Source organism: Saccharopolyspora indica, assembly GCF_027853965.1.
GTDB classification, from domain to species: domain Bacteria; phylum Actinomycetota; class Actinomycetes; order Mycobacteriales; family Pseudonocardiaceae; genus Saccharopolyspora; species Saccharopolyspora indica.
Map to the genome: position 1 here is coordinate 1 of NZ_JAQGLB010000011.1, position 230,686 is coordinate 230,686.

197 protein-coding genes, 1 tRNA gene and 1 pseudogene (1 of these 199 cut by a window edge) are annotated in these 230,686 nt (G+C 70.5%); 116 read left to right on the forward strand and 83 right to left on the reverse strand.

Annotated elements, in window-relative coordinates:
* Positions 1–112: 112 nt before the first annotated feature.
* Complete coding sequence (locus OU416_RS23145; RefSeq protein WP_270929116.1) at positions 113–1,573, forward strand: HNH endonuclease signature motif containing protein; 1,461 nt, start codon at positions 113–115, stop codon at positions 1,571–1,573.
* Positions 1,574–2,538: 965 nt separating this feature from the next.
* Here OU416_RS23145 and OU416_RS23150 read toward each other — a convergent pair.
* Together OU416_RS23150 and OU416_RS23155 are read right to left on the reverse strand one after the other, a co-directional pair.
* Positions 2,539–4,101 (reverse strand): hydantoinase B/oxoprolinase family protein, encoded by a 1,563-nt coding sequence (locus OU416_RS23150; RefSeq protein WP_270929117.1) that lies wholly within the window; start codon positions 4,099–4,101, stop codon positions 2,539–2,541.
* Positions 4,098–6,050 (reverse strand): hydantoinase/oxoprolinase family protein, encoded by a 1,953-nt coding sequence (locus tag OU416_RS23155; protein ID WP_270929118.1) that lies wholly within the window; start codon positions 6,048–6,050, stop codon positions 4,098–4,100. The genes OU416_RS23150 and OU416_RS23155 overlap by 4 nt, the downstream gene beginning before the upstream one ends.
* Before the next feature lie 107 nt (positions 6,051–6,157).
* On the opposite strand from OU416_RS23155, the gene OU416_RS23160 reads away from it, so the two are divergent.
* Positions 6,158–6,658, forward strand: coding sequence for a GNAT family N-acetyltransferase (locus OU416_RS23160; protein WP_270929119.1), 501 nt, complete (start codon positions 6,158–6,160; stop codon positions 6,656–6,658).
* Positions 6,659–6,737: 79 nt separating this feature from the next.
* On the opposite strand, the gene OU416_RS23165 is transcribed toward OU416_RS23160, so the two are convergent.
* Both OU416_RS23165 and OU416_RS23170 read right to left on the reverse strand, forming a co-directional pair.
* Positions 6,738–7,421 carry a winged helix-turn-helix transcriptional regulator gene (locus OU416_RS23165; protein WP_270929120.1) on the reverse strand — a complete coding sequence of 228 codons (684 nt, stop codon included), beginning with the start codon at positions 7,419–7,421 and terminating at the stop codon, positions 6,738–6,740.
* Positions 7,422–7,487: 66 nt separating this feature from the next.
* The gene (locus OU416_RS23170; protein WP_270929121.1) at positions 7,488–8,297 is read right to left on the reverse strand and encodes an AfsR/SARP family transcriptional regulator; all 810 of its coding nucleotides are present in this window, start codon (positions 8,295–8,297) and stop codon (positions 7,488–7,490) included.
* A gap of 262 nt (positions 8,298–8,559) precedes the next feature.
* Here OU416_RS23170 and OU416_RS23175 point away from each other — a divergent pair, with 262 nt between their 5' ends.
* The 4 genes from OU416_RS23175 to OU416_RS23190 all read left to right on the forward strand — a co-directional run bounded on the left by OU416_RS23175 (position 8,560) and on the right by OU416_RS23190 (position 14,028).
* A complete protein-coding gene (locus tag OU416_RS23175) occupies positions 8,560–8,739 on the forward strand; it encodes a hypothetical protein (RefSeq protein WP_270929122.1) in 180 nt (59 codons plus the stop codon).
* Complete coding sequence (locus OU416_RS23180) at positions 8,739–11,003, forward strand: TOMM precursor leader peptide-binding protein (protein ID WP_270929123.1); 2,265 nt, start codon at positions 8,739–8,741, stop codon at positions 11,001–11,003. The genes OU416_RS23175 and OU416_RS23180 overlap by 1 nt, the downstream gene beginning before the upstream one ends.
* A gap of 154 nt (positions 11,004–11,157) precedes the next feature.
* On the forward strand, positions 11,158–12,606 hold the full coding sequence (locus OU416_RS23185) for a SagB family peptide dehydrogenase (protein WP_270929124.1): 1,449 nt from the start codon (positions 11,158–11,160) through the stop codon (positions 12,604–12,606).
* A 333-nt stretch (positions 12,607–12,939) separates the two neighbouring features.
* On the forward strand, positions 12,940–14,028 hold the full coding sequence (locus OU416_RS23190) for a sensor histidine kinase (protein WP_270929125.1): 1,089 nt from the start codon (positions 12,940–12,942) through the stop codon (positions 14,026–14,028).
* A gap of 103 nt (positions 14,029–14,131) precedes the next feature.
* On the opposite strand, the gene OU416_RS23195 is transcribed toward OU416_RS23190, so the two are convergent.
* Positions 14,132–14,737, reverse strand: a complete 606-nt coding sequence (locus OU416_RS23195) for a response regulator transcription factor (RefSeq protein WP_270929126.1) — start codon at positions 14,735–14,737, stop codon at positions 14,132–14,134.
* A 442-nt stretch (positions 14,738–15,179) separates the two neighbouring features.
* Between OU416_RS23195 and OU416_RS23200 the strand changes: the two genes are divergently transcribed.
* The 22 genes from OU416_RS23200 (at position 15,180) to OU416_RS23305 (ending at position 41,445) form a co-directional block, all read left to right on the forward strand.
* Positions 15,180–15,995 carry a helix-turn-helix domain-containing protein gene (locus tag OU416_RS23200; RefSeq protein ID WP_270929127.1) on the forward strand — a complete coding sequence of 272 codons (816 nt, stop codon included), beginning with the start codon at positions 15,180–15,182 and terminating at the stop codon, positions 15,993–15,995.
* A gap of 82 nt (positions 15,996–16,077) precedes the next feature.
* Positions 16,078–17,109, forward strand: a complete 1,032-nt coding sequence (locus tag OU416_RS23205) for a DUF1702 family protein (RefSeq protein WP_270929128.1) — start codon at positions 16,078–16,080, stop codon at positions 17,107–17,109.
* Positions 17,110–17,167: 58 nt separating this feature from the next.
* Positions 17,168–18,151 (forward strand): DUF1702 family protein, encoded by a 984-nt coding sequence (locus tag OU416_RS23210; RefSeq protein WP_372907168.1) that lies wholly within the window; start codon positions 17,168–17,170, stop codon positions 18,149–18,151.
* Positions 18,151–20,079, forward strand: a complete 1,929-nt coding sequence (locus OU416_RS23215; RefSeq protein WP_270929346.1) for a CRTAC1 family protein — start codon at positions 18,151–18,153, stop codon at positions 20,077–20,079. Before OU416_RS23210 ends, OU416_RS23215 begins: the two co-directional genes overlap by 1 nt.
* 2 nt (positions 20,080–20,081) lie before the next feature.
* A complete protein-coding gene (locus OU416_RS23220; RefSeq protein WP_270929129.1) occupies positions 20,082–21,101 on the forward strand; it encodes an enediyne biosynthesis protein in 1,020 nt (339 codons plus the stop codon).
* A complete protein-coding gene (locus OU416_RS23225; protein WP_270929130.1) occupies positions 21,098–22,474 on the forward strand; it encodes a cytochrome P450 in 1,377 nt (458 codons plus the stop codon). Before OU416_RS23220 ends, OU416_RS23225 begins: the two co-directional genes overlap by 4 nt.
* 40 nt (positions 22,475–22,514) lie before the next feature.
* Positions 22,515–22,793 carry a DUF6235 family protein gene (locus tag OU416_RS23230; protein WP_270929131.1) on the forward strand — a complete coding sequence of 93 codons (279 nt, stop codon included), beginning with the start codon at positions 22,515–22,517 and terminating at the stop codon, positions 22,791–22,793.
* A 238-nt stretch (positions 22,794–23,031) separates the two neighbouring features.
* Positions 23,032–23,613 (forward strand): DUF5987 family protein, encoded by a 582-nt coding sequence (locus OU416_RS23235; RefSeq protein ID WP_270929132.1) that lies wholly within the window; start codon positions 23,032–23,034, stop codon positions 23,611–23,613.
* Positions 23,610–25,259 (forward strand): GMC family oxidoreductase, encoded by a 1,650-nt coding sequence (locus OU416_RS23240; protein WP_270929133.1) that lies wholly within the window; start codon positions 23,610–23,612, stop codon positions 25,257–25,259. The genes OU416_RS23235 and OU416_RS23240 overlap by 4 nt, the downstream gene beginning before the upstream one ends.
* Positions 25,256–25,831 carry a hypothetical protein gene (locus tag OU416_RS23245; RefSeq protein ID WP_270929134.1) on the forward strand — a complete coding sequence of 192 codons (576 nt, stop codon included), beginning with the start codon at positions 25,256–25,258 and terminating at the stop codon, positions 25,829–25,831. The genes OU416_RS23240 and OU416_RS23245 overlap by 4 nt, the downstream gene beginning before the upstream one ends.
* Positions 25,828–26,421, forward strand: a complete 594-nt coding sequence (locus OU416_RS23250; protein ID WP_270929135.1) for a DUF6239 family natural product biosynthesis protein — start codon at positions 25,828–25,830, stop codon at positions 26,419–26,421. The genes OU416_RS23245 and OU416_RS23250 overlap by 4 nt, the downstream gene beginning before the upstream one ends.
* Before the next feature lie 73 nt (positions 26,422–26,494).
* Positions 26,495–27,547: a carboxymuconolactone decarboxylase family protein gene (locus OU416_RS23255; RefSeq protein ID WP_270929136.1), complete on the forward strand. Its 1,053-nt coding sequence runs from the start codon at positions 26,495–26,497 to the stop codon at positions 27,545–27,547.
* A 211-nt stretch (positions 27,548–27,758) separates the two neighbouring features.
* A complete protein-coding gene (locus OU416_RS23260; protein WP_270929137.1) occupies positions 27,759–28,562 on the forward strand; it encodes a TIGR03084 family metal-binding protein in 804 nt (267 codons plus the stop codon).
* A 268-nt stretch (positions 28,563–28,830) separates the two neighbouring features.
* A complete protein-coding gene (locus OU416_RS23265; RefSeq protein ID WP_270929138.1) occupies positions 28,831–34,671 on the forward strand; it encodes a type I polyketide synthase in 5,841 nt (1,946 codons plus the stop codon).
* A 70-nt stretch (positions 34,672–34,741) separates the two neighbouring features.
* Positions 34,742–35,197, forward strand: a complete 456-nt coding sequence (locus OU416_RS23270) for an acyl-CoA thioesterase (protein ID WP_270929139.1) — start codon at positions 34,742–34,744, stop codon at positions 35,195–35,197.
* 6 nt (positions 35,198–35,203) lie between these two features.
* The gene (locus OU416_RS23275) at positions 35,204–35,788 is read left to right on the forward strand and encodes a flavin reductase family protein (protein ID WP_270929140.1); all 585 of its coding nucleotides are present in this window, start codon (positions 35,204–35,206) and stop codon (positions 35,786–35,788) included.
* A 13-nt stretch (positions 35,789–35,801) separates the two neighbouring features.
* Positions 35,802–36,029, forward strand: a complete 228-nt coding sequence (locus OU416_RS23280; protein ID WP_270929141.1) for a DUF6222 family protein — start codon at positions 35,802–35,804, stop codon at positions 36,027–36,029.
* A gap of 90 nt (positions 36,030–36,119) precedes the next feature.
* Positions 36,120–37,172, forward strand: coding sequence for a 3-deoxy-7-phosphoheptulonate synthase (gene aroF, locus OU416_RS23285; protein WP_270929142.1), 1,053 nt, complete (start codon positions 36,120–36,122; stop codon positions 37,170–37,172).
* A 77-nt stretch (positions 37,173–37,249) separates the two neighbouring features.
* The gene (locus tag OU416_RS23290; protein WP_270929143.1) at positions 37,250–38,428 is read left to right on the forward strand and encodes an acyl-CoA dehydrogenase family protein; all 1,179 of its coding nucleotides are present in this window, start codon (positions 37,250–37,252) and stop codon (positions 38,426–38,428) included.
* Positions 38,429–38,485: 57 nt separating this feature from the next.
* Positions 38,486–38,914: an SgcJ/EcaC family oxidoreductase gene (locus tag OU416_RS23295; protein WP_270929144.1), complete on the forward strand. Its 429-nt coding sequence runs from the start codon at positions 38,486–38,488 to the stop codon at positions 38,912–38,914.
* 140 nt (positions 38,915–39,054) lie between these two features.
* Positions 39,055–40,419 carry an FAD-dependent oxidoreductase gene (locus OU416_RS23300; RefSeq protein WP_270929145.1) on the forward strand — a complete coding sequence of 455 codons (1,365 nt, stop codon included), beginning with the start codon at positions 39,055–39,057 and terminating at the stop codon, positions 40,417–40,419.
* Between the two features lie 273 nt (positions 40,420–40,692).
* Entirely contained in the window at positions 40,693–41,445 is a 753-nt protein-coding gene (locus tag OU416_RS23305) for a helix-turn-helix domain-containing protein (protein ID WP_270929146.1), read from the forward strand.
* Positions 41,446–41,495: 50 nt separating this feature from the next.
* Here the strand turns inward: OU416_RS23305 and OU416_RS23310 are convergent, their stop codons facing one another.
* From OU416_RS23310 to OU416_RS23320, 3 genes are all read right to left on the reverse strand, one after another.
* Positions 41,496–42,947, reverse strand: a complete 1,452-nt coding sequence (locus OU416_RS23310; protein WP_270929147.1) for a cation:proton antiporter domain-containing protein — start codon at positions 42,945–42,947, stop codon at positions 41,496–41,498.
* A gap of 164 nt (positions 42,948–43,111) precedes the next feature.
* The gene (locus OU416_RS23315; RefSeq protein ID WP_270929148.1) at positions 43,112–44,386 is read right to left on the reverse strand and encodes an NAD(P)/FAD-dependent oxidoreductase; all 1,275 of its coding nucleotides are present in this window, start codon (positions 44,384–44,386) and stop codon (positions 43,112–43,114) included.
* Between the two features lie 48 nt (positions 44,387–44,434).
* Entirely contained in the window at positions 44,435–46,183 is a 1,749-nt protein-coding gene (locus tag OU416_RS23320; protein ID WP_270929149.1) for a non-ribosomal peptide synthetase, read from the reverse strand.
* 208 nt (positions 46,184–46,391) lie between these two features.
* On the opposite strand from OU416_RS23320, the gene OU416_RS23325 reads away from it, so the two are divergent.
* Together OU416_RS23325 and hppD are read left to right on the forward strand one after the other, a co-directional pair.
* Entirely contained in the window at positions 46,392–46,601 is a 210-nt protein-coding gene (locus OU416_RS23325) for an MbtH family protein (protein ID WP_270929150.1), read from the forward strand.
* 14 nt (positions 46,602–46,615) lie between these two features.
* Positions 46,616–47,701 carry a 4-hydroxyphenylpyruvate dioxygenase gene (gene hppD, locus OU416_RS23330; RefSeq protein ID WP_270929151.1) on the forward strand — a complete coding sequence of 362 codons (1,086 nt, stop codon included), beginning with the start codon at positions 46,616–46,618 and terminating at the stop codon, positions 47,699–47,701.
* Between the two features lie 60 nt (positions 47,702–47,761).
* Here the strand turns inward: hppD and OU416_RS23335 are convergent, their stop codons facing one another.
* Entirely contained in the window at positions 47,762–49,285 is a 1,524-nt protein-coding gene (locus OU416_RS23335) for a 4-hydroxyphenylacetate 3-hydroxylase family protein (protein WP_270929152.1), read from the reverse strand.
* Between the two features lie 92 nt (positions 49,286–49,377).
* A complete protein-coding gene (locus OU416_RS23340) occupies positions 49,378–50,943 on the reverse strand; it encodes an MFS transporter (protein ID WP_270929153.1) in 1,566 nt (521 codons plus the stop codon).
* A gap of 228 nt (positions 50,944–51,171) precedes the next feature.
* Here OU416_RS23340 and OU416_RS23345 point away from each other — a divergent pair, with 228 nt between their 5' ends.
* Together OU416_RS23345 and OU416_RS23350 are read left to right on the forward strand one after the other, a co-directional pair.
* The gene (locus OU416_RS23345; RefSeq protein WP_270929154.1) at positions 51,172–52,524 is read left to right on the forward strand and encodes a condensation domain-containing protein; all 1,353 of its coding nucleotides are present in this window, start codon (positions 51,172–51,174) and stop codon (positions 52,522–52,524) included.
* Positions 52,525–52,553: 29 nt separating this feature from the next.
* On the forward strand, positions 52,554–53,918 hold the full coding sequence (locus OU416_RS23350; RefSeq protein ID WP_270929155.1) for an FAD-dependent oxidoreductase: 1,365 nt from the start codon (positions 52,554–52,556) through the stop codon (positions 53,916–53,918).
* Positions 53,919–53,999: 81 nt separating this feature from the next.
* Here the strand turns inward: OU416_RS23350 and OU416_RS23355 are convergent, their stop codons facing one another.
* A complete protein-coding gene (locus OU416_RS23355; RefSeq protein WP_270929156.1) occupies positions 54,000–54,872 on the reverse strand; it encodes an NAD-dependent epimerase/dehydratase family protein in 873 nt (290 codons plus the stop codon).
* A 168-nt stretch (positions 54,873–55,040) separates the two neighbouring features.
* Between OU416_RS23355 and OU416_RS23360 the strand changes: the two genes are divergently transcribed.
* From OU416_RS23360 to OU416_RS23370, 3 genes are read left to right on the forward strand one after another with little or no spacing between them, the layout of a single operon-like run.
* Positions 55,041–56,279, forward strand: coding sequence for a class I SAM-dependent methyltransferase (locus OU416_RS23360; RefSeq protein ID WP_270929157.1), 1,239 nt, complete (start codon positions 55,041–55,043; stop codon positions 56,277–56,279).
* 53 nt (positions 56,280–56,332) lie between these two features.
* Complete coding sequence (locus OU416_RS23365; protein WP_270929158.1) at positions 56,333–57,436, forward strand: abortive phage infection protein; 1,104 nt, start codon at positions 56,333–56,335, stop codon at positions 57,434–57,436.
* Positions 57,437–57,438: 2 nt separating this feature from the next.
* Positions 57,439–58,590 carry an acyltransferase family protein gene (locus tag OU416_RS23370; protein WP_270929159.1) on the forward strand — a complete coding sequence of 384 codons (1,152 nt, stop codon included), beginning with the start codon at positions 57,439–57,441 and terminating at the stop codon, positions 58,588–58,590.
* Positions 58,591–58,656: 66 nt separating this feature from the next.
* On the opposite strand, the gene OU416_RS23375 is transcribed toward OU416_RS23370, so the two are convergent.
* Entirely contained in the window at positions 58,657–59,346 is a 690-nt protein-coding gene (locus OU416_RS23375) for an O-methyltransferase (protein WP_270929160.1), read from the reverse strand.
* A 231-nt stretch (positions 59,347–59,577) separates the two neighbouring features.
* On the opposite strand from OU416_RS23375, the gene OU416_RS23380 reads away from it, so the two are divergent.
* The 11 genes from OU416_RS23380 to OU416_RS23430 all read left to right on the forward strand — a co-directional run bounded on the left by OU416_RS23380 (position 59,578) and on the right by OU416_RS23430 (position 72,217).
* Complete coding sequence (locus tag OU416_RS23380) at positions 59,578–60,978, forward strand: nucleotide disphospho-sugar-binding domain-containing protein (protein WP_270929161.1); 1,401 nt, start codon at positions 59,578–59,580, stop codon at positions 60,976–60,978.
* A gap of 2 nt (positions 60,979–60,980) precedes the next feature.
* Positions 60,981–62,162, forward strand: a complete 1,182-nt coding sequence (locus OU416_RS23385; RefSeq protein WP_270929162.1) for an epoxide hydrolase family protein — start codon at positions 60,981–60,983, stop codon at positions 62,160–62,162.
* A 151-nt stretch (positions 62,163–62,313) separates the two neighbouring features.
* Positions 62,314–63,633, forward strand: coding sequence for a phenylacetate--CoA ligase family protein (locus OU416_RS23390; protein ID WP_270929163.1), 1,320 nt, complete (start codon positions 62,314–62,316; stop codon positions 63,631–63,633).
* Positions 63,623–63,838 (forward strand): DUF6052 family protein, encoded by a 216-nt coding sequence (locus OU416_RS23395; RefSeq protein ID WP_270929164.1) that lies wholly within the window; start codon positions 63,623–63,625, stop codon positions 63,836–63,838. Before OU416_RS23390 ends, OU416_RS23395 begins: the two co-directional genes overlap by 11 nt.
* 83 nt (positions 63,839–63,921) lie before the next feature.
* Positions 63,922–65,172, forward strand: a complete 1,251-nt coding sequence (locus tag OU416_RS23400; protein ID WP_270929165.1) for an acyltransferase family protein — start codon at positions 63,922–63,924, stop codon at positions 65,170–65,172.
* Between the two features lie 6 nt (positions 65,173–65,178).
* Positions 65,179–65,844: a flavodoxin family protein gene (locus OU416_RS23405; RefSeq protein WP_270929166.1), complete on the forward strand. Its 666-nt coding sequence runs from the start codon at positions 65,179–65,181 to the stop codon at positions 65,842–65,844.
* 22 nt (positions 65,845–65,866) lie between these two features.
* Complete coding sequence (locus OU416_RS23410) at positions 65,867–67,270, forward strand: phenylacetate--CoA ligase family protein (protein WP_270929167.1); 1,404 nt, start codon at positions 65,867–65,869, stop codon at positions 67,268–67,270.
* Positions 67,270–68,733 (forward strand): anthranilate synthase component I family protein, encoded by a 1,464-nt coding sequence (locus OU416_RS23415; RefSeq protein WP_270929168.1) that lies wholly within the window; start codon positions 67,270–67,272, stop codon positions 68,731–68,733. The genes OU416_RS23410 and OU416_RS23415 overlap by 1 nt, the downstream gene beginning before the upstream one ends.
* A 118-nt stretch (positions 68,734–68,851) precedes the next feature.
* Positions 68,852–70,015 (forward strand): epoxide hydrolase family protein, encoded by a 1,164-nt coding sequence (locus OU416_RS23420; protein ID WP_270929169.1) that lies wholly within the window; start codon positions 68,852–68,854, stop codon positions 70,013–70,015.
* Positions 70,016–70,034: 19 nt separating this feature from the next.
* Positions 70,035–71,048, forward strand: coding sequence for a zinc-dependent alcohol dehydrogenase family protein (locus OU416_RS23425; RefSeq protein WP_270929170.1), 1,014 nt, complete (start codon positions 70,035–70,037; stop codon positions 71,046–71,048).
* Between the two features lie 62 nt (positions 71,049–71,110).
* On the forward strand, positions 71,111–72,217 hold the full coding sequence (locus OU416_RS23430; protein WP_270929171.1) for a serine hydrolase domain-containing protein: 1,107 nt from the start codon (positions 71,111–71,113) through the stop codon (positions 72,215–72,217).
* A 146-nt stretch (positions 72,218–72,363) separates the two neighbouring features.
* On the opposite strand, the gene OU416_RS23435 is transcribed toward OU416_RS23430, so the two are convergent.
* The 3 genes from OU416_RS23435 to OU416_RS23445 are packed head-to-tail and all read right to left on the reverse strand — an operon-like array spanning position 72,364 to position 75,924.
* Positions 72,364–73,644 (reverse strand): acyltransferase family protein, encoded by a 1,281-nt coding sequence (locus OU416_RS23435; protein WP_270929172.1) that lies wholly within the window; start codon positions 73,642–73,644, stop codon positions 72,364–72,366.
* 19 nt (positions 73,645–73,663) lie between these two features.
* Entirely contained in the window at positions 73,664–74,902 is a 1,239-nt protein-coding gene (locus OU416_RS23440; protein WP_270929173.1) for a cytochrome P450, read from the reverse strand.
* 26 nt (positions 74,903–74,928) lie between these two features.
* Positions 74,929–75,924, reverse strand: coding sequence for a methyltransferase (locus tag OU416_RS23445; protein WP_270929174.1), 996 nt, complete (start codon positions 75,922–75,924; stop codon positions 74,929–74,931).
* A 211-nt stretch (positions 75,925–76,135) separates the two neighbouring features.
* Between OU416_RS23445 and OU416_RS23450 the strand changes: the two genes are divergently transcribed.
* Positions 76,136–76,738, forward strand: a complete 603-nt coding sequence (locus OU416_RS23450) for an anthranilate synthase component II (protein WP_270929175.1) — start codon at positions 76,136–76,138, stop codon at positions 76,736–76,738.
* 30 nt (positions 76,739–76,768) lie between these two features.
* Positions 76,769–79,093 carry an excinuclease ABC subunit UvrA gene (locus tag OU416_RS23455; RefSeq protein WP_270929176.1) on the forward strand — a complete coding sequence of 775 codons (2,325 nt, stop codon included), beginning with the start codon at positions 76,769–76,771 and terminating at the stop codon, positions 79,091–79,093.
* Positions 79,094–79,148: 55 nt separating this feature from the next.
* Here the strand turns inward: OU416_RS23455 and OU416_RS23460 are convergent, their stop codons facing one another.
* The gene (locus OU416_RS23460; protein ID WP_270929177.1) at positions 79,149–80,006 is read right to left on the reverse strand and encodes a LysR family transcriptional regulator; all 858 of its coding nucleotides are present in this window, start codon (positions 80,004–80,006) and stop codon (positions 79,149–79,151) included.
* A 98-nt stretch (positions 80,007–80,104) separates the two neighbouring features.
* Between OU416_RS23460 and surE the strand changes: the two genes are divergently transcribed.
* Positions 80,105–81,010: a 5'/3'-nucleotidase SurE gene (surE, locus tag OU416_RS23465; protein WP_270929178.1), complete on the forward strand. Its 906-nt coding sequence runs from the start codon at positions 80,105–80,107 to the stop codon at positions 81,008–81,010.
* Positions 81,011–81,014: 4 nt separating this feature from the next.
* Here surE and OU416_RS23470 read toward each other — a convergent pair whose 3' ends face one another.
* Positions 81,015–82,043: an aliphatic amidase gene (locus OU416_RS23470; RefSeq protein WP_270929179.1), complete on the reverse strand. Its 1,029-nt coding sequence runs from the start codon at positions 82,041–82,043 to the stop codon at positions 81,015–81,017.
* An 85-nt stretch (positions 82,044–82,128) separates the two neighbouring features.
* On the reverse strand, positions 82,129–83,154 hold the full coding sequence (locus OU416_RS23475) for a substrate-binding domain-containing protein (protein WP_444420561.1): 1,026 nt from the start codon (positions 83,152–83,154) through the stop codon (positions 82,129–82,131).
* Between the two features lie 142 nt (positions 83,155–83,296).
* Between OU416_RS23475 and OU416_RS23480 the strand changes: the two genes are divergently transcribed.
* A complete protein-coding gene (locus tag OU416_RS23480; RefSeq protein ID WP_270929181.1) occupies positions 83,297–83,713 on the forward strand; it encodes a MarR family transcriptional regulator in 417 nt (138 codons plus the stop codon).
* Between the two features lie 15 nt (positions 83,714–83,728).
* On the opposite strand, the gene OU416_RS23485 is transcribed toward OU416_RS23480, so the two are convergent.
* The 5 genes from OU416_RS23485 to OU416_RS23505 all read right to left on the reverse strand — a co-directional run bounded on the left by OU416_RS23485 (position 83,729) and on the right by OU416_RS23505 (position 88,471).
* On the reverse strand, positions 83,729–84,097 hold the full coding sequence (locus tag OU416_RS23485) for a VOC family protein (RefSeq protein WP_270929182.1): 369 nt from the start codon (positions 84,095–84,097) through the stop codon (positions 83,729–83,731).
* A 92-nt stretch (positions 84,098–84,189) separates the two neighbouring features.
* On the reverse strand, positions 84,190–84,519 hold the full coding sequence (locus tag OU416_RS23490; RefSeq protein WP_270929183.1) for a hypothetical protein: 330 nt from the start codon (positions 84,517–84,519) through the stop codon (positions 84,190–84,192).
* Entirely contained in the window at positions 84,516–86,495 is a 1,980-nt protein-coding gene (locus OU416_RS23495) for an ATP-binding protein (protein ID WP_270929184.1), read from the reverse strand. The genes OU416_RS23490 and OU416_RS23495 overlap by 4 nt, the downstream gene beginning before the upstream one ends.
* Positions 86,492–87,232, reverse strand: a complete 741-nt coding sequence (locus OU416_RS23500) for a TIR domain-containing protein (protein WP_270929185.1) — start codon at positions 87,230–87,232, stop codon at positions 86,492–86,494. Before OU416_RS23500 ends, OU416_RS23495 begins: the two co-directional genes overlap by 4 nt.
* A gap of 36 nt (positions 87,233–87,268) precedes the next feature.
* Entirely contained in the window at positions 87,269–88,471 is a 1,203-nt protein-coding gene (locus OU416_RS23505) for a transcriptional regulator (protein ID WP_270929186.1), read from the reverse strand.
* A gap of 154 nt (positions 88,472–88,625) precedes the next feature.
* Here OU416_RS23505 and OU416_RS23510 point away from each other — a divergent pair, with 154 nt between their 5' ends.
* Entirely contained in the window at positions 88,626–88,943 is a 318-nt protein-coding gene (locus OU416_RS23510; RefSeq protein ID WP_270929187.1) for a hypothetical protein, read from the forward strand.
* Positions 88,944–89,224: 281 nt separating this feature from the next.
* A complete protein-coding gene (locus OU416_RS23515) occupies positions 89,225–90,532 on the forward strand; it encodes an HNH endonuclease signature motif containing protein (RefSeq protein ID WP_270929188.1) in 1,308 nt (435 codons plus the stop codon).
* A 46-nt stretch (positions 90,533–90,578) separates the two neighbouring features.
* Here the strand turns inward: OU416_RS23515 and OU416_RS23520 are convergent, their stop codons facing one another.
* Positions 90,579–91,559 carry a sugar-binding transcriptional regulator gene (locus tag OU416_RS23520; RefSeq protein WP_270929189.1) on the reverse strand — a complete coding sequence of 327 codons (981 nt, stop codon included), beginning with the start codon at positions 91,557–91,559 and terminating at the stop codon, positions 90,579–90,581.
* A gap of 119 nt (positions 91,560–91,678) precedes the next feature.
* Here OU416_RS23520 and OU416_RS23525 point away from each other — a divergent pair, with 119 nt between their 5' ends.
* The 5 genes from OU416_RS23525 (at position 91,679) to OU416_RS23545 (ending at position 96,359) form a co-directional block, all read left to right on the forward strand.
* Positions 91,679–92,683: a zinc-dependent alcohol dehydrogenase family protein gene (locus OU416_RS23525; protein WP_270929190.1), complete on the forward strand. Its 1,005-nt coding sequence runs from the start codon at positions 91,679–91,681 to the stop codon at positions 92,681–92,683.
* Positions 92,673–94,016 (forward strand): ABC transporter substrate-binding protein, encoded by a 1,344-nt coding sequence (locus tag OU416_RS23530; protein ID WP_270929191.1) that lies wholly within the window; start codon positions 92,673–92,675, stop codon positions 94,014–94,016. Before OU416_RS23525 ends, OU416_RS23530 begins: the two co-directional genes overlap by 11 nt.
* Positions 94,013–94,945, forward strand: coding sequence for a carbohydrate ABC transporter permease (locus OU416_RS23535; RefSeq protein WP_270929192.1), 933 nt, complete (start codon positions 94,013–94,015; stop codon positions 94,943–94,945). Before OU416_RS23530 ends, OU416_RS23535 begins: the two co-directional genes overlap by 4 nt.
* Positions 94,942–95,766: a carbohydrate ABC transporter permease gene (locus tag OU416_RS23540; protein WP_270929193.1), complete on the forward strand. Its 825-nt coding sequence runs from the start codon at positions 94,942–94,944 to the stop codon at positions 95,764–95,766. The genes OU416_RS23535 and OU416_RS23540 overlap by 4 nt, the downstream gene beginning before the upstream one ends.
* A gap of 86 nt (positions 95,767–95,852) precedes the next feature.
* A complete protein-coding gene (locus OU416_RS23545) occupies positions 95,853–96,359 on the forward strand; it encodes a DinB family protein (RefSeq protein ID WP_270929194.1) in 507 nt (168 codons plus the stop codon).
* A gap of 6 nt (positions 96,360–96,365) precedes the next feature.
* Here the strand turns inward: OU416_RS23545 and OU416_RS23550 are convergent, their stop codons facing one another.
* Entirely contained in the window at positions 96,366–98,264 is a 1,899-nt protein-coding gene (locus OU416_RS23550) for a serine/threonine-protein kinase (protein ID WP_270929195.1), read from the reverse strand.
* A 260-nt stretch (positions 98,265–98,524) separates the two neighbouring features.
* Between OU416_RS23550 and OU416_RS23555 the strand changes: the two genes are divergently transcribed.
* The 4 genes from OU416_RS23555 (at position 98,525) to OU416_RS23570 (ending at position 102,022) form a co-directional block, all read left to right on the forward strand.
* Positions 98,525–98,950, forward strand: coding sequence for an FHA domain-containing protein (locus OU416_RS23555; protein WP_270929196.1), 426 nt, complete (start codon positions 98,525–98,527; stop codon positions 98,948–98,950).
* A 40-nt stretch (positions 98,951–98,990) separates the two neighbouring features.
* Positions 98,991–99,632 carry a response regulator transcription factor gene (locus OU416_RS23560; protein WP_270929197.1) on the forward strand — a complete coding sequence of 214 codons (642 nt, stop codon included), beginning with the start codon at positions 98,991–98,993 and terminating at the stop codon, positions 99,630–99,632.
* Positions 99,633–99,669: 37 nt separating this feature from the next.
* Complete coding sequence (locus OU416_RS23565; protein ID WP_333779650.1) at positions 99,670–101,412, forward strand: GAF domain-containing sensor histidine kinase; 1,743 nt, start codon at positions 99,670–99,672, stop codon at positions 101,410–101,412.
* Between the two features lie 64 nt (positions 101,413–101,476).
* Positions 101,477–102,022 (forward strand): DinB family protein, encoded by a 546-nt coding sequence (locus tag OU416_RS23570; protein ID WP_270929198.1) that lies wholly within the window; start codon positions 101,477–101,479, stop codon positions 102,020–102,022.
* Positions 102,023–102,029: 7 nt separating this feature from the next.
* On the opposite strand, the gene OU416_RS23575 is transcribed toward OU416_RS23570, so the two are convergent.
* Complete coding sequence (locus OU416_RS23575) at positions 102,030–102,467, reverse strand: hypothetical protein (RefSeq protein WP_270929199.1); 438 nt, start codon at positions 102,465–102,467, stop codon at positions 102,030–102,032.
* A 285-nt stretch (positions 102,468–102,752) separates the two neighbouring features.
* On the opposite strand from OU416_RS23575, the gene OU416_RS23580 reads away from it, so the two are divergent.
* A complete protein-coding gene (locus tag OU416_RS23580; RefSeq protein ID WP_270929200.1) occupies positions 102,753–103,685 on the forward strand; it encodes a phosphotransferase family protein in 933 nt (310 codons plus the stop codon).
* Position 103,686: 1 nt separating this feature from the next.
* Here OU416_RS23580 and OU416_RS23585 read toward each other — a convergent pair whose 3' ends face one another.
* The 3 genes from OU416_RS23585 to OU416_RS23595 all read right to left on the reverse strand — a co-directional run bounded on the left by OU416_RS23585 (position 103,687) and on the right by OU416_RS23595 (position 106,842).
* Positions 103,687–105,006, reverse strand: a complete 1,320-nt coding sequence (locus tag OU416_RS23585; protein ID WP_270929201.1) for a hypothetical protein — start codon at positions 105,004–105,006, stop codon at positions 103,687–103,689.
* Positions 105,007–105,074: 68 nt separating this feature from the next.
* Positions 105,075–105,452, reverse strand: coding sequence for a hypothetical protein (locus OU416_RS23590; protein WP_270929202.1), 378 nt, complete (start codon positions 105,450–105,452; stop codon positions 105,075–105,077).
* A 28-nt stretch (positions 105,453–105,480) separates the two neighbouring features.
* Positions 105,481–106,842 (reverse strand): hypothetical protein, encoded by a 1,362-nt coding sequence (locus OU416_RS23595; protein WP_270929203.1) that lies wholly within the window; start codon positions 106,840–106,842, stop codon positions 105,481–105,483.
* A gap of 516 nt (positions 106,843–107,358) precedes the next feature.
* Between OU416_RS23595 and OU416_RS23600 the strand changes: the two genes are divergently transcribed.
* From OU416_RS23600 to OU416_RS23610, 3 genes are all read left to right on the forward strand, one after another.
* The gene (locus tag OU416_RS23600) at positions 107,359–107,649 is read left to right on the forward strand and encodes a hypothetical protein (RefSeq protein WP_270929204.1); all 291 of its coding nucleotides are present in this window, start codon (positions 107,359–107,361) and stop codon (positions 107,647–107,649) included.
* A gap of 76 nt (positions 107,650–107,725) precedes the next feature.
* Positions 107,726–108,043 (forward strand): hypothetical protein, encoded by a 318-nt coding sequence (locus OU416_RS23605; RefSeq protein WP_270929205.1) that lies wholly within the window; start codon positions 107,726–107,728, stop codon positions 108,041–108,043.
* Positions 108,044–108,226: 183 nt separating this feature from the next.
* On the forward strand, positions 108,227–109,744 hold the full coding sequence (locus OU416_RS23610) for a purine-cytosine permease family protein (RefSeq protein ID WP_270929206.1): 1,518 nt from the start codon (positions 108,227–108,229) through the stop codon (positions 109,742–109,744).
* Here OU416_RS23610 and OU416_RS23615 read toward each other — a convergent pair.
* Complete coding sequence (locus OU416_RS23615; protein WP_270929207.1) at positions 109,741–110,289, reverse strand: TetR/AcrR family transcriptional regulator; 549 nt, start codon at positions 110,287–110,289, stop codon at positions 109,741–109,743. The genes OU416_RS23610 and OU416_RS23615 overlap by 4 nt on opposite strands.
* 91 nt (positions 110,290–110,380) lie before the next feature.
* Here OU416_RS23615 and OU416_RS23620 point away from each other — a divergent pair, with 91 nt between their 5' ends.
* The gene (locus OU416_RS23620; RefSeq protein WP_270929208.1) at positions 110,381–111,874 is read left to right on the forward strand and encodes an MFS transporter; all 1,494 of its coding nucleotides are present in this window, start codon (positions 110,381–110,383) and stop codon (positions 111,872–111,874) included.
* A gap of 40 nt (positions 111,875–111,914) precedes the next feature.
* On the opposite strand, the gene OU416_RS23625 is transcribed toward OU416_RS23620, so the two are convergent.
* The 7 genes from OU416_RS23625 to OU416_RS23655 form a co-directional block, all read right to left on the reverse strand.
* On the reverse strand, positions 111,915–113,153 hold the full coding sequence (locus tag OU416_RS23625) for an MFS transporter (protein WP_372907167.1): 1,239 nt from the start codon (positions 113,151–113,153) through the stop codon (positions 111,915–111,917).
* 74 nt (positions 113,154–113,227) lie between these two features.
* A complete protein-coding gene (locus tag OU416_RS23630) occupies positions 113,228–113,500 on the reverse strand; it encodes a hypothetical protein (RefSeq protein ID WP_270929209.1) in 273 nt (90 codons plus the stop codon).
* Between the two features lie 370 nt (positions 113,501–113,870).
* Positions 113,871–114,353, reverse strand: coding sequence for a Rossmann-like domain-containing protein (locus OU416_RS23635; protein ID WP_333779651.1), 483 nt, complete (start codon positions 114,351–114,353; stop codon positions 113,871–113,873).
* Positions 114,287–114,805, reverse strand: a complete 519-nt coding sequence (locus OU416_RS23640) for a hypothetical protein (RefSeq protein WP_270929210.1) — start codon at positions 114,803–114,805, stop codon at positions 114,287–114,289. The genes OU416_RS23635 and OU416_RS23640 overlap by 67 nt, the downstream gene beginning before the upstream one ends.
* 17 nt (positions 114,806–114,822) lie before the next feature.
* Positions 114,823–115,818: an ABC transporter substrate-binding protein gene (locus OU416_RS23645; protein WP_270929211.1), complete on the reverse strand. Its 996-nt coding sequence runs from the start codon at positions 115,816–115,818 to the stop codon at positions 114,823–114,825.
* Positions 115,815–116,597 (reverse strand): ABC transporter ATP-binding protein, encoded by a 783-nt coding sequence (locus tag OU416_RS23650; RefSeq protein WP_270929212.1) that lies wholly within the window; start codon positions 116,595–116,597, stop codon positions 115,815–115,817. The genes OU416_RS23645 and OU416_RS23650 overlap by 4 nt, the downstream gene beginning before the upstream one ends.
* 2 nt (positions 116,598–116,599) lie before the next feature.
* Entirely contained in the window at positions 116,600–117,676 is a 1,077-nt protein-coding gene (locus OU416_RS23655) for a FecCD family ABC transporter permease (protein ID WP_270929213.1), read from the reverse strand.
* A gap of 251 nt (positions 117,677–117,927) precedes the next feature.
* Here OU416_RS23655 and OU416_RS23660 point away from each other — a divergent pair, with 251 nt between their 5' ends.
* The gene (locus OU416_RS23660) at positions 117,928–119,508 is read left to right on the forward strand and encodes an outer membrane protein assembly factor BamB family protein (RefSeq protein ID WP_270929214.1); all 1,581 of its coding nucleotides are present in this window, start codon (positions 117,928–117,930) and stop codon (positions 119,506–119,508) included.
* On the opposite strand, the gene OU416_RS23665 is transcribed toward OU416_RS23660, so the two are convergent.
* Positions 119,485–120,102 carry a TetR/AcrR family transcriptional regulator gene (locus OU416_RS23665; protein WP_270929215.1) on the reverse strand — a complete coding sequence of 206 codons (618 nt, stop codon included), beginning with the start codon at positions 120,100–120,102 and terminating at the stop codon, positions 119,485–119,487. The two genes, OU416_RS23660 and OU416_RS23665, sit on opposite strands and share 24 nt — an antisense overlap.
* A gap of 153 nt (positions 120,103–120,255) precedes the next feature.
* Here OU416_RS23665 and abc-f point away from each other — a divergent pair, with 153 nt between their 5' ends.
* The 3 genes from abc-f to OU416_RS23680 all read left to right on the forward strand — a co-directional run bounded on the left by abc-f (position 120,256) and on the right by OU416_RS23680 (position 122,960).
* A complete protein-coding gene (abc-f, locus tag OU416_RS23670; protein WP_270929216.1) occupies positions 120,256–121,851 on the forward strand; it encodes a ribosomal protection-like ABC-F family protein in 1,596 nt (531 codons plus the stop codon).
* A 70-nt stretch (positions 121,852–121,921) separates the two neighbouring features.
* The gene (locus OU416_RS23675) at positions 121,922–122,527 is read left to right on the forward strand and encodes a CatB-related O-acetyltransferase (RefSeq protein ID WP_372907171.1); all 606 of its coding nucleotides are present in this window, start codon (positions 121,922–121,924) and stop codon (positions 122,525–122,527) included.
* Between the two features lie 151 nt (positions 122,528–122,678).
* Positions 122,679–122,960 (forward strand): HU family DNA-binding protein, encoded by a 282-nt coding sequence (locus OU416_RS23680; RefSeq protein ID WP_270929217.1) that lies wholly within the window; start codon positions 122,679–122,681, stop codon positions 122,958–122,960.
* 300 nt (positions 122,961–123,260) lie between these two features.
* Here the strand turns inward: OU416_RS23680 and OU416_RS23685 are convergent, their stop codons facing one another.
* The 5 genes from OU416_RS23685 to OU416_RS23705 all read right to left on the reverse strand — a co-directional run bounded on the left by OU416_RS23685 (position 123,261) and on the right by OU416_RS23705 (position 126,780).
* Entirely contained in the window at positions 123,261–123,623 is a 363-nt protein-coding gene (locus tag OU416_RS23685) for a hypothetical protein (RefSeq protein ID WP_270929218.1), read from the reverse strand.
* 86 nt (positions 123,624–123,709) lie between these two features.
* Positions 123,710–124,111, reverse strand: a complete 402-nt coding sequence (locus OU416_RS23690; protein WP_270929219.1) for a hypothetical protein — start codon at positions 124,109–124,111, stop codon at positions 123,710–123,712.
* Between the two features lie 182 nt (positions 124,112–124,293).
* The gene (locus tag OU416_RS23695; RefSeq protein ID WP_270929220.1) at positions 124,294–125,811 is read right to left on the reverse strand and encodes a sensor histidine kinase; all 1,518 of its coding nucleotides are present in this window, start codon (positions 125,809–125,811) and stop codon (positions 124,294–124,296) included.
* Complete coding sequence (locus OU416_RS23700) at positions 125,808–126,497, reverse strand: response regulator transcription factor (RefSeq protein ID WP_270929221.1); 690 nt, start codon at positions 126,495–126,497, stop codon at positions 125,808–125,810. Before OU416_RS23700 ends, OU416_RS23695 begins: the two co-directional genes overlap by 4 nt.
* Before the next feature lie 145 nt (positions 126,498–126,642).
* Complete coding sequence (locus OU416_RS23705) at positions 126,643–126,780, reverse strand: hypothetical protein (RefSeq protein WP_270929222.1); 138 nt, start codon at positions 126,778–126,780, stop codon at positions 126,643–126,645.
* A gap of 223 nt (positions 126,781–127,003) precedes the next feature.
* Between OU416_RS23705 and OU416_RS23710 the strand changes: the two genes are divergently transcribed.
* The 18 genes from OU416_RS23710 (at position 127,004) to OU416_RS23795 (ending at position 145,556) form a co-directional block, all read left to right on the forward strand.
* Complete coding sequence (locus OU416_RS23710) at positions 127,004–127,702, forward strand: thioesterase II family protein (RefSeq protein WP_270929223.1); 699 nt, start codon at positions 127,004–127,006, stop codon at positions 127,700–127,702.
* 65 nt (positions 127,703–127,767) lie between these two features.
* Entirely contained in the window at positions 127,768–128,016 is a 249-nt protein-coding gene (locus OU416_RS23715; RefSeq protein WP_270929224.1) for a phosphopantetheine-binding protein, read from the forward strand.
* Positions 128,013–131,171, forward strand: coding sequence for a non-ribosomal peptide synthetase (locus tag OU416_RS23720; protein WP_270929225.1), 3,159 nt, complete (start codon positions 128,013–128,015; stop codon positions 131,169–131,171). Before OU416_RS23715 ends, OU416_RS23720 begins: the two co-directional genes overlap by 4 nt.
* Positions 131,168–131,851 carry a thioesterase domain-containing protein gene (locus OU416_RS23725; RefSeq protein WP_270929226.1) on the forward strand — a complete coding sequence of 228 codons (684 nt, stop codon included), beginning with the start codon at positions 131,168–131,170 and terminating at the stop codon, positions 131,849–131,851. The genes OU416_RS23720 and OU416_RS23725 overlap by 4 nt, the downstream gene beginning before the upstream one ends.
* Positions 131,848–132,576 (forward strand): SDR family NAD(P)-dependent oxidoreductase, encoded by a 729-nt coding sequence (locus tag OU416_RS23730; RefSeq protein ID WP_270929227.1) that lies wholly within the window; start codon positions 131,848–131,850, stop codon positions 132,574–132,576. Before OU416_RS23725 ends, OU416_RS23730 begins: the two co-directional genes overlap by 4 nt.
* A 6-nt stretch (positions 132,577–132,582) precedes the next feature.
* A complete protein-coding gene (locus OU416_RS23735; protein ID WP_270929228.1) occupies positions 132,583–133,848 on the forward strand; it encodes a glutamate-5-semialdehyde dehydrogenase in 1,266 nt (421 codons plus the stop codon).
* Positions 133,849–133,871: 23 nt separating this feature from the next.
* Positions 133,872–134,153, forward strand: a complete 282-nt coding sequence (locus OU416_RS23740) for an acyl carrier protein (RefSeq protein WP_270929229.1) — start codon at positions 133,872–133,874, stop codon at positions 134,151–134,153.
* Positions 134,150–135,496 (forward strand): TrpB-like pyridoxal phosphate-dependent enzyme, encoded by a 1,347-nt coding sequence (locus OU416_RS23745; RefSeq protein WP_270929230.1) that lies wholly within the window; start codon positions 134,150–134,152, stop codon positions 135,494–135,496. Before OU416_RS23740 ends, OU416_RS23745 begins: the two co-directional genes overlap by 4 nt.
* A complete protein-coding gene (locus OU416_RS23750; protein WP_270929231.1) occupies positions 135,493–136,554 on the forward strand; it encodes a non-ribosomal peptide synthetase in 1,062 nt (353 codons plus the stop codon). Before OU416_RS23745 ends, OU416_RS23750 begins: the two co-directional genes overlap by 4 nt.
* Positions 136,551–138,029: a class I adenylate-forming enzyme family protein gene (locus OU416_RS23755; protein WP_270929232.1), complete on the forward strand. Its 1,479-nt coding sequence runs from the start codon at positions 136,551–136,553 to the stop codon at positions 138,027–138,029. The genes OU416_RS23750 and OU416_RS23755 overlap by 4 nt, the downstream gene beginning before the upstream one ends.
* Positions 138,022–139,275, forward strand: coding sequence for a type III PLP-dependent enzyme domain-containing protein (locus OU416_RS23760; protein ID WP_270929233.1), 1,254 nt, complete (start codon positions 138,022–138,024; stop codon positions 139,273–139,275). The genes OU416_RS23755 and OU416_RS23760 overlap by 8 nt, the downstream gene beginning before the upstream one ends.
* Before the next feature lie 5 nt (positions 139,276–139,280).
* Positions 139,281–139,526, forward strand: coding sequence for an acyl carrier protein (locus OU416_RS23765; protein ID WP_270929234.1), 246 nt, complete (start codon positions 139,281–139,283; stop codon positions 139,524–139,526).
* Positions 139,527–139,663: 137 nt separating this feature from the next.
* The gene (locus OU416_RS23770; RefSeq protein WP_270929235.1) at positions 139,664–140,836 is read left to right on the forward strand and encodes an acyl-CoA dehydrogenase family protein; all 1,173 of its coding nucleotides are present in this window, start codon (positions 139,664–139,666) and stop codon (positions 140,834–140,836) included.
* The gene (locus tag OU416_RS23775) at positions 140,829–141,986 is read left to right on the forward strand and encodes an acyl-CoA dehydrogenase (protein ID WP_270929236.1); all 1,158 of its coding nucleotides are present in this window, start codon (positions 140,829–140,831) and stop codon (positions 141,984–141,986) included. Before OU416_RS23770 ends, OU416_RS23775 begins: the two co-directional genes overlap by 8 nt.
* A complete protein-coding gene (locus OU416_RS23780; protein ID WP_270929237.1) occupies positions 141,971–142,597 on the forward strand; it encodes a 4'-phosphopantetheinyl transferase family protein in 627 nt (208 codons plus the stop codon). Before OU416_RS23775 ends, OU416_RS23780 begins: the two co-directional genes overlap by 16 nt.
* The gene (locus OU416_RS23785) at positions 142,594–143,496 is read left to right on the forward strand and encodes a hypothetical protein (RefSeq protein WP_270929238.1); all 903 of its coding nucleotides are present in this window, start codon (positions 142,594–142,596) and stop codon (positions 143,494–143,496) included. Before OU416_RS23780 ends, OU416_RS23785 begins: the two co-directional genes overlap by 4 nt.
* A gap of 6 nt (positions 143,497–143,502) precedes the next feature.
* Positions 143,503–145,041, forward strand: a complete 1,539-nt coding sequence (locus OU416_RS23790) for an amino acid adenylation domain-containing protein (RefSeq protein WP_270929239.1) — start codon at positions 143,503–143,505, stop codon at positions 145,039–145,041.
* 2 nt (positions 145,042–145,043) lie between these two features.
* Positions 145,044–145,556: a flavin reductase family protein gene (locus OU416_RS23795; protein WP_270929240.1), complete on the forward strand. Its 513-nt coding sequence runs from the start codon at positions 145,044–145,046 to the stop codon at positions 145,554–145,556.
* A gap of 20 nt (positions 145,557–145,576) precedes the next feature.
* On the opposite strand, the gene OU416_RS23800 is transcribed toward OU416_RS23795, so the two are convergent.
* Complete coding sequence (locus tag OU416_RS23800; RefSeq protein WP_270929241.1) at positions 145,577–146,125, reverse strand: CGNR zinc finger domain-containing protein; 549 nt, start codon at positions 146,123–146,125, stop codon at positions 145,577–145,579.
* Positions 146,126–146,257: 132 nt separating this feature from the next.
* On the opposite strand from OU416_RS23800, the gene OU416_RS23805 reads away from it, so the two are divergent.
* From OU416_RS23805 to OU416_RS23815, 3 genes are all read left to right on the forward strand, one after another.
* On the forward strand, positions 146,258–147,556 hold the full coding sequence (locus tag OU416_RS23805) for an MFS transporter (protein WP_270929242.1): 1,299 nt from the start codon (positions 146,258–146,260) through the stop codon (positions 147,554–147,556).
* 99 nt (positions 147,557–147,655) lie between these two features.
* Positions 147,656–148,261, forward strand: a complete 606-nt coding sequence (locus tag OU416_RS23810; protein ID WP_270929243.1) for a class I SAM-dependent methyltransferase — start codon at positions 147,656–147,658, stop codon at positions 148,259–148,261.
* Positions 148,262–148,728: 467 nt separating this feature from the next.
* A complete protein-coding gene (locus OU416_RS23815) occupies positions 148,729–151,809 on the forward strand; it encodes an AfsR/SARP family transcriptional regulator (RefSeq protein WP_270929244.1) in 3,081 nt (1,026 codons plus the stop codon).
* Between the two features lie 165 nt (positions 151,810–151,974).
* Here the strand turns inward: OU416_RS23815 and OU416_RS23820 are convergent, their stop codons facing one another.
* Together OU416_RS23820 and OU416_RS23825 are read right to left on the reverse strand one after the other, a co-directional pair.
* Positions 151,975–153,174, reverse strand: coding sequence for a glycosyltransferase 87 family protein (locus OU416_RS23820; RefSeq protein ID WP_270929245.1), 1,200 nt, complete (start codon positions 153,172–153,174; stop codon positions 151,975–151,977).
* 279 nt (positions 153,175–153,453) lie between these two features.
* Entirely contained in the window at positions 153,454–154,287 is an 834-nt protein-coding gene (locus OU416_RS23825; RefSeq protein ID WP_270929246.1) for a helix-turn-helix domain-containing GNAT family N-acetyltransferase, read from the reverse strand.
* A gap of 100 nt (positions 154,288–154,387) precedes the next feature.
* On the opposite strand from OU416_RS23825, the gene OU416_RS23830 reads away from it, so the two are divergent.
* Positions 154,388–155,695 carry an FAD-dependent oxidoreductase gene (locus tag OU416_RS23830; RefSeq protein WP_270929247.1) on the forward strand — a complete coding sequence of 436 codons (1,308 nt, stop codon included), beginning with the start codon at positions 154,388–154,390 and terminating at the stop codon, positions 155,693–155,695.
* Here the strand turns inward: OU416_RS23830 and OU416_RS23835 are convergent.
* Entirely contained in the window at positions 155,692–156,765 is a 1,074-nt protein-coding gene (locus OU416_RS23835; RefSeq protein ID WP_270929248.1) for an ArsO family NAD(P)H-dependent flavin-containing monooxygenase, read from the reverse strand. The two genes, OU416_RS23830 and OU416_RS23835, sit on opposite strands and share 4 nt — an antisense overlap.
* Before the next feature lie 103 nt (positions 156,766–156,868).
* On the opposite strand from OU416_RS23835, the gene OU416_RS23840 reads away from it, so the two are divergent.
* The 5 genes and pseudogenes from OU416_RS23840 to OU416_RS23860 all read left to right on the forward strand — a co-directional run bounded on the left by OU416_RS23840 (position 156,869) and on the right by OU416_RS23860 (position 159,882).
* Positions 156,869–157,225, forward strand: a complete 357-nt coding sequence (locus OU416_RS23840) for an ArsR/SmtB family transcription factor (RefSeq protein WP_270929249.1) — start codon at positions 156,869–156,871, stop codon at positions 157,223–157,225.
* On the forward strand, positions 157,222–158,280 hold the full coding sequence (arsB, locus tag OU416_RS23845; protein ID WP_270929250.1) for an ACR3 family arsenite efflux transporter: 1,059 nt from the start codon (positions 157,222–157,224) through the stop codon (positions 158,278–158,280). The genes OU416_RS23840 and arsB overlap by 4 nt, the downstream gene beginning before the upstream one ends.
* A gap of 68 nt (positions 158,281–158,348) precedes the next feature.
* Positions 158,349–158,702 (forward strand): arsenate reductase/protein-tyrosine-phosphatase family protein, encoded by a 354-nt coding sequence (locus OU416_RS23850; protein WP_372907170.1) that lies wholly within the window; start codon positions 158,349–158,351, stop codon positions 158,700–158,702.
* 290 nt (positions 158,703–158,992) lie between these two features.
* A pseudogene (locus tag OU416_RS23855) lies at positions 158,993–159,565 on the forward strand (universal stress protein); the annotation flags it as partial.
* Positions 159,566–159,684: 119 nt separating this feature from the next.
* Positions 159,685–159,882 carry a universal stress protein gene (locus OU416_RS23860; protein WP_270929252.1) on the forward strand — a complete coding sequence of 66 codons (198 nt, stop codon included), beginning with the start codon at positions 159,685–159,687 and terminating at the stop codon, positions 159,880–159,882.
* Here the strand turns inward: OU416_RS23860 and OU416_RS23865 are convergent.
* On the reverse strand, positions 159,830–161,077 hold the full coding sequence (locus OU416_RS23865) for a PQQ-dependent sugar dehydrogenase (RefSeq protein WP_270929253.1): 1,248 nt from the start codon (positions 161,075–161,077) through the stop codon (positions 159,830–159,832). The two genes, OU416_RS23860 and OU416_RS23865, sit on opposite strands and share 53 nt — an antisense overlap.
* 542 nt (positions 161,078–161,619) lie before the next feature.
* Positions 161,620–162,543: a CPBP family intramembrane glutamic endopeptidase gene (locus OU416_RS23870; RefSeq protein ID WP_270929254.1), complete on the reverse strand. Its 924-nt coding sequence runs from the start codon at positions 162,541–162,543 to the stop codon at positions 161,620–161,622.
* A 161-nt stretch (positions 162,544–162,704) separates the two neighbouring features.
* On the opposite strand from OU416_RS23870, the gene OU416_RS23875 reads away from it, so the two are divergent.
* Positions 162,705–164,030: a sensor histidine kinase gene (locus OU416_RS23875; protein ID WP_270929255.1), complete on the forward strand. Its 1,326-nt coding sequence runs from the start codon at positions 162,705–162,707 to the stop codon at positions 164,028–164,030.
* Complete coding sequence (locus OU416_RS23880; RefSeq protein WP_270929256.1) at positions 164,018–164,683, forward strand: response regulator transcription factor; 666 nt, start codon at positions 164,018–164,020, stop codon at positions 164,681–164,683. The genes OU416_RS23875 and OU416_RS23880 overlap by 13 nt, the downstream gene beginning before the upstream one ends.
* 119 nt (positions 164,684–164,802) lie before the next feature.
* Here OU416_RS23880 and OU416_RS23885 read toward each other — a convergent pair whose 3' ends face one another.
* Entirely contained in the window at positions 164,803–166,053 is a 1,251-nt protein-coding gene (locus tag OU416_RS23885) for a Shedu immune nuclease family protein (protein ID WP_270929257.1), read from the reverse strand.
* Between the two features lie 137 nt (positions 166,054–166,190).
* Here OU416_RS23885 and OU416_RS23890 point away from each other — a divergent pair, with 137 nt between their 5' ends.
* Positions 166,191–168,083 carry an N-6 DNA methylase gene (locus tag OU416_RS23890; RefSeq protein WP_270929258.1) on the forward strand — a complete coding sequence of 631 codons (1,893 nt, stop codon included), beginning with the start codon at positions 166,191–166,193 and terminating at the stop codon, positions 168,081–168,083.
* A gap of 48 nt (positions 168,084–168,131) precedes the next feature.
* On the opposite strand, the gene OU416_RS23895 is transcribed toward OU416_RS23890, so the two are convergent.
* The 11 genes from OU416_RS23895 to OU416_RS23945 all read right to left on the reverse strand — a co-directional run bounded on the left by OU416_RS23895 (position 168,132) and on the right by OU416_RS23945 (position 192,725).
* Entirely contained in the window at positions 168,132–170,255 is a 2,124-nt protein-coding gene (locus OU416_RS23895; RefSeq protein WP_270929259.1) for a UvrD-helicase domain-containing protein, read from the reverse strand.
* Positions 170,256–170,263: 8 nt separating this feature from the next.
* On the reverse strand, positions 170,264–171,460 hold the full coding sequence (locus OU416_RS23900; RefSeq protein ID WP_270929260.1) for an McrC family protein: 1,197 nt from the start codon (positions 171,458–171,460) through the stop codon (positions 170,264–170,266).
* The gene (locus OU416_RS23905) at positions 171,457–173,295 is read right to left on the reverse strand and encodes a DUF4357 domain-containing protein (protein ID WP_270929261.1); all 1,839 of its coding nucleotides are present in this window, start codon (positions 173,293–173,295) and stop codon (positions 171,457–171,459) included. Before OU416_RS23905 ends, OU416_RS23900 begins: the two co-directional genes overlap by 4 nt.
* Positions 173,296–173,304: 9 nt before the next feature.
* On the reverse strand, positions 173,305–177,414 hold the full coding sequence (locus OU416_RS23910) for an Eco57I restriction-modification methylase domain-containing protein (protein ID WP_270929262.1): 4,110 nt from the start codon (positions 177,412–177,414) through the stop codon (positions 173,305–173,307).
* Positions 177,414–180,311, reverse strand: coding sequence for a DEAD/DEAH box helicase (locus OU416_RS23915; protein WP_270929263.1), 2,898 nt, complete (start codon positions 180,309–180,311; stop codon positions 177,414–177,416). The genes OU416_RS23910 and OU416_RS23915 overlap by 1 nt, the downstream gene beginning before the upstream one ends.
* A gap of 33 nt (positions 180,312–180,344) precedes the next feature.
* Entirely contained in the window at positions 180,345–186,554 is a 6,210-nt protein-coding gene (locus tag OU416_RS23920) for a protein kinase domain-containing protein (protein ID WP_270929264.1), read from the reverse strand.
* Positions 186,555–186,674: 120 nt separating this feature from the next.
* On the reverse strand, positions 186,675–186,839 hold the full coding sequence (locus OU416_RS23925; RefSeq protein ID WP_270929265.1) for a hypothetical protein: 165 nt from the start codon (positions 186,837–186,839) through the stop codon (positions 186,675–186,677).
* A 685-nt stretch (positions 186,840–187,524) separates the two neighbouring features.
* A tRNA-Leu gene (locus OU416_RS23930) sits at positions 187,525–187,600 on the reverse strand.
* Between the two features lie 67 nt (positions 187,601–187,667).
* Positions 187,668–189,233, reverse strand: a complete 1,566-nt coding sequence (locus OU416_RS23935) for an ABC transporter substrate-binding protein (RefSeq protein WP_270929266.1) — start codon at positions 189,231–189,233, stop codon at positions 187,668–187,670.
* A gap of 11 nt (positions 189,234–189,244) precedes the next feature.
* Entirely contained in the window at positions 189,245–191,281 is a 2,037-nt protein-coding gene (locus OU416_RS23940) for a hypothetical protein (RefSeq protein WP_270929267.1), read from the reverse strand.
* A gap of 220 nt (positions 191,282–191,501) precedes the next feature.
* Positions 191,502–192,725 carry an MFS transporter gene (locus OU416_RS23945; RefSeq protein WP_270929268.1) on the reverse strand — a complete coding sequence of 408 codons (1,224 nt, stop codon included), beginning with the start codon at positions 192,723–192,725 and terminating at the stop codon, positions 191,502–191,504.
* Between the two features lie 90 nt (positions 192,726–192,815).
* On the opposite strand from OU416_RS23945, the gene OU416_RS23950 reads away from it, so the two are divergent.
* Positions 192,816–193,727, forward strand: a complete 912-nt coding sequence (locus OU416_RS23950) for a LysR family transcriptional regulator (protein WP_270929269.1) — start codon at positions 192,816–192,818, stop codon at positions 193,725–193,727.
* Position 193,728: 1 nt separating this feature from the next.
* Here the strand turns inward: OU416_RS23950 and OU416_RS23955 are convergent, their stop codons facing one another.
* The 3 genes from OU416_RS23955 to OU416_RS23965 all read right to left on the reverse strand — a co-directional run bounded on the left by OU416_RS23955 (position 193,729) and on the right by OU416_RS23965 (position 196,332).
* Complete coding sequence (locus tag OU416_RS23955; RefSeq protein ID WP_270929270.1) at positions 193,729–195,231, reverse strand: MFS transporter; 1,503 nt, start codon at positions 195,229–195,231, stop codon at positions 193,729–193,731.
* Complete coding sequence (locus OU416_RS23960) at positions 195,228–195,791, reverse strand: TetR/AcrR family transcriptional regulator (RefSeq protein WP_270929271.1); 564 nt, start codon at positions 195,789–195,791, stop codon at positions 195,228–195,230. Before OU416_RS23960 ends, OU416_RS23955 begins: the two co-directional genes overlap by 4 nt.
* Before the next feature lie 82 nt (positions 195,792–195,873).
* Positions 195,874–196,332, reverse strand: coding sequence for a CAP domain-containing protein (locus OU416_RS23965; RefSeq protein WP_270929272.1), 459 nt, complete (start codon positions 196,330–196,332; stop codon positions 195,874–195,876).
* Between the two features lie 204 nt (positions 196,333–196,536).
* Here OU416_RS23965 and OU416_RS23970 point away from each other — a divergent pair, with 204 nt between their 5' ends.
* Both OU416_RS23970 and OU416_RS23975 read left to right on the forward strand, forming a co-directional pair.
* Positions 196,537–197,913 (forward strand): amino acid permease, encoded by a 1,377-nt coding sequence (locus OU416_RS23970; RefSeq protein ID WP_270929273.1) that lies wholly within the window; start codon positions 196,537–196,539, stop codon positions 197,911–197,913.
* A 108-nt stretch (positions 197,914–198,021) separates the two neighbouring features.
* The gene (locus OU416_RS23975; protein WP_093156159.1) at positions 198,022–198,633 is read left to right on the forward strand and encodes an ANTAR domain-containing response regulator; all 612 of its coding nucleotides are present in this window, start codon (positions 198,022–198,024) and stop codon (positions 198,631–198,633) included.
* Between the two features lie 48 nt (positions 198,634–198,681).
* Here OU416_RS23975 and OU416_RS23980 read toward each other — a convergent pair whose 3' ends face one another.
* A complete protein-coding gene (locus tag OU416_RS23980) occupies positions 198,682–199,158 on the reverse strand; it encodes a cupin domain-containing protein (RefSeq protein ID WP_270929274.1) in 477 nt (158 codons plus the stop codon).
* Between the two features lie 108 nt (positions 199,159–199,266).
* Here OU416_RS23980 and OU416_RS23985 point away from each other — a divergent pair, with 108 nt between their 5' ends.
* A complete protein-coding gene (locus OU416_RS23985) occupies positions 199,267–200,136 on the forward strand; it encodes a LysR family transcriptional regulator (protein WP_270929275.1) in 870 nt (289 codons plus the stop codon).
* Between the two features lies 1 nt (position 200,137).
* Here OU416_RS23985 and OU416_RS23990 read toward each other — a convergent pair whose 3' ends face one another.
* Positions 200,138–200,578 (reverse strand): hotdog fold thioesterase, encoded by a 441-nt coding sequence (locus tag OU416_RS23990; protein WP_270929276.1) that lies wholly within the window; start codon positions 200,576–200,578, stop codon positions 200,138–200,140.
* 71 nt (positions 200,579–200,649) lie between these two features.
* Between OU416_RS23990 and polA the strand changes: the two genes are divergently transcribed.
* The 4 genes from polA (at position 200,650) to OU416_RS24010 (ending at position 206,389) form a co-directional block, all read left to right on the forward strand.
* Positions 200,650–203,343 (forward strand): DNA polymerase I, encoded by a 2,694-nt coding sequence (gene polA / locus OU416_RS23995; protein WP_270929277.1) that lies wholly within the window; start codon positions 200,650–200,652, stop codon positions 203,341–203,343.
* Positions 203,344–203,620: 277 nt separating this feature from the next.
* Positions 203,621–204,016: a VOC family protein gene (locus OU416_RS24000; protein WP_270929278.1), complete on the forward strand. Its 396-nt coding sequence runs from the start codon at positions 203,621–203,623 to the stop codon at positions 204,014–204,016.
* Between the two features lie 42 nt (positions 204,017–204,058).
* Positions 204,059–204,871 (forward strand): MerR family transcriptional regulator, encoded by an 813-nt coding sequence (locus OU416_RS24005; RefSeq protein ID WP_270929279.1) that lies wholly within the window; start codon positions 204,059–204,061, stop codon positions 204,869–204,871.
* A 144-nt stretch (positions 204,872–205,015) separates the two neighbouring features.
* Entirely contained in the window at positions 205,016–206,389 is a 1,374-nt protein-coding gene (locus tag OU416_RS24010; RefSeq protein ID WP_270929280.1) for a hypothetical protein, read from the forward strand.
* 23 nt (positions 206,390–206,412) lie between these two features.
* Here OU416_RS24010 and OU416_RS24015 read toward each other — a convergent pair whose 3' ends face one another.
* The 4 genes from OU416_RS24015 to OU416_RS24030 form a co-directional block, all read right to left on the reverse strand.
* Positions 206,413–208,434, reverse strand: a complete 2,022-nt coding sequence (locus tag OU416_RS24015) for a YhgE/Pip domain-containing protein (RefSeq protein ID WP_270929281.1) — start codon at positions 208,432–208,434, stop codon at positions 206,413–206,415.
* Entirely contained in the window at positions 208,427–209,080 is a 654-nt protein-coding gene (locus tag OU416_RS24020) for a hypothetical protein (RefSeq protein ID WP_270929282.1), read from the reverse strand. The genes OU416_RS24015 and OU416_RS24020 overlap by 8 nt, the downstream gene beginning before the upstream one ends.
* Positions 209,081–209,115: 35 nt before the next feature.
* A complete protein-coding gene (locus OU416_RS24025; RefSeq protein WP_270929283.1) occupies positions 209,116–210,048 on the reverse strand; it encodes a GNAT family N-acetyltransferase in 933 nt (310 codons plus the stop codon).
* A 398-nt stretch (positions 210,049–210,446) separates the two neighbouring features.
* Positions 210,447–211,307, reverse strand: coding sequence for a class I SAM-dependent methyltransferase (locus OU416_RS24030; protein WP_270929284.1), 861 nt, complete (start codon positions 211,305–211,307; stop codon positions 210,447–210,449).
* Between the two features lie 300 nt (positions 211,308–211,607).
* On the opposite strand from OU416_RS24030, the gene rpsA reads away from it, so the two are divergent.
* Complete coding sequence (rpsA, locus tag OU416_RS24035; protein WP_270929285.1) at positions 211,608–213,110, forward strand: 30S ribosomal protein S1; 1,503 nt, start codon at positions 211,608–211,610, stop codon at positions 213,108–213,110.
* Positions 213,111–213,199: 89 nt separating this feature from the next.
* Entirely contained in the window at positions 213,200–214,396 is a 1,197-nt protein-coding gene (gene coaE / locus OU416_RS24040) for a dephospho-CoA kinase (RefSeq protein WP_270929286.1), read from the forward strand.
* Positions 214,397–214,480: 84 nt separating this feature from the next.
* Here the strand turns inward: coaE and OU416_RS24045 are convergent, their stop codons facing one another.
* Genes OU416_RS24045 through OU416_RS24055 form a run of 3 tightly spaced genes read right to left on the reverse strand, consistent with a single transcriptional unit; the run spans position 214,481 to position 216,348 of the window.
* A complete protein-coding gene (locus tag OU416_RS24045) occupies positions 214,481–215,236 on the reverse strand; it encodes an ankyrin repeat domain-containing protein (protein ID WP_270929287.1) in 756 nt (251 codons plus the stop codon).
* Positions 215,237–215,258: 22 nt separating this feature from the next.
* Positions 215,259–215,744, reverse strand: a complete 486-nt coding sequence (locus tag OU416_RS24050; protein WP_270929288.1) for a GlcG/HbpS family heme-binding protein — start codon at positions 215,742–215,744, stop codon at positions 215,259–215,261.
* A 58-nt stretch (positions 215,745–215,802) separates the two neighbouring features.
* On the reverse strand, positions 215,803–216,348 hold the full coding sequence (locus OU416_RS24055) for a GlcG/HbpS family heme-binding protein (protein ID WP_270929289.1): 546 nt from the start codon (positions 216,346–216,348) through the stop codon (positions 215,803–215,805).
* Between the two features lie 184 nt (positions 216,349–216,532).
* Here OU416_RS24055 and OU416_RS24060 point away from each other — a divergent pair, with 184 nt between their 5' ends.
* Positions 216,533–217,672: a sensor histidine kinase gene (locus OU416_RS24060; RefSeq protein ID WP_270929290.1), complete on the forward strand. Its 1,140-nt coding sequence runs from the start codon at positions 216,533–216,535 to the stop codon at positions 217,670–217,672.
* On the forward strand, positions 217,669–218,310 hold the full coding sequence (locus tag OU416_RS24065; RefSeq protein ID WP_093156137.1) for a response regulator: 642 nt from the start codon (positions 217,669–217,671) through the stop codon (positions 218,308–218,310). Before OU416_RS24060 ends, OU416_RS24065 begins: the two co-directional genes overlap by 4 nt.
* A gap of 113 nt (positions 218,311–218,423) precedes the next feature.
* On the opposite strand, the gene OU416_RS24070 is transcribed toward OU416_RS24065, so the two are convergent.
* From OU416_RS24070 to OU416_RS24080, 3 genes are all read right to left on the reverse strand, one after another.
* Entirely contained in the window at positions 218,424–218,807 is a 384-nt protein-coding gene (locus OU416_RS24070; protein WP_270929291.1) for a hypothetical protein, read from the reverse strand.
* Between the two features lie 228 nt (positions 218,808–219,035).
* Positions 219,036–219,632: a DUF402 domain-containing protein gene (locus tag OU416_RS24075; RefSeq protein WP_270929292.1), complete on the reverse strand. Its 597-nt coding sequence runs from the start codon at positions 219,630–219,632 to the stop codon at positions 219,036–219,038.
* A gap of 93 nt (positions 219,633–219,725) precedes the next feature.
* Positions 219,726–220,157, reverse strand: a complete 432-nt coding sequence (locus tag OU416_RS24080; RefSeq protein ID WP_270929293.1) for an SPW repeat protein — start codon at positions 220,155–220,157, stop codon at positions 219,726–219,728.
* 107 nt (positions 220,158–220,264) lie between these two features.
* On the opposite strand from OU416_RS24080, the gene uvrB reads away from it, so the two are divergent.
* The 4 genes from uvrB to OU416_RS24100 all read left to right on the forward strand — a co-directional run bounded on the left by uvrB (position 220,265) and on the right by OU416_RS24100 (position 224,282).
* Complete coding sequence (gene uvrB / locus OU416_RS24085) at positions 220,265–222,421, forward strand: excinuclease ABC subunit UvrB (protein ID WP_270929294.1); 2,157 nt, start codon at positions 220,265–220,267, stop codon at positions 222,419–222,421.
* 15 nt (positions 222,422–222,436) lie between these two features.
* A complete protein-coding gene (locus OU416_RS24090; RefSeq protein ID WP_270929295.1) occupies positions 222,437–222,607 on the forward strand; it encodes a hypothetical protein in 171 nt (56 codons plus the stop codon).
* A gap of 242 nt (positions 222,608–222,849) precedes the next feature.
* The gene (locus tag OU416_RS24095) at positions 222,850–223,779 is read left to right on the forward strand and encodes an erythromycin esterase family protein (protein WP_270929296.1); all 930 of its coding nucleotides are present in this window, start codon (positions 222,850–222,852) and stop codon (positions 223,777–223,779) included.
* A 44-nt stretch (positions 223,780–223,823) separates the two neighbouring features.
* Positions 223,824–224,282, forward strand: coding sequence for a VOC family protein (locus OU416_RS24100; RefSeq protein WP_270929297.1), 459 nt, complete (start codon positions 223,824–223,826; stop codon positions 224,280–224,282).
* Positions 224,283–224,527: 245 nt separating this feature from the next.
* Here OU416_RS24100 and OU416_RS24105 read toward each other — a convergent pair whose 3' ends face one another.
* The 7 genes from OU416_RS24105 to OU416_RS24135 form a co-directional block, all read right to left on the reverse strand.
* Positions 224,528–225,712, reverse strand: a complete 1,185-nt coding sequence (locus tag OU416_RS24105; RefSeq protein ID WP_270929298.1) for an acyl-CoA dehydrogenase family protein — start codon at positions 225,710–225,712, stop codon at positions 224,528–224,530.
* 134 nt (positions 225,713–225,846) lie between these two features.
* Positions 225,847–226,791, reverse strand: a complete 945-nt coding sequence (locus tag OU416_RS24110; RefSeq protein ID WP_270929299.1) for a 3-hydroxyacyl-CoA dehydrogenase NAD-binding domain-containing protein — start codon at positions 226,789–226,791, stop codon at positions 225,847–225,849.
* A 15-nt stretch (positions 226,792–226,806) separates the two neighbouring features.
* Positions 226,807–227,538 (reverse strand): acetoacetate decarboxylase, encoded by a 732-nt coding sequence (locus OU416_RS24115; protein ID WP_270929300.1) that lies wholly within the window; start codon positions 227,536–227,538, stop codon positions 226,807–226,809.
* A complete protein-coding gene (locus OU416_RS24120) occupies positions 227,535–228,308 on the reverse strand; it encodes a crotonase/enoyl-CoA hydratase family protein (RefSeq protein ID WP_270929301.1) in 774 nt (257 codons plus the stop codon). Before OU416_RS24120 ends, OU416_RS24115 begins: the two co-directional genes overlap by 4 nt.
* Positions 228,305–229,477, reverse strand: coding sequence for a CaiB/BaiF CoA transferase family protein (locus OU416_RS24125; RefSeq protein ID WP_270929302.1), 1,173 nt, complete (start codon positions 229,475–229,477; stop codon positions 228,305–228,307). The genes OU416_RS24120 and OU416_RS24125 overlap by 4 nt, the downstream gene beginning before the upstream one ends.
* Before the next feature lie 123 nt (positions 229,478–229,600).
* Entirely contained in the window at positions 229,601–230,500 is a 900-nt protein-coding gene (locus OU416_RS24130) for a LysR family transcriptional regulator (RefSeq protein ID WP_372907169.1), read from the reverse strand.
* A 182-nt stretch (positions 230,501–230,682) separates the two neighbouring features.
* On the reverse strand, positions 230,683–230,686 hold the final stretch of the coding sequence (locus tag OU416_RS24135) for a GTP-binding protein (protein ID WP_270929304.1). 569 nt of this gene lie beyond the right edge of the window; the window shows 4 of its 573 coding nt (coding positions 570–573); the start codon falls outside the window, past its right edge; the stop codon is at positions 230,683–230,685.

Genomic DNA, 230,686 nt, shown 5'->3' on the forward strand with positions numbered 1-230,686 from the left:
TTATGGGTAAGGGTTTTCGTGTTTGGTGGGTGTTGTGATCACCCGTTTGTGGGACGGTTATGTGCTCGAATTCTCGTTCGATTGTTGAGAGAATTGATGCATGACACCGCTGATGACCACCCAGGACGCGACCCCCGCCGCTGGTGCGGGCGTGGTCGTGTCCGCCCTGCCCGCGTGGGACACGCCCACGCCGGGCGGGTCGTGGGCGCCTGCGGTTGATTCCCTGAGCGACGAAGAGCTCACGGCCCGGATCGGGCAGGTGGAGCAGCAGATCCGCCAGGCTCGGATGGAACAGCTGCGACTGATCGCTGAGGCCGACCGCCGCCGCCTGCACGCTGTGCAGGGTGCGCGTTCGACGCAGGTGTGGTTGAAGACGCTGCTCAACATCGACGGCCAGGACGCCACCACCCGGGTCCGTATCGCCACCGCCACCACGCCGAACACCGACGAGGGCACCGGCGACTTGACCAACCCCACCGACAGCCAGAACACGGCCCAGGCCAGCCTTCCGGCAACCGGGCAAGCACTAGGCGAGGGTGTGATCAGCCTGGAGCACGCGCGGGTGATCTCCCGCTGCCTGTCCAGGCTGCCCGAACACGCCCAGCACCGAGCGACCGAGATCGAGCGGCTGCTGGTGGAGAACGCCTGCCGCCAATGCCCCCGCGACCTCGCGAAACTCGCCGACCGGATCCGCTACATGCTCGACCGTGACGGTGCGGTGGCCGACGAGCAGGCCCAGTTCGAATCCCGCGAGCTGCACTACGCCACCGCGCGAGACGGCATGCTGGTGATCAAAGCCCGTCTGGACCGGGAGACCGGCGCGAAGTTCGTCACGGCCCTGCAGCCGTTGGCGGCGCCGCGCCCGGAATCTGACGGGGTCAAGGACCCGCGCACGGTCGGGCAGCGTAATGCCGATGGCCTGTCGACCCTGCTCGATCTGGTGCTGGACACCGATGGGATGCCCCGCACCGGCGGTCAGAAGCCGCACCTGACCGTCACCATCGACTACACCGACCTCAAAAACCAGCTCCCCACCACCAACAGCAACGGCGAGATCCTGGCTGTGGGTGGTGCGGGAATGCTGGAAGGCACCGGCCAGTACCTCAGCCCGCAGACCATCCGCAGGATCGCTTGCGACTGCGAGGTTCTCCCCATGGTCCTGGGTGGAGACAGCCTCCCGTTGGATGTGGGTGCCTCGCAGCGGACCGCACCGACGCATATTCGTGCCGCACTGCTCGCGAGGGATGGGGTGTGCGCGTTCCCGGAATGCGACCACCCGGCCGGAACACCCCAAGCCCACCACATCGTGCACTGGGTCGATGGTGGCCCGACAAGCGTGAACAACATGGTGATGCTGTGCGCTCACCACCACCGCACCATCCACAACCACCACTGGCACATCGAACTCCAGCATGATCGCCCGGTATTCACCCCACCGGCAAACGTCGATCCGACACGCACACCACGACCTGGCGGGAAAGCCCAACCCGCCACACACCACCACGCCCTCCGCCACCTCCTACCAACGGAAGGCGAACCACTAGCGGACAGACCGCTAACAAGCACACGCTGACCCCACCCGACCCCAGGGCGGGGCACCCCACCCTGCCCGCAACTCGACAACGACATCAAAAGACCCACGGAAGAACAGAAACGCTCAACTGCCCGACCATTCCCGCACCTACTTAAGCACCAAGCACCAAGAAGCGTCGATCAACCCCGAGCCGGACAACCAAACCCCCATCCGCCTAGCACCCGATAAGCGAGCCAGGACAACAGAAACCCACAACACGCCGCAGGCGACCTCTAATCACCACCAACACACCAGCACCACGCCACCCACACACAGGAACCCCGCAACTCCAACCCAACCCGAAAAGGAAATCGCCGGTGACGGAGCAACCCACCACCCAGCCGATAAAAGCCCCAACCACCCACATCCCGCGACCCGCCAGCACGGCCCGGGGTCCGTTCCATACCGGGTCATCCCCGTGACATAGAGCCAAAACGGGGCTGTGGTCCGGATGTCAAGCCTGAAACCCCGAAGGGGCGGCCGCCAGGCCGGGCTTGACATCCGGACCACAGCCCCCACAATCCAACAAACCACGGGGGTGACCCCACACACGACGAAACAACATCAGTAGTACGCACCTTGAAAACTCAACAGCAGAACCAAAACCAGCCGAACGCCAGGGCAACACAACACCAGAACCCATCAAACCGACCCAAGCGTCCGCAACCTGCAGAACGGCGATCACGCTAGTTGCGGACAGCGACAGCACTGCCACCGATCGCCAACCCGGACGTCATGGAAGTCATCAGCCTCACGTCCGGTACGCCACCGCGCCGATCACGAATTGGACTTCGGCGGTGATCTCGGCAAGGCTCTCGGGCACCGGGAGGCCATGTCGTGGTGCCAGGGCAGGAGCATCGAACGGGCGAAGCGCGGTGGAAGCCTCCGGCCGCTGGGGTCGGAGGCTCCGCCGGCCGGGGGTTCGAATGCTCCACGTGCCAGCGCGGAGCGCCCGGTCCGCACGTTCAGGGTAACTCTTCTTCCGGCGTTCCCCAGCCCCCTCCACCTGGGGTTTCGATGCGGATTCGGTCTCCTCGGCGCAGTGGCCAGGTGCCCTTGGGCGGGAGCTCGTGCTCGGTGCCGTCGGCCCGGACGAGGACGTTGCGACCGACCGCTCCGGGGTGGCCGCCTCGGGCGCCTCGGGGGGCGCTGCTGCGGCGCTCGGACTGGATGGTCAGGGTGCAGTCGGCGAGGGCTTCCAGTTCGCGCACCAGGCCTTCGCCGCCGGGGTGGTGGCCCGCGCCGCCGGAGGACGGGCGCAGTTCGTAGCGCCAGACCCGCAGCGGGTAGCCGAGTTCCACCGCTTCGGCCGGGGTGTTGCGGGTGTTGGTCATGCCGGTGTGGACGCCGGACATGCCCGCGCGGTCGGGAGTCCCGCCCTCGCCGCCGCCGAGGGTCTCGTAGTAGCTGAACGCCGGGTCGCTGCCGCCGATCAGCAGGTTGTTCATGGTGCCCTGGCTCGCCGCCGGGACTCGGTCGGGGATGGCCTGGGCGAATGCGCCGAGCAGGACGTCCACGATGCGCTGGCTGGTCTCGACGTTGCCCGCCGCCGTCGGTGCCGGGAACACCGGGTTGACCACGGTGCCCTCCGGGGCGGTCACGCGCAGCGCGCGGTAGCAGCCCGCGTTGGGCGGCGCGTCGGGGTCGGTGAGCATCCGCAGGACGAACATCGACGCCGACAAGGTCACCGCGAACACCGCGTTGCAGTTCACCGGGATCTGCCGGGCGCTGCCGGTGAAGTCGATCGACACCTCGTCGCCTGCGACGGTCACCGCCGCGCGGATCGGCACCCCGTCGCCGATCTCCAGCTCGTCCTCGCAGGTGTAGCAGCCGTCGGGGATCTCGCGGATCGCCGCGCGCACCCGTCGATCGGAGTAGTCGCACACCGCCGACATCGCCGCGCGCAGCTGGGCCGAACCCGCCCGGTGCGCCAGTTCGCGCAGCCGCACCGCGCCGACGTGGTTGGCCGCGAACTGGGCGCGCAGGTCGCCGCGCCGCTCACCCGGAGTGCGCGAGTTCGCCGCGATCAGGCGGACGACGTCCTCGCGCTCGCCCTCGGCGTCGGCGATGCGAGTGGGCGGGATGCGCACGCCCTCCGCCGCGATCTCGGTGGCGGAGGCGGGCATCGAACCCGGTGCCGCGCCGCCGACGTCGGCGTGGTGGGCGCGGTTGGCCACGTAACCCAGCAGCCGGTCGCCGTAGCCGACCGCGGCGACGATCGTCAGGTCCGGCAGGTGGGTGCCGCCCAAGTACGGGTCGTTGACGCACACCTGCGCACCCGGTTCGAGCTGCCCGCAGGTGTCCAGCACCGCGCGGACGCTGGCGGGCATCGCGCCGAGGTGCACCGGGATGTGCTCGGCCTGCGCGACCATCTCGCCGTCGGCGTCGAACACCGCCGCCGAGCAGTCGGCGCGCTCCTTGATGTTGGGGGAGTAGGCGGCGCGGCGCAGGGCCACGCCCATCTCGTCGGCCACCCCGGCCAGCGCGTGCCGGAACACCTCCAGCTCCACCGCGGACAGCTCGGTCATGACAACCGCACCACCAGGTTCTCCGCATCGTCCACGACCGCCACTTCGCCGTCGCCGAGCAGGGTCGTGGTGTCCGGCTGCTCGACCAGCGCCGGGCCGGTGATCTCATCGCCCGTGCGCAGCGCGGCCCGCGCGACCACGCGGGCGCGCACCACCCGGTCACCGATGCCGATCTCGCGGTCCGGCTTGCGGTCCGGGCTGCCCTGGTCCCAGTTGCCCGGCGGTGCCGCCAGCACCGGTTCGCCCTGGGCGACGACCCGCAGCGTCACCACCTCGACGCGCTCGTCCCGGATCTCGTAGCCGTAGGCCTCGCGGTGCGCGGCGTGCAGCAGCTCGGCGGCGCCGGTCTCGTCGTCGACGTCGATGCGCAGCTCGTGCGACTGGCCCGCGTACCGCATATCGGCCACTTTGGACAGTGCGATGTCCGTTGTGACACCTTGCTTCTCCAGTTCGCGCCAGGCTTCCTCGGCGAGATCAGACCAGATCTGCGACAGGTCGTCCCCGGCATCGGCCAGCACCGTCCGCGAGGCTTCGAAACGGGGCGGGGCCAGCAGCAGGCCGAGTGCGCTGAGCACGCCCGGGGCCGGGGGAACCACCACCGCGGGGCAGCCGAGCTCGCGCGCCAGCGCGGTCGCGTGCAGCGGGCCCGCACCGCCGTAGGCCACCAGCGCCAGCCCGGCCGGATCGACACCGCGCTCGGTGCTGACCTTGCGCAGCGCCCGCGCCATCGTCGCCCGGACCACCGCCAGCACCCCCGAGGCCGGTTCCGGCAGCTCGGCCAGCGCGCTGCGCGCCGCCTCGGCGTCCAGGCGCAGCCCACCGCCGAGCTCGCGGGCCGGATCCAGGTGCCCCAGCGCGCAGTGGGCATCGGTCACGGTCGGCTCCCGGCCGCCCGCCCCGTAGCAAGCGGGGCCGGGATCCGCACCGGCCGATCGCGGTCCGACGCGCAGCGCGCCACCCGCGTCGACCCAGGCGATCGAGCCGCCTCCGGCTCCCACGGTGTGGATGCCGACCACCGGCGTGCGGAAGGGCAGCCCGGCGATCTCCGAGCCGGTGGACACCTCGGGGTGCCCGCCGCGGATCAGACAGACATCGGTGGAGGTGCCGCCCATGTCGAAGGCGATCGCGTCGTCGAACCCGGCCGAGCGCGCCACCGCACCGGCGGCCACCACCCCGGCGGCAGGACCGGACAGCAGGGTGTGCACCGGGGCGGTCGCGGCGAAGTCCACGCCCGCGGTGCCGCCGCCGGAGGTCATCACGGTGATCACCGGCCCGGGCAGGCGGGACACCAGGCCCGACAGGTACCGGTGCATCACCGGCTCGATCGCCGCGTTGAGCACGCAGGTGGAGGCCCGTTCGAACTCGCGGAACTCCGGCAGCAGCGCGCTGGAGCGGGTGATCGGCACGCCCACCTCGGCCAGCGCCGCGCACAACCGCCGCTCGTGGTCGTCGCAGGCGTAGGAGAACAGCAGGCTCACCGCGATCGACTCGGGCTCCAGCCGCCGCACCGCGTCCACCACGCGTTCGACCTCGGAATCGGTGAGGGCGATGACGGGCTCGCCGTCCGGGCCCATCCGCTCCTCGACCGCGACCACGAGTTCCCGGGCGACGAGCGGTTCGGGTTTGGTGACCGACAGGTCGTAGAGCGCCGGGCGGTTCTGCCGGGCGATCTGCAGCACGTCGGTGAACCCGGCGGTGGTGACGAAGGCGGTGCGCGCGATCTTGCGCTCCAGCACGGCGTTCGTCGCGGTGGTGCTGCCGTGCGGGAGCAGGCGCAGGGTGCCCTCGCCCAGGCTCTCCCGGACGCCGCGCCGGACGCCCTCGGCGGGATCGTCCGGGGTGGTGGGCACCTTGACGGCCTTGGGCCTGCGACCGGGAGCGTGCAGGACCACATCGGTGAACGTGCCTCCGACGTCCACCCCGGCACACGCCTCGACCTCGTCCGACATCACGACACCCTGGACCATCATCGCGCCGCTGCGCCGATCGCGCTGGGCTTGGCGCGGGCGGCTGGTCGTGCGAAGCTCCGGCTGCTGCCGAACAGGGAGGAAATGCGATGGTGATCCGCCGAGGCGGTCCCGCCGATGTGCCGAGGATCCTGGAGATGCTGGACGAGGCCGTGGAGTGGCTCGTAGCGCACGGCCGGGACGGTCAGTGGGGGACGAGCCCCTGGTCCGCGACGCAGAAGCGCCGGGACCAGATCGCCGGTCTGGTCGACGGCGGCACCACCTGGATCGCCGAAGTGGACGGCCGCGCGGCGGGCGCCATGGTGGTCTCGCCCGACCGGCAGCCCTACGTCCCGGCGGTCGACGAGCCGGAGCTCTACATCAACCTCCTGGTCAGCTCCCGGACGCACGCGGGCAACGGCGTCGGCAGCGGACTGCTCGCGCACGCCAGGCAGGAAGCGGAGCGCCTCGGCGTCGGCCTGCTGCGCGTGGACTGCTACGCCGGGAGCGAAGGCCGCCTGGTCGACTACTACTGCCGCAACGGGTTCACCGCGACCAGCACGTTCACCGTCGGCGAATGGCCTGGGCAGCTGCTGGTCCAGCGGATCTGAGCGCCCGCGCGCGGTTCATCGGACGCGCTCGGCCGGACGGCGCCCGCTCCCCGCAGCGAGCGGGCGCCGCCGCCAGGCGTCAGCGCACCGCCAGGGTCTTCTCCAGCCGGACCGGTGCCGGCGGGATGTGGAACAGCTCGGTGAACCGGGACAGCAGTTCGACATCGCCCTCGACCCGGACCAGCCCGCTGCGCACCGCTTCGGTGGCCCCGATCTCCTTGCTCAGCAAGGGTTTGATCGAACCGCACAGCTCGATCACCAGGTCGGGCTCCGGGCAGGGGCCCTCCGCCACCTGCAAGGTGCCGTCGTCGACCAGCGCGTGCACGGTGAACGGGCCGTACCGCAACTCGTAGCCGACCCGCACGCCGATCGCGGCGTCCGGGCGGAACGTCGTGTGCAGCGACAGGATCGCCGAATCGAGGGTGAACACCTGGTCCGGTGCCGGGTCGCCCAGCGAGCGGGCACCCCAGAGGCCCAGTTGGAGGATGACCGGCTCGAGCTCGTTGCCGTACTCCGTCAACTCGTACACCACACCGGCGTCCAGCTCCGCCAGCACCCGGCGCCGCACCACGCCGGCGTCCTCCAGTTCGTTGAGGCGCGCGGACAGGATGCTCGACGGGATCTTCGGCAGGGTCCGCTGCAGCTCGGTGTAGCGCTTGGGACCGAGCACGAGGTCGCGGACGACCAGCAGCGCCCAGCGTTCGCCGATGAGCTCAAGTGCGCGGGCCAGCCCGCAGAACTGTCCGAAGCTTCGATCTACCATCGTTCTCCCACCCTCATCTCTGGAATCGCTACCGTGATTCGGTCCCTGCCACCAGCCACCGTGCGCTCACCCCACGCGGGTGTCGGACAGCAGCGTGTAGTGCAACTCCTGCAGTTCGTTGCTCGGTTCCAGCCCCAGCTCCTCGTTGAGCCTGATGCGCAGCTCGTGGTAGAGGTCCAGCGCCTCGACGCGTCGACCGCTGCGGCTGAGGACCCGCATCAGCTGGCCCCGCACGCTCTCGTCCATCGGGTCGGTGGCCACCAGCGAACGCAGCTCCCCGATCAGATCGCGCCCGGTGCCCGACTCGATCTCGGCTTGGATGCGCAGGTGCAGGGCGTTGCGCTGCTGCTCGTGCAAATCCATCGCGAAGGCCGAGAGCACCGACCCGCAGCTCGTGTTCGACAGCGCCGGGCCGCGCCACAGCCGCAGCGCGGTGCGGAAGGCCGCCGCCGCGTCGGGGTGCCGCTTCTGCGCCAGCAGCGCACGGCCCTGCCGGCACAGCTGCTGGAAGACGAAGACGTCGATCTGCTCCGGAGCGACGAGCAGCTGGTACCCGGGCTGCCTGGTCAGCAGGATCTCGTCGCCGTCCGGGGAGAGCTGGTGCTCCTCGATGAAGCGGCGCAACTGGTAGATGTAGGTCTGCATGGTGCTCCGCGCGCGGCGCGGCGGATTGCTGCCCCACAACTCGTCGATGATCGTTTCCGAGGCCACGAGCTTGCCCGGGCGCATCAGCAGGACTGCTAGCACCTGCAACGTCTTCTGCGCAGATGGCGCGCGGTCGAGGCCGTTCAGCCGTACTTCCAGCGGACCGAGGAGGCCGAAACTAACCCGCGATCCGACGAACTCCTCCCAGGGGGCTAAACCGGAATCCTTCACGAAAGGCTCCCATCGTGTTCCTGCTGCCGCGTGCGTACCTCCCAGAACAGCTCTGCTGTGCCGCGGCTACCGGACTGCGACGGTGCCAGAACGGCGGAGGTGATGGGCAGTGCGGACGCCACGGGAATCGTGGTGAACAGAACCTGCCGCGGGCGTGAGGAATACACATTCGCCAGGTGTTCCTGGCACTGGAGGGCGCATCGCCGGCCGCCGCAGAATTCAGTGGCGAACTTCGATCGACTCGCCACGACGGAGGTTTCCGATGCAGAACCAGGACTTGCGGAAGGTTAACCACGCGGCGCTCGAGATGTTGAGGGATCGGCGCCGAACTCACCCGATCGAGTTGACCATCGACGAGTTCGACCAGTGGACCAACCCGGCGGGCTTGCGCCTGGGCGGGACCATCTGGACCAAGACCGACAACGTCCTGGAAGCGGCCTGATGCACGCCGGTGCTTCGGCTCGACTGGTCGGGTTCAAACGCCACTTGCGAGCCGCGATCAGCGACGGCGGAACGTTCCTGTTCTCCGAACGCGGTGTCACGGCGTTGCGCGGGCCGCAGGTCGCGGCGCTGGCGTCGCTGCTCGACGGCACCCGCGACCTGGCGACGCTGCAGCGCAGCCGCCCGGCCGGGCTGGCCGCCGACCAGGTCGTCGGCCTCGTCCAGCAACTGATCGACGCCGATCTGGTCGCGCTGCGCCCGGATCCGGCGCCGGCCGCCGAGGCACCGGAGATCGCCTACTGGGACAGCTGCGGACTCGACCCGGTCACCGCCCGCGAGGGCGTGTCCGGCCGGGTCGGGCTCACCGCGGTCGGAACGCACATCGACGTCGCGGCCGTGGCGCAGGCGCTGGAGGCGTCCGGGACGTCGGTCGCGCTCGGTGGTGACGAGACCGCCGAGCTGACCGTGGTGCTCTGCGACGACTACCTCAACCCCGAGCTGACGCACGTCGACGCAGCGCACCGCGCGGCCGGGCGGCCGTGGCTGCTGGCCAAGCCCGTCGGCGGCCAGGTGTGGATCGGCCCGGTCTTCCAACCGGGTGCGGGCCCGTGCCTGCACTGCCTGACGACCCGCCTGTGGGGGCATCGCAACGCCGAGGCGACCGCGCAGCGGCTGCTCGGTGAGAGCGGCCCGGCGCAGCGCCCGCTGGCCTCGGTCGCCCCGCTGGCCGGGGCGGCTGCGCAGCTGATCGCGCTGGAAGCGACCAAGTGGCAGGGCGGGCACCGATATCCGGGTCAGCACAGCGTGTGGACCTTCGACAGCCTGGACTTCCGCGGGCGGCACCACGAGGTCCGGGCCCGCCCGCAGTGCCCGCACTGCGGCGACCCGTCGCTGGTGGCGGCCCAGGCCTGGAGCCCGATCCGGCTGCGTCCCGTGCGGCGGGCGTGCTACGCCGGTGGCGGGTACCGGTCCCGGACCCCGGAGCAGGTCCTGCGGCGCTACCGGCACCTGGTGAGCCCGGTGAGCGGGGTGATCAAGGAGATCAAGCAGGACACCCGCGGCCCCGACCTGTTCAACTCGTTCCGCTCCGGGCCGAACTTCGGTGCGGTGGCCGGTGACGTCGACGCCCTGCGCAGCAGCCTCCGCGACGAGAGCGGCGGGAAGGGCGTCACCGCGATCGATGCCGAGGTGGGAGCGCTGTGCGAGGCGCTGGAACGCATCAGCGGCCGGTACCACGGCGATGAGGTGCGGGTGCGCGCCAGCTTCTGCTCGCTCGGGGAGGAAGCCATCCACCCGGGGGAGCTGCTGCTCTACGACGAGAAGCAGTACGCCGACCGGCGGAGGTGGAACGCCGAGCACGCACCGGCGCAGCACGTCTGCGAACCGTTCGACGAGAACGCGGAACTCGACTGGACCCCGGTGTGGTCGCTGACCGGTGGGCACCACCGGCTGGTGCCCACCCGGATGCTCTACTACGGGGCTCCCGGCCCGCGCAGCGTGCGCGCCGACTCCAACGGCAACGCCGCGGGGACCTGCTTGGAAGATGCGGTGCTGCAAGGGCTCCTGGAGCTCGTCGAGCGGGACGCGGTGGCTTTGTGGTGGTACAACCGGACTTCGGCCCCCGGTGTCGACCTGGACGCGTTCGGCGATCCGTGGCTGGCCGAACTCCGCCGGGCCTACCGGGAGATCGGCCGCGAGGTGTGGGTGCTCGATGTCAGCGCGGACCTCGAAGTCCCGGTGATGGCGGCGGTTTCGCGCCGGACGGACGGTCCGGCCGAGGACATCATGTTCGGCTTCGGCGCTCACCTGGACCCGCACATCGCGCTTCGCCGGGCGCTGACCGAGCTGAACCAGCTGATGCCCGCGCTACTGAGCGCCGATGCCGGAGCCGAGTTCTCCGCCGACGACCCGGACGCCCGCCGCTGGTGGCGGACCGCCACCGCGGCCAACCAGCCCTACCTGGTTCCCGACCGCGCCCAACCGCTGCGCGGGCCGGGCGATTTCGGCCACCGGCCGGGTGCGGACCTCGCAGCCGATGTCGCATCGCTGACCACTAGGCTGCGGGCACGTGGCCTTGAGGCGTTCGTGCTCGACCAGACCCGTCCCGATCTCGAGCTACCAGTGGTCAAGGTGATGGTGCCGGGGATGCGGCACTTCTGGGCCCGGTTCGCCCCGGGCCGGCTCTACGACGTGCCGGTGCGGCTCGGCCGGTTGCGCGAGCCCACGCCGTACGCGGAGCTCAACCCGTTACCGCTGTTCCTCTGATGAGCGCGCGAGGTGCGGAGCTCGCACGGCGGTGCGCGCAGTGGAACCCGGCGGGTGCGCGGAATCCGCCGGGGATCCGCGGTGCGCGCGGCGTGGTGGATCGGCGGCTTCCGAGGGGATCGGCGGCGGCCTTCGATGATCGAGGAGAACCGGCTTGACTTCCCAGAGCAGCGGCGCAACGCCGGCAACCGTCCGGCTCTGGTCGCTGAGCGAGGACACCTTGGTGGAGTCCGACACCCAGGGCGTCTCGCTGCACGTGGTCGCCAAGGGGGGCGAGTACACGCTCGCCGAGCCGAGCGAGCTGGTGCGCGAATCGTTGCGCCGGATGACGCTCGGACCGGTGTCGTTGGCCAACGTGGCGGCGTCGGTGCGGCGGCCCGGTACCGGCTCAGGCGTGACGGACGACGATGCCGAGGAGCTGATGCGGGTGCTCGACCTGCTCAGCGCGTCGGTGGTGCATTCGCTCGGGTTCGCCGACGGCCTGGCGCCGTTGCTGTCGGCCGTGCCGACCACCGCAGCGGAAGGGTTCGAGCCGCGGGTTCCCCCGCGCACCCGGCCGCTGCGCTTGTCGCGTTTCGCCGCCCTGCGCGGTGCCGGGCAGGAGCTGGTGCTGGATGCGCCGCACGCGGTGTACCGGATCGTGCTCCAGCAACCGCTCTCCGCGCGGATCTGCACCGCGTTGGCCAAGCCCTGCTCGGTCGCCGAGATGGCCGATGAGCTGGGCCATCCCGAGGCGGTGATCGCCGAGATCGCGGCCTACCTGCTGGCGTCCGGTTGCGTGCTGCTGGGCGACGAGCAGGGCGGTTTCGCCGAGGACGACGCCGCCGAGCTGCGGCCGTGGTCGCACCACGACCTGCGGTTCCACGTGTTCAGCAGGTCCGGGCGGCACGACGCCGCCGAATCCCGCGGCGTCGCCGAGCAGCCCCCGTTGTTCAAGCCGGTGCCGGACGGTCCCCGGATCGCGCTGCCACGGCCGCAGCAGATCGACGCGGACCGCGACCCGCGCTTGGGTGAACTGCTGGAATCCGCGTCGCCCTGTTCAGGCGTGTCCGATCTCCCGCTCACCGCGGATCAGTTGGGCGAGCTGCTCTACCGCAGCGCGCGAGTGCGCTCGATGGGGACGATCGACCTGCACGAACGCGGGAGCTTCCGCTCCTCGGAACGACCGTACTTCAGCGTGGCGCGGCTCTACGAGCTGGAGCTCTACCTCGTCGTGGCCGGCTGCGCGGGCTTGGCACCGGGCATCTACCACTACGATCCCGAGGCGCACGCCGTGGTCCTGATCAGGGAGGAGAGCCCGGATTGGGCGGCGTTGCTGGACATGGCGAAGGTGTCGGCCGGGATCGGGTGCCGGCCGCCGCTGCTGATCACCGCCACCGCGCGCTTGGCCCGCAGTTCCTGGCTGCTCAACGGTGCCGCTTACGCGACCGCGCTGATGCACGTCGGTGCGTTGCAGCAGGTGCTGCACCTGACGGCCAAGGCGATGGGGTTGTCCGCGCGCCCGGTGCCGATGGATTCCGACGGTGTCGTCGCGCGCGCGTTGCGGCTGCCGTGGCCGGATGAGGTCGACGTGGGGGAGTGCGTGGTGGGAGTGCCCTGCTGAGCCGATCGGCCCGCGACCGTACGACGAATGCCCGCTGGTAGCGAATACTCGCCACCTCTTGTTAATGAATCAGGTCGACTTCGCGACTAAGTTGTGAGCGAACCGCGCGTTTGACCGGTGTCAGCGCGGTAGTGCGCACTCGGACTGGTGGCGGGTGCGGGTCATTCGGACGGCGTTAGGGAGCCGATGCCAACTGGGGACAGGGAAGCCGACGGCTGTGGAAGTGCCCTGGGGCGCCCGCCGTCGCACGACCACGGACGTGCCGAGATGCTCGACGGCGACGGTGACGCCGAAGCCAGTACACCGAACGAAGTTCGGCATTTCGTCGCGCAGATGGCGCCGAGGCTCGCCAACGGGATCCTCGCCGCCGTGTTCTGCGCCGTCGGGCTGAGCGCCTTCTTCAGCGTGCTGGCCGCAGGCAGCTCGACCGGGTACATCGCGCTGAGCGTGGTGTACCTGCTCGCGGTGCTCGGTCTGCAGCTGGGCTACTTCTCCCGGCCCACGACCCGCTTCCGGCCCGCGGTCACGTACCCGGCGATCGCGGTGCAGGCGCTGCTGGTGTACGTGCCCGTGCTGCAGTTCGGGGAGGCCTGGGTCGGTTTGCCCGGTTTCCTGGCGGGCAGCCTGCTGCTGAGCTTGCGACCAGCGGTGTCGATCCCCGGCGCGGCGGTGGTGGTGGCGAGCATGGGGGTGCTCGGCGCCGTGTTCGGCAAGACGGCGCTGGCGACCGCGCACCTGGTCATCTCGGCCACGATCACGGGCCTGGTGGTGTACGGCCTGACCAGGCTGGTGCGCTTGGTCAGCGGGCTGCACGCGGCGCGCGGCGAGCTGGCCAGGATGGCTGTCGCCGAGGAGCGATTGCGGATCTCCCGGGACGTGCACGACCTGCTCGGGCTCAGCCTCTCGGCGATCACGCTGAAGAGCGAGCTGGCCGATCGGTTGATCACCGACCACCCGGAGCGGGCGCGGGCCGAGATCACCGAGATCCTGGAGACCTCGCGGCGGGCGCTGGCCGACGCCAGGCAGGTGGCCAGCGGCTCCCGCACGCTCTCGCTGCACGACGAGTGCCGGTCCGCGCGGTCGATCCTGTACGCCGCCGACGTCGAGGTGCGCATCGCGGGGGCCGGGCGCGAGCTGCCGGACCAGGTCAGCTCGGTGCTCGCCACGGTGCTGCGGGAGGGCATCACGAACGTGCTGCGGCACAGCAAGGCCGAGCACTGCCAGATCGAGATCGCCGAGGAGGACGGCGCGGTCGTGCTGGAGATCGTCAACGACGGTGCTGTGCCGCCCGCGGACGAGCCCGTCGACGGTGGTCACGGCATCGACAACCTGTCGCACCGGGTGCGGGCGCTGGGCGGCTCGCTGACCGCGGATTGGGAACCCGGCGACACCTATCGCCTGCGAGCGGTGGTTCCGCTCTAGAGCCGGATGCCTGGCTTGTTCCGGATCGCGGAATCCAGTTCGGCGCGGTCCTTCGTGGAGCGCGGCTCAGCGCCGGAAGGGCTCCTCACCGGGGTACTGGTGGTCAGATCCAGCCGGCCTCGGTCGCGATGCGGATCGCATCGACCCGGTTGCGCGCGTTCAGCTTGCTGACCGCCGAGGTCAGGTAGTTGCGCACCGTGCCGGTGGAGAGGTAGAGCTGCGCGGCGATCTCGGTCGGGTCGTTGCCGTCCGAGGTCAACCGGAGGATCGTGACTTCCCGGTTCGTCAGCGGGCATTCGGCACCGTCCCAGGCGGACAGCGCGAGTTCGCCGTCGACGACCCGCCGTCCGCTGGCCACGTTGCGGATCGCGTTGGCCAGCTTCGCCGACGGGGCGTCCTTGAGCATGAACCCGTTGACCCGCGCGGCCAGCGCCCGTCGCACCGTGCCGGGGCGCCCGAGGCTGGTCAGGATCAGCGTGCGGCAGGTGGGCAGCTGCTCGTGCAGCTCGGTGGCCGCGGTGAGACCGTCCTGACCGGGCAGATCGATGTCGATGACGGCCACGTCAGGGCTGTGTTCCTTTGCCATGGGAAGGATTTCGTCGCCGCTGGCCACGTCGACCACCACCTCGATGTCCGGCTCGAGGTTCAGCAGCGCGACCAGCGCACCGCGCACCATGTGCACATCCTCGGCCAGCAGAACCCTGATCAACTCATCCCCCCAGGACGGTCAGGTGGATCTCAGCGGGTGTTCCTGGTCGGACGCTCCCATTCGCCGACCCTGCCGTAGGTCGAATATCCGCACCGCGATGGTACCCCGGCGGCTTGCTCCTGGTTCGAAGTCCGTTTGAAGCCTGCCGCGCATGCTAGCGCGTGGGTTCCGGTAGTGGGCGAAACGGCGTGCTGGGACGTCGTTTTGAGGCGCACCGGGCTGGACGGGCGGAGGGGACCCGCCGGTGCGGCTGCCGAACCCCGCCGGCCCGGCGACGGGGAATCCGAATCCGGGGCGGCGATGCCGGAGAACCGCGTTGCCGAGGTCGCTCGACATCCCGACGGGGCGTTGTCCCGGCGACTTCTGGTCCCGCGCACGTTCCGCGCCGCGCTGGCGGGTGTCCACAACGGGCGTCGGAACCGCTGAATCTTCTGGAGGAGCCATGAGACAGCCCGTGGAGCAAGCTATTTCGGCGATGCGTGATCGCTACTTCGACCCGATCACGTTGCAGGACCTGGCCGCGGAGGTGTTCGTCAGCCCGTTCCACTTCTCCCGGGTGTTCGCCAAGAGCACCGGGGTGACGCCGGGGAGGTATCTGACCGCGATCCGGCTCTTCGAGGCGAAGCGGTTGCTGGTGACCAGTTCGATGACGGTCTCCGACATCGTGTGCAGCGTCGGGTACAGCAGCGTCGGCACGTTCACCACCCGGTTCACGAAGGCGATGGGCATGACGCCGAGCCAGTACCGCGACCCGCGGGTGCGGGAGCTGATGCTCGCGTGGGCACCGGACTTCCAGCGGTTCCCCGAGCTGGGCGGGTACGTCGGGGATCGACCGGACGTCGGCACGGGCAGTGCCGCTGCTTCGTCCATCACCGGGACGGTAGAAGTACCACCGGCCATCGCACCGGCCTCGGTGCTGGTCGGGGTGTTCGCCGACCCGATCCCGCAGTGCGGGCCGGTGGCCTGCGCGGTGCTGCCGAGCACGGGGAGCTCGCGGGTGACGATCCCGAACGTGCCGATCGGCCGCTGGCGGGTGCTGGCCGTCGCGCAGCCCGCGGACGGTGCTCAGCCGCTGCACCTGCACGCGGTGCGGGAGCCGGTCACGGTCAGCCCGGGCCGGGTCGCGAACGTCCAGCTGCGGCTGCGGCCGGTGACCCCGACCGACCCGCCCGTGGCGATCACCCTGGCAACTCCTTCGTCGCTGCGCGGCGAAGGCGGCTACGACGGCGCCCCCGCGTTCCGGCGGGCAGCGGCCTGAGCTCATCCCGCGGATCGGCGCCCTGCGAACGGTCCGGGCCGCGATCGCGGCCCGGACTTCGAACTGGAGAGGAGACAGGCGGATGGCGACGGCGATCGGTTTGGTGCGCAGGAAGGTGCTCGCTCCGGCACTCGACGAGGTGTCCTTCGCCGCGCGCGGGTTCCCACCCGCGCCGGCTGGGGCGACGCGACGGCTGGAGGCGATTCCGCAGTCGGTGGTCTGCGGCTTCGAGTGGGGCATCGAGGGAAGCGGCCTGGCGGAGGTGGAGCGCCGGGTGGCGCTGGTCGAGGAGGGGATGCGCGGGTTCGCCTACGAAGGCGTGGCGATGGCCTGCACCGTGCTGGACGCGTTCGCCGGGGGACGCGGCAGGCGCACCCGGGAGCTCCTGCGCGGTCCGGCCGCGCCGCACCTCTTCCTCGCCTACATCGGCATCGGGTTCGCCATGACGAGGTTGCCCCGGAAGTTGTGGAAGAACGTGCTCCCGGACCTGCCGGAGACGCCGTTGCACCCGACGATGAGCTGGCTCGCGGTCGACGGCTACGGGTTCGACCTGGCCTACTTCCGGACCCGGCGGTGGGTCGATGACCAGCGGGTGCCCGCCGCGCACCCGTGGGGCGGGTTCCCGGAGTACTTCCCGCGGGCCGTCGACCAGGGGATCGGGCGCGCGCTCTGGTTCGTCCACGGAGCCCAGGTGGACGCCGTCGCCGCCGCGGTGCGGCGGTTCCCCGTGCCGCGGCAGGCCGATCTGTGGAGCGGGGTGGGGCTGGCCGCGACGTTCGCCGGCGGTTGCGACAGCGCGAACCTGACCGCGCTCCGCGGCCACTCCGGCGCGCACGCCGATGAGCTCGGGCTGGGCGCCGTGTTCGCGGCGAAAGCCCGCACCTACGCCGGTTTCGTGCCCGAGGAGACCGGGATCGCGGTGACCGCGCTGACCGATCGGACGGTGGCCGGAGCGGTGGCGCTGGCCGACCGCACCGAGATCACCGAAGATTCTCCGGAATTGCCCGCCTACGAGTTGTGGCGGCAGCGGATCAGGGACGGAATCGCCGACCGGCAAGGGGATTCGAGCCCTCCGCAACCGGGGAGTAGGTCCGGGGTGCCGACCGCTCGATAATCGTCGTGGCGATCACGCTGCGAAACAATTTTCCCACCCAGCAAAGGGGGAGAGCGAATTGGGCAGTGGTTGGCGGGCGCTCCGGCGCCGCATTCTGACACCCGATGTATCCGAGACGTTGCTCGACGTCCGCGGATTCCACAAGAAGAGCCCGGCGGCCCAGGAGATGTTGGAAACCGTGGGGCGCACGTTCCTGGCCGGCTACGGCCACGCGGTTCAAGCGGCCACCACGGCCGAGGCCGAGGAGCAGCTGGAGACCGTCCCCACCCGCTTCCGCGGTTTCGCCTACGAAGGCGCCGCGATGGGCCTGGCCGTGCTCGACGGCCTGCCCTTCGGCGGCCGGCGCCGCGTCGAGGAGCTGCTGGCCGGTCGCGGCGACCGGCACCGCTACATGGTCTACGTGGGAGTCGGTTGGGCGATGGCCCGGCTGCCCAAGTTCTGCTGGCCCCGGGCGGATTCGTTCGACCCCCTGCTGCGCTGGCTGATCCTCGACGGCTACGGCTTCCACCAGGCCTACTTTCGGACTCGGAGCTACGTCGACGGGCACTTCCGGGACCCGGACTTCGAATGGGGCGGCGACCGCGTCGCCAGCTACGCCAACCGCGCGATCGACCAGGGCATCGGCCGGGCGCTGTGGTTCGTCGCCGGTACGGATCCGGCGGAGGTCGTCCGGCTGATCAAGGGCTTCCCCGAGCCCCGGCGGGCCGACCTGGTCGCCGGCACCGGGTTGGCGTCCTGCTACGCGGGCGGTGCTGACGCCGACGAGCTGCGCGCGCTGCGCGAAGGGCTCGGCGACTACCTGCCTGCCCTGGTCCAGGGATGCGCTTTCGCCGCCGAGGCGCGGGTGCGGGCCGGGCTCGTGGTCGAGCACAACGAGATCGCCACCGAGGTGATCTGCGGGATGACGCCGCAGGAGGCCGCTGAGATCACCCAGCGGACGCGTCCGGAACGCCCGGTCGACGAGCTCGGCGTGCCCGCGTACGAGACGTGGCGGCGCGACATCGGGAACGAGGTCCTGTCCGTGGGAGGTGTGAACGCATGATCACCGTGTCTGGGCGCTGGCTGCGCAGGCAGCTGGCGGGAATCGTGGCGCTGGCGCTGGTCGCCGGGATGTTCCTGGTGAGCCGGGTGCCCGAGCTGAACGCCGAGGAGAAGGCCGACCTGGCGAGCTCCTACGGCTTCCAACCGCTGTCCATCGCGATGCCCAGCGGATTGCCGCAGCAGGAGATCCGCCAGGTCAACCAGGACTACCGCGACATCGATGCCTGGATCTCCTCGGTGGGAGCGGGCATCGCGATGAACGACCTGGACGGCGATGGCCTGGCCAACGACCTGTGCATCACCGATCCCCGCATCGACCAGGTGGTGGTCACCCCGGCACCGGTGCCGGGCGCGGCCCCGCGCTACGAACCGTTCGTCCTGGACCTGGGGCCGTTGCCGGTGAACGACGTGATGGCGCCGATGGGGTGCGCGCCCGCGGACTTCAACGAGGACGGCCGGATGGACCTGCTGGTCTACTTCTGGGGGCGGACCCCGGTCGTGTTCCTGGGCGATCCGGGCGCCACCCGTCTCGACGCCGCGGCCTACCGCCCGACGGAACTGGTCGCGGGCAACGGGAACCCGGTGTACGACGGTCCGCAGTGGAACACCAACGCGGTCGCGGTGGACGACTTCGACGGCGACGGCCGCCTGGACGTCCTGATCGGGAACTACTTCCCGCACGGGCCGGTGCTCGACCCCTCCGTCGCCGGTGGGGTGGAGATGAACCGGTCGCTGTCCAACGCCTCCAACGGCGGTCCGAACTACTTCTTCCGCGGGACCGGAGCGGACGAGAGCTCGGTCAGCTTCGAGCGGATCGACGACGTGCTCCCGGAGGACATCTCGCAGGGCTGGATCCTGGGCGCCACCGCCAACGACGTGGACGGCGACCTGCTCCCGGAGCTCTACCTCGCCCAGGACCACGGGCGCGACGCGATGCTGCACAACCGGTCGACCCCGGGCAACATCGCGTTCGAACCCGTCTACGGGGCGCTCTCGCCCACCACGCCCAAGTCCAAGCGGATCGGTGCGGACTCCTTCAAGGGCATGGGCGTCGACTTCGGCGACCTCGACGGCGACGGTCTCTACGACATGTTCGTCAGCAACATCACCACGCCGTTCGGCATCCAGGAGAGCAACTTCCAGTTCATGTCCACCGCCCGGGACCAGGCCGAGGTGCGCGCCCGGCTGAACGAGGGCACGGCGCCGTGGGAGGACCGCAGCACCGAGGAGGGCACGGCCTGGGCGGGCTGGGCCTGGGACGTCAAGATGGGCGACTTCGACAACAGCGGTGAGCTGGAGGTGGCCCAGGCGACCGGGTTCGTCAAGGGCGAGGTGAACCGCTGGCCCCAGCTGCAGGAGCTGGCCACCGCCAACGACCTGCTGGTGGAACACCCGGAGTGGTGGCCGAACGTGCGGCAGGGCGACGATCTCGCGGGCAACCAGCGGATGCACCTGTTCGCGAAGTCGGCGGACGGCCGCTACGCCAACATCGCCCCGGAGCTGGGACTGGACGTCCCGGTGCCCACCCGGGGGATCGCGACCGGTGACGCCGACGGCGACGGCAAGCTCGACATCGCGGTGGCCCGGCAGTGGGACCAGCCGGTGTTCTACCAGAACACCAGCCCGTCCGGAGGCGAGTTCCTCGGCCTGAAGCTGGTCCACGAGGGATCCGGGTCCCCGGCGGTGGGCACCCAGGTCAAGGTCACCGCAGCCGACGGCCGCACCTTCATCGGCCGCGTCGACGGCGGCAGCGGGCACTCCGGCAAGCGCAGCAACGACGTCCACTTCGGACTCGGCGACCGGGTCGACGGGCCGGTGCGGGTCCAGCTGTCCTGGCGCGACCGGACCGGTGCGGCGCGCCAGCAGGAACTCCAGCTCAACCCGGGTTGGCACTCGATCCAGCTCGGCACCCAGGCCAAGGAGAGGTGAACATGGCCGAGCAGAAGGCGAATCCGCCCCGGCACGATCCCAAGGTAGTGACCGCGCTCCGGCGGTTCGCGATCTCGATCACCATCCTGAACATCTTCGGCTACACCGTGCTCGGCTTCGAGCAACCGTGGACCTGGCCGTTCATCGCGCTGGCCACCGGCTACGCCGTCGAGCTCGGGCTCGAGCTGATCGGCGCGCGGGCCGAGAACCGTCCGCTGCGCTTCACCGGCAACGGTTTCCGCGGGGTCCTGGAGTTCATGTACCCGGCGCACATCACCAGCCTCGCGGTCAACATGCTGACCTATCCGCAGGACCAGCTGCTGGTGATGATGTTCGGCGTGACCGTCGCGGTGGGTGCGAAGTGGATCCTGCGGGCCCCGGTGCGGGGTCGGATGCGGCACTACATGAACCCGTCGAACTTCGGCATCGCGGTGATCCTGCTGCTGTTCCCGTGGACCAGCATCGCGCCGCCGTACCACTTCACGGAGAACGTCTCCGGGGTGTTCGACTGGCTGGTCCCGCTGATCATCATCGTCGCGGGCACCATGCTCAACGCGAAGCTCACCGGTCGGATGTGGCTGATCGCGGGCTGGCTGAGCTTCTTCGTGATCCAGTCGGTGGTGCGCGGCATCGTGCTGGACACCGCGATCCTCGGTGCGCTGGGCACGATGACCGGGGTGGCGTTCGTGCTGTTCACCAACTACATGATCACCGATCCCGGGACCACGCCGTCGAAGCCGGGCGCGCAGTTCGCCTTCGGCGCGGGTGTCGCGGTCATCTACGGCGCGTTCACCGGAGCCGGCATCGCCTACGGGCTGTTCTTCGCCACCGCCACCGTCTGCCTGATCCGCGGTGCGTTCCTCTGGGCGCTGCACTTCGTGGAGAAGGCGCGCGAGCAGCGTGCGGCGCAGGAGTCCGCGGCCCTGGTGCAGCTTCCGGAAGGGCCGGGTGAGCAGGCAGGCCGGTCCGAACCGGCGGTGGTCCCCGCCGCGGACCAGCAGCGGCGCGAGGTGGCGGCGTGAGCACCGCGCTGCAGGTTCCCGGCGGCACCCGCGCGGTGCCGCCGGGGCCCCCTCGCTCCGCCACCTTCCGACTGCTGCGGGACCTGGTCGGCGACCGGTTGCGGCTGATGTCCACGGCCACCGAGCACGGGGACGCGGTCCGGTTGGCGATCGGGCCGAAGAAGCTCTACTTCTTCAACAGCCCGGACAGCGCCAAGCACGTGCTGGCCGACAACAGCGGCAACTACCACAAGGGCATCGGGCTGGTGCAGGCCAAGCGGGCCATCGGCGACGGGCTGCTGACCAGCGCCGGTGACCTGTGGCGCAAGCAGCGCAAGCTGATCCAGCCGGCCTTCCAGCACAAGCGCATCGCGGCGCAGGCCGATGTGATCGCCGAGGAGGTCGAGCGGCTGGTGCAGCGGCTGCGCGCCCGGGTCGGCACCGGACCGGTCGACGTCACCGCGGAGCTGAACGGTCTGGCGCTGGGCGTGCTCGGGCGCACCCTGCTGGACTCCGAGCTGGGCGGCTGCGACTCGATCGGGCACTCCTTCGAGGCCGTGCAGGACCAGGCCATGTTCGAGATGGTCACCCTGTCGTTGGTGCCGACCTGGGTGCCGTTGCCCAAGCAGCTGCGCTTCCGCCGAGCGCGGCGTGAGCTGCAGCGGGTGATCGACGCGCTGGTCGCCCGGCGCGGGCCGGTCGCCGCCGGCGATCCCGGTGACGACGTGCTGTCCCGGCTGATCCTGTCCACCACCGAGGAGGCGGATCCGGCCGTCGGGCAGCGCCGGTTGCGCGACGAGCTGGTCACCCTGCTGCTGGCCGGGCACGAGACCACCGCCAGCACGCTGAGCTGGACGCTGCACCTGCTGGACCGGCATCCGCAGGTGTGGGAGCGGCTGCGCGAGGAGGCGGTGGCCGTCCTCGGCACCGGTCGGCCGGTGGCCGACGACCTGCGGCGCCTGACCTACACCACGATGGTGGTGCAGGAGTCGATGCGGTTGTACCCGCCGGTCTGGATCCTGCCCCGGCTGGCGCTGGCGGACGACGAGATCGCCGGGTACCGCGTCCCGGCCGGGTCGGACGTGGTGGTGTGCCCGTACACGCTGCACCGGCACCCGGACTTCTGGGAGCGGCCGGCGGAGTTCGACCCCGACCGGTTCGACCCGCAGCGCGCGTCGGACCGCCCCCGCTACGCCTACCTGCCCTTCGGCGCCGGGCCGCGGTTCTGCGTGGGCAGCCACCTCGGCACGATGGAGGCGGTGTTCGCGATCGCGATGATCGCGCGGGAACTGCGCCTGGCCGGAGTTCCCGGTCGGCAGGTGGTGCCCGAACCGATGCTGTCCCTGCGGGTGAGGGGTGGGTTGCGGATGACGGTGCACTGCCCGGACGAGTAGGCGCGATCCGGACCAGCTCGGATGACGATGGGAGGCGGACTTGCGGCGTGTCCGGCTGACCTCGGGTTTGCAACTGCTGGAGCTCTGGTCGGCCACGGCCGGGCAGATCCAGCGGAACCAGGTCTACGAAGCGCTCTTCGACATCGCCGACGGCCGGGCCGCCGAGCTCTACGAGGTGGTGGTCGGTGCGCGGGGCCGGGAGCTCGTCGTCGCCGTCCGGCCCGACCTGCTGGTCAAGGTCTGCTTCACCTCTCCGTCGACGTTCGGGCTGCGCTACATCGGCACGCCCGGCGACCCGGCCGGATCGGACGTCGGCTGACGCCGCGCCATCCGCCGGGCCGTCGGGCATTGTCTATTGTGGATTGTCATGATTCCGGTCGGCTGGATCGGGAATCCTGAAAACCCTTGCAGGGCAACGGAAGAGACGTCGCGGGATGCCGTGACGACGAGACTGGGAACCAGCTTCCTGAACAGGTCGCGCGGGGAGACCGCGAATCCGGCGGTGGTCCTGCGCGCACTGCGTCGGGCGGCGCTGTCCGTGCGATGACGGGAGGGAAATGCCTGTGCAGCCAAGCGGAGCGGACGACCGCGAACACCGGGTCCGGACCACGACGCTCGAAGCCTTCGCCGACACCATCCTGCCGGGGGCGAAGCGCTCGGCGGACGACCCGGCGGTGGCCGGCGTCGCCGCCGACGCCGGCTCGGTGGAAGCGGGCGCCATCGAGCTGCTCGAATGGTCGGCGACCGGAGTTCACGACGGACTGGACTTCTTCGCCACGACGCTCAACGAACGGGCCGCGGAACGCGCGGCCGAGCGCGGCACCGGGCTCGATCCGTCGGTTCCGGCCTTCGCGGCCCTGGACCACGCCGACCGGCGCGCCCTGGTCGCCGAGCTCACCAGCCCCGGCCACCCGGAGAAGGAGTTCTGGGTCAGCCTGGCGCTGTTCTGCAACATGGCCTTCGACAGCGCAGCGCACCTGCACACCGCGGAGGCGATCGCGGCCGGGCACCCGGGACTGGCCGCGATGGGCATCAGCAACCCGGACGCCGACGGGCTGTGGCGGTTCCCGGCGTACTCCTACGGGCGCAAGCTGGCCGAACCACACCCGGACACCACACCATCGGGGAGCCCGGCATGAATGCGGTGGAGCAGACCGACGTCGTCGTCGTCGGCAGCGGTTTCGGCGGAGCGATCGCGGCGTACCACCTGGCCGCGGGCGGCGCCGACGTGGTGCTGCTGGAGCGCGGCCCCTGGCTGCAGAGCCAGGACTTCGAGCACGACTTCCTGCTCGGTTCCAGCTACACGCGGATCTTCGACTTCGTCGTGGGCGACGGGATGAGCGTGCTCGGCGGCAACTGCGTCGGCGGGGGCAGCGTGGTGTACTTCGCCGCGATGCCGCGCGCCCCGCGGTTCGTCTTCGAGCGGCGCGGCAGCATCGGGCGGCGGATGTGGCCCGCCTCGATCGACCGCGATTCGCTGGACCCCTGGTACGACCGGGTCTCCGAGTCGTTGTCGGTGGCCAAGCAGGACTGGGACGAGGTCTCCTACGCCGGTGGGCTGTGGGCCGCCATGTGCGACCACGCCGGGCGCACCGCGAACCCCGTCCCGGTGGCGGTGGACAACAGCCGCTGCACCAACTGCAACTGGATGATGGCCGGGTGCCGGTTCGACGCCAAGCGATCCCTGACCACCAACTACCTGCCCGCCGCGCTGGCGCACGGGGCGCAGATCCGGCCGCTGCACGAGGTGCAGCAGCTGTCCCGGACCGACGACGGCGGCTACCGCGTGCACTACGACGTGGTCGACGACGAGGACTACCGGGTGCACACCGGCAGCGGCACCATCGACGCGAAGATCGTGGTGCTGGCCGCGGGTGCCGGCGCCACACCGGTGATCCTGCAGCGCTCCGAGCCGAACCTGGGCCCGATGCCGCACGGGGTGGGCCGCTACTTCTCCGGCAACGGGGAACGGCTCAACACCGCGGTCATCAACGAGGACCGGGTGCGCGAGGTGCTGAACCTGGATCGCGGTGACGGCATCGCCTACGAGGCGAACCAGATCGGCAAGGGCCCGACGGTGGCGTCCTGGGACCGCCTGGACGGTTCGCTGCCCGAGTACACCCGCTTCTCGCTGGAGCAGCTCTACTTCCCGCCAGGCCTGGGCACCATCCTCGCCCAGGTGCCCGGCGGGTCCGAACCCGCCTGGTTCGGCGCGGAGAAGAAGGAGCTGCTCAAGCGCTGGAAGTCCTGGCTGACCATCTTCCTGATGACCGAGGACGACAACGAAGGCGTGTTCGGCCCGCCGCCCGCCACCGGCAACGCCCACCGCATCTCCCAGCAGATGCTCGGGCGCGGGTCGCTGCGCTACGACCCCACGCCGAACACGCGGCGCGGGTGGGCGCTGGCCGACGCCGAGGTCAAGGACATCGTGGAGCGCGACGGCCTGGCCGAGGTGGCGCCGTGGACCAACGACGTCGTCGGGGCCTACACGGTGCACCCCCTGGCGTCGTGCCGCATCGGCGACGATCCGGCGACCTCGGCGCTGGACGACCGGCACGAGCTGCGCGACCACCCGGGCATCTTCGTGACGGACGGTTCGGCGGTGCCCGGTGCGCTGACGGTCAACCCGGCGATGACCATCGCGGCGCTGGCCGAGCGCGCCGTGCCCGGCATCGTGCAGGCGGCCCGGGAGCGCGGGATCGACGTCAGCTACGGCGCACCGGTGCCCGGCGCGACAGGCGGCCGCACCGCGCTGCCGCTGGCCGAGACCGGGAGGAGCCGATGACGGCGGCCGGACGCGCGAGCGGGTTCGTCGCAGCCCTCAACGGGCGGTGGCACAAGGCCGCGCTGCTCGCCTACACCGTCGTGGTGCTCGGCCACTGGGCCGAGCACCTGGCCCAGGCGTTCCAGGTCTACGTGCTCGGCTGGCCGGTGCGGGAGGCCAACGGGGCGCTCGGACTGCTCGCCCCGTGGCTGGTGACCTCGGAGTGGCTGCACTACGGGTACGCGGTGGGCATGATGATCGCGTTCATCGTGCTGCGGCACGCGTTCACCGGGCGGGCGGGCACGTGGTGGCGGGCCGCCATGTGGATCCAGATCTGGCACCACTTCGAGCACCTGCTGCTGCTCGTGCAGGCGCTCACCGGGGAGTACCTGCTGGGCGCGGCGGCACCGACGAGCATCGCCCAGCTGGTGATACCGCGGGTCGAACTGCACCTGTTCTACAACACGATCGTGTTCGTGCCGATGGTCGTGGCCATGGTGCTGCACAACCGGCCCAACCCCGCTGAACTCGCCGACCTGCGCTGCACGTGCGGCGCGCACGGCGCCCGGCGGCTGGAAGCGGCGAAGGCATGACCTGGCCGGTCGCCCAGGGGCCGCACGACCACCTGATCACCTTCGACACGACCACCGGACCGCTGTGGCTGTGGGTCCTGCTGGTCCTGGGCAGCATCGCGGTCGCGGGTTTCGGGGTCGTGCGGCCGTTCCTGGGCAGGCAGGGGCGGGCGACCGTCATCGGGGTGACCGCGACGGCCGCGGGCACCGGTCTGCTGCAACTGCTCCTGACCGAGGGACTGGACCTGCCGCAGCAGGCCGCGCTGCTGGTGCTGCTGTTGCTGGCGGTGCCGGTGCTGGTCGCCCGGCAGCGGGATCCCCGGTTCGAGAAGGCCGCCCGTCGTGCGCGGCGGGCGGCCCCGGTGGTCGTGCTGCTGGCGGCGGTGGGCGCGAGCGTGGAGTTCGCCCGCGCCTGGTCGGGCGCCGGCGAGCAGACGTCGTCGTTGCACACCGGGCTGGTGATCGCGCTCGCCGGGCTCTCCTGGTTCGCGATCTGCGCCGCCCGCTCGCGCCCGGTCGCGGTCGGCACGCACGTCGTGGTGTGGTCGCTGGCGAACGCGACGACGGCGGCGACCGCGCACGTCGCGCTGCTGTCGGCGCTCACGGTCTGAGCAGCCGTCGGGGAGCTCCCGTGCCGGGAAGGGGCGCGAGCCCGTGGACACTCTCTGAAGGGCAGGCAATCCGATGGCTCCTGCTGCGTTGCGGTTCGCGTTGCGCACCGCGTTGCGCCAGGTCCGGCACGTGCCGGTGGTCCGGCCGCGCGCGGCCACCGGCCTGGTCCGGTCGGTCTACCGCCAGGTCGAGGGCGACTTCGGCATGCTGGCACCACCGGTAGCGCTGCACTCGGCGCAGCCGCAGGTGCTCGCAGCGGCCTGGACCATGCTGCGGGAAACCCTGGTCGCGCGGACCGCGGTGGACCGCACGACCAAGGAAGCGGTCGCGGCCGCGGTCTCGCTGCGCAACACCTGTCCGTACTGCGTCGAGGTGCACGGTGCCGCGCTCCAGCACGCCACCGGGTCCGGAGTGGACCCGGCTGGTGGCGTGGTGGGCGACGAGCGGCTCCGCGCGATCGGCTCCTGGGTGCGTGGTGCGGCACCGGCCCCGCCGCTGGACGACGCGGAGCGCGCTGAGCTGCTCGGGGTCGCGCTCACGTTCGACTACCTCAACCGCGTGGTCAACGTCTTCCTGCCGGATTCCCCGTTGCCGTCGGGAATTCCGGGTTCCGCGCGGGAGAGGGCGCGCGCCGCGTTGAGCAACCTCATGCTTCCCGGTGGCCGTCCCCCGGCTGCCGGCCGCGCGCTCTCGCTGCTGCCGCGGGCGCCCCTGCCGGACGACCTGGCATGGGCGCGACCGGCGGGTGGCACGGCCGATGCGGTGGCTCGCGCCAGCGCTGCGATCGAGGCCGCCGCGGCCGGGATGTCCGATGCCGCGCGGACATCGGTTCGCACCGCGGTGGCCGATTGGGACGGTCGAGCACCGGGAATCAGCCGAGGCTGGGTGGAACCGCTGCTGCCGGAGTCGGCCGAGGACCGCGCGGTGGCGCGCCTGCTGCTGCTGACCGCGCTGTCATCGTCCCAAGTGGACGAACAGGTCGCCACCGAATTCCCCGGCGGGGCGCGCGAATTGATCGCCTGGATCGCGTGGGCCGCACTGCTGGCGGCACGGCGGCAGATCGCCCTGATCGACGGGGGAGCCGGATGGAAGAAGACGGAAGCACCACGCGAAGCGAAGAATTGACGCATCGGATCGGCGCCCCGGCCGGCGCAGCCGTCCGCACCACGACCGCAACGGGAACGGCCCTGCCGCCTCCTGGTCGGTGCGCCGATCCGCACCGGTGCTCGACGGGCGGAACTCCCCGGCGAGCAGTGGGGATGAGCGCCGAGTCGCGGCCATTTCGCCGACGGCGGCCCGGTTTCCGCTGAGCCGCCCGCCCGAGGAGAGGACGGACATGAGAGACCTGCAAGGTGTGATCGACGACCTGACCGCGGAGGCGACGGAGGTCGACCGACTGGTCGCCGACCTGACCGAGGAGCAGTGGGAACTGCCCACCCCGGCGCCGGGCTGGAGCATCAAGCACCAGATCGGCCACCTCGCCTTCATCTTCCAGATCGCCGGGATGGCCGCCGCGCGACCGGACGACTTCCGGGCGATGGCCGAGCAGACCAATCGCACCGGGTTCGACAGCGCGGTCAACGCCGTGCTGGAGAACTACGTGCACGACCCCTCCGAGGTGCTGCTGGCGCGGTGGCGCGACGAGCGGGACACCGGGATCAAGGCGCTGGCGGCGGTTTCGCCGGACCAGGTGGTGCCGTGGCTGGTCAACCCGCTGCCGCCGGTGGTGCTCGGCTGCGCCGGGATGATGGAGCTGTTCGCCCACGGCCAGGACGTCGCCGACGCCCTCGGGGTCCGGGTGCCGCGCACCGACCGGATCCGCAACCTCGTCGGTTTCGCCGTCCGGACCTGGGAGTTCGGCTACCAGTCGCGCGGTCTGACACCGCCGGACGTCGAGTTCGGCTTCGACCTCGTCGGCCCCTCCGGAGCCCGGTGGACCTTCGGTCCGGAGGACGCCGAGCAGCGGATCACCGGTTCGGCGGAGGACTTCTGCCTGCTGGTGACCCGGCGCAGGCACCGGGACGACCTGGCGGTCTCGGCCGTCGGCGCGGACGCCGAGCACTGGCTGGACATCGCCCAGGCCTACCGCGGACCGGCGGGGCCGGGCCGGGAACCCGGGCAGTTCGCGTCCCGGAGCTGACCGGGCGGCCGGTGTCCGCGCGGTACCCGCGCCGTCGCGGACCGGCCCGAGCATTCCGGGAACTGACGTCGAGTTGGTGCACCGCAGGAGAAATCGCTGCGGGGTGCGGTGGGCAGGCTTCGTCGGTGAGGTGATCTCGCCGCTTACCGGGGACGCGGTGAAGCGAGGCGTCCCCCCCTTTCGTCCGATGGTGGAACGGATCGCTCGCCAAGAGCGCGATCGCACCGAGCGGAGTTCAGGTGGCTAGCTGTGAATTGCGGTGGTCGGCATGAGAAGTGAACGGATCGCGATCGTGGGTATCGGATTGCGCTACCCCGACGCGAACTCGACGAAGGAACTCTGGGACAACCTGCTGGCCGGGCGCCGGGCCTTCCGGCGGTTGCCCGACGTGCGGATGAACCACGCGGACTACTTCTCGCCCGACCCGGACGCGCCGGACCGCTTCTACTCGGCGAAGGCCGCGGTGCTGCGGGACTTCGAGTTCGACCGGGTGAAGTACAAGGTGTCCGGCCGCACCTTCCGCTCGACGGACCTGACGCACTGGCTGGCGCTGGACGTGGCCTGGCAGGCGCTGGCCGACGCCGGGTTCCCGGACGCGGAGGGGCTGCCCAAGCAGCGCACCGGTGTGGTGCTGGGCAACAGCCTGACCGGTGAGTTCTCCAGGGCGAACCTGATGCGGCTGCGCTGGCCCTACGTCCGGCGCACGGTCGCCGCGGCGCTGGACGAGCGCGGCTGGGGCGAGGCGGAGGCGGCCGAGTTCCTGCGGGACCTGGAGATCCAGTACAAGGCGCCGTTCCCGGAGATCAACGAGGACACCCTGGCGGGCGGGCTGGCGAACACGATCGCCGGCCGCATCTGCAACCACTTCGACCTCGCCGGCGGCGGGTTCACAGTGGACGGTGCGTGCTCCTCGTCCCTGCTGTCCGTGGTGACCGCGGCGAACTCGCTGGTCGAGGGCGACCTGGACGTGGTGCTGGCAGGCGGGGTGGACCTCTCCATCGACCCGTTCGAGGTGATCGGCTTCGCCAAGACCGGCGCGCTGGCCACCGGCGAGATGAAGGTCTACGACCGCGACTCCAACGGTTTCTGGCCCGGCGAGGGATCCGGCCTGCTGGTGCTGATGCGGGAATCGGACGCGCTGGAGCGCGGTGCCCGCATCTACGCGACGATCACGGGCTGGGGCGTTTCATCCGACGGAAAGGGCGGCATCACCCGGCCAGAGGCCGCTGGGCACCGGCTGGCCCTGCAACGCGCCTACGACAAGGCCGGGTACGGGGTCGAGACCGTTTCGTACTTCGAGGGGCACGGCACCGGGACCGCCGTGGGCGACGCCACCGAGATCACGGCGCTGTCCACCGCCCGCCGCGATGCCGACCCGGCTGCGGCACCGGCCGCGCTGAGCACCATCAAGGGCAACATCGGGCACACCAAGGCAGCGGCCGGCGTCGCCGGTCTGATCAAGGCGGCGCTGGCCGTGCACCACCAGGTCATCCCGCCGGGCACCGCGCACCACGACCCGCACCCGCTGCTGTCCGGTGCGGACACGGCGCTGTACGTACCGGCCGAGGCCGAGTCGTGGCCCGGCGACGTCCCGATCCGCGCGGGCGTGTCGGCGATGGGCTTCGGTGGGATCAACACGCACGTCGCGCTGGAGGGCGCTTCAGACGCGGTGCCCCGCAAGCGGGTCGACGCGCGCACCCGACGCGTCGTGGCGGGCAGGCAGGACGCCGAGCTGCTGCTGCTCGACGGTGACGACCTCGATGCGGTGCGGTCGCAGGTGGCGCGGCTGGCCGGCGTGGTCCCCGCGCTGTCGCTGGCCGAGCTGACCGACCTCGCCGCCGGGCTGGCGGCCGAGCTGGCGGGCCGCCCGGTCCGGGCCGCGGTCGTGGCCAGCACGCCGGAGGACGCCGCGCGCAAGCTGGGCAAGCTGCTGGAGGAGCTGGAGGCGGGCACCGGTTCGGTCTTCTCGCCCGGGGAGGGCGTCTTCCTCGACCAGCGCACGTCCGCACCGCGCATCGGCTTCCTGTTCCCCGGTCAGGGCTCGGGCCGGGGCGGGGTCGGCGCGATCCGGCGCCGGTTCGCAGCGGCCGAGGAGGCCTTCCAGCGTGCGGACCTGCCAGCGGTCGGCGATCAGGTCGCCACCCAGGTCGCCCAGCCCCGCATCGTCACCGGTTCGGTGGCCGCCCTGCGGGTGCTGCGGCAGCTCGGCGTGGAGGCCGACACCGCGGCCGGGCACAGCCTCGGTGAGCTGACCGCCCTGCACTGGGCCGGTGCGATGGACGAGCAGCAGGTCCTGCGGCTGGCCGAGGTGCGCGGGGCGGTGATGGCCGAAGCCAGCAGCGGCGGCGGGGCGATGGCCGGGTTGTCGGTCGAACCGGACCGCGCCGAGCAGCTGTTCGCCGGTGCGGACGTGGTGATCGCCGGGTACAACGCGCCGCGGCAGACGGTGGTCTCCGGCCCGGCCGACGCGGTCGACCGGGTCTGCGAGCGGGCGCGGGCGGAAGGCATCACCGCGACCCGGATCAACGTCTCGCACGCCTTCCACTCGCCTGCCGTGGAGCCCGCGGCCCGGGCGCTGACCGAACACCTGCGCGGGATGGAGTTCGACCGGCCGAGCCGCCCGATGGTGTCCACCGTGACCGGTGGCGTCCTGCACGGCGGGGAGGACATCGCGGAGCTGCTGCGGGACCAGGTGGTGCTCCCGGTGCGGTTCCGGGAGGCGGCGGCGGAGGTCGCCGGGCGCAGCGACCTGCTCGTCGAGGTCGGGCCGGGGCGGGTGCTCACCGGGCTGGCCGGCGAGACCGCGCCCGAAACGCCGGTGCTGCCGGTGGACACCGACAGCACGTCGCTGGGCCCGCTGCTGCGGGTCGTGGGCGCCGCCTTCGCGCTGGGCGCGGCGGTGGACACCGACGCGCTGTTCGCCGACCGGGTCACCCGGCCGCTCCCGCTGGACGGCGGCATGAGCTTCCTGACCAGCCCGTGCGAGGCCGCGCCTGAGATCGGCACCGGGCTGGCGCCGGACACCGCCGCTGCGCAGGTCGGCGCCACCCCGGTTCCGGAGGCGCTGTCCGACCGCACCGCCGCGCTGCCGGACAGCGGGAACAGCACCTTCGAGCTGCTGCGCAGGCTGGCGGCAGAGCGGGTGGAACTGCCGCTGGAGACCGTCACCGCCGACACCCACCCGCTGGACGACCTGCACCTGAGCTCGATCACGGTCGGGCAGCTGGTCAACGACGTGACCCGCGCGCTCGGCCGCCCGCCGCTGGAGGGCATGCCGAACTTCGCCACGGTGTGCCTCGGAGAGCTGGCCGAGATGATCGACGAGCTCGGCGAGACCGCCCGCCCGCAGGACAACTCGGGCGGGGACGAGGTCGCGGGGGTCGCACCGTGGGTGCGCCCGTTCGCGGTGGACTGGGCGCCCGCCGACCGGCCGATCGTGGACACCGGCCACGGCGAGGCGACCAGCGAGTGGACGGTGTTCGCGCCGGACTGGCACCCGCTGGCCGAGCGGCTGCGGCTGGCGCTGTCGCGGGCCGGCCTGGGTGACGGTGTGCTGCTGTGCCTGCCCGCCGACGTCGACGAGGGCTACTTCGGCATGTTCCTCGACGCCGCGCGCGCGGTGCTGGCCGCGCCGAACGGCACCAGGTTCATCGTGGTGCACCAGGGCCTCGGCGCGTCCGGCCTGGCCAAGACGCTGCGCCTGGAGGACCCCTCGGTGCGCACCACCGTCGTCCACCTGCCGGAGCCGACCCCGGCGCTGGACGACGAGATCGACCAGGCGGTGTCGCGAGTGGTCATCGAGACCGCCGCGACGACCGACTTCACCGAGGTCCGCTACGACGAGGCGGGAGTCCGGACCGTTCCGGTGCTGCGCTCGGTGCCCGTGCCGGACGCCGCCGGATCGACTCCGCTGGAAGCCACCGACGTGCTGCTGGTGACCGGTGGCGGCAAGGGCATCACCGCGGAGAGCGCGCTCGCGATCGCCAAGGACTCCGGTGCGCGTCTGGCGCTGCTGGGCCGCAGCGACCCGGAGACCGACGCGGAGCTCGCCGCGAACCTGTCCAGGATGGACGCCGCGGGCGTCCGCTACTCCTACCAGCGAGCGGATGTCACGTCGCCGGGGCAGGTCCGGGACGCGGTCGCGCGGTTCGAGGCCGAGCTGGGTGCGATCACCGCGGTGCTGCACGGTGCGGGCCGGAACGAGCCCGCCGCGCTGTTCAGCCTCACCGAGGAGGCGTTCGAGCAGACGGTCGCGCCGAAGATCGGCGGGCTGCGCGCGGTGCTGGCGGCGGTCGACGAGAGCCGCATCAAGGTGCTGGTGACCTTCGGCAGCATCATCGGCCGGGCCGGGCTGCGCGGCGAGGCGCACTACGCCACCGCCAACGACTGGATGACCACCGAGACCCTGCGCTTCCAGGAGCGCAACCCGGCGGCCAGGGTGCTCGCCCTGGAGTGGTCGGTGTGGTCCGGCGCGGGGATGGGCGAGCGGCTCGGTGTGGTCGGTGCGCTGCAACGCGACGGCATCACCCCGATTCCGGCCGAGGAGGGCATCGAACTGCTGCGGCGGGTGCTCGCGGATCCGGCAGTGCCCCCGGTGCTGGTGGTGTGCGGCCGCACCGGTGGTCTGCCGACGCTGCCGCTGGAGTCGACGGACCTGCCGCTGGCGCGCTTCGTCGACCGGGCCGTGGTGCACTACCCGGGCATCGAGCTGATCACCGAGGCCGATCTGTCGGTCGGCAGCGACCCGTACCTCGCCGACCACTTCCTCGACGGCGACCTGCTGTTCCCCGCGGTGCTGGGCATGGAGGCGATGACGCAGGTCGCCGCCGCGGTGACCGACCGCGCGGGCAGCCCGCTGCTGGAGGACGTCGAGTTCGTGCGACCGGTGATCGTGCCGCAGAACGGGAGCACCACGATCCGGCTGGCCGCGCTGGTGCGCGACGGCGACGCGGTCGACGTGGTCCTGCGCAGTTCCGAGACCGGGTTCGGCGCCGACCACTTCCGGGCCCGGCTGCGGTTCACCCGGCCCGAGCTGGACGGCGGACCGGTTCCCGGGAACACCGGGCTGCCCGCGGTGCCGGTGGACCCCGTCACCGAGCTGTACGGCGGAGTTCTGTTCCAGGGCAAGCGGTTCCAGCGGTTGGTGTCCTACCGGCGGGCCAGCGCGAGGAACGCGGTGGCCGAGATCGCGGCCGGTGAGCAACCGTCCTGGTTCTCGCCGTTCCTGCCGCAGCACCTGCTGCTGGCGGACCCGGGCACGCGGGACACGGCGATGCACGCCATCCAGTGCTGCGTGCCGGACGCGATCCTGCTGCCGCAGGGCATCGCGGAGCTGCACCTGGCGCAGAAGGCCGACCAGGAAACGGATTTCGTCGTCCTGGACGCCCGCGAACGGTCGCAGGACGGGGACAGCTACGTCTACGACGTGGACCTGCGCGCACCCTCCGGCGAGCTGGTCGAGCGGTGGACCGGTCTGTCGCTGCGCGCGGTGCGCTCCCGAGCCGGGGCCGGGCCGTGGGTGCCGAGCATGATCGGCCCGCACGTGGAACGCGCCCTGGAGCGGGTGCTCGGCGGCAGCCGCGCCGTCGTGGTCGAACCGGACCCGGCCGGCGTCGAGGTGGCCACCACCGCCCAGCGGCGCAAGCAGACCGAGCTCGCCCTCGGCCGGGCGCTGGACCGGCCGGTCCGGGTGCACTACCGGCCGGACGGCAAACCGGAGGTCGACGGTGCCGCGGTGTCGGCTTCGCACAGCGCGCAGCTGACCCTGGCGGTGGCCGGGCCCGGCCGGTTGGCCTGCGACGTGCAGGCCGCGGCCGCGCGCGACGAGCAGGACTGGGCCGGGCTGCTGGGAACCGAGCTGCTCGCGGTGCGCGATCTGCTGGCCGCCGAGCTCGGTGAGCCGCCGACCGAGGCCGCCACCCGCGTTTGGGCCGCGCTGGAGTGCGTCCGCAAGACCGGGTCGATGGCGCAGGCGCTGACCCTGCACGAGGTGCACGAGCACGGTTGGGCCGTGCTCGCCAGCGGATCGGCCCGCATCGCGACCTGGGTGACGACGGTCCACGACCGGCCGGATCCCGTGGTCTTCGCGGTGCTGGAGGAGGACCGATGAGCCGCGCCCGCCCGACCCGGCGGGAAGAGCCGGGCGCGAACGTCCCGCGCAACGCTGTGGAGGGCTGAAGATGCCGGACTACTACGAGATCCGTCACACGGTCGGGTTCGAGGAGACCAACCTGGTCGGCAACGTCTACTACGTCAACTACCTGCGCTGGCAGGGCCGGTGCCGGGAGATGTTCCTCAAGGAGCAGGCACCCGAGGTGCTGGCGGACGTGCGCGAGGACCTCAAGCTGTTCACGCTCAAGGTGGATTGCGAGTTCTTCGCCGAGATCACCGCGTTCGACGAGCTGTCCATCCGGATGAGGCTGTCGGAGCTGACGCAGACGCAGGTCGAGTTCAGCTTCGACTACGTGCGGATCGACGACGGGGCGGAGCACCTGGTCGCCCGCGGTCGCCAGCGGATCGCGTGCATGCGCGGGCCGAACGCGAACACGGTGCCCACGCGGGTTCCCGAAGCGCTGCGGGCGGCTTTGGCCCGCTACACCCCGAAACCGCTGGCAGCCCAGAGCAGCGGGGGGTGAGCGGGCATGGCCGAACCACCCACGCGGCGGTCCACGATCAGCAGGCTGCCGGTGTCCGCGGAGAGCAGCGCGCGGATCTCCGGGCAGGCCGGGCTGCGGGAGGTGATGGCCCGCTTCGCCACCGGGGTCACGGTGCTCACCGCGCCCGGCGAGCGGGGGCACGGCATGACCGCCAACGCGTTCACCTCGGTGTCGCTGGAGCCGCCGCTGGTCCTGTGCTGCGTCTCGCGGGCGGCGCGGATGCACGAGGCGATCGTGTCCGCGAACTCCTTCGCGGTGTCGATCCTCGGGTCCGGACAGGAGGCGACGGCCCGCTACTTCGCCGACTGGCGGCGTCCGCGCGGCCAGGCCCAGTTCGAGCAGGTCGACTGCACGCCCGGTCCGCGGACCGGCGCGCCGCTGCTCGACGGCGCGCTGGCGTGGCTGGAGTGCGCGCTGACCGAGGTCCACGCGGGCGGCGATCACTCGATCTTCGTGGGCGAGGTGCTGCACGCCGGTCGCGGTGCCGCGGGAGAGGCGTTGTTGTTCAACAACGGTCGGTTCGAACGCACCGGCGCACGGGGAACGGGTGACCGCCGGGCTACCGGGTGAAGGAGTGATCGCGATGGCAGCACAGGGTGCCGAACAACCGAAGCCGGCCCGGCGGGCGGGGCCGCCGCTGCGCGAAGCGGCGGACCGCGCGCCGGAGGCGCAGCCGGTCGACGAGGACGACGTGCGCTGCTTGCCGACGTTGGGCGCGGGGATCGTCTGGAGCGAGCTGGCCGCGGAGATGGAGCGCGACTGGGCGAGGTGGTCGGCGCGGCGAAGGAACACCGGGGAACGAGCGGCGTAACGACTCCGGTCGTCGTCGGGGCGCTGGCACGTCGTCGGGCAGGAAGTCCGTGGAAACATTCTGAGAGGTTCGGTTCGCATGGTCATTGTCATGAGTCCCAGCGCCACCGACGCCGATATCCGGGCCATCGTGTCGAAGGTGCGGGCTGCCGGGGGAGAGGCGTTCATCAGCCGCGGTGATCGGCACGCCGTCATCGTGCTGCTCGGCGACGTCGAACTGTTCGCCGGGCTCAACCTCGGCCGGATGGCCGGCGTTCTCCGGGTCATGCGGGTGTCCACGAGCTACAAGCTGGTCAGCCGGGAGCACCACCCGGAGCGCTCGGTGGTCGACGTCGCGGGAGTGCCGATCGGCCCGGACAACTTCACCGTGATCGCCGGTCCGTGCGCCGTGGAGTCGGCGGAGCAGACCGCGGCGGCGGCGGAGCTGGCGATGCGGGCCGGGGCGACGTTGCTGCGCGGCGGTGCGTACAAACCCCGCACCTCGCCGTACGCGTTCCAGGGCCTGGGCGAGCGCGGGCTGCGCATCCTGGCCGAGGTGCGAGCCGAGACCGGGTTGCCGATCGTGACCGAGGTCGTCGACGCCGACGACGTCGACGTGGTCGCCGAGCACGCCGACATGCTGCAGATCGGCACCCGCAACATGCAGAACTTCGCGCTGCTGCAAGCTGCTGGTGCGGTCGGCAAACCGGTGCTGCTCAAGCGCGGGATGAACGCGACGATCGAGGAGTGGTTGCTGGCCGCGGAGTACATCGCCCAGCGCGGGAACCTCAACATCGTGCTGTGCGAGCGCGGTATTCGCACGTTCGAGAAGGCCACCCGCAACACGCTGGACATCTCGGCGGTCCCGGTGGCCCAGTACCTCTCGCACCTGCCGGTGATCATCGATCCGTCGCACTCCGGCGGGCGGCGGGAGCTGGTGCTGCCGCTGAGCCGGGCGGCGGTGGTGGCCGGGGCGGACGGCGTCATCGTCGACGTGCACCCCGCTCCGGAAACGGCGAAGTGCGACGGCCCGCAGGCCCTCGTCGGGGCGGACACCGACGAGCTGGCCGATTCGATGGCCAGGCTGGCCGAGTTCATGGGGCGGCAGCTGACCAGCAGGCAACCGGTCCACCTGGTCCCGTCCGGCGCGCGGTTGACCGCCTGAACCCGCGCGGAAGTCCGGTGCGGACGGTTCGTCCGCGCACCGTCAGCGAATCGGCGACAAGTGAGGAGAACGAGACGATGGGTTCGGATGTTCCGGCTCGGGACGAGCTGGTCCGCCGCGCGGCGGAACTCGCGCCGCTGCTGCGCAAGCACGCGAACTGGGCGGAGGACAACCGCCGGCTGCACGACGAGGTGGTCGAAGGGCTCGAGGACGCCGGCATCTTCCGGTTGCGGGCGCCGAAGCGCTTCGGGGGCTTCGAAGCCGACACCGGGACGCTGGTCGAGGTGGCCGCCGAGCTGGGCCGCGGGGACGGCGCCGCGGCCTGGGTGGCCAGCGTGTACTGGATTCCCACCTGGATGACGTGCATGTTCCCCGACGCGGTGCAGGAGGAGGTGTTCGCCACTCCGGACGTGCGGGTGTGCGGAACGCTGAGCCCGAGCGCGATGGCCACCCCGGCCGACGGCGGGATCGTGGTCAACGGCAAGTGGGGGTTCATCAGCGGCGCGCACCACAGCCACTGGCAGGAGATCATCGCCGTCTACGCGGCCCCGGACTCCGAGCCCTACCCGGTCGTGGCGCTGGTGCCGATGTCGGACCTGCTGGTCGTCGACGACTGGCACGCGTCGGGGCTGCGCGGCACCGGCAGCGTGAGCACGGTGGCCAAGGACGTCTTCGTCCCGGCGGAGCGGGTGCTGCCGCTGCCGCAGGTCCTGCAGGGACAGTCGGCCTCCGCGGAGAACGCGAAGAGCCCGGCGTACCGCACGCCGCTGCTGCCGGTCGCCTCGGCGTCGTCGGTGGGCACCGTGCTCGGTCTCGGCCGGGCCGCGAAGGAGGTCTTCCTGGAGCGGTTGCCGCACCGCAAGATCACCTACACCGGTTACGAGAGCCAGCGCGAAGCCCCGCTGACCCACCACCAGGTCGCCGAGGCCGCGAACAAGCTCGACGAGGCCGAGTTCCACGCGCACCGCTTGTCGTCCACTGTGGATCGCAAGGGCGCCGAGGGTGCGGAGTGGAAGCTGGTCGAGCGAGCGCGGGCCAGGGGAGACCTCGGTTCCGTGGTGCGGTTGGTGAAGGAGTCGGTGGACGTGCTCGCCACGGCCAGCGGCGGCTCCTCGGTCTACCGGGACGTTCCCGTGCAGCGGATCGCCCGGGACGTGCAAGCAGTGCACCTGCACGCGCTGATGCACCCCAACACCAACGCCGAGCTGTACGGCCGCGTGCTCTGCGGCCTGGAAGCCGACACCGCCTACATCTAGGCGGCGCGGCCGCGCGACCAGATCCGGAAGAACTCCCTCCAGCGGAAAGGAACCGACATGACCACGACCGAAACCGCCACCGGCAACGCCGTCGCCGTCACCGACGCGGACAAGGCCGCCGTCGCGGCGCTCTCCCAGCGCGTGGTCGCGGCGTGGGCCTACCACGACGCGACGGCCTTCGCCTCGGTGTTCACCGAGGACGGCACCATGATCCTCCCGGGCGTCTACCGCAAGGGGCGCGGCGAGATCGAGGCCTACATGCGGGAGGCCTTCGACGGCCAGTACCGGGGGACGCAGGTCACCGGCAAGCCGATCGACGTCCGCTTCTTCACCGCGGAGGTCGGGGTGCTGCTGACCATGGGCGGCGTGCTCGCCGAGGGCGAGACCGAGGTGACGCCGGACAGCGCGATCCGCGCGTCGTGGCTGGTCGTCAAGCGCAACGGCGAGTGGCAGCTGGCCGCCTACCAGAACAGCCCGCGCGACTGACCGCGGCCCGGCCGGTGCGCGGGGCACGCGACTCGCGCACCGGCGGGCGGGGAACCTCCCCGCCCGGTGGAAGTCCACTTTCGCGCCAACCCGCGCGATGAACATCCCTTGGTTCGGCCGAGACGTTGGAGGCGTCTGCGATGGGTGATTTCTTGGGCAGCCGTGCCGTGGTGCTCGGCGGTGGCATGGCCGGTCTCCTGGCAGCGCGGGTGCTGTCCGAGCGGTACCGGGAGGTCGTCCTGGTCGACCGGGACGAGCTGGCCGGGGTGACCAGGCCCCGGCGCGGGGTGCCGCAGGGCAACCACGCGCACGCGCTGCTGGCCCGCGGGCAGCAGATCCTGGACGAGCTGTTCCCCGGCCTGCACGCCGAGCTGACCGCGGCCGGCGTCCTCAGCTGCGACCTCGCGGGCAACCTGCGCTGGTACTTCAACGGAACACCGCTGCAGCAGGCGCAATCCGGGCTGCTCAGCGTCTCGGCCACCCGCCCGGTGCTGGAATCGCACGTCCGGGACCGGGTGCTGGGGCTGCCGAACGTGCGGTTGCGCGAGCGGACGGTGATCCAGGGCCTGGTCGCCGACGGTGCGGCGGTGACCGGTGTCCGCCTGGTGGGCCCGGACCGGTCCACCGCGGACGAGCTGACCGCCGACCTGGTCGTGGACGCCACCGGACGGGGCAGCCGGACCCCGGTGTGGCTGGCGGAACTGGGCTTCCAGCAGCCCGCCGAGGACCGGGTCAAGATCGACCTGGCCTACACCACGCAGCACTTCCGGCTCGACACCGACCCGTACGGGAGCGATCTGTCGATCAACCCGGTGGCGTCCCCGCGCAATCCGCGCGGCGCGTTCTTCGCCAAGCTGCGCGACGGCGTGTCGATGCTGTCGTTGACCGGCATGCTCGGCGACCACCCGCCGCGCGACCGCGAGGGCTTCCTGGAGTTCGCCCGGAGCCTGGACGCCCCGGAGATCTACCGGGCGATCCGGACGGCCGAACCGCTCGACGACGCCGTCACCTTCCGGGTGCCCGCCAGCGTCCGGCGCCGCTACGACAAGCTGTCCCGCTTCCCGTCCGGCCTGCTGGTCATCGGGGACGGGGTGTGCGCGTTCAACCCGGTCTACGGGCAGGGCATGACGGTCGCCGCGATGGAGGCGGTCGCACTGGCCGAGCACCTGGCGGGCGGGGAGGTGCGGCCGCTGGAGTACTTCCGCCGGATCACCCCGATCATCGACGTGCCGTGGGAGATCTCGGTCGGCGGGGACCTGGCGTTCCCGGGCGTCGAGGGGCCGCGCACCCTCAAGTCGAGGATGGGCAACGCCTACATGGCGCGGCTGCACGCGGCCGCGCAGCGGGACGGCCGGTTCTCCGAGGCGTTCTTCCGGGTCGCGGGCCTGATCGACCCGCCGCAAGCGTTGATGCGACCGCGGTTCGTCCTCGACGTGCTGCGGGCGGCCCGCGGTCCGCTGCCTGCCCCGCCGCTGCCGGAGCGGTCTCGCGACCTGGCTGCCTGAGCTGCGCCGGCCGGCCCCGATCCCGGGGTGAGGATCCGTTCCCGATCGTGCTGCTCCGAAGTCGCCGAAGTGCGGCTTCGGAGCTTTTCGGCGTGGCGATCATGAATTGTTCATGATTCGTCCGGCGCATTCTTCACGCCGATGGATGAGCCGTTCCCTTGAACGCGTTCGGGACCGGATCGGAAAATCGGTTGTGCTCCTCCGCCATGTCCGCGCCTGGGGATTTCATCGTGGTTTTCCGGTGGCGGGGAGCGGGGCACGAGGGGAGAACCGATGAGCGTGGCGATAGCCGAGGCAGTGGGCCGGGCCATCGATCGGATGCGCCGCGACCTGGCCGAACCGGTCACGGTGGACGAGCTGGCCAGCTCGGCGATGTTCAGCAAGTACCACTTCACCAGGGTTTTCCGGCAGCACACCGGATTGTCGCCGGCCCGCTTCCTGTCGGCGCTGCGCATCGCGGCGGCCAAGGAGCTGCTGCGGTCGAGCTCGGCGACCGTCGTCGACATCAGCCACCAGGTCGGCTACAACAGCGTCGGCACGTTCAGCGCCCGGTTCCACCGCAGCGTCGGCATGCCGCCGAGCGCTTATCGGCGAAACGAGGAAATCACCGGTGCCGCGCAGCGGATCGCACGCCGGAACACGCCGCCGGTGCTGCGCGGGAACATTTCCCCGCACGCCCGGAAACTGCGCCAGCCGGTGTTCATCGGCTTGTTCCCCGGCCGGATCATGGAGGGCGCGCCGGCCCGCTCCGTCGTGCTGGACTGCGCCGGGCCGTACCAGTTCGACGACCTGCCCGCGGGGACCTGGCACCTGCTCGCGCACTCGCTGCCCGTCGCCGGTCACCCGGTCGCCGGGCAGTCGCTGGTCGGCGGCGCGGGCCCGGTGACCATCAAGCGGGGGGTCTCGGCGGGCATCGCGGACTTGCGCCTGCGCCCGCGATGCGCCTTCGACCCGCCGATGCTCAGCGCGTTGCCGGAGCAGTGCCTGGCCTCGTTCGAACCGCGGGTGGCGCACCGCGCGGGCTGACGCGCTGGACCGCACCACCGCGTGCGATCCGCGGTGGTGCGGTTCCGCGCTCAGAACGAGGGCTGGGACCGGACCAGCGGGGCGTCGTCGTCGAGGCCCGCCACCGCCGACCGGGCCGGGGGAGCGGACGAGCCCTTCGCCGGCCACGAGCGGAAGAGGCGGACGAGCGGTGCGGTCATCACCGTGGAGACCAGCGCCATCAGCACGAGGATGGTGAACAGCTGCTGGGACAGGACGCCCAGGTCGAGCCCGATGTTGAGCACCACCAGCTCGGTCAGGCCCCGGCAGTTCAGCAGCGCGCCCACCTGCAGCGCGCGGGGCCAGGGCTCGCCCAGCGCGCGCGCCGCGACCGCGGAGCTGGCCAGCTTGCCGACCACCGCGACCAGCACGACGGCCAGGAACCACAGCCACGACGTCGGCTCGGCGAACAGCTGGCCGAGGTCGGTTCGCAAGCCGCTGTAGGCGAAGAACAGCGGCAGCAGCAGCGTGGTGGTGAACCCGCTGATCGTCTCCTGCACCCGGTCGGTGAGCGCGTTGTCGCGGGGGAAGACGATGCCGAACAGGAATGCGCCGAACATCGCGTGCACGCCGATCCACTCGGTGGCCATCGCGCACAGCAGCACCCCGGTCAGCGCGAGCGGCATGGCGGCGCGCAGGCGCTTCTCGCTGGCGCCTTCGACGAACCGGTTCAGCAGCGGCCGCACCACGAGCAGCAGCAGGCCGGTGAACAGCGCGGTCGCGACGATGGTGACCGCCACGCCGGACAACGACGAGGCCGTCGTCAGCGCGATGGTCAGCGCCAGCAGCGTCCACGCCGTGACGTCGTCGACCACCGCGCAGGTGATCGCCAGCACGCCGGTCTCGGTCCCGAACATGCGCAGCTCCACCAGCAGCCGCAGCAGCACCGGCAAGGCCGTCACGCTCATCGACACCCCGAGGAACATCGCGAACGGCAGCTGGCCGACGCCCGCCGGGGCGAGGGTCCGGTGCGCGACCAGCGCGAGCAGGATGCCGAGCAGGAACGGGGTGGCGATGCTGACGTGGCTGATCACCAGCGCGAGCCGACCGCGCCCGCGGATCAGCCTGGTGTCCAGGTGCAGCCCGGCGAGGAAGACGAACAGCGCGATGCCCAGCTGGGCGAGCAGGTTCAGGGCGGGCAGGCCGGAGGCGGGCAGCAGGAACTCCGCGAGCGTCGGTGACAGCGCGCCCAGCACCGACGGGCCCAACACCACACCGGCGGCGATCTCCCCGACGACGGAGGGCTGACCGAGGCGCTGCGTCAGCCAGCCCGCCGCCTTGCACGCGGCCAGCACGGTGGCGGTGGTGAGCAGGAACTCGGCCAGCGGGAAGCCGAGCGCGGCGCTCGTGGTGCCGGTGGAGCTGTCCATCCTCGACACCAGCGCGACGGTGATGGACACCGGCACCACCGCCAGCAGGACGTAAACGCCCCACGCCTGCAGTCCGCGCCCGGTTCGCCGCTTGGCTGCGGGGTGATTGGACATCGGGTCGACCTCCCGTGCGGTCCGTGATTCGGTGACCGGCGCACGTCGGCCGGAGCCGCGATGCCTCGCGCGGCTCCGGCCGAGCCGGTCGTGCTGTGCTCCGGGGCGGAACGGCCCGCGGAATCCGCTTCCACCGGGCCGTTCCGGGTTCCCGGAGCGGCCGTTCAGGCGACCTCCTGGTTGCGGCGGGCCTCCGCCACGATCTTGGCCCCCGACATCGTGTTCGGGTCGTCGAAGATCTCGTGCACTCCCGCGACCCCGGACAGCATGGTCGCGAAGTCGATCTTGCGCGGGCGGAGCTTGCCAGGGTCCAGCGTCTGCTGCGCCTTCTCCCAGTACTCCTCCTTGCGCAGCGTGCGGTCGTAGAAGAACCGGACGAACTCCAGCAGGGAGCCCAGGAAGTCCCGGTAGTTCTGCTCGTACCGGCTCAGCAGCTGCTCCTCGGCGCCGGGGTCGCGCAGCACCTCGTCGGCGGTCTCGGCCAGGCCCTTGGCCCCGCGCAGCGCCAGGCCGACCCCGGTCGACAGCAGCGGGTCGATGAACGCCGCGGCGTCGCCGACCGAAGCCCACCCCGGCCCGTGGAACTTCGTGCAGGTGTAGGACCAGTCCTTGATGGTGCGGAAGGCCGCGACCCGGGTCGCGCCCGAGGTCAGCGAGCGGACCTCCTCGGCCTGCGACAGCTCGCTGGCGTACAGCTCCTCCAGCGACATGCCCGACTTCTTGTACTCCTCGATCGGCGTCACGTAGCCGACGCTGGTGGTGCCGTCGTTGAGCGGGATGAACCAGAACCACCCGTTGGGCCGGTTCTCGGTCACGGTGTCCCCGGCGCGCGTGCCGCCGTAGCGCTTGCAGTTCTGGAAGTAGGTCCACACCGCGATGTTGCGCAGGTCGTCGTGGTACTCGATCAGGTCGAAGCGCCGGGCCAGCAGGTGCGACTGCCCGGAGGCGTCCACCACCAACCGGCACCCGACCTCGGTCGGCTCCGCCGCGCCCTTCTGCTGGTAGCGGACGCCGACCGCGCGGTCGCCGTCGAACAGCACCTCCTTGACGGCGGTCTCCTCGAGGACGGTGGCCCCGAGCTCGCGCGCGCGGGTCAGCAGCAGCGCGTCGAAGTCGGCACGGCGGACCTGGTAGGCGTACTCGTAGTCGGCGGCCTCCCGGAAGCGGAAGTCCCAGGTGCCCTGGTTCTTCCCCCAGAGCAGGGTGCCCCCGTACTTCTTGAGGAAACCCATGTCGTCCAACCGCTGCCGCAGCCCCAGCGCCTCCAGCGTCGGCATCGATCCGGTGATCAACGACTCGCCGATGTGGTAGCGCGGGAACTTCTCCTTCTCCAGCACGAGAACCCGGTGGCCGCGCTGCGCCAGCAGCCCCGCCGTCCCCGAGCCCGCGGGACCGCCACCGATCACCACGACGTCGAACTCGTCCCTGCCGTTGGTCATGTGTCCTCCGTTCGATTCCCCGGTGGGGGAAGGATTTCCGGCTCGGTGTCAGTCGGTCTGCCGGACGATGTGGTCGGCCAGCGCGGCCACCGTCGGTGCGTCGAACAGCACGCTGATGTGCAGCTTGACCCCCAGCTCGCTGCGGAACCTGCTGATCAGGCGCATCGCCAGCAGGGACTGCCCGCCCAGGTCGAAGAAGCTGTCGTGGATGCCGACCTGCGGTGCGCCGAGCACGTCGCCGAAGATCTCGCAGAGCCGGGCCTCCAGCGGGTTCCGCGGTGGCTGCCGGTCGCCCTCGGCCTCGGCGACGGGCGCGGGCAGCGCGGCCCGGTCGATCTTGCCGTTCGCGGTCAGGGGGAGCTCGTCGAGCTCGACGAAGGTGGCCGGGACCATGTACCCGGGCAGGTGCTCCTTGGCGTGCGCGCGCAGCTCGGCCGGGGCGAACCCGTGGTCGGGGTTGGGCACCACGAAGGCGATCAGGGTCTTGCCGCCGGTCTCGGAGTCCGCGGCCAGCACCGTGGTGTGCACGACGGCCGGGTGCTGGGCGAGGACGGCCTCCACCTCGGCGAGCTCCACCCGGAACCCGAGGATCTTGACCTGGTCGCCCTCCCGGCCGGCCAGCTCCAGCTGACCGCTCTCGGTGACCCTGGCGAGGTCGCCGGTGCGGTACATGCGGGTGCCGTCGCCGGCGAACGGGTCGGCCACGAACCGCTCGGCGGTCAGGTCCGGGCGCCCGGAGTAGCCGCGCGAAACCCCGCGCCCGGCCAGGTAGATCTCGCCGGTGACGGTGTGGGGAACCGGGCTGAGCCGGTCGTCGAGCAGGTGGAGCCGGACCTCGTCGAGCGGGCTGCCGACCGGCACCGAGGTCCCCGCCCGGTACGGCGCGCGAGTGGGTGCGTGGGTGGCGAAGACCGTCGTCTCCGTCGACCCGTACATCGCCCGCACCACGAGGTCCGGGCACTTGGACAGCACCCGCTCGACCGCGGTCGGCGCGATGACGTCACCACCGGTGAGGACCTGGCGCACGTCGGTGAAGCAGTCCGGGGCCTCCTCGGCCAGCACCCGGAACAGACCGGCGGTCAGGTGAACGGTCGTGATCCGCTGCTCGCGCAGCAGTTCGGCGACCACGTCGGGCTGGGCGTCCGGTGGTGCCAGCACGACCCGCCCACCGCGCGAGAGCGGCACCCAGTACTCGTAGGTGGAGACGTTGAAGGCGTGCGGGGCGACCACCAGCACGCGCTCGTGGTCCTCGGCGGTCCACGCGCTGTCGTGCACCAGACCGACGGCGTTGCGGTGGCTCACCGCCACGCCCTTGGGATCCCCGGTGGAACCCGACGTGAAGATGATGTAGGCGAGGTCGTCCGGATCGGTGACCGCTTCCGGTGCCGTGTCGGGGAATTCCTCGAACGTCTCGTCCTCGTCCAGCACCAGGACGGTCGACGCCGCGGGCGAACCGCGCTCCCAGGCGGCGGGGTCCACCAGCAGGACCTGGCTGCCGACCTGGTCGACGATCCACTGCTGCCGCTGCAGCGGGTAGCTGTCGTGCAGCGGGACGTAGCAGCCGCCCGCCTTGCCGATCGCCAGCAGCGCCACCACGAGTTCCGGGCTGCGGGACATCAGCACGGCGACCGGGACGTCGGGGCCGACACCGTCGGCGCGCAGCCGGTTCGCCAGCCGGTTGGCCCGCGCGTCGAGTTGGGCGTACGTCAACGTCACGCCACCGGCCGCGACGGCAACCGCGTCCGGTGACCGCTCCAGTTGTCCGGCAAGGCATTCCGGTAAGGACCGCGGCAGCATGGGCGACTCCAATCGAACATCTCCGCACAGTCGGTACCCAGCGTCGCAGCCACCGCTCGGGGCGACGTCTTTCCGCTTGCTCCACCGGATCGGCGCGGCTGTGCTTTGTGGAGGGTCGGAGCGCAGGAACAGAGACGCCGCACCGGAATCACCGGGGTGATCCTTGGGCGGGCGCTGCTGGAGAGGCGGCCGACCGAAAGGACTCAGCATGGCGAACCCCTTCGACGATCCCGACGTCAGCTTCCGGGTGCTCAGGAACGACGTCGGCCAGCACTGCCTGTGGCCGGACTTCGCCGACGTCCCGGGCGGGTGGGAGGCCGTGCACGGCCCGGCCGGCCGGGCGGAGTGCACGGCCTACGTGACCGAGCACTGGACCGATCTGCGCCCGCGCGGCGGTGCTCGCGCCGCAACCCGATGAGCAGGAGGGAACCAATGAGCAGCAACGAATCGGTCTTCCACGGCATGCTGGTGGACCACATCCGGTTCTACGTGGACGACATCCCCGCCCAGCTGGCCACGCTGGTCGACGGCTACGGCCTGCAGGTGTACGCCCGCTCCAACCCGGCGGTGGAGGACCAGCAGGAGCTGTCCGTGGCGGTGGGGCACGGGGACATCCGCCTGCTGCTGACCGAACCGCTGGTCGGCGACCACCCCGGCGCCGCCTACGTCGGCGCGCACGGCGACGGCGTGGCCGACATCGCCTTGCGGGTGCTGGACACCGAGGCCGCCTTCGCCGAGGCGGTGCGCCGCGGCGCGGAGGTCGTCAGCGAGCCGTTCCGGTTCCCCGACGGCATGGTGACCGCCTCGATCCGCGCCTTCGGGGACACCGTGCACACCTTCGTCCAGCGGCCGGTGGAGCAGGACGTGCGGACGCACCGGGGACTGGTCGCGACCGGTGGCCGGCCCTCGTCGAGCGGTCTGGCCGAGGTCGACCACTTCGCGGTGGTGGTGCCGCCGGGCGAGCTGGACGCGCTGGTCGCCTTCTACCGCGACGTGCTGGCGTTCGAGCAGATCTTCAGCGAGGAGATCTCCGTCGGTGCGCAGGCGATGAACACGAAGGTGGTGCAGAGCGGATCCGGTGCGGTCACCTTCACCCTGATCGAACCGATCCCGTCGGAGACGCCCGGCCACGTCGAGGAGTTCCTGGTCCAGCACGGCGGGCCCGGCGTGCAGCACATCGCGTTCAGCACCAGCGACATCGTGCGGACGGTGCGCGAGCTGACGGAGGGCGGGGTGAGCTTCATGGCCACCCCGGACAGCTACTACGACGTGCTGCCGGAGCGGATCGACGTGGCCCGGCACCGCATCGCCGAGCTGCGGAAGCTGGCCGTCCTGGTCGACGAGGACCACGACGGGCAGTTGTTCCAGATCTTCGCGAGCTCGGTGCACCCGAGGAAGACGATCTTCTTCGAGATCATCGAGCGGCTCGGTGCCCGCTCCTTCGGCACCGGGAACATCCGCGCGCTCTACCGGGCGGCCGAGCAGCAGCGCAGCCAGGAGGTGACGGCGACCGTCTGAGCGGCGCTGCGCGTGCTGAGGGCCCGGTCCGAGCGGACCGGGCCCTTCCACCGTCCTGGTTCAGCGACCCAGCGGGCCGCGCAGGTCGCCGAACGACTCCAGGTCGGGCACCGTCCAGCCGTCCAGGTCGTACTCCGCCATGCAGCGCTCCACGAAGGACCGGTAGTCGTCGACGTCGCCGGACGCGAGCTGGTCGTACAGCAGCTCGATGCGGGTGTTCTCGTGGTTCCCGCCGTAGTTGCGCTCGTACAGCTCGTGCCGGCCGCCGAACTCGGTGCCCACCGCGTCCCAGAGCAGCTTCATCACCTTGACCCGCTCCTCCGCGTCCGCGCCGCCGCTGCCCCGCAGGTACTTGTCCAGGTACGGCCGGACTTCCGGGTCGGCGAAGTCGGCGGTGCCGGAGTTGACGTAGATCAGCCCGCTGGCCACGTCCTGCAGCACGATCTCCCGGATCCGCGGGTACCCGACCTGGGCGAACCAGCGGTAGGCCAGGCCGTACTGCGGGTTGGGCAGCACGGCGCCGCCGACCCAGTCCACCGGGTTGCGGGCCGCGGCGTCGGACAGCCCCCAGAACAGGTTCCGCCACGCCAGCACCTCGCCGAGCCGCGACTGGACGCCGCGGAAGTCACCGGCCCCGGTGATGTCCAGCGCCTTGGCCAGCAGGCCCGCGATGAACTCCAGCTTGACCGCCAGCCTGGTGCAGCCGTGGAAGGTGAACCGGGGCAGGAAGCCGGACTGCCCGGTGAACAGCCGAACCTTGTCCACGTCGCCGTAGATGAACACGTTCTCCCACGGCACGAGGACCTTGTCCAGCACCAGGATCGTGTCGTTCTCGTCCAGCCTGGACGACAGCGGGTAGTCGAACGGGCTGCCCGTCACCGCGGCGTTCGCGCTGTAGGACGGGCGGCAGATCAGCTTCATGCCCGGCGCGTCCATCGGGATCGTCGCCACCAGGGCGAACTGCCGCTTCTTGACCGGCAGCCCGTAGTGCGCGATGAAGTTGTAGTGGGACAGCGCCGAACCGGTGGCCACCACCTTCGCGCCGCTGACCACCAGTCCGGCGTCGGTCTCGCGCTCGACGTGGACGAAGACGTCGGCGACCTCGTCCGGCGGGCGGTTGCGGTCCACCGGCGGGTGCACGATCGCGTGGTTCCAGAACAGCACCTTCTCCTGCGATTCCCGGTACCAGCGCCGCGCGTTGTCCGAGAACGGTTCGTAGAACTCGGCGTTGGCCCCCAGGGTGCCGAGGAACGAGGCCTTGTAGTCGGGGCTGCGGCCCATCCAGCCGTAGCTCAGCCGGGACCACGCGGCGATCGCCCGCTGGTCGGCGATCAGGTCGGTCGCGCTGCGGGGCGTGGCGAAGAAGCTGTGCGTGTAGCCGGGCGAGCCGGTGTCGGTGGGGCGGGTGAGCACCTCGCGCTGGCTCGGGTCGTGCAGCGCGTCGTAGAGCCGGGCGGTCATCCGGACCGGGTTGTGGAACGCCGGATGCGTGGTCACGTCCTTGACCCGCTCGCCGTGGAGGTGGATCTCGCGCCCGTCCTGCAGGCTGCGCACGTACTCGTCGCCGGTCATCGGACTGGTCATGGGTTCGGTCCTCCTGTCGACGCCGGCGGCGCGGGGCCGCCGGCCGCGGTCGCTTCCGCCGAGGTGTTCGCGAGCGGACCGGACGGTCCGGTTCAGGCGTTGTTCGGCACCGCCTCGGCGGGTTCGTCCCCGCCCTGGCGCTCGTCGCCGGTCGGACCGATGTGCCGCAGCCCGGAAACCGCGAGCAGTCCCAGCCCGGCGGCCAGGACAGCGGCGATCACCGCGACCACGTGCAGCCCGGAGGTGAACGCCTGCTGCGCGGCGGTGACCAGCTGCCCACCGACCTCGGCGGGCAGCGCGGGGGCCGCCGCCGAAGCCTCGGCCAGGCTCTGCCGCGCGGCGGCGGAGACGTCCGCGGGCAGGTTCCCCGGCACCTCGAGCACGTTCCGGTAGACCGCTGTGCTGAGGCTGCCCAGCAGCGCGATGCCCAGTGCCACGCCGAGTTCGCCACCGGTGGACTGCAGCGAGGACACCGACCCGGCCTTCTCCGGCGGGGCCGCGGACATGACCAGGAAGTTCACCAGCGGGCCGACCGGGCTCGCGCCGACGTAGAGGATCCCCAGGCCGACGACCAGCAGGGCGGACCCACCGACCGGACCGACGCCGAGGAACAGCAGCAGACCGGCGGCGGCCACCGCCATGCCGCCGGCGAGCACGTAGGCGGGGCGCACCCGGCGGGCGATCCGGGGCGCGATGTTGCTGGCGACGATCATGGCCAGCGACGGCGGCACCAACCACAGCCCGGCCTGCACCGGGCTGAGCTGGAGCACCAGCTGGAGGTACTGGGTGACCACCAGGCCGACGCCGGCCATCAGCATGCCGATCAGCAGCCCGGCCAGCAGGGCGGAGCGGATCGCCCGGTCGCCGAACAGCCGCAGGTCCAGCAGCGGCGTGCTGAGCTTGCGCTGCCTGCGCACGAACAGCGCGCCGAACCCGATGCCGGCGATGAGCAGCACGAGGGCGAGCGGGTCGAAGCCGATGCGGGCGAAGTCCTTGAGCGCCTGGATCAGCGGCAGCAGGGTCAGCAGCGACAGCACCACGCTGGGCAGGTCGAGCCGGCCGGCGCCACCGGCCCGGTGCTCCGGCAGCAGCGGGCTGCCCACCAGCAGCAGCGCCATCACCGGCACGGCGATCAGGAACACCGCTCCCCAGTGGAACGCGCCCAGCAGCAGTCCGCCGATCACCGGGCCGATCACGACACCGGTCATGATGGCGCTCGACCAGATCGCGATCGCGGCGCTCATCTGCTTGGGGTCCTTGAACATGTTCGTGATCAGCGCCAGCGTCGAGGGCATGATCGTGGCGCCCGCGATGCCCAGCAGCGCCCGCGCGGCGATCAGCTGCTCGGTGGAGCCGGCGAACGCGGCGAGCAACGAGGCCAGCGCGAACCCGGCGGCGCCGATCAGCAGGATCCGGCGGCGGCCGTACCGGTCGCCGAGCGTGCCCAGGGTGACCAGGAACCCGGCGAGCATGAAGCCGTAGATGTCGGTGATCCACAGCTGCTGGACGCCGGTGGCCCCGAGATCGGCGGCGATGTGCGGCAGCGCGAGGAACATGACGTTGACATCGACCGAGGTCAGAAACGTGGGCAGGACCAGGACGGCGAGTCCCAGCCATTCCCTTCGCCCGGCCCGGGGGGCGACGTCGTCGGTGGCCATGCGCTGGTTCCCTTCACTGCTGCGGACCGTCCACGGGCGGCGTGCTCCGGGCACGGATCGTCCCGGCTCCCAGGATCGTGCGCCGGTCGGGCATCGGCATCTCCCTGTGTGCTCTCCGGGCGGTCGCCGGTCGCAATCCAGGAGGAGACAGCGCGCGGCGCCGGGCACGACGCTGGACCGGCGAAGCGACCCGTGCGGGTCGCGCCGAGCCCAGCGAGGAGGTGTCCGGTGACGGCCGTCGAAGAGGTGCGCAGGGAACCGCTGTCGGCGAACCAGGAGATGCTGTGCCATTTCGACCGGGGTGACGAGAGCAGCGGGGCGTTGGGGTCGCGGCACGTCGTCGTGCTCGGGTGGCGGGTGCGGGGCCCGGTGGACCTGGCGGCGCTGCGCGGTGCCCTGGACGACGTGGTCGCCCGGCACGAAGCTCTGCGCACCACGCTGGTGGCCGACGGTGCCGACCGGTACCAGCGGATCGCCCCGCCGTGCTCGCCCGAGCTGCGGATCGAGGACCTGCCCGCCGACGACTCCCGGCCCCGCGACGTCCGCGCCGACGAGTTCCTGAACGACGTGGAGTCCCGGCGCTTCGACACCGCTTCGCCGCCGCTGCTGTGGGCGGTGCTCGGCCGGTTCGATCCCGAGGACGCGGTGCTGGCGCTGATCACCCACCACGCGGTGAGCGACGGCTGGTCCCAGCAGGTCATCATCCGCGACCTGGCGGCGGCCTACGCGGCGCGGCGCGGCCGACCGCACCCGGAGCTGCCGCCCGCTCGCCAGTACCGCGAGTTCGTCGCTGAGCAGCTCGCCGGGGAGAGCAGCGACCAGGTGGTCGCGGCCCGGGAGTACTGGCGGGAGAAGCTGGCGGGTGCCGAGATCCTCGGCATCCCCGGTGACCGGCCGGTGAGCGCGGACGTGCCCAGCGCCTACGCGGTGCTCCGGTTCAAGATCGACGAGGAGATCACCGCGGCGGTGCTGGAGTTCGCCCGGGAGCAGCGCAGCTCGCCGTTCATGGTGCTGATCGCGGCCTACCAGCTGCTGCTGAGCGAGCTGACCGGGGTGACCGACGTCGTCGCGCCCACGATCACCGCCGGGCGCGGCGACCAGTCCTTCCACCACACCGTCGGACCGCTGTTCAACCTTGTTCCGCTGCGCACCGACCTCGCCGGCTGCGGCAGCTTCCGCGAACTGCTGCGGCGGACCCGGGCGACCTGCCTGGAGGCCTACGCCCACGAGCTGCCGTTCCCGGAGCTCACGGCCGTGGCCCCCACCCTGGAGCGGCCCTACCTGGGCGGCGACCTCGCGGTGTGCTCGCTGGAGGTCTTCCAGTTCCCCATCGGGATGGACCGCGAACCGGTGGCCGAACTGGTGGTCAGCGAGGTGCGCGAGCGCCTGCTGTCGCACCGGGAGACCTCCGACATCCCCAACGGGGTGCTGTGGGCGCTGGACATCGTCCCCTCCGGGGCGATGTACGGCGCGATGCGCTTCGACCGCAACCAGTTCGACGAGACGACCCTGATCGACATGGTCGAGCGATTCCGGCGAACGCTGCGCCGCGTGCTCGGCGATCCGGACGCGGCGCTGTGAGCCGACCGATCCCCAGAGGAGGACCTGCAATGGCCAATCCAGTCGGCGATCGCGCCGTGGTGCTCGGTGGCAGCATCGCCGGTTCGCTCACCGCGCGGGTGCTGTCGGAGTTCTACCGCGAGGTCGTGGTGGTGGAGCGGGACGCCGCGCTCGGCGTGCGCGAACCCCGCCGCGGCACCCCGCACACCGAACACGCCCACGGCCTGCACGCCCGCGGCTACCTGATCCTCGACGAGCTCTTCCCCGGGCTGTTCGACGAGCTGATCGCCGCCGGTGCACCGGTCGGCGACCTGGGGGAGATGCGCTGGTTCTTCAACGGCCGGGAGCTGCGGCCCGCTCGCACCGGGCTGCGGTCGGTGACCGCGCTGCGGCCCGTGCTGGAGGAGCGGGTGCGGGCCAGGGTGGCGGCCGCGTCGAACGTGACCTACCTGGAGCGGACCGACATCCTCGGCCTGGTGCCCGCAGCGGACAACTCCGCGGTGACCGGGGTGCGGGTCCAGGGCCGCGACGGTGACGGGACGCCGCGGCTCCTCGACGCGGACCTGGTGGTCGACGCGACCGGTCGCGGTTCGCGGACCCCGGCGTGGCTGGCCGAGCTCGGCTACCAGCGGCCCGCCGAGGAGCGGATGCGGATCGGGCTGGCCTACACGACCCGGCTGTACCGGAAGCGGCCCGAGATGTTCGACGGAGTGCAGTCGATCAACCCGGTGTCCTCGCCGCAGCACCCGCGCGGAGCGTTCTTCGGGCAGGTGGGCGAGCAGGAGTGCATCCTGTCGCTGACCGGGATGCTCGGCGACCACCCGCCGACCGACCCCGACGGCTTCCTGGAGTTCGCCCGTTCCCTGCCGATCCCGGAGATCTACGCCGCGGTGCGCGACGCCGAACCGCTGACCGATCCGGTCTGCTTCAAGTTCCCGGCGAGCGTGCGCCGCCACTACGAGCGGCTGAGCGACTTCCCCGCCGGGCTGCTCGTGCTCGGTGACGCGGTGTGCAGCTTCAACCCGGTCTACGGGCAGGGCATGAGCGTTGCGGCGCAGGAGGTCATGGCGCTGCGCACCCACCTCGCCCGCGGCAGGCGACCGGAACCGCTGCCGTTCCTGCGGGACGTGGGCCGCATCGTGGACGCGCCGTGGGAGGTCTCGACCAGCGGTGACCTCGAGTTCCCCGAGGTCGAGGGCACGCGCTCGCTGAAGGTGCGGATGGGCAACGCCTACGTCGCGCGGGTGCAGGCGGCGGCGACCCGGGACCCGGCGGTCACCGAGGCGTTCATGCGGGTGGCCGGTCTGATGGACCCGCCGACGGCGTTGATGCGGCCGCGGATGCTGGCGCGCGTGCTGCGCCAGTCCCGCAACGCCGCCGCGGTGCCCGACCGGCCCGTCCGCGCGGCCGCCTGACGTTCGCGGGATCCGGCGTCGCCGGCAGTGCTGATCGCTGCCGACGGCGCCGGATCCCGCGTTGGCGCGGGCCTGGAGCGCTCAGGAGAGCGCACGCCAGGTCTGCCGCAGGCCGGTGGCGAGGTCGGTGGCCGGGCGCCAGCCCAGGGTCTCGGACGCGAGCGAGATGTCCACCCACAGCTGGGCGCGGTCGAAACCGCGGCCGGGTGACCGCTCGATCCGCGGCTCGCGGCCGGTCACCGCGACCACCTCCGCGAGCAGCCGGTCGAGCGAAACCGGGACGCCCGAGCCGATGTTGAGCACGTCGGGGACCTCCGGGCAGCGGTGGATGCGCAGCATCGCGGCCACCACGTCGGCGACGTGGACGAAGTCCCGGACGATCGAGCCGTCGCCGATCACCCGGAGCGCGCGCCCGCGGGCGGCCGCGGTCAGCCAGTGCGCGATCACGCCGTGCCCGGGGTCGGTCCGGTGCCCCGGTCCGTACAGGCTGGCCAACCGCACGATCACCGGGCGGACCGCGTCGGCGTGCGCGAGCAGCAGCCGCTCCATCCGGAGCTTGCCCGCCCCGTACTCCGATTCCGGTGCCAGCGGGGAGTTCTCGCGGTACGGCGGGTCGGTCGCGGTGGCGTAGTTGGTGCTGGAGCTGGTGAAGACCACCGTCGGCCGGTCCGGGCGGGAGCGCAGCTGCGCCAGGAACGCCGCGAAAGCCCGTTCGTCCTCGACGACCCGCTCGGGCGCGGCAGCGGCGACTCCGGGATTGACGCCGGTCGCCACGTAGAAGTACACCGGCGCGGCGCGCGCCATCGGGTCCATCGATCCGTCGTGGAGCACCGGGTGCTGCCTGGTGTAGCGCAGCACGGGAATTCCGGCGCCGGTCAGCGCCCGAACCAGGTGGCTGCCGAGGAAACCGCTCGCTCCGATGACGGCCGCGGGTGCCGTGTCCAGGTCGTTCACGCCATCGAGGATCCGTTGCGGAGCTGCGCCGTCCAACTCCGTTCGTGCTGTCAACGCCGAGGACTTCCGCCTCCGGCAGGGCAGCTTTTGAGAGGACAGCGGCCTGCCGTGCTCGGCACAGTGGGTTGCTCAGGATGCGAGAAGGCGCTCCGGAGGGAGCTGATCGACGTGAATCTCCAAGACGGGCAGCAGATCTCGGCATGCCGGTTGTGCGGTGGGCACGTGCGCCAGGTGCTCGACTTCGGCAGGCAACCGGTGTCGAACGCGTTCATCAGACCCGAGGACCTGGAGCGCGAGACGTACTTCGAGCTCACCGTGGGTCTCTGCGAGAACTGCAGCATGGTGCAGCAGCTCAACGAGGTCGCCCGGGACCGCATGTTCCACCACGACTACCCGTACCGGTCGTCGCTGTCGTCGTTGATGAGCAAGCACTTCGCGCAGGTCGCCCAGCAGCTGGTGGAGACCGAGCTGCTGGACTCGGACTCGTTCGTGGTCGAGATCGGCAGCAACGACGGGATCCTGCTCAGCGCGGTGAGCGAGGAGGGGATCCGCCACCTGGGGGTCGATCCGTCCAGGGGTGCTGCCAACGTCGCCGCCGAGCGCGGCGTGCGGGTCATGGTCGACTTCTTCGAGGAGAACACCGCCCGGCGCATCCGTGCCGAGCACGGGCCCGCCGACGTGATCTTCTCGGCCAACACCACCAGCCACATCGCCTACTTGGACTCCGTGCTCCGCGGGGTCGAGCTGCTGCTGGCCCCCGGCGGGGTGTTCGTGGTGGAGGACCGCTACCTCGCCGACATCATCGCGAACAACTACTTCGACCAGATCTACGACGAGCACTTCTACCTGTTCTCGGTGCGCTCGGTGGCGGCGCTGGCGGCCAGGTCCGGGCTGGAGCTGGTCGACGCCGAGCGGTTGCCCGTGCACGGCGGCTCCATCCGGTACACCATCGCGCGTCCCGGCACCCGCCCCGTCCGCAACGCGGTGCCCGAGCTGATCGAGGAGGAGCGCGCTGCGGGCCTGGCGGACGCGGCGACCTTCCGCGGTTTCGCGACCAACATCGACCGCGTCGGCAACGACCTGGTGACGCTGCTGCGCGAGCTGCGCGCCGAGGGCAAGAGCGTGCTCGGCTACGGCGCGACGTCGAAGAGCGCCACGGTCACCAACTACTTCGACATCGGACCGGAACTGGTGCCCTACGTCTGCGACACCACGCCCGAGAAGCACGGGCGGGTCTCGCCGGGTTCGCACATCCCGGTCCGGCCGGCCGAGGCGTTCCAGCCCTACCCGGACTACGCGCTGCTGTTCGCCTGGAACCACGCCGAGGAGATCATGGCCAAGGAGCGGGGATTCCGGGAGAGCGGTGGGCGCTGGATCCTCTACGTCCCCGACGTGCACATCGCCTGAGCCGGATCCGGCAACCCGATGTTCCCGACCCCGACCGAGGGAGAGCAAGGAAGATGCACGACCAGGACCTCGCCGACGAGAGCCACCGCGGCGTCCACGACCTGACGCTGCGCGGGGTCTCCTACGACACCGGGTCGAACTTCAACACCGGCCAGGGGGAGCTGTCCCGCGTGGTGTGGAGCAACGCCCGGATGCGGGAGGAGATCGCCGCCATCGACCGGCAGTTGCACTGCAACTCGGTCACCGTCTACGGCAGCGAGATCGACCGGCTCACCGAGACCGCTGAAGCCGCGGCCGAACGCGGCCTGCACATCTGGTTGCAACCGAGGTTGATGGACGTCGGGCAGGACGAGGTGCTCGACCACCTGGCCGAGGCTGCCGAGCTCGCGGAGCGGCTGCGCACCGACGGTGCCGCGGTGACCTTCAGCGTCGGTTGCGTGCACCTGGTGTCCACCCCGGGGCTGCTCGACGGCGACACCTACCACGAGCGGATGGCCAACATCCACGCCGGAGCCGACCACAACTTCCTCCGGCCGACGGCGACCGCGGACCTGGCGCGGGGGGCCGAGCGGCTCAACGAGTTCCTGGGCCGCGCCGTCGAGGTCACCAGGGGCCGGTTCGGCGGTCCGGTGAGCTACGCCGCCGCACCGTTCGAGGACGTCGACTGGCGCCCCTTCGACCTGGTGGGGCTGACGTACTACTTCTCCTACCACCCGACGCGGGCCGGCTACGCCGCCGAACTCGGCAAGTACCGGGAGTGGGGCAAGCCGGTCGTCATCTCCGAGTACGGCACCACGACCTACCGCGGCGCGGCCGAGCGGGCGCTGCTCGCCTTCGACATCGTGGACCGCACCCAGGAGGTGCCGACGGTCTACGACGGGGTGGTCCGCAACGAGCAGGCGCAGGCGAACTTCCACGTGCGGATGCTGACCATGTTCGCCGAACTGGGGATGCACGGCGCCACCGTCTGCGAGTTCATCCACCCGACGCACCCGCACAGCACCGATCCCCGCTACGACCTGGACGCGGCGAGCATGGCGATCACCAAGACCATCCGGGACGACTACGGCGACCACGGTTCGCCGTACCGCTGGGAACCGAAGAAGTCGTTCCAGGCGATCGCCGAGCACTTCGCGACCGCGGCGAAGGAGGAGTGAGCATGGACCGGCTCTCCTCGCTCACCGGCCTGCGCGCCCTGGCCGCGTTCGCCGTCTTCGCCGGGCACGGCGTGAGCCTCGCGCTGTTCGCCGACCAGTCCGTCCAGCAGGGCTACGGCTTCGTCGCCAGCAACCTGGGCATCTGGGGCGTCACCTGCTTCTTCGTGCTCAGCGGTTTCGTGCTGACGTGGTCCAGCTCCGCTGGCGACCGCGCACCGGACTTCCTGCGCAGGCGCTTGGTGAAGGTGTTCCCGAACCACGTCGTGGTGTTCGCCGCTGCGGTGGTGATCCTGCTGGTGTCGGGCGCGGCGATCGACCCGGGCGCGGCGGTGGCGACGCTCTTCCTGGTGCAGGCCTGGTCGCCGGACAGCGCGGTGCTGCTGAACTCGATCAACGGCGTCACCTGGTCGCTGTCCGCGGAGCTGCTGTTCTACGTGCTGTTCCCGGTGCTGATCCGGCCGGTCCGCCGAATCCCGGTGCAGCGGCTGTGGTTCGCCTTCGCCGTCGTCGCGGTGCTGGCGATGTCGCTGCCCTACCTCGCCCGGATCGCGCTGCCGGACCAGCCGATGTCCATCTTCTCGGAGACCACGCCGTGGCCGCGGCAGTGGGCGGTGGAGTTCTTCCCACCGGGACGTCTGCTGGAGTTCGTCGCGGGCATGCTGCTGGCCCGCATCGTCCGCGACGGTCGTTGGATCGGGTTGCCGGTGTGGCCGGTGGTCGCGTGCTTGGCGGTGCTGTACGCGGCAACGCTGAACATCTCGATGGTCGACGGCTACCACTCGATCTCGCTGGTCCCGTTCGGACTGATCATCGCCGGTCTGGCCGCGGCCGACACCGCGGGGCGCCGCGGCTGGCTGGGCGGGCGCGCGATGGTGTGGCTGGGCGGCGTCTCCTACGCGTTCTTCGTGGTGCACCTGCTCGCCCTGCGCTCGGTGCACGCCCTGCTCCAGGGGGAGTGGGGGATCTCCGGTGCCTACACGCGCACCACGTTCGGCCCGGTCGGCGGGATCGTCTTCCTGCTGGTGGGGTTGCTGGTGTGCATCCTGCTGGCCTGGGCGCTGACGGTCTTCGTGGAGCGCCCGGCGATGCGCCGGTGGGCCCGTTCGCGGAAGCGGGTGCCCGGTGCGCAAGACCGGCGGCCGCAACGGGTCTGACCCGGCCGGAGAGCCGAACAGCGCCGCCACGTCCTCCGGGATCTGGCGGCGCTGTCGCGTGGCGGCCTACGGCCGCTTCCGGGCGATGGTCAGACCGTCGGAGATCGGCAGCATCACCACCTCCAGCCGGGGATCCGCGGCCACCTGGCCGTTCAGCTCGCACATCGAACGCGCCGCCATCCGCTGCAACTCCTCCGGTGGCTCCTCCGGCGCGAGGACGTTGCCGTGCAGCAGGACGTTGTCCAGCAGCAGCAGCCCACCTCGGCGGAGCCGCGGAACCGCCAGCTCGACGTACCGCGGGTAGCTGAGCTTGTCGGCGTCGACGAACACGATGTCCACCGAGTCCTCGGGCAGTTCCGCGAGGGTGCTCTCGGCGGCGCCGAGCCGGAACTCGATGCGGTCGGCGACGCCGGCCTCGTCCCAGCTCGCCCGGGCGGTCGCCAGCCAGCGGCGGGTGATGTCGCAGGTGATCACGGTGCCGCCCGCGGGCATGCCGAGGGCGAAGGACAGCGCGGACAGCCCGGTGAAGGTGCCGATGTCCACCACGAGTTCGGCGCGCACCAGGCCGGCCAGCACGGTCAGCAGCCCCGCTTGTTCCAGCGGCACCTGCATCTCGGCGAAATCGGGGTGCTCCGCGGTGCGGGCGACGAGCCCGGCGATCGCCGGGTGCGGCGGGGAACAGCCGGTGCGCAGGTAGTCGTGCAGTTCGGGGCTCTGCACGACGTGCCGGTGGATGACCGGTCCGGTGCTGGACATGACGCCTCCCAAGGTGCGGGTCCCTGATCGTTTCGGCCGCGACACCGCGCAGGTCGTCCCGCGACCACTCCGATGGTGCGCTCCCAGCGGTGGCGCAACGCCTTTCGAATTGCCCTGTGCCGGTGGCGGATCGCGCGCGGAAGGGCAATGCGGAAGGTGCCGCGGCAGGCGGGGCGACGGGAGCATCCGTGTGACAGGGATTGTTCTGAGGCATCGTCATTGGAGTCCGGCATGCGAGTCCTGTTCGTCATCTCACCGTCGTTCGCGCATCTCTACCCGATCGTCCCGCTGGTCCGGGCGATGGAGGGCGCGGGACACGAGGTCGTGGTCGGTGCGCACAGCTGCTTCGCGGAATCCATCGCCGGCAACGGGTTGTCCGCGGTGTCGTTCGGCGCGCCGGGAGCGCACGAAGCGCGGCTGGCCGATGACGCCGTGCACCCCAAGCACCCTGACGTCGTCAACCACTACGCCGACGTGCTCGGGCTCGGCCCGGCCGACGCCGAGCACTGGTACGCCCTCTACCAGTACCTGCTGCAGCCGATCACCGACTACCTGCGCATGGACCGCCCCGAACTGGGCGATCTGGTGGAGTTCGCCCGGTCCTGGAAGCCGGACCTGGTGCTCTGGGACCCGACGATCCCGGCCGGAGCCATCGCGGCCCGGGTCAGCGGTGCCGCGCACGCCAGGATGCTGCTGGGCCTGGACTACTTCGCGTGGAGCCTGGACAAGCTGGCCGAGCGCGGCGACGCGCTGCGCGCGGCCGGGCTGTCGGCCAACCCGATCGCGGACCTCACCCGCCCGGTCGCCGACCACTACGGGGTGCGGCTCGACGACGAGCTCATGTACGGCCAGTGGACGGTGGACCCGTTCCCGGCGGGCCTGCAACTGCCGAGCGGCGTCGAGCGCGTCCGGTGCCAGGCGGTGCCGTTCTCCGGCGGCGGCGTCATGCCGGAGTGGCTCCAGGAGCAGCCGGACAAGCCGCGCGTCGCGTTCTCGCTGGGCGAGTCGACCCGCCGGTTCATCCCGGGCGACTGGGACCGGACCCCGAAGCTGCTGGAAGCGGTGGCCGGGCTGGACGTCGAGGTGGTGGCCACCCTGAACGCCGCGCAGCTCACCGATGTGGCCGCGCTGCCGGGCAACGTGCGCGCCGTCGACTGGGTCCCGCTCACCCAGCTCATGCCGACCTGCTCGGGGATCATCCACCACGGCGGGATCGGCACCTTCACCGCGGCGATGGCCACCGCGGTGCCGCAGCTGGTGTGCGACACCGACGAGTCGGTGCTGATGCGGGTCGCCGACGGCAACGGTGACCTGGGCACCTACCAGCCCGGCAGCGAGTACGGGGTGCGCGAGCGCGACGACCTCGGCGAGGAGGCCATCCCGTGGGTGCTCCCGGCGAAGAAGCTGGAAGCCACCCCCTGCTCGAACTTCATCGCGCAGCGCGAGGCGGGCATCCGGCTCGACCACCGCGCGGGCACGGTCGCGCAGCTGCGCGAGCAGATCGGGGCGGTCGTCGAGGACCCGAAGTTCCGGGCGGGCGCCGAAGCCCTGCACCGCGAATGGCAGGACACGCCCAGCCCGGCGGAGATCGTGCCGCTGCTGGAGAAGCTGACCAACGAGCGGCGGGGCTGATCATGCGATCGTTCCAGGTGAACATCACCGAGGCCGACGTGGCGGACCTCCGGCGCCGGATCGCCGCCACCCGGTGGCCCGACGAGGTGCCCGGCGCCGGTTGGGCCAGGGGAGTGCCCGGCGACTACCTGCGGGACCTCGCCGAGTACTGGCGCACCGGCTTCGACTGGCGCGCGGTCGAGGCGCGGCTGAACCTCTACCCCCAGTTCCGCACCGAGATCGACGGTGCCACCGTGCACTTCCTGCACGTGCGCTCGCCGGAACCGGATGCCACGCCGCTGCTGCTCACGCACGGCTGGCCCGGTTCGTTCGTCGAGTTCCTCGACGTGATGGGGCCGCTGGCGGATCCGCGGGCGCACGGCGGCGACCCGGCCGACGCGTTCCACCTGGTGGTCCCGTCGATCCCCGGCCACGGCTTCTCCACCCCGCTGCCCGAGCCGGGGTGGGGCACCCACCGGACCTCGCTGGCGTGGGCCGAGCTGATGCGGCGCCTGGGCTACCGGGACTACCTGGTGCAGGGCGGTGACGTGGGAGCGGTGGTCGCGCTGCAGCTGGGCCGCAACGACCCCGAGCACGTCCGCGGGGTGCACGTGAACATGTTGCTGACGGTGCCCTCCGGGGACCCGGCCGAGCTCGACGGGCTGGACGAGCTCGACCAGCAGCGGCTGGCCGCGCTGGCCCGGTTCGACACCGAGCTCTCCGGATACCTGAAGATCCACTCCACCCGGCCGCAGACCCCGGCGTACGCGCTCAACGACTCACCGGTCGGCCAGCTGGCCTGGGTGGTGGAGAAGTTCCGCGAGTGGAGCGACTCGGAAGCGGTGCCGGAAGAGGCCATCGACCGGGATCGCATGCTGACCATCGCCAGCCTGTACTGGTTCACCGGCAGCCTGGGTTCCTCGACGCAGTTCTACTACGACGACGCCGATCAGCTCCCCCGGACCAGCGACGGTGCGCAGCCGGCGCCGAAGCCGATCGTCGCACCGGTCGCGGTCGCCGTGTTCCCGAAGGACATCATCCTGCCGATCCGGCGGCTGGCGCACCGGGACCTCCCGACGATCTCCCGGTGGACCGAGTTCGACCGGGGCGGGCACTTCGCCGCCCTGGAGCAACCGGACCTGCTGGTGGGCGACATCCGCGACTTCGCCCGTTCGCTGCGGGACGCGCTGGTGCCGAACCGGTAGTGCGCAGTTTTGAAGACGTCCGGCCGCGGCGCCGCGGTCAGGATTGGCAAATGTGGACGGAGCGGTTCCGCGCCGGACCGTCCCGCGCGGACGCCTCGCCGAGGTGTCCGTTGTGGACACTTGAGATCACGATCCGTGGAGGGGACGCCGTATGGTTTCGCTGGAACCGGTCCTGCTCGACCACACGCGGTACTGGAACCGCAGGGCGGAAACCATGTCGCGGTCCGAGCTGGCCGAGTGGCAGTGGCACAAGCTCAAGCGGGCGCTGGACCACGCCAGGCGCGGATCGTCGTTCTGGGCCGAGCGGATTCCCGCCGACGTCGAGTCGATGGCGGACTTCACCGAGCGCGTTCCGCTGCTGCACAAGAAGGACCTGCTGGCCGCCCAGCAGGAGGCCCCGCCGTTCGGCAGCTGGCCCGCGCTGGCCCCGGAACTCGGATCCCGGTACCACCAGACCAGCGGCACCAGCGGGAACCCGCCGGTGCGCACGTTCGACACCGCGGCCGACTGGGCGTGGTCGGTGGACATCTTCTGCACCGCGCTGCACGCCAACGGCGTCCGCCCGGGCCACCGCGGCATGGTCTGCTTCGGCTACGGCCTGTTCATGGGCTTCTGGGGGATGCACTACGCGCTGGAGCGGATGGGGTGCATGAGCGTCCCTTCCGGAGGGCTGGACTCGCGGGCCAGGGTCCAACTGCTCGTGGACCAGCAGATCGAGGTGATCGGCTGCACGCCCAGCTACGCGCTCCGGCTGCTCGAAACCGCCCGCGAGATGGGGATCGACCTGGCGCGCGACGGCAACGTCCAGGTCATCCTCGCCGGGGCGGAGCCGCGACCGGACTCCACCACCGACGCCATCGCCGCGGGCTTCGGCGCGCGGGTGTTCAACGCGGCGGGCACCACGGAGCTCGGTGCGGTGTTCATGTTCGAGTGCCCGTCGCGGCGCAACGCGTGCCACGTCGTCGAGTCGCACATCGTGGAGGAGGTGCTGCACCCGGACACGCTGCGCCCCGTCGGCTACGGCGAGGTCGGGGTGCGGGTGGCCAGCAGCCTCGGCCGCTCCGGGATGCCGCTGTTCCGGCACTGGACGGAGGACCTGGTGATCCGGCGGCCGTGGCACGCGTGCGAGTGCGGGCGCACCTGGGACTTCTACGACGGCGGCATCCTCGGCCGCACCGACGACATGAAGAAGATCCGCGGCATCTCGGTGACGCCGGTGATGTTCGAGGACGTCATCCGCCGGTTCTCCGACGAGGTCAGCGAGTACCAGACGGTCCTGCGCAAGGACCGCGGACTGGACACCGTGGTGCTGCGGGTCGAACCCACCACCGCGATGCGCCCGGACCTGGGGCAGCGCATCAGCGGGCAGGTCAAGAGCGAGATCGGCATCCGGCCGGAGGTGGAGCTGGCCGAACCGAGCAGCCTGCCCCGATCGGACTGGAAGACGGCGAGGTTCCTCGATGAACGGTGAATTGGCTCCCAGCCAGCTGCGGCGGCTGCACGAGCACTACGACGGTCTGCGCGAACTGGCCGCGAGCTGCGATGTGCCCGCGGTGCGGGCCGCGGTCGGCGTCGCGGTCGCAGAGCTGCGCGTCGCCCTCGACGGCCAGACGCTGGACCTGGACTTCTACGAAACGGGAACCGCGGACGCCCGAGCGGCGAGCGCGGCGGTGTGAAGCGGGCTTCGGCGCCCGCCGAAGCCCCACCGCAGCCGGCTCCGCCGCATTCCGAAACGAGCTTGACATCTGGAAGGACCGCAATGGTTGTGCAGGACAAGGTGGCCGGGGAAGCCACCGGACCGGTTGCCGGGGGATCCCGGAAGATCCCGAAACTGGAAGGGGTGCGCGGCCTGTGCGCCGGGGTGGTGCTGCTCTACCACACGGCGTTCTTCGCCGGCGTGCTGGCGCTGCCGGGAAGTCCGGGCACACCGGTGTTCGGCTTCCTGTTCACCGGCCTGGAGGTCTTCCTCCCGCCGTTCTTCGTGCTGTCCGGCTACCTGCTGTACCGGTCGTTCGCGAAGTCGGTGATCACGGGTGCGCCGCGTCCGGCGATCGGGTCGTTCCTGGCCCGCCGCTCGGTGCGGATCCTGCCCGCGTTCTGGGTCCTGACCGCTTTCTGCCTGCTGGTCCTGAACTTCAACAGCATCGACGGCGTCTGGTACGTCCTGCGACCGCTGCTGCTGCTGCACTCCTTCCAGATGTCCACCTGGCCCGCCGGGATGGAAGCGACCTGGACGGTCACCACCGAGATGACCTTCTACCTGCTGCTGCCGGTGTTCGCCTGGTTCATCCAGCTGTTCGCCGCGCGGGCGCCCGAACCCGCCCAGCGGGCGCAGCGGATGCTGCTGCCCATCCTGCTCATCGGTGCGGTCGGCCTGATCTGGCAGGCCTACATCAGCGCCCCGTCGGCGGTGTCCATCCCGGACCCGGCGTTCTGGCCGCCGCGCTACTTCGGCACCTGCGCGATCGGCATGGCGCTGGCGGTGCTGTCGGTGCAGGCCGAGGTGCACGGTCCCGGCGGGCTGTTCCGCCTGGTCCAGCGCCACCCCAACAAGTTCTGGCTCGGCGCGCTGGTGGCGTACCTGGTGAACCTGCCGAAGCCGTTCGGCACCCCCGGCGCGGGCGACTGGGCGGCGATGCTGCAGATGATGGTCGACCACGTGCTGATCCTGGTGTTCTCCACGCTGCTGCTGCTCCCGCTGCTGGTGCCGGACGTCCGGTCGCGGCTGATGGACGCGGTGCTGGCCAACCGGCCGATCCGCTACCTCGGGCGCATCTCCTACGGCGTGTACCTCTGGCACATGGCGGTGCTCCTGCTGGTGGTCGGCCTGGGCGACGTGTTCGGCGGGCAGGGCCCGGCCAGCCCGACGTCCTACGGCGGCGCGGGCGCCGACCTGGGGTTCTGGCCGCTCCTGCTGCTCGTGCTGTCCTGCACGGTGGCGATCGCGACGGTCAGCCACTTCCTGCTCGAACAGCCGCTGGCGCGGCTGGTGAACCGGAAGACGAGGTGAACCGGGATGCGCAGGATCGTCGCGATCAACGGTTCGGAACGAGCCGAGGGCAACACGCTGGGGGTGCTGGAGCACGCGGCCACGACCCTGGCCACGAGATCGGTCGAACTGGAGATCGTCCGGCTCGCCGAGCTGCGCATGGGCCCGTGCGGGCCGTGCGGGGACTGCAACTCCCGGACCGTGGCGTGCGAGGTGGACGACGACATCGCCGACGTGGTCCGCCGGATGACCGCGGCCGACGGGATCATCTACGCCGCACCGGTGCACGGCTTCGGCACCTCCGCGCTGATGCAGGCGTTCATCGAGCGCTCCGGGGTCGGCTACCTGCGGTTCGACCGCCCGCTGACCAACAAGGTCGCCGGGGTGATCGTCACCGGTCGGCGCTACGCCCACACCGAGGTCCACAGCCACCTGGTCACCAACGTCATGCTCAACCGCATGGTGCTGGTGGGCAGCGGTTTCCCGGCGATCGTCTACGGCAACCAGCCCGGTGACGCCGAGCACGACGACGAAGGCCTGCAGATGGTGGACCGGATGCTGCACCGGATGGTGGACATGATCGAGGTGCTGCACGAGCACCGCGAGCTCACCGGCAGGGACGGACTCGACACCGATCTGGCCAACGAGCGCGACGACCGCTGGTTCGCGGCGCGCAGCTCGCCCATCGGCTGACCCGACGTTTCAGGAGGAGCGGATGCTGCCGAGCGAGAGCACCGCGCAGGAGTTCCTGCGCGGCTACCGGGACGGGCTTCTGTCCGAAGAGGACTTCGACGCGTGGTACCGCCACCGGCTGGCCGAGGTCCTGCGGCACGTCACCGGGAAATCGGACTTCTACCGCGAGCACTTCGCCGGGGTGGCACTGGAATCGGTGACTCCCGATGACCTCTCGGCACTGCCGTTCACCACCAAGGAGCACCTGCGCGAGGCGATGTTCTCGGTGCTGAGCGGGACCATCGACGAGGCCGCGGTCTACTACGAGACGACCGGGACGACGGGTGCGGCCACGCCCTGCCCGCGCAGCGCGAACGAGATCGCGTTGAGCAACCTGCACGTGGCGGACTCCTGGCGGTCGGTCTTCGCGGCCCGCTTCGGCGACCGGATGCCGGTGATCGCGCTGATGGGGCCCTCGGAGCTCTACGCGTTCGGCGACACCTTCGGCGAGGTCGCCCAGCAGTTGGGCGCCTGCCACGTCAAGCTGTGGCCGGAGTCGAACCGGGTCGGTTTCGAACGGGCGTTGCGGCTGCTCGAGCAGCTCCGCGTCGAGGTCGTGGTCTGCGCACCGGCGTTGTGCCTCAGCCTGGCCAAAGCCGCCCAGCACTACGGATACGACCTGCGCGAGGACTTCGACATCGAGCTTTTCCTGGTGCTGGGGGAGATCTGCACGCCGGAGTTCTCCGAGAACGTGGCGTCGCTGTGGGGCGCACCGGCGCTGCCGACGCTGTACGGATCGCAGGAGGCGCTGGCGATCGGCACCGGGTGCGCGCACCGCCGCCTGCACCTGTCCGATCCCAACTACCTGGTCGAGATCCTGGAACCGGGCACCGACCGGGTGCTGGGCCGCACCGGCACCGGCGAGCTGTGCCTGACCATGCTCATCGACGGCATCAAACCGCTGATCCGGTACCGCACCGGCGATCTGGTGCGGGTCGGCGACCGGTGCGACTGCGGCCGGGCGGGTTCGGTGGTCGAGGTCCTCGGCCGGGTCGCCGACGGCGTCGAGCTGGGTGGCAGGCGGCTGCAACCGGCCGAGATCGAGACGGCGGTGCTCGGCGGGTTGCGCGGTTGCCTGGGCTACCAGGTGGTCCTCGACCGGGCCGCTGACGGCGGCGACGAGGTGACCGTCCGGCTGGACCTGCTGCCCGAGGTCAGCGGCGACACCGGTGCGGTGGCGGCGGGCGTGCTGGCCAGGTTGCGGGAGCTGGCCGACGTGCGGGCCGAGGTCTCGGTGCAGTCGGCGCTGGACCCGGTGACCCACACCGGGGCCTACGTCAGCTGGAAGGCGGCGCGGATCCTGGACAACCGGACGGCCCCGGACAGCGCGACCCTCGTGGCCAGGCAGGTCGCGTCCCGCTATGCGATCACCGGGGAGCGGCGCTGATGAACCTGCTGGAGAAGGTGCGGGTGCGCACCGAATCCCGCGTGATCGAGGCCCCGGCGGATCCGCTGTCCGCCTACTGCGCGCTGGCGGCCAGGTTCGGCCGGGAACAGGTCTACCTGCTGGAATCGGCGGCCGGGCCGCAGCGCGACGTCCGGCACGAGTTCATCGGCTTCGGTGAGCTGCTCACCGTGTCGGTGACCCGGTCGCTGGTGCGGGTGACCGGGATTCCGGTGCTGCGCGACGGCGTGCGGGAGCGGATGGCGCCGCTGCTCGTCCGCGGCGCGGACGGGTGGCGGTTGCGGGAACCGCGCGACCTGTGGCCGGTGCTGCGCGTGGTGCAGGGCATGTTCGACACCGGGGAAGCACCGCACAGCCCCGGTTTCGGCTTCCTCGCGCACCTCGGGTACGACGCCGCGCGCTACATCGAGGATCTGCCGTACCTCATCGACCAGGAACCGGAACTGCCGGACGTGCACCTCGCGCTGCACCAGGGCTGCGTGGTGACCGACCTGGACCGGCGCACCAGCCGGGTGCTGGTGCACTCCGGGGACGGCTGGCCGGAGCTGGACGCGGACGGGATCGCCGAACTGGTGGCCCAGGCCCGCACCGGGCCCGCGAACACCACGGCCATCGCGGCCGAATCCGTGCACGACGACACCACCCGCGAGTCCTACCTGTCCGATGTGGAGCGCTGCCACGAGCACATCGCCGCGGGGGACATCTACCAGGTGCAGCTCGGGCACGAGATCGCGGTGACGAGCTCGCTCGACCCGTCGGAGGTCTACCGCCGCCTCCGGCACCGCAACGCCTCGCCCTACATGTACCTGACCCACCTCGCCGGGCACACCGTCGTGGGCGCCAGCCCGGAGCTGTTCGTCCAGGTGGAGGACGGCACGGTCACGATGCGGCCGATCGCGGGCACCGTGCCCCGGCACGGGGTCGCCGACGAGGTCGCCGCCCGCCGCCTCCGCGCCGACGCCAAGGAACTGGCCGAGCACACCATGCTGGTGGACCTGTGCCGCAACGACATCGGGCGGATCTGCCTGCCGAACAGCCTCGACGTGCCCAGCGAGCTGGTCGTCGAGCGCTTCTCCCACGTGCAGCACCTGGTTTCGACGGTCGTCGGACGAGCCGCCGAGGACACCGACGTCTTCGACATCATCGCCGCGCTGTTCCCCGCGGGCACCGTGACCGGCGCCCCCAAGATCCGCGCCATGGAGATCATCGAGGAGCTGGAGAGCAGCCGGCGCGGCTTGTACGCGGGCGCGGTCGGGCTGATCGGCTGCGACGGCTACGCCAACCTCGCGCTGTGCATCCGCACCCTGATCCACTCCGGCGACGTCTACCGCACCCGCGCATCGGCCGGCGTGGTGGCCGACTCCGACGCGGGCCGGGAGTGGGTGGAGACGCTGGCCAAGTCCAGCGCCGCCTACTGGGCGGTGACCGGGCAGGAGCTGCTCTAGCCGGGTGCGGGCACTGAGCACTTTGGAAGATGTGGCCACCCGGGCCGTGCACCGAAACTGAACCGTGGCGAGGGCGGCGCTGTCCGCATCGCCCGAGCCGAACCAACTGGAGGTCCCGATGCGGCCGTTCCGAATCGAGATCCCGCAGGCCGACCTCGACGACCTGCACCGCCGGATCGCGGCGACCAGGTGGCCGAGCGAGGTCGCCGACGTCGGCTGGGACCGCGGCGTGCCGGTCGGCTACCTGCGGGAACTGGCCGAGCACTGGCGCACCGACTACGACTGGCGGGCAGCGGAGGCCCAGCTCAACGCCCATCCGCAGTTCATCACCGAGATCGACGGCGCCGACGTGCACTTCCTGCACGTGCGCTCGCCGGAGCCGGGCGCCACCCCGCTGCTGCTCACGCACGGCTGGCCGGGTTCGGTCGCCGAGTTCCTCCCGGTGATCGGCCCGCTGACCGACCCGGCCGCGCACGGCGGTGACCCCGCGGACGCCTTCCACCTGGTGATCCCCTCGATTCCGGGCTACGGGTTCTCCGGGCCGGTCACCGAGCGCGGCTGGGACGTGGTCCGGGTCGCGCACGCGTGGGGCGAGCTGATGCGGCGGCTCGGGTACGAGCGCTACTACGCCCAAGGCGGCGACTGGGGGACGGCGATCTCCCTGCAGCTGGGCCGGGCGTTCCCGCGGAACGTGCTCGGCGTCCACGTGAACATGCTCGTCACCTTCCCGTCCGACGACCCCGAGGTGCTGGCCGGGCTGGACGAGCGGGACCAGGAACGGCTGGCCCGGATGGTGTGGTTCCACCAGGAGTGCACCGGGTGGCAGCGCATCCAGTCCACCCGGCCGCAGACCCTGTGCTACGGCCTCACCGACTCCCCGGTCGGCCAGCTGGCGTGGGCCGTGGAGAAGTTCAAGGAGTGGAGCAGCGGGAAGGTCCCGGAGGACGCGCTGGACCGCGATCACCTGCTGACCAACGTCACGATCTACTGGCTGACCGCCACCGCGGGCTCCGCCGCGCAGCTCTACTACGAATCCTCCCGGACCGAGGAGGACAACATCCGAACCTGGGGCGGGCCGTGGGACCTGGCGATGCCGGTCGGCGTGGCGGTGTTCCCGCACGACGCGACCCCGCCGGTCCGCCGCTTCGCCGAGCCGATGATCCCGACGCTGTCGCACTGGACGGAGTTCGACCGGGGCGGGCACTTCGCCGCGATGGAGCAGCCGGAGCTGCTCGTCGACGACGTCCGGCGATTCGTCCGGTCCTGCGCCGACCGGAGCTGACGCCCCGCGAGAGGACGACGTGCGCTACTTCTCCCTGTCCGAGTTCACCGGAGCGGCGGGCCTGCGCCGCGGCGACCGCGAGCCACCGCGGCCCGGGCTCCGCCAGGTGCTGGTCCGGTTGCGGGCCTGGTCGCTCAACCACCGCGACCTGCTGATCGCCGAGAACCGGTACGGGCCCGAGGTCCGGCCCGGAGTCGTCCCGCTGTCCGACGGCGCCGGCGAGGTGGTCGAGGTGGGCGCCGAGGTGAGCCGGTGGCGCACCGGGGACCGGGTGATCGGGATCTTCCTGCCGAACTGGATCTCCGGCGAGGCCCGGGCGGAGTCGTTCGCCGCGGCGCTGGGCGGTTCCGCGGACGGGGTGCTGACCGAGTACGCGGTGTTCGACGAGCAGGCGCTCGTGGCCGCCCCGGAGCACCTGAGCTTCGCGGAGGCCGCCACCTTGCCGTGCGCGGCGGTGACCGCCTGGCAGGCGGTGGTCGAGGTCGGCGGCGGGCGACCCGGTCAGCAGGTGCTCACCCTGGGCAGCGGCGGTGTCTCGGTGTTCGCCGTCCAGCTCGCCCGCGCGCTCGGCGTGCGCGTGGTCGCGACCTCCAGCAGCGATGAGAAGCTCGCGCGACTGGCCGAGCTCGGCGCTGCGGAGCTGGTGAACTACCGCGAAGTCCCGGAGTGGGGCAAGGACGTGGCGGCCCGCACCGGCGGCGGCGTCGACAACGTGATCGAGGTCGGCGGCGCGGGAACCCTGCCGCAGTCCCTGCGCGCGGTGCGCCCCGGCGGCCGGATCAGCGTGATCGGGGTGCTGGAAGCGGGTCCGGGGATCAGCCCGGTCCCGCTCCTGCGCAAGGCCTTGCGACTGCAAGGCGTCTACGTGGGCAGCCGCGAGATGTTCGAGGCGCTCAACCGCACCCTGGTCCAGCACCGCCTGCACCCGGTCGTCGACCGGGTCTTCCCGTTCTCCGAAGCGGAGCAGGCGTACCGGTACTTCGCCACCCAGCAGCACTTCGGCAAGGTCGTCATAGTCGAGGACGGTCCTTGACCGCGAACTTCCCGGACCGGCCGGGAAAACCCGAACAGGAACAAGGAAGGAAGGGGACAACGATGGCAGATGCGCAGTCGATCGTCCAGCGGACCGTCGACGAGCTGGTCGAATCCGGCGCCGACACAGGTGTCCAGGTCGCCGTCTACCAGGACGGCGAGCTGGTGGTCGACGCGGTCGCCGGAGAGATGGACGTGGAAGCGCACCACCCGGTCACCTCGGACACGCTGTTCTTCGGCGTCTCCGCGGGCAAGGCGGTGACCTCGACGCTGGCGCACGTGCTGGTCGAGAAGGGCGTGCTGGCCTACGACACCCCGATCGCGGAGGTGTGGCCGGAGTTCGCCGCGCACGGCAAGGACAAGGCCACGCTCCGGCACGCCCTGATCCACGGCACCGGGGTGCCCGCCGTGGCCGGCGACATCACGCCGGAGACCATCGGCGACTGGGACAAGGTGGTCGCCGGGATCGCGGACATGGAGCCGTGGTGGGAGCCCGGGACCAAGACCGGTTATCACGCGGTGAGCTACGGCTTCATCGTCGGCGAGATCATCCGCCGGGCCACCGGGAAGAGCCTGGCCCAGGCGCTGAAGGACGAGGTGACCGGCCCGCTCGGCGTGGCCGACGACCTGATGTTCGGCGTTCCGGAGGACAAGCTCGGCCGGGTCGCGAGCCTGGTGGAGGTGCCGCCGGAGGAGCCGCCGCCGGCCTTCGAGATCCCTGCCGACCACCCGATGTTCCGGACCGCGCCGGCGTGCCTGCAGCCCAGCTGCGAGCTGTACAACCGCCGGGACTTCCGCACCGCGGACATCCCGTCCGGCGGCACGATGACGGCCAAGGCGCTGGCGAAGATGTACGCCGCGCTGCTCGGTGAGGTCGACGGCGTCCGCCTGGTCTCCCCGGAGCACCTGGCGGAGATCAACTCGGTGGTCACCGAGGACGTCGACCAGGTCTTCCTGGTCCCGATGCCGATGAAGTTCGGCTACGCGATCCGGCGCTTCGACCCGAGGCCGGAGCACACCGAGTTCGGTTGGTCCGGCACCATCGGCACGCACGCCGACGCCGACCCGACCACCGGTGTGACCTTCGCGTTCCTGCGCAACCGGTACACCGCGGGCGACTTCAACTCGGCCGCGAAGGTGTGGGAGGCGGTCGCGAAGGCGACCGCGTAACCGGTTCCGCCGAGCCGGAGAACGAAAGTGGCCTGTCCTGCGATCGCGGGACAGGCCACTTTCGTTCCCGACGTGGCGGGGACTTCCGGGTGCGAGACGTGTCGGTGCCCCGTGGGCGCGCTGCCCACGGGGCACCGATCACGCGGTCAGCCGACGATCGCGGTGCGCTCGTCGGCCTCGTCGGGAACCGGCTGCTGGGCCGCCGCGCTGCGGCGGGCGGCCAGGCGGCGGTGGACCAGGCGCATCACGGGCTTCTCGACGCCGACGTGGGTCAACCAGGCGACCAGCGCGGAGGCCGCCAGGTACGCGGCGAACAGCGCGATGTTCGCCGCGGCGGGCAGCGCCGCCGTCGGGTCCTCGATCAACCCGGCCTGCGCCAGCCACAGCCGCGGGTAGTCCCGGGCGCCGCTGGGCGTCGGCACGTAGACCACGGTGAACAGGAAGAAGGCCACGTGCACGGCGTAGAAGCAGAACGAGATCTCACCGAAGAAGTTCAGCACCCGGGAGCGCAGCGGTGACCACGCACCGGTCATGTCGGCCTTCGCCGCGGCGCCGATCAGCACCGCGAACGGGATGAGCATGCCCGCCACGGGCTGCATGGCCGGCGGCAGCGCCAGGTTGATCGCGAAGCCGGCCACCAGCAGCACCAGCGCGACGGGCAGCCCGGGCACCAGCTGCGGGCTGCGCTGAACCAGCTTGGCGAGCACGATGCCCAGCACGAACTCGACCAGCCGCATCGCCGGGAACAGGTAGCCGAACCAGTAGGCGAAGCCGTCCTCGTAGCCCATCAGCGGGGCCATCACCTGCGGTGCGGGCTCGCGCAGCGCGAACACCTCCGAAACCAGCCCGGGCAGCGCGAAAGCGGCCACCACGCAGCCCGCGGCGGTCAGCCAGAGCGCAGTGCGCCGGGCTCTGCCGAACACCAGCAGCAGGGCCGGGAAGGTGAGGTAGAAGAACGCCTCGCAGCTCAGCGACCACGTCACCGGGTTCAACCCCAGCGAGTAGGCCTGGTCCGGGATCCACGCCTGGACCAGGAAGACGTGGCTGAGCACCACCGATCCGCTCGGCCACATCCCGGTCAGCAGCCCGCCGAGCAGCACCACGCCGATCGTGCTCACCGCGAACACCGGGTAGACCTTCGCCGCCCGGCGCAACCAGAACTCCCCGGCCGAGCGGTCCACCGGGGTGCACCAGGTGAGGATGAAACCGCTCAGCACGAAGAAGAACGACACGCCGATGACACCGGTGCCGAACAGGACGTGCAGAACCTCGTCGGAGGCACCCCGCTGCTCGGCACCGACTTCGGTGGAGAACTGCATGCCGGTGAAGTGGTGGCCGAAGACCAGCAGTGCGGCGAACGCCCGCAACGCCGTCAGCGACGGCAGCCGGCCGCCTCTCGACGGCGCTGGTACGGGTCCGTTGTGCATGTCACTAACCCCTTCCGGTTCAGGCGGCGCTGGTGGTCGCGCCGGTGCCCAGCACGACCGGGAACCGCTCCAAGCCGGGCACGATGAGCCGGTCGCGGTAGGTCGCACCACCGGCGTCGGCGAGCTGCGGGAACCGGCGGAGCAGGCGCGGCACCGCCACCCTGGCCTCCAGGCGGGCCAGCGTCGCACCGAGGCACAGGTGGATGCCGCCGCCGAAGCTCAGCGGCTTGTTCGCCGGGCGGTGCGGGTCGAAGCGGTGCGGGCGCGGGAACCGGTCGGGGTCCCGGTTCGCCGCGGCCAGGTAGAGCAGAACCCTGGTACCGGCGGGAATCGCGGTGCCCAACAGGTCCACATCGGACTGCGCCCACCGGCTGGTCGCCTGCACCGGCGGATCCAGCCGCAGCGTCTCCTCCACGTACCCGGCGGCGAAGTCCGGATCGCCGCGCAGCTGCTCGGCGTGCTCCGGGTGCCGGAAGGCGGTGGCCAGCGCGCTGCCGAGCAGGTGGGTCGTGGTGTCGAACCCGGCCACCAGCAGCAGCACCAGGTTGCCCACCAGCTCGGCCTCGTCCAACGTGCCGGGGTCCGCGTCGTGCACGCGCACCAGCTCGGTGAGCAGGTCGTCGCCGGGCTGCTCCCTGCGGTGCCGGAACTGCTCCTGGAAGTAGGCGGTCAGCTCGTCCATCGCCGCGTCGGCGGCGGTGAGCCGCTCCAGGTTGGTGATCCCCTCCAGCGCCACGGTGACGTCGGCGGCCACCTCGCGGAACCAGACCTGGTCCGATTCGGGGACGCCGAGCAGCGCGCCGATCACGCCGACCGGGAGCCGGAAGGCGAACTCGGCCATGAAGTCCACCGCGGACCCGTCCGCGCCGAGTTCGGCCATCCGGTCGAGCAGCCGGTCGGTCAGCGCGGTCACCACCGGCTCCAGCGCCAGCATCCGCCGCGCGGTGAACGCCCCGGCGACCAGCCGCCGCATCCGGGTGTGGTCGGGCGGGTTGCGGTACAACATCGAGTTGGTGAACCCGCGCAGCGACGAGTGCGACCGCCAGCCCGGATGGCTGATGTCGTGGCTGGTCTCGTCCTGCACCAGCAGCCGCTGCTCGCGGAGCGCGGCGAGGCATTCGGCGTGGCCGACCGCGGCGAACAGGCCCGGCTTGACCGGGACCAGGTTCCCGTGCTCCCGGATCGCCTCGTAGTGCGGATGCGGGTTCCTGCGGCCGGCCGGGGTCACCAGCGCCGCGATCGCCTCGTCGGGACGCATTGCGCGCACTCCTCTCGGATCGCCGCTCACCGCACCACCAGTTCCAGCAGGGCCAGCACCCCGGCGGCGTGCACGGCGGTCACCGCCAGCCCGGCCCGGTCGGCCAGTTCGGAGAGCTCGTCGACGTCGCGTTCCTTGCCGCCGTAGTAGGCGAGCATCCGCAGGTCCATGGTCGAGTTCTTGGCCGCCCCGCTCGCCCCGATCCGCTCGGCGACGAACACCGAACCGCCCGGACCGGCGGCCGCCGCGCACCGCCGCAGGATCCGGACGGCGGGTTCGTCGGCCCAGTCGTGGATGATCGACGACAGCAGGTACGCCTCGCCGTCGTCGGGGAGCTGCTCGAAGAAGCTGCCCGCCACCACGTTCGCCCGGTCGGCGACGCCGCCTTCGGCGAGCACCCGCTCGGCGGCTTCGGCGGCCTCGGGCAGGTCGAAGACCGTTGCGCGCAGGGCGGGGTGGGCCGTCAGCAGGTCCCGCACCAGCGTCCCGTTCCCCCCGCCGACGTCCACCAGGTGACCGAGCGATCCCCAGTCGTAGGCGCGCACGAGGTCGGGTCCGCGCACCGCCAGGTCGGCGGCCATCCGGTCGTTGAAGGACGCGGCGCGTTCCGGTTCGCGGTCCAGGTCGTCCCAGAAGGACAGGCCGAACTGGACCGGGAAGGCGGCTTCGCCGGTGCGCACGCTGTGCAGCAGCTGGACGAACGACAACTCGGCCCGGCCCACCGCGCCGTCGATGTCGAGCATCGCCCGGATCCCCGCGGGGTGGTCCGAGCGGAGGGGCTCGGCCTGCGGCGTCAGCCGGTAGCCGTTCGCCTCGGCGACGAGCACGCCCTTGTCGGCGAGGTGCCGCAGCACCCGCTCCAGCGCGTGCTGGTCGGTGCCGGTGGCGGTGGCCAGCTCGGCTGCGCTGCGGTGGCCCGCGGCGAGGTGGTCGGCGACCCGCAGCGTCGCGATCACCCGCAACGCCATCGGCGTGGCGAGGTGTGCCATCGCCCAGATCTGCGCACCGGTGTCGTCGCTCACCACAGGTTCCTCCTTCGCGGACTGCCCGCACCGAGCCGCGCGGCGCCGCTGATGCTGCCAGCGACCGCCGCCGCCGGGCTTCTCCGGACTTGCCCGGTGCGATCGCCAACTGCGCACGTGCGGAGATGGCGCGGGCGCCGGTTTCGGGCACATTCGGTTCAGGTGCGCACGTGCCTGCGCGGTGCCGCCGGAAACCGGAAGAGGAGTCGGGTTGCGGATTCTCGTCGTCGACGCGTTCGACAGCTTCGTCTACATCCTGCGCCAGTACCTGATGTCGGCCGGCGCGGAACCCACCGTGGTGCGCTCCAACGAGCTCCGGCTCGACGACGTCCAGCGCATCGCACCGGACGCGATCCTGCTGGGCCCGGGGCCGGGCCACCCGGACAGCTCCGGGCACGTCGAGCTCGTCCGGGCTTTCGCCGGCGAGCTGCCGATCCTCGGGGTGTGCCTCGGGCACCAGGCGATCGGGCTGGCCTACGGGGCCGAGGTCGTCCGCGCGCCGCGCGTCGTGCACGGCAAGACCAGCCGGATCGACCACGACCGGCGCGGACTGTTCGCCGGCATGGCCGACGGCTTCGAGGCCACCAGGTACCACTCGCTGGCGGTGGCCGCGGACAGCGTGCCGGACTGCCTGGAGGTCACCGCGCGCGCCGCGGACGACGGCGTCGTGATGGGCCTGCGGCACCGCGCGCTGCCGGTGGAGTCGGTCCAGTTCCACCCGGAGAGCGTGCGCACCGAATCCGGGCTGCGGATGATCGAGAACTTCGTCGGGGCGGGCTCGGCCCTCGCCGGCCGGGTACCCGATTCGGCCTGATCCGCGCGTCCGGCGTCCCACAACCCGCGATTGCCACCGGCCCGCAGCGCTGGATGGTCCGACGATTGGAGCAGCACGATTCCCGGCTACATCGAAGTCCGCGGAGCGCGCGAGAACAACCTCAAGAACGTCTCCCTGGACATACCCAAGAAGAAGATCACCGTGTTCACCGGGGTCTCCGGTTCGGGGAAGTCCTCGTTGGCCTTCGGCACCATCGCCGCCGAATCGCAGCGGCTGTTCAACGAGACCTACCCGGCGTTCATCCAGTCCCTGCTGCCGAGCTACGGGCAGCCCGACGCCGATTCGATCGCGAACATGTCCGCGGCGATCGTGGTCGACCAGCAGCAGCTGGGCGGGAACTCGCGGTCGACCGTCGGCACCGCCACCGACCTGCACACCCTGCTGCGACTGCTCTACACCCGGATCGGCGAGCCCGCGGTGGGCAACGCCAAGGAGCTCTCGTTCAACGATCCGCAGGGCATGTGCCCGGAGTGCGAGGGCATCGGGCACGCCGCCGAGATCGACCTCGACCGGCTGCTGGACCGGGACAAGTCGCTCAACGAGGGCGCGATCCGGTTCCCGACGTTCGAAGTGGACACCATCTACTGGGGCTACTTCGTCGGTTCGGGGCTGTTCGACAACGACAAGGCGCTGCGGGACTTCACCGAGCAGGAGTGGCAGGACTTCCTGCACCTGCCGAGCAAGAAGGTCAAGGTGAAGATGGGCGGTACGGGTACCGTCAACGTCACCTACGAGGGCCTGCTGCCGAAGTTCCGGCGGCTGTACGTGACCAAGGGCGCGGACCAGCTGCAACCGCACCTGCGCGGCCCCTACCGCGAGGTCGTCACGACCGGGCCGTGCAAGCACTGCGAGGGCAGCAGGCTCAACGCGGCCGCCCGGGAGTGCCGGATCGAGGGCACCGGCATCGCCGACTGCGCGGCCATGCAGCTGTCCGACCTGGCCGAGTTCGTCCGGACCATCACCGAACCATCGGTCGGGCCCCTGGTCTCGGCCCTGCTCACCAGGTTGGACAACCTAGTCCACATCGGACTCGGCTACCTCACCCTGGACCGGCCGACGACCACGCTCTCCGGCGGGGAGTCGCAGCGCCTCAAGCTCGTCCGGCACCTCTCGTCGAGCCTGACCGACATGACCTACGTCTTCGACGAGCCCGGTGTCGGGCTGCACCCGCAGGACGTGCAGCGGCTCAACGAACTGCTGATCGGGTTGCGGGACAAGGGGAACACGGTCCTGGTGGTGGAGCACCGCCCGGCGGTGATGGCCATCGCCGACCACCTGGTCGACATGGGGCCCGCGGCCGGCCAGCACGGTGGTGAGGTGGTCTTCCAGGGCGAGTTCGCGGGCCTGCGCGAATCCGGCACGCTCACCGGCGAGCACCTGGACAGCAGCCAGCCGGTCAAGGCCGAGGTGCGCAAGCCCGACGGCAAGCTCTCCATCACCGGCGCCGACTCGCACAACCTGCGCGATGTCAGCGTGGACATCCCGACCGGGGTGCTGACCGCGGTCACCGGGGTCGCGGGCGCGGGCAAGAGCACGCTGATCCGGGAGCACCTCGTCGCGGTGCACCCGGACGTGGTGTTCATCAACCAGCACGTCACCCGCGGCTCGAAGAGGTCGAACCCGGCCACCTACACGGGGATCCTCGACCCGATCCGCAAGGCGTTCGCCACCGCGAACAAGGTGAGCGCGGCGCTGTTCAGCGCGAACTCGAAGGGCGCCTGCCCGGACTGCCAGGGGCTGGGCCTGATCTACACGGATCTGGCGCACCTCGAACCGGTGGTCAGCACCTGCGAGACGTGCCAGGGCAAGCGCTTCAACGCCGACGTGCTCAAGCACACCCTGCGCGGCCGGGACATCAGCGAGGTGCTGCGGATGTCGGTCACCGACGCGCTGGAGTTCTTCACCGAACCGGCGATCGCACCGGTGCTGCGCGCCATGGAGGACGTCGGGCTCGGCTACCTGACCCTGTGGCAGCCGCTGAGCACGCTGTCCGGTGGTGAGCGGCAGCGCCTGAAGCTCGCGCTGGAGCTGGAGAAGACCGGGCAGGTCTACGTGCTGGAAGAACCCACCACCGGCCTGCACATGAACGACGTCGACAAGCTCGTCGGACTGCTGGACCGGCTGGTGGACAACGGCAGCACGGTGGTCGTGATCGAGCACAACCTGGACGTGATCGCGCGTGCGGACTGGGTGGTGGACCTCGGTCCCGGCGCGGGACGCGACGGCGGCCAGGTGGTGTTCGAGGGACCGCCGGCGAAGCTGCTCAAGAGCCGCAAGTCGGTCACCGCCAAGTACCTCGCCCAGCACCAGAAGGGCAGCGCGGGCAAGGGCTGAGGACCCGATTCGACCCCGCGCCCGCGAAAGCGGGGCGCGGGGTCGAACGCTCGGTTCACGGGGTCCGCGGCAGGCCGTCCAGCAGCGCCCGCAGCGTGCGGTCGGGATCGTCCTCGCGGTACAGCAGTTTCACGTGCGTGCGGACCGGTGGTGCCAGTTCCACGACGCGGGTGTCCCGCACCGGTGCGTGCTCGGCGTGCCAGCGGTCGGTGAACGAGCAACCGAGCCCGGAGCCGACCAGGTGCTCCCAGGCGAGGCGCTCGTCGGTCTCGCACACCACGCGCGGCCGGATTCCGAGCGAGGCGAACCACAGGTCGAGCTGCCTGCGCCGGTGACCGGTGGCGGGCACGATCAGCGGCAGACCGCCGAGGTCGGCGTGGGGGAGCGGTGCGCGCACCGGAATCCCGGTCGGGCACAGCAGCACGATCTCGCGGCGTCCCAGCGACGTGGTGCCCAGCCCGGCGAGCACCCGGCCCGGTGCGGGGAGCTCGACGACACCGGCCATCGCCTGCCCGCTGCGCACCATGGCGGCGACTTCGGCGGGCCCGTCGCGCCGCGCGAGGGACACCGTCGCCGTCGGGCACCGCTCGGTCAGCACCCGCAGGAGTCGCGGCGCCGTCCCGGCGCCGAGGGTGGGCGTCGCCGCCAGCACGAGCTCGCGGTCGTCGCCCAAGGACAGGATGTCCGCGACGTGGTCGGAGATCGATCGCGCGTGGGAGGCGACCGCCAGCCCGGCCGGTGTCGGGTGCAACCGCTGCCCGTCCGAGGTCAGCAGCGACGCGCCGACCTCCCGCTCCAGCGCCCGCACCGCACGCCCGAGCGCGGGCTGGGAGACGTGCAGCGCGCGAGCGGCAGCGGTCATCGTGCCGTGCTCGATGACGGCCACGAGATAGCGCAGCTGTTGCAGGTTCATGTCCAGTGGGTATGGAAGCAAACCGAACCGGACTTGGACAAGTGCTTGGTTGGTCCGATGTCATGGGAACTCCGGTGCACCCGAGGAGAGGTGGCGTCATGAGGCGGAGTTTTCGGTGGTGGGCGGCTTCGACGGCGGCGGTCGCGGGCATGCTCGCGACGACTGCGGTGAGTCCCGCGCAGGAACCGCTGGACGTCCTGCTGACCAACGACGACGGGCATGCGGCGCCCACGCTCGCGGTCTTGAAGCAGGCGCTGACCGCTGCCGGGCACCGGGTGACCGTCGTCGCCCCGTGCGACGACCAGAGCGGCAGCGGCACCGAGCTGTCCTCGAACTACGCGACCGGGGAGCCGACGCGGGAGAACACCATCGAGGCGAAGCGGCTGGCCCCGGACGTCTGGGCGGTGTGCGGCTCGCCCGGCGACGCGGTGCTGTTCGGGGTCCAGAACGTCTTCGCCGCCGATCCGCCGGACGTCGTGGTCTCCGGCGTGAACCCGGGGCAGAACTCCGGAGCGGTCGCCAACCACTCCGGCACGGTCGGCGCCACCGTCGCCAGCGGGGAGCTGGCCATCCCCGCCATCGCGGTCAGCGTCGAGATCGACGTCAGCACCGACCCGCCGCAGGTCGGTTCGGCGCCCGCCGCCGCCGAGTACGCGACCCGCTTGCTCGACCAGCTGCGGAGCACGTCGAACGGTGGGCCGCTGCTCCCGCGGCACATCGCGCTCAACATCAACTACCCGGTCGCCGCCGAGGTCGCGGGCACGCGGGTGACCTCGACCGGTCGTGCGGCGTTCGTCCGGCCGCAGTACGAGCCCACCGACCTGTGCCCCGACTGCTACGTCATCCGGCCCGCGTTCGACACCTCGCCCGACCCGGTCGCCGACTCCGACAACAACGCGCTGGCGGCCGACCACGTCTCGGTCACCCCGCTCGACGGTGACTGGACGGCCGACGAACGGGTCCGGTCGTCGATCCGGCAACGCCTCGGCGCGCTCCGGCCGTGAGCGCTCAGCTCGGTTCGGTCGGCAGCGAACCGACCTCGCAGTCCCGGACGCCGATCGTGTCGCGGGTGAACGACTCGACCTCCTTCTGCGCGCGCTGCGGGTCGTTCACCCAGTTCCGGTAGAAGTCGAACGGGCAGTCGGCGATGCCCTTGTCGCCCTCACCGGCCGCGTGCACGGCGGAGTAGCCGCGGTGCAGCAGCTTGAAGAGGTGGTTCTGCGACTGGTCGTGGCGGCGGGCGTCGCGGATCGCCGACACCGACAGCTGGGCGTACTGGATGCCGTACTCCTCCTCGCCGGTCTCGCCGAGGGTGCGGCCGTCGAAGCCGATGATCGCCGAGTGGCCGAAGTAGGAGTAGACGCCGTCGAAGCCCGCGGCGTTGGCCACCGCGACGTAGCAGTTGTTCGCCCACGCCATCGCCTTGGACATCAGGACCTGCTGCTCCTTGGCCGGGTACATGTAGCCCTGGCAGCGCACGATCAGCTCGGCGCCCTTCATCGCGCAGTCCCGCCAGATCTCGGGGTAGTTGCCGTCGTCGCAGATGATCAGCGAGATCTTCATGCCCTTGGGGCCGTCGGCGACGTGCGTGGTGTCGCCCGGGTACCAGCCCTCGATGGGGACCCACGGCAGCACCTTGCGGTACTTCTGCACGATCTCACCGCGGTCGTCGAGCAGCACCAGCGTGTTGTACGGCGGTTTGGCCGGGTGCTCCTCGTGCCGTTCGCCGGTGATGGAGAAGATGCCCCAGGTCTCGGCCCGGCGGCAGGCGTCGGCGAAGATCTCGGTCTCCTCGCCGGGGATGGCGGACGCCGTCGCGAACATCTCGTCGCGGTCGTACATGATGCCCTGCGTCGAGTACTCCGGGAACACGACGAGGTCCATGCCGGGCAGGCCGGTCTTCATGCCGACCACCATCTCCGCGATCCGCCGCGCGTTGGCGAGCACTTCGGCCTTGGTGTGCAACCGCGGCATCTTGTAGTTGACGACCGCCACGCCGACGGTGTCCGGGCTGGCTGAGATGTCTCCGTGTCGCATCGCTGCCTCCGCGAACAGGAATTTTCATGTGGAATTATTCCGAATGAAAGTAAAACGGCGTGGTGGTGCCGTCAAGCGCGGGGCTCTAGAGCCGGGTGATGACGTCGAAGTCGTAGCCGTCGGCGACGGCCAGGTGAACGTGCTGGGCCGCCTGCTGCCCGCGGAACTCGACGGTGCCGCGCGGGCCCTCGTAGGCCGTGCCGTCGATCGCGGCGTTGAGCTCGGCGAGCCCCGGCGAATCCGCCCGGCGGGCGAGCTCGGCCAGCGCGTGCAGCCCCTCGTAGCAGGACTCGGCGGCGTTGTTCAGCGGCGGTGCGCTCGGCCCGTGCAACCCGACGTACGAGCTGAGCAGGTCCATCGCGTGCCCGGTGGCCAGCGAGCGGAAGTACCCCGCGGCGACGAACAGGCCGCGGGTGGCGTGCGCGCCGCTGGCCAGCAGCATGCTCTCCTCCATGAGCGGGCTGAACCGCACCAGCCTGTCGTGCAGGCCCTCGGCGGCGAAGGCCCGGTTGAACCGCACCGCGTCCTGACCGACGAGCAGCATCAGCACGCCGTCGCACGGTGCGGCGGCCACCTGCCTGGTCACCCGCCGCATGTCGCCGGAGCCCAGCCCGACGTAGGTCTCACCGGTGATGCTCAGGCCGAGCTCGTGCGCGAAGGTGCGGATCGCCCTGGTCGAGCCGTGCGGCCACACGTAGTCGTCACCGACCACGAACCAGCGGCGGACGCCGAGGTTGTCGCGCAACCACCGCAGCGCCGGGGCGATCTGGAACCGCGGTGTCTCACCGGAGCAGAAGATGCCCGCCCGCCGCTCACCGCCCTCGTACAGCGAGGTGTAGACGTAGGGCACCCGGTCGGCCACCACCGGCGCGATCGCGTGCCGCACCGAGGAGATGTGCCAGCCGCTGACCGCGTCCACCGCACCGAGCTCGACCAGCCGCCGGACCTCGGCGGCGACCTGGTGCGGCGGCGCGCCGCCGTCCACGACCTCCACCGCGACCTGCCTGCCGAGGATGCCGCGCGCCCCGTTGAGCTCGTGCACCGCGAGTTCGGTGACCGCCTCGCACGACGGGCCGAACAACCCGGCCGGGCCGCGCAGCGGGATCACCATGCCCACGCGCCACTGGGCGGTGCGCTCGCGGAGCGCTGAGCCTGTCGTCATCCGGGCTCCGAAACGGTGTGGACGCTCGATCGCTTCCACCTGGAAGTTTTACTATCCGGGCAGGATCGCGCAAGAGTGAGGACGCAAGCGCATGCGAGCAGCAGCCACCACCACAGCCCTGGCAGGCCCGTTGGTCCGGGCGGCGCGCGCGGTCGTCGCGAACGTCGAACAGGTGCTCAAACCGGAGGAGCTGACCTTCGACCAGTGGCTGGTGCTGGACGCGCTCGCCACCGAGAGCGGGCTGGCGATGGCCGAACTGGCCGAGCGCACCACGACGCCCGGACCGACGCTGACCCGCCTGGTGGACCGCCTGGTCACCAACGCGCTGCTGTACCGCGAGGTCGCCCCGGAGGACCGCCGCAAGGTCCTGGTCCACCTGAGCCGCCGGGGCCAGAACGCGCACCGCCGCATCGCCCCGCGGGTGGCCGCCGTGGAGCGAGATCTGCTGACCGGCCTGCGCTCCGGCGCGGGACTGCTCGACTCCCTCCGCGAGCTCGCCGGCGACTGACCCTCAGCGGACTCGTCACGGGGTCTTGGTCAGCAGCTCCATGTTGTGCCCGTCGGGATCCTCGAAGTAGACGCCCCGCCCGCCCCAGCGGTGGTTGATCTCGCCGGGGCTCTGGTGCCCGGGGTCGGCCCAGTAGGCGATCCCGGCGTCGCGGATCCGGCCGAAAGCCTCGTCGAACAGGGCTTCGTCGACCAGGAAGGCGTAGTGCTGCGGCCGCACGTCGCGCTGCGACATGTAGTCGAGCGTGACGGAGTTCTCGAGCGCGACCGGCACGAACGGCCCGGTCTCGGCACCGACCTCGACGCCGAGGACGTCGGCCAGGAACCGTGCGGATTCGTGCTTGTCCCGCGCTCCGACGATGGTGTGGTTCAGCTCGATCCCCATGATCACTCCTCGATCGGTTCCGCGGGCGGCACCGACCGGGACGACCGCCCGCGACATGGGTGGAACGGAATCCACCGCCGGAGCTATTCCCTTCAGCGGAACGGCCGGGGCGGATCGAACTTCTGCCGGACCTGTTCGGCCACCGCGCGGTTCCCGCCTGCCTCGATCAGCTTCGCGATGCGGTGCGCGGTGAGATCGCGGACCGGGTTCCCGGCGTGCAGGCCGATCTTGTCCAGCACGATCCCGACGTGATCGCTGGCGGTCCTGGTGCCGTGCATCAGCTTCTGGTAGATGCCGTAGAGCACCGCCGCGCACAGCGGCACGGTCACCCAGGCCGGCCACCCCAGCAGCAGGCCCAGCACCAGCGGCAGTACCGCGGCCAGGGCCAGGCCGAGGTAGAGGGTCTTGCTCTCCTTGCTCATCGAACAGCCTCCTCGGGCATTGGGGCGTAGTCGGTGGCGTGCAGGCCCTGCGCCACGTCGATCAGCTGCGACAGCCGCACGGCAGCTTCGGGACGTCCGTTGGGGGAGGCGCTCCAGTCACGTGCGACGACGTGCAGGGAAGCGAGCAGCGACACGTTCTGGTAGGCCGCTTCGACCAGGAGCCAGAGCAGGGCGTCGTACTGCGAGGTCTGCGCGGCCGCCGCGAGCCAGTCGCACACCCGGAGCCACACGGGATCCGCCGCGGAGATCAGCGCCTTGTTCCAGCACAGCACCAGCTGGCTGCGGACGAATGCATCGGTGACCATCGGCTGCGGTCCGCCCGAGATGTGCCACGGATCGGCGAGATCGAGGAAGAGGAAGAGATCGGCAGGCCAATCCTTGTCCTGGTCGACGTCCTGCGCCAAGCGGTCCAGCAGGAGCATCCACAGCAGCGGGTCCTCCCTGGTGAGCGCGGAAAGTGCTTGCCGCGCCGTCGGATTGCCCTGACCGTCCTCCCGGCGTGCCCGGTGGTGCAGCCGAACCAGCGCCTGCGAGGGGAATCGCGGTGCGATCACCTCGACGCACACCTCGACCAGGATCTGGCCCACGACTGCGGGCAGCTCGCTATTCCTGGACCACTCGTAGACCACGCGGCGGAAGAACCAACCGTGCTGTTCGTCGGTCAAGCCGAGGATGAGCGCGCGGACGCCGAAGTCCTGGAGCTGATTCCAGCGCGCGGTCCCGGTGGGGAACACCCATCGCTCGATCAGCCATCTGACGTGGCCCGGTGAACTGGTACGCAAAGCCTCCGCCACCACGCGGTCTACCAGGTCCAGCCGGTTTTGCGGGGTGAGCAGGGGGTCTCGGATGACCTGGTCCACCCAGAAGCAGAACTGCTTGCGCAGATCGGGGTAGCTGTCCCAGAAGTACTCGCGCACCGCCTGGTCGTAGCTCGGCTTGCTGAACTCGATCCGGTTGCTCGTCGTCACGCTGATCTCCAGTTCGGAGAGCTGGTCCCGGTATCCGTCCTGTTCCAGGCGGGGGTCCTCGTCCTCATCGAGGGCGAGCTGGGTCACCAACTTGTGAGATGCGAAGAACACCGCGTCGCTGGTCGCACCTCGGCACATCGCGCCTGCGAGCAGCACGGCGCGGGGTCTTCCCCGCCAGTGCTTCTGCATCTGCTCGGCTACTTCGCCACGTCGATCCTTGCGCGTTGTTACGGCGGTTCGGAACCAGCTCTTGACGTCGCCATCTGGGTCGGCCCGGCGGGCCTGGACCACGAGATTCGCGAAGGTGGCGACCTCGGACATCGAAGAATTCATGTGGTCCGCGCTGTGCACGTCGTCCGGAAGGGGCGCTGGGAGGTCGATCTTTTCCGCGTAGAGGTGCGCGCGCAGCACCTCTGCGCTCGATGGTCGGTCGATCCGGACGGTGTGCTTGTCCAGCTCGGCATCGACGTGGTGCTTGAACGAGTCCGGTGCCACGACGATCAGGTGGGCGCCGACCCGGTGAAGCTCCGTCCGGAACGCTGGCAGCTCGCGAAGGCGGTCCAGGAACACCCTCTCATCGCTGTTGCTCAGATCGAGCACGAAGCGATGCCCTTGAAGGATTTTCGTCTTCGTCAAGGTTTCATTCCGGTCCGTCGCCTCGTCATCGAGGACGGTGAACGGGGCTTGATCATCGGGTAGCTCGTTGAGCAGCATCTTCGCGGCCGTGCGGCGGCCGCTGCCCACAGGGCCGGTCATCAGGACCGTCTGGGACTCGAGGAGCATGCTTCGAGCGAGATCCAGCTTCGGCGGCGCGACGAATCGCCTCTTGAGCCAGCGGAGATCGTCGTTGAGCGTCAGCCGCGGCCCCCGGGCCTGCTCCGTGACGCTCTCGTGGAGATTCACGTAGATGGGGTTGATGTTCAGATCACCGGACCCGGAGTGAACTGGGCCCTGAGGTTCGTGGAGCTCGCTGTGGTTCTCCGTCACCGGTCGCCTCGCTCACGCTTCGCACCGAAGCTCTGGTTGATGCCGCCGAGGTTGTTGCCCTCGACGTAGTTGGTCACGTCGCCGTTGAAGACGTTGAGCTTTCCGTCACCGGTGGCAGTCGGCCCGGTCGGCCCGTGCAGCGTCGTGCTGTTGAAGTTGAACGTCCCGCCGGATACGTCGCGCATCTGCAACGCGTTGCCGTGGTTGCCGATGACGGCGTTGTGCGCATGGCCCGCGGACTGCGCCTCTCCGGCGGACTTCCGGAGTTCGAGCCCCGGCACCAGGTCGGCGAGGTGGGCGGCGATCTTGTCCATGTCCGCTTCGGCGCTCCCGGTGTCGTAGATGATGGACTGCAGGTCGGCGAGGAAGCGGAGTTCCGCAGGAAGCTTCGCCGCTGACAATCGGTCGGTCTTGCGGCCGCACAGGACCGGGATGATGCGGGCCCCGGATTCCCGTGCGTTCAAGATTTCCTTGCGCGTCCAGTCGTTCTCGTCGGCCAGCTTGAGGTTTCCGTTCTCATCGCGCGCATCGAGCCACTTCGGTCCGATCAGAACCAGCAGCGCGCGTGCGGCGGCGGATGCCGTCGCCAGGCGGGTCTGGTAGTTCTCACCGGGGCGGATCGACTTGCTGGCGCGGAAGATCCGCTCGCTGCCGAACCGGATCGACAGGCCTTGCTCGATCGCAACGGCGGTTTCTTCGCAGTCGCCGGTGCGGTAGTTGACGAAGATTTCTGGCACAGCGGTACCTCACGTGTTGCTGGAACGGTGGTTTGCTCAGATGTTCTGCTGGTGCAGCGTGGCGATTAGCCTGGGCTGGAGCTCCCGCACGGCCGGTGCGGTGTGGAACCGCGAGAGCGCACGGGCCAGCCTGCGGAGATCGGTGGTGATGGTGGCGGAGGAAACGGCGTCGACCGTGCCGAGCACGCTGCCCAGCAGCGCGCAGGCCTGGTCGACGTCGCCTGCTCCGGCATGCGCGAGCGCGCGGCGCACGCCGTAGCGCGCGGCGGAGCGAAGTGCGGTCGGAGGAACGCGTTGGAGTTCCCTGTCCAGGGCCGCCGCCGCTTCCTTGGTGCGGCCGAGATCGTGCAGGCACCATCCGGAGACCATCGCGACCGGGTCGGACAGGTTGGCGGGACCGAGCACCGGCCCGCTCTCAGACGCGGGATCGCTGAGGAACCGCCGGGCGCGGTCCAGGCTCCGCATGCAGGAGTCGTAGTCCCCGGCCAGCGCATGACCTTGTGCTTCGCGCTGCGCGGCGAGCCCCAGAACCCGGGCGGAAGCCCCGGCCGTTCGCTGCGCTCGGCGGGCGAGTGCGATCGTCTGCTGCGCGTCCTCCCGGTACAGCGTGACCAGCGCCCGCCGGACCAGTGAGTACGCGGCGAGCGAACGATCTCCGCCTGCCTCGGCGAGTTCCACCGCGTGGTCGGTCCACCACAGCGCGGCCTCGTCCTCGCCCGACTCCTGCGCCATCCACCCGGCGAACTCGGCGTAGCGAGCGCCGAGCACCAGCAGTTCACCGCGAGCCCGGGAGCTCGTCGTGGCGGCCAGCTCGCGGATCGTGTGGGTCTGCGCGATGAGCGCGGGCAGGACGACGGAGGGGCTCGCGCTCTGGCCCAGCTGGCGGAACTGGTCGAACATGGTGCGGAACGCGATGACCGGAGCGCCATCGGCGATCGCACGACCACCGCCCATGCCGAAGGACAGCATCGAGGCCGCACCCGCGGCGAGCACCTGTCTGCGGTCCACTGGACGGAACCGGCTCCTGCCACCCGGTTCGAGACTCATCAGCCACACCTCACCGTTGCCGTTGGATTCGGGCAGCGGAGCTTCGGACGTGCGCGCGGGAACGAGTGACGCGAGCGCCCCGTTCGCCTCCAGCAGCGCATCGCAGCGGCGGGCGAGTTCCGGCGTCGGTTTCTTCGAACCGGTCTCGAGCTTGCTGAGATGGCCCTTGCTGTAGTGCAGTTCCGCGGCCATTCCAGTGAGTGAACGGCCCGCGGCGATGCGCAGTCTTCGAAGCTCTGCTCCGAACATCGTGGGCTGCTGGGTCACATCTTCCTCCGGGTTTCCCGTTGCCGGTTCGAGCGGGCGACGGGAAACCGCTGTTCGTCCTGATCGTTGCGCGCGCAAGGTGGAGTTCGCCGGTCCGGCCGGGCCGGGCTTCCGGCAGACGTTAGGAGAAGAGATGATCAAGGGCGTGTGGTTCCGCGGATCGACACCCGAACAGCGCAATCGAACTGGGCCGTTCGGGAAGGTGTTGCTCGCCGCGGTGTTCAGCGCTGCGCAGGTGTGGTCGGCGATCGTGCTGCTCGAATTCGTGGAGGCCGGAGTCGCGCTGTTCGCATTCGTGCTGGTGCTCTCCGCGGCATTCATCGCTGTCCTCGACGGGTGGTGGGAGGTCTGGCGCTTCGCGGCGGCAAGCCGCTCGTCGGAGGATTGTGGTGGATGAGCGGCGGGAAAAGCCGGAAGGTGCGGCTGTTTCCCGTTTCCTCTTTCGCCGCCCGTCGAGGCGAGAGGGTCTGCACGCGGGTGAGCTGAGTGGTCACCGTTCGGGACTGGTGAGCGCTGCCGGTGCGGCGAGGGCTGTTCCGGCCGGGCATCGGTTCTGCGTCGTGAGTTGCACCTGTTCGTGTGATGAAACAGTTGTTCGACGCTGGCATCGTGGAGCTCGTGGATGTCATGGCGTTGGTGTCGAGGTCGAGTGTGGACGGTGAGGGTTCACACTCGGCGATGACGGCGTGCTCGGATTCCGAGCTGGTGGCCTTGATCAGCGATGCCGAGGCCGTGATGCGGGCTGCGATGGCGGTGCAGGTCCGGGCCATCGCCGAGGCTGAAGACAGGGGTGTTCCGGCGGCGCAGGGCGCACGCGGGACTGAGGCGTGGGTGCGGGAGAAGCTCAACATCGCTGCAGGGGAGGCGAAATCGCGAGTGCTGGTGGCCCGGTTGGCCACCGAGCACACCACGCTGCACGGCGTTCCGATTGCCGCGGAGCTGCCCGCTACCGCAGCGGCGATCGCCACGGGTTCGATCACGGTGGCTCATGCGCGGGCCGTCATCGACGGGATCCGGCGGATGGCGCCGGTGTGCACGCCTGCCGAGCTCGGTCAGGCCGAGCCGATGCTCGCCGACTACGCCCGCCAGTGCAGTCCGCACGACCTGGCGAAGCTGGCTGAGCGGATCCGCTACTACTTCGACCAGGACGGCGCGTTCCGCGATGAGGAGATTCAGCACGAGCTGCGGGAGCTGCACTACGGCACCGGATCCGACGGGATGACGGTGATCAACGCGCGTCTCGACCGAGAAGCGGGTGCCAAGTTCCGCGCCGCGCTCCAACCCCTCGCCGCACCCCGCCCTTCCGAGAACGGTGAACCGGACCCGCGTAGCCCGGGGCAGCGCAACGCCGATGCCCTCGACGCGCTGCTGGACATCGCTGTCGCTTCGGACCGGCTGCCGCGCTCGGGCGGTCAGCGTCCGCACATCACGGTCACCATCGACTTCGACGACCTCGCCCGCGCACTCCGGGCCCCCGGCAACGGCGTGCTGCCGGGCACGCTGACCGCGACCGGCCAGCCCATCACCGCCGCCACCGTCCGACGTCTGGCTTGCGATGCCGAGATCCTCCCGGTCGTGCTCGGTGGCGACGGCCTACCTCTCGACGTCGGCCGTGCTGAGCGGACGGCGCCGCCCCACGTTCGTGCAGCGCTGCTGCTGCGCGATGGCACCTGCGCCTTCCCGGGATGCGACCGGCCGCCGGGCACCCCGGAGGCGCACCACGTCGAAAGCTGGATCGATGGCGGGCCCACCGATCTGACCAACCTCGTGATGCTCTGCGGCGCTCATCACCGGGCCGTCCACGGCCAGCACTGGACCATCACCGTCGAGGGCGATCGGCCGGTCTTCACTCCACCGGCCACAGTGGACCCGTCTCGGAAGGCCAGACCGGGCGGCCGGTCCACCGGCACCGAGCACAACACCGTCCTCCGCCAGGTCATCCCACGACCACGCCAACCGCAGGAGGCAGCTCACACCCACGCCTGAACCGCCCACCCGGGCGGCCACCCCCGCACGCCCACCGCGGCCGTCGTCACGCCAGCGGTCGCTCGGCGATCAGACCGAGGAGGATGTCGGCGACCTGGGCGTCGGTGATCAGGGTGTTCACCACCCCGGAGCGCAGGACCGCGTCGATCGCCCGGGCCTTCGGGACCGTGTAGCCCAGGGCGATCACCTCCGGGATCTGGCGGAGCTGTTCGTGCTCGATCGCCAGGACGTGGTGGGCCAGGCCGGTCGACATCGCGTTGCCGTCCGCGTCGAACAAGCGGGCCGCGATCTCCGCCGCCGCGCCGCGCTCCTGGATCGCGTCGCGCTCGGGCTGACCGAGGGCGTCGTAGACCGTCGACTCGTCGGGTCGCCAGGCGCCGATGCTGACCACCGCCTTGGTCAGGTGGCGGAACTGCTCGAAGGTCTCGGCGATTCCGGGCTGGTTGCGGAGGATCTCGGTGGTGCGGCGGTCCGGCAGCACCAGCGGGCCGTAGATCGGGTAGGCGGCGCCGCCGGAGATGTCGGCCAGCCGGCCCACCGTCTCCACCGACCTGTCGCGCATGTCCATGCCCGCCTGCACGCCGCACAGCTGAACCACCGGGCACTTCGGCAACGTGTGAACGGCGTCGGCCATCGCGTTGACCGAACGCGCCCAGGAGAGGCCGAGCACGTCGTCGGAGGTGGTCGTCTCAGCCAGCAGATCAGCCGCCAGCGCACCGATCCTGCGACGCAGCTCCGGGCGCTCGGCCTTGGACTGCGCTCGATTGAGCACCAGGACGTGGCGCAGCCGGTAGCTGGTCCGCACCGCTTCCGAGAGCCCCAGGTCGATCGGCACCGGCAGGTCGAACTCGACCCTGACCAGGCCCGCTTCCTGCGCCGCGGTGAGGATCCTGGCCACTTTGAAGCGGCTGATCCCGTACTCCTGGGCGATCTCCAGCTTGGTCCTGCCCTGGACGAAGAACCGGTGCGCGATGGAGGCCGCCGTGATGGTGTCGGTCAGCCTCACCCGGGGCTCGCTGCTGCTCATATGAGCATCCTAAGGGGGGAATGTTGACGTGACACGCGAGATCATCCTTCAATGCTCCGCGAGTTACCAGAACGATTGGCCTGCTGTGCTCATATGAGCGGGCCAGTGGAAGGGGTGTCATGCGCGCCGCGATCATCGATCAGCCCGGTTCGATCAGGGTGGGCGAGGTGCCCGACCCGAAACCGGGCGACGGTCAGCTGGTGATCAAGGTCGGTGCGTGCGGCATCTGCGGCACCGACCTGCACATCGCCGACGGGCACTTCCCGCCCACGCCCTACCCGATCGTGCCCGGCCACGAGTTCGCCGGCGAGGTCGTCGAGCTCGGCGCCGACGTGCCGGGCGACTGGAAGACCGGCGACCGGGTCGCCGTCGACCCCTCGCTGTTCTGCGGCTACTGCACGCCCTGCCGCTCGGGCCACGGCAACCTCTGCGCGAACTGGAACGCCACCGGTGACACCGTCGACGGCGCCTTCGCCGAGTACGTGGCGATCCCCGCCCACACCGCCTACCGGATGCCCGACTCCATGACCTGGGAGCAGGGCGCGCTGGTGGAGCCGGTGTCGTGCGCGGTGCACGGCGTGCGCCAGATCGGTGTCGAAGCGGGGGAGAAGTTCCTCGTGGTCGGGGCGGGCACGATGGGCCTGCTGATGCAGCAGCTGCTCCAGCGCGGCGGCGCGCAGGTCTCGGTCGTCGACCGCAACGCGGCCCGGCTGGAACGCGCCACGAAGCTCGGGGCGGTCGCGGTGAGCACCGACGTCGCCGAGCTCGACCAGCGCTTCGACGCCGCCGTGGACTGCACCGGAGCCGCGCCCGCGATCGAGGCGGCCTTCGACTCGCTGCGCCGCGGCGGCCGGCTGCTGGTGTTCGGCGTGGCCCCGGCCGAAGCGCGGATCTCCCTGTCGCCGTTCCGCATCTACAACGACGAGATCAAGATCGTCGGCTCGATGGCGGTGCTGCACAGCTACGGCGCGGCGCTGGAGCTGGTCGCCTCCGGCGCCGTCGACACCGGCTCGCTGCTCACCGACACGTTGCCGCTGGAGGAGTTCCCCGCCGCGCTGGACCTGATGCGCAGCGGTGCCGGGCTGAAGGTTCAGGTCCTGCCGGGAGGCGTGAATGCGAAGTAGAGCCAAGCTGGCCGTGCTCGCGGTCGTCGCACTGCTGCTCAGCGGGTGTGCGGGCGCGGGAGCGCTGGGCGCGAGCGGCCGGACGCTGGTCGTGGCGATCGTGTCCAACCCGCAGATGGAGGACGCCATCGCGCTGTCCGACCAGTTCGAGAGGGACAACCCGGGCATCAAGCTGAAGTTCGTGCAGCTGCCGGAGAACCAGGCCCGTGCGAAGATCACCGCGTCGACCGCCACCGAGGGCGGCGAGTTCGACGTGGTGATGATCAGCAACTACGAGACCCCGCAGTGGGCGGCGAACGGCTGGCTGGAGAACCTGCAGCCCTACATCGACGCCAGCGAGGGCTACGACGCCGACGACTTCATCCCCAGCATCCGCGACTCGCTGTCGCACGAGGGCTCGATGTACGCGGTGCCGTTCTACGGCGAGTCGTCGTTCGTGGCCTACCGCAAGGACCTGTTCGCCCAGGCCGGGCTGACCATGCCGGAACGGCCCACCTGGGAGCAGATCGCCGAGTTCGCCGCGCGCCTGGACGACGAGGAAGCGGGCGTCGCCGGGATCTGCCTGCGCGGCAAGCCGGGCTGGGGCGAGAGCCTCGCCCCGTTCTCCACGGTGGCCAACACCTTCGGCGCCCGCTGGTTCGACGAGAACTGGAACGCCCAGCTGACCTCGCCGGAGTTCCGCGCCGCCGCCGAGTTCTACGTCGGCCTGGTGCGCGACCACGGCGAGATCGGGGCCTCCAGCGCCGGCTTCACCGAGTGCGGCACGCGCTACGGCCAGGGCGAAGCGGCGATGTGGTACGACGCGACGGTCATGGCGGGCACCAACGAGGACCCGGCCAGCAGCGAGGTCGTCGGCAAGTCCGGCTACGCGGCAGCCCCGGTGATGCGCACCGAGACCAGCGGCTGGCTCTACACCTGGTCGCTGGCCATGCCGAAGGTCGCCCAGGACAAGGACGCCGCCTGGCGGTTCATGCGCTGGATGACCGACAAGGAGTTCGTCCGCAACGTGGGCACCACGTTCGGCTGGAACCGGGTGCCGCCGGGCTGCCGCCTGTCGACCTACCAGATCCCGGAGTACCAGCAGGCCGCGCAGGCCTACGCCCCGGCGACGCTGGCGGGCATCGACAGCGCGAACCAGCGCAACACGATGGTGAACCCGGTGCCCTACCCGGGGATCCAGTTCGTCGGCATCCCCGAGTTCCAAGACCTCGGAACGCGGGTCAGCCAGCAGCTCTCGGCGGCCATCGCCGGGCAGATCTCGGTGGAGGAAGCGCTGCAGCAGTCCCAGGAATACGCCGAATCCGTCGGCGCGGCCTACCGGGAGACCAGATGACGCAGACGGCCACCGCACCCACCGCAGCGCCGCCGGTGGTGACCCGCAAGCCCATCGGCAAGTGGTCGCGCGAAGCGTGGCTGCGCCGCGCGCCGCTGATGCCCGCGCTGCTGTTCACCATCCTGGTCACCCAGATCCCGTTCCTGCTGACGGTGTTCTACTCGTTCCAGTCCTGGAACCTGGTCCGCCCGGGCTCGCGGCACTTCGTCGGGCTGCGCAACTACGTCGAGGTGTTCGCCGACAGCCAGTTCCGCGGCGCGATGTTCAACACGGTGCTGCTGACGGTGGTGTGCGTGCTGGTGGCGATGCTGCTGGGCCTCGGCCTGGCCCTGCTGCTGGACCGCCAGTTCCTGGGCCGCGGCGTGGTGCGCACGCTGCTGATCACGCCGTTCCTCATCCTGCCCGCGGCCGGTGCGCTGCTGTGGAAGACGACCATGTTCGACCCGACCTACGGCCTGCTGAACTTCGCCTTCGGCACCAGGATCGACTGGTTGTCGCAGTTCCCGCTGGCCTCGGTGATGGCGCAGGTCATCTGGCAGTGGACGCCGTTCATGATGCTGCTGATCCTGGCCGGGTTGCAGGCCCAGTCCAAGGAGGTGCTGGAGGCCGCGGCGGTCGACGGCGCCGGCCGGTGGCGCACCTTCGCCTCGATCACCCTGCCGCAGCTGGGCCGCTACCTGCAGCTGGCCGTGCTGCTCGGCGCGATCTACATCGTGAACAGCTTCGACGCGATCTACCTGATGACGCAGGGCGGCCCCGGCACCGCGAGCACGAACCTGCCGTTCTACATCTACCAGCGCGCCTTCGAGGGCTTCGACGTCGGGCAGTCCTCGGCGATGGGCGTGATCGTGGTGGTGCTGACCCTGATCGTGGCGACCTTCGCGCTGCGCCTGATGTTCCGGACCTTCGGCGTGAGCGAGGTGCGATGATGCGGACCGGCAACCCCATCGGCCGCTGGGCGCTGACCGCGCTGACCTGGCTGGTCGCGATCCTGTTCGTGTTCCCGGTGCTGTGGATGGTGCTCACCTCGTTCAAGCAGGAGAGCGACGCCTACAGCAACCCGCCGAAGGTGGTGTTCACCCCGACGCTGGACCAGTTCGCCGGCGTGCTGGAGCGCGGATTCCTGCCGTACCTGGCGAACTCGGCGTTCGTGACGGTGACCTCGACGCTGCTCGTGCTGCTGCTGGCGGTGCCCGCGGCGTACGTGCTGTCCATCTCGGCGGTTCCCGGAACCCGTGATGCGCTGGGCTTCTTCCTGTCGACGAAGATGCTGCCGATCGTCGCGGCGATCATCCCGCTGTACGTGATCTCGCAGAACCTCAAGCTGCTGGACAACGTCTGGGCGCTGGTGGTCCTCTACACGGCGATGAACCTGCCGCTGGCGATCTGGATGATGCGCTCGTTCTTCCTGGAAGTCCCCAGGGAGATGGTGGAGGCCGGGCGCATCGACGGCGCCAAGCTCCCGACGCTGCTGTTCCGCGTGGTGCTCCCGGTGGTGGCCCCCGGAATCGCGGCGACCGCGCTGATCTGCGTGATCTTCTCCTGGACGGAGTTCTTCTACGCGGTCAACCTGACGGCGGCGCAGGCGGGCACGGTGCCGGTCTTCCTGGTCGGCTTCATCACCAGCGAAGGCCTCTACTGGGCCCAGCTGAGCGCGGCGGCCTTCCTGGCCTCCCTCCCGGTGATGATCATCGGCTGGGCGGCCCAGAACCACCTCGTCCGAGGCCTCTCCATGGGCGCGGTGAAGTAACCCGGAACCCAGCGGCGCCCGCCCGGTGAACCTGGCGGGCGCTTCGCTGTTGCAACGGATCACCGGCCAGTTGGCATGATGATCGGATGGATCTCCACAAGCGGACCGAGCCGTCGCGGGTGGCCGACGACCGGTCCTCGTTGACCGGGTTCCTCCAATACCAGCGCGAGACCTTGGCCTTGAAGTGCGCGGGTCTGACGGCCGATCAGCTCAGGCGACGCGCGGTTCCGCCTTCGGCGCTGTCGCTGCTCGGCCTGGTCCGGCACGTGGCCGAGGTCGAGCGGAGCTGGTTCCGCGTGGTGCTCCGCGGTGAGAACGTCCCGCCGCACTGGCATCGCCCGGTTCCTGGTCGGTTCGCCGAGTTCGACGTCGACTCGGCCGATCCGGCGGAGGCGTTCGAGATCTGGGCGGAGGAGTGCGCGCGGTCGCGCGCCACTGTGGACGGATTCGAGTCGCTCGACACGACCGTGCAGTGGCGGGGCGAGGTCTACTCGCTCCGCTACGTCATCACGCACATGATCGAGGAGTACGCGCGGCACAACGGTCACGCCGACCTGCTCCGGGAGCGGATCGACGGGGCCACCGGGGAGTAGGCGGGTTCAGCCTCCGTAGTTCTGGGGGCCGACGGTGCTGCGGGCCTCGCTGCCCGCCGACTGGAGGGCCGCGTCTCCGGAGTCGTCGCCTCGCAGGTCGATGTACTTGGACTGGGCGACGATCACGTAGCGGTGGTCCTGGCCGATGTACTGCCACTCGTCCGCGCCGGCCACGTTTCCGTCGCACACCCCCGCGCCGGGGCCGGAGTCCGGGTCCCAGCAGTCGAGGTGCAGGTAGTCCATGGCGTCGAACTTCTCCTCCACGGCGGAGGCCGTGGCGTAGTCGGCGAACGGGAAGACCCAGACGGTGGTGATGATCTGCGCGTCGTCGTCGACGAAGTTGGCCACCATCATCTGCGAGCAGCCGTTGTCGGTCAGCACCGGGCGGACCTCGTCGTCGGCGCCTTCGGTGCATTCGTTCGTGGAACCGGCCGCGTAGGTGTGCCGCTTGCCGGTGTCGTCGGTGAAGTCGTCCGGCATGAACGCGTCCAGGGTGAACGGAGTCGGGTCGGTCGCGGCGTCGTCGAGCGATCCGGCGTTGGAGCTCGCCGTCTCAGTCGTGGTGGAGGCGCCGGACGATTCCGTCGGGTACTCCTCCGACGAGGTGGTGGCGGACGGCGTTGCCGGTGAACCCAGGTGGGTGCCCGGGCCGGAACCGAGGTAGAGCACGACGATCACGATCAGCGCGACCAGCGTGGCCCCGCCGAGCACCGAACCGAGAACGACGAGCCAGATCGGCGTCGTCTTCGCCGGTGTCACGTGCGGCGGAGGAGGCGCGGGGAAGGGCCCGGTCGGCGGATGCAGCGCGTGCGGCCCGGATGCTGCGGCCGGGGGAAACGCGTGCGGCGAGGAAGGGGTGACCGGGGGCAGCGTGTGCGGCGGATGTGGCGGGGGAGGCGTGGCCGGTTGCGGCGGTGTGGACAGCGTGGGAGGCGGGACCGGCCCAGGCAGCGTGCCCGGCGGGCGAGACACGACCGGCGCCGGGGCCGGGGCGAGTGCCTGCCCGGCGAGCGGGTCGATCTTGGTCGCGGCGATGGTCGCCGTCCTGCGCTCGTCGATCATGCTGACGACTTCCGCGGGCAGCCAGCGGGTCCGGTCGCCGGTCAGGTCGGCGAGGGAGTTGAGCAGCTGCTTGGCCGTCGGCCGGTCGTCCGGGTCCTTGACCAGGCAGGTGCTGATGATCCGGGCGAGCTCACCCGGCAGCTGGTCGAGGCCGGACAGGTCGGGCGCCTCGTGCACGACGCGGTACAGGATCGCCTGGGACTCGCCGCCGCTGAACGGTCCGCGACCGGTCGCGGCGAACACCAGCAGCGAACCCAGGGCGAACACGTCGGCGGGCGCTCCGACCGGCTCGCCCTTGGCCTGCTCGGGCGACATGAACGCGGGCGTTCCGAAGACCTCCGCGGTGTGGGTCTCGTTCACCGCTCGCGCGATGCCGAAGTCGATCACCCGCGGGCCGTCCTCGGCCAGGATCACGTTGCTGGGTTTGAGGTCGCGGTGCACCACCTCGCAGGCGTGCACGGCGCCGAGCCCCTCGGCCAGGCCCGCGCCGAGCGTGCTGAGCGCCGATGGCGGCAGCGGCCCCTCCTGCTTCACGGCCTCGTGCAGCGTGGGACCCGGGATGTAGGAGGTGACCAGCCACGGCGCATCGGCGTCGGGATCGGCGTCGACCACCTGCGCGGTGTAGAAGCCCGACACCGCGCGCGCGGCGGTGACCTCCCGCGCGAACCTGCGCCGGAAGTCCGGATCGTCGCCGAGCTCCGGCCGCACGACCTTCACCGCGACCAGCCGCCCACCGCGCGACACGCCGAGGTACACCCGGCCCATCCCGCCGCGCCCCAGGCGATTCAGCAGTCGGTACGACCCCACCTCGTGCGGATCGTCCGGCAGCAGAGCTCCCAGCAAGGACCGGCCCCCTCACAACATCACCCGAACGAGATCGTCCCGATCATGACACCCGAAAACCCCCGGCAACCCGGGTTTCCGCAGATTGCCGTGGCCGGATGGTCCGGTCACGAGTGGTGACCGTCACGTCGGGTAGGTGGGGGACTTGGGACGAAGGTCCTGGCCACGGAGCGTGGTTGTTCGGCATGCTGGCTGTAGTCGCCCAGTCCTGGTCGGGGCAGTCCGGGCGGCTTCCGTGCCTTTCTGCGAGGAGTACGACCATGGATGACACCCGGTTCCAGGCGTCCGAAACCACTGGTGTCGCGACGGCGGACCAGACGATGCGGACGCTGCTGGAGGCCGTGCCGGCCGCTCAGGTCGTCCCGGCGCCGCGCGATTCCGAGGAGTCCGGCGGGCGGCCCCGGCTGGTCATCAACCGGGGGCCCGGCGCGGGCACCGGCTTCGCGATCGGTGGTCCGAGCATCACGATCGGGCGAGATCGGGACTGCGACATCGTGGTGGAGGACATGACCGTGTCGCGGGTGCACGCCGAGCTGCGGCTGCGGGACGGCAAGTACGTCGTGGTGGACGGTGGTTCGCTCAACGGCACCTACCTCAACCGGCAGCCGGTGGACATCGCCGAGCTGGGCGATGGCGACGAGCTCTGGATCGGGCGGGTCCGCTTCACCTTCCGCAGCGGCGGCTGAGACCGGCCGCTCCTACAGTGGGGATGTGGGAGGCCCCGGCGTGACCACCGTGTTCCTGGTCGACGACCACGAGGTCGTGCGGCTGGGACTGGTCGACCTGCTCGACTCCGAGGAGGACCTGGTCGTGGTCGGGCAGGCCTCCTCGGTGAGCGAGGCGCTGGCCCGCGTCCCCGCGATCCGCCCCGACGTGGCGGTGCTGGACGTGCGGTTGCCGGACGGCAGCGGTGTCGAGCTGTGCCGGGAGCTGCGGTCCCGGCTGCCCGCGTTGCAGTGCCTCATGCTGACCTCCTTCAACGACAAGCAGGCCATGCTCGACGCGATGCTGGCCGGTGCCGCCGGCTACGTCGTGAAGAACATCAAGGGCATGGAGCTGGCCTCGGCCGTCCGCCGGGTCGGGTCGGGCAAGCCGCTGCTCGGCGAGCAGGAGACCACCTCGCTGGTGAACAAGTTGCGCGCCGAGCTCGACGGCACCTCGAAGCTGCCGGAGCTGACCGGGCAGGAGCGGATCCTGCTGGACTGCATCCGGCAGGGCATGACCAACCGGCAGATCGCCGACCGGATGTTCCTGGCCGAGAAGACCGTCAAGAACTACGTGTCCCGGCTGCTGAGCAAGCTCGGCCTGCAGAGCCGCACCCAGGCCGCGGTGCTGGCCACCCGGCTGCGCCACCATCCGGAGTCGTGAGCTCGCCGGGCCGCGCTCGGCCTGTCAGAGTGGAGCGGTGAGCAGGGCGGACTCGCCAGGGCCGGGGGAGCTGCGGGAGGGCGCCGCTCCACCGCTGGTGAGCACGCTGTCCCGGTTGCGGCTCAAGGAGCTGCTGGCCCAGGTCCAGGCGCGCATCGAGGAGATCATCAGCCTGCGGGACCGGATGGACGTCCTGCTGGAGGCCGTGCTGGCCATCTCCTCCGACCTGGAGCTGGACTCGGTGCTGCGGCGCATCGTGCGCACCGCCATCGACCTGGTCGACGCCCGCTACGGCGCGATCGGCGTGCTGGCGCCCGACGGCACGCTCAGCCGGTTCATCTACGACGGCATCGACGAGGAGACCCACCGCCGCATCGGCCACCTGCCCACCGGGCGCGGCGTGCTGGGCGTGGTCATCGAGGCGGACAAACCGCTGCGGCTGGAGGAGATCGCCGCGCACCCGGCGTCGGTGGGCTTCCCGGCGCACCACCCGCCGATGCGCAGCTTCCTCGGCGTGCCGATCCGGGCCCGGCAGGAGACCTTCGGCCGGTTGTACCTGACCGAGAAGCTCGGCGGCGGCCAGTTCACCGAGGACGACGAGGTGGTGCTGCAGGCGCTGGCCGGGGCGGCCGGGATCGCGGTCGACAACGCGCGGCTGTTCGAGGAGGTCCGCCGCCGCGAGCGCTGGCTGGACGCCACCGGCGAGATCACCGCGGAACTGCTGGCGGGCACCGATTCCATCGACGCGCTGCAGCTGATCGCCGAGCGCGCGGCCGAGCTGACGCACGCCGATTTCGCGCTGCTGGCGGTTCCCGCGCGCAGCGACGAGGTCGAGGCCGAGGAGCTGGTGGTCACGGTCTCGGCCGGGGCCGGTGTCGAGGACCTGGTGGGGCGGTCGCTCCCGGTCGACCGTTCGGTGACCGGGCAGGTGTTCCGGGAGCGGGTGCCGCGCAACGTGCCCAGCCTGTCCACGATCGAGGGCGCCGCGGTGGAGCTCGGCCCGGCCCTCGCGGTGCCGATGCGCGCGGAAGGCACCATCTCCGGCGTCCTGCTGGCCGTGCGGCGGGCCGGGGCGAAGCGGTTCGACGAGGAACAACTGCTGGTGGTGTCGTCGTTCGCCGACCAGGCCGCGCTGGCGCTGCAGTGGGCTGAGGCGCAGGCCGCGCGGCGCGAGCTGGACGTGCTGGCCGACCGCGACCGCATCGCCCGCGAGCTGCACGACCACGTCATCCAGCGGCTGTTCGCCATCGGCATGTCCATGCAGGGCACGCAGCGGCGGGCGAAGGTGCCCGACGTGGCGAGCCGGCTGACCGAGCACATCGACCAGCTGCACGAGGTCATCCAGGACCTGCGCGCCAGCATCTTCGACCTGCAGGTCGCAGCCGAGCACCCGACCGGGTTCCGAAACCGGGTGCAGCGCGTGGTCACCGACGTGGTGGGCGACAACCCGATCCGGATCACCATGCGGATGGCCGGGCCGCTGGACGTGCTGCCGCCGAGGCTGGCCGAGCACGCCGAGGCGGTGGTGCTGGAAGCGGTGAGCAACACCGTCCGGCACGCGCGCGCCTCGGAGCTGTCGGTGACCATCTCGCTGGACGACGACCTGACCATCGACGTCACCGACAACGGCATCGGCATCGAGAGCGCGGTCGCGCACAGCGGGCTGCACAACCTGGCCGAGCGGGCGGTGCAGATGGGCGGGCGGTGCACTGTGGACCGGCTGCGGGCCGGTGGGACGCGGGTGCTGTGGACGGCGCCGCTGAGCGCCGCACCCGGCTGATCCCGGAAACGCCGTCCGGATAATCGTTTTCGCCCGGGGCGCTCGTCGTGGCAAGATCTCGCGGATGTCCGCATCGCGCGTTGAGCTGCTGCGCTGGCAGTTCGAGATGACCTGGTCGTTGTTCGAGTTCCACCTCGCCGAACTGGTGCCCGCCGACGTCCGCTGGGAACCGGCCGAGCACTGCTGGACCGTGCGGCCCGGTTCCGGCGGCTGGGAACCGGACTTCGCCGAGGTGGAGCCCGATCCGATCCCGGTCCCCACGATCGCCTGGACCACCTGGCACATCGGCTGGTGGTGGTCGGTGACCCTGGACCACACCGAGGGCAGACCGCCGCGCGAGCGCACCGACGTCGAGTGGCCGGGCGAGGAGTCGGTCGTCGAGTGGCTGCGCGGGCTGCGCGCGGAGTGGTCGGCGGTGCTGGACCGCCTCACCGATGCGGAGCTGGACGCTCCCGCGCCGTTCCCGTGGCAGGGCGACCCGGACAAGACCGTGGCGCACATGCTGGCGTGGGTGAACGCCGAGCTGATGAAGAACGTCGCCGAGATCGGCCAGCTCCGCCTCCTGCGCACTGCTTCTGGAGAGGCCGCTGTGGGAAGCGGGTGCCGCTGACCCGCCGCTAGCCGCGGTGGACCCGCTCCTGCGGTGGGATGCGCTCGACCTCCGGTGCGTGCCGGGCGGCCGGGATCGGCGGCTCCGGCCGCTCGTGCGAACGGGTGGCTGCCCAACCGCAGGCGGTGCCCACGACCGCCGCGCCTCCCAGCACGCCCAGCCGGACCAGATCCGCCGATCCTTCCCAGATCAGCTCTCCGCGCACGTGGATCACGAAGCTGTTCAGCAGCATCCAGCACACCACCGCGGTGGCCAGCGCACCCGGGAGGTTCCGGATCGCGCCCGCGTAGGCGAAGGTGACGAGGCCCAGCACGGTCAGCGCCGCAGTCGGCTCGCCGTACCACCAAGCGGCCGCTCCGGCGGGCGCCATCCCCGCGGACGCGACGAAGAACCCCACCGCGGAGGCCGTTGCAGCCCCTGCGACGGGCGGGTCGTGAGCACGCATCACCAACCACCGCCTCCTGCGGCAAGCGGCCTCACCGCCACCTGGCCAGCCCGCGCAGCGTCAGCGCCACGGCGACGAACAGGACGATCAACCCGACGGCCCACAACAGGTCCGGCATTCGGTGCCGCCTCCTCGTGAGTTCTCCTGCCGACGCCTCCAGTACACGCCTCCGGGCCGGACGCGGGAAGCTCGCTTGACGGGATCCGTACGCGCACCGCGCCGGGCCGCACGCGGTGTTGACGGTGCGGCGGAAAATCCGTTGCCCTGATCGGTAAAGTCGGTTTCATGGACAGGACGGGCAGCACCGGCAGGGTGGCGGCGGAGGTCTTCGGCAGGCACGGGGTGGATCTCGGCGACGCCCGGCGGGGCACGGGCTGGACGAACCACACCTGGCTCGCCGACGAGCTCGTCGTCCGCGTCGCGCCCGATCCGGGTTCGGGCGACCTGCTCCGCGAGCTGAAGCTGGTCGAACTGCTCCCGGCGGAGGTCGGCTACCCGGAGATCGTCGATGCCGGCGTGCTCGACGGGCACGAGTGGGTGCTCAGCCGGCGCGTGGTGGGGGAGAACCTGGACGAGGTCTGGCCGTCGCTGGACCACGCGGCCCGATCGCGCGCGATCGAGCAGATGTGGGAGCGCGCTCGTCACGTCCACCGCGTCGACATCGCCGCGGCCGCCCCGCACGCCCGCAGCCGCTCGCCGTTCTTCCCGGACAGCCCGGCGGAGGTCGATGCGTCGTTCGAGCGGATCGTCGCGGCCGGGATGCTCGCCGAACGCCAGACCAGCGGCCTCCAGCAGGCGCTCAAGCGGTTCTGGGCCGCGCTGCCGATGGCACCGCGCGCGTTGAACCACGGCGACCTGTGCGCGCCGAACACGTTGTGGCACGAGGGTTCGGTCGCGGCGCTGCTGGACTTCGAGTTCGCCGTCGTCGCGCCCACCGCGATCGACCTCAACGAGATGGTCAAGATCGCCTTCGGGCCGGGCGACGCCGCCGAGCGCGAGCCGCTGCAGGGCGTGGTGCGCGAGATCGCCGGGTCGGCGCTGGCCGCGGCGGGCGGGCCGGACGTGCTGATCGGCTACTCGATCATGCTGGAAACCTGGATGCTGGACCAGGATCTCGCCGCGGCGGAACCGGACCTGGACGACCGCGCCAATTCGACCGCGATGCTCACCGCCTTCGCCGAGGACGACGGCGGGTACTTCGCCCCGATCCTGCCCTGAGTCACGCGCGTGAGCGGCGGATCCGGCGGACGAGGCCGCGGCCGAGGTTGTAGAGGACGAGCGTGATGCCGGCCCACGGCAGCACCAGCAGGAGCATCCGCAGGACACCGACCGCGGCCGCCGCTGCGTCGCCTGCTCCGATCGCGCTGCCCACGCCGTCCCAGTGCGCGCCGAGTGCTTGCCAGACCACGGGCAGGACGAGGGGCGCGAGCACCAGGAACCCGATGATCCAGTACGCCAGGCACGGGATCACCAGCACCACCCAGGCCGTGATCACCCAGCGGACCCAGGGTTTGAGCTCGCGGACCCGGGGGTGCGGCGGACGGCCCGGCAGCATGCTGCGCAGGACCGGGCCCATCCGGTCGAACAGGTCGGGAACGCCGACCAGATCGCTCAGGACGTAGTAGCCGTCCAGCCGGATCGACGGCACGAACTGCCAGATCGTCGAGACCTGCCAGGCCACCAGCGAGACGAGCAGCCAGGGCAGCCCGGTCACCGCGAAGACGGCGATCATCACCAGCATGGCGAGCACGTTGAAGTAGAGGCCGCCCAGGTCGGTGCGCAGCCGGCCGCCCCGGCTGAGCCGGTAGGAATCGGTGACGGTGCTGTACATCGCCGGCCACACCAGGTAGATCCCCACGCCCATCGCACCCGGCCGCGCGCCGCCGTAGCGGCACGCCGCGACGTGCCCGCACTCGTGGAACATCCCGGAGAGCACGAGCACGCCCAGCACCAGCAGGATCTGCTCCGGCCGGTCGACCAGTTCCCGCGCGCCCGCCAGGAGTTGCGCGACTCCGCCCTGGGCGGCGAGCCAGACCTCGGCGGCGACGAACGCCACCAGGGCCAGGACGACGACCGGTGGCCAGAACAACGGCTGGAACACCCGGGCGATCACCGCGACGACGTGCTCGGGGACCAGCGCGACGCGGAACTTCAGCGCCAGCAACCGATCCCGGCCCTTCGGCAGCGGCCCGGGCTGGTCCGGTGCGTGCTCGGCGACGATGATTCCCGCGCGGCGCAACCGGTTCTCGACGAGGTAGGAAACCTGCCCGGCGGTGATCTCGCGGCCCCACTCGGCGCTCAGGTCGGCGGCCAGCTGCGCGTAGGTGCGGTGGCCGTCGAGCCCGGCCGCCACGAGGTAGAGCAGGTGGGAGAGCTGCAGGACCTGGCCGTCGGCGCGGCGGACCAGGTAGGGCGGTTCGCGGTGGCCGGAGCCCTGGTACCGGCCGATCAGCTCGGTTCCCGCGACCAGTGCGGGCACCACGAGCTGTGCGACGTCCTCATCGGCCGCGGGCTCGCTGCGGTGCCCTTCTGCGACCATCACGACTCCTCGGAAGTGCTGACGGGTGGTGCGCCGAGCGGTCGGCGCACCACCTCCGGCAGCCGGGATCAGCTCGGGTTGCCGCCGCCTTGGCCGCCGATGCCGTTGCCGCCGACGCCATCGCCGCCGATGCCGTCGCCGCCATCACCACCGTCGCCGCCGTCGCCGCCGCTACCGCCGTCGCCGCCGTTGCCGCCGTTGCCGCCGCCTTGCCCACCGCCTTGGCCGCCACCGGTACCGCCGTCGCCACCGGTGACGTCACCGGTGGTCGTGACGTCGTTGTCCCCGTAGGCCTCGACGTGGGTGTGCGGATCCGGGTCCAGGACCACGACGTCCGCGCCGTTCCACGGGAGCCAGAAGGTCGACATGACGGTGCGCGCGGGCAGGAACTCCACCCGCTGCACCTCGATCTCGTCGGGGCTCAGCGGTCCAGAGGTTCGTGGCATCAGGTGCTCCTTCGCAAACTCAGTGAATTCACCGGAAGAACCGGCCACCCCCTCGGAGAACGCGCTCCAGTGGCACGTTCCTGGCGCACGGGGCAGAACGTAGGAGCACCGGGCGCGCGGTGCACCTCGAATCACCCGCTCGGGTGCGCGATCTTTCGGGGTGGTCGTTCTGGATCAGGGGTTGCGGCGACCGGTTTCGGTGCCGGTGGTGGCGAGGTGACCGCCGGGGCCGCCCGCACCGCCGGTGCCACCTGCGTCGGCGACGCCGTTGAGACCGCGCAGGCCCGGGATGCCGGGCGTGATCCCGTCGCCGCCGGTACCGCCGTCCCCGCCGTCGCCGCCCGGACCGCTGATGGTGTGCACGGTGGCCCGGCCGTCGCCCTCGGACATGATGTTGCCGATGTTGGCGACGCCGCCGTCCCCGCCGGTGCCGCCCGTTCCACCGGCGCCTTCTACCTCGTTGTCCGCGGCCGCCCTGGACGGTGATGTCGTCGACGCCGGTGCTGACGATCGTGCCGGTCTCGCCGTTGGCCGCACCGCCACGTCCGTTGGCCCGCTCGCTGCCACCGCCGCCGTTGCCGCCTTCCCCGCCGTTGCCGCTGCGGGTGCTCGCGGTCGCATCGCCGCCGACGCCGCCGGTTCCGCCGGTTCCGCTGTCGCCGCCGGTGATCGTGACGGTGTTCTCGCCCTCGCCCGGGTAGATGCGGCCGAGGTTCCCGGTGCCGCCGTCGCCGGCGTTGCCGCCGCGGCCGCCGCGGGAGTCGGCGGGATCGGTGGTGCCCGTGCCGCCGTCGCCGCCCACCCCGCCGTTGCCGCCCTTGCCGCCGGTGACGGTGATCGTGTTGTTCCCGGTGCCGCCGTTGATCACGCCGGACTCGGCCACCCCGGGCCCGCCGGTGCCGCCGTGGCCACCGACCCCCGCGCTGCCCCCGGCTCGCGCGCTGGGGCCGGCCACGCCGTTGGTCCCGGCCGTGCCACCGGTGCTGCCGCCGTCCTCGCCCCCGTTCTCGCCGTTCCTGGTGTCGCCGCTGCGGCCGTCGAGGTGGCCGTTGCCGCCCTTGCCGCCGTTCCCGCCCGCTCGGCCGGTGACGATGATGAGGTCGTCCCCGGCGCCCGCGTTGACGGTGCCCGCGACGGCCCCGGTGAGGTAGAAGCGGTCGTTGCCGTCGCTGCCGTCGAGCGTGGTGCCCTCCGGGACGCCGCGGTCGCAGACGACGTCCACCCCGGAGCCGTTCGAGGTCCGCGTGCAGGACGGCGGTGCTGCCTGGGCGGCCGGGACCGCGGCGATGCTGAAGGTGACGGCGAGCATGGCGGCGCTCGGCAGCGGCCACCAGTGCTGGGCCTGCCGGACCGGACCGCCGTCAGCGGTCCGAGGTGGGCGATTGCGCATCGGCACTTCTCCTTACCCGGGATGGTTTCGGCTGGGCCAAACAGCGCGGGAGTCTAGGCCGAACGGATCAGCGGTGGTGGTATCCGAGCGGGCGACGTTGGGGGATTCGGGTGCGGACCACCCGAATCGGTGGTGGCCCGCCCGGCCGCGCGCCGGAGCGGCTGCGGACCGCATTCCCGGGGCACCGCGACTCCGAATTCCGAAGCGCGCTTCGTGCGGTTCTTTTCCGGGGGAGCGGTTCTCTCCGCAATTCGCGGTAGTGCGTCTAACCGTTCCGATTGCTTCGGGTGAATCTCCAATATGCGGTGCCACCAGGCATTTTCTGCCGAGTTGCGGATGTTGGTTGTTTTCGGACTGCGCTGGTTCTCGGGGGCATTTACCCTCCGATCTGATGCCGGCGAATCTGGGGCGTTGGATGGGGATCTGGGTTTTCGACCTTGTCCGGCATCGATCTCCGGCTGCATTCCGAGCCCGTTCCAACTGGGGAGGATGAAAGTGTTCGATGAAACTGAACCGGTGAGCTTCGAAGAGCTGGGCGACCAGCGCCTGGAGTTCCTGCCGCCGCGCACGGTCATGTCGACGCTGTTCCAGGCCGGCGGCTGGGACGGCGTGGTGATCGAGGGCGGCTCCGGCGGCACGGGCGGTGGCACCGGTGGCGGCAACGGTGGCGGTGACGGCGGCGATGGCGGCGACGGCGACTTGGGCGGCATCGGCGGTCACGGCGGCAACGGTGGCTTCGGCTACGGCGGCTTCGGCGTCGGCGGCCCGGGCATCGGTGGCGACGGCGGGCCGTTCTTCGGCTGGTGATCTGCCTTGACATCGCTCCTCCGCGGGTAGGCCTGGGAGGTCCGCTGAACGCGCTCCGATGGCCAAGGGGGATCTGATGTTCGAACCGAGACGGCAGCTCAGCGCGGCGGAGCTCGATGAACTGGGCCTCGTCGAGTTCCTGCCACCGCGCACGGTCATGTCGACGTTGCCGACCCAGGGCGGCTGGGACGGCGTGGTGGTCGAGGGTGCCGACGGCGGCGACGGCGGCGGCACCGGTGGCGGCACCGGCGGCGGCGATGGCGGTGACGGCGGTGACGGTTCCACCAGCGGTAGCGCTGGTGGCAACGGTGGCACCGGTGGCTCCGGAGTCGGCGGCGCAGGCCTCGGTGGGGCCGGCGTCGGTGGCGATGGTGGGCCGATGGTCGACGGCTGACCCGGCTCCGCGGACGAGAACGGGCTGTCCGGATCTTCCGGTCAGCCCGTTCCTCGTGTCCGAGCGACCGCTGTGCTTTCGTCCAACGGGAGCGACCGGCGTTGGAGCTTCGGCCGATTCCGCACCGGAGTCGGGTGGCGCAGTCTTTGCTGATCAGTGCACGGGGTCGGGGAGGACGGGCCGATGGGCGAAGCGCCGGTGTTCAAGCGGGTGGAGACCAACGGCGTCGAGCGCATCCCCGATGCCGAGCGCACGGCGCGGCCGCTCGACCTGTTCCGGCTGAGCTTCGGCGGCGCGAACACCTTCTCCACGGCGGTGCTCGGCGCGTTCCCGGTCCTGTTCGGCCTGTCGTTCTGGCAGGGGCTCGCGGCCATCGCGCTGGGGCTGGTGGCAGGTGCGCTCGTGCTGTGCCCGATGGCGGTGTTCGGCACGGTCAACGGCACCAACAACGCCGTCTCCTCCTCGGCGCACCTCGGCGTGCACGGGCGGGTCGTCGGGTCGTTCCTGTCGTTGCTGACCGCGGTCACGTTCTTCGCGATCTCGGTGTGGAGCTCCGGGGACGCGCTGGTCGGCACCGCGGCGCGCGTGCTGGCCGTCCCCGAGACGCCCGCGGCCTTCGCCGTCGCCTACGCGATCTTCGCCGTGCTGGTGCTGGTCGTGTGCATCTACGGGTTCCGGATCATGCTGTGGGTGAACAAGATCGCGGTGGTCGCCGCGACCGCGCTGTTCGTGCTCGGCGCGGTCGCCTTCGGCGGCGGTTTCGACCCGTCCTACCCCGGAACGCTGCCCGCCTCGGACGCGCCGGTGTTCTGGGCGTCGTTCATCGGTTCCGCGCTGATCGTGCTGGCCAACCCGATGTCCTTCGGCGCGTTCCTGGGCGACTGGTCGCGCTACATCCCGTCGACCACGCCGCGCGGCCGAGTGGTGGTGGCGGCGCTGCTCGCGCAGCTGTCGACCATCGTCCCGTTCGGGTTCGGCCTGGTCACGGCCACGGTGATCGCAGGTTCGGCGCCGGAGTACCTGGCCGGTGACGCTCCCAACTACGTCGGCGGGCTGCTCGCGGTGTCGCCGGGCTGGTACTTCGGGCCGCTGTGCCTGATCGCGCTCATCGGCGGGCTGTCGACCGGCACCACCGCGCTGTACGGCACCGGCCTGGACTTCTCCAGCGTGTTCCCGCGCTTCTCGCGGGTGCGGGCGACGGTGCTGGTGGGCGTGCTGTCCATCGGGCTGATCTTCGTCGGCCGCTTCGGCTTCAACCTGGTGCAGAGCATCTCCACCTTCGCCGCGCTGATCGTGACCTGCACCGCGCCGTGGATGGTCGTGATGATCCTCGGCTACCTGACCCGGCGCGGTTGGTACGACCCGGACGCGCTGCAGGTGTTCAACCGGCGGCAGCGGGGCGGGCGCTACTGGTTCCACCACGGCTGGAACTGGCGCGGCATGACGGCGTGGCTGGTCTCGGCCGGTGTCGCGCTGCTGTTCGTCAACATCCCGGGCCAGCTGGTCGGTCCGCTGGGCGAGCTGGCGGGCGGCGTGGATATCAGCCTGCCGCTGTCCCTGCTGCTCGCGGCGGTCGGCTACCTCGGCCTGCTCCGGGCGTTCCCCGAGCCCCGCGAGGTGTTCGGCCCGGACGGGCCCCGCTGGGTGCCCTGCGCGGACACCCCGGTGCCGCCGATCGTGGCGGAGCCTGCCGTCGGCTAGGCCTGGCGGGCTTCGGCGACCTGCGCGAGCAGGCGGTCGAAGACCTTCTTGACCAGTTCCGGATCCGGGTGCGGCAGGCCGGACAGCGCGCTGAGGTAGAGGCCGTCGCCGACCAGGCGCACGATCTCGGCCAGCACCGGGTCGCCGATGTGGTCGGTGAGCAGCTCCGACCAGCGGCCGAACACCCTGGCCAGCACCTCGCTGCCCGCTTCGCTGAGGCCCTCGGCGCCGCGCAGCGCGGCGATGACCGACCAGTACAGGGCCATCTCCTCGTCGCTGGTGGGCAGCGAGGTCTGCAGGAAGTAGCGGACGACGTCGACGCCGTCCTCGGTGGCCTGCGCGAACTCGGCCTCGGCCGCGTCGTCGAGCCGCAGCGTGAGGCCCTGCAGCATCGCCTGCTTGGAGCGGAAGTGGTAGAGCAGGCCGCCCTTGGACACACCGGCTTCGGCGGCGACCGATTCCAGGGTCACCGCCGCGGTTCCCTTGCGGATCAGGATCCGCTGCAGCGCGTCGAGGATGCGGTCGCGGGTGTCGGAGGCTGCCACGGTTTGAACTATACCGTCTGGACGGTTAGTATTCGTGCACGACCACTTCTGTACCGTCTGGACGGTACAGATCAATCAAGGCCGTGTAGAGATGACGAACCTGAAATCGCCTAGTACTTCTCGTGCGCAGTGGACCGCGCTCGGCGCGCTGCTGCTGCCCGTCCTGCTGATCTCCGTCGACAACACGGTGCTGAGCTTCGCCGTGCCGCACATCAGCGAGGAGCTGCGCCCGACCGGTGGCCAGCTGCTGTGGATCGTCGACATCTACTCGCTGATGCTCGCCGGACTGCTGGTCACGATGGGCACCCTCGGCGACCGGATCGGCCGCCGCCGGCTGCTGCTGATCGGCGCGACCGGCTTCGGCCTGGCCTCGGTGCTGGCGGCGTTCGCGCCCAGCGCCGAGCTGCTCATCGCCGCCCGTGCGCTGCTGGGCGTGGCGGGCGCGACGCTGATGCCCTCGACGCTGTCGCTGATCCGCAACATCTTCACCGACCCGCGCGCCCGGACCACCGCGATCGCCGCCTGGACGGCGACCTTCGCCGGTGGTGCCGCGTTCGGCCCGCTGCTGGGCGGGCTGCTGCTGGAGCACTTCTGGTGGGGATCGGTGTTCCTGATCAACCTGCCGGTCATGGTGCTGCTGCTGATCGTCGGGCCGCTGGTGATCCCGGAATCGCGCAACCCGAACCCGGGCCGCTACGACCTGCCCAGCGCGGGGCTCTCGCTGCTGGCGATGCTGGCGCTGGTCTTCGGAGTCAAGGAGTTCGCCGGTGGCGGGTCGCTGGCGCTGCCCGCGGTGGCCGTGGCGCTGATCGCCGGGTACGCGTTCGTGCGCAGGCAGCGCAGGCTCGACGACCCGATGCTGGACCTGGGCCTGTTCGCCAAGGCGCGGTTCAGCGTGGCGGTGGCCAGCAACCTGCTGGCGGTGTTCGTGATGGTCGGCGGGCTGTTCTTCATGACCCAGTACCTGCAGCTGGTGCTGGGCATGACCCCGCTGCGCGCGGGTCTGGCGCTGCTGCCGGGCATCGGGCTGTCGGTGGTCGGTTCGCTGGTGGCGGTCCGCCTGATCCGCCGGGTGCGGCTGGCCGAGCTGCTGGGCGCGGCGATGTTCGCGACGGGGCTGGGCTACCTGCTGATGGTGCTGCTGCCGCCGGAGGGCAGCGCCTGGCTGGTGGTGGTGGCGTTCATGATCGTCGGCGTCAGCGCGGGGATCACCGAGACGGCCACCAACGACACCATCATGAGCACGGTGGCCCCGGAGAACGCGGGCGCGGCCTCGGCGATCTCGGAGACCGGCTACGAGCTGGGCGCGGCGCTGGGGACCGCGGTGCTCGGCAGCGTGGTGACGGCGGCCTACCGCAGCCACGTCGACGTGACCGGCCTGCCGGAGTCCATCGTGGACACCGCGCGGGACACGCTGGGCGGTGCGCTGTCGGTGGCCGCTGAGCTGCCGGTGGAGCAGGCGGTGGCCCTCCGCGATTCCGCGGCGCACGCCTTCACCTACGGCGTGCACGTGACCAGCGCGGTCGGCGCGGTGGTGCTCGCCTTCGCGGCCTTCCAGGCCTGGTGGGTGCTCTCCCGCCGCTGATCGCCGGAGGTGGCGGTCCCATCAGGGGCCGCCACCCCTGTCAGGTGTGCTTCCCGGTTCGGGAGAAGGTTCGGCTGGTCGGGATCAGGGCTGCGATCGCCGGGGCCAGAGCGCAGATCGCGGTGCAGGCGATCAGGACCGCTGCCGGGCCGAAGGCCTCGGTCGCCGGGGCGATGAGGATCAGGCCCAGCGGTGCGAGGCCGTAGGAGAACAGGAAGTCCAGCGCGGACACCCGGGCCAGCTTGTTCGGTTCCACCTCTCGTTGGATCGCGGTGAACCAGGGGACGTTGAACAGCTCGATGCCCAGTCCGGCCAGGGCGTAGGCGGCCAGCACCACCGCGGGGTGGACCGGGGCGAGCAGGCTGAGCGGAGCGAAGGCGTAGCAGCCGAGCCCGGCCAGCGCGGCCCAGCCTCGGGCGCGGGGGCGCCAGCGCGCGATGATCAGCGCGCCGAGGAGCGCCCCGACGACGTAGGCCGTGGTCGCCGCGGCGAGCACCGCTTCGCCGCCGTAGCGGTCCCGGCTGATCAGGGGGAGCAGGACTCCGGTGGCCGAGTAGCCGGTGGCGATCACCGCGGTCAGCGCGCCGAGGCCGGCCAGGAACCAGGGGTGCCTGCGGGCTTCGCGGAGGCCCTCGACGAAGTCGGCGGCGAACGAGGTCCGCTCGGATTCGGCGGGCGCGGTCGCGGTGCCCTTCGGTGGTAGCAGCGCCGCGACCAGCCAGAGCGCGCCGATGAGCACCAGCAGCGTCGAGGTGTTGACGAGCACGGCCAGCAGCGCGGTCAGGCCCGGCGCGACCAGCGTGGTCACCCGGACCGCCAGCGTCATCGCCGCATTGGCCTGCTGGCGCTGCTGCTCGTCGACGACTTCGGCGGTCAGGGCCTGGAACGCGGGTCGGCACGCGCCCTGCCCGGCACCTGCCACCGCTGCCGCCGCGGCCATCAGCGGCACCGACCAGTCCAGGCCCACCGCGATCGCCGGGAGCGCGAGCGCGGCGGCCAGGCCGGACCACAGCACCACCGCGCGGCGCGAGCATCGGTCGGACACCACGCCGCCGATCGGTACGGCTGCCAGGAATCCCGCGGTGCGGGCCGCCAGCAGCAGGCCGAGGGTCACCGGGGTGAGCGAGCGGTCGAGCACCGCCAGTCCCAGCACGAAGGGCAGCGCCCAGGTGGCCAGGCCGGAGGCTGTCGTGCCCGTCCACAACCGGAGGAAGGCCGGGTCGCGGAGGGCGGAACTGCTTCGCAGCGCGGTCGTGTCCGGCGCTGATGGCGTGGCCACCGGGTGTGCTCCTAGAAAAGTTGAAAATGATTGTCGTTAGCGTACTGGCGCGTCGTGCTGTGCTCGCGGCGGGCTCAGCCGGCGGCGCCCTCCGGTCCGGGCGAGCGATCCCAGCGCATCCTCGACCACGGGAGCGCGAGATCGTCCAGTTCGGACACGTGCCGCGGGGCGAGCGAGGCGAGATCGACCGCCTCGCGGAAGCGGCTGAACACCGAATCCGCGTAGCGGTGCCCAGTGTCCGCTGCGATGAAAACAGCGGTCCGGTCCGGGTTCGCATCGCGCTCCCACCGGACGGCGAGGTAGCCGGCTCCGGTGGACAGCCCGGCGAAGATCGCGTGCCTGCGCAACAGGTCGGTGCTGCCGGAGAGCGCGGCGCAAGCGTGTCGACCGGTAGTCCGGCACCGGTCAGGCAGCCGACCACGACCAACGGCGGCAGGGCGTCGCCCAGCACTTCGAGTACGCGCCCTTCGCGCTGGGCGAAGAGCAGTGCGCGTCCGTCGAGCATGAGCGGATCCGATGCCTGCTCGGCGCGAACCGACAGCAGGGCCACCGCGTTCGCGACCGCGCGAATGGCCGCGATGATGTCGCTGGTCGGCGAGCCCATGCCGAGCCCGACCGGCAGATCGCCGGTCAGTCGCAGTTGCCCGCCGCAGGCCCGTGAGCGTTTCGGGGCGCTGTAGCACCCCAAAACGCTCACGGAACCGAGCAGCCGCAACGTCAGCAGCGCCGCCCGGCGGGCCTTCGTCCGCCCCGCGGGCACCACCGCGCCGCCTCAGCGCGATACCGGTACAGCACCGTCGGGTCGGCGCTGAACTGCGAGAACGGGAACGGTTCCGCGGACACCGCGGTCGCCCCTGCGCCGAGGAAGGCCCGCGCCACCGCGCTGCCCGTCTGCGCGTAGACCACCAGCGGCACGCCGCTTTCCCCGCAGTGCCGCAGGATCTGGTCGAACGTGCCGTTGCTCAACGTCATCCCGGTGGCCACCACGGCTTCGGCCGGGGCCAGCACCTCGGCCATGGACTCGGCCACCGGATCGCCCCACTGCGTCCGGCGCAGGTTCAGGTCGCACGGCAGGCATTCCCCGCCGCGCTCCCGGATCGCGGCGACCAGCGGGTTGACCACGCCGATCAGCGCTACCTTCGAGCCCGGCTCGATGTCCAGCAGTCCCGCGATCGCGGCATCCCGCGCGCGGGCGCGCACTTCCGGCGCGCCCGCGGGCAGGGTGACCTGCTCGGCAGCCGTGTCCCGGTGCGGCAGGGCCTCGGCCACGCGGCGACGAAGGTGCTGCGGCTCGTCGGCGCGGCCAGCTCGTCGAAGTAGCGCTGCGCGGTCCGGACGCTGGTGGCGTCGACGTCGCAGGCGTAGATCTCGGCCGCGTCGCGAAGTCCGGCCACCACGGTCTCGACGCCGAGCCCGACGCCCATCGCCGCGTACACCCGGTCCTGGACCTCGATCGTCCCGTCGAGCAGCCGCTCGTGGATCATCCGGCTGGTCGCGCCGGGCAGGAACACGCCGGGCGGCAGTTCGAAGGTCCAGCCGTTCCACTCGTACGGGCGGGCGGTGTGCAGGTCGGCCTTGGGCTGGTTGAGCGCGATGATCTGCGCCGCGGGCAGTGGTTCGGGGAGCTGGTCGAGCTGGACCGCGTTCGTCACTGCGTGACCGCTTTTCCTCATCGTCCGATCGAGCGCAGGTAGGAGGCGAACTGCTCGGCGCCCTCGATGTTGCGCGGACCGCTGACCGCCTGGCCGTAGTCCAGCACGTAGAACTGTCCCCTTTGGACCGCGGGGCTGCTGGCCAGCGGCGGGTGGGACTTCAGGAACGCGATCTTGTCCGCGACCGGCCGGTCGCCGTAGTCCACCACGACGATGACCTCCGGGGCCGACTCGACGACGTCCTCCCAGCCGACGGTGGTCCAGCGCTGGTTGAGCCCGTCGAAGACGTTGCGGCCACCGGCCAGCGAGATGATCGCGTTCGGCGCGGCCTGCGCGCCGGAGGTGAAGGGCTGGTCGGTGCCCGAGTCGTAGAGGAACACCCGGGCCGGATCGCCCGCGGGGCGATGCTGCTGCAAGGCCTCGGCGCGCTTCTGCAGATCGGCCACCAGCGCTTCCGCGCGATCGGGCACCTGGAAGATCGTCCCGATCTGCCGCAGGTCGGTGTAGAGCGCTTCCAGCGGCGGCACTTGGACGGGGCGCGCGCCGTAGTTGAAGCAGCTCTCGGTGTGCTGGTAGCTGCGGATGCCGACCTCGGCCAGCAGGTGCGGGGTGATGCCGCGTGCTTCGCTGAAACCCGAGTTCCAGCCGGCCAGCACCCAGTCCGCCTTGGCACCGATCACCACCTCGCGGCTGAGCACGTCGGTGCTCAGCAGCTCCACCGACCGGTAGTCGTCGAGGTAGGGCGAGCGCTGCACGGCTGGATCGGCGGTCGAGGGCATCACCACGCCGCGCATCCGGTCGGCCAGCCCGAGCGCGAACATCTTCTCGGTGCTGCTCATGTCGTAGGCGACCGCGCGCTGCGGCGGCGGGTAGCTGATCTGCTCACCGCAGTTGTCGACGACCACCGGCGCCGCCTCGCCGGGCGCCGGTTGCTGCACGGTCGCGCCGCAGCCCGCCAGGAGTGCGACGCTGCCCACCAACGCCGCGGTGCGGCGCAGGGTTGTTCGGTTCATTCCATTCCTTCCCGATCGGTGAGGTCGTAGAGCAGCTGCGGAGCGCCGGTGCGCGGGTGCGGCACGATCGAGGGCGTCACGCCGAAGACCTCGCGGACGAGCTCCGGTTCCAGCACTTCGACGGGCTTTCCGGTGCGGACCACCGAACCGCCGGACAGCACGGCGAGCCGGTCGCAGGCCGCCGCGGCCAGGTTGAGGTCGTGCAGCGCCACCAGCACGGTCAGCCCGCACCCGCGCAGGAAGGACAGCAGTTCCACCTGGTGGCGCACGTCGAGGTGGTTCGTCGGCTCGTCGAGCACCAGCACCTGCGGTTCCTGCACGAGCGCGCGGGCGATCAGCACCCGCTGGCGCTCGCCGCCGGACAGCGACAGGACGCTGCGCCGCGCCAGGTGCTCGACGTCGGTGCGCCGCATCGATTCCCGGCACAGCTCCCATTCCGCACCGCTGAGCGACCTGTTGCCGCGAAGGTGCGGAAATCTGCCCAGCGCAACGACTTCCGCCACCGTGAAGTCGAGTTCGGTGCGGCTTTCCTGGGTGAGGGCGGCGACCGAGCGCGCGCTCTCGGCCAGCGGGATCGAATTCAGCTCGGTCCCGTCGAGCAGCACGGTGCCGGTGGTCGGGTGCAGCGCCCGGTAGAGGCAGCGCAGCGCGGTGGACTTGCCGCTGCCGTTGGGGCCGACCAGCCCCACTACCTCGCCGCTGCTCGCGGACAGGTTCAGCCGCTCGACCAGCGTCGCGCCGGCGATCCGCACCGACACGTCCTGCCAGGTGACGTCCATGCTCAGCCCCCGCCGAACAGGTAGCCGCGGCGCCGCATCAGGACGACGAACACGGGCACCCCGATCAGCGCCGTGATCACTCCCAGCGGCAGTTCCCGCGGTGCGAACGCGGTGCGGGAGATCAGGTCCACCCACACCAGCAGCACGGCGCCGGCCAGCGGTGCGATCACCAGGACCCGGCCGTGCGCCGCGCCGACCAGGATGCGCACCAGGTGCGGCATGACCAGTCCGACGAACCCGATCGCGCCGCTGACCGCGACGATCGCGCCGGTGACCACGGCGGTGAGCAGGAAGAGGCCGCGCCGCAGGCGGGCCGCGTCGACGCCGAGGCTGGCCGCGGTCTCGTCGCCCATCGCCAGCACGTCCAGCGCCCGGCCCTTTCGCGCCAGCAGCACCACGGCGACCAGGACCGCTGCCGCGGCAACGGGCAGCGATGCCCAGGTGGCGCCGCCGAGGCTGCCGAGCAGCCAGAACAGCACGGTGCGCGCGGATTCGCCGAAGGGCGCGAAGAACACGATCACGCTCATGGCGGCCTGGAACCCGTAGGCCAGCGCGACGCCGATGAGCACCAGTCGCAGCGGGCTCAACCCCGCTCGGCTGCGGGCGATCAGGTAGACGAGTGCCGTCGCGCCGAGCGCGCCGAGGAAAGCGGCTGCCGACAACGCGAAGATGCCCAGCGAGGAGAACAGGCCGAAGGACACGACCGCGCTGGCCCCCACCGACGCTCCGGACGAGACGCCGAGGATGAACGGATCGGCGAGGGCGTTGCGCACCAGGGCCTGGACCGCGACGCCGATCGCGCTCAGCCCGGCCCCGACGACCGCGGCCAGCAGCACCCGGGGCGTGCGGACCTGCCAGATCACGGCGTAGTCGGTGAACTCCTCGGCCCTGATCGAGCCACCGGTGACCGCTGCCCAGAGGTAGCGGGCGGTGTCGGCCAGCGGCACGGTGGTCGGTCCCAGGGCGATCGCGACCAGTGCGGAGACCAGCAGAACCGCGGTGAGCAGCGCGGTGATGAGCACCAGCGGAGCGCGCGGTGCCAACTCCGGCACCGGCGTTCTGGCGCGTTGCAGAAGCATCTCTTCCCCGTCCTCGAGTTCCCGGCCGGGAACGATCTCGGACACCCACCTTCATTAAAACGAAAATCATTGTCAATAGACGGCGGGTGTGAGTGACGACGCGCTCAGCTGACGCCGGGTTCCGCACGTCCGTCCACTGAGGACGAAATTTCCGCGGCGGTTGCAGCCCGTCTGGTCCTGGTGGCGGATCGACTGGATCCGGGCTTGCTGCCAGGCTTGGCAGGACGAATCGGACCGGGGGAGCGAATCCTATGCGCCGAGCACGCGGATGGCTGGTCCTGCTGAGCGCCGCCGTGCTCCTCAGCGGCGCCGTGAGCGCTTCGGCCAGCGAGTCCCGGCCCGGTGACTGGCCGAGCTGGCAGGGCGATCTCGCCGGCTCGCGGTTCAACGCGGCCGAGAACCGGATCACTCCCGACACCGTCGGCGGGCTGAAGCTCAAGTGGGCGTTCGCCTACCCGAAAACCGGTGCCTGGGTGAAGAGCCAGCCCGCGGTGGTCGGCGACGAGGTGTTCTTCGGCGGACCGGACGCGCGCTTCTACGCCGTCGACGCCCGCAACGGCGCGCTGAAGTGGCAGTTCGACCTGACGTCGGTGGGCCCGGCGCCGATGGACGGGGTGGCCTTCAACGGGGCGACCGGGCCCGCGGTGGCCGAGGGCAAGGTCTTCTTCGGCGACAGCCGCGGATACGCCTACGCGCTGGACCAGCGCACCGGCGAGCTGATCTGGGCGGTGGACACCGAAGACCACCCGCTCGGCTGGCACGCCAGCTCGCCGCTCTACCACGAAGGCCGGATCTACCTGGGGGCCTCCAGCGCCGAGCACGGCGGCGGGCCGGACTACCCGTGCTGCACCTTCCGCGGGCACGTCGATTCGCTCGACGCGAGCACGGGGGAGCTGATCTGGCGCTACTACACGGTTCCCGAGCCGCGCGCGGTCGGCACCTGGCCCAGCGGCGCGACCAGGTACGAGCCCTCCGGTGCTGGGGTGTGGGGTTCGCCGGTCATCGATGCCGGAACCGGCACGCTGTTCGTGGGCACCGGGCAGAACTACTCCGGCAACGGCGGCGACTTCGACACGCTGCTGGCGCTGGACGCCGCCGACGGCACGCTGCGGTGGAAGCAGCAGGTCACCGACGTCGACAGCTGGCGGGACCTGTGCAACGTCCCGGATTCGGCGGGCTACTGCCCCGGACTGGCCGACGGAACCGCGCTGGACTTCGACCTCGGGGCGAGCCCGAACCTGTTCCCGGTGCGGGGGCGCACGCTGGTCGGCGTCGGCCAGAAGAGCGGCGTCTACCACGCTTTCGACGCGCGGACCGGCGAGGTGCGCTGGCGCAGGCAGCTGTCGGAACCGTCGCCGCTCGGCGGGGCGACCGGGCTCCAGTGGGGTTCCAGCTACGACGGCGAACGCCTGTACGCGGCCAGCTACTTCGCCGGTCCGGGCACCTTGAACGCGATGGATCCGGCCACCGGCGAGGTCGTGTGGACCACGCCCAACCCGGCCGACGGCTGCGACTGGGGCGGGGCGGCCGCGCACCCCGACCAGTGCGTGCTCGCCCACACGCCCGCGGTGACCTCCACGCCGGGCCTGGTCTACGAAGGCAGCACCGACGGCAAGATGCGCGTCTACGCCGCCGAAACCGGCGAAGTGCTGTGGGAGTACGACACCGTCCGGGACTTCGCGGGCGCCAACGGGTTGACCGGGCGCGGGGGCTCGATCGCGGGCAACGGCGGCGCGGTCGTCGCCAACGGCACGCTCTACGTCCAGAGCGGCTACCACCCGATGTACCCGAGCGAGCACGGCAACGTGCTATTGGCCTTCGACCTTCCCTGATCCGCTCCGGAAAGCACCGGCCGATGCCGCCAGCGCGGCGATTCCGGCCGCGTGCGCGGGCATTTCCGGGTCAGGTGGGGTGCCGAGCAGCACCAGCTGGTGGTAGAGCGGTGCGGTCGCCGCGATGAGCAGGGCGCGCGCCTCGATCCCGGGTTCGAGCTCGCCGCGCTCGATCGCCCGCTCGACGACGATTCCGCAGCGCTCGTAGCGGTCTTCCCACAACCGCCGCAGCGCGCGGGCGGCGTCCTCGGAGCGGAACGACGCCGCGATCAGCGCCGCGGCGATCGAGGGGCGTTCGGTCAGGGACGTCTGGATCTCCTGGTTCAGCGCGGTGAGATCGCCGCGCAGCGAGCCGGTGTCGGCGGGCTGCCAGTCGTCGTCGCTGGTCGAGTCGAGGAGGTCGGTGAGCAGGCCGCCGACGTCGCGCCAGCGGCGGTACACCGTGGTGCGGTGCACGCCGGAGCGCGCCGCGACGGCGTCCACGGTGAGCGCGTCGTAGCCGTTCTCGGCCAGCTCCGCGCTGACCGCGGCGAGCACCTGGGCGCGGTTGCGGGCGGTGCGGCCACCGGGGCGGGGCTGTGGCGTGGAACTCATCGTCGGCGGTCCAGTTGCTCGGCGGGGCGGGACGTGGTTATCCTAACGCAACTGTTGTCGCACTAGTGAGGTCGCCGATGCTCTTCCGAAGCGTTCGTCCCACCCCGCGGTTCCCGCTGGCCGCGTCCCCCTCGAATGCTTCGGAGTCCGTGCATGCCAACGCAGATCACCGCGCTCGCGGTCAGCAAGTCCTTCCACGGCAGGGCCGTCCTCGACGCGGTGACCTGCTCGCTCGCCGCGGGTGAGCGCACCGGGATCATCGGTGAGAACGGGTCCGGCAAGTCCACCCTGCTGCGCCTGCTCGCCGGCACCGAGCAGCCCGACCGCGGCGAGGTCGTCGTGCACGCCGACGGCGGCGTCGGCTACCTCGCGCAGGACGAACGGCTGCCGCCGCAGCTGACCGTCCAGCACGTCGTCGACCGCGCCCTGGGCGACCTGCGCGCGATCGAACGGCGGATGCGCGCGCTGGAAACCGCGATGGCCGACGGCGACGAATCCGGGCTGGCCGAGTACGGCGAGCTCACGACCGCCTTCGAACTGCGCGGCGGCTACGACGCCGACGCCCGCGTGGAACGAGCCCTGCACGGCCTGGGGCTCGGGCTGGTCGACCGCGCCCGCACCGTCGGCGGGCTCTCCGGTGGCGAGCAGGTCCGGCTGCGCCTGGCCGCTCTGCTGGCCGCCGGGCCGGAGGTGCTGCTGCTCGACGAGCCGACCAACCACCTCGACGACGACGCCGTGCACTGGCTGGAGGAGCACCTGCGCGCCCGGCGCGGCACGACGGTCGCGGTCTCCCACGACCGGGTCTTCCTGGAGCGGATCGCGACGAGCCTGCTGGAGGTCGACGCGGACCGGCACCGCGTGGTCCGCTACGGAAACGGCTACGCGGGGTTCCGCGCGGAGAAGGCGGCGGCGCGGGAGCGGTGGGTGCAGTCGCACGCGCAGTGGCAGGCCGAGACCGCCCGGCTCCGCGAGGTCGCGGCGACCACCGCGCGCGACGTCGCGCCGGGCCGGGCGATGCAGGACAACAACAAGATGGCCTACGACCGGGCGGGCGGACGGGTGCAGCGATCGCTGGCCAGCCGGGTCCGCAACGCCGAGGAACGGCTGCGCCGGCTGCTCGCCGATCCGGTTCCGCCGCCCCCGGAACCGCTGCGGTTCACGACGACACCGCGGGCCGGTGGGGTCGGGGGAACCGTCCTCGACGCCACCGACATCGCGGTGGCCGGACGGCTCGACCGGACGAGCGTCGCGGTCGAAGCGGGGGAGCGGCTGCTGATCACCGGTCCGAACGGAGCGGGCAAGAGCACGCTCCTGCGGGTGCTGGCCGGAGACCTCGCGGCCGACCGCGGCACGGTCGTCCGCCGCGGCCGGATCGGCTACCTCGCGCAGGAACCCGGTCCCGCGGTGCCCGGGGAAACGCTGCTCGCGGCCTTCTCGCGCGGGCGGCCGGGAGGCGCTGAACAGCTGCTCTCGCTGGGCCTGTTCACCAGCGCCCAGTTCGCGACGCGCGTGGAGAACCTCTCCACCGGGCAGCGGCAGCGGCTCGCACTGGCGCGGCTGGTCACCGAACCGTCGGACGTGCTGCTGCTCGACGAGCCCACCAACCACCTGTCGCCCGACCTGGTCGAGGAACTGGAAGCCGCCCTGGCCGACTACCGGGGCGCGCTCGTGGTCGTCAGCCACGACCGCCTGCTGCGCCGGCGCTGGCGAGGCGAGCACCTCGCCCTGCAGGCCTCGGTGTGCGCCTGACACCGCGCATCTCGTCGAAGGAGGTCCTTCTGTGCCAAGCATTCCCGCTGACCCGACCGTGCTCCACCCGATGCCCGACCAGCCGCGCGTGGTGCTGCTCAAGCCGCTGGTCACGTCACCGCTGATCGACGTGGGGGAGTTCTCCTACTACGACGACCCGGACGACGCGACCGCGTTCGAAACCCGCAACGTGCTCTACCACTACGGCCCGGAGAAGCTGATCATCGGCAGGTTCTGCGCGCTGGCCACCGGCGTGCGGTTCATCATGAACGGCGCCAACCACCGCGCGGACGGCCCGTCGACCTTCCCGTTCCCCACCATGGGCGGCTCGTGGGCCGAGCACTTCGACCTGCTCACCGGCCTGCCCGGCCGGGGCGACACGGTGGTCGGCAACGACGTCTGGCTCGGCAGGGACGTCACGGTGCTGCCCGGCGTGCGCATCGGCCACGGCGCGATCATCGGCACCGGATCGGTGGTCACCGCCGACGTGCCCGACTACGGCATCGTCGGCGGCAACCCGGCCCGGCTCATCCGCACCCGCTACGCGGAGCCGGACATCGCCCGCCTGCTGGCGGTGGCCTGGTGGGACTGGCCGCTGGAGCACATCACCGAGCACGTCCGCACCATCATGTCGGGCAGCGTCGACGACCTCGAAGCCGCTGCCCCGGCCGACTGACCCGCCCGGACACGATCCGTCGTTGATCACCCGTACCGGTGAAATCCGGGCGAGGTGGGCGGGTCATCGCAGACTCGGTGATCTCACCGGGGGTAGTGCTGTGTCGCGATCGGTGAACACCGGTCTGCGGATGCATCGAAGGGAACAGGACATGGCCCTGACCAAGGACCAGTTGGTCACCGAACTCGCCGAAGTCGTGGAGGTGCCCAAGGCGACGTCCCGAGCGGCTCTCGAAGCCCTCGCGGGCATCGCCGCGGAACAGCTGAGCAGCGGCGAGGAGATCACCCTGCCCGGCATCGGGAAGCTCAAGGCGGTGGACCGCCCCGCGCGGACCGGCCGCAACCCCGCCACCGGCGCGGAGATCAAGATCCCGGCCAAGCGGGTGGTCAAGTTCGTCCCCGCCAAGAACCTCGACGAGACGGTGAACAACTAGCAGGTTGATTCCTGGCTCGTTTTGCGCAGCGGTGCGGGTGGCGGAACCTCAGAGGTTCCCTGGACTGCGGGTGCCCCTCCTGATGTATGCCCAATACACGGCGGAGGGGCCGTCCTCGCCAGGAAACCTCTGAGAACCCGCGGCGGTGCGAGTTGCGTGGGTGGGTCAAGCGCTGCGCGCTTGCGGCAGCTCATGCCGTTGTTGCGGTACGCCTCGCGGCTGCGGCCTGAGGAAAAGGGATCAATCGTCAAGAGCGCCGTCGTGGTGGAGCCTCCGGGGACGGCAGGCTCCACCGCGCGGTCACCGGTTGCGGAGCTCGTCGCGAGCGGCTTCTTCCGCGGGGTCCAGCTCCTCCAGCGCGACCTGGACCGCGCCCATCGCCACGCCGGTCTGCATGGCGAACCTGGCCTGGGAGATCGGGCGGGTCAACGGGTTCCGCTCGTAGGACGCCGCTGTCCGCTCCGCCGACCGGATGGACCGGACCGCGGTGGCCAGCTGGTGCTGGAGCCGCTCCGACTCGACGTCGAGCAGCTCGGCGGCGCAGGAGGCGACCTTGTCGGCGGCGCCTCCCAGCTCGCCGGCGCGCTGGATGCAGGACGGCGTCGTGAAGGTCGCCAGCAGTCCCCGGACCTCCCGGAGCCCTGCTGCGGCTTGTTCGTGCATACCGCCATCTTGCCTGATCGGGATGCTGTTGATCCCGGCGCGCGCCGCGGCCGGTGGGGCAGGTCACCGGCCGCGGCGAGCCGGTGTCAGTGGAAGACCACGTGGTCGGCGAGAACGGTCTCGCCGTCCTGCTGCACCTCGCCGGCGGCGGTCACCTTCGTGCCGACCTCGGGAGCGCCGTTCTCCAGCTCCACGACGGTCTGCGGGGTCAGGACGAAGTCCAGCTCCGGCGAGCCCGGGTGCGCGACGACGGAGACCACGGTCACCTCGCCCCATTCGAGGTCGCCGCGCTTCTCGATCTTGCTGACCTCGCCCGCCACCTTGATCTCGTGCTGGTCGGGCGGGTTCACCGGCCGGGTCTGGCTCGGGTTGCCGTTCGCGGGCTGGGTTTCCGCGGACGCGGCGACGGCGGTCCCGCCGAAGACGAGCGCGGGCAGCAGGGCGAGGCCGGCGATGGCGCCGATGCGACGGGTGGTCTTGGCAGACATGGTTTTTCGCCTTTCGCGTTGTGCGGGCCGGTCTTCGAGGACCGGGTGAGCACAGCCTGCCCAGCGGGTTCGAGCGATTCCGGTGAAGATCTGGGAGAGTTCTGAGAATCCCGGGGCGCGCGGGCAGCAGCGATCCCGTTCTCGCTGGAGATCACCGCCGAACTCCCAGGAAGTTCCGAGGTTCACACAGCTTCTTCCGGGCTCGTCGCGTCACCGGCGAGCGGCAGTCGCACCCGGAAGACCGCTCCGGCGCCCGGCGCCGAGACCAGGGAGATCGTGCCGCCGTGCGCGGTGACCAGGGAGTGCGCGATGGCCAGGCCGAGCCCGGCGCCGCCGCCGTCGGTGCGGCTGCGCGAGCCGTCCGCGCGGTAGAACCGGTCGAACGCGCGGGACCGCTGCTCCTCGGTCAGGCCCGGGCCCTCGTCGGCGACCTCCAGGACCGCCTGGCCGTCCGCGGTGCCGACGCCGATGCGGACCCGCGTGCCCTCCGGGGTGTGCCGGACGGCGTTGCCGACGAGATTGGTGACCACCTGCCGCATCCGGGCCTCGTCGGCGAGCGCCGGCGCGGCGGCCGCGGTTCCGCCGTCCGGGCCGGTGAGCTCGACCGGCCGGGACGGGTCGAGCGCCCGCACGTCGTGCAGCGCGTCGGCGGCCACGGTGCGCAGGTCCATCTGCGCCAGCTCCAGCGACTCCGCCGGATCGCGCTGCTCGTCGAGCCGCGCGAGCAGCAGCAGGTCCTCGACGAGCCTGGTCAGCCGCAGCGACTCGCGCTCGATGCGGTCCATGGTCCGCTCGACGTCGTCCTGCCCGGTCAGCGCGCCCATCCGGAACAGCTTGGTGAACCCCCGGATCCCGACCAGCGGGGTGCGCAGCTCGTGGCTCGCGTCGGCGACGAACCGCCGCATCCTGGACTCGGACCGCTCCTTGGCGGCGAAGGCGGCCTCGTTCTGCGCGAGCATGTCGTTCAGCGCGTCGGACAAGCGGCCGATCTCGGTGCCGGGCGCGGCCAGCCCGGGCACGCGCTGGCTGAGGTCGCCGCCCGCGACACCGGCCAGGGTCTGCTCGATGCGCCGCAGCGGCCGCAGCCCGCCCCGGATCGCGAACGATCCCACCACGGTGAGCACGACCAGCAGACCGGCACCGGTGGCCAGCGAAATGGTGTTCAACCGCGCGGTGGTCGCCTGCACCTCGTCCAGCGAAGCCGCCACCACCACCGTCTCGCGGCGGACCCGCACCGAGCTCTCGTCGCCGACCGCGATGCTGGCCGAGGTCAGGGCGAGCACCCGCCAGCTGCCCGAACCGTCCTCGCTGGGCACCTCGAAGGGACGACCGCCGTGCGCGTCGACCGCGGCGGCGTCCAGGCGCGGCAGCGCCGGGTCGGTCGGACCGGGCTGCTCCTGGTAGCGCTGCTCGGCGATGAGCTCGCCGTCCGGGCCCAGGAGCGCGACGTAGTTGTCCCAGAACCCGCCTGCCTCGCCGACCGGGATCGTCCGCGCGAACGACTCCGGGGACCGCACCTGCTGCACCGCGCTGGTCGCCATCGGGCGGAGTTGCGCATCGATCCGGCTGACCAGGTAGCCGTGCAGGAACCCGGTCACGACGGCGCTGCCCGCGGTCAGCCCGACGGCGAGCAGCAGGCTCGCGATCAGCAGCAGCCTCGCGCGCAACGACAGGCCGCGCGACCTCCGCCGGTCGGTCATGCCCGCGGCTCGCGGAGCACGTAGCCGACGCCGTGCACCGTGTGCAGCAGCTTGGGGCCCGCCGTGTCGATCTTGCGGCGCAGGTAGCTGATGTAGGTGTCGACGATGCTGGGATCACCGCCGAAGTCGTACTCCCAGACCTGGTCCAGGATCTGCCGCTTCGACACCACCCGGCCCGCGTTGGACATCAGGTAGCGCAGCAGCCGGAACTCCGTCGGCGACAGGCGGACCGGCGCATCGGCACGCACCACCTGATGTCCGTCCACGTCGAGCTCCAGGTCCGCGACCCGCAACGTGTCGCGCGGCGCAGAGCCACCGGAGCGCCGGAGCACGGCGTGGATCCGCGCGATCAGCTCCTCGGGGTCGAACGGCTTGGTGATGTAGTCGTCGCCGCCGAGCCGGAGACCGTTGATCTTGTCGGCGGGGTCGTCGCGGGCGCTGAGGAACAGCACCGGCACCGGAACACCCGTGCCGGTCAGCTTCCGGAGCCGCTGGATCACCTCGAAGCCGTCCAGGTCCGGCAGCATCACGTCCAGCAGCACCAGGTCCGGGGTGCGCAGCCGCGCCTGCTCCAGCGCCTCGCCGCCGCTGGCGGCGGAGGTCACCGAGAACCCGGCGAACCGCAGGGTGGCGGCCAGCAGCTCCCGAACCGTGGGTTCGTCGTCCACGACGAGCAGATTGGTCACGCGGAACCTCTCGGCCGGTTGTCACCTCGGGCAGGACGTGAGTCTCACACATCGCCGGGTGGGCCGAGACGGAGCTGGCCGGGTGCCGGAAGTGCTGCGCCGGCGGGGGAGCGCGTCGCTCCACCCCGCCGGCGCCGTCGGCCGATCAGCCCCAGGGCGTGTCGTCGCCGGGGGCGGCCGCGATCGCGGCCGGGGCGTCGGAGGTGGTCGCGAGGGCGGTGGTGACCGGGACTGCGGCGGCCAGGACGGTGAGGGCGATCGTGAGCTTCTTGAGGAAGGACATTGCTGCTCCTGTGTGTCGTGGCTTGTCCGGGCCGTCGTGAACCGGAACTGCCGATGACGTTAGGGAGCCGGGTTATCAGGCCGCCGTTGCGCGGCTGTCATCTCCCCATCGTCCCCGCCGCGCCGGGTGATGGCGCGGTGATAGGTCGCTGATGGGGCGGTTGTGGAGAGTCTGGTTCGCACGGCGCCGGGCGGTCGGCCGCCTTCCGGAGAGGAGCGAACCAATGCTGCGGAACGTCTCCGGGTGGTCTCGCTGGTTGTTGCGCGATCCCGATCCCGGCAGCCGGGCACTGCTGTTCGTGCTGCCGCACCCGGGATGCAGCGCCGAGACCTACCGGAGGTGGCCGCGCACCATCGGCCGCTGGGAGGTCTGCCCGGTGCAGCTGCCGGGCAGGGACGTCTTCGCCAGGCACTCGCGCCCGGCGTGCTTCCGGCAGCTCGCCGGGGAGCTCGCCGGCGCGCTCGGCACCTACCGCGGGCGATCGCTGGGTTTCTTCGGGCACGGCGCCGTGGCCCTGCTGGGCTACGAGACCGCTGCCCGGATGGCCGGGCTCGAACCGGTGCAGGTGTTCGTCTCCGCCCAGCCCGCGCCGGGGTACCGGCTCGGCCGCGCCTCGGATGCGGTGCTGGCCGAGGTGCTCTGCCGGGTGCTGCTGGAGGTGGGCGGGAATCCGCTGCCGTCGCTGGTGGAGACCCGGGTGGGGGTGTTCCGCGGCGACCTGGCCGCGGCGGCCGCCTACCGGCCGGGCGTGGTTTCCGACCGGGTCCGGGTGACCGCGGTCGGGTGGGCCGACGACGCGGTGTCGTCGGTGGACGGGTGGCACGAGTTCGGCGGCGTCGCCGCGCACGTGCTGCCGGGTGATCAGTTCAGGTTCCTGTCGGCGCCGGTGGAGCTGCGGCGGGTGCTGGATCCCGCGCAGTAGGCCGCCGGAGCAGGTCGCAGGTCAACGCACGCGTCCAGAGTCGCGCAATGGGGAGAAGAGTGGTCATGACGGAAGCGGTTCCGAGGGAGTTCGACGCACAGCTTGCCAAGTTCGTGCGCGCGCAGTGGCGGGATGATTCCACCCTGGTCGAGGTCGGCATCGATTCGCTGACCGCGGTGCGCATCGTCGTCGCGCTGCTGCCCGACGACGACGCCGAGATCGACGCCGCCCGGCTGGGCGGTATCCGCACCGTCGGCCAGTTCCGCCAGTGGCTGCGCGATCTGCTGTCCGAGCAGACCGGAGCGGTCCGATGACCGCCATCGCGGTCCCGGTGGACGGCCGGGACGAGCAGGATCCGGCCGCCGCGCCGCTGACCGAATCGCAGCTGGGCCTGCTGGTCGTGCACCGCGCGGTGCCCGCTGCCCACCTCTACAACGTGGTCGCCGAGATCGGCCTGGACCCCGCCTTCGACGGCACCCGGATCCGCTCCGCGCTCGCGGACGTGCTCGCGGTGCAACCGGCGTTGCGCACCGGGCTGCGCGAGAGCCCGCGCCCGCACGCCCACGTGGCGGAACCGATTCCGGCGAACCAGATTCCGGTGTCCGTCGCGCAGGTTTCCGCCGCGGAGTTCGACGCGGAGAAGCAGGCGCAGCTGACCGAATTGGCGAACACCGCCTTCGACCTGGCCGAACCGCCGCTGCTGCGCGCAGCGCACCTGCACTCCGACGACGGCACCCGCGCAGTGCTGCTCCTCGCCGTGCACCACACCGTCTTCGACGGGTTCTCGCTGCGCCCGTTCGTCGATGACCTCTCCCGCGCGCTCACCGGCGAGCTCGACGTCGCGGCGCTGCGGGAGAAGCGGGAACGCGCGCTGCGCAAGGAACTCCAGGCGCAGATCGCGGCTGCGGACACGGCCGAAGCGGAAGCCGCGGTCGAGGCCATCGCGGAGGTGCTGCGGCAGACCTCGCCGACGGTTCTGCACCCGAGGCCGAACCGGCCGACGACCACCGACTTCAGCGGTGACCGGGTCGAGATCCGGTTCTCCGCCGCGGAGAACCGGCGGATCGGCCAGGTCTGCGGCGCGCTGGACATCAGCGCCTTCACCTTCTTCTCGGCGATCTACGCCGCGTTGCTCGCGCGGCACAGCGGGCAGGACTCGGTGGTGTTCGGCGCACCGCTGATGGCGCGGCGCACGGTCGGTTCCTTCGACCTGTGCGGGTTCTTCGTCAACACGCTGCCCCTGGTCGTGGACGTGCCGTGGCAGGCGAGCTTCGAGAGCTACGTCCGCGAGCACGTGGCCCCGCGCGCGCTGGAGGTCAGGTCCCACGCCGCGGTGCCCTTCACCCGCATCGTCCGGCGCGTCGATCCCAGCCGGGCCGGCAACCGCAACCCGCTGTTCTCCTGCATGCTCGCGATGCAGGACTCCACCGACGTCGCGCCGGATTCGCCGGTTCGGGAACTGCGCGAGCACGGCACCGGGACCGCGAAGTTCGACCTGTGGCTGGGCGTCACGCCGACCGGTGACGGCTGGCTGCTGGAGCTGGAGCACGACCGGACGCTGCTGCCGCCCGAGGTCGTCGAGGGCATCGCGGGTTCGCTGCGCAGCGCTCTGCGCACCGTCGCAGCCGACACCGACGTGCGGTTGTCCGATCTGTTCACCGATTCGTCCGCAGTGGAGACCGAGCGCGCCGACGGGCTGGGCGTGGAACCCGCAGCGCCGGACCTGGACGGCTGGCTGCGCGAGGCGTGCGCGGCCAGGCCCGGCGCCATCGCCGTCGACGAGCACGACCGGCAGGTCAGCTACGCGGAGCTGGACGCCTCCGCCGGGGCGATGGCCGCTCGGTTGCAGCAGTGCGGTGTGCGCGCGGGCGACGTCGTGGGGCTGGCCACCGGTTCGCTGCTGGACACGATCGTCGCGATCCTCGCCGCGCTGCGGTTGCGGGCCGCCTACCTGCCGCTGGACTCCTCGCTGCCGGAGGAGCGGCTGGCCTACATGCTCGACAAGGCCGAGTGCCGGGTCGCGGTGGCCGACGCCCCGGTTCCGGGAGTGCGGGTGGTGGCGCCGGGCGAGGCCGGTTCGGCGGAGCCCGCGGAGCAGCCCGGGACCGATGCCGACGCGGTGTACGTCATGTTCACCTCCGGCTCCACCGGCAAGCCCAAGGGCGTGCTGATGCACCACGCGCCGCTGGTCAACCTCACCGCCTGGCAGGTCGACGCGCTGGGCATGGACTCGACGACCCGGTTCCTGCAGTACGCGCCGGGCGGGTTCGACGTGTCCTTCCAGGAGATCGTGCCGACGCTGGTCGCAGGTGGCACCGTCGTCGCCCGCGACGACGTCGACCGCCGCGACTTCCCCGCCCTGGTGCGGCACGTGCGCGACAAGGCCGTCACCCACGTGTACCTGCCGGTCGCCGCGCTGGCGCCGTTCGTGCAGGCCGCGGAGGCCGCGGGGGAGCGGCTGCCGTCGGTGCGGTGGCTGTGCGTCTCCGGTGAGCAGCTGGTCATGACCGCCCAGATCAGGCGGTTCTTCGCGCAGCGACCGGGGATCGACCTGGTCAACCTCTACGGCCCGACCGAGACGCACGCGGTGACCACGTTCTCGCCGACCGCCGCCGACCACTGGGACTCGCACGTTCCGATCGGCCGCCCGATCACCGGCGTGACCGCGCAGGTCGTCGACCGGACCGGGCACCTGGCGCCGCGCGGCGTGCTCGGCGAGCTGCTGCTGGGCGGGCGCTGCCCGGCGCACGGCTACGTCAACGATCCGCAGCGCACCGACGAGCGCTTCCTGCCCGATCCGCGCAGGCCTGAGGGCCGTCGGTACCGCACCGGTGACCAGGTGATGTGGTCGGCGGACGGCCAGCTGGTGTTCCTCGGCCGCAACGACGACCAGGTCAAGATCCGGGGCTTCCGGGTCGAGCTCGGCGAGATCGAGGCCGCCGCGCAGGAGCTGCCCGGCGTGCGCCTCGCGGTGGCCGCGGTCGACGGTGACGCCGCGGCGCGCCGCCTGCTGCTCTTCCTGACCACCCGGCCGGATTCGGCCCCGGAGCCCGCCGAGGTGCGGCGGGAGCTCGCGGCGCGGCTGCCGGGCTACATGGTGCCCGCGGTGGTGATCGCGGTGGAGCGGATCCCGACCACCGCCAACGGGAAGGTCGACCGCAACGCGCTGGTGGCCGCGGCGGCGGACCTGCTGGCCGAGGACGACCGCGCTGCCGCACCGGCCGCGTCGCTGTCGGCCGACCCGGTCGAGGCCTGGTTGCAGTGGATGTGGGCCGGGCTGCTCGGTGACGCGCTGCCGCCGGTCGACGGCTCGCTGCTGGAGCTCGGTGCGCACTCGCTCAACGCGCTGATCGCGCTGACCCGGATCGAGGAGGAGTTCGGGGTGCCGTTGACGATCCTCGACTTCTTCGCCGATCCGACCGTCGCGGCCATGGCCGCCGCGCTGCGCGAGGAAGGGGTGCGGCGATGACCGGCGCGCTGGCCGGGAATTCGCTGCTCGTGCCGATCAAGCGGGGCACCGGCCCGCTGTCGGTCGTGCTGCCGCCCGCGGGCGGCGGCGTCGGGCCCTGCCTCGGTGCGGCCGCGCACCTGGCCCGGCGCGGGCCGGTGCAGGGCGTCCGGGCCAGCGGCCTGATGGCCGGGGAGGAGCCGGACACCGCGGTGGCGGCGATGGTGGAGCGCTGCTGGGCGGCGCTGGAGCCGCTGGACGCGCCGAGCGTGCTGTTCGGCTGGTCGCTCGGCGGATCGCTGGCCTGGGAGCTGGCGCTGCGCTACGCCGAGCTCGGGCGGCGCCCGGCCGTGGTGATGGTCGACAGCCCGGCCGTCGCCGAGCCGGTGTCGGAGGCGCAGCGCGACCACCTGCGGGACGTGATCGCAGCCGGGACCAACGACGAATCGGTCCGCGCGACCACCGATGCGCACATCACCGCGGCGTCCGAGTACCAGGCGCGGCAGTGCTATCCCGGGCCCGCCCTGCTCGTGGCGTGCCGCCGGGAGAACCCCGCCCACGCGGCGGCGTGGCGGGACCTGGCCGGTCACCTGCGCATCGCGGAGGTCGACTGCGGCCACTTCGAAGTGCTCGCCAGCCCGCACCTGGCCACGGTGCTCGGCCACCTCGACGAGTTCCTGAACACCTTGGAGGAAGTATGACCCGCCCTTCCGAACTCGCGATCGTCACCGGCGGGACTCGCGGCATCGGTGCGGCGCTGAGCGCGCGGCTGGCGAAGCTCGGCTACCGGGTGATCGCGGTGCACCGCAGCAGCGGCAGCGCGGCCGAGGGCACCGGAGTGATGCCGGTCCGGGCCGACATCTCCGATCCGCGAGCCGTGGCGGCGTTCGCCGAGCAGGTCCTCGGCGAGCACGGCACGCCGGCGGTGCTGGTGAACAACGCCGGTATCAACATCGACCGGCCCTTCCTGGAGCTGACCGGCGCCGACTGGCAGCGGGTCATCGACACCAACCTGTCCGGACCGTTCCACCTGATCAAGGCGTTCGCCCCGGCGATGCTGGCGGCAGGCGCGGGAAACATCGTCAACATCGGCGCCACGACCGGGATCCGTCCGCGGTCCAACGGCGTGAACTACGCGGCGAGCAAGGCCGGTCTGCTGCAGCTCACCAAGTGCCTGGCCACCGAGCTCGCCCCCGCGATCCGGGTCAACTGCCTGATCCCGGGCATGACCGAAACCGACGAGCTCATCACCCGATTCCGGCTCGACGACCCGGAGCACCGGGCCGCCGTGCTGGCCGAGATCCCGCAACGACGCATCGGTTCCCCCGACGACATCGCCGACGCCCTGGAGTTCCTGGTCAGCGCGCACAGCAGCTACCTCACCGGGCAGAAGCTGATCGTCGACGGCGGCCAATTCATGTGGTAGGAGATCATGACAGACGAACTGCTCCGCGCATCCCGGCTCGCCTACGACACCGCGCCTCCGGTCGGTGACCCGGCATTCCTGCGCTATCCCGACGAACTCGCCCGCGCCCTCGCCGAATCGTGGCCGCTGGTCCTGGAGGCCAACGCCCGCGACGTCCAGGCCGCGCAGGACCGCGGTCTGCCGCCGGTCCTGCTCGACCGGATCCGGCTCGGGGAGGCGCACCTGGAGCAGCTGCGGACGCTGACCCGCAGCGTGGCCGACGAGCTCCCCGACGTGCTCAAGCCCGGCCCGGAGAGCCCGGTGGGCAAGGCCGCATCGCTGCGCAAGGTGCCCAAGCCGCTGGGCGTCGCGCTGATGGTCTACGAAGCGCGGCCGACGGTCACCGTGGAGGGCGCACTGCTGCCGGTGGTCACCGGCAACGCCGTGATCCTGCGCGGTGGCAAGGAAATCGCCGCCACCAACGCTGCACTGTCCACTGTGGTGGGCAAGGCGCTGGCGGCGTCCGGGTTGCCGACCGGCATGGTGACCACGCTGGACGATCCGAGCCGCGCCGTGCTGCGCGAGCTGCTGGGCCGCGGCGACGCGATCGACGTGCTCATCCCGCGCGGCAGCCCGTCGCTGATCGACTACTGCCGGACCACGAGCACCATCCCGGTCATCGCCAGCGGCGGTGGCGTCAACCACCTCTACGTGCACGAATCCGCCGATCTGGCGCTGGCCGCGGCGGTGGCGCTGGACAGCAAGCTCGCCGAGCCCACCGCCTGCAACACCCTGGAGCTGGTGCTCGTCGACGAGCGGGTGGCGACGCCGTTCGCCGCGGCGCTGGCCGACGCGGCCGAGCAGGAAGTGACCTTCCGCCTCGACGAGCGCATCACCGCCCCCACCCGCGCCGACGGCGCGCTGTGGCAGATCGCAGCGCTGGCCGAGCACGACTTCGGCCGCGAGTTCCTGGAGCCGGCGATCGGAGTCCGCGCCGTCGCGGGCCTGGCCGAAGCGGTCGAGCACATCCGCCGGTTCGGCTCGATGCACACCGAAGGCGTGGTCTCCGGCGACGAGCGGGTCGCCGCGGAGTTCGTCAAGCAGGTCGACGCGGCCGCGATCGTGGTGAACGGATCGCTGCGGCTGCACGACGGTCCCACCCTCGGCCTCGGCGCCGAGGTCTCCATCAGCACCGGCCGCCTGCACGAGCGCGGCCCGGTGACGATGCGCTCGCTGTTGACCCACACCTGGTTGGTGGCGGCCAACGGCACGCTGCGCAGCACGGTCAGCTGAAACCCGCACCTGGAGGAGGAACCATGTCCACAGCCACGCTCGACCGCGCCGCGGTCGCCGAAGCCGTCAAACGAGTGGTCATCGCCGAATCGCGGATTTCCCTCACCCCGAACCAGATCCCGGACGACGAGCTGCTCAACGGGGACCGACTGACCGTCAACTCCCTCGGTTTCGTGGGAATGCTGATCCGCCTGGAGGACGAGCTGGACGTCGAGCTCTCCGACGACCTCTTCGTCGGCCGCCAGTTCCACACCGTCGCCGACCTGATCAACGTCGTCCTCCAGGCCGCGGAGGTGACGGCATGAGCAGCGGGTTGCCGACGCAGTGGCGCAGCGTCTTGCCGCACATCGACGAGCTCCCGGCCGACCGCAGCCCGCGGGTGAGCAGCGGGCAGGGCGTGCAGGCCAACCTGCCGATGGAGCTGGTGCGGCAGAGCATCTCGCGCAAGGAGTACTGGCCGATCCCCGACGAGATCGCCGACGCCTACCGGAAGTTCCGCCCGACCCCGCTGTGGCGGGCGACCGGTTTCGAGCGGGCCATCGGCGCCCGCGTGCCGGTCTACGTCAAGTACGAGGGCGGCAACATCTCCGGCAGCCACAAGCTCAACACCGCGCTCGCGCAGGCCTACTACTACTCGCGGGCCGGGGTGAAGGAGCTGGTGACCGGGACCGGTGCCGGGCAGTGGGGCACGGCGCTGGCCGCGGCCTGCGCCCTGTTCGGCCTGCGCTGCACGGTGTTCATGGTCGGGTCGAGCCTGAGCCGCAAGCCCTACCGCGGCGTGCTCATGCGGATGCTCGGCGCCGAGGTCCACGCCAGCCCGAGCGACCTGACCGCGGTGGGCCGCGATCACGACGGCAGCCGCGGCAACAGCCTGTCGCTGGCCATCGGCGAGGCGGTGGAGTACGCCAAGGCCACCGACGGCGCCGCGTTCAGCATCGGCAGCGGCGAGACCTACAGCATCCTGCACCAGTCGGTGATCGGGCAGGAGGCGCAGGTGCAGCTGGCCGAGCTCGACGCCGACGTCGACGCGGTCGTCGGCTGCGTCGGGGCGGGCTCCAACTTCGGCGGCATCGCGCTGCCGTTCCACGCCGAGGCCGTCGCCACCGGCGCACCGGCTCCGCTGCTGGTCGCCGCGGAGTCCAGCACCACGCCCAAGCTGAGCCGCGGCGTGTACGCCTACGACCAGACCGACGCGACGGGAACCGGGCCGCTGGAGGCGATGTACACCATCGGCAGCGACTACGTCATCCCCGACTCGCACTCGGCGGGCCTGCGGTTCCACGCCGCGGCGAAGGTCGTCTCGGCGATGCGCCACGCCGGTCAGGTCGAGGCGGTGGGCATCGGCCAGGTCGAGGCGCTGGAAGCGGGCCGGCTGCTGACCGTGCACGAAACCGTGCTGCCCGCACCGGAATCCGGTCACGCGCTGGCCGCCGCGGCGAAGCTGGCGACCGGCACCGCCGAAGGCATGCGCGCCGAGCGCGGTGTGCTGGTGTGCGCGAGCGGTCACGGCTACCTGGACCTGGCCGCGTACCAGCAGTTCCTCGACGGCGAGCTCAGCGACGTCGCGCCGGTGCCGGAGGCGCTGTCGGCCGCGGTGTCCGGGCTCGACCGGGTGGGCGAGCTCTCGACGGCGGGGAGGCGGCCATGACGGTGCGATCCGAGCTGCTCGACTGCGTGCAGGCCAACCTCGCGGTGCTGGCCGACCACCACCACGGCGCGGGCACGCACCTCAACCTCGGTGCGGCGCTGCGCTTCCGGTGGCGCGCCGAACAGCTGCCCACGGTCGAGCCGACGCTGGAGCAGCACCTGGCGGACGCGGAGGACCTGCTCGGCCTGCGCCTCGCGGACCGGCGCGCGATCACCGGCGGTCCGCTGACCGCGGCCGTGCGGCCCGGCGAGCGGGCGTACGTCATCGCCGACGCCTACGAGCTGCCGTGGGTGCCCTACTTCCAGCAGCGGCACATGGAGCACAGCTTCCTGCTCACCGCCGACGGCGAGGTGGTCGACGCCTACGCCAACGACACGCAGTGGGGCCCGGCGGCACCCGGCACCTGGCAGCACCCGGATCTCCAGGTGGCGGGCGAAGTCCTGCACTTCACGCCCGGCGTCGCGCCGAATCCCGTGGCCTCGCTCGACGACGGTGATCCCGAGGAGTACGTCGCCGCCTACGAGTCCGAGCCGGACCGGGTCTCGGCGCTGGACCGGCTGACGCTGGAGACCTGGTTGCTGGCCCGTTCCCGGAAGCTGCACGCCGCGTTCCGCGAGCACCGCGGCCTGCCGACGACACCCGCGCTCGCCGAGCACCTGGCCCGCTGGGACGCGCTGGTCGAACAGACCTACCTGGCCTACCGGCGCGTGGTGCGCGGCAGGCCCGAGCCGGCTGCCGTCGTGGAGCGCTTGCGCGCGGTGCTGGCCGCCGATCGCGAGGTGTTCGCGCTCGGCGACGAGCGGTGGCGGCGCTCGGTCGCCGGTGTGGTGGCGTCGGTGCTGGAGGTGCCCGAGCAGCAGCTGCTCGGTGGCGTCAGCTTCACCTCGCTGCCGCGGTTCAGCTCGTTCCGGCTGGTGGAGATCGTCGAGCAGCTGGAGAGCGAGCTGGGTGCCGACATCGACGCCGCGGATCTGCTGCCCGAGAACCTGCACCGCCTCGACGACCTCTGCCAGGTCATCCGGCCGCCGGCGGTGCGCACGGAGGGAGTTCTGCCATGACGTTGCTGCACGAACTGCTCGACGACGCGGCCGATCGCAGGCCCGCTCGTCCGGCGATCACCGCGGCGGGCCGCACGCTGACCCACCTCGAACTGGCCGCGGCGAGCCGCCGCCTGGCCCGGCTGCTGCACGAGCGCGGCGTCCGGCGCGGACAGCGCATCGTCGTGGTGCTGCCGTCGAGCGTGCTGCACCCGGCGCTGGTCTACGCCGCATCGCGGATCGGCGCGGTCATCTCGGTGCTGCACGAGCAGACCACCGACCGCGCGCTGGAGCACGTGCTCGACGACTGCGAGCCCGTGCTGGTGGTCTCCGACGAGGTCTCCCGGCCCGCTCTGGATCGCGGGATCGCGGTCCTGGGCAGCGCGGAGCTCCTCGCCCGGCTGGGCGAGGGATCGCAGGAGGTGCCGGGGCGGGAACCGCTGGCGGTGGACCCGCTGTTCCTGATCTACACCTCCGGCACCACCTCGGCGCCGAAGGCGGTCGTCAGCACGCACCAGCAGGTCACCTTCGCGGTCGCGGCGATCCAGTCGGTGCTGCGCTACCAGGACACCGACGTGGTGTACTGCCCGCTGCCGATGTCCTTCGACTACGGCATGTACCAGCTGTTCCTGGGCGCGGCTTCAGGCGCGCACGTCTGGCTCGGCCGCCCGGCCGAGGTCGGCCCCAGCCTGGTGACGAACCTGGTCGAGGCCGGTGCCACCGTGCTGCCCGCGGTGCCCGCGGTCGCCGACGCGCTGGGCAGGCTGCTGGCCCGGCGGGCGGCGGTGGTGCCCGCGATCCGGCTGGTGACCAACACCGGCGCGGCGATGCCCGCGGAGGCGCTGGCGCGGCTGCGCGCGGCGATCCCCGGGCTGCGGGTGCAGCTGATGTTCGGGCTCACCGAGTGCAAGCGCGCGACGATCGCCGAGCCCGACGACGACCTGCGGCGCCCCGGCACCTGCGGCCGCGCGCTGCCCGGCACCGAGGTGTTCACAGTGGACGGTGAAGGCCGCAGGCTGGAGCCGGGCGAGGTCGGCGAGATCACCGTGCGCGGGCCCAACGTGATGGCCGGCTACTGGCGGCAGCCGGAGATGTCGGCCCGCCGGTTCCTCCGCCGCGACGAGCTGTTCCCGGAGCTGCGCACCGGCGACTACGGCTGGATCGACGAGGACGGCCACCTGTACTTCGAGGGCCGCCGCGACGACATCTACAAGGAGCGCGGCTTCCGGGTCAGCGCCACCGAGGTCGAGGCCGCCGCGCGGCGCGTCACCGGGGTGAGCTCGGCCGCCGTGCTGCCGCCGGAGGGGCAGCGGCGGGCGGTGCTGATGGTCGTCGCCGACACCGGGCCGGACGAGGTGCTGGCGGCGATGCGCGCCGAGATCGAGGAGTTCAAGATCCCCGGCCGGTGCCTGGTCGTCGAGCGGATCGCGTTGACCCGCAACGGGAAGGTCGACCGCAAGGCGATGGCCGCGATGCTGGAGGCCGATCATGGCTGAGGCCCTGCTGGAGCGCAGCGGAATCCGCGACCGGCTCGGCGCGGTGCGGACCCCGGCCTACGTCTACGACCTGGCCGTGGTGCGCGAGAACCACGCGCACCTGCGGTCGGCGCTGCCGGACTCGGCCGAGGTGTACTACTCGCTCAAGGCCAATCCGCACCCGGCGCTGCTGGGCGAGCTGCGCGCCGGTGGCGCGCTGCCGGAGGTCTGCTCGCCGGGCGAGCTGGACGCGGCGTTGCAGGCCGGCTGGTCCGCCGGGCAGGTGCTCTACACCGGTCCGGGCAAGCGCGATGCCGACCTGGACCGGGCGGTGCGGCTGGGCGTGCGGGAGTTCTCCGTCGATTCGGTCGTGGCGCTGGACCAGCTCGAAGCGGTCGCCGCGGCCCACGGCGTCCGGCTCGGCTGCCTGCTGCGGATCAACGACGACCGGCCCGCCGCCGGGCAGGGCCTGGCCATGACCGGGGTGGCGTCGCAGTTCGGCGCCGACCTGGGCTGGGTGCTGGCCGAACCCGAGCGGTTCACCGGGCGGGCGCACGTGCGGATGCGCGGCCTGCACCTGTACATGGGCACCAACCTGGTCACCGTCGAGGACCTGGTCGCGCAGTTCCGCCAGTCCGTGCGCACCGCGGTCGGCCTCTGCGAGGTGTTCGCGGCGCACGGCGAGGCGATCGAGCTGCTCGACCTCGGCGGCGGTTTCGGCGCACCGTTCGCCAAGCGGGGCGACCGCATCCCGCTGGACGGCCTGAAAACCGCGCTGGAGGACCTCTTCCGCGAGGAGCTCCCGGACCCGGCGCCCGCGATCGCCTTCGAGACCGGCCGCTACCTGGTCGGCACCGCGGGCACGTTGGTGACCTCGGTGCTCGACGTCAAGCGCTCGCACGACCGCGACGTGGTGGTGCTGGAGTCGGGCATCAACCACTTGGGCGGCATGGCCGGGCTGCGGCGCGTGCCGCCGCTGGTGCCCGACCTCGTCGGCGAGCCGGACGGCCGGGGCCGGATGACCGCGATGATCACCGGCCCGCTGTGCACCCCGCTGGACCTCTGGGCGCGGTCGGCGGAGCTGCCCGAGGTGCGGCCCGGTGACGTGCTCGCCGTGCCCAACGTCGGCGCTTACGGGCTCTGCGCGAGCCTGCTCGCCTTCCTCGGCCACCCGATGCCCGCGGAGGTCGTCGTCGACGGCGACGACCCGCAGCGGTCGCCGCAGGTTTCCCGTTTGGAACTGATCCGAATCCACGGAGAGGACTGATCACGATGGACGCGCGTTTCACCGAGCTGCTGGTTCCGTTCCTGAAGTTCGCCGGTGGTCGCGAGATCACCGAGGACGCGAGCCTGCGCGAGCTCGGCCTGGACTCCATGCAGGCCATCGAGCTGCTGTTCGCCATCGAGGACGCCTACGGCATCGCGCTGCCCGACGACGAGCTCAACGACGAGAACTTCGCCACCGCGGGAAGCCTGTGGCGAGTGGTCTCCGCCCAGATACCGGAGGCCGTGGCATGAGCAGCTTCGTGTCAACTCCAGTTCTGCTCGACCGCACCTCAGGGGAACGTGACGCGAACCAGCCACAAGAAACCGCGAAACGTGAGGTGGAGCAGAACGCAAACACCACTGTGAATCGCGGAGAGGCGGGACCGGGCATGAGCGCGCCTGCGTTGGAACGGGTCGGGTTCGATGCGTTGGCCGACCAGGTGGCCGCCGTCGCGGAGGAGCACGTCGCCGAGGCCGACCGGGACGCGGTGTTCCCGGTGGCGGCGCTCGACGAACTCCGCCGCACCCGGTTGCTGGGGCTGCTGGTGCCCGTCGAGCACGGCGGGCTGGGCGGCGACCTCGCCGACGTGCTGCGGATCGGCATCCGGCTCGGGCGCGTGGACATGTCGCTGGCGATGATCTTCACGATGCACTGCCAGCAGGTCGCCGCGGTCGTCCGGCACGCGGCGGAGCCGCTGCGCTCGGAGCTGCTGGCCCGGCTGGGCAGCGGCGCGGAGTACCTGGCGTCGGTGACGACCGAGGTCGGCACCGGCGGGCACCTGCTCAGCGCCGGGTCGGCACTGCGCGCCGACGGCGAGCAGCTGGCCGTCGACCGGTTCGCGCCGATCGTGACCGGCGGTGCGCACGCCGACGGGTTCCTGATCACGATGCGCGCCGTCGAGGCCGATGCGCCGAACCAGGTGTCGCTGGTCTACGCCCGTCGCGACCAGCTCACCACCGACGGCTCCGGTGACTGGCAGCCGATGGGCATGCGCGCCAGCCACAGCATCGCGCTGCAGCTGACCGGAACCGTGCCCGCGCACCAGATCGTCGGTGCGCCAGGCGGTTTCGCCGACATCGCCGGTTCGGTGTTCGGGCCGCTCGCGCACCTCGGCTGGTCGGCGGCGTGGCTGGGCACCGCGGCCGGAGCGCTCTCGCGAGTGCTGCAGCTGCTGCGCAGCCCGGCCGGGCGCAAGCGGTTCGACGTCAAGTCGGAGCTGCTGCTGACCAGGCTCTCCACGGCCCGGCAGCGGCTGGACACCGTGCACGCCCTGCTGTGGCGGACCGAGGAGATGGTGCGCACCACCTCGGACCTGTCGCTGCCGAGGAACCAGCTGCTGCTCAACGCGCTCAAGATCACCGCGGCCGAGCAGTGCCACGCCGCGGTGAACGACCTGGTCGACGCCGTGGGGCTGCGGCACGGCTACCTCAAGGACTCGCCGACCAGGCTGGAGCAGGCGCTGCGCGACCTGCGCTCCGCCGCCCTGAACTACAGCAACGACCGGCTGCACCTCGCGGACGGCCGGCTCGCGCTGATGGACTCGGAGGTGCGCTTTGCCTGAGACGACGCTGGCACCGGAGCCGATGGTCGAACTCCCCGGCTTCGACGTGCTGGAGAAGGTCCTCGACGAGCTCGCCCCGGCGGCCTCGGCGCGGGAGATCTGGGCGGCGCTGGGCCAGGCGGGCCTGATCGAGCAGGTGTACCGGCACGGCTCGCCCGGCGCCGGGGTGATCCCGCCGCGCCTGGCGCGCGTGCTGGCGGCGGTGGACGCGCGATTCCCGGTGGACACAACGCTTTCCACGTGCGTGCAGCTCGCCACGGTGCTGCCGCTGCTCGCCGGGGACGAGGGCAGGCCCGCGCAGGTGCTCCACCGGGCGCTCGGCGGCGCGGCGACCGTCGGGCTGGCCGCCACCGACGTGGGCTCGGGATCGGACCTGACCGCCCTGGAAACCGAGGTGGCGCTCGGCGAGCGCGAGATCGTGCTCAACGGCACCAAGCGGTGGATCACCAACGCGGTGACGGCCGACGAGTTCCTGGTCCTGGCCCGCCATCGCAGCGGCAGGCACTTCACCAACTTCACCTGGGTCCTGGTGCCCGCCGGGACTCCCGGGGTGACCGCGCGGGCGGCGGACTCCGACCTGTTCCGCGGTTCCGGCGTCGGTGACGTGACCTTCGACGAGGTCCGGCTGGACCGGTCCTGCGTGGTGGGCAGGCCGGGGCGCGGTCTGGCGAGCTTCGCCAGGCACATCGCCACCGAGCGGCTGGCGGGTGCGCTGTGGGCGCTGGCGCTGTGCCGCCGCACGCTGGAGCACACGCTGCGCGGCCTGTCGGTGCGCCCGCACCAGCAGGGCACGCTGTGGGACCTGGACAGCGTGCGGCAGCGCTTCGCGGCGTGCCTGGTGGACCTGCGGCAGCTGGACGCGCTGGCCCGCGAGCTCAGCGACCGCATCGCGAGCCGGTTCGACACCTCCGCCGCCGCGCTGCTGAAAGCAGCGGTCGGCACCACTGTGGACAGAGTGCTCGCCGAGTGCGCGCAGCTGCAGGGCGCCGAGGGGTTCACCTCGGTCGGGGCGCAGCGGTTGCGGGCGCAGGCCGCGATCTTCGGGATCGGCGGCGGTACCACGGAAGTCGTGCGATCGGCGGTCGCCGACGACGCCGTGGTGGTGCTGGCCGAACTGGACCCGAGCGACTGGCCATGCACGACCGGCTGATCGAGGTCGCGGAGCGCACCTGGGTGGGCACCGGTGCGATCGAGCGGGTTCCGGACCGCGCGCACCCCGCGGACCTGGCGCGCACCGCGGGCATGCCGGGGTGGCGGGTGCGGGAGTTCCTGGCGGGCCGGAACCTGCTGCGGTCGATGCTGCGCGAGCTGCACCCGGAAGCGGCCGAGCTGGAGGTGACGGCTGCCGGCAACGGAAAGCCGCACCTGCTCGGCGAGCGGGGCCTGGGCATGAGCGTGTCGCACGACAGCGGCGTCGTCGCGGTGTGCGTGGCTCCCGGCCGCCGGGTCGGGGTCGACGTGCAGGGCCCGCCGGAGAAGCTCGAACGGGCGCTGGTGCGGCGCTGCTTGCGCGCCTACACCGACCAGGTCATGCAGTTGCCGTCGGCGCGCCGGGCCCTGGAGTTCGCCTGGGTGTGGACGGTGCAGGAGGCGTGCGTGAAGGCCACCGGCGAGGGAATCGGCGGCCGCCCGTGGGCGATCGACGTGCCGCCGGGCGCCGCCGCGGGCACCTGGGGCGAGCTCCGGTGGGTGAGTCTGCGCGGAGCTTCGGAGGTTCCGCTGAGCTGTGCCTTCGGGCCGGCAGGAGAGGAGGGAACGTGACCGCGACGTTGCGCGGCCAGGCCGAGTTGAGCTGCTACACGGCCAGTCTCGCCGCATACCTGGCCATCGAGGACCCCGACGTGTGGTGGCGGCTGGCCGAAGCGGTGCGCTTGCGCGTGCGACCGCACGACGGCGGGCTGATCTTCAGCCACCACGCGCGCATCGACCGGGGCGAGCTGATCTACGACAGCGCGGCGCAGTGGGCGGAGTGCGCGAAGGCGCTGCGCGCCGAGCTGGACGCGCACGGCCGCGTGCTCGCGGTCGCCAACACCGGCCACCTGCCCTGGGCGCCGGACTCCTCCGGGCAGGCACCGCACTGGGTGCTCCTGACCGAGGAAGCGGGCGGCTCCTGGCACGTCGTCGACGAGTTCGAGGCCCTGCTGCCGACCGGTGAGCAGCACCCGCAGGACCGCTGGCTCACCGACGCCGAGCTGCGCCGGATCATGACCCCGGTGCACGCCCCGTCGCCGTCGGTCCGCAACCGCGATGCGCACGCGCTCGGCGAGCAGGTCCCGCTGCCGCCCTACGAGCACTACCGCTGGCTGACCCGAACTGCCGGAACCGCGGCGGCGCAGCAGGACTGGCCCGGCGACACGGCGTCCACATTGGAGGAGATCGCCGAGCACCTCCTCCGCGACGGCGCGGAATCCCTGGCAGCGCACATCGAGGACATGTGGGCCGCCGCCCGCCACCACCGCTTCCAGCTGACCTCCTTCGTCACCGCGGGCCTGCTGACCGCGGAGCGGGCGCAGCCGGCGCTGGACGCGTGGGGCGAGCTGCCGAGATCGCTGCGCTTCGCGCTGGACTCGGCGCGCCGGTCCCGGCCCCGGCCGGGGCTGGTGGCCAAGACCTTCGCCCATCTGACCGAGGTGACCCGAGACCTGACCGCGAGGGGATGACGAGGAATGACCGACAAGACCACGATGTACGACTGGTTCGCGGCATCGGTGGCCGCGAACGGCAGCGGAATCGCGCTGGAGGTCGCCGGCCGGGCGCTGACCTACGCGGAGCTGGCCGGTCTCGCCGACGGCATCGCGGGCGCGATCGTCGAGCGCACCGGCGGATCGGTCCCGGCCAGGGTCGGGCTGCTGGCCGCGCGCAGCGTTGCGGCCTACGCGGGATACCTCGCGGTCCAGCGCCTGGGCGCGGCGGTGGTCCCGCTCAACCCGTCCTTCCCCGCGGTGCGCAACACCACCATCGCCGAGGAGGCCGGGCTCGACCTGGTGCTGGTGCAGGACGACCTGACCGCGGAGTTCCCGGTCCCGGTGCTGCGGCTGGGCGACGACGGCTTCGACGTGCAGCGCGAGCTGCCGGAACCGGCCGCGGGCCCGGAGGACCTCGCCTACGTCCTGTTCACCTCCGGCTCCACCGGCAGGCCCAAGGGCGTGCGCCTCCAGCACCGCAACGTCACCGCCTACCTGGAGCACGTCATCGCCCGCTACGAGGTCGGGCCCGGCGACCGGCTGTCGCAGACCTTCGACCTCACCTTCGACCCGTCGGTCTACGACATGTTCACCGCCTGGGGCGCCGGTGCCACGCTCGTCGTGCCCACCCGCAACGACGTGCTGTCGCCGGTCCGGTTCGTCGAGCGCAACCGCATCACGCACTGGAACTCGGTGCCGTCGGTGATCTCGCTGGCCACCCGGCTGCGCGCGCTGAAGCCCGGCACCATGCCGACGCTGCGGTGGAGCCTGTTCTGCGGCGAACCGCTCACCCTGCAGCAGGCGCGGGCCTGGCAGGCGGCGGCGCCGAACTCGGTGCTGGAGAACATCTACGGGCCGACGGAGATGACGGTGACCTGCACCGAGTACCGGCTGCCGCGAGACCCGGCGCAGTGGCCCAGCCCGGCCAACGGCACCGTGCCCATCGGAACCGCCTACCCGCACCTGGAGCACCTGGTGCTCGACGAGGACGGTCGGCCCGCCGACACCGGCGAGCTGTGCCTGCGCGGGCCGCAGCGCTTCCCCGGCTACGTCGACCCGGCGGGCAACGCGGGCCGCTTCGTCGGCTTCGACGGCGAGGTGGCCAGGGTCTACGACGGGGCGGAACCGCTGACCGACGACCACTGGTACCGCACCGGCGACCGGGTGGCGGTGGAGCAGGGCCAGCTGGTGCACCTCGGCCGCCTGGACCACCAGCTGAAGATCCGCGGCTACCGGGTGGAGCTGGGCGAGATCGAAGCCGCGCTGCGCGACCAGCCCGGCGTCGCCGACGCGGTCGTGCTGGCGGTCCAGGGCGAGGGCGGTGAGACCGAACTCGCCGCCGCCTACACCGGCGCGGTCGTCGACGACGAGGTCCTCGTCGAAGCGCTGGCGCGCCGCCTGCCCGGCTACATGGTGCCGCGCACGGTGGTGGCGTTCGAGCTCTTCCCGCTCAACCCGAACGGCAAGATCGACCGGAAGGCGCTGGGCGGCAGCCTGGCCGCGACCGCGGGGCGGCGATGACGATGACTGCTCAGGTGGATGTCCGGATCCCGCTGGACGGCAAGGCCTTCCGGCGCGCCATGGGGCTGTTCCCGACCGGCGTCACGCTGATCACGCGGGGCAGCGGCGCCGCGGCGGAGGTGATCACGGCCAACTCCGTCGTGTCGGTGTCCCTCGATCCGATCATGGTGCTCGTCGGGGTGCGGGCGGATGGCCGGATCCGGCCGCGGATCGACGCCGCGGGCAGCTTCGCGATCAACGTGCTCAGCGCGGAGCAGCAGGACCTGTCGGCGACGTTCGGCCGCCGGGAACGACCGCGCGGCCACGACGCCGCGCTGCTGCTCGGCGATGCGGTCGACGGCGCGGGCAACGTCCTGGTCGACGGTGCGGTGTTCGGGCTGGAGTGCCAGGTCGACATCGCGCACCGGGCGGGCGATCACGTGCTGTTCCTGGCGCGGGTGGTGGCGGTGCACATGGGCGAGGCGGACAAGAGCCCGCTGGTGTTCCACCGCGGTGGCTACGCCTCAGTGGCGTGAGGCGCCGGAGCGCTCGCCGGTCACCGGTCGGCTTCCGGTGACCGGCGGTTGCGCGAGGCGAAGCTGCGGGCCTTGTTCCGGTTGCCGCAGACCCGCATCGAGCACCAGCGCCTGCTGCGGTTCTTCGAGTTGTCCCAGAAGACCCAGCCGCAGTCCTCGGCCGGGCACCGCTTGATCCGCTCGTTCTCGCCGGTGATCAGCAGCACGGCGAGCGCGGCGGCCAGGGCGCCGAAGGCGCGGGACACGGCCGGCAGCTCCGGTGCGGGCTGCAGGGCGGAGCCAGCGGTGGCCGAGACCAGCAGCGGCAGCTCGCGCAGCACCGAATCCGCTTCGGCGAGCAGGTGGGCCTGCCGGTCCTCGGTGCCGAGCAGTTCCCGGACGCCGCTGCGGAACCGCAGGCACCGCTGGTGGTCCTCGGCGGTGACGACGGGCGTCGAGGTGGTCAGGCCGGTTTCGGCGAGCCACCGGGCCAGGTCCGGGACGTCGGCGAGGGCATCGGTCTCGTCCTCGACGTCGAGGGTGTTGGCGAAGGCCATGATCAACTCTGCCTGGGGCGACGGATCGGTCACCGGGCACCTCCCCTGACCTTCGATAACCGCTCAACTCGATAGCAGGTTACCCATTCGTCTGATGCGTGTGCAATGATGCGCCCACACACTATCCAGCAAAACGCGTTTGATGGTTATTTCGAGGTGGTTCGGATGACTGATCGACTCGTCGAGGACGCGCCCCCGGACGTGGCGGTGCGGCCGCGCGACCGCAGCGCGCACAACACGGTGGTCCTGGTGGTGTTCACCGCGATCACCAACCTGGCCGACGGCGTGGTCAAGATGGCGCTGCCGCTGATGGCGACCACGCTGACCTCCTCGCCCGGGCTGGTGGCGGCGGTGTCGCTGACGCTGACGCTCCCGTGGCTGCTGACGGCGCTGCACGTGGGTGTGCTGGTCGACCGCTTCGACCGGCGGAGGCTGCTGTGGCTGGCCAACCTCATGCGCCTGCTGACGCTGGCGGTGCTGCTGTCCGTCCACTTCTCGGACGGCATCACCATCCCGCTGCTGCTGATCGGCGGCGCGGTGCTGGGGATCGCGGAGGTGATCGCGCTGACCTCGGCGATGGCGCTGACGCCGACCGCGGTCGGGCCGCACTGGCGGGAGCGCGCCAACGCCTGGATCACCGGCGCGGAAACGGTCTGCAACGAGTTCTGCGGCCCGCTCGTCGGCGGCCTGCTGCTGGCGATCGGAAGCGCGTTCGCGCTCGGCGCCACGGCGGCGAGCTACGTGCTGGGCACGGTCGTGCTGGTGTTCCTGATCGGCCGCTTCCGCGTGCCGCGCGAGGCGAACGAGCAGCGGGAGAGCGTGAGCGCTCAGATCGGCAGCGGTCTGCGGTACGTGTGGAACCAGCAGCTGCTGCGGCTGATGGCGCTGGTGCTGACGGTGCTGTGCTCCTGCTGGGGCGCGTGGCTGGCCCTGATGCCGCTGATGGCGACCACCCAGCTGGGCCTGGACGCCCGCGAGTGGGGCATGCTGCTGAGCGCGCTGGGCATCGGCGGCCTGGTGGGCGCGCTGACGGTGACCACGGTCAACCGCCTCATCGGACGCCGGTGGGCCCTGTTCGCCGACCTGGTCGGCACCCTCGCGATGGTGGTGACGCCGGTGCTGACCACGGAGCTGTGGATCCTGGCCGCGGGCGCGTTCGTCGGCGGCATGGGCGGCACGCTGTGGGTGGTCAACGCGCGCACCATCGCCCAGTACCTGGTGGAGCCGGAGATGATGGGCCGCTACAGCTCGGTGGCGCGGCTGTTCAGCTGGGGAGCGATGCCGATCGGCGCCGGTCTCGTCGGCCTGCTGGCGGAGTTCTTCGGCATGCGGGCGGCGTTCATCATCTTCGCCGTGGCGGTCCTGATCACCATTCCGCCGTTCCTCCGCACCGTGACCCCGCAGGTCCTGGAGGCGGTCGAAGAGGCCAAGCAGCGCCAGATCGCCGAAGCCGCGCAGCACTGACCTCGCACGATCTCCGGCCGAGCCGGTCCGGTTCGGCGGCACCGGCTCCCCGCACCCCGGTCGTGGCGAAGCGGCCGCTGCTTCCGGGAGAATGCGGGCATGGTTGAGCAGAGCATCTGGATGCGGAAGGTCGCCGCCGACCCCGGGCACTCCTCCTGGTACGTCGAGCGCTTCCGCTCGATGGCCCGCGCCGGTGACGACCTCGCCGGGGAGGCCCGCCTGGTGGACGCCCTGGTGCCGCGCCGCGCCCGCATCCTCGACGCCGGCTGCGGCCCCGGCCGGGTCGGCGGCTGGCTGGCCGACGCCGGTCACGACGTCGTCGGCGTCGACGTCGACCCGTTCCTGATCGAGGCCGCCGAGCACGACCACCCGGGCCCGCGCTGGCTGGTCGGCGATCTGGCCGAGCTCGACCTCCCCGCTCGCGGCATCACCGAACCGTTCGACGCGATCGTCTGCGCGGGAAACGTGATGACCTTCCTCGCACCGACCACCCGCGGCGAGGTGCTGAAGCGGCTCCGCGCCCACCTCGCACCGGGCGGCCGGATCGCGATCGGTTTCGGCGCCGGCCGCGACTACGAGTTCTCCGCCTTCTTCGCGGACGCGGCGGCCGCCGGGCTCGAACCCGACCTGCTCCTGTCCACTTGGGATCTCCGCCCGTTCGCCGACGACTCGGACTTCCTGGTGGCGCTGCTCCGCGGCCGGTGAGCGCGAACCGATGAACGGGCCTGGTACCGGAGGTCAATTTTCTGTTACGGAAAAGGCGATTTCACACGTTCCAGGACTCGATCGCGCCGCGTTCCGGGAAAACCCCGGGAACGGACCAACGCCGCCGTCGCCGGAATCGTTTCCCGAGGCTCGCTGCCGCGATTGACCAGCGGTGATCGGCCGCCCCGCCGCCGTTCCGCGACCGGAACGGGTCGGCGGTGCGCACCGGCGCGATACAACGTCCGGATCATCGGCGTGCGCTGGATGGTGGCGAGAGCGTTCCTGACGCGCGCGCCGATCCCGTTGCGCGCCTTGGGGAAGTCCACGCTGATTGGCCGATGGCGAGGTGTTGACCAGCCGTTACGATGCCTAGTTGGCTCAGGTAGGACGACTTTCGCTCGCTGTGGGGGGTTCGATGATTTCGGTGCGGGCGACGTGATGGTCACCGGACGAGGGGGTTCAGGGTCGTGAGCGGGAGCGGATCCGGCTTCCACGGCGAGCCCGCGTTCCGGGTGCTGGGGCCGGTGGAGATCGGGACGGGTGATGCCGCACGCCACGTGACCGCCTACCGGCAGCGCACCGTGCTGGGCCTGTTCCTGTTGCGGGTCAACGAGTTCGTCTCGGTGGAAGAGCTGATCGACGCCATCTGGGGCGAAGCGCCGCCGCCGACCGCCCGCGAGCAGGTCCAGATCTGCGTGTCCAGGTTGCGCCAGATGCTCACCGGGATCGGCGAGCCGCGGTCGATCGTGACGCGCTCGGGCGGCTACGTCTGCCAGGTGGACCCTGCCCGCGTGGACGCGGCGCTGTTCGAGGAGTACTCGCGGGCGGGCGAGGAGCACGGCGCCGCGGGCCGGACGGCGGAGGGCGCGGAGATGTTCCGGCGCGCGCTGGCCCTGTGGCGCGGCGAGGTGCTGGCCGGTGCTTCGGGCAAGGCCCGGCTGCTGGCCGATGCGTTGGTGGAGAAGAAGATCGGGGTCGTCGAGCACTGCGTCGAGCTGGAACTGGAGCTGGGCAAGCACCGGGAGCTCATCGGCGAGCTGGCCGGGCTGGTGGCCGAACACCCGTGGCGGGAGCAGCTGCGCGCCTACCTCATGGTCGCGCTGCACCGCTCGGGCAGGCAGGCCGAAGCGCTGGAGGCCTACCGGCAGGCCAGGCGGGACTTCATCGACGAGCTCGGCATCGAACCGAGCGATTCGCTGCGGCAGCTCGAATCCGTGATCCTCTCCGGCGCGGACGAGCCCGAGATCGACGGCGTGGTGCCCTCCGGTCCGCTGCGGCGGGCCGAGGACGTGGTGCCGCGCCAGCTGCCCGCTGCCATCGGCGACTTCACCGGCCGCGGCCTCGCCGTGTCGGCCATCGAGGAGAAGCTCGGCGGCCCCGCGGTGGAGAACACGATGCGGATCGTGTGCATCGCCGGGCGGGGCGGCATCGGCAAGACGGCGCTCGCGGTCTACGTGGCGCACCGACTGTGCGACGACTACCCGGACGGCCAGCTCTTCGTCAACCTCCGCGGCACGACGGCACCGGTCGAGATCGCCGACGTCCTGGCCCGCTTCCTGCGCGCGATCGGCGTGCGGGACAGCGAGATCCCCACCGACCCGGACGAGCTGCAGGACCTCTACCGCAGCAGGCTGAGCGGGCGGCGCATGCTGGTGGTGCTCGACGACATCGCGGGGGAGGAGCAGATCACGCCGCTGCTGCCCGGCAGCCCGAGCTGCTCGGTGATCGTCACCTGCCGGCGGCCGCTGGGGATCCTCCCGGGCGCGGTGACGCTCAACCTCGACATCCTGGAGGGCAAGCAGGCGCGCAACCTGCTCGCCCGGCTGGTGGGTCACGAGCGGGCGAGCGCGGAGAGCGAATCGCTGGACACCCTGACCCAGCTGTGCGGTCACTGGCCGCTGGCGATCCGCATCATCGGCGCCCGGCTGGCCGGGAAACCGCACTGGACGCTGTCGGCGATGGTGGAGCGGTTGCAGGACGAGCAGGGCAGGCTCGACGAGATCGCCTACGGCAACCTGCACGTGCGCTCGACCCTGTCGATCTCCTACGACGGCCTCTCGCCGGAGGCGAAGCGCCTGTTCCGGCTGCTGGGCCTGTGCCGGGTGCCGGACTTCGCGCTGTGGGTGCCCGCCGCGCTGCTGGACACCGGCCTGCGCACGGCGGGCGACGTCCTGGAGGAGCTGATCGAGGCGAAGCTGGTCGACGTGGTGGCGGCGCAGGGCACCCGCTTCGGCTGGCACGACCTGATCCGGATCTTCGCGGTGGAGCGGTTGCGCGAGGAGGACCCGGCGGCGCGCGCAGCGGCCGAACGGCGCCTGCTGGGCGCCTACCTGGGCTTGGTGCGCGAGGCGCACCGCCGGTTGTACGGCGGCGACTACACGGTGCTGCACGGTGACGGCTACCGCTGGGAACTCCCCGAGAACCAGGTGGACCGGCTGCTGTCGGAACCGATGGGCTGGTTGGAGGCCGAAGAAGCGGGTCTGGTCGCCGCGGTGCACCAAGCCGCGGAGGCGGAGGCCGACGAGCAGTGCTGGGACCTGGCGCTGACGTCGGTGACGCTGTTCGAAGCGCGCGGCCAGGTGCACCGCTGGCAGGAAACGCACGAGCGGGCCCTGGAATGCGTCCGCCGCGCGGGCAACCGCCGCGGTGAGGCGGCCATCCTGTGCTCGCTGGGATCGCTGCGCCAGACGACGCGCGGCGACTCCGGCGTCGAACTCCTGGAGGACGCGCTGCGGCTGTTCGCCGAGCTCGGCGAACAGCACGGACAGGCGCTGGCGCTGCGCAACCTGGCCTTCGCCGACCGCATCGCCGGTCAGTACGACAGCGCGGCGGTGCGCTACACCGCCGCGGTGGAGAGCTTCCGCGAGGTCGGCGACCTCGTCGCGGAGGCGCACACGCTGATCAGCCTGGCGCAGGTGCACTCGGGCCTGCGGCGCTTCGACGAGGCGACCCGGGCGCTGAGCGAGTCGATGAGGTTGTGCCACCGCACCGGGAACCGCCGCGTCGAGGCCCAGGCGTGGCAGCGCTACGGCGAGCTCTACCTGCAGCAGGAGCTGTTCAGCAAGGCCGAGGAGGCCTTCCGCAAGGTGCTGGAGCTGGTCCTGCCGATGGGCGACCGGGTGGGCGAGGTCTTCGCCCTGAGCGGGCTCGGCGCGACGTGGACCGAGCAGCGCAAGTACCTGGAATCGGAGAAGGCCCTCACCCGCGCGCTGGAACTGTGCCAGCTGGTCAGCGCGCACCTGGGCGAAGGCCAGGTGCTGCTGGAACTGGGCTGGTTGCACCTGGCGAGGCAGGAGCTCAACAGCGCCGACGAGTACCTCCTGCGCGCATCGGATTCGTTCGAGGAGCTCCGGGCCAAGCTCTGGCAGGCCCGAACCCTCGACGCGCTGGCCCAGGTCCGCCTCCACAGCGACCAACGAGCGGCGGCGGGCACGCTGTGGCTCAAGGCCCTCGACCTGATCAAGTCGACCACCTCGCACGAGGCGGAGAAGCTCGCCGAGCGCATCGAACGCCAGCTGCGAGTCCTGGAAAGCCCGCTGCCCGAGTGACGGTGATCAGCCCCGAAGGGCGTCGTGGCGCCGGAGGCGGCGAAGGCGACGTTCGCGCTTCCGGCAACCGGAATCGCGGCGAGCACGGCGACGGCGACAGCGTTCTTCTTCCCGATGGCGCCACGGCGAGGAAGGTGTTCGGACCGCGTAGTGGCGTTGCGGGGTCTACCTTCCCGGCTCAGGGAGGAATTGCCCGCTGGCCGGGGTGCGCACCTGGTAACCGGCGACCAGAGCTCCGGCGAAGACGAGGAGATAGGCGTTGCCGTAGAGGATCTCCACGCCCTGCCACGGTGGTACCGCGCTGATGCCGAGCACGGGGAAGTGGATGTCGAGCCCGAACAGGACGTGCACCGGCCAGGCGAAGGTGAGCGCGAGCAGACCGGCGATGACGGCGGGGGATGCGCACCTGACGGCCAGCACGGCCAGCGGAGCGATCCACACCCAGTGGTGGCTCCAGGAGAACGGGGAGACGGCGGTCGCGGTCAGGCCGCAGAGAGTCAGCCCGAACAGCTCGTGGCCACGAGCGCGCGCGACGGCGGCCAGGCCGATCCCCAGCGCCACCACGGCGATCGCGCAGATCAGCCACATCAGTCGTTGGGCGTCCCCGACACCGATGAGCCGGGCGATCAGGCCGTTGATCGACAGGTTTCCAGATCCGTCGGTGTCCGAGAACCTGGTGTTGTCCAGGAACGTTCCTCCCCAGTAGCGCGCCGAGTCCTTCGGGGCGATGAGGAACCCGGCGCCGGTGGTGGCAGTCGCCGTGATCGCTGCCGCAGCCGCGGCCCGGAACCGTCGCGTGCACAGCAGGTAGACGATGAACAGGCCCGGGGTGAGCTTGATGGCGGTTGCGATGCCGAGCCCCACTCCGCTCCACCACCTGCCGCGAGCGGTGAGGTCGAAGAGCACGATCGCCAGCAGCAGCAGATTGATCTGCCCGAGCCACATGGTCCACGTGATCGGTTCCAGCACGAACAGCAAACCGGTGATCGCCACCGCAGCCCGGCGCAGCTCCCGATCCGGGAGGTGCCCGATGCAGCGCAGGCACCGCCACACCACGGCGGCCAGGAGGGCGATGTGCGACGGGATGACCAGTGCTTGGCACAGCCACGCCGGGACCAGGGCCAACGGCGTGAACAACACGGCAGCGAACGGCGTGTAGGTGAAGGGGAAGCTGCCAACGGCCACGCGCAGATCGGCTTCGTACAGCGGTTCTCCGTGCAGCAGAGCGGCGCCACCGGCCCGGTAGACGGTGATGTCGAGGAAATCACCGACGACCATCTGCCCGGTGAACGCCCAGTGCAGCAACGACGGAACGGCGAACACCGCTGCCGAGAGCACGACGATGACCACCACGTGCTGGGACAACCATCGAAGCCGCGGCGAAAGTCGTTTCTCCCCGGCCGAACCCGAACCTGCACGCCCGTCCTTCAGTTCTGAAATGACGCTGGCCACGAGGACGGTGCGCCAAGTGCTGATCTGCGGTGCTCCGCCGCCCGGCAGCGTTGTCCAGTGAACCGCGCTGCCCGGAGCTTCAAGCTACATCACCACGCCCGAGTTCCATCCGCGTTTCAGGAAAGTTGCGGAGGGCTCGCGCGAATCGCGGTCTCCTCGCACCGCGCCGAGAGTCAGGATGCGTGCCCAGGGTCAGTCGTCGTCGCAGGTGCGGCGGCGTTCCAGGAAGACGGTGTCGCGCCAGGTTCCGTGGTGCTGGGCGATGCGCTCGCGGACGCCGACGGTGCGGAACCCCGCGGAGTAGTGCAGGGCCAGGCTGGCGCGGTTCTCCGGGAAGATCGAGGTCTGCAGCGTCCACAGCCCGTCGAGGTCGGCGGCGGTGACCTGCTTGTGCAGCAGGGCTTTCCCGACGCCGCGACCGCGGAACGCTTCGCCCACGTAGAGCGAGTTCTCGCCGACTCCGGCGTAGCAGTCCCGGTTGGACACCGGCGTGATGGCGGCCCACCCGGCGACCTCGCCGTCGATCTCGGCGACCCACCGGTGCGCCGGGAGCCACTTGGCCTCCAGCGCCTTGCGCGGTGGCACGTCGGTTTCGAAGGTGGCGTCGCCGGTGGCGATGCCCTCGGCGTAGATGCGGCGCACCGCGGGCCAGTCGGCGGCGTCGAGGGCGCGGACCGCGACGTCCGCGGGGAGATCGGTGGGGCAGCAGGGGCGGGCGAGCATGCCCATGACGGCTTCGGCGGCGTGCGGCAGGCCGGTGCAGCACGCGGTGTTGATCGAGACCCGGGTGGCGGTGCCCTGCTTGGACAGCACCACGAAGCCGACGTCGGCGAGCTTGCGCACGTGGTGGGAGCAGGTCGACTGGCTGATGCCCAGCAGCTCGGTCAGCGCCCCCACGGTGGTCGATCCGGCGGCGGCGACCGCGTGCAGCAGCCGCACGCGCATGGGTTCGGCGAGGCTGGCGAACCAGCCCGCGTAGGTCGCCGCGGCCTCGGCGGGCAGCAACTGCGTCTCGGACGTCGTCATGAGCACAAGTATCGACACAGATCGATGGTTGCGTCAATCGATGCTCATCGATACATTCGGTCCATCATTCATCGAACGCCATCGATTAAAGGAGTGACTCGTGGACGAGCTGCCGGTTGTGGTGGTCGGTGCGGGCCCCATCGGGTTGGCCGCAGCGGCACACCTGGCTGAACGCGGATTCGAACCGCTCGTGCTGGAAGCGGCAGGGGAGATCGGGGCCTCGGTCCGCGAGTGGGGCCACGTGCGGCTGTTCTCGCGCTGGGCGGAGCTGATCGATCCGGCCGCCGCCCGGCTCCTGGAAACCCGGGAATGGCGACGCCCGGATGCGGCCGCCTACCCGACGGGCGCGGACTGGGTGTCGGAGTACCTGGAGCCGCTCGGAGCGGCCCTCGGCGACCGGGTGCGGCTGGGCGCGCGAGTCGTCGGAGTGGCGCGGCGGGGCCGGGACCGCGTGGTCGACGCGGGACGCGACACCGAACCGCTGACCGTGCACGTGGCCGGCGAGGAGCGGATCACGGCGCGGGCGGTCGTCGACGCCTCCGGCACCTGGAGCTCGCCGAACCCGCTGGGCGGCGACGGGCTGCCCGCGCTCGGCGAACGCGCGGCACGGGAGCGGATCACCTACCAGGTCCCGGACTTCGCCGATGAGCAGGTGCGGGCGCGGTTCGCGGGCAAGCGCGTGGCGATCGCCGGCAGCGGGCACTCGGCGCTGACCGCCCTGGTCGGGCTGGCGCAGATCGCCGAAGAGGTGCCGGGCACCGAGATCGTGTGGGTGCTGCGCCGCGGCACGTCGGGCAACGTCTTCGGCGGCGGCGAGGCCGACCAGCTCCCCGCGCGCGGCGCGCTCGGGCTGCGCGCCCGCCAGGCTGTCGAGGAGGGCTGCGTCCGGACGGTGACCGGCTTCCGCACCGCCTCCGTCGAACCGGACGGCGACGGCCGCCTGGTGCTGACCTCCTTCGACGGGAACAAGACCGGCCCGGTCGACGAAGTCGTGGTGCTGACCGGGTTCCGGCCGGACCTGTCGTGGCTGTCGGAGATCCGCCTCGAACGGGACCCGGTGCTGCAGGCCCCGGCCGAGCTCGCGCCGCTGATCGACCCGAACGTGCACTCCTGCGGCACCGTCTACCCGCACGGCGCGAAGGAGCTCTCGCACCCCGAGCCCGGGGTGTTCCTGGCCGGGATGAAGAGCTACGGCCGTGCGCCGACGTTCCTGGCGATGACCGGCTACGAGCAGGTGCGCAGCGTGGCCGCCGCGATCGCAGGCGACACCGAGGCCGCCGAACGCGTCGAACTCGTCCTGCCCGAAACCGGGGTCTGCGGCGGCGCCGGTCTGTTCGACGAGCCCGAGGCGGAGAAGGGCGGCTGCTGCGCCGCACCGGAGGTCATCGCACCGCCCCGCGCGGGCTAACCAGCGGCTTCGTCGCGCTGGAGCTCCTCGGCGATCTCGGCCGCGGTCACCTTCGCGATCCGGCTCGCGCCGACCAGCGTGGCCGCGGCCCAGCCGGTCCAGTCCCCGTAGCCGAGCAGGTGCAGCCGCGGCTCCTGCAGGCAGCGGGTTCCCTCGGTCGGGACCACGTCGTCGTCCACCGCCAGCCCGAGGGGTGCGAGGTGACCGAGGTCCGGGCGGAAGCCGGTGCACCAGATGATCGCGTCGCAGTCGAGCTCGCGGCCGTCGTCCCAGCCGACACCGCGTTCGGTGAGCCGGTCGAACATCGGCTCCGCGCGCAGCACACCGCGATCGCGGGCGTCGCGGACGCCGGGCAGCATCACGATGTCGCCGAGGCTCCTGGTCCCGCCGCTGTCGGGGAGCCCGGCGCGGCGGGCGGCTTCGCGCTGCGTGGCCACGTCGAACAGCACCCGGCCGTCGACGTCGTCCGGCATGAACCGCGGCGGCCGGCGAGTCGCCCACGTCGTCTCCGCGACCGTGGAGACCTCCGCGAGGATCTGAGCGGCGGAGTTGCCGCCGCCGACCACCACCACGCGCTGCCCGGCGAACTCCTGCGGAGACCGGTAGTCGGTGGTGTGCAGCTGCCGGCCCGCGAACAGTTCCCGGCCGGGGTAGTGCGGCAGGTGCGGAGCGCCCCAGGTGCCGGTCGCGCTGATCACCACCCGCGCCCGCCACACACCCTGGTCGGTCTGCACCGCCAACCACGCGCCCGCGCCGTGCACGCCCCGCACCCGCACGGGCCGCTGCACCGGGAGGTCGTAGCGCTGCTCGTAGGCGGCGAGGTAGCCCGCGACGTGCTCGGCCGTCGGGAACTCCTCGCCGGGTTGCCGGGGCATCCACCAGCCCGGCAGCGGGCTGTACTCGGCGGGGGAGAACAGCCGCAACGAGTCCCAGCAGTGCCGCCAGGCGCCCCCGGGCCCGGGCTGGTCGTCGAGGACGACGAAGTCCACGCCCGCCCGCCGCAGGAAGTACCCCGCAGCCAAACCGGCCTGACCGCCGCCGATCACCACCACGTCCCGAACCTCGGTCACCCGCGCCTCCCGACTCCACGACCTCCCGAGGTGCCGGTCACACCGCCGCGGGGAGGCCGCCACCGAGCTTGCTTCCTGCATCGATGACTGTCAAATTAGATCCATGTCGAAACAAGAGTTGCCGATCGTCGACGCCTGCGCGACCCAGGTGATGCGCGAGCCGCTGACCGCCGAGCAGGCGGCGGAGCTGGCCAAGGCGTTCAAGGCGATCGGTGACCCGGTCCGGCTGCGGCTGCTGTCGCTGATCGCCTCCCACGCGGGCGGCGAAGCGTGCGTGTGCGACCTCACCGGGGCCTTCGAGCTGTCCGGGCCGACGATCTCCCACCACCTCAAGGTGCTGCGCGAGGCCGGGCTCATCACCGGCGAACGCCGCGGCACCTGGGTCTACTACCAGGCCCGCCCCGAAGCGCTCAAGCCGCTGGCCGAGTCGCTGCTGCCCGCGCAGGCGGTGACGGCATGACCCGGACCGCCGAGCAGGCCGTGGTGGCGAAGCTGTCCACACTGGACCGGTTGCTGCCGGTGTGGATCGGCGCGGCGATGGTGCTGGGCCTGCTGGCCGGGCGGTGGATCCCCGGCCTGGGCCCCGCGCTGGACGCCGTGCAGCTCGACGGCGTATCGCTGCCGATCGCGCTGGGCCTGCTGGTGATGATGTACCCGGTGCTGGCCAAGGTCCGCTACGACCGGCTCGACACCGTCACCGGCGACAAGCGCCTGATGATCTCCTCGCTGGTGCTCAACTGGATCCTCGGCCCGGCGCTGATGTTCGCGCTGGCCTGGATCTTCCTGGCCGACCTGCCCGAGTACCGCACCGGCCTGATCATCGTCGGCCTGGCCCGCTGCATCGCCATGGTCATCATCTGGAACGACCTCGCGTGCGGCGACCGCGAGGCGGCCGCGGTGCTGGTCGCGCTGAACTCGGTGTTCCAGGTCATCGCCTTCGCCGGACTCGGCTGGTTCTACCTCTCGGTGCTGCCCGGCTGGCTCGGCCTGCCCCAGGTGGGCCTGGAGGTCTCCGCGTGGGAGATCGCCAAGAACGTGCTGATCTTCCTCGGCATCCCGCTGGTCGCCGGCTTCCTCACCCGCAAGCTCGGCGAACGCGCCAAGGGCCGCGAGTGGTACGAATCCCGGTTCCTGCCCAAGATCGGCCCCGTCGCCCTCTACGGCCTGCTGTTCACCATCGTCATCCTCTTCGCCCTGCAGGGAGACGCGATCACGTCCAACCCGCTCGACGTCGCCCGCATCGCGCTGCCGCTGCTGGTCTACTTCGCCGTGATGTGGGCGGGATCGTTCGCGCTGGGCAAGGCCATCGGCCTGAACTACGAACGCTCCGCGACGCTGTCGTTCACCGCGGCGGGCAACAACTTCGAGCTGGCCATCGCGGTGGCCATCGCCACCTTCGGCGTCACCAGCGGCCAAGCCCTCGCGGGCGTCGTCGGCCCCCTCATCGAGGTCCCGGTGCTCGTCGGCCTGGTCTACGTCTCCCTCGCCGCCCGCCGCTGGTTCACCACCCAGTAAAGGAACTACCCGTGCCCACCACTCCTGAAGTCCTGTTCGTCTGCGTGCACAACGCGGGCCGCTCGCAGATGGCCGCCGCCCTGCTGCACCACCACGCCCAGGGCCGGGTCACCGTCCGCTCGGCCGGATCGGCACCGGCCGACACCATCAACCCCGCAGTCGCCGAGGTGATGGGCGAACTCGGCATCGACCTCTCCCAGGAGCTCCCGAAGAAGCTCACCACCGACGCGGTCGAAGCGGCCGACGTGGTGATCACCATGGGCTGCGGCGACGCCTGCCCGGTCTTCCCGGGAAAGCGCTACCTCGACTGGGAACTCACCGACCCGGCGGGCAAACCCGTCGACGAAGTCCGCCCGATCCGCGACGACATCGACCACCGAGTCCGCGCCCTGCTCGCCGAACTCGTCCCGGAAGAACGCTGATCGTCGACGGCCGGGTGCACCGCGTGACGCTGGTCGAACAAGTGGGGCAGAAACGACACCGCCGCGTTCCGCGCTGAGATCGAACGCCGCCGGCTGTGGAACAGGTGGTTCAACGCGGGCAGGCGGGTGGTAGCGGCCTGAGCGATGACACCCGCGCCGATTCGAAAGATCGATCGGTGCGGGCTCCCGCCTGTGGCGCGTGCGCACTTGCCGGGACGGCTCCGCGTGGAGAACGTAGGAGCGTGCGCACCGCGGCACGCCGGCCGGTGAATCAGAAGAGGGTGGTTGCCATGGCTCTGCTGGAATCCCCAGCGGTGATCGTCGGATTCGACGGATCGGACGAGTCGCAGCGTGCGGCGTGGTGGGCCGCGTTCGAAGCGGACAGTCGCGCGCAATCCTTGGTCCTGGTGCATGTCGTGACCATTCCGCTGGAAGAGGTCACTCGAATCCACCTGGCTCCACAGCGGTTCGTGCTCGACCCGGCAAGCGGTGCTTCGAGCCGGGCGCTGCACGAGCTCGTCGGTGCCTGCCGGAGTCGTTTTCCAGCGCTGGACATCGATCCACAGGTGCACGTGGGGCATCCGGCCACGGTGCTTCTGGACGCCGCCGTGAGAGGGAGCTTGGTCGTGCTCGGTGCACCACGGCTCCGCAGGTTCAACAGAGTCCTGCTCGGTTCGACCGCGGCCGAGGTGGTGCGCAAGTCGACCACTCCGGTGCTGGTGCTGCGCGGTGAACGCGAAAGGGCACGCCCGATGCAGTCTGCTCCGGAACTGGCGCGGATCGTCGTCGGTGTGGACGGTTCGCATTGCAGCCAACGCGCGATCGGTGTCGCGCTCGACTTCGCCTCCAGGTATGGAGCGGAACTGATCGCGCTCCACGCGTGGAGAGACAGCGGAGATGCGTCGCGATCACCCGGAAGCGGAACGGGGATGCCGCCGACCTCGGGCGAGAGGAACTGGCGGAAACAGTTGCCGCATGGGCGGTGGACTACCCTGACGTCGAGGTCCGCGAGGAGATCACCACCCGGCAACCGGCCGAAGCCTTGCTGCCGGCTGCGGAGGAGGCCGACATGGTGGCAGTGGGGACGCGCGGCCGGGGTTTGGTCGGCGCGACCCTGCTCGGCTCGGTCAGCCACGCGGTGGCGCACTACGCTCCCTGCCCGGCCGTGGTTGTTTCCTGAGCTGCCGCGACAGGCCAGGCCGACACGGCCCGCAGACCGTCTGCTCACCCTGGGGCGACGCGCAGATTTTGTCGTCAGATCCATTCGAGGTGGTGAGGTAGAGGGCTCCGTCGGGGCCTTGTCGTGCTGTGCGGAGCCTGCCGTGAGTTCCGTCGAGCTCGTGCGGCACCGAGAGACCCTGCACAGCGGCATTCGGGGACAGGTCGAAGAGCATGAGTTTGCTTCCCTTGAGGGCTGTGACGGCGAGTCTGCCGTCGAGCGGTCCCCACTGCGGGCCGGTCAGGAACGTCGCCGCGCAGGTGGCCTCGGTGGGCACGCCTGATGACCACGCGGCGGGCACGGAGTCCGGAAAGCGGTCTTGGTCGGTCATCGCCACCGTTTGCTCGTAGTAGTCGGTTTCGCCGTCGCCGACGGGGTTCCAGCCGTAGTTGCCGCCTGGCCGCAGCAGGTTGATCTCATCGTCGGCGTCGGGACCGTGTTCCGCGATCAGCACTTGGCCACCGGGGCGTGGTGCGTTGCCCTGCGGGTTGCGGTGCCCGTAGGTGTACACCAGACGTTCGGCGGGCTCGGGCGAGTCCAGGAACGGGTTGTCCGGCCACGGGTTGCCGGTGTCGATGTCCATCCGCAGAACCTTGCCCGCGAGGTTGGAGCGGTCCTGTGCCGCGAGGGCTTGCCGAGCGTCGCCGGTGGTGACGAGCAGCGCGCCGTCTTCGGCGAGCGCCAGTCGGCATCCGGCATGCCCGCTGAGGACGTCCAGCGGAATTCCCGCGAGCAGCGGACCGCCGGAGCGCTGGGCGGTGGTGCGATCTTCTGAGAGCTGCCAGGGCACCAGCCGGACGTCCTGCGGTTCACCGTTCACATGATGTGTCTGGCAGGTGAGGAATTGCCGATTGCTGGCGAAATCGGGATGAATCAGCAAACCCATCAGGCCGCCTTCGCCCTCGGCGACAACGTCGCTGAAGTCGGCCTCCACCGGCTGAGCGATCGCCGCAGGAGCGTGGTCGGCCAGCAGGGTCAACCGTCCCGGGCGCTGGCTGACCAGTGCGGCGCCATCGGGCAGGAAACCGATGTCCCACGGGTTTTCGAGCCCAGCGACGACCACATCGACCGACAGCCCGGCGATCGACTGCCCGTGGGCCGGGGCGCGCGGGCTTTCTCCGCCGCTGCTGCCGCACGCGGCCAGGAGGCCCAACATAGCGAGATAACGCCGATGCGCAGCTCTTTCCGCATGCGCCGATTATGTCGCGGCGTCCCACGATGCGCAGCGGTGCAACAGGAATCGGGCAGCGTGCGAGGTGCGATGATCCCCGAGCGTCGTCGGCCGGGAGTGGTTATTCCAGGGGTGTCGTGATCATCCTCATTGGACTCGCTGAGGGCCGGGGTGGACGACCTTCTCCCGCCTGGTCATCCCACCACCTTGCTGGTGGGATGACTGCTTTTCGCGGTTCTGGACGGAATCGGGCGGAGTCCGGGATGTCGCAATTCGCCGGGTGCTGCCCGAACCCTACGCCAGCTGAGGGAGGACCTGGAGGTACTGGTACGCCAAGGAGCTTGGGATCGTTGCGGTGGACGGCTTGGAACACCTGGTCAATGGCCCAGGACTGGCCTTCGGCCTTGATGATCTCCGCGGACCGGGTGCCCTCGGTGCGCAACACCGCCGCCTGCTTCTCGCCCTGGCGCTGGTCAAGGGCAGGAGCGGACAACGCACCACAGCGGACCGCGGCTCCGCGCCGGGTGTCACGGGGCGTGGTGGTCCGGTGAGAATCGATCGTCCGCGGCTGCGGGGTTGCCGAGCCGGCCGCGGGTTGCCCCGACCAGGACGGCCGTGGTGAGCACCGAGGCGATCAGGAAGACGTACAACGAGTCGCGGTACGGGTCCAGTTCGGGGAACATCGCCGGCCAGAGCTCGGAGAAGACGTTGTTGATGCTGGCGTGCAGCAGCATCACCATCGGCACGCTTTCCCCAGTGCGGTTGAATATCCAGGTCATCGTGATGCTCAGGACCACGCAGGTGGCGATGAACTGGACCGGGTCGTACCAGCGGACATCCGGCCAGCCGGCCCAGGTGGTCAGGAACAGCGGCAGGTGCCAGCCGCCCCACAGCACGCCGAGCACCACAGTGCCGAACAGCGGACCGAAGCGGTGCTGGAGGCGGGGCAGCGCGAAGTCCCGCCAGCCGGGTTCCTCGGCGAGACCGGTGGTGAGCAACTGCATGAGCAGCAGAGGAACGTAGCCGAGCAGCGTGCCGAGGGCGGGCAGCCGGGGGTGGTGCCAGGCGCCGGGAAGCACGAACGTGCTGGCGATCACCACGGCGGGCGGGCCGAGCAGAACCACCCCGTACCACCGCCAGCCGACCCGCCACCGGCTCAGCCGCCGAGCCCACCGGCGGAGGCCCGACCTGCCCTCCACGGTCGCGGTGATGATCAGCGCTGCGGTGATCGGGCCCAGGTAGGCTCCGGGCATCAGGCCGAGGACCTGGGTGCTGCCCAGTACCGTCGGGATCTCGAGGGGCAGCACTCCCAGTTCGGTGTTGGCCGACAGCACGAGGGGTGACCATGCCAGCCAGCTCAGGCCGTAGGCCAGCGCGAAGAAGCAGGTGAGCGGGTATCGCCGGACGATACCGACGGGGTGGTCGCTTGGGGGGTCCACCGTGGTGGGCATGGGTTTCTCCGTTGGTCGGGAACGAACTCGGGGAGCACATCACCGACCAGGAGCAGAGGTCACTACGCGTGCTGGGCCGATCCGGGGTATGGCTAGGCATACCCGGAAGAGACCGATCAGGCAGATCGACGCGAACTGCGACCGAACCTAACGTGGGCGGAGTGCCGATCCCGCCCACCGCGCTGACCGCGGTCACCACGCGTGGCTTCCTGCTCTCCGGTTGGCCGTGGCGATCCGCCGTCTACCTGCTGACCGGACTGCTTCCCACCGGAGCGGTAGCGCTTCCGCTGGCCGCGTGCGCCCTGCCCTGGGTGGTGCTCGTGCAGCGGCTGATCGCGCACGACTACCGGGCGCTGGGCGTGCTGGTCACCGGAGCCGCCCTGACCGCCCTGGTGGTGATCACGATCGGTCCACTGTGGGCGATCGTGGTGGCCTCCGCGGAGCGGTACCGGCTCCGGCTTGTCGACCGCAGACCGGCGCGGTCAGGGCACCGCACACCGGATGAACCGGGTCTGCTGGCGTGGGTGCGCCTCCGGTTCACCGAGGCCGCCACCTGGCGGGAGACGGCGTACGCGCTGCTGTTGGTGATCGTGACGCCCATGTCGTCCGCGGTGGCAGCGACGATCGCGGTGGCGGACGGCATCCTGGTGGTGAGCCCGCTGCTGGTCGCGTCGGGGCAGCCGGTGATGTTGGGGCCGCTGGGCACGGTGACCGACGCGGCCCAGGGGGTGCCGTACGCGATCGCCGGACTGGTACTGCTGCCGGGGCTGCTGTACCTGGCGGGGCTGGTGGCCGGTGCGCACGCCGCGTTGGCTCGCGCGCTGATCACGGGTGACCCTGGTGATCGGCTGCGTGCCGAGCTGACCGAGGTGTCCCGGTCCCGAGCCAGGCTGGTGGACGCGTTCGAGGCCGAACGCCGCCGCATCGAACGCGACTTGCACGACGGTGCCCAGCAGCGTCTTGTCGGGCTGACCCTCCAACTCGGCCTGGCGCGGCACGACCTGCCTGCGGACACCGCTGCCGCGCGGGCCGTCGCCGAGGCGCACGAACAGGCCAAGCAGTTCATGGCCGAGCTGCGCGAACTGATCAACGGCATCCATCCGCCGGTGCTCACCGACCGCGGGCTGCCGGGCGCGCTGGAGGAGCTGGCCGATCGCTTCGCCGCCATCCCGGTCACGATGACCGTCGACCTGCCCGGACGGTTGCCCGACCCGGTGGAGTCCACAGTGTACTTCGTGGTGTCCGAGGCACTGACCAATGTGGCCAAGCACGCCGCTTCCGCCGGCGCCACCGTGCTCGTGCGCGGAAATCGAGACGTGGTCACGGCCGAGATCCGCGACGACGGACGCGGCGGTGCCGATGCCGGCCGGGGCAAGGGACTGACCGGTCTCGCCGACCGGGTCGCGGTGCTCGGCGGCACGATGTCGATGTCCAGTCCGGTCGGCGGGCCGACTGTCGTTCGCGTGGAGTTGCCATGTCGTCCGTAACCGTCCGAGTGGTGCTGGCCGAGGACGGCGCGCTGCTCCGCGAAGGGCTGGTCGGGCTGCTGGCCCGGTTCGGCTTCACGGTGGTCGCCGCCGTGAACGACGCCGAAGCGCTGCGGCACGCAGTCGCCGAGCAACGCCCCGACCTGGTGCTGACCGACATACGGATGCCGCCGACCTTCACCGACGACGGACTGCGGGCCGCGGCCGACCTGCGCAACGACCACCCCGGGCTGGCCGTGGTGGTGCTGTCGCAGTACGTGGAGCAGAGCAACGCGGCCGACCTGCTGGAATCCGGCAACGGCGAAGGTGTGGGCTACCTGCTCAAGGACCGGGTGGTGGACGTGGACGAGTTCGCCGCCACCCTGCGCCGGGTGCTCGACGGCGCGGCGGTCATCGACCCCGAGGTGGTGCGCAGGCTGCTGCGCAGGCGCACCGACCCACTGTCCCGGCTGTCCGCCCGGGAGCTCGAGGTGCTCGCGCTGGTCGCCGAGGGCTGCTCCAACGCGGCCATCGCCCGTCGCCTCGTCGTCTCCGAAGCCGCCGTCGGCAAACACGTCGGCAACATCCTGACCAAACTGGACCTACCACCCACCGACGACACGAACCGGCGCGTGCTGGCAGTGCTCACCTATCTGCGCGGCAGCACTCCCTGACGCTTTGGGGAGTCCCGGAACAACTTTCCAAGACTCGTCGCCCGATGACGGCCTGGGGCCGTGCCCACCATCGACGACCTGATGTGCCGGCTCGATCGACGACGGCGCTGGGCTCGTGCTTATTCGCGCGGCGGAGAGCTTGCGTCATCCGCCTTCGCGGACTCGCGTTCGGCGGCATTGACATGCCACTCTGCCTTGGCCAGCAGCTCATCGAAGGTCAGGATCACAGGTTCACGGGTGTTTCTTCGGAACAGCTCGAAACTGCGCACCTTATCGCGGTATGGGCCGCCCCTTGTGCCAGTGAGTTCCGCAAGGCTTCCTATGATCAGGAACGATTGCGGACGGATGACGAAGGTTCCGGTTGCGAGCTGTTCACCATCAGGTGAGACATCGTGGTGGAACTCATCGAGTTTGCGGCAAGCAAGATGAACGGTCTGCTGCGCCTGGGTGATCGCACCTGAAAGCTCTGCGGAAGGTCGCCAGCAGCCACTGCGGTAGTCACTGCCAAGCAGATCGGTCTTGTGGTGTTTGATCTCTGCGAAGACCAAGGAGCTGATCACTCCGGTGGTGCGAAGCAGGCCGTCGGCTCGCTTGCCTGGGCCGTTGATGTCGTGTCCCAGTACGATCTGCTCCAGCTTCTCCTCGCTCCATGAAGTGAGAAGCTGCCCGCCGAGACCGATCCCGAGTATCCACGGATTGTCCTCGAGCAACTTCTGCCAAGCCCGCTCTGGGCCCCCGGCCTGGGCGGTACTTTCCTGGAACGCGTTGTCGTCCTCCAGCCATCGGTGCATCTGGGCAACGACTTCCCGTCGGCGGCGAAGGGCGATGACGTCCTCGGCCCTGGCATCGCATTCGATAAGGGTGCGGAGGCGTTCCGGGTCCTTTGCGTAGATCTTGTGCAGAGCTGCGGGGTCGTCGAAGAGCTGGCGGAGAAGCGTTTCGTCAACTCGCGCTGCGCTTTCGCTCGCGACCGGAATGCCGTCGAGTGCTCGAATCGTCTCGACCAGACGTGTTGCCTGTTCACGGTTGAGGTCGAGGACGGGTTCGAGCTTGGCGGCATCGCCGCTGGTCGGGACCTTTCGTATTTGCAGCCTGCGAACGGCCCCCGCGGTTCGAGCGACCTGGATCTCAAGCTGCTTTCGCCCGCCGGGCGTCCGGAAGACCACTTTGCGCTCCCATTCCAGATCGTCGGTGCCCTCGTTGTCGGGCTCTTCGTCGAACACCCGGTGGACGTACCGTGCGGGATGCCCGGTGTCCCGGCCCACCGTCAGGGGAAAACTGCGGCTCACGTAGATCTGGGATGGCAGGCGACCTTGCGCGTAGGTCACCTCGTTCGGCTCCTGCGCGCTTCCGAAGCTCGCAAGCTCCATGTGTCGGCCCCTCATTCCGCGAGTCCGTCAGCGATCGACCTGCTGTTGACTCTCAATAGTGAACCAGGGCTTGTGTACATAGTCAACAAGTTGATCGGTGAGTGTTAGGCTAACGAGTGGATCGGTGGGAGGTAGCCATGTCAGAGGACGCCTTGGTGACTGCGGCTGAGATCGCCCGACTTGCGGACGTGGGCCGCGCCGCGGTCAGTAACTGGCGACGACGTCATGCTGACTTTCCCAAGCCGGTCTCGGGGGCGGGGAGCAACCCTGCGTTCCGGCTCGGCGAGGTGCGCAACTGGCTGCATCAGCAAGGGAAGCTGGCCGAGGTCAGCCCCGGGAAGGCCTTGTGGCGCGCTGTTGATGTTCATCGCGATGAACGCGATGCGATTGAGTTGGTTGCCGATATCGCCACCTACTTGCGCGCCCCGTCGTCGGTGGCGCTGCCTGCGGCGATCAGAGCTGAGCTCGATGAACTCATCGACGAGGACGCAGCCGGGCTCATCGAGTCGCTGTCGACGACGTTGTTCGAACGGCAGCAACGCCAACACCTGGTCACCCCAAGAGAACTCGCAAATCTGATGGTTGCTCTCGCGGGGCCGGTCGCGGCGACCACTGTGTTCGACCCCGCATGCGGACCGGGCAACGTGCTGCGTGCGGCCGCGGAATCCGGAGCTGCGGAGGTGGTTGGTCAGGAGGTAGCGCCTGCGCTCGGTACGCTCGCCCAAACGCGCTTGAGCGGGCTCGCATCAGTGCACATAAGGTTCGGCGACACCTTGAGGGCCGATGCGTTCCCAGGTTTGCAAGCGGATGCGGTGGTGTGCGACCCGCCATTCGGGTACCGCGACTGGGGGCACGAAGAGCTTGGTGTCGACCCACGATGGCACTACGGTTTCCCGGCCAAGGGCGAGCCTGAGCTGGCCTGGGCCCAGCACTGCTTGGCACACGTGAAACCAGGCGGCACGGTCGTGATCGCGATGCCGTCTGGCGCAGCCGTGCGGCGTTCAGGACGCCTGATCCGCCAGGAACTCGTCCGGCGCGGCGCTCTTCAAGCGGTTGTTGCGTTGCCGGCCGGCGTGTTGATGTCGACTGGTATTGCGATTCACCTGTGGGTCCTGCGTCGGCCTGACGCCGACGGTATCGGACCGGTATTGCTCGTGGACACCACTCACCACCGGCCGGCACGTCGTGGTGACGTGGACTGGTCGGCGATCAGCAACGAGATCCTCGGCGCGTGGCATGCGTTTCAGCAGGCCAGTCAAGTTGACGAGCTCCCAGGCAGGCAACGTGTGGTCGAGCCGATCGAGTTGCTCGGCGAAGAGGTCGACTTCACCCCCGCGCACTATCTTCCCCAGCCGCTACGGCGGGTCGACCTTGCTGAGATCGAGAACGACAGAGCCAGCCTCCACCAGCTGATGGAGGCTGCGGGGGCTCACTGGCCAAAGCTGCACGAGAGCGACCCCGGTACTCGGTCGCGCACCACCATCGGCGACTTGGCGAAAGCCGGTGCTCTCGAAATCTTGCATCAAGCCGGATCACTGGACTTGGGGAAGGACGGATCCGGCCCGTTGGTCCTGACCAGTCGTGATGTTGTTACCGGAGCCGAGCCAGAGCTGCGGTCGACGGACGAAGCGATAGCACTCCGCCCTGGGGACCTGGTTGTACCCGCAGCTGCCGCGGGCGACGGCATGACAGCGCTCAGGGTGATCGACCGTGCGGGCTGGGTACTCGGGCCGAACATGTTCCTGATCCGAATCGATTCGGACCGGTTGGATGCATGGTTCCTGGCCGGTCAGATCCGTGCTGATGGTCAGGCGGCGAGCAGCGCGACGGCTTCGGGCATCCACCGGATCGACCTTCGCAAGGTCGTGATTCCGGCCCTGGACATCGACCAGCAACGGCAGCTGGGCACTGCCTTCCGCCACCTGATCGAATGGGAGGCCAGCCTGAAGAAAGCCGTGGAAATCGGTACTCAGATCAGCCGAAACCTCACCGAGGCCCTCGCTGATGCCACGGTAGCCCCACGGTTGTAGCAGCGATGCGGGGGTGAACAACTCTGGCCACCCCCGCATCGATCGGCATCACGCCGGGAGAAATGGGCTCGGAGTGCCGCTGCTGGACACGGTCAGCTCCTCCCGGGCACGGGTGCAGGCGACGAACAGCAGACAGCGCTGTTTGAACAGATCATTGCGGTGCTGTTGGGGGTCGAGCTCTTCCGGCGTGATGTCCTTGTCGAACGGGACGGCTTTGGCTGTTGCACCGACGACAGCCACACACCGGAACTCAAGCCCCTTCATCGCATGCATGGTCGCCAGCCGTACCCCGTTGTCCTCCGCGCGGGGGCGGTTCTTTACCCGGACCGTCGGTAGGCCGTCGGCATTCAGCCGTTCTGCCACCTTGTCGAGCAGCACGTTGAAGCGGGCAGACACCGCGATCTCGTTGGTCGGCACGCCCTGGTCGGTCCACGAGCGAATCTGTTCGGCGAGCGCCGTGACCTCCTCGTTCTCGGAAGGGTAGGTCATTACCTGTGGTCGGCGGCCGCTCAACAGCGAACGATATCCGGCCAAACTATCGGAACCGTCGCCGCCGAGATCCTCGACCGGTTCGGACCCCAGCAGCTTCGTTGACCAGGACAGAATCTCGGCGGTGCTCCGGTAGTTCAGGCGCAATCGGCTGCTACGACTGATCACATTGATGCCTAGCGAACGCAGCGATACTCGGTTGTCGTAGATTCGCTGGTGCGGGTCACCGGTAATGAACAGGTCATCCGGAGCGGTCGGAACGGCTGCCCGCAACAGTCGCCATTGAGCCGGATGCAGGTCTTGCGCCTCATCGACGACGATGTGATCGAACCGCTGCTCATCGCTGATGAGATCGGCAGCCTGAGCGCAAATCTGCAGGTGGGTCTTGTTGTTCCTCCGGTCAAGTTCGGCCAGGAACTCCTCGACGCCGCGCCACACCAGCTTGCGCTGCTCGCCGCGCAGTTGTGAACCGCGACCACGTCGCTTCGCCGCGAGGTACTGGGCCTCGGTGCTGATGTCCTGTGCGAGGATGACGTGCCGGTACTCCTGCATCATGAACTGTTCCGACCACGGCAACGTAAGCTTGTTGACAACCCGGCGCCAGAGCTGGCGTTCCTCGACGTCGTTGATCGGTGCGAGCCCTTTGCCGGTGCTTTCACGCACGGCACGATTGGCCAGTGAATCAACAGTGGTGATCTCGACACGGTCGAGTAGCCGGTCGTCGTCGAGCAGTCTCTGGAGGTTCTCCCACAGACTTGACGCGAGTGCGTTGGTGAAGGTTGTCAGCAGAATCCGTGCCTCGGGGTTCTGCGACAGCAGGTGCTTGACTCGGTGCAGCGCGACAACGGTCTTGCCGGTACCTGGCCCGCCCGTGACCTGTGCCGAGCCATTGTAGGAACGCCGGTAGGCGACCCGGCGCTGCGAACGGTGCAGGTAGACCCGCCACAATGCGAAGGGCTTGCTAAGGATTTCTTCGAGTTCCTCGGGGCCGCTCACCAACGTGATGCGACTGTGGGTGTTGACAATGGCCATCGACAGACTGTCATCGACGGTGGAGCCAGAGTCGGCGGGACGTCTGCTGGCGACGATCTCGTGATAGACGTCGTCCGGAGAGAAACCCTCCGCGAGGTACTGCAGAACCTCGAACTGATCTTCTGGGAGGAAGTGGCCGAATGCGTCCAGCTGCTTCTCGCCGGTGATCATCCTCGCGGCGCTCAGAACCTGGTCGTCGATACCGAGACCACGCAGCACCGTGTCCGAATGCTTCTCGAACAACAGCTCTGGAGCTTCAGACGCCGCGGCGGCCAACGTCGGCGTAAGTTGCTCGATCGCGACGACGTTGCGGACTTCCAGGCCACGGGTCGCGGTGTTGACGGTGAAAAGCTGCTTCGCCGCCCAGTCGTAGGCATCATCGTGTGATGACACGTTGATCAGCAAGAATATGTCACTGCCGTCGTCGGGGGCGAGCACGACCCCGCGCCAGAAGTCGGTGATGCGGATCGTCCGCATCCGCGGGTCACGGGCGTTGTGAACCGACTCCAGATGCAGGCCCTTGTCGGCATACAGCTCCGCGATCGGCAGTTGCTGGAACTTCGCCATCGCCTTGCGTACGCCCGCTTTGACCGGTTTCTCAAGCCTGTCGTAGGTCTCCCAGAAGCTGTTGGCGAAGGCGAGTTGGGCCATGGGTGTGTTCAGTCCCTTCCGATGAGCCGCCGAGCGATCAGATCGATATCGTCCAGCAGCCGCGCTGGAGGTTGATCGAGTTCGAGCGCGTGTTGATGAATAGTGATCCCTGCGTGTCTGATGTGATGCGTTGCGACAGGCGCGCTTCCTTTGGCATAGACGAGATGTCCTTCGCCGAGGTCGAGTGCGACGCAGTACGCCAGCAGCTGGTACACGTCGGCGTTCGGGTAGCCAGTGGGGTGCTCGACCTTGTACTTGGCATCGGCAACCGCCGCCGGTGTCCCGTCGGGTCGGTAGTGCACGAAGTCGGGTTTCAGGGAGATCGCGTTTCCCTCGTCAAGCCGGCACACCGCCTGAAGGACGCTGTGGCCAGGGGAGCCGGCGAGGGCCCTGCGGAACGCGACGGTCACGAAGTCTTCGAAGAGCTTCGCTGTGTCGACGAGAAACCCGTGGACGGTGAAGTCGCCTGGCCGGTACTCGATCGATGCTCCGAGCAGAATGAGCTCAGCAAGCTGCAGTGCCTGGTGGTAGCGGGCATTGAGCCTGGTGGCATGCCAACTCGGAAGCCGCTGACCACGGGGGAGCACAGTGACTTCGGCGAAGCGCTGCTGCAGACGGCGAAGACGGACCCGGACGTCTGCGGGTAGCTCGACGGGCAGTCGGAGCAGCGTGTTGACAGCCGTGGTCAGCAGCTGATTTTCAGTGATGTCGGTGGTGTGGTCATCGTGCGTGAGTTCCAGCGGCAACAGCCGGCCGTGGTGGATGCGGAGCTGGTCGCCGTGACGGAGCCGGCCGCGTACGACAGTGGAGGTCTCGTCTCGCTCCCGATACCCGTGCAGAAGACCTTGCTGGATGGCATTCTCGGCCTGCGCCGCGTAAAGATGTGCGATCGCGGACAGCAGGTCTTGCTCCTGATCCGCGGGCACCGGGTCGTCGAGCCAGAACCGTGTGTTGCGGCGATAGCCGAGCAGAAACAGGATCCGGGCGATCGGCACTTTCGGTGCGATGCGCACGACCACGGAGTCCTCACCTGCACTGATGTGTGCGGCACCGATCTTGCCGACGGCACGGACCCGCCAGTGACCGGGCAGATCAGGATCAGGCGTCGCCTCCACGATGCCGCTGCGCGCCAGGGCCTGTCCAGCTGCATTGGGTAGCGGGACCGTGTGCGCCGGGGCGTTTTCCGTGAGCTCCAGCGTGATCATGATGACGTGTCGGCACCGAGTGCGGAACGCAAGGCGGCAAGGCCGTATCGCTTCTCGAGGTCAACTTCCTCGCCGTAGTGGTGTTCCTCGAGCAGTGGGAGAATCTTCGTGCGCCAGGTGCGTTCGAGTCCGCCGTCTCGATAGGTTCCCGGCTTCATCAGATACGAGGGGCCGATGTGGAACTCGGAGTGGCGGATCCGCCTGTTGAGCTCGTCGAGCAGGTCTGCGGGCTGGGGAGCGTGGTTATGCTTGGCGAGCCACCGACGCAGCAGACCGCTGGTGGGCTCGACGCTCGGGGACAGCTCGACGAAGGAGAAACGTCGCCGCATCGCCGCGTCGACCAGCGCGATGGACCGGTCCGCGGTGTTCATCGTCCCGATGATGAACAGGTTCTGCGGCAAGGCGAAGCTGTCCCCGGAGTAGGTCAGCTGCACTGACTGATTCCGGTACTCCAGCAGGAAGTAGAGCTCACCGAAGACCTTCGCCAGATTCGCCCGGTTGATCTCGTCGATGACCAGGAAGTGCGGCAGGTGCCGGTTGTCCTCGAGCGAGGCATGGTCCGCGAGCTTGCGGAGTGGCCCGTCGACCAGGCGGAACGCGACCTCTTTGGTGCCAGGGTCTTCGCGGGGGCGGAAGCCTTCGAAGAAGTCCTCGTAGGAGTACGACGGGTGGAACTGGACGAACGAGACCTGCTCCGGGCCACCGCCGAGGTATTCGGCGAGCTTGCGAGCGAGATAGGTCTTGCCGGTACCGGGCGGACCGTAGAAGATCAGCTGCTTGTCGTCCCACAGCAGATCCCGGACCTCCTGAAGCCACGAGACATCATGAACGAGGAGTTCCTCTGCTAGTGCTGGCGTCGGATCGGGTAGCTCCAGCTCACGGCGGACCGCAAGAGCCGCTGTGTCGGCTTCGGAGTCGTCGGCACCGCTTTCGGCAGCGAGTTCCGCATCGCTGCGACCGAGGCCATCGACGAACGCTTTCACCGGCGTGAGGTCGACGACGTCCTCTTGGAACGAGAGCTTCTGTTGCAGCTCTTCGGGAAGCTCGTCATAGGGGTAACCGACCTCGGTCCACTCGACCGGCCGCCGGAGATTCGACCGGTTGCCTTCGGAACGGGTCCGCTGGATATCGCCGGTGATCTCGCCGAGGTAGAGACTTCCCTCGGAGATCGTGCACACGGTGTCGCCGGGCTTCATCTTGGAGAGAAAGACGTGCAGGTCCTCGATGAGGCGCTGACGCTGGTTGTAGGTGAGGACGCCGTCGTAGTCCTCGTCGACGATGGTGCGCAGTTCGTCCTTGCTGATGCCCTGAGCAACGTCGCGCAGGTGAGTCGCGGGCAGGCTGACGACGCCGTCCGGACGCCAGATGCGTTGAACCAGATTCCAGCCGGCGACGTTGGAGCCGCGGACCAGCCACGTGCGGTTCGGCCCCGAGCCGGTCGCCTCGAAGAAGTCGCCCAAAAGGCGGCCGTCCGCGGTCTTCCAGTGCGTGTAGCCGTTCACCGAGCTACCGAGGATGACATCGGCGGCCGAGGACGGGGAGCCGAACGTGTGGTCGGCGGTGAACTCGAGGAAACCCGGGAAGCTGGTCGACGAGACGATGACGCTGTCCGCGATCAGCTTCTCCCGAACGTGATACGGAGCGGGAAGATTCGCGGCGAAGGATGGCACGACCTCCGGCCGCACGGGCGAACCGGCGAACACTACGAACTGCTGCGCGCCGTTGTTCCCCTTCTCCCGGAGCATCCGCCCGTGAGCCAACGGCCCGTTGTAGGGCAGCTTGAGCTGGAATTCAGGGTACTCCGCGGGTGCCCCGCTGGTGGTTTCCTCGTTCACGGACGCTCCTTACAGCTCTGGGTGCCGCGGGCCATGTCCCGGCGGTGGTGTGACGGTGGAGGTGTAGTTCTCACCTTCCCGCAGCGGGGTTTCCAACGTGAGACCGGCCTCGGCCATCTTGTCGTACTCGGCCAGGATCAGATCCTTCGTGCGGTAGGTGCCGAACTTCGCCTCATCCTTGCGTTTGACGATCGGGAACGTGTCGAGGATGTAGTCGGTGTCGTCACGGGAGATCCCGTAGAGGTGGAAGAACAGCGCGTCCAGCTCGGCGCGGATCACCGACCGGCGCTCCTCGTCCCATCGGAACGGGGTCCCGGTGTCGCCGAGGTCCCGGGCGAACGGGGCCATGTCGTGGGCGGTGTAGGTGAGTTCGAGGGCTCGGGGAATAGTAAAATTCTGGTGTGCTTCAAGGGTTTGCGGTGGATGAAATGGCAGCTGCTTAATGATTGAGAAAACCAGATGGCTTCCGCTGATTTTTTGCCGGGCGGCGAAGTCGAAAGCGAATGAGCTCATTGCAGCGATGAGTAGGGCTGAAGTTTTCCATTTTTCAGGGAGTAGGGCGATTGGGAGTGTGTGTCCCACTCCTGAATGAGGAATGAGTGCTGGTATAGCTGTACGTTCGTCAGTCGATCGACAGATATCGCGCCATCCGACTAGCCACTCTCTATCCCACTTCTTGTTGGCCAATCGGGTTGCTACCCCAGATTCCGGGGTCGGACGGCCATTTTTGTCAAGTCGGCCGGTAAGGACGTCTTCGTTGGGTACCCAGTAGCGGGGGAATACTAGGGCGTCGGGGTTCTGTTTGTTGTCGAGGGTTCGAACATTGCCTTCGGCATCATAGGTGGCCCAGCGGTGATTATAGTGGTGCAGCATCTTTGCCTCGTAAAGCGGAAGCATTCGCTTGTCGCTTTTGGTGAAGACGTTTCCGTCAAGGATCCAGTCTCTGCGTTCCAGATCCTCACGGGTGTGGAAGAACCGCGCGTCGTGTCCCATGTTGAACAAGCCCTGGCTGAATGATGCGTCCCATGGATTGCTGCCACCTTGGCCGTGTTCGTCCGGTTCCTTGATAAGGATCGGAACCCGGCGGTAGATGCCAAGGATGATCTCAGCATCGCGGCGGGACCGAAATACCGGGCAGGTGCCGGTGTTCGGGTTGAGTAGTGTGATCTCCTCTGGGGTCAATGCGAATGCTTTATCGGGATCGTCAAGTTCGGCCGGATCGTGCAGGAAGAATGCGAATCTTGTTGTAGCCTCGGGCACCTCTCGGCTTGCCATTGAAAGCGCGCAGAATTTCATGCGGGAATCGACTGTGGGGAACAGGCCATTGCGGTTTTCGAAATCGTACAGCGCGGTCAGCGCGCGGTGGGAGACGAGATCCTTGAAGAAGTACTGCGTCCGCGCATCGGTGGCGATACCGCTGGGCACGATGACGCCAGTGCGTCCGCGAGGTCCGGTGACGGTGCGGGCTGTCTCGGCGAACACCGCGTAGGTGTTGAGGTTTCCCTGCCCGGTCAGTGGTAGGCGCCCGGATCGGCGGAGGAAATGGCTTTCGGCGTAGACCTGGCGCTTCGCATCTGAGTAGGCGCGGAACAGTGGTTGTGTGTCCGGGTCGTCGCGGAGTTCGTCGATCATCTTCTTGCGGACGTCGGACTTGCCGATCGCGGCGATCTCCGGGGAACGCTGCGCGAAGAACTCCTGCTCTTTAAGCTGCACGCTGTCCCACGGAGGGTTGCCGATCACGCAGTCAAACCCACCGGACCATCCGCTTGTTTCGGCCGCACCTGAGTCAGGAACCGTGAACACGTCGGGGAATTCAAGGTGCCAATGGAAGAATCGATACTGTCGGCGCAGGCGCTCGATCTCGTCGATGGTCTCTGTCAGGGCACTGACCTGGCCGCCTTCTAGAGCACTGAAGACGTCGTGAGTGATCGCTCGCGGTGAGTCCTGGGTCTTTATCCATACGAACGTGGCGCACCAGGCGTTGGCGAGACGCAATGGGTCCATGTAGTCCGCGGAATTCGCCAGATCCGCATACGCTTTGGCCTGCGCACGGATCTGAGCTAGGTCGATGGCGGGTGCGCTCATGATTCGCGCGGTCTCTTCGGCCAGCGACGTGTTCGAGACCGTGAACAAAGCCTCTTCGGTGTCGAACAGGCCTAGTTGCCCCGCGCGCTCGTCGTGGTTCCTGCGTTCAAGGCTCTTCGCGACCTTCTTGTCGTCGCCCTCGGTAGGAATGAACGCCTTGTCCGGAATCCCATCCCGCAGCAGCGCTGGCGTCGCCCCGATCAGTGCGTTGCCGACCTTGAGATGGGCGTCGAGGAAGCTCAGGGGTTTGCCGGGTTCCATCGCCTCCAGCCAGAGCGAGACCTTGGCGAGCTCGATGGCCATCGGGTTGAGGTCGACGCCGTAGATGCAGCGGGCGATGACGTCGTGCAGGGCTTCGCGGACGCTGTCGACGGTGGGTTCGGGGTTGCGGTCACGGACCGAGGCGACGCGTTTGGCGATGCGGCGGGCCGCGGCCAGCAAGAAGTGCCCGGAACCGCACGCCGGGTCGCAGACGGTCAGCGACAGCAGTTCGTCGACGATCGGATCGGTCGGGTCAGGGTTGCTCTCGGCGGTGGCGCGCAGCTCGCCGCGCTTGACGGCGTCGTCGATCACCGGGTCCAGCGTGGAGTCGAGCAGGCATTCGATCAGCGACGACGGCGTGTAGTAGGAACCGGTGGTCTTGCGTTCGTTGCCGGCCAGTTCGACGAGGCTGAACTCGCGATCCACCGCGCTGTGCTTCGGGACCCGTTCCAGCAGGGATTCGTAGATGGACCCGAGCTCTTCGGCGTCGAGGTGCCGGTAGTCCACCGAGCGCAGCCGCTTCGACGCGGGGTCGCGGACCTGGCAGAGGTAGCGGACCGCGGCCAGCAGGTACTCGTTGGACAGGGTGAGCCCATCGAGTGGCGTGTCGGTGTCGGTGTGATCGAAGATGCCGCCGAGGCCGGGCAGCGCGAGTTCGGGGCGGCCGTTGTCATTGCCGAGCGCGTCCAGGACCAGGCGCAGTGCGCGGTAGAGGTCGTCGTGGGCGGTGCCTCGACGGCGGCGGGCGTGAGCGCGGAGTTTCGCGGTGGAGAAATAGGTGGCGTAGCGTTTGCGGGCCAGCTCGTCGGCCTCGCGGGTTTCGCGGCTCGCCTTGGGATCGATCCGGGGATGCAGTAGCTGGCGATCCTCGACGACGAACACGAAAAGTAATCGGTAGACCAGTCGCAGCAGTGCTCGGTGCAGGGCTTGCGGGTCGACCTTCTCGCGGAGTGCGGTGTTGGCCGGGTGGCGCAGGAAACCGGTACCGAGCGCCTTGATCGCTTCCTCGACGCCGTCGCGGAGCTGGTCGAGCGCGCGAGTGCCGGAGCTGATGGCATCCAGCCGCCAGCGCTCCAGCCAGCACGTCGCCGGTCCCGCACCGTCGGCGACCTCGAAGCGGGACACGTGCAGCAGCCGGTAGAGCAGCACGAACTCGCTGAACAGTTCGCCATCGAAGATCGCTTCCAGATCGAACTCGACGTAGGCGGCGGTGGCGAGTGCGTTCGAGTCGCGCAGCAGGCGCAGTTGGCGACCGTTGGTGACCACACCCCACAGGTGGGCATCGGTGCGGTTGAGCATCTCCTGCACCAGCGATTGTGGTGGAACCGCACCTCCGCCGCGTCTGTCCAGTGTGGAGTTCCACGGTGTGAGGTGGATGGGGACGTGGTTCCAGCGGTGGCTGATCGAAAAGGCTTTAGTGCCGTCGTCGGAGGTGAATCCGTTGGGCCCGGCCGAAGTGAGTGCGCCGAAGCCGAGTTCGGTGAACAACGGCTTGAGCCACTGGCTGATGGCCAGGCCCTGTGGGTCGGCCGGGACTTCGGCTTGCGGTACCGAGGGCAGCTTCTCGCGCAGTTCTGACCATACCGATCGCAGGTAGTCCCAGTGACGTTCGGCCTCATCACGAATCGAACGGGAAACGATGACGCGGTAGTCGGCAGGCTTGCTGCCCGAGATGTCCTTGCCTTCCGAGATTCGGACCAGCATGTCGGGAGGCAGCAGGCTGCCGATGGTGTGGACGGCGGAGAACACCTGGTTGCGCGCTATGGAGGACATCAGGCGACCCCTCCCGAGGCCGGCAGGTACACGTAGGTGCCGAGGATGTCGGCGGGTTTCTGGGCAGTGACGCGGACACCGCGGACGATCTCGCCGGATGCCAGGCGAACGCGTCGGTGGGAGTTCAGCAGTTCCCTGGCGAGTTCCTCACCGAAGGCGTCCAGGTGCGGCTGCACGGACGAGATCTCGGTGAGAATTCGCGTCATCGTGTTCTTCGCGAAGGCCGGATCGGTGTTCTCATCGGCCTCGACGTCGAGCAACTCGACGGCCTGCTCAGCGGACAACCAAGTCGCATTGCCCGGCGAACCAGTGAACGCCAGTACGCGAACGTCTTCGGCGACGATCTGCCGCTCGCGACTGCGCGTGGGCAGTGACAGATGGAATCGGTAGCGCACCAGCAACGCGGTGGTGCGGGTCGATACCGTGCGCGTCCGGATCACACCGCAGCGACGAGCCGGACGTGCCCCGTCGGTCTGCGAGTCCAGAGCCGAGTTGAGGACGTAACGGGCCAGCGCACTCACCGCCGGGTCGGTACGCACCAGGGCGATCTCGCCGCGGCCGACGGCAGCCGTGTCCCGGAAGGGCACGGGCTTGTTCTGCTCGATGACGTCGTTGCCGATCACGGGTGCCAGTGCATCGCGCAAGCCAGCGGGCGTCGATCCGAGGTCCACGCTGAAGCCATCGTCGAGGTTGTCGTACAGCACCCCCTCCATCGCCTTGAGGCTGCGCCGGACGAAGCTGTGAACCTCCTCGGATCGGCCGAGCGCGTCGCGGATCGCCACGACCTCCTGCGCGATCTCGTCGATGCGGATCGTGTTCTGCGCGTATCGCGACCGAGAGGTCCGTTCCCGTTCTGCGGCTGACTTCCAGTCCGCCTCGACGTCGGTGGCAGCGTGCTCGAGGGTGTCCATTTCGAACAGGCCGGCTTGCTCGGGGCTCTTGCTCCGCATCAGAACCCATTCGACGATCGCGTCGGTGACCCTGGACGACGAAGCATCCGGGACGGAGACCGAGATCCCCAGGGTCTCCTGGATCTGCCGGTGCTTGTGGATCAGGACATCGAGCACCTTGCCGTCGATACCGTTGTCCGAACCGTAAAGCGTGATGACCTTGACCTCGTCACGCTTCTGCCCGAACCGGTCGACACGGCCTTCCCGCTGGTCGTGCCGGGTCGGGTTCCACGCGAGGTCGTAGTGCACCACCGCATCGAAGTGGTGCTGCAGGTTGACGCCTTCCGACAGGCAGTCGGTGGCGATCAGGACCCGGCGCGCAACGAGGTCGTCGCCGACCTCCTTCGCCAGTTCTTCGATCCGCTGCACGCGCTGCTGCGGAGAGATCGTTCCAGTGACCGATCGGATGACCGTCTTCTTGCCGAGCTTGCCGTCAAGGTGCTCGGCAACGTACTCCGCAGTCGGGATGTAGCGGCAGAAGACGATGGGGTTGTACCCCTCAGCGAGCAGCGCTTTGAGATGTTTGAGCAGCGCAGCGAGTTTCTTGTCCGCAGCAGTGCCTTCGAGTCCTTTGGCGCGGTCGGCCAGTGCGCGCAGCCGGGGATCGGTGCTGGTGATCTCGGCGCCGGGAGCGACGTCGGCACCCTCGAGGTTGTCGGCGTCGACGGAGTCCCTGGTGGGCGGAGCTCCGATCCGGTCGGCTTCCTCCGCGGTCTCCGCGTTCGCTGCGCCTGACCGGGTGTTCAGCGTCTGTGCCGCCGCGCGCGGCGAGGATACGATCGAGCGCAGCAGCGCGATCGCCGACCACCAGGCGATCCGGGATTCCTTCTTGGAACCGTCATCGGATGCCCTGACACGCTCACTGGCGTAGCTGATGGCGTCCTGGAGAAGATCCCGGTAAGCCGGGGAAAGCTTGTAGGTCTCGTCTTTGAAGAACCGATCGGATGGGAACGATGTGGTCTCCTGCAGGCTGTTGTCCGCCAGCCCGTCCTCAGTGGTGAGGAACTGACGTACGTCGGCACGCTTGCGCTGCACGAAGTGCCGGGCGAGCAGCTGCCGTCCCTTGTCGGTGTCGAAATCCGCGGTTGCCAGTTCCGGCTGGACGAGGCCGAGGAGTGCGCGGAAGGCGCTTTCCTTGCCGCTGTGCGGGGTGGCGGTGACCAGCAGCAGGTGCCGCTTCTGGTCGGCAGCGATGCGCTGGAGCAGTTCGTAGCGGAGCTGGTTCTGCGCCGATGACTTGTCCTCCGCAGTCACGCAGGTGTGCGCCTCGTCAACGATGACCAGGTCCGGACAGTGCCGGACGAAATCATCCCGGTGTCGGGTCGATTTGATGAAGTCGGTGGAGACGATCACGTGCGGGTGCGTGTCGAACAGCGACTGCCCCAGTTCCAGCTTCCGCTCCAGCTTGGAGACCGTGGAAGCCAGCACCAGTTCGGCGTCGATGCCGAACTTCGTGCGCAGCTCCTCCTGCCACTGCTCGGCCAGGGCCGGCGAACACAACACCGCGAGACGCTGCGCGCTTCCCTGTGCGAGCAACTCGCTGGCGATCAGGCCTGCTTCGATGGTCTTACCGATACCGACATCGTCGGAGATGAGCATCCGCGCGGTGTGCTGCCGCAGCGCCATCATCAGCGGAACCAGCTGGTAGGCGCGCGGCTCGACCGCGATGCCTGCCAGCGATCGGAACGGCCCCGCACCCGATTGGAACCCGATACGCAGCGCGGAACGCAGCAGCCCGGCAGCTTGCGAGTCCCCGAGGTCATCTGGTGCCGGTGGCTCGAACTCCGCGCCGTGCACGTCTTCCAGGGCCGGGAAGACTGCGGCGATGTCATCGTCGCTGCCGCCTAGTGGCCGCAGCACCAGCAGGTCCGCTTCACTTTCCGGAAGCACGACCCAGTCCCGGCCCCGGGTGGAGACAAGGGAACCGGGGGTGAAGGTGGTTGTCATGAGCAGCGTCTCGTTTCCAAACCAGGGCGAGGATCAGTTGAAGGTGCCGGTTCCGAAATAGCTCGGGTACTGCTTGACGATCTCAGACCAGTTCTCGTTGACGGGAAAGCGAACCACTTCCCAACCGAGGTCGTAGAGCCGGTTTTCGGCTTCTCGGTCGCGCTCGGCCACATTCGGGTAGTTGTGCACAGGTCCGTCGATGAACACGGCTACGGATGCGCCCTGGGTCCGATACACGTAGTCGGGCCTGGCCAGCGCGTCGTTGATCAGGGTCTGAGCTTCGTCGGGGAGCCGGAGTCCATGGCGTTTGAGGAAGTCCATGAACTTCCGTTCCAGATCGGTATCCGACTGTGCGCAGAGACGCTTGTGCTGTTCGGACCTGCTTTCACCGCGTCCTGTCTCGACGGTTGTCGCTGAGGCGAAGCGCACTAGAAGGGAGCTGATGAGGTGCCGGTCGAGCAGCCCGTGATCGCGCTGATTGCCGTAGGCGAGCAGACAGTCGTAGCAGCCCTTGGCACAAGGGCGCTCCGGTTCCGGTCCGCCCAGGTCGTTGCCGTTGTGGTCGAAGTGGCAGATCTCCAGGGCCGCTCTCGCCGCAGTTGCCAGCGCGTCTTCATCGGCTTGCATCCGGCGAAGTACGCCGGCTCCGCCCTCGGCGGCCTCGGTGAACAAGATCCTGTTTCGCGGTCCGTCGGCGGGCGGCAGGAGTTCGCTGGTCAGCTCGGAGTCCTCGAGCTCGAAGGCCGCCTCGATGCCACGTTCCAGCGCGTACATGAAGGACAGGGCCGCTGCTTCTTCCAGCGGTGTGTCGAGCTTGAGCACCATGATGTTGCGCCAGTCCTCGACGAAGGGGATCACGCGCTTCTTCCGGCGCTTCTCATGCCCATCGGCATCGACCACCGGCATCTGGCCGGAGTCACCGGACGCCTCTGCGGCATCCCGCTCGTTCATCCAGCGGCCGTTGGCCGGGTCAAGCCAGAATCCGTCGGGCTCGCCTTCTCGGGCTCGCTGACGACCGACGTTGCTGATGCGTACGGTCGCCGAGTCGCCGTAGCTCAGCAGTGCCAGCTGCTGGTCCTGGACGGAGACACTTGCGTCCCGCCGACCGGGGCGGTCGCCATGGTCCTGGAAGCGGTAGGAGGTGACGAGCCGGAAGCCGGCGCGGCGGCGTTCTTCCTCGTCAGAAGAGATCCGCTCTCTGCGCTTGGTGAAGACGGTGTGCAGTCGCAGCAGCCCGTGGGTGGCTTCGCGCAGGGGCTCGTTGCAGAACTGGCACTTTGCGGCGGCTTCTTGCTCGTCGTGGTGGTATCCACATGCCCCGCAGCGAGTTGCATTCGTGGTGTCGACATCACCGGAGGCATCAGAGGGCAGCTGCACGCGGGTGACCTGGTAGCGGGCTCCCTCGTGGTAGACGAGCGCTCCCGGCCCGAACTCCCGGATTGCCAGGAAGCGTGGCCGCTGAAGGTAGTCACCGTCATTGAGGCGACGGGTGTCGTTCGGGATGTATGCGGCGAGCGGCAACCGGGGGAAGGAATAGCCGGGCAGGAAGCCTTCGCTGGCGAGGTAGCGGTAGGGGTTGAAGTCGGAGAGGATCGACTTGCTGTCGGTGCTCTTGTTCCGGAGCAGCCTGATCTGCGTCTCGGCCTCGCGGCGGCGGCTGGTGGCGAAGTTGCGATCGCGTTCGGACAGGCTGTAGTCCATCATCCGGCGATGCTGCTCGGCCCGGTCGAGCACCGCGGCCTGGAACAAGCGGCGCCAACGGTCGAAGGCACGGTCGAAGTTGTGCGGTGCGGCGGCCACGACAGCCTCGATCCAGCCGTCTTGCCACCATGTGGTGTCCTCGAACTTCTCGCGAAGTGGTCCGAATACCTCGTTGGCCGCACGGCTGGCACGCTGCTGGGCCGCTGGGGCGTGGATTCCCGCGGTGATCTGCTCATAGAGCGGAAGTAGCGGAGCGGTAGCCGCATCAGAGTCGATGGCATCGTCGATGATCTCGGGGATCGCCTTGCCGAGCTTCAAACCGGTTTCGGCGAGCCAAATCGCCTGGATGTGCGACCGCACCAGATCTTGGTTCGCCAGGTCGAGCCTCGGTGCGGCCACGCTACCGGCGACCATCCTCTCGGAACGGCGGAAGTAGTACTGGTCGTGGCTGTTCCCGGTAGCGCAGTAGGTCGTCACCAGCGCGGGCTGGCCGGACCGGCCCGCGCGTCCGCTGCGCTGGGCGTAGTTGGCGGGTGTGGGCGGCACGTTGCGCATCAGTACGGCGTTGAGCTGCGAGATGTCGACGCCGAGTTCCATTGTGGGCGAGCAGTAGAGGAGCTTGAGCTCTCCCTTGCGGAAGGCGTCTTCGCGGTCCTCGCGTTCCTGGGGGGAGACCTGAGCGGTGTGCTCTTTGGACGTCATCCCGGCGAGTTCCCGGGCAGTCGTCTGATAGAGCTGCCGGAAGAAGGCGTTGACCTTGGGACCGTCCCCGCTGGCATATGTCCGGCTCAACGGGTCGTGTGCGCCGGACTTGCCAGAGCCGGCATGCCAGATCAAGGCGTGGGCGGCGATGCGGTAGCCAGTGGTCGTGGGACCGCTCCGCTTGTAGCGCCTGGCGTACTCCGGTTGTGTCTCGACCTCGACCAGCAAGTTCACCTCGGTGAGCGCCTTCAGCAGATCTGCGATGATCTCCTGCGCCTCGTCAGGGGTGATCTGGTTCTTGAAGTGCGTGCGGATCAGGTACTTTCCGAACTTTCCGCGGCCGGACAGGAAAAGCCCAGTGCGATCCATACCGGGGCGCGAACCTCGCGGGTATGCGGTGGCGATCTTCGGCTGGTCGCTGTCGGAGAGCACCCACGGCGAGGTGAGTCGCTCTTCGCTCGCTCGCTTGAGGGTTTCGAACTCCTCCCGGAACAACTGCACGTCGATGGCGAGTTCACGACGTAGGTAGTCCAGCAACGTGCGGATGATCTCCGCTCGCTGCTGGGGGTCGGCGGTCTGGAGCTTCTCGTGCCGCTTGCTCCACAGGGACTCCCGTGCAGCAACCCAGTCGAGGTCCTCGTAGTCCACGTGCAGGAGCCCGGTCTGTTCCAGGTTCGGCATGGTGACACGCCATCCACGCTGCAGGTCGATGTAGAGGCGGAAGGCGATGATGTCGCGTAGGGTCTTGGCTGCGTTGCGAACAAACGACGGGCGCACGTCGCCAGCGCCGTTCCTCGCGTAGTCCGCGATGCTCAAGTCCATGGCATTCGTCACGAGTGAAGGCAACTCCTCGTGCCGGATTCCCTCCTCACCAGCCTCGCACAGAGCGCGGTAGAGAGCGCCGCGCAGAGTCGTCACCTGCACGAAGTCGTTGAAGTGCCCTGACTGCAGCGCGGCGTCCTGCCGGTTGTCGATGAACGTCAGGAGTTTTCGTGCTTCTGGGCGGAGTGCCGCTACGCGCTGCAGTGACCGGAGGATCGTGGCTGAGACCAGCGACGTCGCAGAAGAACGACCTTCCTGGTCGAGGGTGGCGAGCTTGGCGAAGTCCTTGCCCCGGACCTGCTCGTACGTGACACCGCAATGCATGCAGAACCCGAACGGAGCTGGGATGAACGCGGCTTCCAGCTCACCCGCTCCTTCGTGTCCGAGAGCGTCGACGATGACCGCCCTCGGCAGGCGCTTGCGATGCGAATCGCGAAGGGTCGCGTAGCCATGTTCGTCCTGATCGAGCCACGAATCGGGTAATCGCTTGTCGTCAACGGCTCCCTGCACCGTGCTCGGCCACTTGCCGATGTAGAGGTAACCGTCCTCGGCGTTCCCGCCGGATGCCGCGGCATCGCGCCGAGGTTCGTAGACGATCGCACCGTCACCGTTCGGCTTTCGCCACACAGTGAGGTACTCCTGGCCGCACTCACGGCAGAACGCGGTCGGAAGCAAGATCTTCCCGCCCGACCCTGGAAGCACCCGCTGGTAGTCCCGTGTGTGGTGCCTCTTGCCCGGTTCCTCGAGAGTGACATAGACGGTGTCGCCCTTGGAAAGGAACTGGTGGAGCCGGAAAGCGAACAGCGGACGTCCGGTCACCGAGTTCTCGACCTCGGAACCTGCTTCGAGGGTGCGCCGGATCGCTTCGGCGCACTCGTCTTCGGACCGGCCGCTGGAATCGGCCAGTTCCTTGGCTGCGTCCTCGATGCGGGCCGGTTTCTGCCGGACTGCACGGCCGGTTTCGTCGACGGTGAGACCGAAACGCGTCTCGATCCAGCGAGCGAGCGGATCCGCCACGAGTTCGTCGTACGCACGGGGCGGAGCGGACTTGATGCGTGAAACCGGGACTTCCTCAGGCGTGTCTTCGGTCGCACGTTGCAGGGTCTCGCCAATGACGTTCTCGGGACGGACAGTGGTGCCGAAGATCGTGCTCGCCACGTTTGCGATCAGATGACGCTGGTCGTCGAAGGTCCCCTCGGTCGACATCGTCGCCGAGGTACCCACGCACTGCATGCCATCGCTGCCGCATGCCTCTTGGACACGGCGAATCAGAAGTGATACGTCGGCTCCTTGCCGACCGCGGTAGGTGTGGAGCTCGTCGAAGACCAGAAAGTCCAGTCCCTTGGCCATTGTGATCAACGATCGTCGATCGTCGGGCCGGGTGAGCATCAGCTCCAGCATCACGTAGTTGGTCAGGAGGATGTCGGGCGGGTTCTGCTGGATCTCCTTGCGCCGTTCGTCGCTCTCCTGTCCCGTGTAACGGGCGTAGGTCACCGGCTCGTTGCCCTTGCCGTAGCCGTGCAACAGGAACTTGTCGAGTTCATTGAGCTGGCTGTTGGCCAGCGCGTTCATGGGGTAGACGATGATCGCGCGAACCCGCTTGCGCTCGTCCGGGACTCCGCTTCGTCGATCCCGCAAGACTCTGTCGACGATCGGAACGATGTAGGAAAGCGATTTCCCAGAGCCCGTGCCGGTCGTGAGTACGTAGGATTGACCGGACCGCGCCGCGTCGATCGCGTCGCGCTGATGCTGGTGCAGCACGATCTGCTTGCCGTTGCAGATCGTGCTGTCCGCTGCTTTTCCTGTCTGAAAAATGCGGGTGCATTCTTCGTGCAGTACTCCCGCCGTTGCTAGCTCTCCAACGGTTCCGGCGGAGGCGAAGAACGGGTTGAGCGACAACCACGGGTTGGGCCACTGCTTCTTGGAATCCAGCTCTTTCCGAACGAATTCGGCGATGTTCTCATCCCGGATGACCGTGCCGCCTTCGGTGAAATTACGGTACTCCTTGATAAGGTTCTTGTGGATTCCGAAAACATCCATGACCGAACCCGGAGCCTGTGCCGAAGGCTCGTCTTCGGTTGCTGCTCCTGGAACGAATGGGGCCGGCTGGTGGTGCGGTGTGAACTGTTCCCATCCTGGTACGGTTGTGTCGCCCTCGGCCCACGTCAGAAGCTCATCGCGGACCGTCGTTGCATCGATTGGACGATGTGAAGGGCTCTTCTCCAGGAGATTCTCAACAAGCCGGACCATGCCGGCCGGGAGTTCCGGGCGCTGCGGGGCCAGCGGGGGCACCTCGTCCCGCATGTGCTTCTGTGCGAGTTCGACATGGCTGGCGCTGTAGAACGGAGGAACACCGACCAGGAGTTCGTAGAGAATGCAGCCCAGTGCGTAAAGGTCGGCTGCCGGGAGTACCTCTGATGATGTGAACTGCTCGGGTGCCATGTAACGCGCAGTGCCGACCGTCGTGCCTGTGCTGGTGATCTGGTCCGAGTCCGGCGCGTCGATCACGCGTCCCATCCCGAAATCGAGGACCTTGACCAGCCCTCCGCGCAGCAGCATGATGTTCGACGGTTTGAGGTCGCGGTGGACGATCTTCTCGTTATGTGCGGCGGCCAAGCCGTCGGCGATCTGCGCTCCGATCGAGGCGGCCCAGGGGATGGGGGACTGTGCGTGCTGCTCGATCAGGTCTCGTAGCGTGCGACCGTCGAGGTATTCCATTGCTAGATAAGGGAAATCGCCATCGACGCCGCCGTCGATGATGTGCGTGAGGTTGGGATGGGAGTGTCCCAACCGTTGCATGATCCCCACTTCGCGGCTGAAACGGTGGATCAGCTTCTCGTCGCTGTCGACCGGGCTACCGGAGCGCTGCCGCAGGATCCGCTTCAGGGCGACCGTGTGATCGGGAGAGCCGGGTTCGGCCTGGAGGTCCGCCGCGCGATGGACCTCGCCCATGTTCCCTTTGCCGATCGGGCCAAGGATGCGGAAGCGCCCCGCCACAACGCCCCGATTTGATGGCACGTACCCCTCCAGAGTTGCGATCGATAACCCCGCACCTAGCGCTCCCGCATGCCACCCCAGGCGAGCGCAAGGCGAGTGTCCACGGTAAGACTGCCTGTTAACCATGTCAACAGATGACTATCAGTGGTGGTCACTGACCCAAGCGGACGGCCGCGTGTAAGCGCCAGCGTTCGCGCCGGTCGCGTGTGCCCGCACGTCGAGGTCCGGTTCTCTGGAGATGCTCAGCAGCTCTCCAGCCTGCGCAGTTTTGACGAGCCGTTCCTTGATTTCAGTGTCCTCGCCCACGGCGCCGAATCGTAGAGAACCCCGCCCGTCTACAGGTTCAATATGGGAAGAAAGCACCGAAGAGACGAGTCGCCGACGGCGGCGCTCACCGAGCCCAAGCGACGTTCGTATCGCTGCGATTCACGCCGCACGCCTTCCGAACACGCCTTTCTGCCTCCTCGAGGTCTGCCCACGGGGCTGCAAGTAGTGGATACCGGGCTGAGTACAGCGCCAGGTGCTGTTGGGATCTATGTCGAGTGCATCTCCAGTCAGCAGGACTGTCGCCAAGGGCGTCGAACGGGTATTCGGCAAGGCTGTAGGGAAGTTTGCTGGGCTTCGTAGCGAACTGCCGCGGCTGGCTGTAGTTGCCCGGACGGAATCGCAGGCAGGAAAAGCTCCCGCCTGCATCGCTGGCGCCCCTGATGTGACTCGGACAGTATTCACCCGAAGCGGCACATGCAGCGCGTTGCTGGTTTCCAGCATGGTTGGCGCCGTGTGCAACCGGCGACTGCTTGGCTGAAGCCATCGACGCCGCCGAGCACCACATCATCGGAACCCTGACCACGACTAGCCGAGGCCGTGTAGCGCAAACTTTGCCGCGTATTTGCCGTGAACCACCGCAACTGGACGCAGTCACTCGGGTACAGCCGCAGATGCAGAACCGGCCTCCCACCCCTGTTGTTACAGGTGGAAGGCCGACGCTGTGTGGTGCCCCCGGTGCGATTCGAACGCACACTGGACGGATTTTGAGTCCGCTGCCTCTGCCGTTGGGCTACGGGGGCTGGTGACGACCATCGTACGTGACCGGTGATCACCTGCTTCAGCAGGGGGCCGGGCGTCGCGGATCGTTCAGCACGGCGGGGTGCGCGGCTTGCAGGGTTCGCCTGCGGGTGCGCTCAGCCTGTCGAGGCTCACCGCGCCGTCGGGGCCGATCTTGAGGATGGGGACCGCTTTGTTGATGGCTTCGCCCTGATCGGACAGGGCGATGTAGCCGCTGGCGCCGCGCACGAGGTTGCCTCCGTGCAGCCTGGCCAGCGCTTGGCTGACCGCGCGCGGGGTGGTGTTGGGCGCGTGGGGGTCGCGCACGGCGGTCACCGCGGTGAGCACGGCGTCGAATCCGATGATGATGCCGCCGTCGGCGAGCTCACCGGCTAGATCGCGGTCGGGGTGCACGCGCGGGTAGCACCACTGGTCGCAGTCCCCGCGCAGCGCGGTCACCGACGCCTGCGGGAAGGCGGACGGGTCGGCTTCCCACGCGTCGGGGTGGGCGAGGCCGGTGTACTCGACGGTGACCTGAGCGTTCAACGTGTCCCGCAGCCCCGGTTCGTCGCGGGCGACCGCGTTGGCGAAGGCGACCGCGTCCGAGCCGGTGATGATCCGCACCGGCTGTTGCGGGCAGTTGCGCGACGGCAGCGCTCGGACGAGGGTGTTGAGGTCGCCGCTGCGCCCGGCGAAGAACACCACGTCGGGTCGGGTGTCGCAGATGTCGCGGACGATCCCGGCCATGGTGGTGGCGACGCCTTCTCCACCGCCGTCGAAGGTCTCGTCCGCCACCAGCTGGTGGGTGGGGTCGGCGAAGCTCTCCTTGAACTCCCTGCCGAGGGAGTCGGCGTAGATGTTGGCGGGGTTGCGGTCCTGGATCACCATCGCGGTCGAGACGCTGGACTTGATCGCTGCCGCTGCGGCCTTGGCCTGGTCGCGGTTGGTCGGTGCGACCCGCGCCAGGGGCACGTTCGGCGAGGGCGGGGCGTCGGTGAGCTGGTCGGCGGTGAGCCGTGCCGAGATCACCGGGATCGACTGCTGCGTGAGCCGGTCGAGAGCGGCGCGGGTCGTTCCCAGGGACCGCCCGGAGGCCACGACCGCGACCAGTCGCTGGTCCTCGCTGCCGCCGGGGGCTCGCTCGATCAACCCCGAGACCGCCGTGGACCAGTGCTGGGCGTTCTCACCGCTGTTGGCCACGACCAGCCGCACCTGCGGCCGGTCTCCGATCAACTGGGCGCGGTTGGCCTGGATCTGGGCCAGCTGGGCGCCTTCGAGGTCGTGGCGCACCGCCGTCAGGTAGTCGTCGTCCTGCCCCGGGCTGGGGAGCGGGATCAGCACCCCGATGGTCACCGGCGGGGTGTCCGCCGGGGTCTGCTCCACCGCGGTGTTCTCGCGGTGGATTCCTGCCAGGATCGCGGAGATCCCCGGATCCGGGTGCAGTGGGGCCGAACCGTCGCTGACGCCCGCGCACTGACCGTCGCCGGTGCTGGTGAGCCCTGCGCCGCAGGGGCGCAGCAGCGGGTAGATCCAGTGCCCCGACGCGAAGAGCAGGGCCGCCACCACCATCACCAGCAGACCGGTCGTGAAGCCGCTGAACGGCCAGCCCAGCCGCTCCGGACGGTCTGCGCTCGCGGTTCGTCGGTGAGGAGTCATGTCCGCCGATCTCATTCGCCGAAGTTGCGCCAGCGGGTGTGGCAGTCCTGGTAGATCGTGGCGTGGTCGTGGAACGTGCCCGCGGGGCCGTACTTGTCGCCCAGGGCGGCCAGCCCGTGGGCGATGACCGCGCACATGCTGTGGCGCGGATCGCCCAGCGGGTCGTTGTGCAGCTGCATGGCCAGCACCAGCCGGGCCAGCACCGGCTCGACGACCGCGCCGGCGCTGGACACCAGCTCGTGGTGGTGCTCGACGACGGGCTGGGCGGTCGTCACGCGGGCGAGCGGGGCCCGGGTGATCTCTTCGAGCCGGTTCAGCCAGTCCTTGGCGCCCGGGGTGCCTTCTCCGAGCCACGCTTCCAGGGCGTCCACGACGTCGGCCACCTTCCCCGCCGCCAGCTTGTGGTACAGCGAGGTGACCGGATCGGACTTCTGCATCGCCACGGCGACCTGGGTGTGCCAGGTTTCCCACACGACGTGCCGGAAAGCCCTCGCACCCACCAGGTGCGCTACTGCGCGGCGCAGCAGCGGGTGGATCACCGGGGGGACGGCGGGATCGTCGGGGTCGTACTCGACCCAGGCGTCCCGGGAGAGGAACTGGGCGAGGTCGCTGCCCGCACCGGCCGCCGGCGCGGCTCCGCCGCCGTTCCGGATCAGGGCGTAGACCTGATCGGTGCACTCGTCGGTGAGCGTGCGCAGCAAGGAGAACCGGACCACCCCGGGGCAGACGGCCGCCGGCCAGCGCGCGGTGGCCAGCTCGATCACCCACTCGTCGAAGCGCCGTCCCGCGGTGGTGGTGAGCTCGCACAAGCCGCGCGGGTCGGGCAGCTGACCGCCGTGCTGGTGGGCGTGGGCGGCGATCGCGTCCATCAGCGCGGCGGTGGCACCGGGGTGGTCGCCGGTGAGGCGGCGGATCGTGGTCACCAGCGGGCGCAGATCGGCGCTGCTGCCGGTGTCCAGCTTCCGGCTCAACGCGGCCTGGGTCGCGAAGGTGCCCTCCTGCTGCCGGCTCGTGGCGCCGATGTTCGCAGCCGGGCTCCAGACCAGCGGATAGCGCAGCTTCCAACCGTCGGCGCGGGCCGGGTCCCAACCCCGGTAGCGGGCGTGGGCGATCAGCTTGGGGCGCCACAGCGAGGCTGCCTGGCCCGGGATCACCGGGCGCAGCGGACCGCCTTCGACCAGCAGCGCCGGACTGGTCCCGGGTCCGGAGCCGGTGACGCGGTGCTCGGCGAACTCGCGGATCACCTGCTGCACTCCGTTGCCCTGCACGCGGTAGAGGGTCTGCTGCGGCGGGGTTCTGTCGAACACGACGAGGCACCGCCGGGATCGCTTGAAGATGCTGGGCCGGGTCTGCTGCCACGCGGCGAGATCGGCCAGCACGGCCCGGCACAGGGTCGGTGCGACGGCATCCTCGTTGTCGGGGTGCAGCGCTGCCTCGTGGGACAGGTCGATCAGGCCGTCGATGCCGGTTCCGACGTTGGTCCTGGTGATCTCGTTGCGGTACCAGCGCAGCGGTGCACCGCGCAGCAGGACGGCGCGGTGCAGGCGTCCGGCCGCCCAGCCGGTGGTCATCCCCAGCCACGCGGCGGCGGTCGACGGGGCGCCCAGCCCCTGGGCCAGCACCTCGCCGGTCTGGCTCAGCCAGGTGACGAGCTCGCGGCCGTTGGTGAGCTTGCGGCCCAGCGTGCGGTTGATCATCTCCTCGCGCCGCTCGTCGGCCAGCTTGTTGTCCAGCTTCCCCCGGCTGGCCAGCACGCCCAGCGCGAACCGGGGAAATCGCGGGGCCGAACGCCACCTCGCACGGCGGCTCAGCTGTTCGGTGAGGCGCAGCAGGACTTCGAGCATCGAGTCGCCGTGCAGCTGCGCCCGGGTCACGTGGGCGGCCGGAACCAAGGGCGCCCACCGCTTGAACAGCGTTTCCAACGCCTCGGGCAACTCCGTTCCCGAAGCGCCCCAGAGGCTCAGCACCGGCGGCTTGCCGGGAGTCGAACGCACTTCCAGCGCCTCTGCCACCAGCTGTCGCAACCGCGTCTCATCGGAGTTCTCCACGAACCCTCCCAACGCCCCCGCGCGGCCTCGAATGGGATCAACATCATATCGATCGGCGCGTTGCTGCGATCACGTTTACTTGATTTTTCCTGGGTGACGTGGTCGCTTCGCGAACCCGGCTCGGAGTCGCGGTGTCGACGCCGGGCGGCGATCGGTCATGGGATCGCCGCCCGGGTCGTGCTGGGCGCTCAGGTCGCGGACATGAGCCGGAGATCTCCGGTCATGCGGCAGGGACTCTTTCCGGAGCCGTCGGTTCGGGGGCGGTCGTCGACGGGCCTGGGCCGAGCAGGGTGGTGGCGAGGGCTGCCAGGGCCAGGGCTGCCGCCGTCCAGAGGAGAGGTGGCATGCCCGCGATCTCGAAGACCGTGCCGCCGAGGAAGGCTCCGAGGGCGATCGATGCCGTGAAGACCCCGACGTAGAGGCCGGTGACGTTCTCCTCGTTGCCCGCCGCGGCGCGGGTCATCCAGATCTGGCCCGCTACCGAGAGGCCGCCGTAGGCGAGGCCCCAGACGACGATGGCCGCGATCGCGATGGCGGGCAGTGCGCTGAACAGCGCCAGGACGGTGATGGCGAGCAGGATTCCGAGCGCGAGCAGGAGGACCGTCCCCCGGGAGCGCTTGGCCGCGAGGGCTCCGGCGGCGAAGTTGCCGATGAGGCCGAAGACGCCGTAGGCGAGCAGGACCGCCGCGATCGAAGCCGCGCTGATTCCGGTGCTGTCCTCCAGGACCGGGCGGATGTAGGTGTAGGCCGCGAAGTGCGCGGTGACCAGGAAGACCACGACGACCAGGCCGACGACCACCGCCGGAGTGCGCAGCAGCGGCTGACCGGCGGTCGACGTGGTGGCGGAAGCGGCGGGCTTCGGGAGCTTCGGCAGCGCGAGCAGGAGAACCCCGGCGAGGAGCAGCGCGCTGGCGGTCAGCGCGCCGAAGGCGCTGCGCCAGCCGAATGCGTCGCCGATGATCGTGCCGAGCGGGACGCCGATGACCGAGGCCGCCGCGACGCCGCTCACCGCGAGCGACACCGCGAGGGCGGCGTGGCGCGGGGTGACGAGGCGGGGCGCGATCACCGCTGCCAGCGACCAGACCACACCCATGCCGATGCCGAGCACGGTGCGGGACACGACGAGCACCGCGAAGTCCTGCGCGAGCACGGTGAGCGCGTTGCCCGCGGCGAGCAGCACCATCGCCACCGCCAGGACCGCGCGCCGGTCGAGGGAGCCGAGCACGCGGGGGACGATCGGGGCTGAGATCGCGGCCACCAGGCCGGTGATCGTGAGGCTGTAGCCGGCCATGCCCGGCGTGATGCCGAGTCCGCCCGCCATCGGCGTCAGCACTCCGACCGGCAGCATCTCCGAGGTGACCACGATGAACGTGCACAGCGACAGGACCGCGACGGCCAGCCACTGCCGGAGCGGGGCGCGGTCGGTTTCCAATGGGGTGTTCACGTCCTGATTCGAACAACGCCCAGGAGGCCGAACAACAGCGATTCGCTGCACGATCGATGAGCTAGGCTCATCGATGGAGGGGATGACGGGATGGATCAGCTGCCCGCGCGGGAGATCGAGTGCCTGCTCGTGCTGGCCGAGGAGCTGCACTTCGGGCGGACCGCCTGCCGTCTGGGGTATTCGCAGAGCCGCGTCAGCCAGCTCATCGCCGCCCTCGAACGGCGCATCGGTGCCGAGCTCGTCGAGCGAACCAGCCGGCGGGTCGAGCTGTCCAGGTTCGGGGCCGAGTTCGTCAGCGAGGTCGGCCCCGCTTACGAGCAGCTGGCGGGCGTGGTCGGGCAGGCGCGCGATCGGGCCAAGCGCGGCGGGCTGCCCGAGCTGCGCATCGGCTTCCAGGGCAGCGCGTACGAAGAGGTCACCGAGGCGCTGCGCCGATTCCGGGTGCGCTATCCGATTTCCGTCGTGGTGCACGAGGTTCCGCTGGGCTCGCCGTTCTCCGCGGTCCTGGGCGGAGCCGTCGACTGCGCTGTCGTGCTGCTGCCCGTACAGGACGAGCGGCTCACCGTCGGCTTCCGCTTCCCGCCGCAGGACCAGTTCCTCGCGGTCGGTGCGACGCACCCGTTCGCCAGGCGCGAGCTCCTCGACGTCGAGGAGCTCGCGGCGGTCGACCTCATCTCCTCCGCCGGTGATGCGCCCGGCTACTGGGCCGAGGCCCAGGTGCCTCGCGCGACCCCGTCCGGGGCCGAACTGCGTTCCACCACAAGCGTTTCCACGCTGCAGGAGGGCTTGACGCTCGTCGCGGGCAGCGAGCACGCGATGCTGCTGTGCCGCCCGTTCGTCGAGCGCAGCAGCCGCCGCGACGTGCGCTGCGTCCCGGTCGCCGGGCTGAGCGGAACCTCGCAGCTCGGACTGATCTGGCGCACCGACCGGAACACCGCACAGCTGGAGTACCTCGCACGCCTGCTGGCCGAGGAGTCGGCCCGGGTGGCTTCCACCGCGTGATTCAGTGCTTCCCGTCCAGGCCGGTGTTCTTGGGCAGCAGCAGGAAGACCGCGACCGCGGTGGCGATCATGATCAGGCCGCCGAACAGGCCGGTCTGGGCCAGGGAGTGGTTGAACGCCGCCTCGGCCCGGACCGCGAGTTCCGCGGCGCCCGTTTCCGCCGCGATGTCCAGGGCAGCGCCCAGGGATTCCTCGGCACCGGCCGGAACGCCCGGGGAACCGGCCTCCAGGTACGCGCGGTAGGCGACCGAGGCCGCACTGCCCAGGACCGCCACGCCCAGCACGTTGCCCAGGTCGTAGGCGGTCTCCTCGGCTGCGGCCGCGTTTCCCGCCTTCTCCGGCGGGGTGCCGGACATGATGATCGCCGAGGCGATCGCCAGCGAGCTCGCACCGATGCCCAGCAGGGTCAGGGCGAGCAGCACCACGGGGTAGGTCAGGGGCAGCACGTGGAGGCTGAGGAAACCCAGGCCCGCCACGGCGAGCCCGCCCGCCACCGTCGTGCGCGCGCCGATCCGCGCGGCCACCGTCGGGGCCAGCGGTGAGGCGATCGCGGCGCCGAGGGCCATCGGCAGCAGGTACACGCCGGTCTGCAGCGGGGAGAGGCCTTCGACGAGCTGGAACCACTGGGCGACCAGGAGCAGCAGGGCCGCCATCGCGAACATCGAGGCCAGCGCGGCCAGGACGCCGGCGGTGAACGGGCGCCGGGCGAACAGGCCGACGTCCAGCAGCGGGTCCGGGCGGCGCAGGCAGCGCAGGACGAACCAGGTCAGCAGTCCCGCGGCCGCCGCCAGCGCCGCCCAGGACACCAGGTCGGCCGGTCCCAGCTTCGCGAGGCGCTTGATCGCCCAGATCAGCGCGACCATGCCGGCGATCGCCTGCGCGGTGCCCAGCACGTCCCACCGGCCGGGGGCGGGATCGCGCACCTCGGGCAGCAGGGCGAGTCCCGCGACGAGCGCCGCGATCATCAGCGGCACGTTGACCAGGAACGCGGCGTGCCAGGAGAAGTGCTCCAGCAGCAGGCCGCCCGCGATCGGGCCCACCGCCATGCCCAGCGAGGAGACCGCCGCCCACACGCCCAGCGCGGTGGCGCGCTCGCGGGGATCGGTGAACAGGGAGCGGATCATCGACAGCGTCGTCGGCATGATCATCGCGCCGCCCACGCCCAGCAGCGCGCGGACCGCGATCACGGCGCCGGCGGTGTCGGCGGCCAGCACCAGCAGCGACGCGCCGCCGAAGACCGCGAACCCGCTCAGCAGCAGCTTCTTGCGCCCCCACCGGTCGGCCAGCCTGCTCATCGGGATCAGCAGCCCGGCCAGCACCAGCGAGTAGACGTCGATGATCCACAGCTGCTGGTCGGCACCGGGCCGCAGGTCGGCGGCCAGGCTGGGCAGCGCGACGTTGAGGATCGTCATGTCCATCGCGATGACCAGCAGGCTGGCGGCCAGGACGCCGAGTCCCGCCCAGCGGCGGCGTGCGGCCGGGGCCATCAGGTCGGAGGTGCTCATGACCGGCCTCCGGGCCGCATGATCGCGGTGATCGCGCGGCGCAGGAACTCGCCGTCCAGCGGCTCGTCGTGGAGCAGGGCGTGCACGATGGTTCCGTCGCAGAAGACCGCGACGACTCGTGCGGTCTCCTCGCCGGTGTGGGGGGCGAGGATCTCCACCATGCGCTCGACCCAGCTCAGGGCCAGCGGGCGCAGGTCGGCGTCGTTGACCGCGGAGAACGTGAGAGCGCTGTCGATGCGCACCTGCGCGGTGTCGCTCAGGTAGTCGTGCAGCCACGTCGCCAGCGCCGCCGGGTCGCCGTCGCTGTCGGCCAGCACGTCCCGGATCTGGTCGAGGGACTCCTCGAGCCGCTGGGCCAGGCGGGCCAGCGCTTCGGCCTTGAGCTCGTCCAGCGAGGAGAAGTAGTAGGTCGTCGCTCCCAGCGAGACCTGGGCGCGCGCCGCCACCCGCCGGTGCGTCAGCTCGGCGACGCCGTCTTCCGAGACCAGGGCCACCGCGGCGTCGATGATCGCCTGCCGACGGCCGCGCGGATCACGGCGGGCCCGCTTCTGCTCCACCACTGGATCGCTCCCTCGATTCACAGAACAAGCGTACATGTACGTCCGTACTGTACGCATGTTCTGTTTTCGGGGCGAGCCGGGATCAGCGGCCGAAGTCCTGGGTCCAGTAGTCGCCGTTGACCGCCACGCCGATGGTCTTCATCGAGCAGTTGACGATGTTGGCCTTGTGGCCCTCGGACTTCAGCCAGCCGTCCATGGCCTCCGCGGCGCTGGAGTAGCCCTGCGCGATGTTCTCCGCGCCGGGGGAGGGGTGCCCGGCCTCCTTGATGCGCTGGCTGAACGTCTCGCCGTCGGGGTTGGTGTGGTCGAGGTAGGAGCGGCTGGCCATGTCGGCGCTGTGCTCGGCGGCGGCCTTGGTGAGTCGGGAGTCCACCTTGACCGCCTTGCAGCCCGCCTCGGCCCGGGCCTGGTTCACCAGGGCCACGACCTGGTCCTCGATCGAGCCGGAGGCCATCGCCGCGGGGGCCCAGGCGGCGGAGCCGACGCCGATCAGCAGTGCAGTTGCGGTGATTACGGAGCGTCGAAGAGTCGGGGTCTTCATGTCAGCTCAAGCTACCCATATGGATGAGATCGAACTGTTATATATGGAGTAAGTCACGCTAAGTAATGCACTGTGTGATGGCTCGACCACGGTCCGGTGCGACCGATCGGCCTGGTTCCTCCCGGTTCGGGACCCTGGTGGCCGTGATCATCGCGAGTTAGGTTCACAGCTCAACCGAGGGTCACCGGTCGGACGGGGGCTGTGATGGTCGACGAAACCGCGATCGAGCACGACGACGCCGGACTGCGGCGGAGCCTGAAGAACCGGCACCTGCAGATGATCGCCCTCGGCGGCATCATCGGCGCCAGCCTGTTCATCGGCAGCGGCGCGGTGATCTCCACCGTCGGCCCCGCGGCGGTGCTGTCCTACGCGCTCGGCGGGCTGCTCGTGGTGCTGGTGATGCGGATGCTCGGCGAGATGGCCACCGCCGCGCCGACGCTCGGGTCCTTCATGGAGTACGCCCGCACCTCGCTCGGCGACTGGGCGGGATTCACCATCGGCTGGTTGTACTGGTACTACTGGGTCGGCGTGGTGGCCTTCGAGGCCGTCGTCGGGGCGGAGCTGCTCAACCCGCTGGTGCCGGTGGTGCCGCAGTGGGTGCTGTCGCTGGTGCTGATGTTCGCGCTCACCGCGACCAACCTGGTCTCCGTCCGCTCCTTCGGCGAGACCGAGTTCTGGCTGGCCTCCATCAAGGTCATCACCATCGTGATCTTCCTGCTGTGCGGCACGGTGTTCGTGCTCGGGCTGTGGCCGGGCGCGGAGTTCTCGGTCGGCAACATCGCGCGCGACGGGTTCGTCGCCAACGGCTGGTTCGCGGTGCTGCACGGCGTGGTGATCGTGATCTTCTCCTACTTCGGCACCGAGATCGTCACCATCGTCTCCGCCGAGTCCGACGAGCCCGAGCGCTCGGTGGCCAAGGCGACCAAGGCGGTGGTGTGGCGGGTGCTGCTGTTCTACGTCGGCTCGGTGGCGCTGCTGGTGATGATCACCCCGTGGCAGCAGATCCCGGTCGACAGCAGCCCGTACGCCGCGGCGTTCTCCCGCTTCGGCCTGCCCGGCGCGGAGGTCGTGGTGAACGTGGTGGTGTTCACCGCGGTGATCTCGGTGCTCAACTCGGGCCTCTACACCGCGTCCCGGATGCTCTTCGCCCTGCAGCGGCGGGGTTTCGCGCCGAGCTGGGTGCGCGACGTCAACCGGCGCGGGGTGCCGTGGAAGGCGATCCTGCTGTCCACTCTGGTCGGCTACGTCGCCGTCGCGGCCAGCTACGTCTCACCGGACGCGATCTTCTACTTCATCATCAACTCCGCGGGCGCCGTCGCGCTGTTCATCTACGCGATCATCGCCGCCTCGCAGCTGCGGATGCGGCGGCGGCTGGAGCAGGAGGCGCCGGAGCGGCTGAAGCTACGGATGTGGTTCTTCCCCTACTTGACGTGGGCCACGCTGGTGGTGATCGCCGCTGTGATCGTCACCATGGGAGCCATCGGCGAAGTCCGCTCGCAGCTCACCCTCAGCCTGGTCAGCCTGGCGGGCATCCTGCTGGTCTACGTGCTGTTCGTGCGCCCGCGGCGGCGCTCGGCGTGATGTCGCAATGGTCACGTCGCGGGTTAACCTCGACGTCAAGTCGGGACCGGTATTCTGCGGTTTCCGGTGCAGATCGCACTGGAAACCCGAGCTCTATGGAGGACCCCGGTGACGACGCCGGCTACCGAGGACACACGCGAGGCCAAGCCCGTCGAACGTCGCGTACTCGTGGCCGAGGACGAGGCCTTGATCAGGCTCGACCTGGTCGAGATGCTCCGGGAGGAGGGCTACCAGGTCGTCGGTGAGGCCGGGGACGGGCAGGAAGCCGTTCGCCTCGCCGAGGAGCTGCGCCCCGATCTGGTGATCCTGGACGTGAAGATGCCGAAGATGGACGGCATCGAGGCGGCCTCGAACATCGCCGGTGAGCGGATCGCGCCGGTGGTCATCCTGACCGCCTTCAGCCAGCGCGACCTGGTGGAGCGGGCGCGCGACGCGGGGGCGATGGCCTACCTGGTCAAGCCCTTCGCCAAGCGCGACCTGGTGCCCGCCATCGAGCTGGCGGTGTCCCGGTTCACCGAGGTGCAGGCGCTGGAGTCCGAGGTCGCCGACCTCACCGAGCGGCTCGAAGCGCGCAAGACGATCGAGCGCGCCAAGGGCCTGCTGATGAGCAAGCACAGCCTCTCCGAGCCCGAGTCGTTCCGCTGGCTTCAGCGCACCGCCATGGACCGCCGCACGACGATGAAGGCTGTCGCCGAAGCGGTGCTGGAGAACCTCTCCTAGTTCGGCGGCCCGGCGCCGGTCACAGGTCAGCGACCGGCGCCGGGAAGCTCAGCGATGACCGGCGGCGTCCCACACCGGGCTGGTGGTGAAGTGCACGTCGTACCGGTCCTGGATCGCCTCCAGCGCTGACTCGGGAGTCTCTCCGCGAGTGATTCGCTGCAGCAGGCGGAAGAACTCGAACCGCTCGACGCCGGGCGTGATGTAGATGAAGATCTCCGCGGCGGAGTCGCCGGTCGCTGCGAACGCGTGCGTCACGCCGGGCGGCACCACCACGAAACCGCCCTTGCCGACGGTCTCGATCCGGTCGTCCAGGAGGATCTCCACGGTGCCTGCCAGGACGTAGAACGCCTCGGCGGACTTCTCGTGGACGTGCGGGTGGGCTCCGTCCCCGCCCGCCGGAATGCTGATCAGGTTGGCGCCGGTGAAGCCTCCGGTCGCGCTGCTGTCGGCGAGCAGCGTTTGCGTGGTACCGGCCTGGATCACCTCGGCTTCATCGGCGTGCACGACAACAGCTCGGGCAGTCATTTCCCCTCCGCAACGGGTGTGTGGTCTTCTCGGTCGAGTCCACATCCAGGTGCACGGCCGAACAAGGTGCGATCACCACGCGTTCCCATCACCGTTCATGATGGGACCGTGGAGATCAGGCAGTTGCAGTACTTCGTCGCGGTGGCGGAGGAGGGTGGTTTCGGCCGGGCCGCCGAACGCCTGAACATCGTGCAGCCCGCGGTGAGCCAGCTGGTCCGCAGGCTGGAACGCGAGCTCGAGGTGCAGCTGTTCGACCGGTCCACCCGGCAGATCCGGATCACCTCGGCGGGCGAGCGGTTGCTGCCGGAGGCGAAAGCGGTGCTCGCCGCCGCCTCCCGGGTGCTCGCGGTCGCCGGGGAGATCAAGGTCGGCACTGAAGGCGTGCTGCGGCTCGGCACCGGACGAGCCCCAGATCCGCGCGTTTACGCGGCGGTTGACGACCTCGTCGTGGCGGCGCCGCGGCTGCGCGTGCGGATAGCCAGGCTGGGCCTCGCCGACCGGCTGGCGGCGGTCCGCTCCGGGGAGCTGGACGCCGCCCTCGTGCGCGCCATGACCTCGGCCGCCGGGCTGGAACTCCTCCCGCTCTGGACGGACCCGGTGTACGCGGTGGTGCCCGCGCGGCACCCGTTGGCCGGCGAGGACGCGCTGCACCTGGAGCAGCTCGCCGGGTTGCCGCTGCGCCTCGCGCCCCGCGACGCCAACCCGCCGTTCCACGACCTGATCACCGCGGCGCTGCGCGACGCAGGAGTCGAACCGCCGGTCGGGCCGCCGTTCACGCACCTGCAGGGCACCTTCGCCGACATCGCGACCGACCCCGCGGCATCGTGGACGGTGTTCTACCGCGCCGGTGACCTGCCACCGGCCGAGCACGTCGCCATTCGCCCGCTGGCGGGCGTTGAGATCACCACCTCGCTGGTCGTGCCGCCAGGCCCGGCGGGGCCCGCGCTGCGGCTGTTGCTCGGCAGCCTCCGCGGGTGATTCAGCGGCCCGGGGGCTGGTCGCGCAGGACGCAGGTCAGGCGCGCGGTGCAGGTCCGGCGGTCCTTCTCGTCGGTGATCACGATCTCGTAGGTCGCCGTGGACCGGCCCCGGTGCACCGGCGTCGCGACCCCGGTGACCTCGCCCGCCGTTGCCGCGCGGTGGTGGGTGCAGGACAGCTCCAGGCCGACCGCGATGCGGCCCTCGCCCGCGTTGAGCGCCGCGGCGATGGAGCCCAGCGTTTCGGCCAGCGCCGCGTTCGCACCGCCGTGCAGCAGGCCGTAGGGCTGGCGGTTGCCCGCGACCGGCATGGTGGCGACCACCCGATCGGGTGTCAGCGTCTCGTACTGGATGCCCAACTTGTCGGCCAGCTGCTCCTCGGCGGCCGACAGCATCTCGATCGACAGGCCGTTCTCGCTGGTCATCGCCTCACCACTGGTCATATCCGCCACCTCTGGTGCCTCTCGTCGCCTCCGGTCACGCGCTGTCGGGGCTTGAGCCTAGACTCGCCGCCGTGACGCATTCCGAGGACCGACGCCTGCTGCTCATCGACGGCCACTCGATGGCCTACCGCGCCTTCTACGCCCTGCCGAAGGAGAACTTCCAGACCGGCACCGGGCAGCACACCAACGCGGTCTACGGCTTCACCTCGATGCTGATCAACCTGCTGCGCGACGAGCAGCCCACGCACCTGGCGGTGGCCTTCGACATCTCGCGCAAGACCTTCCGCTCCGAGGCCTTCGCCGACTACAAGGCGAACCGCAGCAGCTCGCCCGACGAGTTCCGCGGCCAGGTCAGCCTGATCCAGGACGTCCTCGGCGCGCTGAACATCCCGGTGCTGAGCAAGGACAACTACGAGGCCGACGACGTCATCGCGACGCTGACCACGCAGGCCACCGGCGAGGGCTTCAAGGTCGCGATCTGCACCGGCGACCGCGACGCGCTGCAGCTGGTCACCGACGACGTCACCGTGCTCTACCCGACGAAGGGCGTCTCCGAGCTGACCCGCTTCACCCCGCAGGCGGTGGAGGACAAGTACGGCCTGAGCCCGCAGCAGTACCCGGACTTCGCCGCGCTGCGCGGCGACCCCTCGGACAACCTGCCGAAGATCCCCGGTGTGGGGGAGAAGACGGTCACCAAGTGGATCCAGCAGTTCGGCTCGCTGGCCGAGCTGGTGGACCGGGCCGACGAGGTCAAGGGCAAGGCGGGCCAGGCGCTGCGCGACAACCTGTCGTCGGTGCTGCTGAACCGGCAGCTGACCGAGCTGGTGCGCGATGTGGAGCTGGAGATGGGCCCGCCGGAGCTCGCGGTGCGCACCTGGGACCGCGACGCCGTGCACCAGCTGTTCGACGACCTGGAGTTCCGCGTGCTGCGGGATCGGCTGTTCGCGACGCTGTCCAGCGCCGAGCCGGAGGTCGAGGAGGGCTTCGACATCTCCGGCGGTGTCGTGCAGCCCGGGCAGCTGCCCGCGTGGCTGGCCGAGCACGCCCGCAACGGCGACCGCGTCGGCCTGGCGTTCACCGGGCAGTGGGCGCGGGGCCGCGGCGACCTGACCGGCTTGGCGCTGGCCACCGCCGACGGCTCGGCCGCGTTCGTCGACGTCAGCGCCCTGACCACCGAGGACGAGCAGGCGCTGGCGGCGTGGCTGGCCGACCCGGCGGCCACCAAGGCCGCGCACGACGTCAAGGGCCCGCTGCACGCCATCCGCGACCGGGGCTGGCAGCTGGCCGGGCTGACCAGCGACACCGCGCTCGCCGCCTACCTGGTGCGGCCGGGCCAGCGCTCCTTCGAGCTGCCCGACCTGGTGGTCCGCTACCTGCAGCGCGAGCTGCGCGCCGAGACCGGCGAGGAGGACGGCCAGCTGTCGCTGCTGGAGGACGAGGCGGAGACCAGGGAGAAGGCCGCCTCGGCCGAGCTGGTCAAGGCCCGCGCGGTGGCCGAACTGGCCGACGCGCTCGACGTCGAGCTGGACCGCATCGACAGCCGCGGCCTGCTCACCGACCTGGAGCTGCCGCTGCTGGTGGTGCTCAGCGAGCTGGAGGGCGCGGGCATCGCCGTCGACGCCGACCAGCTCGCCGAGCTGGGGGCGCGCTTCGCCGCGCGCGTCAAGCAGGCCGCGCAGGACGCCTACGGGGTGATCGGCAAGGAGATCAACCTCGGCTCGCCGAAGCAGCTGCAGGTGGTGCTGTTCGACGAGCTGGACATGCCGAAGACCAAGCGCACCAAGACCGGCTACACCACCGACGCCGAGGCGCTGCAGACGCTGTTCGAGAAGACCGAGCACCCGTTCCTGCAGCACCTGCTGGAACACCGCGACGCCACCCGGCTGAAGACCACTGTGGACGGGCTGGTGAAGTCCATTTCGGACGACGGCCGGATCCACACCACGCTGAACCAGACCATCGCGGCCACCGGGCGGCTGTCCTCCACCGACCCGAACCTGCAGAACATCCCGATCCGCACCGAGGAGGGCCGCCGGATCCGCGAGGTGTTCGTGGTCGGCGGCGGCTACGCGGAGCTGATGACCGCCGACTACAGCCAGATCGAGATGCGCATCATGGCGCACCTGTCCGGCGACGAGGGGCTCATCGAGGCGTTCAACACCGGTGAGGACCTGCACAACTACGTGGCCTCGCGGGCGTTCGGGGTGCCGATCGAGGAGGTCGACCAGGAGCTGCGCCGCCGCGTCAAGGCGATGTCCTACGGCCTGGCCTACGGGCTGTCGGCCTACGGCCTCGCGCAGCAGCTGCGCATCTCGGCGGAGGAGGCGAAGGCGCAGATGGACGCCTACTTCTCCCGCTTCGGCCGGGTCCGCGACTACCTGCGGGAGGTCGTCGACCAGGCCCGCAAGGACGGCTACACCTCGACGATCCTCGGCCGCCGCCGCTACCTGCCGGACCTGACCAGCGACAACCGGCAGCGCCGCGAGATGGCCGAGCGGATGGCGCTCAACGCCCCGATCCAGGGCAGCGCGGCCGACATCATCAAGGTCGCGATGCTGGGCGTGCACCGAGCGTTGCGGGACAACGACATGCGGTCGCGGATGCTGCTGCAGGTGCACGACGAACTGATCGTCGAGGTCGCCGACGGCGAGCAGGCCGAGGTGGAGAAGCTGCTGCGCGAGCAGATGGGCTCGGCCTACGAACTCTCGGTGCCGCTGGAGGTTTCGGTCGGCTCCGGACGCTCCTGGGACTCCGCAGCCCACTGAGGACTCCCGCGATTTCAACGGAGACCGGACGTCGGGTCTCCGTTGAAATCGCGTCGTCCCGGGTCGTGGGAGGGCCTGGCCGGAGCAGATTGCGGGTCAGTCACGAAGCCGGCGTTGTGCGGGTGCCGGTGTCGCCGGGTCGCCTTGAATGGCGGACATCACCGTCGCCGCACCCGCCGTCCCCCGCGTTCGATCGGTGCGGATAGCCTGCCGTACGCGTGACCGGGCGCGGCGGGGGCACCTCGAAGCCGCTTCCACGCCGACCTCTAGGAGGAGCATGATCAACATCGACAGAGTGGACCACCTGGTCCTCACCGTCGCCGATGTCGATCGGGCAGTGCAGTTCTACGAGCAGATCCTCGGCATGACGCCGGTGACGTTCCCCGGCGAGCGGCGGGCGGTGAGCTTCGGCGGGCAGACCATCAAGCTGCACGCGGCCAGCGAGCTGGTGGAGCCCACCGCGACGCACCCGGTGCCCGGTTCGGCGAACCTGTGCTTCGTGACCACCAACGCGCTCAGCGAGGTCCAGGAGCACCTGCGCGCCAACGACGTGCGCATCGAGGAGGGCCCGGTCAGCCGCATCGGCTCGGCGGGCCCGATCACCTCGCTGTACCTGCGCGACCCGGACGGCAACCTGCTCGAGGTCGCCCGCTACGACGAGCCCGAGGAATAGCGGAGTGGACCTTGTCCCCGGGGCAAGGTCCAGACTCGTGCCATGCTCAGCATTGGGGAATTCGCGCAGCTGACCGGCCTGAGCGCGAAGGCGCTGCGGATCTACGACAAGCAGGGGCTGCTCAAGCCCGCCGAGGTGGATCCGTGGTCGAACTACCGCCGCTACTCGGCGAGCCAGCTCGAAGTCGCGATCCAGCTGAAGGCGCTGCGCGCCGCGGAGGTCGGCCTGGCCGAAGCGCAGCGCGCGCTGCGCGGTCGCCAGGACGCGGCGGCGGTGCTCGCCGAGCACCGCGAGCGGCTGGCGGCGGAGCGCGCGCGGCAGGACGAGGCGCTGGCGGTGGCGTCGGCGCTGCTGGAGCGCGATCCGCTCAGCTGGGACGTCCAGGAGCGGCAGGTCGAGGCCCAGCACTGGGTCGGCGTGGCGCTCCCGGCGACCGACGAGCTCACCGACGACCAGGCCGACCTCGCCTTCGGTGCGCTGTACGAAGCGCTCGCGGCAGCCGGCAACGCGCCGACCGGGCCGTTCTGGTCGTCGCTGCGGGCCGGTTCCGGTGAGGACGACGTCGACCTGCTGTGCTGCTGGCCCGTCGCGCGGGCGGTGGCGCCGGACTGGTCGGTCCCGGGCATCGCGGTGGTGCGCGGCGAGATCCGCGCCGGGCGGGAGCTCGTGGTGGGGTGGCGGCACGACGACGGCGTTCCGGTGGTGGACTCGGCCGTGCACCCGGCGGTCTTGGTGCTGCTGGCCGAGGCGGAGCGGCGCGGCGCGGAGGCGGGCCTGGACGAGCTGCGCCAGATCGGGCTGCTCGACGAGTGCGGGGACGCCGTCGGCGTGGAGGTCGCGATCCCGCTGAGCTGACCGGTGAACATCGGATTCGGCATATACCACGGGGGCTGTGCGCCTGCTCGGCCGAATGGGTGCTGATCGCCTGATCGTGTTCCGGGGTGCAGCGATAGCGTTCGGCGGGTCGGAGAACGTGCGCGGCTTGTCGGGAGCTATGACGTGGGTTTCGCCGCCTCGGAGTTCACCCGTGACAAGGTCGGCTTCCTCTCGGTGGAAGGGCAGCTCGTCGAGTCACTCGACGAGCAGGTGGACGTCGGGGACGAACGGCAGTGGCTCACCTGGCTGACCGCGGAGGCGACCCGGCGCGAGGACGGCCGGGCACAGCTCGCCACCGCGCTGATCGCGCACTGCCGGGACAGGGGAATCCAGGCTCCCGCGCACGACCAGGCGCGCGGTGTGGCCGCTCACGCGCTGCAGGACTTCGAGCGGCTGCTCTGCCACCGCGTGGTCGACCAGCTCGGGGACTCGGCCGGGCAGCTGGAGGAGTTGCTGCCGGAGCCGGGGACCGGCAGCGGCTGGCTGCTCGCCGAGCTGCGCTCGGAGGTGGCGCCGATCGATCTGCGCTCGTTGGCCCGCGAGCTGGACGACATCATGTCGCTGCAGGCGCTGGGCCTGCCGACCGACCTGGCGGCGGATTCGGCCGACCGCGTCTGGCTGCGGAGCCTGCTGACCGAGGTGGAGAAGCTGACCGCGGTGCGCCGGTTGTGCCTGCCCGCCGATCTCCTCGCCGGTTTCCCGGGCGAGCTGGTGGCCGCGTGGAGCGCGCGGGCGGCCGACGCGCAGCCGGAGGAGCTGCAGGCGCTGCCGCAGCCGGTCCGCGTCACGTTGCTGAGCTCGCTGTGCGCGGTGCGCCGCGCGGAGATCACCGACCTGCTCGGGAAGGTGCTGCTCGGCCTGCTCCACCAGATCCGGGCCCGCGCTGAGCACCGGCTCGGCGGCGCGGCCGACGACGTGCCGATGCCCGGGAGCACGCGGGACGTGCTGCTGTTCGACCTGGTCAAGGCGGCCGTCGAGAACCCCGACGACACCGTCCGCGCGGCGCTGTTCCCGGTCGCGGGCGAGCCGCTGCTCAAGCAGCTCATGCGGGACAGCGCAGCCCGGACCGCCGAGCACACCAGGCGCAAGCGAGCGGTCCTGAGGGGCACCTACTCGGCCTGCCACCAGCAGCTGCTCCGGCTGCTGCTGGCCAGCCTGGAGTTCCGCAGCCGGGAACCGGACTGCTGGCCGCTGCTGGCCGCGCTGGGCGAGCTGGTCGGCGACTACACCGCCTGCTGGGGCCGGGGGCGGTTCTACGAACCCGGTCACCGCGCCCCGCTGGAGGACGTCGTGCCGCCGGAGTGGCGGTCGGCGGTGGTGGACCGGGAAGGGCGCGTGGAGCGCATCGCCTACGAGTTCTGCGTGCTGGTGTCCCTGCGGGACCAGCTCTGCACCCGGCAGATCTACCTCGCGCACGGCCACCGGTGGGGCGAACCGCCACCGGCGCCCCCGCCAGCCCGCCACGCCGAAGTCCGCTGGCCCACCAAGGACGAGTAGGCCAGCGGACTTCGGCGCGGGGATTACAGCGAGAGTTCCGGCTTCAGGCGGGACGGGGTCCACACCCGCTGGCGCCAGGCCGCGATGGTGCTCAGCAGCAGCGCCGCGACGAGGTAGCACACCAGCACCGTCACCGAGGTGGTCACCGCCGACATGTCACCGCCGTAGAGCAGGTGGCGCAGACCGCTGACCACGTAGCCCAGCGGCAGCACCTGGTGCAGCGGGTGCAGCGGTTCCGGGATGGTCTGCCACGGGAACGTGCCGCCCGCCGTGACCAGCTGGAGCACCAGCACCACCAGCGCGATGAACTTGCCCTTCGGCCCGAACGCCGCGTTGAGCGAGTGCACCACCGCGGTGAACGCGAACGAGGTCAGCACCAGGAAGCCCAGCGTCTTCCAGGTGTGCGCGGGCTGCACGCCGACGGCGTACACCACGACCAGGTAGAGCAGCACCGCCTGCACGAAGCCGACGAGCGCCGCGGGCAGCCAGCCGCCGAGCGCGACGCGCCACGGCGCGACCCCGGCCGCCAGCGCGCGGCTGGACAGCGGCCGCATCAGCAGGAACAGCACGAAGCCGCCGACCCACAGCGCCAGCCCCATGAAGTAGGGCGCCAGCCCGGCACCGTAGGTGTCGGCCTTGACCTGGGCCAGGGTGTCGATGGCGAGCGGGTCGCCGATGGTGTCCGCGGTGGCGTCGCGGGTCTGCTCGTCGGGGTTGGGGATGTCGTTGACGCCCCGGCCCAGCTCGGTGGCCAGCGTGTCGGAGCCGTCCTTGAGCTGCCCGGACCCGTCGCGCAGCTGGTGGGCACCACCGGCCAGCTGGTCGGCGCCGTCGGTGAGCTTCCTGGTTCCGGCGACGGCCTGCTGCTCGCCGTCGCTCACCTGCTTGGCACCGTCGTCGACCTTGATCGAGCCGGTGGTGAGCTGGTCGATGGCGCCGGTCAGGGCGGGCATCCCGGTGGCCAGCTGCCGGCTGCCGTCGGCGACCTGGCGGGAGCCGTCGGCGAGCTTGCGCAGCTGCCCGACCTGGCTCTGCACCTTGCCGTTGGCCTCGGTGATCGGGCTGTGGAGCTCGTCGAGACCGGCGGTGACCTTCTCGATGGTGGATTCGTCCACCCCGGCCTGGCGCAGCTGGTTGGCGATGCGGGTCTTGTGGCCGTCGAGGTGGTCCACGACGTCCTGGGCGGCGTTGCCCAGGGTTTCGGCCTTCGTGGCGAGCTGCTCGTTGCCCGCGGCGACCTGCTCGGCGCCGTCGGCCAGCTTCGCGGTCTGCCCGGGCAGCGGCGCGGTCTTCTGCTGCAGCTGCGTCAACCCGTCGCGCAGCTGCCCGGTGCCGCCCGCGACCTGGCTCGCGCCGTCGGCGAGCTTGAGCTGGCCGTCGAGCAGCTGGTGGGCACCGGCGGAGAGCTGCGCCGAGCCCTGCTCGGCCTGGCCGAGGCCGTCGTAGAGCTGCCCGGCGCCGTCGGCGATCTGCCCCGCGCCGTCGGCGGCTTCCAGCGTCTTGTCGTGCACCGTGGCGAACCCGAGCAGGAACTGCTTGGCCGCCTCGGAGCCGACGCTGGAGGCCACGCCCTTGCGCACCTCGGAGGCCACCTTGTCGGCGATGGTGCCGACCAGGTAGTTGTTCGCGTCGTTGGTGATCAGCTTCAGCTTGGCCTGCCGCGGCTCGAAGTCACCGGCCGAGATCAGCGCGGCGGAGAAGTCCCGCGGCACCACCAGCGCGAAGGTGTACTCGCCGCTGGCCACGCCCTGCTGCGCGGCGACCTCGTCGGTGCGCGACCACTTGAACGTGTCGGAGTCGATGAGCTCCTGGTACACGTCCTGCCCGGCGTCGAGCCGGGTGCCGTCCTCGCGTTCGGCGCCGGTGTCGTCGATGACCACCGCGGCGGGCACCGAGTCGAGCTTCCCGTAGGGGTCCCAGTTCGCGTAGATGTACATGGCGCCGTACAGCAGCGGCACCAGGGTGACCGCCAGCAGCGCCAGCTTGGGCAGCTTGCCGGAGGTGAGCCGGCGCAACTCGGTGGCGGCGAGCCGGAGACTAGTCATCGCAGGCCTTCGTGAAATCCGATTCGGACAGTTCGGGGTTGTCGGCGCCGATGCGAGCGGGCGTGACGCCCAGCTTCTCGGCGGTGTGCGGGGAGCAGAGGGCGATCACCGCCAGGCCGCGCTCGGCCTGTTGGACGGCCAGCGAGTACCAGCCGGCGGGATCGCCGCCGTGGCGGTCCGGGCAGTCCAGGACCAGTGCTTTCGTGGTGCGGGATTCGCAGGCGAGCTCGATCAGCAGCTTGGTGCGGTCGAGCGGGGCGAGGTTCTCGCAGCGCTCGTCGGCGTTGTACTCGCGCGTCGACAGCCAGGCCTTGACCTTGCGCCGGGTGGACCAGCGACCGGCCAGGGTGAGGCCCTCGGCGACGACGTCGCGCACCGAGATCGAACCGTCGGGTTCGGTGATCTCCGGCGCGTCGACGACCGCGACCTGCTGCCGCAGGGTGCCCGCGTCGAGCGCGCCGTCCAGGCGGACGGTGCCCTTGCCGGGCCGCAACCGGCCGGACAGCACCAGCGCGAGCGCGGTGTGCCCGGCGTTCGGGTCGCCGGTCACCAGCAGCGCCTGACCGCTGCGCACGCGCAGCGAGGTGGGCGCCAGCAGCGGACCGTGCGCTCCGTTCACCTCCACGCCGGTGGCGACGATTTCCAAGCCGACTCCTCGACTCTCAAGGTCTGGTGCACCGGTCAGCGCAGCGCGGTGGCCGGGCGCACCTCCCACATGGTCCACAGCGGTCGATAGCCCTGTCGGGGCCAGAACACCGAGGACAGCGGGTTGGGCGGGTTGTAGTAAAGGAAGCTGCCGACGACTCCGGCACGAGCGAATTCCTCGTGCACCGCGGTCATCAGCCGCTGTCCGACGCCGGTTCCGCGGGCCTGCTCGTGCACCGACACGCAGTTGACGTAGGCCCAGGTGCCGGGGCGGAGCCGGTGGCCGGCGGCCGGCAGGTCAGCGTTGACCCAGCCGCACTCGGCCACCGCGACCGGAACGCCGTCCCGCTCCGCGAGCCAGACCGGATCGCTGGAGTGCAGGCGCACTCTGGCAGCGGTCCGCTTCAGCTGCGGGGCGTCGGGGCGGTACGTCGAGGAACCGACGAGGGCGGCGTATTCGAGCTCCAGGAGGGTGAGTTCGACGACGGCGTCCAGGTCGGCCGGTCCGGCGCGACGTACAGTTACGGTACCAGATAGTTCCGTAAATGTGCACGGCGGAGTGGGTGGGCGCACAGCAAGACAGGACAAAGGGGTGAAACCGCCGTCCAGCAACGCTTTTGCCGTCCGGACGTCCCGGCTCGGCCAGGTCACCAAGCACGCCGAATCCCGGTCCGGAGCGCCCTGCGCGAGCAGCTGGTCGCGCCACGCGGACAGCAGTGCGGACATGCCAGCGGCCGAGTGCCCGCCGATCAGCGGGAACAGCTCGAACACGGAGGCGGGCTGCCAGAGGCTGTGCACCGAGCCGGGCGGGTTCGACGTCCGCGCCACGATCCCGGCGACCGCATCACCGCCGGCGGTCCGCGCCACCAGCGGCTCGCCGCGCGGCACTAGGTACTGCTCGGGCAGCTGCGGATCCAGCTCGGCGAACCGCGCGCACTGCGCCTGCAAGAGCTCCTGCGCAGTCGCCACGGCCGCTCCTCGACGAAGGGATGTTCCGCGGCACATCGAACCAGCACCGGCCGAAACCTTCAGCGCGAAGAACGCCCCGCGCAGCCGAGAGCCGGAACCCGGACCGAGCGACGTGGTGGCGACGTCAGAGTTTTCTCTCGAAATTGGCTGCGGTACCAACCGCAGGATGTCTCGCCAACGATGCCAATTTCGTGAGAAAGCGCGCCCTGCTCGCCAAGGTGACCGCTAACCGACATCCACTCCCGCAGGGCACCGAGGCGCCGATCTGCGCGTCGGGACCACCGGCCCGACCGCACCCATCGGCGCGAAGGTGACCAGAGTCCACCGCCGAGGACATAAGGCCCAGCGCACCTGCGGACACGCCACAAGAGCCCGAAATGCCCGGTGATTCCGCCGGATCAGCCGTCGAGGGTGCAGACGAAGATCGCCGTGCCCGGGAAGTAGCGGCCGCGCAGCGGGCTCCACTGGCCCCAGACCTCGGTGTGCCCGGCTGGCCACTCCGGCTCGACCAGGTCGGTCAGCCGCAACCCGGCCTCCGCCAGCGCGCGGACGTAGTCGCCGAGCGTGCGGTGGTGCTCCACGTAGGTGGCGCGGCCGGAGCCGTCGATCTCCACGTACGGCGTGCGGTCGAAGTAGGACTGGGTGACGGTCAGCCCGGTCGGGCCGGGGTCGTCGGGGAAGATCCAGCGCATCGGGTGCGTCACCGCGAACACCCACCGGCCGCCCGGTCGCACCACCCGCGCGATCTCCCGGAACACCGCGCCCACGTCGGCGACGAACGGCACCCCGCCGAACGCCGAGCAGGCCAGGTCGAAGGAATCGGCGCCGAACGGCAGGCAGTCCGCGCTGGCCTGCACCAGCGGCACCGCCGTCCCGCTGCGCCTGCCGCCCTCGGCGGCGTGCCGCAGCATCCCGGCCGAGATGTCCAGGCCGACCGGCAGCGCGCCCTGGTCGGCCAGCCAGCGCGAGCACGAGGCTGCGCCGCAGCCGACCTCCAGCACCCGCTTGCCGCGCACGTCGCCGAGCAGACCCGCCTGGTGCTCGTGCAGCCGCTCCGGGCACCAGACGAAATCGCTCAGGCCGAGGAACCCGCCGTGCTCGGCTTGGTAGTCGTCCGCGTCGGCGTCCCACCACAGCTGGTTCGCGGCCCTGGATTCGGCCGCGTCGACAGTGCGCTTGCTCACACCCGCGGTGCCCAATACGTGCTCCGCGGAGCTACCCTGGACCTCGGCGCTCTCCGGGTCGTCGGCTCGTGTCAAGGGTTCTCCCCGCCGATAGTGGGTATTGCTCGGACGTGAAGCATTGTGGCCGTCCGGCGCCGACCGCTCGTCGGGCCTACCGCGGTTTGCCCGGCGATCGAGAGAGCGCGTACGATACCGCCCGCGTCGTGGGTCTTCTTTCGTCGTCATCTCCACCGGCCGGATCGAACCGGCGGGCGGGGCGGACGGGGAGCCGGATCACCCGGTCCAGCCATCCGGTTGGGCCTGGTACCAACGCCTGCGGCGCGGTAAGAACGTAGAACCAGCGACCAAACTATCCGTACCGGAGCAACCCACCTGATGTCCACCGACACCACCACCGTCCCGACTGCAGCCGCCACCAAGCCGCAGGTCGCAGTGAACGACGTCGGGACGGAGGAGGACTTCCTCGCCGCCGTCGACCAGACCATCAAGTACTTCAACGATGGGGACATTGTTGAGGGCACCATCGTCAAGGTCGACCGTGACGAGGTGCTGCTTGACATCGGCTACAAGACCGAGGGCGTCATCCCGTCCCGCGAACTGTCGATCAAGCACGACGTCGATCCCGCCGAGGTCGTCACCGTCGGCGACTTCGTCGAGGCCCTCGTCCTCCAGAAGGAGGACAAGGAAGGCCGGCTGATCCTCTCCAAGAAGCGTGCGCAGTACGAGCGCGCCTGGGGCACCATCGAGGAGCTCAAGGAGAAGGACGAGCCCGTGCGCGGCACCGTCATCGAGGTCGTCAAGGGCGGCCTCATCCTCGACATCGGGCTGCGCGGCTTCCTGCCGGCGTCCCTGGTCGAGATGCGCCGCGTCCGCGACCTGCAGCCCTACGTCGGCCGCGAGCTCGAAGCCAAGATCATCGAGCTGGACAAGAACCGCAACAACGTGGTCCTGTCCCGTCGCGCCTGGCTGGAGCAGACCCAGTCCGAGGTCCGCAGCGAGTTCCTCAACCAGCTGCAGAAGGGCCAGGTCCGCAAGGGCGTCGTGTCCTCGATCGTCAACTTCGGTGCGTTCGTCGACCTCGGTGGCGTTGACGGTCTGGTGCACGTCTCGGAGCTGTCCTGGAAGCACATCGACCACCCGTCCGAGGTCGTCGAGGTCGGCCAGGAGGTCACCGTCGAGGTCCTCGACGTGGACATGGACCGCGAGCGCGTCTCGCTGTCGCTGAAGGCCACCCAGGAAGACCCGTGGCGCCAGTTCGCCCGCACCCACGCGATCGGTCAGATCGTGCCGGGCAAGGTCACCAAGCTGGTTCCGTTCGGTGCGTTCGTCCGCGTCGACGAGGGCATCGAGGGCCTGGTCCACATCTCCGAGCTGGCCGAGCGCCACGTGGAGATCCCGGAGCAGGTCGTCCAGGTCGGCGACGAGGTCATGATCAAGGTCATCGACATCGACCTGGAGCGCCGCCGCATCTCGCTGTCGCTGAAGCAGGCGAACGAGGGCTTCAGCCCCGACTCGGAGTTCGACCCCACCCAGTACGGGATGGCGGCCGAGTACGACAACGAGGGCAACTACATCTACCCCGAGGGCTTCGACGTCGAGACCCAGGAGTGGACCGAGGGCTACGAGAAGCAGCGCGAGGAGTGGGAGCGCCAGTACGCCGAGGCGCACTCCCGCTACGAGAAGCACATCGCGCAGATCGCCAAGGCCCGCCAGGCCGACGCGGAGGCCGCTGCGGCCGCCGCGACCGGTGGTGGCGAGGAGTCGGCGACCGGCGGTGGCAACTACTCGTCGGCCTCCAGCGACGACCAGGACAGCGGCTCGCTGGCCAGCGACGCTCAGCTGGCCGCACTGCGGGAGAAGCTCTCCGGCGGTGCGTGAGCACTGACGCCTGACGGCTGAAGCACAGCGGCCCCGCACCTTCGCAAGGTGCGGGGCCGCTGTCGTCGTGCGGCTGGCAGGATGGGCGCATGTTGCGGGTGGGACTGAGCGGTGGAATCGGGTCGGGCAAGTCGACGGTGGCCCAGCGGCTGGTGGAGCTCGGCGCGGTGCTCATCGACGCCGACGTGCTGGCCAGGGAGGTCGTGCGGCCGGGCAGCCCGGGCCTGGCGGAGATCGTCGAGCGGTTCGGCGCTGACGTGCTGGACGCCGACGGCGCGCTGAACCGGCCCGCGCTCGCCGCGAAGGCCTTCGCCGACGACCAGGCCCGCGCCGACCTCAACGCCATCACGCACCCCAAGATCCGCGACCTGACCGCCGAGCGGATGGCGCAGGCGCCCGCGGACGCGGTCGTGGTGCACGACGTGCCGCTGCTGGTGGAAGCCGGTTACGCCGCGAACTACCACCTGGTGGTCATCGTCGACGCACCCGAGGACGACCGGGTCCAGCGGTTGGTGGGCCGCGGCCTGACCGAGCAGGACGCCCGGGCCCGCATCGCCGCGCAGGCCACCACCGAGCAGCGCCGCGAGGTCGCCGACGCCTGGCTGGACAACAGCGGCGCCGTCGAGGAGCTCGTGGCGCAGGTCGACGCGTTGTGGCGGGACCGGCTGGTGCCCTTCGAGGAGAACGTCCGGCTGCACCGCCGCCCGCCGCAGCGCTCCCCGCGGCTGGTCGACCCGGACCCGGACTGGCCGCGCCAGGCGCAGCGCCTGATCGACCGGATCGAGCGCGCGGCGGGGGAGAAGGCGGTGCGCGTCGACCACATCGGCTCGACCTCGGTGCCGGGCCTGCCCGCCAAGGACATCATCGACCTCCAGCTCACGGTGCGTTCGCTGGCCGATGCCGACGAGCTCGCCGAACCGCTCGCGGAAGCGGGATTCCCGCGGATCCCGGAGATCACCGGCGACACGCCGCACGCCTTCGCCCCGGACCCGGAGCAGTGGGCGAAGCGGATCCACGTCTCGGCGGACCCGGCCCGCTACGCGAACCTCCACGTCCGCCCGGACGGCAGCCCGAGCCAGCAGGTGGCCCTCCAGTTCCCGGCCTGGCTGCGAGCCGAGGAGACGGCCCGCGCCGAATACCTGGCCCTCAAGCGGGAAGTGGCGAACGCGCACGCGAACGACCCGTCCCACGACGCCTACGCCGACGCCAAGGAACCCTGGTTCGCCAAGGCGCTCCCCGAAGCACGGGCCTGGGCGGAGCGGACCGGCTGGACCCCCGGCGCGTGAACACCGGTGCCCCGCCTCGGGAGGCGGGGCACCGGTGGTGGTGCGGGTGGGAACGAGGTCGGGGGCTACCCGTCCCCACCCGGCTCAGGAGGCCGCGCGGAGGATTCGCGCGATCTCGGTGTAGCCGTCGGCTTCCGCGTGCTGGAGCGCCGTCACGCCGTTGCGGTCGCGGATGTTCACGTCGGCACCTGCGTCCACGAGGATCTGCACCGACTGCTGGTAGCGCTCGCTGCCGTCGCCCAGGACCACCGCTTCCAGCAGCGCGGTCCAGCCGAGGTCGTTGACGTGGTCGACGTCGATGCCGGTGCGCACCGCCGCCCGGATGTACTCCACGTGGCCGTGCTCGCCCGCCGGGATCAACGCGGTGCCGCCGTAGCGGTTGGTCAGCGCGAAGTCCGGGTTCGCGGGCAGCAGCGCCTCCAGCATCCCGACGCTGCCGGTCACCCCGGTCACCAGGAAGGCGCTGTCCTCGCGGTAGTCCTGGGCGTCCGGGTCGGCTCCGGCGGCGACCAGCTCGCGGGCCACGTCGACGTGGTCGGCGAGCGCGGCCAGCACCAACGGGGTGCGCTGGTCGTCGTCGCGGGACTCCACGTTCGCCCCGGCCGCCAGGGCCGCGCGGACCTGCGCGAGATCACCGGAATCCGCGGCCTCCAGCAGTTGCCGGTCGGCTTCCGGGTTCGGCTGCTGCGGGGGCGCGGGCTGCTGAGCGGCCTGCGGCTGCTCCACCGGCGGCGGGGGAGCCGGTGGCGCTGCCGGGGGCCGGGCCGGGGTGCAGGCGGCGAGCGCGAGTGCGGCGAACGCCCCGAGCGCCACGCGTCGGGTGAGCGCGGCTGTCCTCATCGAATCCTCCAGTTCGGTGCTGTTACGGCAGTTCGGCTTCGACGGCTTCGAGCCCGGCGCGGGCGAACTCCTCGTCCAGGTCGCCGCTGGGCGCACCGGCGACGCCGATGCCGGCGATCGGGGAACCGGCGGTCACCGGGACACCGCCGCCCAGGAACGAGGTGCCCGGGATGTCGCGGAGCGCGGCGCCGTCCAGCTCCGAGGTGGGCTGGCCCCAGGCGACGGCGGTGAAGGCCTTGCGCTTGGCGGATTCACCGCTCTGCGGGCCAGCGCCGTCGCTGGTCAGCCTGATCCGCTCGTTGCCCGCGCGGTCCACGACGGACACGGTGACGCGCTGGCCCTCGGCCTCGGCGGCGTCGAGTGCGGCCTGCGCGGCTCTGGTCGCGGTATCGGGGCTGAGCACCTGCGGTGCTCCGGCGGGCTGCGGTTCGTTCGGCGTGCAGGCGGCGAGCGCGAGCGCGGCGAACGCCCCGAGCGCCACGCGCTGGGCGAGCGCGGCTGTCCTCATCGGATTCTCCTGTTTCGGCGGGCCGGTCCCCGGTCGGGCCGGGGACCGGATCGAGGTGCTACCGCAGTTCGGCCTGGATGGCGTTCAGCCCGGCGCGGGCGAACTCCTCGTCCAGGTCGCCGCTGGGCGCACCGGCGACGCCGATACCGGCGATCGGGGTGCCCGCGGCCACCGGGACACCGCCGCCCAGGAACAGGGTGCCCGGGATGTCGCGGAGGCTGGGGCCGTCGCCGCCCGCCTGCTTGCCCAGCTCCGAGGTGGCCCGGTTCCAGGCCACGGCGGTGAAGGCCTTGCGCTTGGCGGACTCGCCGCTCTGCGGGCCCGCGCCGTCGCCGGTCAGCCGCACCCGCTCGTTGCCCGCGCGGTCCACGATCGAGACGGTGACGCGCTGGCCCTTGGTCTCGGCGGCGTCGAGCGCGGCCTGCGCGGCCTTGGTCGCCGCGTCGATGCTGAGCACCGGCTGCTGGATGACCGCGGCGGGCGGGGTCGGGGCCTGCTGGTGGACCGGCTCGGCCTGCGCGACGGTGAAGCCGGTGGCGCCGCCGAGGATGCCCAGTCCGACCAGGGTGCCGACGACTGCGCGGTTGCGGGTGGTGGATCGCATCGGGGAGAACTCCTTCACTTCGGGTTCGGTGCTTCCAGCTTCGGCCGCGCAACCGCCCCGGGCGTCGTCGGAACGGATCGCCTCGGACGCCGGTGGGTGGAGCGCGGGTCAACCGATCCATTGATGTGGCCGCGCCCGCAGCGGCATACAGTTCGCCCGGAACTGCTGTGACGAGGGGACCGCGTTGACCGAACGACCTGGCGGCTGGCTGTACCGCGCGATGCACGTGGGCTTCTTCGTGCTGCTCGCGTCCTCGGCATCGCGCTACGTCGCCGGGCACGGCCTGCAGGGCGTGACGCCGCTGCTGCTCGGGCTCTCGGCGGCGCTGGTGCTGATCTACGTCGCGGGCGTCGTGTGGTGGGAGCGCGCCGGTCAGCTGTGGCTCGCCGCCGTCGTCGGCGTCTGGTGCGCGCTGGTGCTGGTGGCGCCGAGCTTCAGCTGGTGCGCGGTGCCGCTGTTCTTCGTGTGCCTGCGGCTGCTGCGGCCGAAGCCGATGCTGGCGGCGGTCGTGCTGCTCACCGGCACGGTGATCTTCGCGCAGCTGCGGTTGGCGCCGCGCTTCGAGGTCGTCGACGTGCTGGTCCCGCTGGCGGTGGCGGCGATGGCCACCGCGGTGTTCCTGCAGATCCGGCACGAGGGCGAGCGCCGCCAGCAGCTGATCGACCAGCTGGTCCGCACGCGCGGGGAGCTGGCCGAGGCGCAGCGCGAGGCGGGCATCAGCTGGGAGCGCGAGCGGCTGGCGCGGGAGATCCACGACACCATCGCCCAGGGCCTGTCGAGCATCCGGATGCTGTTGCAGGCGGCCGAGCGCGAAGGCGACCGCAGCGAGCACGTGCGGCGGGCCGGAGCGGTCGCCGAGGACAGCCTCGCCGAAGCCCGCCGCTTCGTCCGGGGCCTGGCACCCGCGGCGCTGACGCGGCAGTCGCTGGCCGATGCGCTGCGCGAACTGGTCGCGCGCACGGCGGCGGAGACCGGCATCGAGGTCCGCTTCGAGGCGGTGGGCGAGCCGCTGGCGACCTCCGAGGACGTCGACGCGGCGCTGCTGCGGGTCGCTCAGGGCGCGCTGGCCAACGTGCGCGAGCACAGCGGGGCGGGCAAGGCCGGTGTCACGCTGTCCTACCTGGCCGACGCGGTAGCGCTGGACGTGCGCGACGACGGGACCGGCTTCGACCCCGCGGCCCCGCGCTCCGGTGCTGACCGGGGCTACGGGCTGGGCGGGATGCGGGCGCGGGTCGCGCAGCTCGGCGGTGAGCTCGTGGTGGAGAGCGGTCCCGGGGAGGGCACGGCGATCGCGGCGACCTTCCCGATAGGAGGGAACTCATGACGGTGCGGGTGCTGGTGGTCGACGACCACCCGGTGGTGCGCGCGGGCATCTCGGCGCTGCTGGCCGGTGCGGAGGACATCGAGGTGGTCGGCGAGGCCTCGGCGGCGGCCGAAGCCGTGCAGCGGGCGGGCGCCTTCAAGCCGGACGTGGTGCTCATGGACCTCCAGCTCGGCGACGACGTGGGCGGCGTGGCGGCCACCCGGCAGCTGCTGGCGCTGCCCGAACCGCCGCACGTGCTGGTGCTGACCACCTACGACGCGGACACCGACATCAACCGCGCCATCGACGCGGGCGCCACCGGCTACCTGCTCAAGGCGGGGCCGCCGGAGGAGCTGTTCCAGGCGATCCGCGCCGCCGCGCAGGGCCGCACCGCGCTGTCCCCGGAGATCGCCAGCCGCCTGCTGCAGCGCAGCCGCACCCCGGAGGAGGCGCTGAGCGACCGCGAGGTCGAGATCCTGGAGCTGCTGGCGCACGGCCTGGGCAACCGGGACATGGCGCGCGAGCTGTTCATCAGCGAGGCCACGGTGAAGACGCACCTGGTGCACATCTACGCGAAGCTCGGCGTGGACAGCCGCATGGCGGCGGTGCGCGAAGCCGTCCGGCGGCGGCTGATCCGCTTCGACGACGCGCCGCGCTGACTGCGGGTGCGTTCTCGCGAAGCGGTCAACACGTCAGGAGGAGATCCCACAGCCAGGCGGACGCTGAGGTTCCGCCACCTGCACCGCTGCGCAGAACGAGTCCGGAAGCAGTTTCACCAGATGTCGAAGATGCCGCGGTAGGCCAGCCACTGGTTGAGGTCGCGGTGGCGGCTGATCTCGTCGAGCGTCCGGTGCACCGTGTGCAGGGCGTAGTCGGCCTCGCTGAGGCGCAGCGCGCCGGTGGCGACGGCGGTGGCGAACTCGGCGGCGTGGGTGATCCGCGCGCGGCCGCGGTCCTGGATCTCCAGGCCGAGCAGCAGGTCGGTGGTCGTCCAGGAGCGGGTTTCGCGCTCGATGCGCACGGCGGTGAGGGTGCTCGGCCCCGGACGCGAGTGCCTGCTGCGCGGGCGGAACCGGGTCAGCCGGAGCCCGAGGTCGGGCAGCAGCCAGGTGATCTCGGCGGCGTGGTCCGCGGCCTCGGGGGTCGGGCATTCCACCGCCAGGCCCCACCGCTCGACGTGGCATACCTCGAGCTGGTGAACGAATCCCGAGGGATGCCTACGCTGCGAGCTGAACACGTCGATGACTTCAACCAATTGGGGAGAAATCGCAGCCGCCACGGCGTCAGACAGTAGCGGGAAAAATGCGGCTGAAGATCAACGTCGGCGGGTTTTAACGTAACTTTTCAGTGCTCGTCGGATATCGATTCGCGCTGGCCACGGGCATCACCGGGTTGGCGGTAGCCGTCGCTGACCGGGTACGGGATCCTCGACAGGTTGCCCACGCCACGACAGCTCGATCTCGTGCTCGCGAAGCCACTCGGCGAGGTCGTAGCCGTGCCGCGCGAGCCCGTCGACCGCCGCGCAGGCGCGCTCCATCGCCCGCTGCGCGGTCGCCGCGTCCAGCAGCCCGGCGCGCACGGCGACCACGAACTCGTCGATGTCCAGCAGCTCCGCACCGCTGCGGTTCCGGACCTCGACGTCCAGGTAGTGGTCGACGGTCCGCCACTGCCGGTCGCCCACCTCGACGTCCACCACGTCCAGGTAGAAGTCCAGGTCGCGCTCGTGGCCGGGGTGCCAGTCCCAGCGGGTCACGCGCAGCCCCAGCGCGGGCAGCAGCCAGGACTCCAGCGCGACGAAGGTCGGGTGGCCCGGCATCGGGCGGGCGAGGTAGAGGCCGAAGGGCTCGCGGTGGAAGCGCCGCACGGCGCGCGAGTGGCCCTTGGGATCGGTGTTGGTGCCCGCGACCAGGTCGAACACCTCGACCTTCGGCGGGTGGACGGGCAGTCCGAGCTGCTCGGCGATCTCGCGCTGCGTGGTCACAGTGCCACTGTATGCGGCGGGCGCGACGTCCGAAGGTCGTCGCGCCCGCTATCTCTCCACTACCTGAATACCGTCACCTCCGATCGGTCGGGGTCAGGTCGTCGCGCGGGTGGCGAAGGCCGGAGCCATCGTGCCGAGGCCCGCGAGAATCAGGACCGCGCCGCCGATCACGTTGCACAGCACGGTGCTCGTCGTCAGGACGGATCCGCTCATGATGAACACGGCTACGATCGTCCACACGCCCAGCACCGGAGATGTCCAGGCGATGCCGTGCGTGCGGTGGTAGGCCGCGGCGAACGAGATTCCGAGAACCGTGGCCGTCAGGCCGACGACCAGGTTGTTCAGCGCCAGCGACGGCGTCGTGGTGGCGAACCCGGTGATCCACGGCGACAACGCGACGAACAGGCCACCCAAAACGGTGAAGCCGTCCGCCACCTGAGCGGTCGGAGTTTCGGATGCCCGCTCATAGCGCATGCGCATCTCGGTGAGATCCGGATGCCCAGCGATGGGTGCGCTGCTCGACATACACCACCTCCAGGACTGGGGTGACGCAACCCATTATTCGCCCTGGCAGCGGTTCGGGCATCCCGTGACGCGACATGATGTCGGGGAGAGCTCGTACGCTGGGTCCCGTGGCATTCGCGACTGAGCACCCCGTACTGGCGCACTCCGAGTTCCGGCCGGTCAGCGACATCCCGCGGACCGACGGCCGGTTCCGGATGGTCAGCGACTACCAGCCGGCCGGCGACCAGCCCAAGGCCATCGAGGACCTGGAGCGCCGGATCAACTCCGGGGAGAAGGACGTGGTGCTGCTCGGTGCCACCGGTACCGGCAAGTCGGCGACCACGGCGTGGCTGGTCGAGCGCGTGCAGCGCCCCACGCTGGTGCTGGAGCCGAACAAGACGCTGGCCGCGCAGATGGCCAACGAGCTGCGCGGGTTCTTCCCGGACAACGCCGTGGAGTACTTCGTCAGCTACTACGACTACTACCAGCCCGAGGCCTACGTCCCGCAGACCGACACCTACATCGAGAAGGACTCCTCGATCAACGAGGACGTCGAGCGGCTGCGCCACTCGGCCACCTCGAACCTGCTCAGCCGCCGCGACTGCGTGGTGGTCTCCTCGGTGTCGTGCATCTACGGCCTGGGCACGCCGCAGTCGTACCTGGACCGGTCCATCCCGCTGGAGGTCGGCGGCGAGATCGACCGGGACGTGTTCCTGCGCGCGCTGGTGGACGTCCAGTACAGCCGCAACGACATCGCCTTCGCCCGCGGCACCTTCCGGGTGCGCGGCGACACCGTGGAGATCATCCCCGCCTACGAGGAGCTGGCGGTGCGGGTGGAGTTCTTCGGCGACGAGATCGACCGGTTGCACTACCTGCACCCGATGACCGGTGAGATCGTGCGCGAGGTGCGGGAGCTGCGGATCTTCCCGGCGACGCACTACGTGGCCGGCCCGGACCGGATGGAGAAGGCCATCCACGGCATCGAGGCCGAGCTGGAGGAGCAGCTGGGCAAGCTGGAGAAGCAGAACAAGCTGCTGGAGGCCCAGCGGCTGCGGATGCGCACCCAGTACGACATCGAGATGATGCGCCAGGTCGGGTTCTGCTCCGGCATCGAGAACTACTCGCGGCACATCGACGACCGCGCGGCCGGGACCGCACCGGCCACCCTGATCGACTACTTCCCGGACGACTTCCTGCTGATCATCGACGAGTCGCACGTGACGGTGCCGCAGATCGGCGGCATGTACGAGGGCGACGCCTCGCGCAAGCGGACCCTGGTCGAGCACGGCTTCCGGCTGCCCAGCGCGATGGACAACCGGCCGCTGACCTTCGAGGAGTTCTCCGACCGGATCGGCCAGACGGTGTACCTGTCGGCGACGCCGGGCCCCTACGAGATGGCGCAGGCGGGCGGCGAGTTCGTCGAGCAGGTGATCCGCCCGACCGGGCTGATCGACCCCGAGGTGATCGTCAAGCCGACCGAGGGGCAGATCGACGACCTGGTGCACGAGATCCGGGAGCGCGCCGAGCGCGACGAGCGGGTGCTGGTCACCACGCTGACCAAGAAGATGGCCGAGGACCTCACCGACTACCTGCTGGAACTGGGCATCCGGGTGCGCTACCTGCACTCCGAGGTGGACACGCTGCGGCGGGTCGAGCTGCTGCGGCAGCTGCGCCTGGGGGAGTACGACGTGCTGGTCGGCATCAACCTGCTGCGGGAGGGCCTGGACCTGCCGGAGGTCTCCCTGGTGTCCATCCTGGACGCCGACAAGGAGGGCTTCCTGCGCTCCGGCACCAGCCTGGTGCAGACGATCGGCCGCGCGGCGCGCAACGTCTCCGGCCAGGTGCACATGTACGCCGACCGGATCACCGACTCGATGCAGCACGCCATCGACGAGACCAACCGCCGCCGCGCCAAGCAGATCGCCTACAACGAAGAGCGCGGCATCGACCCGCAGCCGCTGCGCAAGAAGATCGCCGACATCCTGGACCGGGTCTACACCGAGTCCGAGGACACCGAGGAGTCGGTGGCGGTGGGCGGTTCGGGCCGCAACGCCTCGCGCGGCAAGAAGCCGACCGGTGAGGCGGTGGCCAGCGCGGGCCTGCTGGAGGACCGCGACATCAAGTCGATGCCGCGCGCGGAGCTGGCGGACCTGGTCCAGCAGCTCAACGACCAGATGATGAACGCGGCCCGCGAGCTCCAGTTCGAACTGGCGGCCCGCCTGCGCGACGAGATCCAGGACCTGAAGAAGGAGCTCCGGGGCATGGACGCGGCAGGCATCGAGTGATGGACGGGTGATGCGGTGAGCACCGAAGAGGACGACCGGAGTGAGGAACGTGCCACCGAGACCGTTTCGGACCGGGAAGCGCGGCTGATCCGGTTCCTCCAGCGCGAAGTCCCTGAGGGACCGTGGGCACCGACCACCAAGGAAGAGCGCGAGGCGATCCTCGGCTACGGCCCAGCAGGCGTATGACACCGGCTCTGCGCTGACCGTCCCTACCTGGTGATCGGTCGCCTGCGGTGCCGAGGTCGCCAGTTTCACACGAAATCGTCGACGTTCGGCACCACGGTGACGCGACAAGACGAGTGCCGAGTTTCCTCGAGGTTGCTGGACCTGCTCCCTTGACCTCCACCTTGGTCGATGTTTGATGCTTCTCGTGCGGCGCCGGCCGCGACCGGGGCTTCCCGGATCGCTCCGAACGAGGAGAGCCGACCATGACCGAGGCAGTGGCCAGGTGGATCGAGCATCACGCCCACCGTCTCAGCACGTCCGATCCCGCTGCGCCGCTGGCGGATCTCGAGCCGCTGGGCGGCATCGTGGGCGATGCCGAGGTCGTGGCCGTCGGCGCGTCGATCCGCCAGTCCCGCGAGCTGTCCGTCCTCTCGCACCGGATCGTGCGGTTTCTGGTGGAGGAGAAGGGATTCCGCTCACTCGCGCTGGAAGGCGACGACGCGGCCCGGCTCGGGCTCGACGAGCACATCAGGACCGGGGCGGGTGATCCGCGGGCGATGCTGTCCGGGGCGCGGAGCTTCTGGCAGAGCGAGGAGATCCTCGACGTCATCGGCTGGATGCGCTCGTTCAACCGCCGCAACCCCGGTGATCCGGTCCGCTTCGCCGGTGCACCCGAAGTATCGCTGGTCGACGGTCTGGCCGGCATCGAGCGGAGCCTGGCCGAGGGCACCATCCGGTGGCACGAGCGCACCGCCGACAAGATCGTCTACTGGGGCGGCCTCGCGCACACCGCGGTCGGCGATCCGCGGACCGTCTCGTCGTCGTCCCCGCCGGAGACGCACCGCAACGCGGGCGGCTACCTCCGCGAGCACTTCGGCGCCGACTACGTGTCCATCGGCCTGACCTTCCACCACGGCAGCGCGCCCTACCGGATCCCGGCCCCGCCCGCGGAGTTCGCCGACGCGGTCCTCGGCGCCACGGAGCTGAACGCCTACCTCCTGGACCTGCGCACCGATGGCCCGGCACCGGTGCGGGCCTGGCTCGACGCGCCGTCGAAGACGCGCCTGATCGGCCCCGAGTACGACGCCGACGACGACGCGGCCTACCACCTCTCGGGCGGATCGCTCGCGGGCTGGTTCGACGCCGTCGTCCACGCGCAGGAGATCACCCCGGTCGGCTCGCTGCGCGCGTGACCAGCTTCCGAAACCACCCTTCCAGCAACCGAGGAGTCAGTTCCATGTCCGAGACCACCGTTCCCGAGACCTACCGCAAGGCCGTCGTCGCCCACGTGATGATGGACGGGGCCGCCGACGCGATCGCCTTCTACCGCACCGCGTTCGGTGCCGAAGAGCTCTTCCGCATCGCCGACGGCAACGGCAAGATCGTGCACGCGGAGATCAGCATCCAGGGCTCCACCATCATGCTGGGCGACGCCCAAGGCCCGGTCTTCGCGGCCCCGACCAGCATCGGCGGCACCACCGTGGGTCTGCACGTCTTCGTCGACGACGTCGACGCGCTCGCCGAGCGGGCCGTCGCGGCCGGAGCGGAACTGCTGCAGCCACCTGCCGACCAGTTCCACGGCGACCGCACGGCCATCCTGCGCGATCCCCACGGACACGTGTGGGTCCTGCTCACGCACCTGGAGGACGTCTCACCGGAGGAGGTGGCCCGCCGCGCGCAGGCCCTCTTCACCTGAGGCTGATCCTGGTGAAGGGCACCTTTTAGCAGGTAACTTGCCTAAAGGTGCCCTTCACCAGGATCCGTCACCCGTTGGAGCACAGGTGAAGGGCACCTTTCGCCAACTAACTCGGCGAAAGGTGCCCTTCACACCGACCTCGTCCGGATGACGCGGTGCGCGCGCCACCCGATGGAAGCGCGGTGAAGGGCACCTTTAGGCAAGTAAATTGCTAAAAGGTGCCCTTCACCTCGCGCTCGGACGGATCAGGCGAAGGCGCTGTGGCCGGTGATGGACTTGCCGACGATCAGGGTGTTCATCTCGCGGGATCCCTCGAAGGAGTACACCGCTTCGGCGTCGGAGAAGAACTTCGCGATCTCGTAGTCCAGGACGATTCCGTTGCCGCCGAACAGCTCTCGCGCCCAGGCCACCACTTCGCGCATCTTCGTCGTGGTGAACGCCTTGGCCAGCGCAGCCTGCTCGGCGCCGCCGCGGCCCTGGGCCACCAGCTCGTTGAGCCGGACGACGATGCCGAACATCGCGGTGATGTTGCCCAGCATCTTCACCAGCAGGTCCTGGATCATCTGGAACGCGGCGATCGGCTTGCCGAACTGGACCCGGTTCACCGCGTACTCGCGCGCCAGCTCGTAGGCGCGCACCGCCACGCCCAGCGCCTGCCACGCCACGCCACCGCGGGTCTTGGCCAGCACCTTGGCGGTGTCGCGGAAGCTGTTGATGTTCTGCAGCCGGTTGGCCTCGGGGACCCGGACGTCGGTGAGCACGATGTCGGCGTTCTGCACGGTGCGCAGCGCGATCTTGCCCTCGATCTTGCTCGCGGCGAAGCCCGGCGTGCCCTTCTCCACCACGAAGCCCTTGACCTGGCCGTCGGCCTCGTCGCGCGCCCACACCACGACCAGGTCGGCGAAGGTGCCGTTGCCGATCCAGCGCTTCGCGCCGTTGAGCACCCAGGAGTCGCCGTCGCGCCGCGCCGTGGTGCGCATGCCACCGGCCACGTCGGAGCCGCCCTCGGGCTCGGTGAGGGCGAACGCGCCGATCTTGGACATGCTCGCCATGTCCGGGATCCAGCGGTCCCGCTGCTCCTGGTCGCCGCCGTTGTAGATGCTGCCCATCGCGAGTCCGGTGTGGACGCCGGAGAACACCGCCAGCGACGGGTCGATCCGGTTGAGCTCCAGGCTCAGGAACCCGGTGAACAGCGGGCTGCGCTGCTTGCCGTCGCCGTACTCGGGGTACTGGTAGCCGGCCAGGTTCAGCCGGGCGAACTTCGCCACGACCTCGAACGGGAACTCGGCCTTCTCCCACGCGTCGTTGGCGAGCGGCTTGATCTCCCGCTCCAGGTACTCGCGGATCTCCGCGAGCTCGGCGCGCTCGGCCTCGCTGAGCAGGTCGGCGAATCCGAAGAAGTCGGGATCGGTGTTGACGGGCTTGGGCATCTCTCAGTCCTCAGTGGTTGCTTCTCGGTGCCCGGCGCCGGGTCCCGCCGCGATTTCAATTGAAGTCGGACGTCGAGTTTCAATTGAAATCGCGCGAGGGGCCGCGCGCCGGAGGCCTTCAGTGCGGTTCGGGGTCAGCTCTGCTCGATGTCGTGCAGGGCCGCGTTGATGGCGTTCTGCTTGCGGTCGCGCAGTTCGGAGCGCTCCTCGTAGGCCGCGGGCCCGGAGCCGTAGGTCGCTTCGGTCTGGCCGGAGATCGCGGCGATGCTGTCCTCGGTCAGCTGCGGGTGGCCGAGGTCCTTCCAGCGCTCGGCCATGCCGACGCCGAGGTGGGCCATCATGTGCCGGATGCCGCCGGGCCCGCCGCCGAGGTGGAAGCTCTCGAACGGGCCGACGGTCGCGTACCGGCCGCCCAGCGACGCCTTCATCACGGTGTCCAGCTCGTCGACCCGCACGACTCCCTGCTGCACCAGGGAGATCGACTCCTGCATGATCGCGCTCTGCAGGCGGTTGGCGACGAAACCGGGGATCTCCTTGCGCAGCCGCACCGGCGTCTTGCCCAGCGCGCGGTAGAACTCCACCGCGGCCTCGACCACCGGTTCCGCGGTGCGCTCGCCCGGCACGATCTCCACCAGCGGCACGACCTGCGGCGGGTTGAACGGGTGCGCGATGAGCAGCCGCGCCGCCACGGGCCCGGGCAGCTCGGCGGCGATCGCGGTGGCGATGATGCCGGAGCTGGAGGAGGTCAGCACCGCGTTCTCCGGTGCGTGGCGGGCGATCTCGGCGAACAGCTGCTGCTTGAACTCCAGCCGCTCCGGGCCGTTCTCCTGCACCAGGTCCACGCCCGCGACCGCCTCGGCGAGGTCGCCGGTCAGGTGGATGCGGCCGAGCAGGTCGTCGACGTCGGCGCCCGGGATGCTCGCGGCCAGCGCGGGCATCGCCGCGCGGACCGCGTCGGTCAGGTCCTCGCGCGGGTCGGTGATGCGGACTTCGAGGCCGTTCGCGGCGAACAGCGCCGCCCAGGACAGCCCGATCGTGCCCGCCCCGACCACCGCGACCTTGGTCCACTGTGAACTCATGATTCCTCCTCGCGATCAGACCAGGTAGTCGTGCACGGGTTCGATGCCGCCGAGCGTCAGGTCGGTCAGGACGTGGCTGGCCGAGACGACCTCGCGCACCGGCAGGTCCGCCAGCGGGGCCAGCACGTGCTCGAACAGCTGAAGCCGCGCGGGCCCGGTGTAGGCGGCCTTGACGGTGATGTCGGTGATCTGGCTGCGCACCAGTTCGCACACCCGCGGCCCGTGCGCGCCGGGCACGATCTTGAGCATGTAGGTGGGCGCGGTGATCTGCGCTTCGGCCTCGCCCGGATCCATCGGGTGGTGCTTGTAGCCCATCGTCGCGGTAGCCACCCGCACCGTGCCGCAGTCCAGGGTGCCCACCAGCGCGGCGTGCTCCACGTGCAGCGCCGGGGAGCCCATCACCTTGGGGTAGGCGCTGGCCTCGCGCCCGGCCGCGGTGGCCGGGAAGTTGTCGAGGTACATGGCGTGCAGGTACTCGCCGTGCTCGTCGCCCAACCGCACCGGGATCGCCTGCCCGGCCTCGACGTACGGGCCGAACGAGGTGACATCGCCCATCTTCATGATCTCGAAGCGGACCAGCGGTTCGTCGAACTCCAGCGGCTCGGGCACCACGGCCCGCAGCGCTTCCGCGTCGGTGCGGTAGACGATGTTCAGGTACTCGCGGTCGGTGAACCGCACCGCGGCCGGGGCGTAAGCGGGGCTGGTCAGCGGCGTGGTCACGCTCCGCAGGATCTGTTCGCGGTTCATCGTCCCCTCCACTTCGGAGCGCGCTTCTCGGCGAAGGCCCGCACACCCTCGGCGAAGTCCTCGGATTCGCGCAGCGCTCGCGTCTGCGCGCGTTGCGAGGAGAACGCCTCGGCATCGGGCGCGCCATCGGCGAGCCGGACCACCTCCTTGACCGCGGCCAGCGCCAGCGGTGCGTTCTCCGCGACCTCGGCGGCCAGCTGCAGGGCTGCGGGCACCGCCTCGCCGTCGCCCACGACCTGGTTGACCAGGCCCAGCTCGCGCGCCCGCTCCGCGTCGATGGCGCGGCCGGTGAGCAGCAGTTCCATCGCCAGGTGGTGCGGGATGCGCTTGGGCAGCCGGATCACCCCGCCGCCTCCGGCGATCAGGCCGCGCTTGACCTCGGGCAGCGCGAACCGCGCCCCGGTGGCGGCGACGATCAGATCGCAGGCCAGCGCCAGTTCGAACCCGCCGCCCATCGCGTAGCCCTCGACGGCGGCGATCAGCGGCTTGCGGGTCTCGGCCTCCACGAGCCCGGCGAAGCCCCGGCCCGGCACGACCGGCGATTCGCCGCGCGCCGCCGCCTTGAGGTCCATGCCCGCGCTGAAGGTGCCCGCCGCTCCGGTGAGCACGCCCACGCGCAGCTCCGGGTTGGCGTCGAGCTCGTCGACGGCGGCGGCGATGCCGGTGGCCACCGCGGTGTCGACGGCGTTGCGCGCCTGCGGGCGGTTGATGGTGATGACCAGCGCGGATCCGGCCGTCTCGGTCTGCACCGCGGTGTCCGGCGCGTTCATTCGCCCCTCCTGAGCTCGGCGAGGACTTCCTCGGTGTGCTGGCCGGGCAGCGGCGCGTGCCGCCGGACGGTGGCCGGGGTGGCGGAGAAGCTCATCGGAACGCCCACCACGCGGTAGCTGCCCTCGCTGGGGTGTTCGGCGACGTCGAGCAGGTGCCCGTCGCGCACGTAGGGGTCGTCGGCGGCCTCGTCGAGCTTGAGCACCGGGCCGACCGGGATGCTGTGCTTGGCGCACACCTCGATCCACTCGGCGGTGGTCAGGGCGGGCGTGACGGACTCGATCAGCTCGGCCAGCGCCTCGCCGTCGCGCCTGCCGTCCACGAACTCGCCCGCCAGCCGCGGATCTTCGGCCAGGTCCGGGCGGCCGGCCGCGCAGAACAGGTCGCGGAAGTTCTGCGGGCTGTAGGGGATGATCATGGCCAGGCCGTCCTTGGTGGGCCGGGCCCGGTGGCCCTTGTTCATCGACAGCGCGAAGCCGGTCGGCCCCTCCGGCGGTTCGAACAGGCGGCCCTGCAGGTGCTCGACCAGGTTGAACGCCAGCAGCGTGTCGGCCATCGGCACCTCGACGAGCTGGCCCTGCCCGGTGGCCCGCTGGTGCACCAGGGCGGCCAGCGCCGAGTAGGCGATGGTCAGCGCGGCGACCTTGTCGGCGAAGATGCTCGGCAGCACCACCGGCTGCCCGATGTCGCCGGAGCGCTGGGCCAGGTCCAGCAGCCCGGAGGCGGCCTGCACGGTCTCGTCGTAGGCGGCGAGCCCGGCGCGGTCGGAGTCGGGGCGGAAGCCCTGCGCGTGGGCGTAGACCAGCCGCGGGTTCGCGGCGGCCAGGCTCCCGTAGTCCATGCCGAGGCGGCGCAGCGCGCCGATGCGCATGTTGGTGATCAGGACGTCGGCGGTGCCGATCAGCTCCAGGGCTTCGGCGCGCTCGGCGTCGTCCTTGAGGTCCAGCCGCACGCTGCGCTTGTTCCGGTTCACGTTGAGGTTCAGCGGCGTCATGCCGGGCGTCCGGTGCAGCGTGCCGTGGCGCACGGTGTCCTTCGGCGACTCGATCTTGATCACGTCGGCGCCGAGGTCGCCGAGGATCTGGGCGGCGTAGGGGCCCATCACGACGGTGGCCATGTCGATCACGCGCACGCCCGCCAGCGGGCCGGATGAGGAATCAGCAGAGGTCATTACCACTCCCGGGAACAGTTCCCGATGGATTAATTTGCTTCGCTAATTACGTTAGACCGGCGGTCGGCGGGGATTCAATCGATGCGCGCCACCATTGCGCGAACAATGGTGTGACCGCAGCGGTCACGCCGTCAGCGCCAGCTTGGCCTCTTCGATCAGTCTCAGCAGGTCGGAGTGGGTTTCGGCGCGGTCGCGCCGCCAGATGAGGCCGGTCGCCAGCGCCGGGTCGAAATCCGCGAAGGGCAGCACCACGGTGCTTTCCACGCGATGCTTGTACATTCCGCTCTCCGGATCCAGCATCGAAATGGAGAACGCTGATCCGTTCGCGACGAATTCGCTGGTGCTGCCGTAATCGCCGGTGTTCAGCGTCATCCGGCGGTGGATGCCGGCGGCGCGCAGGCGCGCCTCCACCTCGTCGTAGTAGCTCGGCAGCATCCGCGGCGCCGGGCTGACGTAGGTGAGGTCGACCAGCTCGTGCAGCGAGACCGAGGTCCGGGAGCCGAACTCGGCGGCGGGCAGCACGGCGCCCAGCGGCTCGCGCATCACCTCGACCACCTCGATGCCCTCGGCGTGCACCGGCAGGTGCACCAGGGCCATCGCCAGCTCGCCGCGCTGCACGCCGACGAGCAGGTCGTCGCTGCCGCCGGGCCAGCGCTTGACGTCGCACTCGCCCGCGCACCGCTGCTCGAAGGACCGCAGCCGGTCGCGCAGCGAGGAGTGCAGGCCGGGCGGGATGCCGATGTAGACGGTCGCGCGCTGCGGGCGGGTCGCCTCGCGCAGCCGCCAGGGGATGTCGTCGAACCGGCCGAGCACGTCCTTGGCGATCGGCAGCAGCGCCGCACCGGCCTCGGTCAGCCGGACGTGGTGGGAGTCGCGCTCGAACAGCACCGAGCCGAGGTCGCGCTCCAGGTCGCGGATGCGCTGGCTGAGCGGTGAGGTCGCCATGTGCAGCTGCCGCGCGGCCTTGGAGAACGACAGGTTCTCCGCGACGGCCACGAAGTACCGCAGGTGGAACATCTCCATGGCGTAGCTCAAGCTGTCGAAGCCGGTCAGGACTGTGCTCACCAGCCTAGCACGCGCGAATGTCATTGGCGCGCAACGCTTCTGCGCAACGGAAGAGCCCCGGCGCTCAGGTGAACGCCGGGGCTCTTCCGGTACTCCCGTCTCCCGCTCGGAAGCGGATCAGCTCCGCTTCCCGACGGGATCTAC

What these genes read in the sequence shown, in the direction of transcription:
- OU416_RS23145 (WP_270929116.1), top strand. Translation starts at nt 113, where the DNA reads ATGACCACCCAGGACGCGACCCCCGCCGCTGGTGCGGGCGTGGTCGTG.
- OU416_RS23150 (WP_270929117.1), bottom strand. Translation starts at nt 4,101, where the DNA reads ATGACCGAGCTGTCCGCGGTGGAGCTGGAGGTGTTCCGGCACGCGCTG.
- OU416_RS23155 (WP_270929118.1), bottom strand. Translation starts at nt 6,050, where the DNA reads ATGTCGGACGAGGTCGAGGCGTGTGCCGGGGTGGACGTCGGAGGCACG.
- OU416_RS23160 (WP_270929119.1), top strand. Translation starts at nt 6,158, where the DNA reads ATGGTGATCCGCCGAGGCGGTCCCGCCGATGTGCCGAGGATCCTGGAG.
- OU416_RS23165 (WP_270929120.1), bottom strand. Translation starts at nt 7,421, where the DNA reads ATGGTAGATCGAAGCTTCGGACAGTTCTGCGGGCTGGCCCGCGCACTT.
- OU416_RS23175 (WP_270929122.1), top strand. Translation starts at nt 8,560, where the DNA reads ATGCAGAACCAGGACTTGCGGAAGGTTAACCACGCGGCGCTCGAGATG.
- OU416_RS23180 (WP_270929123.1), top strand. Translation starts at nt 8,739, where the DNA reads ATGCACGCCGGTGCTTCGGCTCGACTGGTCGGGTTCAAACGCCACTTG.
- OU416_RS23190 (WP_270929125.1), top strand. Translation starts at nt 12,940, where the DNA reads ATGGCGCCGAGGCTCGCCAACGGGATCCTCGCCGCCGTGTTCTGCGCC.
- OU416_RS23200 (WP_270929127.1), top strand. Translation starts at nt 15,180, where the DNA reads ATGAGACAGCCCGTGGAGCAAGCTATTTCGGCGATGCGTGATCGCTAC.
- OU416_RS23205 (WP_270929128.1), top strand. Translation starts at nt 16,078, where the DNA reads ATGGCGACGGCGATCGGTTTGGTGCGCAGGAAGGTGCTCGCTCCGGCA.
- OU416_RS23220 (WP_270929129.1), top strand. Translation starts at nt 20,082, where the DNA reads ATGGCCGAGCAGAAGGCGAATCCGCCCCGGCACGATCCCAAGGTAGTG.
- OU416_RS23235 (WP_270929132.1), top strand. Translation starts at nt 23,032, where the DNA reads ATGCCTGTGCAGCCAAGCGGAGCGGACGACCGCGAACACCGGGTCCGG.
- OU416_RS23240 (WP_270929133.1), top strand. Translation starts at nt 23,610, where the DNA reads ATGAATGCGGTGGAGCAGACCGACGTCGTCGTCGTCGGCAGCGGTTTC.
- OU416_RS23245 (WP_270929134.1), top strand. Translation starts at nt 25,256, where the DNA reads ATGACGGCGGCCGGACGCGCGAGCGGGTTCGTCGCAGCCCTCAACGGG.
- OU416_RS23250 (WP_270929135.1), top strand. Translation starts at nt 25,828, where the DNA reads ATGACCTGGCCGGTCGCCCAGGGGCCGCACGACCACCTGATCACCTTC.
- OU416_RS23255 (WP_270929136.1), top strand. Translation starts at nt 26,495, where the DNA reads ATGGCTCCTGCTGCGTTGCGGTTCGCGTTGCGCACCGCGTTGCGCCAG.
- OU416_RS23260 (WP_270929137.1), top strand. Translation starts at nt 27,759, where the DNA reads ATGAGAGACCTGCAAGGTGTGATCGACGACCTGACCGCGGAGGCGACG.
- OU416_RS23265 (WP_270929138.1), top strand. Translation starts at nt 28,831, where the DNA reads ATGAGAAGTGAACGGATCGCGATCGTGGGTATCGGATTGCGCTACCCC.
- OU416_RS23270 (WP_270929139.1), top strand. Translation starts at nt 34,742, where the DNA reads ATGCCGGACTACTACGAGATCCGTCACACGGTCGGGTTCGAGGAGACC.
- OU416_RS23275 (WP_270929140.1), top strand. Translation starts at nt 35,204, where the DNA reads ATGGCCGAACCACCCACGCGGCGGTCCACGATCAGCAGGCTGCCGGTG.
- OU416_RS23280 (WP_270929141.1), top strand. Translation starts at nt 35,802, where the DNA reads ATGGCAGCACAGGGTGCCGAACAACCGAAGCCGGCCCGGCGGGCGGGG.
- aroF (WP_270929142.1), top strand. Translation starts at nt 36,120, where the DNA reads ATGAGTCCCAGCGCCACCGACGCCGATATCCGGGCCATCGTGTCGAAG.
- OU416_RS23290 (WP_270929143.1), top strand. Translation starts at nt 37,250, where the DNA reads ATGGGTTCGGATGTTCCGGCTCGGGACGAGCTGGTCCGCCGCGCGGCG.
- OU416_RS23295 (WP_270929144.1), top strand. Translation starts at nt 38,486, where the DNA reads ATGACCACGACCGAAACCGCCACCGGCAACGCCGTCGCCGTCACCGAC.
- OU416_RS23300 (WP_270929145.1), top strand. Translation starts at nt 39,055, where the DNA reads ATGGGTGATTTCTTGGGCAGCCGTGCCGTGGTGCTCGGCGGTGGCATG.
- OU416_RS23305 (WP_270929146.1), top strand. Translation starts at nt 40,693, where the DNA reads ATGAGCGTGGCGATAGCCGAGGCAGTGGGCCGGGCCATCGATCGGATG.
- OU416_RS23310 (WP_270929147.1), bottom strand. Translation starts at nt 42,947, where the DNA reads ATGTCCAATCACCCCGCAGCCAAGCGGCGAACCGGGCGCGGACTGCAG.
- OU416_RS23315 (WP_270929148.1), bottom strand. Translation starts at nt 44,386, where the DNA reads ATGACCAACGGCAGGGACGAGTTCGACGTCGTGGTGATCGGTGGCGGT.
- OU416_RS23320 (WP_270929149.1), bottom strand. Translation starts at nt 46,183, where the DNA reads ATGCTGCCGCGGTCCTTACCGGAATGCCTTGCCGGACAACTGGAGCGG.
- OU416_RS23325 (WP_270929150.1), top strand. Translation starts at nt 46,392, where the DNA reads ATGGCGAACCCCTTCGACGATCCCGACGTCAGCTTCCGGGTGCTCAGG.
- hppD (WP_270929151.1), top strand. Translation starts at nt 46,616, where the DNA reads ATGAGCAGCAACGAATCGGTCTTCCACGGCATGCTGGTGGACCACATC.
- OU416_RS23335 (WP_270929152.1), bottom strand. Translation starts at nt 49,285, where the DNA reads ATGACCAGTCCGATGACCGGCGACGAGTACGTGCGCAGCCTGCAGGAC.
- OU416_RS23340 (WP_270929153.1), bottom strand. Translation starts at nt 50,943, where the DNA reads ATGGCCACCGACGACGTCGCCCCCCGGGCCGGGCGAAGGGAATGGCTG.
- OU416_RS23350 (WP_270929155.1), top strand. Translation starts at nt 52,554, where the DNA reads ATGGCCAATCCAGTCGGCGATCGCGCCGTGGTGCTCGGTGGCAGCATC.
- OU416_RS23365 (WP_270929158.1), top strand. Translation starts at nt 56,333, where the DNA reads ATGCACGACCAGGACCTCGCCGACGAGAGCCACCGCGGCGTCCACGAC.
- OU416_RS23370 (WP_270929159.1), top strand. Translation starts at nt 57,439, where the DNA reads ATGGACCGGCTCTCCTCGCTCACCGGCCTGCGCGCCCTGGCCGCGTTC.
- OU416_RS23375 (WP_270929160.1), bottom strand. Translation starts at nt 59,346, where the DNA reads ATGTCCAGCACCGGACCGGTCATCCACCGGCACGTCGTGCAGAGCCCC.
- OU416_RS23380 (WP_270929161.1), top strand. Translation starts at nt 59,578, where the DNA reads ATGCGAGTCCTGTTCGTCATCTCACCGTCGTTCGCGCATCTCTACCCG.
- OU416_RS23385 (WP_270929162.1), top strand. Translation starts at nt 60,981, where the DNA reads ATGCGATCGTTCCAGGTGAACATCACCGAGGCCGACGTGGCGGACCTC.
- OU416_RS23390 (WP_270929163.1), top strand. Translation starts at nt 62,314, where the DNA reads ATGGTTTCGCTGGAACCGGTCCTGCTCGACCACACGCGGTACTGGAAC.
- OU416_RS23395 (WP_270929164.1), top strand. Translation starts at nt 63,623, where the DNA reads ATGAACGGTGAATTGGCTCCCAGCCAGCTGCGGCGGCTGCACGAGCAC.
- OU416_RS23400 (WP_270929165.1), top strand. Translation starts at nt 63,922, where the DNA reads ATGGTTGTGCAGGACAAGGTGGCCGGGGAAGCCACCGGACCGGTTGCC.
- OU416_RS23405 (WP_270929166.1), top strand. Translation starts at nt 65,179, where the DNA reads ATGCGCAGGATCGTCGCGATCAACGGTTCGGAACGAGCCGAGGGCAAC.
- OU416_RS23410 (WP_270929167.1), top strand. Translation starts at nt 65,867, where the DNA reads ATGCTGCCGAGCGAGAGCACCGCGCAGGAGTTCCTGCGCGGCTACCGG.
- OU416_RS23415 (WP_270929168.1), top strand. Translation starts at nt 67,270, where the DNA reads ATGAACCTGCTGGAGAAGGTGCGGGTGCGCACCGAATCCCGCGTGATC.
- OU416_RS23420 (WP_270929169.1), top strand. Translation starts at nt 68,852, where the DNA reads ATGCGGCCGTTCCGAATCGAGATCCCGCAGGCCGACCTCGACGACCTG.
- OU416_RS23430 (WP_270929171.1), top strand. Translation starts at nt 71,111, where the DNA reads ATGGCAGATGCGCAGTCGATCGTCCAGCGGACCGTCGACGAGCTGGTC.
- OU416_RS23435 (WP_270929172.1), bottom strand. Translation starts at nt 73,644, where the DNA reads ATGCACAACGGACCCGTACCAGCGCCGTCGAGAGGCGGCCGGCTGCCG.
- OU416_RS23440 (WP_270929173.1), bottom strand. Translation starts at nt 74,902, where the DNA reads ATGCGTCCCGACGAGGCGATCGCGGCGCTGGTGACCCCGGCCGGCCGC.
- OU416_RS23460 (WP_270929177.1), bottom strand. Translation starts at nt 80,006, where the DNA reads ATGAACCTGCAACAGCTGCGCTATCTCGTGGCCGTCATCGAGCACGGC.
- surE (WP_270929178.1), top strand. Translation starts at nt 80,105, where the DNA reads ATGAGGCGGAGTTTTCGGTGGTGGGCGGCTTCGACGGCGGCGGTCGCG.
- OU416_RS23470 (WP_270929179.1), bottom strand. Translation starts at nt 82,043, where the DNA reads ATGCGACACGGAGACATCTCAGCCAGCCCGGACACCGTCGGCGTGGCG.
- OU416_RS23475 (WP_444420561.1), bottom strand. Translation starts at nt 83,154, where the DNA reads ATGGTGATCCCGCTGCGCGGCCCGGCCGGGTTGTTCGGCCCGTCGTGC.
- OU416_RS23480 (WP_270929181.1), top strand. Translation starts at nt 83,297, where the DNA reads ATGCGAGCAGCAGCCACCACCACAGCCCTGGCAGGCCCGTTGGTCCGG.
- OU416_RS23485 (WP_270929182.1), bottom strand. Translation starts at nt 84,097, where the DNA reads ATGGGGATCGAGCTGAACCACACCATCGTCGGAGCGCGGGACAAGCAC.
- OU416_RS23490 (WP_270929183.1), bottom strand. Translation starts at nt 84,519, where the DNA reads ATGAGCAAGGAGAGCAAGACCCTCTACCTCGGCCTGGCCCTGGCCGCG.
- OU416_RS23505 (WP_270929186.1), bottom strand. Translation starts at nt 88,471, where the DNA reads ATGGCCGCGGAACTGCACTACAGCAAGGGCCATCTCAGCAAGCTCGAG.
- OU416_RS23515 (WP_270929188.1), top strand. Translation starts at nt 89,225, where the DNA reads ATGACGGCGTGCTCGGATTCCGAGCTGGTGGCCTTGATCAGCGATGCC.
- OU416_RS23520 (WP_270929189.1), bottom strand. Translation starts at nt 91,559, where the DNA reads ATGAGCAGCAGCGAGCCCCGGGTGAGGCTGACCGACACCATCACGGCG.
- OU416_RS23525 (WP_270929190.1), top strand. Translation starts at nt 91,679, where the DNA reads ATGCGCGCCGCGATCATCGATCAGCCCGGTTCGATCAGGGTGGGCGAG.
- OU416_RS23530 (WP_270929191.1), top strand. Translation starts at nt 92,673, where the DNA reads ATGCGAAGTAGAGCCAAGCTGGCCGTGCTCGCGGTCGTCGCACTGCTG.
- OU416_RS23535 (WP_270929192.1), top strand. Translation starts at nt 94,013, where the DNA reads ATGACGCAGACGGCCACCGCACCCACCGCAGCGCCGCCGGTGGTGACC.
- OU416_RS23540 (WP_270929193.1), top strand. Translation starts at nt 94,942, where the DNA reads ATGATGCGGACCGGCAACCCCATCGGCCGCTGGGCGCTGACCGCGCTG.
- OU416_RS23545 (WP_270929194.1), top strand. Translation starts at nt 95,853, where the DNA reads ATGGATCTCCACAAGCGGACCGAGCCGTCGCGGGTGGCCGACGACCGG.
- OU416_RS23555 (WP_270929196.1), top strand. Translation starts at nt 98,525, where the DNA reads ATGGATGACACCCGGTTCCAGGCGTCCGAAACCACTGGTGTCGCGACG.
- OU416_RS23570 (WP_270929198.1), top strand. Translation starts at nt 101,477, where the DNA reads ATGTCCGCATCGCGCGTTGAGCTGCTGCGCTGGCAGTTCGAGATGACC.
- OU416_RS23575 (WP_270929199.1), bottom strand. Translation starts at nt 102,467, where the DNA reads ATGCGTGCTCACGACCCGCCCGTCGCAGGGGCTGCAACGGCCTCCGCG.
- OU416_RS23580 (WP_270929200.1), top strand. Translation starts at nt 102,753, where the DNA reads ATGGACAGGACGGGCAGCACCGGCAGGGTGGCGGCGGAGGTCTTCGGC.
- OU416_RS23585 (WP_270929201.1), bottom strand. Translation starts at nt 105,006, where the DNA reads ATGGTCGCAGAAGGGCACCGCAGCGAGCCCGCGGCCGATGAGGACGTC.
- OU416_RS23590 (WP_270929202.1), bottom strand. Translation starts at nt 105,452, where the DNA reads ATGCCACGAACCTCTGGACCGCTGAGCCCCGACGAGATCGAGGTGCAG.
- OU416_RS23595 (WP_270929203.1), bottom strand. Translation starts at nt 106,842, where the DNA reads ATGCGCAATCGCCCACCTCGGACCGCTGACGGCGGTCCGGTCCGGCAG.
- OU416_RS23605 (WP_270929205.1), top strand. Translation starts at nt 107,726, where the DNA reads ATGTTCGAACCGAGACGGCAGCTCAGCGCGGCGGAGCTCGATGAACTG.
- OU416_RS23610 (WP_270929206.1), top strand. Translation starts at nt 108,227, where the DNA reads ATGGGCGAAGCGCCGGTGTTCAAGCGGGTGGAGACCAACGGCGTCGAG.
- OU416_RS23620 (WP_270929208.1), top strand. Translation starts at nt 110,381, where the DNA reads ATGACGAACCTGAAATCGCCTAGTACTTCTCGTGCGCAGTGGACCGCG.
- OU416_RS23645 (WP_270929211.1), bottom strand. Translation starts at nt 115,818, where the DNA reads ATGAACCGAACAACCCTGCGCCGCACCGCGGCGTTGGTGGGCAGCGTC.
- OU416_RS23650 (WP_270929212.1), bottom strand. Translation starts at nt 116,597, where the DNA reads ATGGACGTCACCTGGCAGGACGTGTCGGTGCGGATCGCCGGCGCGACG.
- OU416_RS23655 (WP_270929213.1), bottom strand. Translation starts at nt 117,676, where the DNA reads ATGCTTCTGCAACGCGCCAGAACGCCGGTGCCGGAGTTGGCACCGCGC.
- OU416_RS23660 (WP_270929214.1), top strand. Translation starts at nt 117,928, where the DNA reads ATGCGCCGAGCACGCGGATGGCTGGTCCTGCTGAGCGCCGCCGTGCTC.
- OU416_RS23665 (WP_270929215.1), bottom strand. Translation starts at nt 120,102, where the DNA reads ATGAGTTCCACGCCACAGCCCCGCCCCGGTGGCCGCACCGCCCGCAAC.
- abc-f (WP_270929216.1), top strand. Translation starts at nt 120,256, where the DNA reads ATGCCAACGCAGATCACCGCGCTCGCGGTCAGCAAGTCCTTCCACGGC.
- OU416_RS23675 (WP_372907171.1), top strand. Translation starts at nt 121,922, where the DNA reads ATGCCCGACCAGCCGCGCGTGGTGCTGCTCAAGCCGCTGGTCACGTCA.
- OU416_RS23680 (WP_270929217.1), top strand. Translation starts at nt 122,679, where the DNA reads ATGGCCCTGACCAAGGACCAGTTGGTCACCGAACTCGCCGAAGTCGTG.
- OU416_RS23685 (WP_270929218.1), bottom strand. Translation starts at nt 123,623, where the DNA reads ATGCACGAACAAGCCGCAGCAGGGCTCCGGGAGGTCCGGGGACTGCTG.
- OU416_RS23690 (WP_270929219.1), bottom strand. Translation starts at nt 124,111, where the DNA reads ATGTCTGCCAAGACCACCCGTCGCATCGGCGCCATCGCCGGCCTCGCC.
- OU416_RS23695 (WP_270929220.1), bottom strand. Translation starts at nt 125,811, where the DNA reads ATGACCGACCGGCGGAGGTCGCGCGGCCTGTCGTTGCGCGCGAGGCTG.
- OU416_RS23705 (WP_270929222.1), bottom strand. Translation starts at nt 126,780, where the DNA reads ATGTCCTTCCTCAAGAAGCTCACGATCGCCCTCACCGTCCTGGCCGCC.
- OU416_RS23710 (WP_270929223.1), top strand. Translation starts at nt 127,004, where the DNA reads ATGCTGCGGAACGTCTCCGGGTGGTCTCGCTGGTTGTTGCGCGATCCC.
- OU416_RS23715 (WP_270929224.1), top strand. Translation starts at nt 127,768, where the DNA reads ATGACGGAAGCGGTTCCGAGGGAGTTCGACGCACAGCTTGCCAAGTTC.
- OU416_RS23720 (WP_270929225.1), top strand. Translation starts at nt 128,013, where the DNA reads ATGACCGCCATCGCGGTCCCGGTGGACGGCCGGGACGAGCAGGATCCG.
- OU416_RS23725 (WP_270929226.1), top strand. Translation starts at nt 131,168, where the DNA reads ATGACCGGCGCGCTGGCCGGGAATTCGCTGCTCGTGCCGATCAAGCGG.
- OU416_RS23730 (WP_270929227.1), top strand. Translation starts at nt 131,848, where the DNA reads ATGACCCGCCCTTCCGAACTCGCGATCGTCACCGGCGGGACTCGCGGC.
- OU416_RS23735 (WP_270929228.1), top strand. Translation starts at nt 132,583, where the DNA reads ATGACAGACGAACTGCTCCGCGCATCCCGGCTCGCCTACGACACCGCG.
- OU416_RS23740 (WP_270929229.1), top strand. Translation starts at nt 133,872, where the DNA reads ATGTCCACAGCCACGCTCGACCGCGCCGCGGTCGCCGAAGCCGTCAAA.
- OU416_RS23745 (WP_270929230.1), top strand. Translation starts at nt 134,150, where the DNA reads ATGAGCAGCGGGTTGCCGACGCAGTGGCGCAGCGTCTTGCCGCACATC.
- OU416_RS23750 (WP_270929231.1), top strand. Translation starts at nt 135,493, where the DNA reads ATGACGGTGCGATCCGAGCTGCTCGACTGCGTGCAGGCCAACCTCGCG.
- OU416_RS23755 (WP_270929232.1), top strand. Translation starts at nt 136,551, where the DNA reads ATGACGTTGCTGCACGAACTGCTCGACGACGCGGCCGATCGCAGGCCC.
- OU416_RS23760 (WP_270929233.1), top strand. Translation starts at nt 138,022, where the DNA reads ATGGCTGAGGCCCTGCTGGAGCGCAGCGGAATCCGCGACCGGCTCGGC.
- OU416_RS23765 (WP_270929234.1), top strand. Translation starts at nt 139,281, where the DNA reads ATGGACGCGCGTTTCACCGAGCTGCTGGTTCCGTTCCTGAAGTTCGCC.
- OU416_RS23770 (WP_270929235.1), top strand. Translation starts at nt 139,664, where the DNA reads ATGAGCGCGCCTGCGTTGGAACGGGTCGGGTTCGATGCGTTGGCCGAC.
- OU416_RS23780 (WP_270929237.1), top strand. Translation starts at nt 141,971, where the DNA reads ATGCACGACCGGCTGATCGAGGTCGCGGAGCGCACCTGGGTGGGCACC.
- OU416_RS23790 (WP_270929239.1), top strand. Translation starts at nt 143,503, where the DNA reads ATGACCGACAAGACCACGATGTACGACTGGTTCGCGGCATCGGTGGCC.
- OU416_RS23795 (WP_270929240.1), top strand. Translation starts at nt 145,044, where the DNA reads ATGACTGCTCAGGTGGATGTCCGGATCCCGCTGGACGGCAAGGCCTTC.
- OU416_RS23805 (WP_270929242.1), top strand. Translation starts at nt 146,258, where the DNA reads ATGACTGATCGACTCGTCGAGGACGCGCCCCCGGACGTGGCGGTGCGG.
- OU416_RS23810 (WP_270929243.1), top strand. Translation starts at nt 147,656, where the DNA reads ATGGTTGAGCAGAGCATCTGGATGCGGAAGGTCGCCGCCGACCCCGGG.
- OU416_RS23825 (WP_270929246.1), bottom strand. Translation starts at nt 154,287, where the DNA reads ATGACGACGTCCGAGACGCAGTTGCTGCCCGCCGAGGCCGCGGCGACC.
- OU416_RS23840 (WP_270929249.1), top strand. Translation starts at nt 156,869, where the DNA reads ATGTCGAAACAAGAGTTGCCGATCGTCGACGCCTGCGCGACCCAGGTG.
- arsB (WP_270929250.1), top strand. Translation starts at nt 157,222, where the DNA reads ATGACCCGGACCGCCGAGCAGGCCGTGGTGGCGAAGCTGTCCACACTG.
- OU416_RS23850 (WP_372907170.1), top strand. Translation starts at nt 158,349, where the DNA reads ATGGCCGCCGCCCTGCTGCACCACCACGCCCAGGGCCGGGTCACCGTC.
- OU416_RS23865 (WP_270929253.1), bottom strand. Translation starts at nt 161,077, where the DNA reads ATGTTGGGCCTCCTGGCCGCGTGCGGCAGCAGCGGCGGAGAAAGCCCG.
- OU416_RS23870 (WP_270929254.1), bottom strand. Translation starts at nt 162,543, where the DNA reads ATGCCCACCACGGTGGACCCCCCAAGCGACCACCCCGTCGGTATCGTC.
- OU416_RS23880 (WP_270929256.1), top strand. Translation starts at nt 164,018, where the DNA reads ATGTCGTCCGTAACCGTCCGAGTGGTGCTGGCCGAGGACGGCGCGCTG.
- OU416_RS23885 (WP_270929257.1), bottom strand. Translation starts at nt 166,053, where the DNA reads ATGGAGCTTGCGAGCTTCGGAAGCGCGCAGGAGCCGAACGAGGTGACC.
- OU416_RS23890 (WP_270929258.1), top strand. Translation starts at nt 166,191, where the DNA reads ATGTCAGAGGACGCCTTGGTGACTGCGGCTGAGATCGCCCGACTTGCG.
- OU416_RS23895 (WP_270929259.1), bottom strand. Translation starts at nt 170,255, where the DNA reads ATGGCCCAACTCGCCTTCGCCAACAGCTTCTGGGAGACCTACGACAGG.
- OU416_RS23900 (WP_270929260.1), bottom strand. Translation starts at nt 171,460, where the DNA reads ATGATCACGCTGGAGCTCACGGAAAACGCCCCGGCGCACACGGTCCCG.
- OU416_RS23910 (WP_270929262.1), bottom strand. Translation starts at nt 177,414, where the DNA reads ATGTCCTCCATAGCGCGCAACCAGGTGTTCTCCGCCGTCCACACCATC.
- OU416_RS23915 (WP_270929263.1), bottom strand. Translation starts at nt 180,311, where the DNA reads ATGACAACCACCTTCACCCCCGGTTCCCTTGTCTCCACCCGGGGCCGG.
- OU416_RS23935 (WP_270929266.1), bottom strand. Translation starts at nt 189,233, where the DNA reads ATGACTCCTCACCGACGAACCGCGAGCGCAGACCGTCCGGAGCGGCTG.
- OU416_RS23950 (WP_270929269.1), top strand. Translation starts at nt 192,816, where the DNA reads ATGGATCAGCTGCCCGCGCGGGAGATCGAGTGCCTGCTCGTGCTGGCC.
- OU416_RS23955 (WP_270929270.1), bottom strand. Translation starts at nt 195,231, where the DNA reads ATGAGCACCTCCGACCTGATGGCCCCGGCCGCACGCCGCCGCTGGGCG.
- OU416_RS23965 (WP_270929272.1), bottom strand. Translation starts at nt 196,332, where the DNA reads ATGAAGACCCCGACTCTTCGACGCTCCGTAATCACCGCAACTGCACTG.
- OU416_RS23970 (WP_270929273.1), top strand. Translation starts at nt 196,537, where the DNA reads ATGGTCGACGAAACCGCGATCGAGCACGACGACGCCGGACTGCGGCGG.
- OU416_RS23980 (WP_270929274.1), bottom strand. Translation starts at nt 199,158, where the DNA reads ATGACTGCCCGAGCTGTTGTCGTGCACGCCGATGAAGCCGAGGTGATC.
- OU416_RS23990 (WP_270929276.1), bottom strand. Translation starts at nt 200,578, where the DNA reads ATGACCAGTGGTGAGGCGATGACCAGCGAGAACGGCCTGTCGATCGAG.
- OU416_RS24000 (WP_270929278.1), top strand. Translation starts at nt 203,621, where the DNA reads ATGATCAACATCGACAGAGTGGACCACCTGGTCCTCACCGTCGCCGAT.
- OU416_RS24005 (WP_270929279.1), top strand. Translation starts at nt 204,059, where the DNA reads ATGCTCAGCATTGGGGAATTCGCGCAGCTGACCGGCCTGAGCGCGAAG.
- OU416_RS24015 (WP_270929281.1), bottom strand. Translation starts at nt 208,434, where the DNA reads ATGACTAGTCTCCGGCTCGCCGCCACCGAGTTGCGCCGGCTCACCTCC.
- rpsA (WP_270929285.1), top strand. Translation starts at nt 211,608, where the DNA reads ATGTCCACCGACACCACCACCGTCCCGACTGCAGCCGCCACCAAGCCG.
- coaE (WP_270929286.1), top strand. Translation starts at nt 213,200, where the DNA reads ATGTTGCGGGTGGGACTGAGCGGTGGAATCGGGTCGGGCAAGTCGACG.
- OU416_RS24045 (WP_270929287.1), bottom strand. Translation starts at nt 215,236, where the DNA reads ATGAGGACAGCCGCGCTCACCCGACGCGTGGCGCTCGGGGCGTTCGCC.
- OU416_RS24050 (WP_270929288.1), bottom strand. Translation starts at nt 215,744, where the DNA reads ATGAGGACAGCCGCGCTCGCCCAGCGCGTGGCGCTCGGGGCGTTCGCC.
- OU416_RS24055 (WP_270929289.1), bottom strand. Translation starts at nt 216,348, where the DNA reads ATGCGATCCACCACCCGCAACCGCGCAGTCGTCGGCACCCTGGTCGGA.
- OU416_RS24065 (WP_093156137.1), top strand. Translation starts at nt 217,669, where the DNA reads ATGACGGTGCGGGTGCTGGTGGTCGACGACCACCCGGTGGTGCGCGCG.
- OU416_RS24080 (WP_270929293.1), bottom strand. Translation starts at nt 220,157, where the DNA reads ATGTCGAGCAGCGCACCCATCGCTGGGCATCCGGATCTCACCGAGATG.
- OU416_RS24095 (WP_270929296.1), top strand. Translation starts at nt 222,850, where the DNA reads ATGACCGAGGCAGTGGCCAGGTGGATCGAGCATCACGCCCACCGTCTC.
- OU416_RS24100 (WP_270929297.1), top strand. Translation starts at nt 223,824, where the DNA reads ATGTCCGAGACCACCGTTCCCGAGACCTACCGCAAGGCCGTCGTCGCC.
- OU416_RS24105 (WP_270929298.1), bottom strand. Translation starts at nt 225,712, where the DNA reads ATGCCCAAGCCCGTCAACACCGATCCCGACTTCTTCGGATTCGCCGAC.
- OU416_RS24110 (WP_270929299.1), bottom strand. Translation starts at nt 226,791, where the DNA reads ATGAGTTCACAGTGGACCAAGGTCGCGGTGGTCGGGGCGGGCACGATC.
- OU416_RS24115 (WP_270929300.1), bottom strand. Translation starts at nt 227,538, where the DNA reads ATGAACCGCGAACAGATCCTGCGGAGCGTGACCACGCCGCTGACCAGC.
- OU416_RS24120 (WP_270929301.1), bottom strand. Translation starts at nt 228,308, where the DNA reads ATGAACGCGCCGGACACCGCGGTGCAGACCGAGACGGCCGGATCCGCG.
- OU416_RS24125 (WP_270929302.1), bottom strand. Translation starts at nt 229,477, where the DNA reads ATGACCTCTGCTGATTCCTCATCCGGCCCGCTGGCGGGCGTGCGCGTG.
- OU416_RS24130 (WP_372907169.1), bottom strand. Translation starts at nt 230,500, where the DNA reads ATGGAGATGTTCCACCTGCGGTACTTCGTGGCCGTCGCGGAGAACCTG.